At 64.0% G+C, this 230,686-nt stretch carries 192 protein-coding genes, 1 tRNA gene and 1 pseudogene (2 of these 194 cut by a window edge); 106 read left to right on the top strand and 88 right to left on the bottom strand.

Translation table 11 applies throughout. From position 1 onward, the window contains the following. The 3 genes from KUF59_RS09825 to KUF59_RS09835 all read left to right on the top strand — a co-directional run. On the top strand, positions 1 to 388 hold the final stretch of the coding sequence (locus KUF59_RS09825; protein WP_258769392.1) for a formylglycine-generating enzyme family protein. It extends 680 nt beyond the left edge of the window; the window shows 388 of its 1,068 coding nt (coding positions 681–1,068); its start codon lies off the left edge, out of view; it ends in the stop codon at positions 386 to 388. A 439-nt stretch (positions 389 to 827) separates the two neighbouring features. Next, positions 828 to 1,412, top strand: coding sequence for a hypothetical protein (locus tag KUF59_RS09830; protein WP_249140680.1), 585 nt, complete (start codon positions 828 to 830; stop codon positions 1,410 to 1,412). A gap of 206 nt (positions 1,413 to 1,618) precedes the next feature. Further along, a complete protein-coding gene (locus KUF59_RS09835; RefSeq protein WP_212461546.1) occupies positions 1,619 to 2,401 on the top strand; it encodes a response regulator transcription factor in 783 nt (260 codons plus the stop codon). A gap of 15 nt (positions 2,402 to 2,416) precedes the next feature. On the opposite strand, the gene KUF59_RS09840 is transcribed toward KUF59_RS09835, so the two are convergent. The 4 genes from KUF59_RS09840 to KUF59_RS09855 form a co-directional block, all read right to left on the bottom strand. Continuing rightward, entirely contained in the window at positions 2,417 to 3,769 is a 1,353-nt protein-coding gene (locus KUF59_RS09840; RefSeq protein WP_258769393.1) for an HlyD family type I secretion periplasmic adaptor subunit, read from the bottom strand. A 113-nt stretch (positions 3,770 to 3,882) separates the two neighbouring features. Continuing rightward, entirely contained in the window at positions 3,883 to 5,619 is a 1,737-nt protein-coding gene (locus KUF59_RS09845; RefSeq protein WP_212461593.1) for a type I secretion system permease/ATPase, read from the bottom strand. Between the two features lie 141 nt (positions 5,620 to 5,760). Beyond that, a complete protein-coding gene (locus tag KUF59_RS09850) occupies positions 5,761 to 6,336 on the bottom strand; it encodes a hypothetical protein (protein WP_258769394.1) in 576 nt (191 codons plus the stop codon). A 134-nt stretch (positions 6,337 to 6,470) separates the two neighbouring features. Then, positions 6,471 to 7,895: a hypothetical protein gene (locus tag KUF59_RS09855; RefSeq protein WP_408918090.1), complete on the bottom strand. Its 1,425-nt coding sequence runs from the start codon at positions 7,893 to 7,895 to the stop codon at positions 6,471 to 6,473. Between the two features lie 566 nt (positions 7,896 to 8,461). On the opposite strand from KUF59_RS09855, the gene KUF59_RS09860 reads away from it, so the two are divergent. Together KUF59_RS09860 and KUF59_RS09865 are read left to right on the top strand one after the other, a co-directional pair. Further along, entirely contained in the window at positions 8,462 to 9,139 is a 678-nt protein-coding gene (locus KUF59_RS09860) for a hypothetical protein (RefSeq protein ID WP_212461542.1), read from the top strand. Between the two features lie 206 nt (positions 9,140 to 9,345). Further along, positions 9,346 to 9,633 (top strand): annotated as a pseudogene (locus KUF59_RS09865) (hypothetical protein); the annotation flags it as partial. Between the two features lie 1,282 nt (positions 9,634 to 10,915). Here KUF59_RS09865 and KUF59_RS09875 read toward each other — a convergent pair. Together KUF59_RS09875 and KUF59_RS09880 are read right to left on the bottom strand one after the other, a co-directional pair. After that, positions 10,916 to 12,406, bottom strand: a complete 1,491-nt coding sequence (locus KUF59_RS09875) for a M81 family metallopeptidase (RefSeq protein WP_258769397.1) — start codon at positions 12,404 to 12,406, stop codon at positions 10,916 to 10,918. A gap of 102 nt (positions 12,407 to 12,508) precedes the next feature. Next, positions 12,509 to 13,894 carry an MFS transporter gene (locus KUF59_RS09880; protein ID WP_212461540.1) on the bottom strand — a complete coding sequence of 462 codons (1,386 nt, stop codon included), beginning with the start codon at positions 13,892 to 13,894 and terminating at the stop codon, positions 12,509 to 12,511. A gap of 139 nt (positions 13,895 to 14,033) precedes the next feature. Between KUF59_RS09880 and KUF59_RS09885 the strand changes: the two genes are divergently transcribed. The 3 genes from KUF59_RS09885 to KUF59_RS09895 all read left to right on the top strand — a co-directional run bounded on the left by KUF59_RS09885 (position 14,034) and on the right by KUF59_RS09895 (position 16,862). Continuing rightward, on the top strand, positions 14,034 to 14,849 hold the full coding sequence (locus KUF59_RS09885) for a helix-turn-helix domain-containing protein (protein ID WP_212461539.1): 816 nt from the start codon (positions 14,034 to 14,036) through the stop codon (positions 14,847 to 14,849). A 235-nt stretch (positions 14,850 to 15,084) separates the two neighbouring features. Continuing rightward, complete coding sequence (locus KUF59_RS09890; RefSeq protein WP_249140693.1) at positions 15,085 to 15,873, top strand: aspartate/glutamate racemase family protein; 789 nt, start codon at positions 15,085 to 15,087, stop codon at positions 15,871 to 15,873. Then, entirely contained in the window at positions 15,870 to 16,862 is a 993-nt protein-coding gene (locus tag KUF59_RS09895) for an asparaginase (RefSeq protein ID WP_212461537.1), read from the top strand. The genes KUF59_RS09890 and KUF59_RS09895 overlap by 4 nt, the downstream gene beginning before the upstream one ends. Before the next feature lie 95 nt (positions 16,863 to 16,957). On the opposite strand, the gene KUF59_RS09900 is transcribed toward KUF59_RS09895, so the two are convergent. After that, positions 16,958 to 17,917 carry an AraC family transcriptional regulator gene (locus tag KUF59_RS09900; protein WP_212461536.1) on the bottom strand — a complete coding sequence of 320 codons (960 nt, stop codon included), beginning with the start codon at positions 17,915 to 17,917 and terminating at the stop codon, positions 16,958 to 16,960. Positions 17,918 to 18,130: 213 nt separating this feature from the next. Between KUF59_RS09900 and KUF59_RS09905 the strand changes: the two genes are divergently transcribed. The 6 genes from KUF59_RS09905 to KUF59_RS09930 are packed head-to-tail and all read left to right on the top strand — an operon-like array spanning position 18,131 to position 25,789. Further along, complete coding sequence (locus tag KUF59_RS09905) at positions 18,131 to 19,423, top strand: ABC transporter substrate-binding protein (protein WP_212461535.1); 1,293 nt, start codon at positions 18,131 to 18,133, stop codon at positions 19,421 to 19,423. A gap of 13 nt (positions 19,424 to 19,436) precedes the next feature. Then, positions 19,437 to 20,174 carry an ABC transporter ATP-binding protein gene (locus tag KUF59_RS09910; protein ID WP_212461534.1) on the top strand — a complete coding sequence of 246 codons (738 nt, stop codon included), beginning with the start codon at positions 19,437 to 19,439 and terminating at the stop codon, positions 20,172 to 20,174. After that, a complete protein-coding gene (locus KUF59_RS09915) occupies positions 20,174 to 20,902 on the top strand; it encodes an ABC transporter ATP-binding protein (protein WP_212461533.1) in 729 nt (242 codons plus the stop codon). Before KUF59_RS09910 ends, KUF59_RS09915 begins: the two co-directional genes overlap by 1 nt. Beyond that, positions 20,899 to 21,780, top strand: coding sequence for a branched-chain amino acid ABC transporter permease (locus tag KUF59_RS09920; RefSeq protein WP_212461532.1), 882 nt, complete (start codon positions 20,899 to 20,901; stop codon positions 21,778 to 21,780). Before KUF59_RS09915 ends, KUF59_RS09920 begins: the two co-directional genes overlap by 4 nt. Positions 21,781 to 21,784: 4 nt before the next feature. Beyond that, positions 21,785 to 23,434: a branched-chain amino acid ABC transporter permease gene (locus tag KUF59_RS09925; RefSeq protein ID WP_212461531.1), complete on the top strand. Its 1,650-nt coding sequence runs from the start codon at positions 21,785 to 21,787 to the stop codon at positions 23,432 to 23,434. A gap of 36 nt (positions 23,435 to 23,470) precedes the next feature. Next, on the top strand, positions 23,471 to 25,789 hold the full coding sequence (locus KUF59_RS09930; RefSeq protein WP_212461530.1) for a LamG domain-containing protein: 2,319 nt from the start codon (positions 23,471 to 23,473) through the stop codon (positions 25,787 to 25,789). 649 nt (positions 25,790 to 26,438) lie between these two features. Here the strand turns inward: KUF59_RS09930 and KUF59_RS09935 are convergent. The 3 genes from KUF59_RS09935 to KUF59_RS09945 form a co-directional block, all read right to left on the bottom strand. After that, the gene (locus tag KUF59_RS09935; RefSeq protein WP_258769398.1) at positions 26,439 to 27,464 is read right to left on the bottom strand and encodes a PIN domain-containing protein; all 1,026 of its coding nucleotides are present in this window, start codon (positions 27,462 to 27,464) and stop codon (positions 26,439 to 26,441) included. Between the two features lie 542 nt (positions 27,465 to 28,006). Then, on the bottom strand, positions 28,007 to 28,816 hold the full coding sequence (locus tag KUF59_RS09940; protein ID WP_212461528.1) for a phytanoyl-CoA dioxygenase family protein: 810 nt from the start codon (positions 28,814 to 28,816) through the stop codon (positions 28,007 to 28,009). A 313-nt stretch (positions 28,817 to 29,129) separates the two neighbouring features. Then, a complete protein-coding gene (locus KUF59_RS09945) occupies positions 29,130 to 30,086 on the bottom strand; it encodes an N-acetylmuramic acid 6-phosphate etherase (RefSeq protein ID WP_212461527.1) in 957 nt (318 codons plus the stop codon). A 262-nt stretch (positions 30,087 to 30,348) separates the two neighbouring features. Here KUF59_RS09945 and KUF59_RS09950 point away from each other — a divergent pair, with 262 nt between their 5' ends. Together KUF59_RS09950 and KUF59_RS09955 are read left to right on the top strand one after the other, a co-directional pair. Next, on the top strand, positions 30,349 to 30,531 hold the full coding sequence (locus KUF59_RS09950) for a hypothetical protein (protein WP_212461603.1): 183 nt from the start codon (positions 30,349 to 30,351) through the stop codon (positions 30,529 to 30,531). Next, a complete protein-coding gene (locus tag KUF59_RS09955; RefSeq protein ID WP_212461526.1) occupies positions 30,532 to 31,734 on the top strand; it encodes an aspartate kinase in 1,203 nt (400 codons plus the stop codon). It begins immediately after the preceding gene. Positions 31,735 to 31,786: 52 nt separating this feature from the next. On the opposite strand, the gene KUF59_RS09960 is transcribed toward KUF59_RS09955, so the two are convergent. Both KUF59_RS09960 and KUF59_RS09965 read right to left on the bottom strand, forming a co-directional pair. After that, positions 31,787 to 31,862 (bottom strand) — tRNA-Ile (locus KUF59_RS09960). A gap of 317 nt (positions 31,863 to 32,179) precedes the next feature. Next, positions 32,180 to 33,154, bottom strand: a complete 975-nt coding sequence (locus KUF59_RS09965; protein WP_249140678.1) for a Bug family tripartite tricarboxylate transporter substrate binding protein — start codon at positions 33,152 to 33,154, stop codon at positions 32,180 to 32,182. Positions 33,155 to 33,266: 112 nt separating this feature from the next. Here KUF59_RS09965 and KUF59_RS09970 point away from each other — a divergent pair, with 112 nt between their 5' ends. Next, positions 33,267 to 34,244 carry a TAXI family TRAP transporter solute-binding subunit gene (locus KUF59_RS09970; RefSeq protein WP_212461524.1) on the top strand — a complete coding sequence of 326 codons (978 nt, stop codon included), beginning with the start codon at positions 33,267 to 33,269 and terminating at the stop codon, positions 34,242 to 34,244. A 106-nt stretch (positions 34,245 to 34,350) separates the two neighbouring features. On the opposite strand, the gene KUF59_RS09975 is transcribed toward KUF59_RS09970, so the two are convergent. Then, positions 34,351 to 35,565 (bottom strand): ABC transporter substrate-binding protein, encoded by a 1,215-nt coding sequence (locus KUF59_RS09975; RefSeq protein WP_212461523.1) that lies wholly within the window; start codon positions 35,563 to 35,565, stop codon positions 34,351 to 34,353. 106 nt (positions 35,566 to 35,671) lie between these two features. Continuing rightward, positions 35,672 to 36,565, bottom strand: coding sequence for a helix-turn-helix transcriptional regulator (locus KUF59_RS09980; protein WP_212461522.1), 894 nt, complete (start codon positions 36,563 to 36,565; stop codon positions 35,672 to 35,674). Positions 36,566 to 36,676: 111 nt separating this feature from the next. Here KUF59_RS09980 and KUF59_RS09985 point away from each other — a divergent pair, with 111 nt between their 5' ends. Genes KUF59_RS09985 through KUF59_RS10010 form a run of 6 tightly spaced genes read left to right on the top strand, consistent with a single transcriptional unit; the run spans position 36,677 to position 43,242 of the window. Further along, on the top strand, positions 36,677 to 37,369 hold the full coding sequence (locus tag KUF59_RS09985) for an ABC transporter permease (protein WP_212461521.1): 693 nt from the start codon (positions 36,677 to 36,679) through the stop codon (positions 37,367 to 37,369). 2 nt (positions 37,370 to 37,371) lie between these two features. Next, the gene (locus KUF59_RS09990; RefSeq protein ID WP_212461592.1) at positions 37,372 to 38,094 is read left to right on the top strand and encodes an ATP-binding cassette domain-containing protein; all 723 of its coding nucleotides are present in this window, start codon (positions 37,372 to 37,374) and stop codon (positions 38,092 to 38,094) included. Between the two features lie 14 nt (positions 38,095 to 38,108). Next, positions 38,109 to 38,942 carry an ABC transporter substrate-binding protein gene (locus KUF59_RS09995; protein WP_212461520.1) on the top strand — a complete coding sequence of 278 codons (834 nt, stop codon included), beginning with the start codon at positions 38,109 to 38,111 and terminating at the stop codon, positions 38,940 to 38,942. A 45-nt stretch (positions 38,943 to 38,987) separates the two neighbouring features. Further along, positions 38,988 to 40,094, top strand: coding sequence for a molybdopterin-binding protein (locus KUF59_RS10000; RefSeq protein WP_212461519.1), 1,107 nt, complete (start codon positions 38,988 to 38,990; stop codon positions 40,092 to 40,094). A gap of 12 nt (positions 40,095 to 40,106) precedes the next feature. Further along, complete coding sequence (locus tag KUF59_RS10005) at positions 40,107 to 42,056, top strand: molybdopterin biosynthesis protein (RefSeq protein ID WP_212461518.1); 1,950 nt, start codon at positions 40,107 to 40,109, stop codon at positions 42,054 to 42,056. Between the two features lie 55 nt (positions 42,057 to 42,111). After that, on the top strand, positions 42,112 to 43,242 hold the full coding sequence (locus tag KUF59_RS10010; RefSeq protein ID WP_212461517.1) for an FAD-dependent monooxygenase: 1,131 nt from the start codon (positions 42,112 to 42,114) through the stop codon (positions 43,240 to 43,242). On the opposite strand, the gene KUF59_RS10015 is transcribed toward KUF59_RS10010, so the two are convergent. Next, a complete protein-coding gene (locus tag KUF59_RS10015; protein WP_212461516.1) occupies positions 43,239 to 43,451 on the bottom strand; it encodes a hypothetical protein in 213 nt (70 codons plus the stop codon). The genes KUF59_RS10010 and KUF59_RS10015 overlap by 4 nt on opposite strands. Positions 43,452 to 43,569: 118 nt before the next feature. On the opposite strand from KUF59_RS10015, the gene KUF59_RS10020 reads away from it, so the two are divergent. Then, positions 43,570 to 43,878 (top strand): hypothetical protein, encoded by a 309-nt coding sequence (locus tag KUF59_RS10020; protein ID WP_249140677.1) that lies wholly within the window; start codon positions 43,570 to 43,572, stop codon positions 43,876 to 43,878. Here KUF59_RS10020 and mobA read toward each other — a convergent pair. Further along, positions 43,875 to 44,507 carry a molybdenum cofactor guanylyltransferase MobA gene (gene mobA / locus KUF59_RS10025; protein WP_212461590.1) on the bottom strand — a complete coding sequence of 211 codons (633 nt, stop codon included), beginning with the start codon at positions 44,505 to 44,507 and terminating at the stop codon, positions 43,875 to 43,877. The genes KUF59_RS10020 and mobA overlap by 4 nt on opposite strands. A gap of 1 nt (position 44,508) precedes the next feature. Next, positions 44,509 to 45,399 carry a formate dehydrogenase accessory sulfurtransferase FdhD gene (locus KUF59_RS10030; protein ID WP_212461515.1) on the bottom strand — a complete coding sequence of 297 codons (891 nt, stop codon included), beginning with the start codon at positions 45,397 to 45,399 and terminating at the stop codon, positions 44,509 to 44,511. Positions 45,400 to 45,605: 206 nt separating this feature from the next. On the opposite strand from KUF59_RS10030, the gene mobB reads away from it, so the two are divergent. From mobB to ybaK, 10 genes are all read left to right on the top strand, one after another. Next, positions 45,606 to 46,133, top strand: a complete 528-nt coding sequence (mobB, locus tag KUF59_RS10035) for a molybdopterin-guanine dinucleotide biosynthesis protein B (protein WP_212461589.1) — start codon at positions 45,606 to 45,608, stop codon at positions 46,131 to 46,133. Between the two features lie 9 nt (positions 46,134 to 46,142). Continuing rightward, on the top strand, positions 46,143 to 47,399 hold the full coding sequence (locus tag KUF59_RS10040) for a molybdopterin molybdotransferase MoeA (RefSeq protein WP_212461514.1): 1,257 nt from the start codon (positions 46,143 to 46,145) through the stop codon (positions 47,397 to 47,399). A gap of 45 nt (positions 47,400 to 47,444) precedes the next feature. Continuing rightward, positions 47,445 to 47,678: a sulfurtransferase TusA family protein gene (locus tag KUF59_RS10045; RefSeq protein ID WP_212461513.1), complete on the top strand. Its 234-nt coding sequence runs from the start codon at positions 47,445 to 47,447 to the stop codon at positions 47,676 to 47,678. A gap of 129 nt (positions 47,679 to 47,807) precedes the next feature. Next, positions 47,808 to 49,241 carry a sigma-54-dependent transcriptional regulator gene (locus tag KUF59_RS10050; RefSeq protein ID WP_212461512.1) on the top strand — a complete coding sequence of 478 codons (1,434 nt, stop codon included), beginning with the start codon at positions 47,808 to 47,810 and terminating at the stop codon, positions 49,239 to 49,241. Then, positions 49,234 to 51,258, top strand: a complete 2,025-nt coding sequence (locus tag KUF59_RS10055) for a sensor histidine kinase (protein WP_212461511.1) — start codon at positions 49,234 to 49,236, stop codon at positions 51,256 to 51,258. Before KUF59_RS10050 ends, KUF59_RS10055 begins: the two co-directional genes overlap by 8 nt. Before the next feature lie 344 nt (positions 51,259 to 51,602). Beyond that, positions 51,603 to 53,255, top strand: coding sequence for an OFA family MFS transporter (locus KUF59_RS10060; protein ID WP_212461510.1), 1,653 nt, complete (start codon positions 51,603 to 51,605; stop codon positions 53,253 to 53,255). 89 nt (positions 53,256 to 53,344) lie between these two features. Then, entirely contained in the window at positions 53,345 to 53,638 is a 294-nt protein-coding gene (locus tag KUF59_RS10065; protein ID WP_212461509.1) for a hypothetical protein, read from the top strand. 285 nt (positions 53,639 to 53,923) lie between these two features. Further along, on the top strand, positions 53,924 to 55,627 hold the full coding sequence (locus KUF59_RS10070; RefSeq protein WP_212461508.1) for an NADH-ubiquinone oxidoreductase-F iron-sulfur binding region domain-containing protein: 1,704 nt from the start codon (positions 53,924 to 53,926) through the stop codon (positions 55,625 to 55,627). Then, positions 55,624 to 58,392: a formate dehydrogenase subunit alpha gene (fdhF, locus tag KUF59_RS10075; RefSeq protein WP_212461507.1), complete on the top strand. Its 2,769-nt coding sequence runs from the start codon at positions 55,624 to 55,626 to the stop codon at positions 58,390 to 58,392. Before KUF59_RS10070 ends, fdhF begins: the two co-directional genes overlap by 4 nt. A 218-nt stretch (positions 58,393 to 58,610) precedes the next feature. Further along, complete coding sequence (ybaK, locus tag KUF59_RS10080) at positions 58,611 to 59,084, top strand: Cys-tRNA(Pro) deacylase (RefSeq protein WP_212461506.1); 474 nt, start codon at positions 58,611 to 58,613, stop codon at positions 59,082 to 59,084. A 10-nt stretch (positions 59,085 to 59,094) separates the two neighbouring features. On the opposite strand, the gene KUF59_RS10085 is transcribed toward ybaK, so the two are convergent. Both KUF59_RS10085 and KUF59_RS10090 read right to left on the bottom strand, forming a co-directional pair. Then, positions 59,095 to 60,153, bottom strand: coding sequence for a HupE/UreJ family protein (locus KUF59_RS10085; protein WP_212461505.1), 1,059 nt, complete (start codon positions 60,151 to 60,153; stop codon positions 59,095 to 59,097). 84 nt (positions 60,154 to 60,237) lie between these two features. Further along, the gene (locus KUF59_RS10090) at positions 60,238 to 61,209 is read right to left on the bottom strand and encodes an MBL fold metallo-hydrolase (RefSeq protein ID WP_212461504.1); all 972 of its coding nucleotides are present in this window, start codon (positions 61,207 to 61,209) and stop codon (positions 60,238 to 60,240) included. 278 nt (positions 61,210 to 61,487) lie between these two features. Here KUF59_RS10090 and KUF59_RS10095 point away from each other — a divergent pair, with 278 nt between their 5' ends. After that, positions 61,488 to 62,369, top strand: coding sequence for an NAD(P)-dependent oxidoreductase (locus KUF59_RS10095; protein WP_212461503.1), 882 nt, complete (start codon positions 61,488 to 61,490; stop codon positions 62,367 to 62,369). A gap of 11 nt (positions 62,370 to 62,380) precedes the next feature. On the opposite strand, the gene KUF59_RS10100 is transcribed toward KUF59_RS10095, so the two are convergent. Further along, a complete protein-coding gene (locus KUF59_RS10100; RefSeq protein WP_212461502.1) occupies positions 62,381 to 63,058 on the bottom strand; it encodes a GntR family transcriptional regulator in 678 nt (225 codons plus the stop codon). 153 nt (positions 63,059 to 63,211) lie between these two features. On the opposite strand from KUF59_RS10100, the gene tcuA reads away from it, so the two are divergent. Both tcuA and tcuB read left to right on the top strand, forming a co-directional pair. Continuing rightward, positions 63,212 to 64,603 carry an FAD-dependent tricarballylate dehydrogenase TcuA gene (tcuA, locus tag KUF59_RS10105; RefSeq protein WP_212461501.1) on the top strand — a complete coding sequence of 464 codons (1,392 nt, stop codon included), beginning with the start codon at positions 63,212 to 63,214 and terminating at the stop codon, positions 64,601 to 64,603. Beyond that, positions 64,590 to 65,690, top strand: coding sequence for a tricarballylate utilization 4Fe-4S protein TcuB (gene tcuB, locus KUF59_RS10110; RefSeq protein ID WP_212461500.1), 1,101 nt, complete (start codon positions 64,590 to 64,592; stop codon positions 65,688 to 65,690). Before tcuA ends, tcuB begins: the two co-directional genes overlap by 14 nt. Positions 65,691 to 65,978: 288 nt before the next feature. On the opposite strand, the gene KUF59_RS10115 is transcribed toward tcuB, so the two are convergent. Then, positions 65,979 to 66,779: an outer membrane protein gene (locus KUF59_RS10115; RefSeq protein WP_212461499.1), complete on the bottom strand. Its 801-nt coding sequence runs from the start codon at positions 66,777 to 66,779 to the stop codon at positions 65,979 to 65,981. A gap of 401 nt (positions 66,780 to 67,180) precedes the next feature. On the opposite strand from KUF59_RS10115, the gene KUF59_RS10120 reads away from it, so the two are divergent. Further along, entirely contained in the window at positions 67,181 to 68,071 is an 891-nt protein-coding gene (locus KUF59_RS10120; RefSeq protein WP_258769401.1) for a helix-turn-helix transcriptional regulator, read from the top strand. Between the two features lie 3 nt (positions 68,072 to 68,074). Here KUF59_RS10120 and KUF59_RS10125 read toward each other — a convergent pair whose 3' ends face one another. After that, positions 68,075 to 69,373: a GGDEF domain-containing protein gene (locus KUF59_RS10125; RefSeq protein ID WP_212461497.1), complete on the bottom strand. Its 1,299-nt coding sequence runs from the start codon at positions 69,371 to 69,373 to the stop codon at positions 68,075 to 68,077. A 296-nt stretch (positions 69,374 to 69,669) separates the two neighbouring features. On the opposite strand from KUF59_RS10125, the gene KUF59_RS10130 reads away from it, so the two are divergent. Beyond that, positions 69,670 to 70,323 carry a glutathione S-transferase family protein gene (locus KUF59_RS10130; protein ID WP_212461496.1) on the top strand — a complete coding sequence of 218 codons (654 nt, stop codon included), beginning with the start codon at positions 69,670 to 69,672 and terminating at the stop codon, positions 70,321 to 70,323. Between the two features lie 10 nt (positions 70,324 to 70,333). On the opposite strand, the gene KUF59_RS10135 is transcribed toward KUF59_RS10130, so the two are convergent. From KUF59_RS10135 to KUF59_RS10145, 3 genes are all read right to left on the bottom strand, one after another. After that, positions 70,334 to 71,974, bottom strand: a complete 1,641-nt coding sequence (locus KUF59_RS10135) for a 3-(methylthio)propionyl-CoA ligase (protein WP_212461495.1) — start codon at positions 71,972 to 71,974, stop codon at positions 70,334 to 70,336. A 232-nt stretch (positions 71,975 to 72,206) separates the two neighbouring features. Continuing rightward, entirely contained in the window at positions 72,207 to 73,511 is a 1,305-nt protein-coding gene (gene pncB / locus KUF59_RS10140; RefSeq protein WP_212461494.1) for a nicotinate phosphoribosyltransferase, read from the bottom strand. Between the two features lie 227 nt (positions 73,512 to 73,738). Continuing rightward, positions 73,739 to 74,641, bottom strand: a complete 903-nt coding sequence (locus KUF59_RS10145; protein WP_212461493.1) for a helix-turn-helix domain-containing protein — start codon at positions 74,639 to 74,641, stop codon at positions 73,739 to 73,741. A gap of 56 nt (positions 74,642 to 74,697) precedes the next feature. Here KUF59_RS10145 and pobA point away from each other — a divergent pair, with 56 nt between their 5' ends. Continuing rightward, positions 74,698 to 75,870: a 4-hydroxybenzoate 3-monooxygenase gene (gene pobA / locus KUF59_RS10150; protein ID WP_212461492.1), complete on the top strand. Its 1,173-nt coding sequence runs from the start codon at positions 74,698 to 74,700 to the stop codon at positions 75,868 to 75,870. A gap of 3 nt (positions 75,871 to 75,873) precedes the next feature. On the opposite strand, the gene KUF59_RS10155 is transcribed toward pobA, so the two are convergent. From KUF59_RS10155 to KUF59_RS10170, 4 genes are all read right to left on the bottom strand, one after another. Beyond that, a complete protein-coding gene (locus tag KUF59_RS10155; RefSeq protein ID WP_212461491.1) occupies positions 75,874 to 78,024 on the bottom strand; it encodes an adenylate/guanylate cyclase domain-containing protein in 2,151 nt (716 codons plus the stop codon). An 18-nt stretch (positions 78,025 to 78,042) separates the two neighbouring features. Beyond that, the gene (locus KUF59_RS10160; protein WP_212461490.1) at positions 78,043 to 78,714 is read right to left on the bottom strand and encodes a hypothetical protein; all 672 of its coding nucleotides are present in this window, start codon (positions 78,712 to 78,714) and stop codon (positions 78,043 to 78,045) included. Positions 78,715 to 78,868: 154 nt separating this feature from the next. Then, positions 78,869 to 79,774, bottom strand: coding sequence for a transglutaminase family protein (locus tag KUF59_RS10165; RefSeq protein WP_212461489.1), 906 nt, complete (start codon positions 79,772 to 79,774; stop codon positions 78,869 to 78,871). Between the two features lie 75 nt (positions 79,775 to 79,849). Then, complete coding sequence (locus tag KUF59_RS10170) at positions 79,850 to 80,842, bottom strand: helix-turn-helix domain-containing protein (protein ID WP_212461488.1); 993 nt, start codon at positions 80,840 to 80,842, stop codon at positions 79,850 to 79,852. Positions 80,843 to 81,029: 187 nt separating this feature from the next. Between KUF59_RS10170 and KUF59_RS10175 the strand changes: the two genes are divergently transcribed. Then, entirely contained in the window at positions 81,030 to 82,016 is a 987-nt protein-coding gene (locus KUF59_RS10175) for a formylglycine-generating enzyme family protein (protein WP_212461487.1), read from the top strand. Between the two features lie 189 nt (positions 82,017 to 82,205). Here the strand turns inward: KUF59_RS10175 and KUF59_RS10180 are convergent, their stop codons facing one another. Genes KUF59_RS10180 through KUF59_RS10190 form a run of 3 tightly spaced genes read right to left on the bottom strand, consistent with a single transcriptional unit; the run spans position 82,206 to position 84,482 of the window. Next, positions 82,206 to 82,976, bottom strand: coding sequence for an amino acid ABC transporter ATP-binding protein (locus KUF59_RS10180; protein WP_212461486.1), 771 nt, complete (start codon positions 82,974 to 82,976; stop codon positions 82,206 to 82,208). After that, positions 82,973 to 83,635, bottom strand: a complete 663-nt coding sequence (locus KUF59_RS10185; protein WP_212461485.1) for an amino acid ABC transporter permease — start codon at positions 83,633 to 83,635, stop codon at positions 82,973 to 82,975. The genes KUF59_RS10180 and KUF59_RS10185 overlap by 4 nt, the downstream gene beginning before the upstream one ends. A 10-nt stretch (positions 83,636 to 83,645) precedes the next feature. Next, a complete protein-coding gene (locus KUF59_RS10190; protein WP_212461484.1) occupies positions 83,646 to 84,482 on the bottom strand; it encodes a transporter substrate-binding domain-containing protein in 837 nt (278 codons plus the stop codon). A 293-nt stretch (positions 84,483 to 84,775) separates the two neighbouring features. Here KUF59_RS10190 and KUF59_RS10195 point away from each other — a divergent pair, with 293 nt between their 5' ends. The 8 genes from KUF59_RS10195 (at position 84,776) to KUF59_RS10230 (ending at position 92,591) form a co-directional block, all read left to right on the top strand. Then, entirely contained in the window at positions 84,776 to 85,693 is a 918-nt protein-coding gene (locus KUF59_RS10195; protein WP_212461483.1) for an NAD(P)-dependent oxidoreductase, read from the top strand. Positions 85,694 to 85,711: 18 nt separating this feature from the next. Continuing rightward, positions 85,712 to 86,065 (top strand): RidA family protein, encoded by a 354-nt coding sequence (locus KUF59_RS10200; protein ID WP_212461482.1) that lies wholly within the window; start codon positions 85,712 to 85,714, stop codon positions 86,063 to 86,065. Positions 86,066 to 86,069: 4 nt separating this feature from the next. After that, positions 86,070 to 87,296 (top strand): pyridoxal phosphate-dependent aminotransferase, encoded by a 1,227-nt coding sequence (locus KUF59_RS10205; RefSeq protein ID WP_258769402.1) that lies wholly within the window; start codon positions 86,070 to 86,072, stop codon positions 87,294 to 87,296. Further along, a complete protein-coding gene (locus KUF59_RS10210; RefSeq protein WP_212461480.1) occupies positions 87,293 to 88,957 on the top strand; it encodes a thiamine pyrophosphate-binding protein in 1,665 nt (554 codons plus the stop codon). The genes KUF59_RS10205 and KUF59_RS10210 overlap by 4 nt, the downstream gene beginning before the upstream one ends. Next, positions 88,957 to 90,216, top strand: coding sequence for an NAD(P)/FAD-dependent oxidoreductase (locus KUF59_RS10215; protein WP_212461479.1), 1,260 nt, complete (start codon positions 88,957 to 88,959; stop codon positions 90,214 to 90,216). Before KUF59_RS10210 ends, KUF59_RS10215 begins: the two co-directional genes overlap by 1 nt. Before the next feature lie 9 nt (positions 90,217 to 90,225). Next, complete coding sequence (locus KUF59_RS10220) at positions 90,226 to 90,969, top strand: aspartate/glutamate racemase family protein (RefSeq protein WP_212461478.1); 744 nt, start codon at positions 90,226 to 90,228, stop codon at positions 90,967 to 90,969. 105 nt (positions 90,970 to 91,074) lie between these two features. Next, complete coding sequence (locus KUF59_RS10225; RefSeq protein WP_212461477.1) at positions 91,075 to 91,779, top strand: GntR family transcriptional regulator; 705 nt, start codon at positions 91,075 to 91,077, stop codon at positions 91,777 to 91,779. A 32-nt stretch (positions 91,780 to 91,811) separates the two neighbouring features. Next, on the top strand, positions 91,812 to 92,591 hold the full coding sequence (locus KUF59_RS10230; protein WP_212461476.1) for an SDR family NAD(P)-dependent oxidoreductase: 780 nt from the start codon (positions 91,812 to 91,814) through the stop codon (positions 92,589 to 92,591). Between the two features lie 165 nt (positions 92,592 to 92,756). Here the strand turns inward: KUF59_RS10230 and KUF59_RS10235 are convergent, their stop codons facing one another. From KUF59_RS10235 to KUF59_RS10245, 3 genes are read right to left on the bottom strand one after another with little or no spacing between them, the layout of a single operon-like run. Further along, positions 92,757 to 93,551, bottom strand: a complete 795-nt coding sequence (locus KUF59_RS10235; RefSeq protein WP_212461475.1) for an IclR family transcriptional regulator — start codon at positions 93,549 to 93,551, stop codon at positions 92,757 to 92,759. A 24-nt stretch (positions 93,552 to 93,575) separates the two neighbouring features. Then, positions 93,576 to 95,309, bottom strand: coding sequence for an FAD-dependent oxidoreductase (locus KUF59_RS10240; protein ID WP_258769403.1), 1,734 nt, complete (start codon positions 95,307 to 95,309; stop codon positions 93,576 to 93,578). Between the two features lie 7 nt (positions 95,310 to 95,316). Next, positions 95,317 to 96,516 (bottom strand): ABC transporter substrate-binding protein, encoded by a 1,200-nt coding sequence (locus KUF59_RS10245; RefSeq protein ID WP_212461473.1) that lies wholly within the window; start codon positions 96,514 to 96,516, stop codon positions 95,317 to 95,319. Positions 96,517 to 96,729: 213 nt separating this feature from the next. Here KUF59_RS10245 and KUF59_RS10250 point away from each other — a divergent pair, with 213 nt between their 5' ends. Continuing rightward, positions 96,730 to 98,031, top strand: a complete 1,302-nt coding sequence (locus KUF59_RS10250; protein WP_212461472.1) for an MFS transporter — start codon at positions 96,730 to 96,732, stop codon at positions 98,029 to 98,031. Between the two features lie 6 nt (positions 98,032 to 98,037). On the opposite strand, the gene KUF59_RS10255 is transcribed toward KUF59_RS10250, so the two are convergent. Next, the gene (locus tag KUF59_RS10255; protein ID WP_212461471.1) at positions 98,038 to 99,573 is read right to left on the bottom strand and encodes a glycosyl hydrolase family 79 N-terminal domain-containing protein; all 1,536 of its coding nucleotides are present in this window, start codon (positions 99,571 to 99,573) and stop codon (positions 98,038 to 98,040) included. A gap of 196 nt (positions 99,574 to 99,769) precedes the next feature. Here KUF59_RS10255 and KUF59_RS10260 point away from each other — a divergent pair, with 196 nt between their 5' ends. From KUF59_RS10260 to KUF59_RS10295, 8 genes are all read left to right on the top strand, one after another. Further along, on the top strand, positions 99,770 to 101,119 hold the full coding sequence (locus tag KUF59_RS10260) for an ABC transporter substrate-binding protein (protein ID WP_212461470.1): 1,350 nt from the start codon (positions 99,770 to 99,772) through the stop codon (positions 101,117 to 101,119). A gap of 82 nt (positions 101,120 to 101,201) precedes the next feature. Continuing rightward, entirely contained in the window at positions 101,202 to 102,080 is an 879-nt protein-coding gene (locus tag KUF59_RS10265) for an ABC transporter permease (protein WP_212461469.1), read from the top strand. After that, positions 102,077 to 102,967: an ABC transporter permease gene (locus tag KUF59_RS10270; RefSeq protein ID WP_212461468.1), complete on the top strand. Its 891-nt coding sequence runs from the start codon at positions 102,077 to 102,079 to the stop codon at positions 102,965 to 102,967. The genes KUF59_RS10265 and KUF59_RS10270 overlap by 4 nt, the downstream gene beginning before the upstream one ends. A 12-nt stretch (positions 102,968 to 102,979) precedes the next feature. Continuing rightward, the gene (locus tag KUF59_RS10275) at positions 102,980 to 104,086 is read left to right on the top strand and encodes an ABC transporter ATP-binding protein (RefSeq protein ID WP_212461467.1); all 1,107 of its coding nucleotides are present in this window, start codon (positions 102,980 to 102,982) and stop codon (positions 104,084 to 104,086) included. A gap of 30 nt (positions 104,087 to 104,116) precedes the next feature. Beyond that, positions 104,117 to 104,602: a (2Fe-2S)-binding protein gene (locus KUF59_RS10280; protein ID WP_212461466.1), complete on the top strand. Its 486-nt coding sequence runs from the start codon at positions 104,117 to 104,119 to the stop codon at positions 104,600 to 104,602. A gap of 2 nt (positions 104,603 to 104,604) precedes the next feature. After that, positions 104,605 to 106,992 (top strand): xanthine dehydrogenase family protein molybdopterin-binding subunit, encoded by a 2,388-nt coding sequence (locus KUF59_RS10285; protein WP_212461465.1) that lies wholly within the window; start codon positions 104,605 to 104,607, stop codon positions 106,990 to 106,992. A gap of 13 nt (positions 106,993 to 107,005) precedes the next feature. Beyond that, positions 107,006 to 107,803: an FAD binding domain-containing protein gene (locus KUF59_RS10290; RefSeq protein WP_212461464.1), complete on the top strand. Its 798-nt coding sequence runs from the start codon at positions 107,006 to 107,008 to the stop codon at positions 107,801 to 107,803. A gap of 17 nt (positions 107,804 to 107,820) precedes the next feature. After that, positions 107,821 to 109,311: an amidase gene (locus KUF59_RS10295; RefSeq protein WP_212461463.1), complete on the top strand. Its 1,491-nt coding sequence runs from the start codon at positions 107,821 to 107,823 to the stop codon at positions 109,309 to 109,311. A 23-nt stretch (positions 109,312 to 109,334) separates the two neighbouring features. Here the strand turns inward: KUF59_RS10295 and KUF59_RS10300 are convergent, their stop codons facing one another. Continuing rightward, positions 109,335 to 109,631: a hypothetical protein gene (locus tag KUF59_RS10300; RefSeq protein ID WP_212461462.1), complete on the bottom strand. Its 297-nt coding sequence runs from the start codon at positions 109,629 to 109,631 to the stop codon at positions 109,335 to 109,337. Between the two features lie 436 nt (positions 109,632 to 110,067). Here KUF59_RS10300 and tuf point away from each other — a divergent pair, with 436 nt between their 5' ends. Then, entirely contained in the window at positions 110,068 to 111,273 is a 1,206-nt protein-coding gene (gene tuf / locus KUF59_RS10305) for an elongation factor Tu (protein WP_212461461.1), read from the top strand. A gap of 63 nt (positions 111,274 to 111,336) precedes the next feature. Here tuf and KUF59_RS10310 read toward each other — a convergent pair whose 3' ends face one another. Further along, positions 111,337 to 112,236, bottom strand: a complete 900-nt coding sequence (locus KUF59_RS10310; RefSeq protein WP_212461460.1) for a LysR substrate-binding domain-containing protein — start codon at positions 112,234 to 112,236, stop codon at positions 111,337 to 111,339. A 208-nt stretch (positions 112,237 to 112,444) separates the two neighbouring features. Between KUF59_RS10310 and KUF59_RS10315 the strand changes: the two genes are divergently transcribed. Together KUF59_RS10315 and KUF59_RS10320 are read left to right on the top strand one after the other, a co-directional pair. Then, on the top strand, positions 112,445 to 113,245 hold the full coding sequence (locus KUF59_RS10315) for a fumarylacetoacetate hydrolase family protein (protein WP_212461459.1): 801 nt from the start codon (positions 112,445 to 112,447) through the stop codon (positions 113,243 to 113,245). A 155-nt stretch (positions 113,246 to 113,400) separates the two neighbouring features. Beyond that, positions 113,401 to 113,802, top strand: coding sequence for a hypothetical protein (locus KUF59_RS10320; RefSeq protein ID WP_212461458.1), 402 nt, complete (start codon positions 113,401 to 113,403; stop codon positions 113,800 to 113,802). 24 nt (positions 113,803 to 113,826) lie between these two features. Here KUF59_RS10320 and KUF59_RS10325 read toward each other — a convergent pair whose 3' ends face one another. Both KUF59_RS10325 and KUF59_RS10330 read right to left on the bottom strand, forming a co-directional pair. After that, positions 113,827 to 114,678, bottom strand: a complete 852-nt coding sequence (locus KUF59_RS10325) for an HpcH/HpaI aldolase/citrate lyase family protein (protein ID WP_212461457.1) — start codon at positions 114,676 to 114,678, stop codon at positions 113,827 to 113,829. Beyond that, a complete protein-coding gene (locus KUF59_RS10330; protein ID WP_212461456.1) occupies positions 114,678 to 115,130 on the bottom strand; it encodes a MaoC family dehydratase in 453 nt (150 codons plus the stop codon). The genes KUF59_RS10325 and KUF59_RS10330 overlap by 1 nt, the downstream gene beginning before the upstream one ends. 217 nt (positions 115,131 to 115,347) lie before the next feature. On the opposite strand from KUF59_RS10330, the gene KUF59_RS10335 reads away from it, so the two are divergent. Next, positions 115,348 to 116,514 carry an acyl-CoA dehydrogenase family protein gene (locus KUF59_RS10335; protein WP_212461455.1) on the top strand — a complete coding sequence of 389 codons (1,167 nt, stop codon included), beginning with the start codon at positions 115,348 to 115,350 and terminating at the stop codon, positions 116,512 to 116,514. 67 nt (positions 116,515 to 116,581) lie between these two features. Here the strand turns inward: KUF59_RS10335 and KUF59_RS10340 are convergent, their stop codons facing one another. The 5 genes from KUF59_RS10340 to KUF59_RS10360 all read right to left on the bottom strand — a co-directional run bounded on the left by KUF59_RS10340 (position 116,582) and on the right by KUF59_RS10360 (position 119,856). Continuing rightward, positions 116,582 to 118,156 (bottom strand): AMP-binding protein, encoded by a 1,575-nt coding sequence (locus tag KUF59_RS10340; RefSeq protein WP_212461454.1) that lies wholly within the window; start codon positions 118,154 to 118,156, stop codon positions 116,582 to 116,584. Between the two features lie 33 nt (positions 118,157 to 118,189). Further along, positions 118,190 to 118,825 (bottom strand): uracil phosphoribosyltransferase, encoded by a 636-nt coding sequence (gene upp / locus KUF59_RS10345; RefSeq protein WP_212405143.1) that lies wholly within the window; start codon positions 118,823 to 118,825, stop codon positions 118,190 to 118,192. 188 nt (positions 118,826 to 119,013) lie between these two features. After that, positions 119,014 to 119,142: a hypothetical protein gene (locus KUF59_RS10350; RefSeq protein WP_258769404.1), complete on the bottom strand. Its 129-nt coding sequence runs from the start codon at positions 119,140 to 119,142 to the stop codon at positions 119,014 to 119,016. 1 nt (position 119,143) lies between these two features. Beyond that, positions 119,144 to 119,299, bottom strand: coding sequence for a hypothetical protein (locus KUF59_RS10355; protein ID WP_212461453.1), 156 nt, complete (start codon positions 119,297 to 119,299; stop codon positions 119,144 to 119,146). A gap of 89 nt (positions 119,300 to 119,388) precedes the next feature. Beyond that, entirely contained in the window at positions 119,389 to 119,856 is a 468-nt protein-coding gene (locus KUF59_RS10360) for a hypothetical protein (RefSeq protein ID WP_212461452.1), read from the bottom strand. A gap of 587 nt (positions 119,857 to 120,443) precedes the next feature. Here KUF59_RS10360 and KUF59_RS10365 point away from each other — a divergent pair. The 6 genes from KUF59_RS10365 to KUF59_RS10390 all read left to right on the top strand — a co-directional run bounded on the left by KUF59_RS10365 (position 120,444) and on the right by KUF59_RS10390 (position 128,602). Next, a complete protein-coding gene (locus tag KUF59_RS10365) occupies positions 120,444 to 120,533 on the top strand; it encodes a K(+)-transporting ATPase subunit F (RefSeq protein WP_042340291.1) in 90 nt (29 codons plus the stop codon). Positions 120,534 to 120,647: 114 nt separating this feature from the next. Further along, a complete protein-coding gene (kdpA, locus tag KUF59_RS10370; RefSeq protein ID WP_212461451.1) occupies positions 120,648 to 122,351 on the top strand; it encodes a potassium-transporting ATPase subunit KdpA in 1,704 nt (567 codons plus the stop codon). Positions 122,352 to 122,370: 19 nt separating this feature from the next. After that, the gene (gene kdpB, locus KUF59_RS10375; RefSeq protein WP_212461450.1) at positions 122,371 to 124,485 is read left to right on the top strand and encodes a potassium-transporting ATPase subunit KdpB; all 2,115 of its coding nucleotides are present in this window, start codon (positions 122,371 to 122,373) and stop codon (positions 124,483 to 124,485) included. 64 nt (positions 124,486 to 124,549) lie between these two features. Beyond that, positions 124,550 to 125,152, top strand: a complete 603-nt coding sequence (locus KUF59_RS10380; protein WP_212461449.1) for a K(+)-transporting ATPase subunit C — start codon at positions 124,550 to 124,552, stop codon at positions 125,150 to 125,152. Between the two features lie 40 nt (positions 125,153 to 125,192). Next, a complete protein-coding gene (locus KUF59_RS10385) occupies positions 125,193 to 127,916 on the top strand; it encodes a sensor histidine kinase (protein WP_258769406.1) in 2,724 nt (907 codons plus the stop codon). Further along, complete coding sequence (locus tag KUF59_RS10390) at positions 127,913 to 128,602, top strand: response regulator (protein WP_212461447.1); 690 nt, start codon at positions 127,913 to 127,915, stop codon at positions 128,600 to 128,602. The genes KUF59_RS10385 and KUF59_RS10390 overlap by 4 nt, the downstream gene beginning before the upstream one ends. Positions 128,603 to 128,824: 222 nt before the next feature. On the opposite strand, the gene ku is transcribed toward KUF59_RS10390, so the two are convergent. Continuing rightward, on the bottom strand, positions 128,825 to 129,709 hold the full coding sequence (gene ku / locus KUF59_RS10395; RefSeq protein WP_212461446.1) for a non-homologous end joining protein Ku: 885 nt from the start codon (positions 129,707 to 129,709) through the stop codon (positions 128,825 to 128,827). A gap of 117 nt (positions 129,710 to 129,826) precedes the next feature. On the opposite strand from ku, the gene ligD reads away from it, so the two are divergent. Beyond that, entirely contained in the window at positions 129,827 to 132,490 is a 2,664-nt protein-coding gene (gene ligD, locus KUF59_RS10400; RefSeq protein ID WP_212461445.1) for a DNA ligase D, read from the top strand. A 154-nt stretch (positions 132,491 to 132,644) separates the two neighbouring features. Here ligD and KUF59_RS10405 read toward each other — a convergent pair whose 3' ends face one another. After that, positions 132,645 to 132,809 carry a DUF3309 family protein gene (locus tag KUF59_RS10405; RefSeq protein WP_212462003.1) on the bottom strand — a complete coding sequence of 55 codons (165 nt, stop codon included), beginning with the start codon at positions 132,807 to 132,809 and terminating at the stop codon, positions 132,645 to 132,647. Positions 132,810 to 132,987: 178 nt separating this feature from the next. Here KUF59_RS10405 and KUF59_RS10410 point away from each other — a divergent pair, with 178 nt between their 5' ends. Further along, entirely contained in the window at positions 132,988 to 133,305 is a 318-nt protein-coding gene (locus KUF59_RS10410; RefSeq protein WP_212462004.1) for a polyhydroxyalkanoic acid system family protein, read from the top strand. 4 nt (positions 133,306 to 133,309) lie between these two features. On the opposite strand, the gene treY is transcribed toward KUF59_RS10410, so the two are convergent. Genes treY through KUF59_RS10440 form a run of 6 tightly spaced genes read right to left on the bottom strand, consistent with a single transcriptional unit; the run spans position 133,310 to position 147,321 of the window. Then, the gene (gene treY / locus KUF59_RS10415) at positions 133,310 to 136,090 is read right to left on the bottom strand and encodes a malto-oligosyltrehalose synthase (RefSeq protein ID WP_212462005.1); all 2,781 of its coding nucleotides are present in this window, start codon (positions 136,088 to 136,090) and stop codon (positions 133,310 to 133,312) included. Between the two features lies 1 nt (position 136,091). Continuing rightward, complete coding sequence (gene treZ / locus KUF59_RS10420; protein ID WP_212462006.1) at positions 136,092 to 137,849, bottom strand: malto-oligosyltrehalose trehalohydrolase; 1,758 nt, start codon at positions 137,847 to 137,849, stop codon at positions 136,092 to 136,094. Then, positions 137,846 to 139,921 (bottom strand): glycogen debranching protein GlgX, encoded by a 2,076-nt coding sequence (gene glgX / locus KUF59_RS10425; protein ID WP_212462007.1) that lies wholly within the window; start codon positions 139,919 to 139,921, stop codon positions 137,846 to 137,848. Before glgX ends, treZ begins: the two co-directional genes overlap by 4 nt. 3 nt (positions 139,922 to 139,924) lie before the next feature. Beyond that, the gene (gene glgB, locus KUF59_RS10430; RefSeq protein ID WP_212462008.1) at positions 139,925 to 142,072 is read right to left on the bottom strand and encodes a 1,4-alpha-glucan branching protein GlgB; all 2,148 of its coding nucleotides are present in this window, start codon (positions 142,070 to 142,072) and stop codon (positions 139,925 to 139,927) included. Next, positions 142,065 to 145,358 (bottom strand): maltose alpha-D-glucosyltransferase, encoded by a 3,294-nt coding sequence (treS, locus tag KUF59_RS10435; RefSeq protein ID WP_258769407.1) that lies wholly within the window; start codon positions 145,356 to 145,358, stop codon positions 142,065 to 142,067. Before treS ends, glgB begins: the two co-directional genes overlap by 8 nt. Before the next feature lie 10 nt (positions 145,359 to 145,368). Further along, on the bottom strand, positions 145,369 to 147,321 hold the full coding sequence (locus KUF59_RS10440) for an alpha-1,4-glucan--maltose-1-phosphate maltosyltransferase (protein WP_212462010.1): 1,953 nt from the start codon (positions 147,319 to 147,321) through the stop codon (positions 145,369 to 145,371). Between the two features lie 214 nt (positions 147,322 to 147,535). Between KUF59_RS10440 and malQ the strand changes: the two genes are divergently transcribed. Continuing rightward, positions 147,536 to 149,491 (top strand): 4-alpha-glucanotransferase, encoded by a 1,956-nt coding sequence (gene malQ, locus KUF59_RS10445; protein ID WP_212462011.1) that lies wholly within the window; start codon positions 147,536 to 147,538, stop codon positions 149,489 to 149,491. A 33-nt stretch (positions 149,492 to 149,524) separates the two neighbouring features. Further along, complete coding sequence (locus KUF59_RS10450) at positions 149,525 to 151,327, top strand: glycoside hydrolase family 15 protein (protein ID WP_212462012.1); 1,803 nt, start codon at positions 149,525 to 149,527, stop codon at positions 151,325 to 151,327. Positions 151,328 to 151,330: 3 nt separating this feature from the next. Here the strand turns inward: KUF59_RS10450 and KUF59_RS10455 are convergent, their stop codons facing one another. The 6 genes from KUF59_RS10455 to KUF59_RS10480 form a co-directional block, all read right to left on the bottom strand. After that, a complete protein-coding gene (locus KUF59_RS10455; protein WP_212462013.1) occupies positions 151,331 to 152,143 on the bottom strand; it encodes a Cof-type HAD-IIB family hydrolase in 813 nt (270 codons plus the stop codon). A 9-nt stretch (positions 152,144 to 152,152) separates the two neighbouring features. Then, positions 152,153 to 152,698: a gluconokinase gene (locus KUF59_RS10460; protein WP_212462014.1), complete on the bottom strand. Its 546-nt coding sequence runs from the start codon at positions 152,696 to 152,698 to the stop codon at positions 152,153 to 152,155. After that, the gene (gene pgl, locus KUF59_RS10465) at positions 152,685 to 153,434 is read right to left on the bottom strand and encodes a 6-phosphogluconolactonase (protein ID WP_212462015.1); all 750 of its coding nucleotides are present in this window, start codon (positions 153,432 to 153,434) and stop codon (positions 152,685 to 152,687) included. The genes KUF59_RS10460 and pgl overlap by 14 nt, the downstream gene beginning before the upstream one ends. Next, entirely contained in the window at positions 153,434 to 154,945 is a 1,512-nt protein-coding gene (gene zwf / locus KUF59_RS10470; protein ID WP_212462016.1) for a glucose-6-phosphate dehydrogenase, read from the bottom strand. Before zwf ends, pgl begins: the two co-directional genes overlap by 1 nt. Positions 154,946 to 155,025: 80 nt before the next feature. Then, positions 155,026 to 156,006: a phosphogluconate dehydrogenase (NAD(+)-dependent, decarboxylating) gene (gene gnd, locus KUF59_RS10475; protein WP_212462017.1), complete on the bottom strand. Its 981-nt coding sequence runs from the start codon at positions 156,004 to 156,006 to the stop codon at positions 155,026 to 155,028. A gap of 14 nt (positions 156,007 to 156,020) precedes the next feature. Further along, positions 156,021 to 158,870: a bifunctional transaldolase/phosoglucose isomerase gene (locus tag KUF59_RS10480; protein ID WP_258769408.1), complete on the bottom strand. Its 2,850-nt coding sequence runs from the start codon at positions 158,868 to 158,870 to the stop codon at positions 156,021 to 156,023. A gap of 319 nt (positions 158,871 to 159,189) precedes the next feature. Between KUF59_RS10480 and KUF59_RS10485 the strand changes: the two genes are divergently transcribed. From KUF59_RS10485 to KUF59_RS10500, 4 genes are all read left to right on the top strand, one after another. Then, on the top strand, positions 159,190 to 159,840 hold the full coding sequence (locus KUF59_RS10485) for an STM3941 family protein (protein ID WP_212462019.1): 651 nt from the start codon (positions 159,190 to 159,192) through the stop codon (positions 159,838 to 159,840). Between the two features lie 304 nt (positions 159,841 to 160,144). Further along, positions 160,145 to 162,088, top strand: a complete 1,944-nt coding sequence (locus KUF59_RS10490) for a PrkA family serine protein kinase (protein ID WP_212462020.1) — start codon at positions 160,145 to 160,147, stop codon at positions 162,086 to 162,088. A gap of 19 nt (positions 162,089 to 162,107) precedes the next feature. Then, on the top strand, positions 162,108 to 163,382 hold the full coding sequence (locus tag KUF59_RS10495) for a YeaH/YhbH family protein (RefSeq protein WP_258769997.1): 1,275 nt from the start codon (positions 162,108 to 162,110) through the stop codon (positions 163,380 to 163,382). Beyond that, complete coding sequence (locus KUF59_RS10500; RefSeq protein WP_212462021.1) at positions 163,379 to 164,923, top strand: SpoVR family protein; 1,545 nt, start codon at positions 163,379 to 163,381, stop codon at positions 164,921 to 164,923. Before KUF59_RS10495 ends, KUF59_RS10500 begins: the two co-directional genes overlap by 4 nt. A 261-nt stretch (positions 164,924 to 165,184) precedes the next feature. Here KUF59_RS10500 and KUF59_RS10505 read toward each other — a convergent pair whose 3' ends face one another. Beyond that, positions 165,185 to 165,634, bottom strand: coding sequence for a DsrE family protein (locus KUF59_RS10505; protein WP_212462022.1), 450 nt, complete (start codon positions 165,632 to 165,634; stop codon positions 165,185 to 165,187). 27 nt (positions 165,635 to 165,661) lie between these two features. Beyond that, positions 165,662 to 166,282 carry a hypothetical protein gene (locus KUF59_RS10510; protein ID WP_258769410.1) on the bottom strand — a complete coding sequence of 207 codons (621 nt, stop codon included), beginning with the start codon at positions 166,280 to 166,282 and terminating at the stop codon, positions 165,662 to 165,664. A gap of 166 nt (positions 166,283 to 166,448) precedes the next feature. Here KUF59_RS10510 and KUF59_RS10515 point away from each other — a divergent pair, with 166 nt between their 5' ends. The 3 genes from KUF59_RS10515 to KUF59_RS10525 all read left to right on the top strand — a co-directional run bounded on the left by KUF59_RS10515 (position 166,449) and on the right by KUF59_RS10525 (position 169,687). Continuing rightward, the gene (locus tag KUF59_RS10515) at positions 166,449 to 167,432 is read left to right on the top strand and encodes an ABC transporter substrate-binding protein (protein ID WP_258769411.1); all 984 of its coding nucleotides are present in this window, start codon (positions 166,449 to 166,451) and stop codon (positions 167,430 to 167,432) included. A gap of 235 nt (positions 167,433 to 167,667) precedes the next feature. Then, on the top strand, positions 167,668 to 169,212 hold the full coding sequence (locus KUF59_RS10520; RefSeq protein WP_258769412.1) for an SUMF1/EgtB/PvdO family nonheme iron enzyme: 1,545 nt from the start codon (positions 167,668 to 167,670) through the stop codon (positions 169,210 to 169,212). Positions 169,213 to 169,243: 31 nt separating this feature from the next. Then, positions 169,244 to 169,687 carry a DUF4399 domain-containing protein gene (locus tag KUF59_RS10525; RefSeq protein WP_212462026.1) on the top strand — a complete coding sequence of 148 codons (444 nt, stop codon included), beginning with the start codon at positions 169,244 to 169,246 and terminating at the stop codon, positions 169,685 to 169,687. Positions 169,688 to 169,790: 103 nt separating this feature from the next. On the opposite strand, the gene KUF59_RS10530 is transcribed toward KUF59_RS10525, so the two are convergent. From KUF59_RS10530 to pqqA, 10 genes are all read right to left on the bottom strand, one after another. Next, a complete protein-coding gene (locus tag KUF59_RS10530; protein ID WP_258769413.1) occupies positions 169,791 to 170,846 on the bottom strand; it encodes a 2-oxoacid:ferredoxin oxidoreductase subunit beta in 1,056 nt (351 codons plus the stop codon). Further along, on the bottom strand, positions 170,843 to 172,690 hold the full coding sequence (locus tag KUF59_RS10535) for a 2-oxoacid:acceptor oxidoreductase subunit alpha (RefSeq protein ID WP_212462028.1): 1,848 nt from the start codon (positions 172,688 to 172,690) through the stop codon (positions 170,843 to 170,845). The genes KUF59_RS10530 and KUF59_RS10535 overlap by 4 nt, the downstream gene beginning before the upstream one ends. Continuing rightward, the gene (locus KUF59_RS10540) at positions 172,660 to 174,459 is read right to left on the bottom strand and encodes an FAD-dependent oxidoreductase (RefSeq protein WP_258769414.1); all 1,800 of its coding nucleotides are present in this window, start codon (positions 174,457 to 174,459) and stop codon (positions 172,660 to 172,662) included. Before KUF59_RS10540 ends, KUF59_RS10535 begins: the two co-directional genes overlap by 31 nt. Before the next feature lie 239 nt (positions 174,460 to 174,698). After that, complete coding sequence (locus KUF59_RS10545; RefSeq protein ID WP_258769415.1) at positions 174,699 to 175,400, bottom strand: DUF4286 family protein; 702 nt, start codon at positions 175,398 to 175,400, stop codon at positions 174,699 to 174,701. A 15-nt stretch (positions 175,401 to 175,415) separates the two neighbouring features. Then, positions 175,416 to 176,402, bottom strand: coding sequence for a prolyl aminopeptidase (gene pip, locus KUF59_RS10550; protein WP_258769416.1), 987 nt, complete (start codon positions 176,400 to 176,402; stop codon positions 175,416 to 175,418). Next, positions 176,392 to 177,591: a pyrroloquinoline quinone biosynthesis protein PqqE gene (gene pqqE, locus KUF59_RS10555; protein WP_258769417.1), complete on the bottom strand. Its 1,200-nt coding sequence runs from the start codon at positions 177,589 to 177,591 to the stop codon at positions 176,392 to 176,394. The genes pip and pqqE overlap by 11 nt, the downstream gene beginning before the upstream one ends. Positions 177,592 to 177,601: 10 nt before the next feature. After that, on the bottom strand, positions 177,602 to 177,913 hold the full coding sequence (gene pqqD, locus KUF59_RS10560; RefSeq protein ID WP_212462033.1) for a pyrroloquinoline quinone biosynthesis peptide chaperone PqqD: 312 nt from the start codon (positions 177,911 to 177,913) through the stop codon (positions 177,602 to 177,604). A 23-nt stretch (positions 177,914 to 177,936) separates the two neighbouring features. Continuing rightward, positions 177,937 to 178,713: a pyrroloquinoline-quinone synthase PqqC gene (gene pqqC, locus KUF59_RS10565; RefSeq protein ID WP_258769418.1), complete on the bottom strand. Its 777-nt coding sequence runs from the start codon at positions 178,711 to 178,713 to the stop codon at positions 177,937 to 177,939. Then, positions 178,710 to 179,639: a pyrroloquinoline quinone biosynthesis protein PqqB gene (pqqB, locus tag KUF59_RS10570; protein ID WP_258769420.1), complete on the bottom strand. Its 930-nt coding sequence runs from the start codon at positions 179,637 to 179,639 to the stop codon at positions 178,710 to 178,712. The genes pqqC and pqqB overlap by 4 nt, the downstream gene beginning before the upstream one ends. A gap of 117 nt (positions 179,640 to 179,756) precedes the next feature. Beyond that, positions 179,757 to 179,837: a pyrroloquinoline quinone precursor peptide PqqA gene (gene pqqA / locus KUF59_RS10575; RefSeq protein ID WP_007595659.1), complete on the bottom strand. Its 81-nt coding sequence runs from the start codon at positions 179,835 to 179,837 to the stop codon at positions 179,757 to 179,759. 232 nt (positions 179,838 to 180,069) lie between these two features. Here pqqA and KUF59_RS10580 point away from each other — a divergent pair, with 232 nt between their 5' ends. The 5 genes from KUF59_RS10580 (at position 180,070) to tarD (ending at position 183,965) form a co-directional block, all read left to right on the top strand. Next, a complete protein-coding gene (locus KUF59_RS10580; protein ID WP_212402690.1) occupies positions 180,070 to 180,327 on the top strand; it encodes a DUF6894 family protein in 258 nt (85 codons plus the stop codon). Positions 180,328 to 180,410: 83 nt separating this feature from the next. Beyond that, positions 180,411 to 181,811 carry an amidase family protein gene (locus KUF59_RS10585; RefSeq protein ID WP_258769421.1) on the top strand — a complete coding sequence of 467 codons (1,401 nt, stop codon included), beginning with the start codon at positions 180,411 to 180,413 and terminating at the stop codon, positions 181,809 to 181,811. Positions 181,812 to 181,814: 3 nt separating this feature from the next. Beyond that, positions 181,815 to 182,291 carry a glutathione peroxidase gene (locus tag KUF59_RS10590; RefSeq protein ID WP_258769422.1) on the top strand — a complete coding sequence of 159 codons (477 nt, stop codon included), beginning with the start codon at positions 181,815 to 181,817 and terminating at the stop codon, positions 182,289 to 182,291. A gap of 11 nt (positions 182,292 to 182,302) precedes the next feature. Further along, entirely contained in the window at positions 182,303 to 182,545 is a 243-nt protein-coding gene (locus tag KUF59_RS10595) for a DUF3297 family protein (protein ID WP_029674077.1), read from the top strand. A 250-nt stretch (positions 182,546 to 182,795) separates the two neighbouring features. Next, positions 182,796 to 183,965 carry a D(-)-tartrate dehydratase gene (gene tarD / locus KUF59_RS10600; RefSeq protein WP_212462038.1) on the top strand — a complete coding sequence of 390 codons (1,170 nt, stop codon included), beginning with the start codon at positions 182,796 to 182,798 and terminating at the stop codon, positions 183,963 to 183,965. A 235-nt stretch (positions 183,966 to 184,200) separates the two neighbouring features. On the opposite strand, the gene KUF59_RS10605 is transcribed toward tarD, so the two are convergent. Next, positions 184,201 to 185,553, bottom strand: a complete 1,353-nt coding sequence (locus tag KUF59_RS10605; protein ID WP_212462039.1) for a malonyl-CoA decarboxylase — start codon at positions 185,551 to 185,553, stop codon at positions 184,201 to 184,203. Between the two features lie 283 nt (positions 185,554 to 185,836). After that, positions 185,837 to 186,646, bottom strand: a complete 810-nt coding sequence (locus KUF59_RS10610) for an AraC family transcriptional regulator (RefSeq protein WP_212462040.1) — start codon at positions 186,644 to 186,646, stop codon at positions 185,837 to 185,839. A gap of 77 nt (positions 186,647 to 186,723) precedes the next feature. On the opposite strand from KUF59_RS10610, the gene KUF59_RS10615 reads away from it, so the two are divergent. Together KUF59_RS10615 and KUF59_RS10620 are read left to right on the top strand one after the other, a co-directional pair. After that, a complete protein-coding gene (locus KUF59_RS10615; protein WP_212462041.1) occupies positions 186,724 to 187,917 on the top strand; it encodes an MFS transporter in 1,194 nt (397 codons plus the stop codon). A 103-nt stretch (positions 187,918 to 188,020) separates the two neighbouring features. Beyond that, complete coding sequence (locus KUF59_RS10620) at positions 188,021 to 188,866, top strand: class I SAM-dependent methyltransferase (RefSeq protein WP_258769423.1); 846 nt, start codon at positions 188,021 to 188,023, stop codon at positions 188,864 to 188,866. A 196-nt stretch (positions 188,867 to 189,062) separates the two neighbouring features. Here the strand turns inward: KUF59_RS10620 and KUF59_RS10625 are convergent, their stop codons facing one another. Both KUF59_RS10625 and KUF59_RS10630 read right to left on the bottom strand, forming a co-directional pair. Next, entirely contained in the window at positions 189,063 to 189,200 is a 138-nt protein-coding gene (locus KUF59_RS10625; protein ID WP_249140847.1) for a hypothetical protein, read from the bottom strand. Then, on the bottom strand, positions 189,197 to 190,522 hold the full coding sequence (locus tag KUF59_RS10630) for a class I SAM-dependent methyltransferase (RefSeq protein WP_258769424.1): 1,326 nt from the start codon (positions 190,520 to 190,522) through the stop codon (positions 189,197 to 189,199). The genes KUF59_RS10625 and KUF59_RS10630 overlap by 4 nt, the downstream gene beginning before the upstream one ends. A gap of 24 nt (positions 190,523 to 190,546) precedes the next feature. On the opposite strand from KUF59_RS10630, the gene KUF59_RS10635 reads away from it, so the two are divergent. After that, positions 190,547 to 191,122, top strand: a complete 576-nt coding sequence (locus tag KUF59_RS10635) for a hypothetical protein (protein WP_258769426.1) — start codon at positions 190,547 to 190,549, stop codon at positions 191,120 to 191,122. Here the strand turns inward: KUF59_RS10635 and KUF59_RS10640 are convergent. Further along, a complete protein-coding gene (locus tag KUF59_RS10640) occupies positions 191,105 to 191,572 on the bottom strand; it encodes a hypothetical protein (protein WP_212462043.1) in 468 nt (155 codons plus the stop codon). The genes KUF59_RS10635 and KUF59_RS10640 overlap by 18 nt on opposite strands. 149 nt (positions 191,573 to 191,721) lie before the next feature. Here KUF59_RS10640 and KUF59_RS10645 point away from each other — a divergent pair, with 149 nt between their 5' ends. From KUF59_RS10645 to KUF59_RS10670, 6 genes are all read left to right on the top strand, one after another. After that, positions 191,722 to 193,989, top strand: coding sequence for a cation:proton antiporter domain-containing protein (locus KUF59_RS10645; RefSeq protein ID WP_212462044.1), 2,268 nt, complete (start codon positions 191,722 to 191,724; stop codon positions 193,987 to 193,989). A gap of 222 nt (positions 193,990 to 194,211) precedes the next feature. After that, the gene (locus KUF59_RS10650; protein ID WP_212462045.1) at positions 194,212 to 196,017 is read left to right on the top strand and encodes a coiled-coil domain-containing protein; all 1,806 of its coding nucleotides are present in this window, start codon (positions 194,212 to 194,214) and stop codon (positions 196,015 to 196,017) included. 123 nt (positions 196,018 to 196,140) lie between these two features. Next, the gene (locus KUF59_RS10655; protein WP_408918091.1) at positions 196,141 to 197,121 is read left to right on the top strand and encodes a TAXI family TRAP transporter solute-binding subunit; all 981 of its coding nucleotides are present in this window, start codon (positions 196,141 to 196,143) and stop codon (positions 197,119 to 197,121) included. Continuing rightward, a complete protein-coding gene (locus tag KUF59_RS10660) occupies positions 197,118 to 197,747 on the top strand; it encodes a hypothetical protein (protein ID WP_249140849.1) in 630 nt (209 codons plus the stop codon). The genes KUF59_RS10655 and KUF59_RS10660 overlap by 4 nt, the downstream gene beginning before the upstream one ends. Positions 197,748 to 197,772: 25 nt before the next feature. After that, positions 197,773 to 198,390 carry a DsrE family protein gene (locus tag KUF59_RS10665; protein WP_249140851.1) on the top strand — a complete coding sequence of 206 codons (618 nt, stop codon included), beginning with the start codon at positions 197,773 to 197,775 and terminating at the stop codon, positions 198,388 to 198,390. Between the two features lie 142 nt (positions 198,391 to 198,532). Then, positions 198,533 to 199,519, top strand: coding sequence for an ABC transporter substrate-binding protein (locus KUF59_RS10670; protein ID WP_212462047.1), 987 nt, complete (start codon positions 198,533 to 198,535; stop codon positions 199,517 to 199,519). Between the two features lie 30 nt (positions 199,520 to 199,549). On the opposite strand, the gene KUF59_RS10675 is transcribed toward KUF59_RS10670, so the two are convergent. Beyond that, complete coding sequence (locus KUF59_RS10675) at positions 199,550 to 202,918, bottom strand: AAA family ATPase (RefSeq protein ID WP_212462048.1); 3,369 nt, start codon at positions 202,916 to 202,918, stop codon at positions 199,550 to 199,552. Between the two features lie 47 nt (positions 202,919 to 202,965). Beyond that, positions 202,966 to 206,349: an AAA family ATPase gene (locus tag KUF59_RS10680; RefSeq protein WP_258769428.1), complete on the bottom strand. Its 3,384-nt coding sequence runs from the start codon at positions 206,347 to 206,349 to the stop codon at positions 202,966 to 202,968. 632 nt (positions 206,350 to 206,981) lie between these two features. On the opposite strand from KUF59_RS10680, the gene KUF59_RS10685 reads away from it, so the two are divergent. Next, positions 206,982 to 207,362 carry a YybH family protein gene (locus KUF59_RS10685; RefSeq protein ID WP_212462050.1) on the top strand — a complete coding sequence of 127 codons (381 nt, stop codon included), beginning with the start codon at positions 206,982 to 206,984 and terminating at the stop codon, positions 207,360 to 207,362. Between the two features lie 343 nt (positions 207,363 to 207,705). Here the strand turns inward: KUF59_RS10685 and KUF59_RS10690 are convergent, their stop codons facing one another. Continuing rightward, positions 207,706 to 210,870 carry an efflux RND transporter permease subunit gene (locus KUF59_RS10690; RefSeq protein ID WP_212462051.1) on the bottom strand — a complete coding sequence of 1,055 codons (3,165 nt, stop codon included), beginning with the start codon at positions 210,868 to 210,870 and terminating at the stop codon, positions 207,706 to 207,708. Positions 210,871 to 210,879: 9 nt separating this feature from the next. Beyond that, positions 210,880 to 212,073 carry an efflux RND transporter periplasmic adaptor subunit gene (locus tag KUF59_RS10695; protein ID WP_212462052.1) on the bottom strand — a complete coding sequence of 398 codons (1,194 nt, stop codon included), beginning with the start codon at positions 212,071 to 212,073 and terminating at the stop codon, positions 210,880 to 210,882. 250 nt (positions 212,074 to 212,323) lie between these two features. Between KUF59_RS10695 and KUF59_RS10700 the strand changes: the two genes are divergently transcribed. Then, a complete protein-coding gene (locus KUF59_RS10700) occupies positions 212,324 to 213,115 on the top strand; it encodes an ABC transporter substrate-binding protein (protein ID WP_212462053.1) in 792 nt (263 codons plus the stop codon). A 12-nt stretch (positions 213,116 to 213,127) separates the two neighbouring features. Here the strand turns inward: KUF59_RS10700 and KUF59_RS10705 are convergent, their stop codons facing one another. Next, positions 213,128 to 214,714 (bottom strand): B12-binding domain-containing radical SAM protein, encoded by a 1,587-nt coding sequence (locus KUF59_RS10705; protein ID WP_212462108.1) that lies wholly within the window; start codon positions 214,712 to 214,714, stop codon positions 213,128 to 213,130. Positions 214,715 to 215,004: 290 nt separating this feature from the next. On the opposite strand from KUF59_RS10705, the gene KUF59_RS10710 reads away from it, so the two are divergent. Further along, a complete protein-coding gene (locus KUF59_RS10710; RefSeq protein ID WP_212462054.1) occupies positions 215,005 to 215,232 on the top strand; it encodes a hypothetical protein in 228 nt (75 codons plus the stop codon). Between the two features lie 19 nt (positions 215,233 to 215,251). Here KUF59_RS10710 and KUF59_RS10715 read toward each other — a convergent pair whose 3' ends face one another. Further along, on the bottom strand, positions 215,252 to 216,745 hold the full coding sequence (locus tag KUF59_RS10715; RefSeq protein ID WP_212462055.1) for a flavin-containing monooxygenase: 1,494 nt from the start codon (positions 216,743 to 216,745) through the stop codon (positions 215,252 to 215,254). 120 nt (positions 216,746 to 216,865) lie between these two features. After that, the gene (locus tag KUF59_RS10720) at positions 216,866 to 217,315 is read right to left on the bottom strand and encodes a cupin domain-containing protein (RefSeq protein ID WP_212462056.1); all 450 of its coding nucleotides are present in this window, start codon (positions 217,313 to 217,315) and stop codon (positions 216,866 to 216,868) included. Between the two features lie 182 nt (positions 217,316 to 217,497). Between KUF59_RS10720 and KUF59_RS10725 the strand changes: the two genes are divergently transcribed. Next, positions 217,498 to 218,523: an AraC family transcriptional regulator gene (locus KUF59_RS10725; protein WP_212462109.1), complete on the top strand. Its 1,026-nt coding sequence runs from the start codon at positions 217,498 to 217,500 to the stop codon at positions 218,521 to 218,523. Positions 218,524 to 218,545: 22 nt separating this feature from the next. Here the strand turns inward: KUF59_RS10725 and KUF59_RS10730 are convergent, their stop codons facing one another. After that, positions 218,546 to 220,111: a winged helix-turn-helix domain-containing tetratricopeptide repeat protein gene (locus KUF59_RS10730; protein ID WP_212462057.1), complete on the bottom strand. Its 1,566-nt coding sequence runs from the start codon at positions 220,109 to 220,111 to the stop codon at positions 218,546 to 218,548. Positions 220,112 to 220,278: 167 nt separating this feature from the next. Between KUF59_RS10730 and KUF59_RS10735 the strand changes: the two genes are divergently transcribed. Continuing rightward, positions 220,279 to 220,521 carry a DUF1127 domain-containing protein gene (locus KUF59_RS10735; protein ID WP_212462058.1) on the top strand — a complete coding sequence of 81 codons (243 nt, stop codon included), beginning with the start codon at positions 220,279 to 220,281 and terminating at the stop codon, positions 220,519 to 220,521. 21 nt (positions 220,522 to 220,542) lie between these two features. Here the strand turns inward: KUF59_RS10735 and KUF59_RS10740 are convergent, their stop codons facing one another. Then, positions 220,543 to 221,607: a ketopantoate reductase family protein gene (locus tag KUF59_RS10740; protein ID WP_212462059.1), complete on the bottom strand. Its 1,065-nt coding sequence runs from the start codon at positions 221,605 to 221,607 to the stop codon at positions 220,543 to 220,545. Positions 221,608 to 221,742: 135 nt separating this feature from the next. Between KUF59_RS10740 and KUF59_RS10745 the strand changes: the two genes are divergently transcribed. Continuing rightward, the gene (locus tag KUF59_RS10745; RefSeq protein WP_212462060.1) at positions 221,743 to 221,991 is read left to right on the top strand and encodes a hypothetical protein; all 249 of its coding nucleotides are present in this window, start codon (positions 221,743 to 221,745) and stop codon (positions 221,989 to 221,991) included. A 26-nt stretch (positions 221,992 to 222,017) separates the two neighbouring features. On the opposite strand, the gene KUF59_RS10750 is transcribed toward KUF59_RS10745, so the two are convergent. Next, complete coding sequence (locus KUF59_RS10750) at positions 222,018 to 223,241, bottom strand: polyhydroxyalkanoate depolymerase (protein ID WP_212462110.1); 1,224 nt, start codon at positions 223,239 to 223,241, stop codon at positions 222,018 to 222,020. A gap of 175 nt (positions 223,242 to 223,416) precedes the next feature. On the opposite strand from KUF59_RS10750, the gene KUF59_RS10755 reads away from it, so the two are divergent. Continuing rightward, positions 223,417 to 224,073 carry a glutathione S-transferase family protein gene (locus KUF59_RS10755; protein WP_212462061.1) on the top strand — a complete coding sequence of 219 codons (657 nt, stop codon included), beginning with the start codon at positions 223,417 to 223,419 and terminating at the stop codon, positions 224,071 to 224,073. Positions 224,074 to 224,387: 314 nt separating this feature from the next. After that, the gene (locus tag KUF59_RS10760) at positions 224,388 to 224,822 is read left to right on the top strand and encodes a cupin domain-containing protein (protein WP_212462062.1); all 435 of its coding nucleotides are present in this window, start codon (positions 224,388 to 224,390) and stop codon (positions 224,820 to 224,822) included. Between the two features lie 237 nt (positions 224,823 to 225,059). Here the strand turns inward: KUF59_RS10760 and KUF59_RS10765 are convergent, their stop codons facing one another. Further along, positions 225,060 to 225,281 carry a hypothetical protein gene (locus KUF59_RS10765; RefSeq protein WP_140981906.1) on the bottom strand — a complete coding sequence of 74 codons (222 nt, stop codon included), beginning with the start codon at positions 225,279 to 225,281 and terminating at the stop codon, positions 225,060 to 225,062. 188 nt (positions 225,282 to 225,469) lie between these two features. Between KUF59_RS10765 and KUF59_RS10770 the strand changes: the two genes are divergently transcribed. Further along, a complete protein-coding gene (locus tag KUF59_RS10770) occupies positions 225,470 to 225,850 on the top strand; it encodes a hypothetical protein (RefSeq protein WP_212462063.1) in 381 nt (126 codons plus the stop codon). Positions 225,851 to 225,869: 19 nt separating this feature from the next. Here the strand turns inward: KUF59_RS10770 and KUF59_RS10775 are convergent, their stop codons facing one another. Continuing rightward, positions 225,870 to 226,973: a mandelate racemase/muconate lactonizing enzyme family protein gene (locus KUF59_RS10775; RefSeq protein ID WP_212462064.1), complete on the bottom strand. Its 1,104-nt coding sequence runs from the start codon at positions 226,971 to 226,973 to the stop codon at positions 225,870 to 225,872. Positions 226,974 to 227,156: 183 nt separating this feature from the next. On the opposite strand from KUF59_RS10775, the gene KUF59_RS10780 reads away from it, so the two are divergent. The 4 genes from KUF59_RS10780 to KUF59_RS10795 all read left to right on the top strand — a co-directional run. After that, complete coding sequence (locus KUF59_RS10780) at positions 227,157 to 227,990, top strand: AraC family transcriptional regulator (protein ID WP_212462065.1); 834 nt, start codon at positions 227,157 to 227,159, stop codon at positions 227,988 to 227,990. Between the two features lie 135 nt (positions 227,991 to 228,125). Then, on the top strand, positions 228,126 to 229,052 hold the full coding sequence (locus KUF59_RS10785; RefSeq protein WP_212462066.1) for an SMP-30/gluconolactonase/LRE family protein: 927 nt from the start codon (positions 228,126 to 228,128) through the stop codon (positions 229,050 to 229,052). A gap of 105 nt (positions 229,053 to 229,157) precedes the next feature. Continuing rightward, positions 229,158 to 229,751, top strand: coding sequence for a GNAT family N-acetyltransferase (locus KUF59_RS10790; protein WP_212462067.1), 594 nt, complete (start codon positions 229,158 to 229,160; stop codon positions 229,749 to 229,751). Positions 229,752 to 229,767: 16 nt separating this feature from the next. Beyond that, positions 229,768 to 230,686, top strand: partial view of a GMC family oxidoreductase gene (locus tag KUF59_RS10795; protein ID WP_258769431.1) — the 5' portion only. 728 nt of this gene lie beyond the right edge of the window; 919 of the gene's 1,647 nt are visible here — the first part of the coding sequence; its start codon is at positions 229,768 to 229,770; its stop codon lies beyond the right edge, outside the window.

Raw genomic sequence — 230,686 nt, forward strand, 5'->3', positions numbered from 1 at the left:
AGGCAAGCCGATTGCGAATTCCTGGCAAGGCATTTTTCCCGTGCTGAACACCAACGAGGATGGCTATGCCGAAACCGCGCCGGTGGCGTGTTTTCCGCCAAATGGATACGGCCTGTACGACATGATCGGCAACGTGTGGGAGTGGACCAGCGATTGGTACAAGGCGGGGCATGCGAGAGAGACGGTCAGCAATCCAACAGGCCCCGAGTTGATCAGTCTTCGGTTGCCGCCGGATCAAGCGGCGAGCCGCGTCATCAAGGGCGGCTCATATTTGTGTGCCATGAACTATTGCTCGCGCTATCGGCCCGCCGCCAGACAGCCCCAGGAAAGCGACCTCGCCGCAGCGCATCTGGGCTTTCGCACCGTGCTCACCAAGCCGAGTCCTTGACGACTGCCATCTCGTCGCGTGACGACAAGGAGGGAGTCACGAACACTGCAAGTCGTGGTTTGAATTTCCGGCTTTGCTTTCTGGCCTCAGCGGCAGAACATTGGTCAGCTTCGTTGATCTTCCTGCATTCTGGTTCGAGTCCAACAGCTCTCGCTCCGTTTCGTTCGCGCCGTTTCTGGTGCGAAACTGGTGCGGGTGCTCCGAAACTGGCCAAATCGGCCATGATTGCTTTCACGATCGGCCCTTTGCGGTAATCCCGGCATGGGTCTGGCCCGATTTAATGGGCCTGGAGCCCGATTTAATCCGCCCATCCAGGCATGTGCCGGACAACCGCGTGCGCTTAATGAGCGTTTAACGCTTTTGCGCAACAGATAGATCACCAGCGCGGAATTAGTCCTAATTAACTGTGCGAACCGAGCTCCCGAGGGAGGGGAATCGGATGGGACTGCTTTTTGTTGGAGTGCTGGCAGGAGTCCTGATCGGCTTTGGCTGGTTCGCGCCTTCCCGAGGGTATTTCCTTGGCTGCGCATCGCCCCCCTGTTTCGACAGGGTTGAAGTCGCCCGACTCCCGCAGCCAACGCCGACGGCATTGGCGCCGGATCCTGCGATCGTCAAATCGAATTCTGCAACTCCGGGGAGGTCCGGCAAGAAATCATCTCCAAAGAAAAGCGGATCGGCCGATCTCGCCAAAGCGGCGTCCCCGCGGACGAGGATCAGCGTCCCGGCATCCGAACGGCCCGCGGAAGTATCAGATCCTGTCCTGGACAAGGCGAAGGTCACCATCGCGACGAAGATGGAGGATCCAGGATCGGCCGAATTCACCGATATGAAGCGCACAATGCGAAAGAACACGCTTGGACGCCCCGTGGATACGATTTGCGGGCGTGTAAAAGGAAGAAGCGCATCAGGCGGCGAGACCGGAGAGAGACCGTTTCTTTATCTCGTGAAGGAGGATGAAGCATATGTCGTCGACGGCAAGGCGGGGTCGGCGGCGTCAACGGCGTATCGAAATATCTGCAACTAGGGAATGCGTCGACTGCGTCACCGCGCAGTACGCGCCCAAATGATTTGAGCGGAAAGAATTTCCACCCAGGCGCCGGTGATCCCGCAGTGGATCCGGCACTAGCGGCGCCGCTCTCGTGATGATGCATTCAGGATGAGTGCAGCAGCAGGGGAGACGCAATACGGAATGGGAATATCTCGGAAGTTTCTTTTCAGCTCGAGGAAATCATGGACGACATAACCAACGCCTCAAAGCGGCTCGATGCATCGCTTCACTTGCCGGTTCTGGTGATCGTCGAACCGCTCCTGTTGCCTCGCACGTGTATTCTGACCGTCCTCAGGCGGGAATTGGCGGAAGTCGAGATTCTCGACATGGCAACGGTCGACAGCCTGGACTGCACGTCAACCCGCGATGTTCGTCTGGTGGTGCTGAGCATCGCAGACAAGCCGATCGACGATCCCTCGGTTGAGGACAATCTCGCCTTCGTTGCGGAGTGTTGTCCCAATGCCGCCGTTGCAGTCCTGTCAAATCATGACGACGAGCCGACCGTGCAGGCCGCGATGCAGCGGGGCGTGCGCGGCTTTCTTTCTACCTCGCTACCGATCGAGATCGCCATAGCTGGCCTGCGCCTTGTCCTCGTCGGCGGCGTCTACAGGCCGTTGCCGGTGGCCGGGATGAACAGGATACCGGATTTCGAGCCGCCGGATGCGCGCGGGCTTGCGCCCGCATATCTGATGAACGAGGGAGCCAGAGTTGCCATCGACAGGAGCGTGACCGATCTCACGCCTCGTGAGCTACAGGTTCTGGCGGAGTTGGAGCTCGGCCTGCCCAACAAGCTGATTGCCGCCAAATTGAATCTCTCGGAAAGCACAGTCAAAATGCACATTCAGCATATCATGAGGAAATGTGCCGCGCACAATCGCACGGAAGCCGTCCTCCGCTGGCGCGGCCGATTGCCCGCGCAGAGTCGCGATCACGAGCCCGGCGTAGCTCCAATGCCGGAGACCTAGTCAGCTCGACCAGGTTCAATCCTCTCTGAATGCACCGCGGAAGCTGTCGAGCAGGGGCCTGAGCGCGTAGAGAGCTACGGTACCGCGCCCTGTCGTGATGAACACTTGAACCGGCATGCCGGGGACGATCTGGATGTCGTTTGCCACGATCTGCGTGTCGTCGATCCGGATCCTGGTCGCGTAGTATGGCTGGTCGGTACGCTTGTCGAGGAGCCGGTCTGCGGATACGTGCACGACGGTTCCCTTCAGGCGAGGCACGCGACGCTGATTGTAAGGTACGAGGTGAACCTCGGCATTGAGGCCGGGATGAACCACATCGATGTCCTCGGGCCTCAGGCGCGCGGTCACGATGAGGCGGTCTTGCCGGGGCACCAGGTCCATGAGCGGAGCACCCGCTCCGATGACGCCGCCGGCTGTATGAATCCGCAAATCGGTTATCACACCGTCCTCGGGCGCCTTGACCTCCGTTCGCGATAGCTGATCCCTGGCCGCAAGCAACCGCTCGCGGAGCTGGAATATCTGGTTCTGTGCTTCACGAAGCGACTGTGCGATCTCGTTCTGCCTCTCGCTCTCGAGCTTGAACAATGTGGCCTGCTGTTCGCTGATGACCTGCCCGGCGCGGGAGATCTGCGCGGCGATCTCGCCGCGGCGGCCCTCGACGTCGGCCAGCTCCCGCTGCAGGTTCAGAAGCCGCGGCCGCCGTTCGAGCCCCTTGTTGACGAGGGTCGCGACCATATCCAGTTCCTCCCGGACGATGTTGACCCGCTGCCCGGTGGCGCTCTCCTGAGCCGTGAGACCTTCGATCTCCTTCTCGACTTGACGCCTTCGTTCGCGAATGACCGCAAGCTGCGACTCGTGAACCTGCAGGCGTGACTGAAAGATGAACTGCTGCGCCGACACCGCAGCGGCGGCCACTCCGTTCTGCTTGCTGTCCTGTTCCAGCGCGTCGGGGATCGCGATCCTCTCAAATCTCTGCTGCTCGGCTTGAAGCCGTGCGGCACGAGCGACTGCATCCCACAATTGGCCTTGAAGGCTTTGCATCTCCGAGCCGGCCCGGGTGTCGTCCAGCGCGATCAGCGTTTGGCCGCTTCGCACGATATCGCCATCCGAAACCAGGATCTTTTTGACGATACCGCCTTCCAGATGCTGAATCGTCTTGCGGCTCGATTCCGATTCCACGACGCCGGACGCGATCGCGGCGCTCTCGAGAGGCGCGAGGCTCGCCCATGTCCCGAGCCCCAGCATGAAGCAGAGCACCAGCAGATTGCCCGCGACGGTGATACCGCGAAGCCTTCCGCGTGGAGAGGTCGGCGTGGGCGTCGAGCACCATGGAAATTCCAGAGGCTCGAAATCGTCGATTGCGGTCACGACGCCAAATCGTCGGGCGGGCGGGGGGCTCGCCGGCGCTCGCATGAGCCGGTCCCAGATCATGGGAAGTCTCGAGACGGCGGGAAGCATTCGGATGGTGAGAGAGTTCCAGATCATGGCGCTATCTGCGAAGTAACCTGGGGTCGGCTCAGGTGCCGTTCAAAGATGTCCTCGCTGTCGCCGAACGCGGCGACCGCACCGTCTTCCATGATGGCAATCTTGTCCGTGGCGGCGAGGAGACCCATTCTGTGCGTGACCACGACCAGGATGACGCCTGCGAGCTTCATGCGCTCGATGGCATCCAGCAGCATTCGCTCGCCGCCGTAGTCGAGGCTGGCGTTAGGTTCGTCGAGAACGACGAGGCGTGGAGTACCGAAAAAGGCGCGGGCAAGACCGAGGCGCTGCCTATAGCCGCGCGAGAAGGTCGTTTCACTTTGAACCACCGTGTCGTAACCCAGCGGCAGGCGCATGATCGCCCCATGGATTCCGACGAGCTTGGCCGCTTCGACGACCTTCCGCCGGTCGGCATCTTCAAGGCGTGCAATGATGTCGTTGATGGTGTCGCCGAGCAGGTTGATGTCCTGGGGGAGATATCCGAGGCGGTCGCCGTTTCGGCCCTCGCGAAGCAGCGAGACGTCGGTATTGTCGAGGAAGACGCGGCCATATGTCGGCATCGACAGCCCGGCGATCACCTGGCCGAGCAAGGACTTGCCCGACCCGGACGGACCGATAATGCCAAGGCATTCTCCGGGCATGAGGCTGAACGAGACGCCGTTCAGCAGAAGATGGTCGGTCCCCGCAAGCCTCACGCTGACATTGTCGACGACGAGGCCGCTTGGCGCCTGCGGCGGGAAAACTCCCGCGCTCTCTTGCCGGGCGACGGGGAATGCGGCGAGAATTGCGCCGAGCCTCTGACAGGCGCTCATGGCCGTCACGAGTGATTTCCAGCCTGCGATCGCACTTTCGACCGGCGCGAGCGCCCGGCTGAACATCAGCGTGGCAGCAAAGATGATTGCCGGACTCTTCCCGTGATCGAGGACGAGCCACGCGGCAGCCCCCATGATCAAGACCTGCGACAGCGCGCGGACCGGTTTGGCGGCCAGGGAGACGATCTCGCCTCGCCGCAGTGCCACATCGTGCTCGCTGCGCGCTTGCTGCGCGTCACGGTGGATCATGCGCGCAGCGCTATCGAACATTCCCATGGCGCGGATCATGTGGATGTTGCCCGCGGCAGTCTGGAGGCGACCGCAGCTTCTGGACAGCGCGGCGCTGGATCTGAGCAGAACGTCTTCCGTGACCAGCTCTCCGGCGACCGTGAGTGCGAACAGGAGAGCGACGCAGCAGGCGCCCACCACGCCAAGCAGCGGATGGATCAGAACGAGGACAAGGAGGAACAAGGGCGCCCAGAGCGCGTCGAACAGCATCGTACATGCGCCGGACTCGACGAACTGGCGCAGCACGGTGAGATCCCGATATGCGCCCGACGCTTGCGTCCAATCGCCGCGAAACGCCGATTCCAGGCCGGCCGAAAGCACGCAAGGACGAAGGCGATCGTCGAGCCAGGCGCCGAGGCGTCCAAGGACGGCGCGCCGCAATGCATCGAACACACCGCCGACGACCACTGTGATCGCGACAATGAGCGTGAGCAGGAGCAACGTGTCGCCGCTCCGGCTCGACAACACCCGGTCGTAGATCTGAAGAAGATAGATGGAGGGCGCAAACAGAAGCAGGTTGTAGCTGCAGCTATATGCGAATACGAGACCTAGCGGTCCCACGCAGGACCGGAGTGCTGCGTGCAGTGGCGTCCGGATCTGCGGCAGGATGGGCAACCGAAGGGGCGGCATCAGCATGATCGTCACCGCCTGAAATCGAGGTCCGGTGCACCTGACCGATGGCCAAACTCGTCTGCCAACGGTATCGGCGGGGTATTGGCTCGAACTTCAGGACCGGTGGCGGAAGCCACCGGTCCTTCCAGTCGGACGAGCGGCTGGTCAGAGCGTATCGAGATGGAAGGTCACTCCGCCACCCCATGCGAAGTTGCCGTCCCCGCCATCGCCGCCGATGCCGGCCACGACTTCCTGGTGCTGGTCCACCTCGACCTTGTTGATCTGGGTGGCATCCGTATTGGCGTAGACCTTGGAGGTATCATAGCCGCTGTAGGATTTCTGGCTTCCGTTCGACTCGGCGTCTCCGCCTTCGGCCTTGGAGAACACCGAGGCCTTGGCGTTTGCGCCGCCGGCATCCCAATCCGCCGTCTGTTTGACGTGATCGCCGGTGCTCACGTGCACGTCGGCGCCTTCCGCCTTGTTGGTCGGATCGTAGTTGACAGTCGGCTTGCTGATGATGGCTCCCTTGAAAGTACCATCGCCGCCATTTCCGGCACTTTGACCACCGGTGTCGATTGATTTGACTTTGATCGTATCCGAGATGTTGATTGCCTTGGGCATCATTTGAGGCCTCCGTCGTTTTGTTGGCTGTCGTGCAACATCCATCCCGATCAGGCGGACGCGCACGGCAAGTCTGATCCGCCCGTGCGCGAGCGCGATAGATGTCAAATCGGGCACCATCGGGTTTGGTGGGCTGACGTACGAAAGTACGACATTTCCTCAGGGGAAGGCGCCGCTGCGCGGGCTTTGCATGCGAAGAGTGGCGACGGCGCGTGCCGCGATGCGATCGGCCATGCGAGCGATGGGACGTTTCGCTATGCCACCAGGTGAAGATCCGACAAGAGATGCGCGGCATCGCCACCCAGCGCGAGATTGCCGTGGCCGCCGTCCCCGCCAACTCCGGCGATCTGGACCGCACTCTGGTCGATGTGCACGTTGTTGACCTGATCGGCCACGGCCGTCGAATGTGGACCTGCGATCGCTATGTTGATAGGTGCATAGACCGCGACGCTGACGTCGATCAGACTGCCCGCAAAATAACCGTTGCCGCCATTGCCTGCGCTGTTCGAACCGGTCGCGATCGTATCGGAGCCGCCCCACAGATTATGGGAGAGAAGGCTCGCATGGCCGCCCGCTGCGGCGTTGTCGTTGCCGCCGTGGCCGCCAACGCCAGCGATCTGAACCGCAGATTGATCCACGGAGACATCATTTATCTGGACCGCGTAAGCGCTGGAGCCATAGCCCGCGATTGCGATGTTGATCGGGCTGTACACGACAAACGAGGTATGGACGAGTTCCCCGTAGAACACGCCGTAACCGCCATTGCCGGCCTGGTTTCCGCCCGTTTGAACGTCAAAGATGCCCCCTCCGTTGCTTGATCCCCAACCGGGGTCGAGCGTGATGACGCTGCCGCCGGCGGCCACATTGCCATGTCCGCCGCTTCCGCCAACGCCCGCGATCTGAGTGGCCGATTGATCGATGTCGACCGTGTTCGATTGACTTGCATGCGCAGTGCCGCCCGAGCCCGCTATCGCAATATTGATCGGATGATAGATCACCACGGGAGCGTCCACGATCGCACCCGAGAAATAGCCGCTGCCGCCGTTGCCGGCGCTGTTGTCGCCGCTCGCGATCACGCCGGAGCCTGAAAACGTATTGACGCTCCCACCCGCCGCAATGTTGTCATTGCCGCCATGGCCGCCGACGCCGGCCATCTGAAAAGCGGATTGATCGACATTCAAATCGTTGGACTGGTTGGCCAGGGCGACCGAGCCGTACCCCATGCTCACCGAGATGTTGATCGGTTCGTAGATCAACAGGGACGCGTGAATGATACCTCCGTAAAAGTGGCCATCCCCGCCGTTGCCGGCCGTGTTCGCCCCACTCTCGACCGAAGCAATGCCCATCCCGGAATAGGGTGCGCCGACAGCAGGCTTCGTGGACGAAACATCCAGGCCCGCCGCAGCGTGGTTGCCGGCGTGGCCGCCCATGTCGGCCCCCGATGTGGGATGTTTGGATTGAACCGGGTCGGAGTCTTTATGCTGGGCATTCGCGTTCGCGAAGTACGCTCCAGCCGGGCCGGGACCATAGACCAGGGCGCCACCGCCGATCGCGTCAGCCACGATTGGAGCACTCGGCCCAGGGCCTGGTTCGCCATCGTACCCATCGTGGTGATGAGAGGCGTGATGTAGCCGGATTCCATCCGACATCCGCGAAAAATCCATCGTAGCCTCCCTCATCGCATTCGCTCCGCGCGGTCGGACAGGTTCTGCACTCCGGACAGAATGTCGTCCTGGGAAGGTCGAATGCCCAGTCGTCAGTTCGGATATAGCGCTTCGTCTGGCACACGTAACATCGGCTACGTCCGTTTGAGTGCGGTTACAGCCTTTGCATCAATCCCCTCTGCGCGCACAGGACGTCTGTGGCGCCAAAACCTGCGAACGGCGCGTGCATTCGCGCGCGGCCCGCCAGATGGGCGCCCCTCCTTCTGCGTCGACCGCACGACTGCAGAACTGGCGCGGCATTCGTGCCTGTATCTCGCCTGTAGCCGAAATGAATCCACCGCGTTGCCCGATTTAAGTCGTATTGCGACCTAGGTCGCGGCCAAAGCTCGTGTCCGGCCAGGGGCGCAACACCGGGGGTTTTCATGTCCGGTCATTTGCGATTTTGTTTCGCCGCTTTTGGACTTCTTGCAGGTCTCTCGACGTCGTCTGCGTCTGCGAACCCATTTTCCGCATTCTTCAATACCGAACCCGCGCCAGCCGCTGCGCCCGCGCCCGCGCCCGCTTCAGCGGAAGTGGAGTGCTTGTCGCGGCCCGGCAGGTCGACCGCCGACGGCCAGCGCTGGGTCTATCGGGTGGAAGGCCGGCGCAGATGCTGGTTCCAGGTCGCCGAAGGGACAGAGACGGCGAAGAAGCTGGTTCGGCATCGCGCCGCCAGACATCGTGTCGCCAGGGCCGAAGAGAACAAGTCCGCAGCGCGCAAGCGGAAGGCGGTGGTGGATGCGCGCGCGGAGCTGCAGCGCTCCGCACCTGAGGATACGTCTCGGCCGAGCCCGTCCGCGCCCGTGCAGGTGGTTGATGCCGGTCCCGTCCTTGCGACCGGGACCGCGACCCGTGTGTCGCCGGCCCCCCTTTCCAAACGCGCGAACGACCGGCTCACGGCTGACGAGATCACGCCGCGCCAAGTCGACCGCCAGGTCGACGTCGAGGCGCTCCTGGCGGCCGCGCCGGCCGCCAGTGACGCGCCGCTCGCCCTTGCCACCGCCGAGGCGGGCGATGACGGGTGGGGCTGGACCTGGCTTGGCATGCTGCTGATGGCTTTGGGGCTTTTCTCCGTCTTGAGCGGGAGTCGAACCATTCGGGAGGCCATCTTTCGCTTGCCAGGGGCTGCTGCTGGCCAAAACGCGACCTCGCGGGGAGGTGGGGCAAAGCGGCCATTCGGCCTGAACCGCACGTCTCGGATCGGCTCGGCGGCGACCTGAACGGCTGGGACGACCTTTGATTTAGCTCAAGCTTTCCGAACAGGAGTCAGGGCCCGATCTTGGGTCGGGCTCGTCCGCGACGGCCGAGCAGGGTGCGCCGGCAGGTTACCGCGGTGTTTTGTCACATTTTGTGATTGAACATTAACAAATTAAATGAATTTAAATTTTAAATGGAGTAAGTTAATTCAGTAACCAGGAGCTGTCCCATGCCCGTTTCCCGTGAGGATGACGACCGCCGCGAGTTCTTGAAGACATGCGGCAAGTTCGCGGCCGTGACGCCTCCCGCGGTGACTTTGCTCTTGTCGACGTCATTGACATCGGCAGCCATCGCACATTCTGGCGGACGAGACGCAAGAGGGTATGGCGGCGGCAGCGGGCGTGATGGTTCGGTCTTCGACAACGGCCGAGACGGCTCGACCAAGGAGCATTCGTCAGGCGGCGGTGGAGGTGGCTCCGGTGGCGGCGGCGGGGAGCCGGGTCGAAAGGGGTCGAAAGTCGCGCATTCCGGAGATGAAAGCTCCGGATCTGGAGGCGGCCGCGCTAACGAGTCCTCCTCGGGCCCTGGCGGCCAGGACGGAGATGACAAGAAGCACCGGAAGCACGACGACAAATAAGCCACCCGGCTCCGGTTTTTTCATCTCATGTTCCGATAACCCATCGCGGGAGCTGGCGAGCTATTCCTGTGGAAATCCGGCCGGACGTCAGCCCCGCGCTTGCTGCAGGCAAAGCAAACGAACCGGGGCTCGATGTCGGACAGCCGCATATCGTCGAGCCAGCGATCCGCCAGGATCGCGGTCGCAGAGCCTGTACGCCATCTACATGAAATTGAAATAGGCAGTCGTCCGCGAATATGCGAATCTGGCGGCGTTTTCATAGCGTCTCGGAGCCGAGGGAGGGACCGATGCGCATTGCATTGCCGTATCTGGGAATTGGGATCTGCTTGTCTCTGGCGACCTGGTTGGCATTGGGCCTTGCACTCTAGCGGCGGTTTGTGGTTTTCCGCCGCGAATCAGTATCAGACATAGTTTCGGCCAGACCTCACGGGCCAAAGGGGAATGGTCAGGCCCGACGCGCGCCGTCCGGACACGATGTCGCGTCGGGCCAGCCACTCATTTGGTGCGCGCGCGGCGGGCGAGGCAAGGCCCATCATGGTTCGGGGGGATCATGCATCGTGAGCAGTTTGAGCAGATGTCAATTGATGAATTGTGGGCCCTTCACACTCTCGTCGATAGCATTCTCGCCGCGAGGCTCCTTGCCAAAAAGAACGAACTAGAAAGGCGTCTGCGGCTTCTCGACCAAAAGGAGGATCCGGAACCGGATTGAGGCTGCCACCTCCATTATGTACTGGACGGGGATATCGCTTCTACCGTGCGTGTGAGTCATTTCACATCTTGGACATGAACCTGGGCTATACCGGCAGGCGACGCCCTTTTTTATCCTGTTTTTTTAGTCCTAGTTTGAGGGACGCGTAATGAGTAGTCGTGGTCAGGTCTGCGACCGCATGGTGGTTCTGCGCCAACGTGTCTGGTCTCTCACCTCTCAACTGGCAGAGCTTCGAAACCTCCGCATCCGGGTATCCAAAGCGGAGGAACGAAGAGCCGGTAGACGCTCGAAAGCCACACCTGTTGGGACGACGCCGCGCCGAGGCAGGCGATCGCGATGAGTTCAAGGGGATAACCCTGTGGGTTGCCTCGCTCGGTCTGCCTTCGCCCTTTGAGCTCCGGCGCGGCAACCCTCGTTTGTTTCGCACTTTGCAAGGACGGCAAAACTCGGACGCTACGGCCGCAACCTGACGTTATCCGTTGCTGAGGGGGCGCCTTCGTTGTCCATAGGCCAGAGGTTGCGCGGGCGATGTCGATATCTCAGTTCTTTCCAGTTCATGCTGGCTCCGCCGGGTGAATCGACGAACAGCACCTTGGCGGCGGAGGGCGCATAGGCCGCATAGAAGTGGTTCGCCGATTTCACCACGACGATTTTTCGAGACCTCCAGTCGAGCCCCATCGGAGTGAAGAGGTCGCCGAGCGCCTGGATGCGCCTTTCAACCAGCACGATCTCGATTCCGGCGACGTCGATCCGGACCCCGCGGCCCATCGGCGTGCCCAAGCCAGAACCGAAGCAGTTCAGCATGTCCGGCGCCGGCGCACAGTTGAGCACACGGGCCTCGACGTCCAGCGGCTGGCCCGATGCCGGCGAATGCTTTCCGCCGATACGCAGCGGGAGCCTGGCGCCGACGCCTGCCGAATAGCAGATCGCGAGAGCTCCGGGATCGTAGAAGGGTCCGATACAGGCCTCCGCGATGCCACGTCTCAGCATCGCCTCGAGGACGAATGTCGAATCGCCGGCCGCCCCGCCGCCGGTGTTATCAGCGACATCGGCGAGCACGATCGGATGCGTTGAGCTCCGTGTTGCCTCGTTCAGTGCGGTCTCAATGTCCAGATACTCCGAGAAGCACCGATCGCGAATGGCGAAGAGTTCATCGCGGAGCTGCGCGGCCAGTGCGTCGCCCTGGCTCTTTCGTCCGTCCGTGATGACCAGCATCTTCGATCCGAGCTCGGAGCAGTCGCCCCAGGCGAAGCCGTGGACGAATGAAATCGACAGGACGCCGTCCATGCCTTCGAGCTCCTTCATGCGAGCAACGAACGAGCGCATCGGCTCGCGGAGCGTCATGAACTGCGCGATCATGTTGCAGGGGAGGATGGACATGACCGGCTTGATCTCTCTGCGCGCCGCGCGGAGGCAGAGATCGACCAGTTCCCGGGCACGATCGAGGATATCGAGGTGAGGATAGTCCTTGAAGAAGATCAGGATATCGGCGTTCTCGTACTTCTTGCGCGACAGGAAGCCATGCAGGTCGAGTTCGACGCCGATGATCACGTCGGGTCCCACGATGCGGCGGACTTCGGCGATGAGGTCGCCTTCGGCATCTTCGTAGCCGTCGGCGATCATCGCTCCGTGCATGGCGAGTGCGACGACATCCACCGGCATCGCGGCGCGCAGATCCTCCAGCAGGCGGTCCCGCAGCGTCTCATAGGCAGTCCTGGTCGTCATGCCGTTGGGCTCGGCGAAGCCGCCTCGCCCCTGCACGATGTCCAGGGGCTCGACCAGCGCGCGCTCCCGAAGCGCGCGAAGCACCATGCCGAACAGATGGTACTCGAAAGGCTTGCCGTCGCTTGCCGGCAGCTCGTTGGGCATGAACTGGTCGATCGAGGTCGGAAGCGGCGAGAAAGTGTTTGTTTCCGTCCCGAACAGGGCAGTGAATATTCGCATGGTCATCACCGACGACTTTAGGAGAGGCCGAGAATGCTGATCGATCGGGGAGTTGGAAGCCGTCTGCTGCCAACTCCCGTGGATGTGCTTCGACGCTTCGGACTATGCCTCCGCGCCTGCTTCGGCCTTGGCCTGAATCTTGGCCTGAAACTGGGTCGCATCCGCGGGCGCGGGACGCAGCGCGACCAGCATCACGAACCCCGCCAGGGCGAAGAGCCCCGCGACGAAGTACATCGACATTGCGACGTCGCCGGTGCGGCTGTTGATCTGCGCCATCATGATCGGGCTCACGACGCCTCCCAATAGTGCGAGGCTGTTGATGAAGGCGATCCCCGTGGCGGCGACAGGCTTGGCCAGGTATTCGGTGACGACGGTCAGGAACAGGGGCAACGCGGACGCGAGACCGAGCATGGTCACGCAGAGGCCGGCGAGGGAGCCCACGAAATTGCCCTGCGTGAGGATGCAGATTCCGAGCCCCGCCGCTGCGACAAAGGTGCTTGCGGCGTAGTGCCAGCGGCGTTCGCGTGTCCGATCGGAATGCCGGCCCACGAGGATCATCGCGGTAATGCCGACGGCTTGCGGAATTGCCGCGCAAACTCCCACCAGAAGCAGGTCCTCGACGCCCCAGGCCTTGATCAGGCTGGGGATCCAGAACACCAGCGCATAGTTTCCCGCAATGAGGAGAAAATCCGACAGCGCGAGCGCATAGACGCGCCAGTCGCGGAATAGCATCTTGAGCGCACCGCTCGAAGCCGTCGTGGTCGGCCGGTGATATTCGATGTCCGCCTTGAGCCGCTGCTTCTCCTCGCTCGTCAGCCAATGGGCATCCTCCGGGCGATCCTGCAGCCAGAGATAGGCGGTGATGCCCAGCAGGCTGGCGGGCAGGCCCTGCGTCAGGAACAGCCATTGCCAGCCTGACAGGCCGCCGACGCCGTTCAAATATTTCATGATGGCGCCGGACGTCGGTCCCGCGAAGACGCCGGCGCCGACCACGGCGGCCATGAGGATCGCCAGCACCTGTCCGCGGCGGGGCTCGGGATACCAGTAGGTCAGATAGAGAACGACACCGGGCAGAAAGCCCGCTTCGAAAACGCCGAGCAGGAAACGCATGACGTAGAACTGCATGGGAGTCTGCACGAACATCATGCCGGCCGCGACGAGGCCCCATATGAACATGATGCGCAACAGAGTCTTGCGGGCGCCGATCCTCTGCATCAGCATATTGCTGGGCACCTCGAACATGACGTACCCGACGAAGAAGAGCCCGGCTCCGAAACCGTACACGGCGTCGTCGAACGCCGGAAGCTCGGTCATCTGGAGCTTGGCATAGCCTATGTTGACACGATCGATGTAGGCGACCATGTAGGACACGAGCAGCAGGGGAAGAAGTCGCCACCCCACCTTCTTGTACAATGCGTCGTTCGAGGGATGCGTGGCTTGCGAGGGATGCGTGGCGTGGAAAGCACTTGAAAGAGATTGCTTGGTCATGGCGCGCCCTGATCCTTGATCGGAAGTATCAGATACTGAGCAGGGGTTTCGGCGCGCGCAATTTTGCAAGTGGTTGACGAATGGTGCAACCTGACGCGACCAATGCGCCAATTGGCAAGAGACGGGGTCGGGGCATCAGATGCACACCAATGCGAACTTTCCTGGCAATCTGAAGTTGCTCTGCAACCACTACCGATCCATTGCCGAGGTCTGTCGCCGGCTCAAGATCAACCGCGCGCAGTTCAACAAATATCTCAGCGGCCAGACCGCGCCGACCGCTCATAATCTCAAACGCATCTGCGATTTCTTCGGGATCGACGAGAGCGAAATCGCGCGGCCCCATGACGAGTTCGCCCGGATCATCGGCGTGCGTCCCGGCCCTGCGAGCCAGGCCGCCCTGGCTGCGCCGCCGCTCAAGCATATGGAGGAGTTGCGACGGCGCTCGTCGGACGCATTGAAGAAGTATGTGGGGTACTACTTCGAATACTACCATTCCATGTCTTCGCCCGGGCGCATCTTGCGCTCGCTGGTGCATCTGCACGAAGAGGGCGGATCCGTCGTCTGCGAGCGGATCGAAAGATTGCAGGATCCCAGCGCGCCAACCCGGCACGTGCAGTGCCGCTATCTGGGCACGGCGTTCTACCTGCAGGAGCGCATCTTCGTGCTCGACTACGAATCGCTGACATCAAACGAAATCACCCAGACGGTCCTGATTCCGAGCTTCAAGAACCGGATTGTCCGCTTGAACGGGTTGAAGCTCGGCGTCAGCGCGGCCGATCAGCGCGCGCCATGTTGTACCCGCGTGGTGTGGGAGTATTTGGGAGCGCAGGTCCCCCGCATCAGATGCTACCGCCAACTTGGTCTGTTCGCACCCGATGATGACCGGATCAATGCGGATATCAGGCAACGTCTGCAGCAAACCCGGTTCGACCAGGGTCTGTTCTTCGTGCCCTAGAGCATGATCCGGAAAAGTGCGCAGCGGTTTTCCGAAAAGATCATGCTCAAACAAAGAGCTAAAGCGCGATGATGAATCAACCTAAAGCCATCGCGCTTTAGAGGCTCCTCCGTTCCGAGCGACAGCTTGCATCAGGTACCCTGGGCAACTCGCGCCACTGCGGAACGACTTGCGAAATTGCACGGCGTTTGAGCGCGCGGCAAAACCAGCCGCGTCCTTAACGGTGCCGGTCGTCATGAATTCATTCAGCTCGCAGAATCCGGATCCTCATCTCGAGGACTCGAACATCGCTCTCGCGGGCTATGTCGCCAGACCCCGCATTGGGATCATCACCGGTTCTGGGCCCGAAGCCGGGGTCGATCTATGGACCAAGGTGCTCCGCGAGAATCGCCGCCGGATGGGTTCGCAATTTCGTCACGACACCGATGCGCCGGCGGTCGATATCATCTCCGATCCGGCGCTCGGCCTGTCCATGGAGCTCGATCGCACCGAAGCGGAGGTGTGGACCGCGTTGCGGGCGGATGCCGAGGCGCTCGATGGACGGGTCGCCGCCTATGCCATCGCCTGCAATACGCTGAACGTGTTCGCGCCGCGCCTGAACGAGCTCGGCCTGACCGCGCGCCTGATTTCGTTCGTGGACGTGCTCGGCGCCTACCTCCGGCAACGCGGCGAGACGCAGGTGTGCTTGCTGGGCGCGCGCACGGTCGCCGAGCTCGGAGCGTGGTCGCCCTATCGGTCCTTGCGCAGCGTGGTTGATTTCGAGCCGCTGGATGAGGACGGGCGCATGGCGCTCCACCAGCTGATCTACGACGTCAAGCAGTACGGCGCCGAACATCCTGATTTGCGCGACCGGTTTGCGCGCCTGCTCGCGCGGGTCCGGTCGGAAACCGTGCTGCTCGCCTGTACCGAACTGCCGCTGATCGCAGACGTCGAGACCACCAAGCACCTGGTCGACGTGACCCAGCTCGTCGCGGAGGCGCTGGTGGATTGCACCGTACCTGCGGCGACGTCGGACGGCCCATGAAGCCGAGTGGCAAGCTTAGGATTGGCAAGCTCGGCGTCGTGATCACCGGGGGCACGATCGGAATGCACCCCGGCGACGCCGGACTGGCGCCGGCGTGCGGCCTCGAGACCCACCTGCGCGAGGCGTTGCGCGCGCGGGGGCGGCATGATGTCGGACCTTTCGTCGAGCTCGCGCCGCTGATCGATAGCGCCAATGCGGGGCCTGATTTCTGGGTGCGGGTTGCGACCGCGGTGGTATCGCTCGTCGAGGATGCCGATTGCAGCGGCGTCTTGATTCTCCATGGTACCGATACGATGGCCTATACGGCGGCCGGCCTTGCTTTCCTTCTGTTCGGTTTGCCCGTGCCGGTCGTGCTGACGGGCGCGATGCACCCGATCGGGCACGCTGGCAGCGACGGTTGGGACAATGTCTCGGGCGCGTTGGACCTGCTGACGAGCGACCCGGCGGCGGGCACCTATGTCTACTTTGCAGGCCAGCAGATCCCGGCTGTCCACTGCAGCAAGTGGCGGACGCAGGCGGCCGATGCATTCACGCGGACCCAGCGGCCGACCATCGATCTGTCCGCGCCCGCTTTCCCGCCCTGGAGCTATCGCAAGCTGGTCGCGCCGGCTCGCGTCGCCGTGCTGTCGCTTCACCCTGGCTTCGAGCCGGCGGCGCTCGAGGCGCTCGTGGCTGCCGGCGTGCCGGGTTGTGTGCTCGAATGTTACGGTTCGGGAACGGCTCCGGTCGCTGACGCGCGCTTCATCGCCGCGCTCGAATTGGCGCGCTCCCGAAATATGGTCGTGGTGGCGATCAGCCAGTGCCCCGAGGGTGCGGTGGCGTTCGGCCACTATGCGACGGATCACCGGCTGAAGACGGTCGGGGTCGTGAGCGGGGGCGGCATGACGCGCGAGGTCGCGCTGGCAAAACTCGGTATCCTGCTAGGCTCCGGGCTGTCCGCCGCGGCCTGTCGGGACTGGATGCGCGTGAGCGTCTTCGGGGAGTTGTAGCTGTTCGGGTTTGGGCTGACGCCGGCGAGCGCGAGGCTCGACGTTTCCTTACGATGCGATATGAGCGCATATGTCCGGCAGCAAGCCGCCGGGTCCTATTCGCCTGCAGGAGGCCGCGTCTTGCGCGGCGGTACGCCAAAGCGCTTCTTGTAGTTGACCGAGAAATGCGACTGGCTGGCAAATCCGGAGCGATAGGCGACCTCGCCGAGATTGATCGTGCCGCGCTGGCCGCTGGCGAGAATCATCAGATGCGCCTGCTGCAGCCGCTCCTCCTGCAGCACCTGTCCGAACGTCGTGCCCTGATACTGGAAGATCTTGTGCAGGTAGCGCACCGAAATGCGGTGCTCGGCCGCCGCGCGCTCCGGCGTCAGCGCGTGGTCGGCGAGATTGCGGCGGATATAGGCGCTGATCCGGTTGAACAGCGAGGTGCCCAGTGTCTCGCGGATCAGCGCGCTGTTATCGCGCTGGTCGCGGCACTCGATCATCAGGCAGAGCATGTCGATGATGCAGTCCTCGATCCGTGCGCTGTGCTCTGACGGCTGCATCTTCAGCACCTGCTCGCCGAGCGTGGTGATCGCCGGCACCAGCAATGGATTGGTGAAATCGGCGGTGGCGCAGAGATTGTCGATGCCGGCGACCCGGCCGGCCAGGCGCTCGCGGTCGATCTTGATCGTGATGTTCTCCGAGGCGTCGGGCACGTCGATCACATAGGCCTCGGCGGCATTGACCAGGAACACGCTGCCCGGCAGCACCAAGCCTTCGCGGCCGCGTTGCTGGAAGCGCATGGCGTGTCGGGTCGGAAACAGGAAGACGAAATCCTCGGTCTTGTCGGCCTTCGCCGCCTCCTTGCGCCGGATCACGCGCTGGGCATCGGCGCGAAAATTCGAGACGCCCATGATGTCCGACTGCCAGTCGATCAGCTCCCCGCGAAGGCGATCGGTGTGAGCGGACTGGATATCCAGACGGTAGTACACCTCGGCCATAGCTTGCCGCCAGGCCTCGATGCTGCCCTGTCCGTCGATTCCGGCCGTTGAATATGAGTTGCTCTGCGTCATGGCGCCCAGCTCAATGGTTCACTTCACGAAACGCAATCCCATTCCTTCATTCAAGAAGCGTACCAGTGCCGCCGTCACCACCCAAGCCTGTCCCGGCCCCGGTGCGCTCTGGAAGAAAACACAGTGCGCTCGCCGAAAAGACGGGCGTACCGCTGCCGACCTAACCTCTCGCTGCATCGCAACCGTAGTGGCCGCAGCAGGAGGGGGTTCTAGATGACCACGACATTCACGCGCAGGCGAGTCCTGAAAGCAGTGCCTGCCGCCGCCGCGGCCGCAACGCTGCCGGCCCCGTTTATCTCCGGCGCCGCCCGGGCCGCCGGCGATCCGATCCTGATCGGCGTGCCGACGGCGCAGACCGCCCAGGCCGGCGTCGCCGACCACCAAGACTATCTCAACGGCACAACGCTCGCCATCGAGGAGATCAATGCCGCCGGTGGCGTGCTCGGCAGGCCGCTCAAAACCGTCGTGGTCGACATCGACCCGCTGTCGCCGGAGAGCGGGCAGGTCGCGATCAACAAGCTGATCGATGCCAAGGTGCACGCGATGTCCTGCGCCTTCGTCTTCACGCCGGTGCCGGTCGCGGACGTCTCGGCGCGCTACAAGGCGCCGTTTCTGTGGGGCCTGACCCAGCGCAACTTCACCGACATACTAGCCAAGAGCCCGGAGAAATACGGCCACATCTTCCAGACCGATCCGTCGGAAGTGCACTATGGCTACACATTCCCCGTGTTCCTGAAGGCGATGCGCGACCAGGGTGTCTGGAAGCCGATCAACAACGGCGTCCACATCGTCCAGGAGCAGATCGCCTACAACCAGACTATCTCGAAAGCGCTGCAGTCGGCGCTGCCGAAGAGCGAGTTCAAGCTCGCCGGGATTACCGATATCCAGTACCCGGTGCAGGACTGGGGCTCGGTGATCCAGGAGATCAAGAAGGTCGGCGCCGGTGCGGTGATGATCGATCACTGGGTCGCCGCCGAATACGCCGCCTTCGTCAAGCAGTTCGGTGCCGATCCGCTCAAGGGTGCGCTGGTCTATCTGCAATACGGCCCCTCGCAGCCTGAATTTCTGGAGCTGTCGGGACCGGCTGCCGAAGGCTTTGTCTGGAGCACGGTGCTCGGCGTTTATGCCGACGACAAGGGCAAGGAATTCCGCGCCAAGTACAAGAAGCGTTTCCCGGGCATCATGGGCCTTTGCTACACCGGTAACGGCTACGACGTGACCTATTACCTGAAGGCCGCGTGGGAAGCGGTCGGAGATCCCAACAAGTTCAGGGAGGTCTGCGACTTCGTGCGCAAGACGCCGTATCGCGGCGTCTGCGGCTACATGAGCATGAACAACCCGCTGCAGGAATGCGCGCATTATCCCGACACGGGCGACGCGATCGGCGCCAAGGAGCTGGAGCAGGGCATGGCGCAGCTGTTCTTCCAGGTCCAGAACGCCGAGCACAGGATCATCTATCCCGACGTGCTCAAGGAGACTGCCTTACGCAAGGCGCCGTGGTGGTGAGCGGCACGACACGATGGCGTCCGTTCCACTCTTTGCCTGCAGCGACATCACGCTCGATCTCGGCGGCCGCTCGATCCTGCACGGCATCTCGCTCTCCGTAGAGCCGGGCGAGGTGCTCGGCGTCATCGGCCCGAACGGCGCCGGCAAGACCAGCCTGTTCGAGGTGCTGTCGGGGCGGATGCCGCCGAAATCGGGCTCGGTGCGTTACGAGGGCCGGGACATCACCACGCTGCCGCTGCACCAGCGCGCGCGGCTCGGCATCGGCCGCACCTATCAGACCCCCGTCGTCCCTGAGGGTATGACGGTCGGCCAGGTCCTGAAGGCCGCGCGGCAAGCCTATCGGCCGTATCTGACACCCGACGATTCCGAATGGGGCGCCGGTCTCGTCGCCTTCCACGTTCCCGCACTGACCGTGGCGGACCAGCTCGAAACACTGAACCGGCGCAAGCTGCTGATGACCTGCCTCCTGATGCGCCGTCCAAAGATCCTGCTGATGGACGAGCCGGCCGCCGGCTTGATCAATTCGGAGATCGACGAGTTCGACGAGATCATGCGGGTGCTGGCCAAGGAGCTGAACATCGCCATCGTCCTGATCGAGCATCGCATGGAGTTGCTCGACACCATTGCCGACCGCGTAATGGTGCTCGACGCCGGCGAAATGATCGCGGAAGGCCCTCTTGACCAGATCCTGGTCGATCCGCGCGTCAAGGCCGCCTATTTCGAATTCGAGCGCGCCGGGGGCGTCCACTGATGAGCGGCGTCGCGAAAAACGCCGTGCTCGACGTCCGCGGCCTGTCCGCCGGCTGGGGTCCGTTGCGGGTGATCCACGACCTCGATCTCACCGTGTTCGCGGGCGAGCGGATCGGGCTCGTCGGCCTCAACGGCCATGGCAAGTCGACGCTGTTCCAGGCGATCGCCGGGCTGACCGGCTGGCAGCGTGGCTCGATCCTGCTCAACGGCTTTGAGGTCGGCCGCACCCGCAGCCAGGGGCCGGGCCGTTACACCCACCAGATCGTCCGCCGCGGGCTGGCACTGATCCCGCAGGGTGACGAGATCTTTCACGGCCTGACCGTGGAGGAGCATCTCGACAGCGGAGCCTACACCAGGCGCGCCTGGAAGGAGCGCGCCACGCGCAAGCTGAAAATATTGCACATCTTTCCGCCGCTCACGAAGCTGATGGCGACACCGGTCGGCCGGCTGTCCGGCGGCGAGCGGCGCATGGTCGCGATCGGCCGCGGGCTGATGGCGGATGCCGATCTCTTTCTCGTCGACGAGCCGTCGCTGGGGCTTGCGCCGAAGATCGGCAAATCCGTCGTCGACGCGCTGATGGCGGTCGAGCTCGGCAGCTCGGCCATGGTGATCGCGGAGCAGAATCTCGGGCTGCTCGAGGGCAGGGTGGACCGCATCATCGGCATGCATGCCGGGAAATTGAAGGGCGAAGCGTCGGCCTCGAAGAGCCTGATGGGAGGCCACCGTTGAACTGGAGTTTTGTTCTCTCCAATGCGACCACGCTCGCCTGCATTTACGGCACGCTCGCGATCGGCATTTCCTTGACATGGTCGAGCCTCGGCCTCGTCAACATGGCCTTCGGCTTCATCTTCGCGCTCTCCGGTTACGGCGCCTGGCTTGCCAGCCTCAACATCAGCGCGCAGCCCGCGGTGGTGATGGCCGCCGGCATCCTCACCGGCGCATTCGGCGGGCTGATCGTCTGTCTGCTCGCCTTCATCCCGATCCACGACAAGCCGAACTTTCCGCTGCGCGCGCTGATCGCAACGCTGGCGATCAGCCTGATCGGCAATCAGGCGCTGCTCTGGTATTTCGGCCCGCGCGCCAAATCCCTGCCAAAGCTGTTCGGCAACTGGAATGCCGACATCTTCGGCGTGATCGTCACCTCCGACAAGCTCGGCGCTTCGGCCTCGGCAATCGTGCTGCTGACCCTGATCCTGCTCTGGATGCGTTCCAGCCGCCGTGGGCTGGAGATCCGTGCCATGATGATGAACCCGCATGCCGCCTCCATCGTCGGCATCGGCGTCCGTCGCACCGGCTTCTACGTCATGGCGTTGACCGGTTCGCTCGCCGGCCTTGCCTCGGTGCTGCTGGCACAGACCTATTACGTCGCCCCGTTCAGCGGCATCACGCCGATGGTCAAGGGACTGAGCATCGCGCTGGTCGGCGGATTGGGCAGCGTGCCCGGCGCCGTCATCGGCGCCGTGATCATCGGCCTCAACGAGGCGCTGACCTCGACGTTGCTCGGCGGCCAGTATGTGCTGATCACCCAGTTCCTGCTCATCATCCTAGTGCTGCTGGTTCGTCCGCGCGGTATCGCCGGCCTGCTCGACAAGGCACGGGAGGCCTGAAGCGATGACCGATGTCGCCCAACCGGTCTGGATCGATCCGACCGACTGCCACTATCCGGAACATCCGGCGCGCGAGGCCGCGACCAATCCCTATCTGCCCCACCAGGTCACCTGGAACGAGACGCGCGCCTTCAAGCCGGCCATGCACCCCGTCGGACGGCTGCGCTACTACTACAAATGGCCCGGCCATGGCGGCCGCGTGTGGTGGCGCAAGCGCTATTGGCCGACCCGGCGGCGAGTGCTGCAGATCCGCGGCGAATACAATCCGAAGACGATGCGCCGGGAAAAGACCATCGTCGACAAGCGGCCAATCTGGTGGACGCTCGCGTTCATCGCCATGATCCTCGCCCCCGCCGTCGTTCCCGCGGCCGGCTGGAATACGGTGATGAGCGCGGCGGCCGTGTTCGGCATCTACGCCGCGATCAATCTGTGCTGGATGCTGATCATCGGCACAGCCGGCATCTTCTCGCTGGCGAGCTATGCCGTGGTCGGCGCCGCAGCGTACGGCACCACCTATCTGGCGATCCAGCTCGGCTTGCCCTGGTGGCTGCTGCCTTTGATCGGCGCGTTGATCGGGCTCGCCTTCGGTCTGATCATCGGATTGCCGGCGATGCGACTCGACGGCTTCTACTATGCGCTGCTGACGCTCGGGGTGGTCGAACTCTGTCGCGTCTATGTCGTGCAGTCGCGCGAGTTCGGCTCGGCGACCGGCGGCCTCTATGGCGCGCCAAGCTATCTGCCGGCGAACCTCGGCCAGATGCCGCGGCTGCTGTTCAGCTATTACGCGGCGCTGGCGCTGATGGCTTTCGCCCTGGTCGTCTACCGTTTCATCGACGGCAAGCGGCTCGGCCGGGTGTTGCGCATGGCGCCGGAAAAGCGCGAGGCCTTTGCCCAGGCCTGCGGCGTCGACTTCGTCCGCGCCCGCATCATGGTGTTCCTGATCTCCTCGACCGCGCTCGGCTTGATCGGCGGGTTCTATGCCTGCCATTTCGGCGGCGCGTCACCCAATCTGTTTTCCTTCGACACCGTGCTGTTGTCGCTCGCGATGCTCGTGATCGGCGGCATCGGACGCTCGGAAGGCGCGGTGGCCGGTACTGCCATCGTCGTGTTCATCGACCGCGTCCTGATCGATCTCGGCCCGCTCCGCTACATGCTGATCGGGGCGATCATGTTGGGCGTGGTGCTGTTCCTGCGCGAGGGCCTGTTCGGCATCAAGCGTCAGTTCCGCACCTGGCGCGACAAGAAGAAGAGCGAGCGGCGGGCGGCCCGCGCGGAGAAAGGCGGAGAGATGTTACCGGAAGAAGCCACCGAGACCGAAGACAAGGACCTGATCTATTTCCGCCGCTTCGACAAGATGCAGCGCGATTTCCTCAAGCGACTCGTCACGGAGACCGTGATCGAGGAGCACCGCACCCGTCCGCTCGGACAACACAGCGAGGCGCTGGAGCGGCTGCTGATCTATTTCCGCAGGCAGGGCCAGGTCGACAAATACGCCATCATGGTGCTTGAGGAGTTTCGGGCCTACCGCATCGTCGCGCTCTCGGGCCATCGCGGCACCGCGCCGCGCGTGGTCGAGGACAGGAACTACGCCTCACCCGATGAAGCCTACCATGCGCTGTTCCTGCGCCGTGTCCAGGATCTCCTCGAAAGCTGAATCGTCAACGTCATTCCGAAAGACCCGTAACCGACCATGGCCGAGCAAAAAATCTTTGGGTATGCCGATAAAATCTCGGTCAAGCCCGGCGACGACATCGGATTCTATGTGCATGCCGACGGCGCCACGACCGTCGAGGCGCAATTGGTGCGCCTGATCCATGGCGATGCGCATCCCGCCGGTCCCGGCTATCGCGAGCAGGAGGTCGAATGCGACCTGAACGGCGGCTGGACCGTTCGCAAGCAGTACACCCAGGTCGGTTCGTTCCTGACGGTGGACGATCCCGCCGGCCGCCTCGCGCTCGACGGCAGCTTTACGCTCGCAACCTTCGTCTATCCGAACAGCCCCGGTCATGGCAAACGCCAATGCCTGATGGGACGCTGGGATGCCTTCGGCAACCGAGGCTACGGCCTTTGGCTCAATCCCGACGGGCTGCTCGAATTCGGCTATGGCGACGGCCACGAGGTCGACTATCTCGATGGCGAAGTCCCGCTCTTGAAGAGCAGTTGGTATTTCGTCGCCGCGACCTTCGACGCCACGACGGGCGTCGCCACGCTCTATCAGGAGGGCGTCGCCAATCGCTACAACAGCCTGCTGAGCAAGGTCGCCAACGTCGACTTCCGCTCCCATGTGCGCGAGACGCTGCGCTTCCGTCCAGTCAATCCGCCCGACGTGCCGTTCATCCTCGCCGGCGCGCAGGATTTCCATTCGTTGCGCGGCCACTTCGTCACGCAATGCCTGAACGGCAAGCTCGACCGTCCCGCGGTGTTCGACCGCGTGCTGACGCGCGAGGAACTCGACCAGTTCAGGCAGACCGGCGCTGCGCCGGCCAGCGGACAGGTCGCGTTCTGGGACACCTCGCTCGGTTACACCGACAAGGGTATCGGCGACCGCGTCGTCGACACCGGTCCCTACGATCTGCACGCCGAGGGCTACAACCGCCCGGTGCGCGGCCAGACCGGTTTCAACTGGAATGGTTGGGACGACTGCTATCGCCTCGCACCCCGGCAATATGGCGGCATCGAATTCCACGACGATGCAATCATCGACTGCAAATGGGAGCTGACGAAACGGTTGAAGGTGCCGCCCTTGCGCAGCGGCGCCTACGCCTATCGGTTGCGGGTCGGCGACGGCAAGGGTCTGCGCGAGGAGTACATCGTTTTCTTCGTCCGCCCACAGCGGCCGACGGCGCCGATCCTGTTCCTGGTACCGACCGGCAGCTACCTCGCTTACGCCAACGAGCATCTGAGCTTCGATGCCGAGATCATGCAGCCCTTGGCCGGGCAGTCGCCGATCGTTTCGCAGCACGACATCGAGCTCTACGAGACCGCCGAGTTCGGGCTATCGCTCTACGATCATCACGGCGACGGGGCAGGGGTCTGCTACAGCACCTACCGCCGCCCGATCCTGAACATGCGGCCGAAGGCGCGCATGTCGTCGATGGGCGTGACCTGGCAGTTTCCGGCCGATCTCTCGATCATCGCCTGGCTCGAGCATATGGGCCATGCCTATGACGTCGTGACCGAGGAGGACCTGCACCGCGAGGGCGAGGCGCTGCTCAAGCCTTACCGCGTCGTGCTCAGCGGCACCCATCCGGAATACATTTCCGAGGCGATCCTCAATGCGACCGAGGACTATATCGCCGGCGGCGGTCGCTTCATCTATCTCGGCGGCAACGGCTACTACTGGAACGTCGGCTATCATCGCGACGATCCCTGGTGCATGGAGGTCCGCAAGCTCAACTCCGGCATGCGGGCGTGGCAGGCGCGTCCCGGCGAATATTATCTCGCGACCACCGGGCAGAAGAGCGGGCTGTGGAAGGATCTCGGACGCCCGCCGCAGAAGGTGCTCGGCGTCGGCTTCATCTCGGAAGGATTTGATTCATCGCGGCCGTTCCGGCGCATGCCCGACAGCTGGCATCGCCGCGCGGCATGGATGTTCGAGGGAATCGAAGGTGAAATCATCGGCGACTTCGGACTCGCCCATGGCGCGGCTGGTGGATTGGAGATCGATCGTTACGATCTCGCGCTTGGTACGCCCCCGCATACGTTGATCGTCGCCTCGTCGGGCGGCCACAGCGACAACTACCAGACGGTCGTAGAGGAAATCCTGTATCCCTATCCGGGCCTGTCCGGTTCGCACGACTACCGTGTACGCGCGGACATGGTGTACTTCACCGCACCCAACAATGGCGCCGTGTTCTCGACCGGATCAATCGCCTTCAGTCAGTCGCTGCCCTACAACAACTTCGACAACAACGTTTCGCGACTCCTGGCCAACATCGTATCCGCGTTCAGCCGGGAAGGCCGGCTGCCGGGCTGGGCCTGGACGGCTGATGAGAAACAATGGCGGTAAGCTGCGAAAGCCGTTGGACGCGACTCCACATCAGACGGCAAATGCGGCACGGGAAGCTTTCCGCGTAGTCGTAGTTTTGCCATGACGTGCTCCATGAGGCGCATGATCGCGCGGGAGCAGGCCAATGCTGCGCCAAGTCTAACTGGAGGCAGTTGGGTAAGCAGCGTTGCCGCTATCGGCCTCGAAGGCGACGCCCCTCGGGATCGTTCTCATCGAGCCAAGCCCAGCCTCAGGACCATCGGTGTGCGCGGTCTATTTATCGTCACACTGCTTTCCAATTCTCACCAAGTTTGGTGGGCAGCAACGCTTCGACATCCGGCATGGGCGTGACGCTTGATCCAACTCAAGGGTTGCCGCGCCTCGGACGAGCATCATCTGGCAGGGTCAAAATGTTAAATGAAGCAATCGATCATGCGTTGCATGAGGTGAAGGCCGCGCGGCGTGACCTCACACTAACCACCTTCTGCGTGCGGCAGGCAGAAGCGCTTCGCAGGTTAGATCGAGCCAAAGCCAGCCTTGCCGATCTGATGCAGTCCCGGAACCATAAGTCAACGGGACATTACCGGGGCACTCACGACGACGCTTCCATCACGCGATAAGTGGCGGGATGACTGCGGTTCTTGACCAATTCAAAAAGCATGACCTTCCTCTAAGTGTCGAGCACATCCCACTCGTCACCCAATACCAATCTGAGCGCAGACAGCTTCCCGTTCATCATACCCCAGTCGAACTTCGACCAGGGACCAACACTTTCTTTGCCGTACTTTTTTTCTACCATGGCTGCTGCCTTCAACGCCCTTTCCCAAACGTCCTGCTGGATGGGGTTCTTCCGCTTAGGCCATGGTACGTCAGGCAGCTTTGGCACAATCTTTTCGACGCCGCGCTCTATCTTGTGTCGCGACACCATGTGACGGTCGTACCAGATCTTGTCGGTCAGCTCATCAAGAGCTTCGTGGATGTCGGTTACGCTTCGAATAGGTTGGTCGGCCGCCTCGAAGAGCCAAGCCAGCGGCTTCAAGTGCATGTTGTTGAGCGCGTCGCCGATGTTGATGCAATAGCGTGACTTTCGCTTTGAGATGTGACCAGTCAAGTCTGGGTGGGGAAACCTTTGATTTCCAGATGGGTCGCTGAAGTCGCGTGTGTTGTGGGTCACAAATGCGTATCGTTCTCGAGGCTTATCATTTTGGCTGATGTAGTCGGAATAGATCTCGAAGATCAGCGCGTCGTTGAAGCTGTTCTTGTCGCGGTGAAACGGCGCCTTCTTTTGAATGGCGCGTTCGGCAGCGCGTAGCTTTATTGCGTCTGTGGCCTCGATAATGTCGCCGGCTTGAATGAGGGTCTCTATTTGCTCGGCTGCCGCCTCGGCTATCGCTTTTGGGGACTTGATGGGACTGTTCGTTTCATCGAAAAGCCGCCAGAGCGTCTTGGATCGCTTCTTGCCGCCCTGATTGACAACGATCTCCCGGGCTCGGCTCAGGGTCGTGGTGATGCCCTTTGCATGTTCGGCAATCACCCTGTCTCGATTTCGATTGAACTCCTCCACGACAACCTTAGGGACGATGAAATCGATCAGCTTGTCGGCTCGCAGATGGAGAAGAATCTCCAGGTTCTTCGACTGAGATGGCGTCTTAGCCATGTCCAGCCAGACGCAGGTATCGACCAGCATCTTGAGCATCAGTTGCCCCCAACTTCAGCAAAGGGCCTGCGACGCAGACCACCCGTAAGGGTTGTCTACGCCAAGCCTATAGCGGAGTTCAAGGAAAACGGCTCCCAGGCGGCACAGCCGTCAGGCTTTCTCGTCGACAAACCTGACTTCGGCGTCTGCATTACGGTAACGGTGCACTTAAATCATGAGCCTGCGAATCCGCGAAAGTGGCGAGGGTCATTGAGTGCACTATCACCGTATTCCCCCGCCAATCTACTCTGGCAGGCTTGCTCGCAATCCCGGCAGGATTGCGTTCTTGCCAGAACCACTAGCACCAGTGAGGAAGAACATACATGCGGGCGATTGCAAAGCTCGGGACGCCCGCTTCTGGCCCGAAGCTGATGCTATCGACGTTCGTGCAGTCAGGTCGCTTGTGACCCAGAAAGGACCTCGCCCTTTGCGCGAACTGGTGCGAACCGCAAGAAGTTCGCACCAGTGGCGAGTCGCCTTTCGACAATCTATTGGATTTTGGTTGCTGGGCCGACGCCTCGGGGCCGGTCGCAGTTATTCCGCTAAGCCGCCCCCTGAAGCGCTTGCCGAATCGCGATCTCAACTGGCGAATAATTGCCGTCCACCCGATCGAGCCGGATGGGTTCCGCGGGATGCAGCGGCGGCTGGGCCATGAACCGCGGCACCGTCCCTTGGTGGCGCTGCCCGGCGTGCACGAGGAACGGATGGCACAGGTAGACAGTGCCGGCTTCACCCGTCGCCAGCGCCTCGGGCCGCTCGACTCCCATCCGATCCAGCGCCATTTCCGTTTGTGACATCCCAGTCTCGCCTGCTGGCGCGAGGAAGCGTGCCATGTCGATGTGTGATCCCACCCTTATCCGCGTTGGGGCGTCGCGTGGGCCGACGTCGGAGAACAGGAACAGCATCAACAAGGCGCGGCCGCGCGACCTTACATTCGCGCGCCGCTCGTTCGGATCGCCGCCATCGGGGGCAAAGCTTGTATCGATGTGCCAACCGTCGTCTCCGGGCTCATCCGGATGGGGGAAGCGTACGACAAACGTGCCCCCGAAGCCCAGCGAGCCCAGACGCCAGCGGCCCTCGCCGACGATCTGATCGAACGCGGCGTGCAGCACCGGCGTGCGCTCCGCCTTCAGGAACGGCGCGTCCTTGTAGCCGGAAAGCCGGATGACCGGTTTTGCCCAGGTCGCCCGATCGTGGGGATCGCAGCCCGTGTCGCGCCATAGGATGGTGCGGGCCTCGTCGGCAAGCTCGCGCGGAAACGCCCGGTCGATGCGGACGAATCCGTCGCGAATGAATTGCTGTATCTGATCATCGCTGAGTGCGCGCATCGACGCGTGTTCATCAGCAGGCATGGATATCCTCTTATCGTTGCAGGCCAGTCACCTTTCGCCGCGTGATGCGACGCTGGGCACGGCTCATTGGTCCAGGAATGTGGGATAGGCGGCCAGGCAGTTGCCCAGCACGCTCTCGCCTTCCACCCGCCTCGAAGCGGGCGCCGCTGTTAGCGGCTGAGGAAGAAGACCGAGACGATATCGGATGTGCGGATCATCATGATGTTTTAGCGTAGCACGGACAGGTTTGAAGGATCAACGAATGGGGTGGCTGCGAACAATGCTTGCGACACCATCCGCGCTTTCCCCGATTCGCTCGCCATCGCGGATGTCGTCACGGCTCAACGGCTCCGCCTTGCTTGCGTGCCGCCGGTGCCTTGGGATGCCGGTCAGGATGCGAGTCCCGATCCCTGGCGAGCTCGGCAAACACGCGCCGGAGATTGCCGTCGCCGTCCTTCAGAATGGTCTCCGCATCAGCCCTGCCGACACCCAGCGCCAGAAGGACCGCCGTCTTGACGTCTCCTTCGGCCTGCTCGAGCGAGCGTGCCGCGTGCGACGGATCGCAGTGCGCGATTTGCGCCACCATGGCCTCGGCGCGCCGCTTCAGCTTGGCATTGGTCGGCGGCATGTTCACCATCATGCCGCGATACACCCGGCCAAGGCGCAGCATGATCCCCGAGGAGATCAGGTTGAGCACGACCTTCTGCGCGGTGCCCGCCTTCATCCGCGTGGAGCCGGCGATCAGCTCGCGGCCGGTCTCGATCAGGATCGGAAACTTTGCCGAGGCCAGCAGTGCGGTGCCGGGATTGTTGGCGACACCAACCGTCACTGCATCGAAAGAGCCTGCGTGCTGCAGCGCCGCGACCGTGAACGGCGTTGTGCCACTGGCGGCTACCGCGATCACCACGTCGTGCGGCGTGAGCCGTGCGGCGTTGATCTGCGTAACTGCATCATCGACATCGTCCTCCGCGCCCTCGATGCTGGTGACGAACGCGCTGTCACCGCCGGCGACGACGAAGCGGACGCGCTCGCGGGGCCAGGCGAAGGTCGGTGTCAGCTCGGCGCCGTCCTGGACCGCCACGCGGCCTGAGGTGCCGGCGCCGACATATACAATGCGACCGCGATCGCCCAGCGCGGTCTTGGCCGCTTCGGCTGCCGCAGTGATTGCGGGAAGGGCATGGCCGATTGCGGCGACCGCCGCAAGCTGGCCCTCCCACATCGCTTCCATCGCTGACGTCAGCGGCCATGCATCAAGGTCGGCAAATCTGGGATCGACTTCTTCGGTCGCCATACTGTTGATCCAAGCGCCATCAAACGCCGAACTTCGGAGCCTGTTCATGGTTCACTCTCTTGGCAGGTCCAGCTTGGGCAGGTCAGCGCGGCAGCGGGTTCCGCCGCCATCAATGCTGAGATACCTGGTACCTTTTGTTCCCATGGGAAGTTAACGCGAGGAATTAGCTCCGGGTCCCCCGAAACCCCTGTGTACACTAAGGACCTGGACGGGACGGGACCCGCTTCACGAGTCCGTGACTGCGATTCTCGGATCAGCACTGATGAGCCAAGCTGGGTCTTCCGCCGTTCTCTCGATTGCCGCGCAGCACATCTTTGATGGTGCCGACATGCCCGGATACCGCGCGGATCTCGTTGCCCTTCATCCGAACTTTGAGGTCGTCGGGACATGGATAGGCGGCGTCGGTTCGATGGGCGAGGGGAGTAAGGTTTCCGAGCGAGGCTAGATGCGCAACCATCCCATCATCGTGCAGAAATATGGTGGTGTCTGCCTTGAAACACCGGCCAAGATTCGCGCGGTTGCGCGCAGTCTCGCCGACCTGCACGGCCGCGGTCATCGTGTCGTCGCGATCGTCTCCGCCATGGGCACGACCACCGACCAGTTGATCCAGATGGCTCATCAGGTCAGCCCTGCTCCCAACCGGCGCGAGCTCGATATGCTGCTGACGACTGGTGAGCGCATCAGCATGTCCCTGATGAGCATGGCGCTTTCCGATCTCGGCGTGCCTGCGATCAGCTTCACCGGCAGCCAGGCCGGCGTGATGACCGACGACTCCCATTCCTCCGCACGCATTCTGGATGTTCGGCCCATTCGCGTGCGCGAGGAACTCGATCGCGGGCGCGTTGTCGTGCTGGCAGGATTTCAGGGCGTGAACCCGGCGACCAGAGAAATCACCACACTCGGCCGGGGCGGCAGCGACACCACGGCCGTCGCGATGGCCGCAGCGCTGAAAGCCGAACGCTGTGAAATCATCAAGGAGGTCGACGGAATTTGTTCGGCCGATCCGCGCATCGTGCCGGATGCAAGGCCCCTGCGGCAAGTGGACTTCGCATCCCTGTCGGAGATGTGCTTCTGGGGTGCAAAGATCCTGCATTTTCGCAGCGTCGAGCTGGCGCTAAGTCAGGATGTGCCTCTGGTCCTCAAGCAGTGGGGTGGCGTCGAGCACAGCACGCAGGTGATGAAAGAGGTATCAGGCATGGAAAACGGGAAGGTTCTGGCCGTCAACTCGATTGCTCGCATTGAGCATGTAGAAATCGATTCCAGAGATCTCAATCACGGCTTCGAGAAACTCGCGCAGCATCTCAGGCACAACAGCCTGTCCTGGCCGCAGCTCCTTGCATCACACTTCGCCGCAGGAAAGGCCAGCATGACCTTGGCCTGCGATACGGAGTGGTTAGATGCCCTGTTGCGCACGCTGGAGCACGCCAAGGACCTGCGCAAGCGGCGCGAGGCTTCGAGCTCGGTGAGTCTCACCTGCTTCGGCGGCGTTTCGTCGGAATTGCCGTTCAGGGCGTTGCAGGTTCTCAGGAGTCACGGGGTCGTCCCCGACACGTACGTGTTGTCGCCGCATTCGGTAACTCTGTTTATCCCCGTAGAGAGCCGGGAAGCCGCGGTGAAGGCGTTGCATTCGCTTGTTCACCAAGCATAGCTTCGGGAAGCGGCAGCGGTTCTGCGGGGGGCGGCAAACCATTTGATACAGCTGGTGGGCCCGGCAGGACTCGAACCTGCAACCAGACCGTTATGAGCGGCCGGCTCTAACCATTGAGCTACAGGCCCCGCCGCGAGGCGGACGCTTTGGGGGCGGCCGGCAACGGTGCGCGCTCCGTTTACAGGGCCTGAAGCGGGGGTGCAATGCCGGGTTTGGTTGGACCTGGTCGCAAGAGCCCGAGCGCCAAGCGCGTATGACCGAGACTCTTGCAATGATGCCACTATACCCCCGATTTGCCCGACGTGTCAAGGCGATTTCGTAAAATACGAAGGGCGTCGCGACCGCCTCAGCTTCTACTGTGCATGGGGTTGTTTCGATGCTTTGGTTGGGAGTGGACCGGCGCCGGCTTTGCTGATGTCTCGGCCGGCGCCGTAAGGCCACCGCGCTAGTCCACCGACACGCCCGCGAACTCGACCACCTTGCGCCATTTTTCCGTCTCGTCGGCGACCAGCTTGCCGAACTCGGCCGGCGTCATCGGCCGCGGGATGCCGCCGGTCTCGGCGAGTTTTGCGATGATCTTCGGGTCCTTCAGCGCTTCGCCAATGGCCTTGTTGAGGGTATCGACGATCTCGGTCGGCGTGCCCTTCGGCGCGGAGATGCCGTAGAAGCCGACCGACTCGAAGCCCGGCACGGTCTCGGCGATCGCCGGGGTATCAGGCACGGCGGGCCATCGCTTCGGCGAGGTGACGCCGAGCGCGCGGACATTGCCGCCGCGCGCCTGCTCCAGCGCGGACGGCAGATTGTCGAAGATGAGCTGCACCTTGTTGGAGATGATGTCGGGGAAGGCCACTGCCGAGCCGCGATAGGGCACGTGCACCATGTCGCACTTGGTCATCACCTTGAACAGTTCTGCCGACATGTGCACCGAGGTGCCGTTGCCGGACGACGCATAGGAGATCTTGCCGGGATTGGCCTTGCAGTAATCGATGAACTCCTGGACGCTCTTTGCGGGAAACGCGTTGGAGACGACCAGCATGTTGGTGAGCTGCATGATGCTCGCGACCGGCACGGTGTCACGCAGGAAGTCGAACGGCAGCTTCTTGTAAAGCGAGGTCGAGATCGCGTTGTTGGGGGCGACGAACAGCAGCGTGTAGCCGTCGGGAGGCGAACTGATCGCGGCGGCGGCCGCGATGTTGCCGCCGCTTCCGGTGCGGTTCTCGACGATGAATTGCTGGCCAAAATGCTCCGACAGCCATTGCGCCATGATGCGCGCGACGATGTCGACGGGGCCGCCGGCGGCAAAGCCGATCAGCCAGTGCACGGGGCGGTCGGGATAGGCGGCGGAGGCTGATGGGGCAATGCTTGTGAGGCCGAAAAAGAGCGCGAGAGCGAAAACACCGTGACGCAAGTAGCGGAACATGAAGCCTCCCATTGTCTTGTTGTCGTTGGCCCCATGCTTCCATAAAATTCCTCCGCTGCCTACAGTCAGGCGCGCATGGTTGTAACGGCAGATGTTGCGCCGGAGTTTTGCGATGAAGCTCGGACTAGTGTTCACGCTCGGCGCGGTGCTGCTCGCAGGACCCGCCTTGGCGCAAACCGGAGACAAGCCCATTTCAACCACAACAATCAGCCTTAAAATTAGCCTTGGCACCGCAACGCCCGGCGGCGGCTTTCCGCTCTATGGCAACGCCTTTGCGCAAGTCATGAATGCGGCCGACCCGTCGCTTGCGATCGCGCCGCGCAACACCAAGGGCAGCAATGAGAACATCCCGCTGCTGGAGAAGGGCGAGCTCGATCTGGCGCTGGTCGCCGGCGAGCCGGCCTATGAGGCCTTTGCCGGCATCGGCCGCGCGCAGGTGCGGCTGAAGATATTGACCGCGATTTACTCGAATCCCGGCATGTTCGTGGTGCGCGCCGACAGTCCCTACAAGACCATCCGCGATCTCGTCGGACAGCCGGTCGCGTTCGGCGCAAAGGGCTCGGGCCTGCCGATCCTGGCGCGCTACGTGCTCGATGGTCTCGGCCTCAAGCAGGACGAAGACTTCAAGGCTGTTTATCTCGACCGCGCCGGCGACGGCCCTGCGATGGTCGAGGACAACAGCGTCGCCGCCCTCTGGGGCGCGGGCATCGGCTGGCCCGGCTTTGCCGCGGTCGCCTCGAGCGCATCAGGCGCGCGCTTCATCGCGCCCAGCACTGAGGAGATCGCGCGCATCCGCGCAAAACATTCCTTCCTGAAGCCGCTCACCGTGCCGGCCGGCAGCTATCCGAAGCAGAGCGAGCCGATCGCCTCGCTCGGCTCCTGGAGCTTTGTGCTGACGCGCGAGGATCTGCCGGACGATATCGCCTATCGGCTGGCGAAGACGCTGCACGGCGTGGAAGCGGCGTTCTGCAAGACGCTCGCGCAGGCCTGCGAGACCACAGCCGCGAACACCGTCGCCGCCGCGCCGAGGCCGGAGCTGATTCATCCGGGTGTGGTGAAGTATTTTCGCGAGATTGGGGTGGTGAAGTGACGATCGCTCAAGGCGATCGTCATTCCGGGGCGCGCAAAGCGCGAACCCGGAATCTCGAGATTCCGGGTCTGGTCCTTCGGACCATCCCGGAATGACGGCTACGCCGTCACTTCTTGATCATCGGGCACGCCGGATCAGGCGGGCCAAACGCCTGGTCGCCGGGAATGGTGGCGAGGATCTTGTAGTAGTCCCAGGGATACTTGCTTTCCTCCGGCGATTTGACCTGCACCAGCCAGAGATCGTGCACCATCAGATTGTCATCGCGTAAGCGGCCATTGCGCGAGAAGAAATCCTCGATCGGCTTTTCCCGCATCTTTGCCGCGACCTTGAGCGGATCGTCGGTGCCTGTCTCCTTGATGGCGTTGAGATAGTGTATCACGGACGAATAGACGCCGGCCTGCCACATCGTCGGCATCCGGTTCATCTTGGCAAAATAGCGTTTTGCCCATTCGCGCGTCTTGTCGTCCATGTCCCAGTAGAACGATGTCGTGAGCAACAGGCCCTGGGCTGCCTGCAGGCCGAGGCCGTGGATGTCGGTGATCAGTGCGAGCAGCGCCGCCATCTGCTGGCCGCCCTTGAGCACGCCGAACTCGGCGGCGGTCTTGATCTCGTTCATGTTGTTGGGGGGACCAGCGGCGATGCCGATGATCTTGGCCTTGGAGGCCTGCGCCTGGAGCACGAAGGAGGAGAGGTCGGGCGTCGCCAGCGGCGGCCGCACCGAGCCCAGCACCTTGCCGCCATTGGCGGTCACGACGCTCGAGGCGTCGCGCTCCAGCGAATGGCCGAAGGCGTAGTCATCGGTGATGAAGAACCAGCTATCGCCGCCACGCTTGACCACCGCCTGCGCAGTGCCGGCCGCGAGCGAGCGGGTATCGATCACCCACTGCATGGCATAGGGTGAGCAGAACTTGCCGTGGAAATCCGCGGCCAGCGTCGAATGCGTGATGAAGAGTTTTTTCTTGTCATTGGCGATGTTCTGCACGGCCAGGCCCACCGCCGACACCGGCACGTCGACGATGAGATCGACCTGGTCGACGTCGTACCAGCGCCGCGCAATCGCGCCGCCGATGTCCGGCTTGAGCTGATGGTCGCCGACGACCACGCTGATCGGCTTGCCCAGCACCTTGCCGCCAAAATCGTCGATCGCCATCTGCGCTGCCGTCACCGAGCCCTGGCCGGTCGGCGTCGAGGCCGGGCCGTTCATGTCGGTGAGCACGCCGATCTTGACGATTTCGTCGGACACCTGCGCGAACGCCGCGCCCGACAACAGCGTCGCCGCCAGGGCGGCAACGACAGACAGTCCTGTTCTGTTTGGAGTCACGCTTTTCCCTCCCTCATCCGGCACATTGGCCGGTGTTGCTTGGCCGCTTCAGGTGCGGCTGAATTGGTTTCTTTTGCAACTATTTGGGGGTGGGCGTCAACGCGCATCAGGCCGCGAAGCGGATTTGACCTGCGGGCGAGGGATCGTAGCCGGAGAGTTCCTCGGCGCGCTGCCGCAGCCGCTTGTCGGCGAGGAACCGGATCAGCGCCTGCATCGGCGGGCGGAAATAGCTCCGTTGCCGCAGCGCAAGATCAAAACTCTCCCAGAGCAGCGGCGCGAAATCGAGTCCCGCCGCCTTGGCGGCAGCCCGCGTTGCGACGCCGCAATCCGCTTGGCCGGCGCGGATTGCCGCGGCAAGGTCGGGGCCGGTGAGGCATGGCGTATCCAGCCGGCGCAGGTCTTTTGGCGAACCGCCGGCGCGTTTGAGCAGCACGTCGAGCAGCATCTGCGCGCCCGCGCCCTGCTGCCGCATCGCCATTTTCGCGCCGAGCGCGAGCACGTCGGGCAGACTGCTCAGCTTCTTCGGGTTGCCTGATGGCAGCACGAGGCCCTGCTCGCGGCGCACCATGCCGACCAGCACCGCGTCATGCAGGTCGGGCGCGGTCCGCAATGCCGCCGCGTTGGTGTCATCAGCGAGATTATCCGACGTATCGAGGCTGTGAAAATGCACCGCGGCGGCCATCACCTCGTTGCGCTGCAGCCGCTCGAGGCCGCGTGCGGTGCCCTCGCTCAGCGATGCCAGACCCGAGCCGGATTCGCGCAGGCTCCATTCCAGGAGATCGTCCTGGCTGCCGCCGACGATCGGCGGCGGTTCGGCCGCCAACATGCCAGCGGGACGGGCGAGGCCGGACAACACCCAGAGGTCGAGCTCATGCCGGGGAAACAGCCACTTCCCGGTCACCTTGCTGCACGGGATCGCACCTGTCGTGACGAGCTCGTAGAGCTTGCGCTCGCCCAACCGGAGGTAGTCCGCCGCTTCGCTGGTCGTCAAAAATTCCATTTTGCATTCCTATGCATATTCTTGTTTGTTTTTTGGCATTTGACGCAAGGGGGAATCTTTGCAGTTGATTGAGGGATATAGCTGGAAGATCCGGGTTCCAGCGAGGGAACAATGCCCGATCACCTCAATGCTTTGCAACTGATCCTGTCCGGCGATCCAACACTGGTTGCGATCGTGCGGCTGTCGCTGGGTGTGAGCCTGGCTGCCGTTCTGCTGGCATCAGCGATCGGCATGCCGCTCGGTGCGCTCTTGGCCCTGACGCACTTTCCGGGGCGGCCCGTTCTCGTGGTGCTGCTCAACGCAATGATGGGATTGCCGCCGGTCGTCGTCGGGCTCGCGCTTTATCTCCTGTTGTCGCGCTCCGGGCCGCTCGGCGAGCTCGGCATCCTCTTCACGCCGACGGCGATGGTGGTGGCGCAGACAGTTCTGATCCTGCCGATCATCGCCGCACTGACGCGGCAGACGGTCGAGGATCTCTGGACCGAATATCGCGATGAGCTCAGCGCCATGAATGTCAGCGCAGTCGGCCGCATGACGACGCTGTTGTGGGATGCGCGCTTCAGCCTGCTCACCGCATTGCTGGCAGGTTTCGGCCGCGCGGCGGCCGAGGTCGGTGCTGTCATGATCGTCGGCGGGAATATCGATGGTTTTACCCGCACTATGACAACGACAGTGGCGCTCGAGACCTCCAAGGGTAATTTGCCGCTGGCAATGGGACTGGGCGCGATCCTGATCGCGATCGTGCTCGCGATCAACGCGGCCGCCTGGGGCACGCGCGCCTGGTCGCAACGGCTGACGGGTTGATGATGCGCGCGCCGGTGAGCGACCTTCCCCTCGTGCTCGAGAACGTCTCGCTGCAGGCCGACGCGACCGCCATTCTCAATTCGCTGAACCTTGCCATCGCGCCGGGGGCGCCGACCCTGATCGTCGGGCCTAATGGCTCGGGAAAGACCAGCCTGCTCAGGCTCTGCATGGGGCTTGCGACGCCGACGAGCGGCCGTATCACCTGGGGTGGCCGCAGCGATCCAACGCCGACGCGTCGCGCCTTCGTCTTCCAGCGTCCGGTGATGTTGCGGCGAACGGCCGCAGCCAATGTGACCTATGCTCTCTCACAAGCCGGGGCTCCGCGCGCAGGACGCGCGGGGCGTGCCGCGGATCTGCTGGAGCGAGTTGGGCTTGCCGATCTCGCGTCCCGTCCGGCGCGGTTGCTCTCCGGCGGCGAGCAGCAGCGACTGGCGCTGGCCCGCGCCTTGGCGCGCGATCCCGAGATCCTCCTGCTCGACGAGCCTACTGCTAATCTCGATCCTGCCGCGACGCGCGCGGTGGAAGAGATTGTGCTGTCCGCCGCGCAGTCCGGCATCAAGATCGTGATGGCCTCGCACGATCTCGGCCAGGTGCGCCGGCTCGCGGGGGAAGTGGTTTTCCTCGCGCGCGGGACGCTGTGCGAGCGTGCTGCGACCGCCGATTTCCTCGATCATCCCTCAACGTCCGAGGCGCGTGCCTTCCTGCGCGGCGATCTCGTCATTTGAACCGGAGCATGTCCATGACCTCTCGCCGTTCCTTCATCGCTCTCGCGATCCTGCTCGGCATCGCATCATCAGGCACGCCGTCGTCCGCGCAGGAGCGCGCGATCGTCGTGGCCTCGACCACGTCGACGCAGGATTCCGGGCTGTTCGGCTATCTCCTGCCGATGTTCAAGGCCAGGACCGGCATCGACGTGAAGGTAATTGCGCAAGGCACCGGTCAGGCACTCGACACAGCACGGCGCGGTGACGCTGATGTTGTGTTCGTGCATGCCAAGCCGCAGGAGGAAAAATTCGTCGCGGAGGGCTTTGGCGTGAAGCGCTTCGACGTGATGTACAACGACTTTGTGCTGATCGGGCCAAAGGGCGATCCCGCCGGCGTGAAAGGCAAGGACATCGCGACCGCGCTGAAAGCGATCGAGTCCAAGGGTGCGCCGTTCGTCTCGCGCGGCGACCGTTCCGGCACGCACGCGGCCGAGCTCGCACTCTGGATCGTGGCCGGCATCGACATCGCCACCGCCAAGGGCGCCTGGTATCGCGAGATCGGTCAGGGCATGGGCGCGGCGCTGAACACGGCGAGCGCGATGAACGCCTATGTGCTCTCGGACCGCGGCACCTGGATCTCGTTCAGGAACCGCGGCGATCTCGACATCGTCGTCGAAGGCGACAGGCGGCTGTTCAACCAGTACGGCGTGATGCTGGTGAATCCGGAAAAACATCCGTCGGTGAAGAAGGAGGCGGGCCAGGCTCTTGTCGACTGGCTGGTGTCCGCGGAGGGCCAGGCGGCGATCGCAGGCTACAAGATCGAGGGCCAGCAGCTTTTCTTCCCGAACGCCGAGAAGAAGGCCAGCTGAGGCGAGCAGTTGCCAAACGTCACGCGCCATGGTCCACCATGGCGCATGACCCAGCGCCTGCCGCCAACGCTCACGCCGCTCGACGTCGCTCTCGCAGGCCTGCTGAATGAGCTTCAGCCGGTTGCGCCGATCGCGCTGCCGCTTGCGGAAGCGCTCGGCTGCATTGCCGCCGAGATGCCTGCGCTAAAGCCGCTTCCACCGCACGACGTCGCAGTCGTCGACGGCTGGGCGCTGCGCGCCAACGATCTCGTCGGGGCATCCTCCTATTCGCCGTTGCCGCTGACCGCGCTGCCGACCTGGGTCGAGAGCGGTGATGCAATGCCGGCGGGCTGCGATTGCGTGCTCGACGCCGATGCTGTCGCAACGGCGGGGCCGATCAGCGAAGTCTTGACCGAGGGAATTCCGGGCCAAGGCGTGCGTCGCGCCGGCAGCGATATCGCCGCGGGCGCATCGGTCGTTGTGCCGGGGACGCAAATCCACGCCGCCGATCTCATGCTTGCGCGCGCGGCGGGCATGGAAACGCTGAACGTCCGCCGACCGCGTCTGCGCATCGTCAATATGCCTCATGGTGGGGTCTCCGCGCGGCTGATTGCGGATCACGCGCGCACATGCGGCGCGCAGATCGTCGAGGTCGAAGCCGGAGCGCGCGATGCGGCTTCAATCACGCATGCGCTCGATGCCGCCGCATGCGATCTGCTGCTGTTGGTCGGAGGCACCGGCGTCGGTCGCGAGGATGCGGCCATCACCGCGCTGGCCGCGCGCGGCGAGGTGCTTGCCCACGGTATCGCGCTGGAACCGGGGCGCACGGCTGCAACCGGCCGGCTGCGCGCCGTTCCTGTCATCGCGCTGCCGGGAGCCCCGGATCACGCCTTCGCAACCTGGCTCGCGCTGGCGCGTTCGGTCCTGGACCGCCTGTCGGCGCGGCGGCAGCAAAACGCCGTCACCTTGCCGCTTGCGCGCAAGATCGCCTCCAGCGTCGGCGTCGCCGAAGTTGCATTGCTGGCTGAGCAGGCCGGGACGTGGCTGCCGCTTGCGATCGGTGCGCTGCCACTGCAGTCGATCGCGCGGGCAGATGCCTGGCTCATTGTTCTCGGCGACAGCGAAGGCTTTGCTGCTGATACGCCGGTCGATGCTTATCTCCTGCGGGAGTGATATGGATTTGACATGACTACGCCGCCGCAGCCGCAGGATCGCGCCTCGCTCGATCAGGAACAATTCCTCAAGATCCTCTCACGCGAGGAAGCCGTGCGGCGCTTTGACGACGCCTTGTTCCCGCGCGCGCTGCCGAGCGAGATGCGAAAGCTGGCCGATGCGCTTGGCTCCGCATTGGCAGAAGATGTCACCGCGCCCATCGACGTGCCGCCCTTCGATCGCTCCAATGTCGATGGCTTTGCGGTGCGCTCCGCCGATCTCGCTGCCGCCGGTGAGGCTGCGCCCGTTCATCTTGTGTTGAATGACGAGGTCATCGCCTGCGGCACGGCGCCGAAGCTGCAGGTCGCCTCGGGGACGGCAACGCCGATCGCGACCGGCGGTCCGGTGCCGCGCGGCGCCGATGCCGTCGTCATGGTCGAGCACACCCAGCCTGCGGGTGCGCAGGCAATCGAAGTGCGTCGTTCCGCTTCGCCCGGGCAGTTCGTCTCCTATGCCGGCTCGGACATCGCGCGCGGCGAGGCGCTGCTGCGCGCCGGCTCGGTGGTCGGTTCGCGCGAGATCGGCATGCTGGCGGCCTGCGGCATCGCCGAGGTCAGGGTCTCGCGCAAACCGCGCGTGGCCGTCATCTCCACCGGCGACGAGCTGGTTCAGCCCGGCGAGATGCTTTCACCCGCCGCCATCTACGACACCAACGGCGCGATCGTCGCGGCCGCGATCAACGAGAATGGCGGTGCGGCGACGTTCCTCGGCGCCATCCCCGACGATGAAGCCAAGCTCGAAGCCGCGATGCGCCGCGCGCTGGCAGGCGCCGATATGCTCGTGCTCTCGGGCGGTACGTCGAAAGGTGCGGGCGATCTCTCCCACCGCATCATTGGCCGTCTCGGCAAGCCTGGCATCATCGCGCACGGCGTGGCACTCAAACCCGGCAAACCGCTGTGCCTTGCGGTCTGCGACGGCAAGCCGGTCGTGATCCTGCCGGGTTTTCCGACCTCGGCGATGTTCACCTTCCACGACATGATCGTGCCGGTGTTGCGCAGGATGGCCGGACTGCCGCCGCGCGCGGACGCCATGGTGAGCGCGAAGGTGCCGGTGCGCATCGCCTCCGAACTCGGCCGCACAGAATTCGTCATGGTGTCGCTGGTCGAGGGCAAGGGCGGCCTGATCGCCTATCCCTCCGGCAAGGGGTCCGGTGCGATCACGTCCTTCGCGCAGGCCGACGGTTTCCTGCGCATCGACGCGCTTGCCGACCAGATGCCATCAGGTACCGACGCCGAGGTGACGCTGTTCACACCGCATGTGCGCGTGCCTGACCTCGTCATCATCGGCAGCCACTGCAGCGGCCTCGATCTCGTCACCGCGCCGCTGGCGCGCGCCGGCCTTGCCGTGCGCTCGATCGCGGTCGGCAGCCTCGGCGGGCTTGCGGCCGCACGGCGCGGCGAATGCGATCTGGCGCCGATCCATCTGTTCGACGACAAGACGGAAACCTACAACACGCCCTATCTCGCCGAGGGCCTCGAGCTCGTGCCGGGCTGGCGGCGCATGCAGGGCATCGTGTTCCGCAAGGGCGACAAGCGGTTTGCAGGACTGGGCGCGAAGGAGGCCGTCGCCGCTGCGCTTGGCGATCCCGCCTGCATCATGGTCAACCGCAACCAGGGTGCCGGCACGCGCATCCTGATCGACCGGCTACTCGGCGGCGCGCGCCCAGAGGGTTACTGGAACCAGCCGCGTTCGCACAACGCGGTGGCCGCCGCCGTCGCCCAGCATCGCGCCGACTGGGGCATGACGATTGCGCCGGTCGCCCATGCAACGGGCCTCGGTTTCATTCCGCTCACTGAGGAGCATTATGATTTCGCGCTGGTCACAGCGCGCAAGCAGCGTCCGGCGGTGCAGGCTTTCCTCGATGCGCTCGCCTCCGACGACAGCCGCGCCGCACTGGAGCGCGCCGGATTCCGGCCGGCCTGACCGGACAACGACGCGGCCGCAAGATGCCGCGCGATGCTGATAGGGTGGGGACGCGATGGCAAGGCCACTTTCGGTTGCGATCGTCGGTGCCGGCATGGGCGGGCTCGCCACGGCCGCCGCACTTCGGCGCGTCGGCATCGACGTTACCGTCTACGAGCAGGCCTCGCAATTCGCCCGCATCGGCGCCGGCATCCAGATCGGCTGCAACGCCATGAAGGTGCTGCGTGCGCTCGGGCTCGAACGGCGCATGCGCGACCAGTCCTTCTATCCCCGCTCCTGGAATAATCGCGACTGGCGCACCGGCGACGTCAAGTTCGACATGATCTTTGGCGAGAGCGCAGAGCAGAAATTTGGCGCGCCCTATCTGCTCGCGCATCGCGGCGATCTGCATGCAGCGCTGGCCAGCGTCGTGCCGGTCGAATGCGTCAGGCTCAGCCACAAGCTGGTTGGTCTCGATGAGACCAGTGATGGCGTTCGGCTGGTATTTGCGAACGGCACGAATGCTGTTGCGGATGCGGTGATCGGCGCCGACGGCGTGCATTCGATGGTGCGCGACATCCTGTTCGACACAGCGCCGGTCAAATTCACCGGACGCATCGCCTATCGCACGACCTATCCAGCGGCGCTGCTCGGCGGCGCAGAGATTGACGACTGCACCAAATGGTGGGGCGAGGACCGCCACATCGTGATCTACTACGTCAAGCCGGATCGCAGCGAAGTCTATCTCGTCACCAGCCAGCCCGAGCCTGACTTCCGCATCGAGTCCTGGTCGGCGAAGGGGGACGTGCGCGAGCTACGCGCGTCATTCGAGGGCTTCCACCCGCAGGTCACGCAGGTGCTGGCCGCATGTCCCGACGTGCACAAATGGGCGATCATGGACCGTGCCGCGCTCGATCGCTGGTCGGTCGGCAATGTGAGCCTGCTCGGCGACGCCTGTCATCCGATGACGCCCTACATGGCGCAAGGCGCGGCCATGGCGATCGAGGACGCCGCCGTGCTGTCGCGCTGTCTCGATGGTGTCGCACGCGACGGCGTCGCCGACGCATTTCGCCGCTTCGAGGCAACGCGCAAGGAGCGCACCACGCGGGTGCAGGAGACCTCCCACGCCAACATCTGGTTGAGGGAGCGAACCGATACGAGCTGGGTCTATGGCTACGACGCCTGGACTGTGCCGCTGGCGACCTAGCCTTGCGATGACTGGCGCTCGCGTTCCTCGGCTTCCGCGAGGGCACGCTGCGCAGCCGGCGGCAGCGGTTTCGGGTCTCGGGGGACATCGACGATCTCATTGCTGCCCGTGGCCATCTCGCTCAGCCGTTTGGTGCGATCGATCGCGACAGTGAGATCGCAGACCAGATCGACGATCGAGAACAGGGCGTTCAAGAGAGGTTCGGCCATGTGGCGTATCCGTGGGGCGACAGTTTTCCGCCTTAAGTGTCGCTGCCAGCCGCGATTGGGTTCAACGTCCCCATGAACTCCGGCGGCCGCTGCCGCGACCAAGGGGGTGGAGCCAGCCATGACCGCGTCAAATCCCCTGAATTTCCGCAAGATTGCAGCCCTTATCGCGGCCGTCGGCACCTTGTTTTGGCTCTACACCTTCTATTTCATTGCCCATGTCCCGCCTGGAGACGGCTCGGGCTTTCAGTGGCTCGCGGTGTTTCCGCTCGGCATGATCTTCGGGATATTCTTCCTGCCGGCCTGGCTGCTGGTCGGCCTCGGCTGGTTGCCGCGGTTCACCACGGCCTACGGCCTCTGCGGCCTGATCGCCTTCGCGATCATCTGGTCGCAGCTCCTCAATGAGTTTCCGAAGGCGAAGCTCTACTAAGAGGCCGCATCCAGCGCGGCGAGCCGTTCGGCTTCCGCCACATCCTCCACCGTGTTCGCATTAAAGAACGGATCGAGCGGTTCTGTCGGCCAGCTCGCGGTTGCCAGCCGATAGCGCGCGGTCCAGCGGTCGATCTTGCGGATGTCTTCTACCGTAAGCGAATGGCGTAGCGCATCGCGCAGGTCAACGCGCCAGAGTCCGATCACCGGATGCGACTGGCCGCTGGAAGCGGCGACCGCGAGCTGGGCATTCTCCTTCGCGCGCGCTTCATGCAGCCGCGCGAGGAGATCGCGCGGCAGGAACGGGCAGTCGGCAGCCGCGCTCAAAACCCACTCAACCTCCGGCCGGTTCGCCGCGGTCCAGTCGAGCGCAGCGAGGATGCCGGCCAGCGGGCCGGGATAGTCGGGCACGTCGTCAGCGATCACGGTCAGCCCGAATGCGGAAAAGCGCGCGGGATCGCCATTGGCATTGAGGATCAGGCGATCGCATTGCGGCGTCAGGCGCGCAATGACGCGCTCCAAAATGGTGCGGCCGCCGATGGTGCGCATCGGCTTGTCGCCGCCGCCCATGCGGCGCGCGAGACCGCCGGCGAGCAGCACGCCAAGAGTCGACGGAATGTTGGGCGGCATCTCAGTCATCGCCGCCTTCGCCCTTGCGCTTGTGCTTTGCCGACTCCTCCTCGACATAGTCGAGGTTCTGGTCGTAGACGATGCGCTCTTCGCCGGCGAGCGCAAGGAAGCGCTTTCCGCGTGTGCGCCCGACCAGCGTCAGCCCGACTTGCCGCGCGAGATCGACGCCCCAGGCGGTGAAGCCGGAGCGCGACACGAGGATGGGAATGCCCATGCGCACGGTCTTGATCACCATCTCCGAGGTGAGCCGGCCCGTCGTGTAGAGGATCTTGTCGCCGGCATCGACATTGTGGCGGTACATCCAGCCGGCGATCTTGTCGACGGCGTTGTGCCGCCCGACGTCCTCGGTGTAGCACAGCGGCGTGCCTTCCTTACACAGCACGCAGCCATGGATCGCACCGGCCTCCAGATAGAGCGAGGGCATGGTGTTGATGGTCTGCGTCATCTGGTAGAGCCAGGACGTCCGCAGCTCCGCCTTCGGCAGCGTGACGCTCTCGACCGCTTCCAGGAGATCGCCGAACGCCGTGCCCTGCGCGCAGCCCGAGGTCTGCGTCCGCTTCTTCAGCTTGGCCTCGAAATTGGTGTGATGCTCGGTGCGCACGACGACGACCTGGAGGTCGTCGTGGTATTCGACCTCGGTAACGACGTCATTATATTTCAGCATGTTCTGGTTGAGCAGGTAGCCCAGCGCCAGATATTCCGGATAGTCGCCGATCGTCATCATGGTGACGATTTCCTGGGCGTTGAGATAGAGCGTCAGCGGCCGCTCCATCGGCACCCTGGTCTCGACCTTTGCGCCGGTCTGGTCGACGCCGATCACGGCTTGCGTCAGGCGCGGATCGGCCGTGTCAGGGACGATCAGGGGGACCGGGGCTTTCTCGATCTTCATCATGGGTGTGAGGTTAGCATGACATTCGGTTCAAGCCGATATAAGCATGGCGGGGAATGGGTAAAATGCCTCCCTCGTCATTGCGAGCGGAGCGAAGCAATCCAGGAATTTATCCGCGGCGGCAGTCTGGATTGCTTCGCTTCGCTCGCAATGACGGCGGATGCAGTTGGTTCCATCGGCTGGGAGCCGTGGATGAGGATCGAACGGTGATGAAAGTGATTGGCCTCGCGGGATGGAGCGGTGCAGGCAAGACCACGCTGCTGACGCGGCTGATTCCGCATTTCAAGGCCGAGGGCCTGCGCGTCTCCGTGATCAAGCACGCCCATCACCACTTCGACGTCGACGTGCCCGGCAAGGATTCCTGGCGCCATCGGGAAGCGGGCGCGGCCGAGGTGCTGGTATCGTCGGAGCGGCGCTGGGCGCTGATGCACGAGTTGCGCGGCGCGGGCGAGCCGCGGCTGCCGGAGCTGTTGGAAAAGCTTGCTACGGTCGATCTCGTCGTGGTCGAGGGGTTCAAGCGCGAGCCGCATCGCAAGATCGAGGTGCATCGCGCTGCCAACGGCAAGCCGCTGCTGTTTCCCGACGACCCCGGGATCGTCGGGATTGCAACCGACACGGCGGTTGAAACGAGGCTGCCGACGGTCCATCTGGACGATATCCCCGCCGTCGCTGCGATGCTGCTGCGTGCGGCGATGCCGGTCGAAGAGGTCGCGGCAAGAAGTAAAGTGACGCGCTGACGAGGAACGATGGCGCAACTGTCCGACGATTGTTTTGCCTTTGGCGGACCGATGATGTCGGTCGACGACGCCGTCGGCCTGATCGCGACCCGCGTCAACGCGATTGTCGATGTCGAGTCGGTCGCACTCACCGAGGCCGATGGACGCGTGCTCGCGAAAGAAATTGCCGCGCCCTTACCCCTGCCGCCCTTCACCAACTCCGCCGTTGACGGCTATGCGGTGCGCAACACCGATCTCCCGCAGGGCGAGGAGAGGGCGTTTCCGCTCGACGGCCGCGTCGCGGCCGGCGGCGCCGCCGGGGCGCCGATCAAGCCCGGCCATACCATGCGCATCTTCACGGGCGCGCCGATGCCGCCGGGCGCCGAGACCGTCTTCATGCAGGAGGACGTGCGTGTCGACGATAGCGGCAGGATCGTGCTGCCACAGGGACTGAAGCCCGGCGCAAACGTCCGCCCGGCGGGCGAGGACATTCCGCTTGGAGAGGTCGCGCTGCGCGGGGGCCAGCGCTTGCGGCCGCAGCATGTTGCGCTCGCCGCAGCCTTCGGGCTGACGGCGCTCGATGTCGTCAGGCGCATCCGTGTCGCCGTGTTCTCGACCGGCGATGAGTTGGCGTCGCCAGGCGCGCCGCGCGGGGCGTCGCAGCTGTTCGATTCCAACCGCGTCATGCTGATCGCGATGCTGCGCCGGCTCGGTTGCGAGGTTTCCGATCTCGGCATCTTGCGCGACGATCGCGCCTCGCTCGCACAGGGCTTGAAGCAGGTCGCAGGCCAGCATGATCTGATCCTCACCACCGGCGGCGTCTCGACCGGCGAGGAGGATCACGTCAGGGCCGCCGTCGAAAACATCGGCAGGCTGGTGCTGTGGCGCATGGCGATCAAGCCCGGCCGCCCCGTGGCGATGGGCATCATCGACGGCACGCCGCTGATCGGGTTGCCCGGCAATCCCGTCGCGAGCTTCGTCACCTTCGTCCATGTGGTGCGGCCGACGGTGCTCGCGCTCGCCGGCAGCCTGCCGGAGCCGATCGTTCCGATTCCGGTGCGCGCCGCCTTCACCTACAAGAAGAAGGAGGGCAGGCGCGAATATGTTCGCGTCTTCCTGCGCAAGGGGCAGGACGGTGCGCTCGAGGTAACCAAGTTTCCGCGCGAAGGTGCGGGCCTGTTGTCGTCGCTGGTCGAGACCGACGGTCTGGTCGAGCTTGGTGAAGCCGTCACCCGCGTCGAGCCTGGGCACAGCGTCGGCTTCCTGTCCTATGCCAGCCTGATCTGAGGTCCATGCGTTGACGCCGCCGGCCCGCCCCGCCATGTTGCGGCGATGACCAGGACCACACTCGATCTCACCGGGCTGAAATGCCCGCTGCCGGCGCTCAAGACGCGCAAGGCGCTCAAGCCGTTGAATACGGGCGACCAGCTCGAGGTTCACTGCACCGATCCCCTGTCGGTGATCGACATCCCCAACCTGATCCGCGAGACCGGCGACAAGGTCGAGATCACCGAACGCAACGAGGCGCGCATCGTGTTCCTGATCGAAAAGGCTGACAGCCCGTAGAAAGGCGAATGTTCACGGCCGCCGCGTTTGACTATGGTCGGGTCTTCAGGGAATGGACGGCCGTTTCGCTGCAATGCAACAAGCCCGGCCGTTGCCGTTGGGTGATCTCGGGACTTAAGACGTCGGACTATGACTTTCCTAACATCGAAGCCGGGCGCATCCGCCGGTCCTGCGGCGGGTCGGGAGCCTGCCGTCAAGCTTAGCAAGACGGCAGCGGGCCCTGAGTTCGGCGCGCTCGCGCAGGCGTCGATCCTGATCGTCGATGACGAACCGGGGATGCGCAACTTCCTGGTGCGGACGCTGGCGCCGCGCTGCAAGCTGGTGGACGAGGCGGCCGACACCGACCAGGCCTCGCGCAAGCTCGATTCCAACCGCTATGACGTCGTCATTCTCGACAATATCATGCCGGGCAAGAACGGCGTCGACTGGCTGGCGGAGCAACGCGCCGTCGGCTTCTTCGCCGATGCGATCCTGATCACCGCCTATGCCGATCTCGACACCGCGATCCAGGCCTTGCGCGCCGGCGCGGTCGATTTCGTGCTCAAGCCGTTCCGCTCGAACCAGATCCTCAACGCCGTCGCGCGCTGCCTCGACCGCGTCAGGCTCCAGCGCGAGAACTACGTGCTGCGCTACGCGCTGCGCGCCTCGTCCGACCGCACCTTCCTGCGCGACAATCTGATCGGGGAATCTGCCGCGACGCTGCGCGTGCGCGAGACGATTGCGCGGGTGGCGCGGGTGGCGACCTCGGTTCTGCTGACCGGTGCCTCCGGCACCGGTAAGGAAGTCGCGGCGCGCTCGATCCATTCGCTGTCCGACCGCGCCGACAAGCCCTTCGTGCCCGTGAACTGCGCCGCGATCCCGCCCGACATGATCGAGGCCGAGCTGTTCGGGCACATCAAGGGCGCCTTCACCGGCGCCGATAGCGGGCGCGAAGGCCTTTTCTTGTACGCGCATGGCGGCACGCTGTTCCTGGACGAGATCGGCGAATTGCCGTTGCCGATGCAGAGCAAGCTGCTCCGCGTGCTCGAAGACCGCCGCGTCCGGCCCGTCGGCTCGGAGCGCGAGGTTCCGGTCGACCTGCGTTTCATCTTTGCGACCAATGCCGAGCTGCAGAAGGAGGTTGAGAAGGGCCGCTTCCGCGCCGACCTGTTCTACCGGCTGAACGTGATGCAGCTCCATCTGCCGCTGCTCAAGGATCGCGGCGACGACGTGCAGGAGCTCGCCACCATCTTCATGAGCAAGCTGTCGGTGCAGCTCGGCATGCCGCCGGTGCCGATCGATGGCTCGGTGCGGGCGGCGCTGGCAAGCTACGACTGGCCGGGCAATGTGCGCGAGTTGCGTAATCTGATCGAGCGGACGCTGATCCTGGGCGCCTTCCCGGACGACTTTGCCGGTCCCCGCAACGACGGCCAGTCCGCGCCCGCCGACAGTCTCGCCGAGCTCGAGCGCCGCCACATTCTCAGCGTGCTGAAAGAGGTTGGCGGCAATCGCGAGGAGGCGGCGCGGCGGCTCGGAGTTTCGCGCAAGACCATCGACCGCAAATGCGCGTTATGGGATGTCTGACGCGACCGGCCGCAACGATGAGCCCGTGCGGGGACGCTCCGTCCGCTTCCGCCTGCTCGCGATCGCATTGCTGCCGATGCTGGTCATCCTGCCGCTCCTGCTCGGCGTTGCGATCTATCGCTGGAACGCAAAATTCGACGCCACCCTGATCTCCAAGGTGAACGGCGATCTCACCATCGCCCATCAATACCTCGCTCGCATCTTAGAGAAGACCGGCGTCCAGATCCGCTCGCTCGGCCTGTCCGCGCGCTTCCATGAGGTGGTGGCGGAGGATGCGCGCGGTCCTCTCCAGGAACTGCTCGAGGAGACCCGCAAGGAGATCGGCCTCGATTTCCTCTATCTGACGAACGGTCGCGGCGACATTCTGGCTTCGTCGCCGCAGTTGCACGGCATCCCGAGGGCCGACTGGCCGATCATCCAGTCGGCGCTGTCGGGCCAGGTGCCGGCAACAGGCGTCGATATCTTCGCCAATGACGAGCTGGCCGCGATTTCGCCGACGCTGGCCGAGCGCGCGCGGCTCGACCTGGTGCCGACGCCGAATGCGGTGCCGACCGAGCGCAGCACCGAGACGCGCGGCATGGTGGTGCACGCGGCGAGCCGGGCGATGCTGCCCGACGGCGGCGCGGCGGCGATCGTCGGCGGCACCTTGCTCAACCAGAACCTCGAATTCATCGACACCATCAACGACCTTGTCTATCGCGCGGCAAGCCTGCCGGAAGGCAGCCAGGGCACGGCGACGCTGTTCCTGGAGGACGTGCGAATCTCGACCAATGTCCGCCTGTTCGAAGGGCGGCGGGCGCTCGGCACGCGCGTGTCGGCGGCGGTGCGCGCTGCCGTGCTGGACGAGGGCCGCACCTGGCTCGACAGCGCCTTCGTCGTCAACGACTGGTACATCTCGGCCTATGAGCCGCTGGTCGACAGTTTTGGTAAGCGCGTCGGCATGCTCTATGTCGGCTTCCTGGAAAAGCCTTTCAGCGAAGCCAAGTATCAGACGCTGCTGATCATCATACTCGCCTTCATCACGATCACGGTCGCGACCGTGCCGATCTTCCTGCGCTGGGCGACCTCGATCTTCATGCCGCTGGAGCGGGTGACGGCGACGATTGGCGAGGTGGAGCGGGGGAATCTCGCCGCCCGCACCAAGATGCCGGTGTCCGGCGACGAGATCGGCCGCGTCGCTGTCCATCTCGACAGTCTGCTCGACCAGATCCAGGAGCGCGACCGGCAACTGCGCGAATGGAACGAGGAGCTGAACGTCCGCGTCCGCGAACGCACACGCGAGCTCGAACACGCCAACCTCAAGCTCGAGGCGACCACCAAGCAGCTCATCATGTCGGAAAAGCTCGCCGCGATCGGCGAGATCACCGCCGGCGTGGCGCACGAGATCAACAATCCGATCGCGGTGATGCAGGGCAATCTCGACGTCATCCGCAGCGTGTTCGGTGCCGATGCCGACAAGGCGAAGGTCGAGTTCCGTCTGCTCGATGAGCAGATCCACCGCATCAGCCAGATCGTGACCAAGCTGTTGCAGTTCGCAAGGCCCGAGGAATATGCCGGCTATGTCGAGCGCCACGCGCCGGCCAGCGTCATCTCGGACTGCCTGCCGCTGGTCCAGCATCTCCTGAACAAGACCGAGATCAGCGTCGTCAGGGACGACCGCGCCAGCCGTCTGGTGCTGATGAACCGCAACGAGCTGCAGCAGGTGCTGGTCAACCTCATCGTCAACGCGATCCATGCGATGTCCGACGGTGGAACCCTGACGCTGCGCTCCTTCGATACCGAGCGCGAAGGAAATCCGGGCGTCGCCATCGAGGTGGCCGACACCGGCATCGGAATGGACACCGAGGTGATCGAAAAGATCTTCGATCCCTTCTACACGACCAAGCGGCGGCAAGGCACCGGGCTCGGGCTGTCTATCAGCCAGACGCTGATCAAGCGCCAGGGCGGGCAGATCACCGCTGAAAGCCGCGTCGGTTCGGGAAGCACCTTTACGGTGTGGCTGCCCGAGGCGAGCTGATTGGACATTTTGTCCGGCGACTTCGGGACATTCTGTCCAAAGCAGCTCATTGCGCTGCGGGAAGTCCTTGATTCCTCACGATGCACCAACTGGCACGCGCGTTGCTCATCCCAAGACAGGGTGTTGAGGGGGAATGAGGGCGCGATAGCCGTCACTTGCAATGTTGCCCGCGAGACGAAGGGACATCGCTCGCGATCAGCCGCTTGCTCCGCGCATACGAACGAACTGCGCGCCAGACGATTCCACTTCGGCATGAAGACCAACCGGTCGTGTGTGGCTCTCAAGGCACGCGCGCGACCTCAAACAGATGTGCCCGGCAAGGCCACGTTTTGGAGGTGATGCTCATGACGACTGCCGATACCATTCTCGCACCGGCTGGTGCTTCCGGATTTCTCGATCGCGAACGCACGATCGCGACGGCCGGCTTCAATCGCTGGCTGGTGCCGCCGGCAGCGCTCTGCATCCATCTCTGCATCGGCATGGCCTATGGCTTCTCGGTGTTCTGGTTGCCGCTGTCGCGCGCCATCGGGCTGAACGCGCCGAAGGCATGCCCGGACATGACGCTGGTGCAGGAGCTGTTCACCACCACCTGCGACTGGAAGGTCGCAAGCCTGGGCTGGATGTACACGCTGTTCTTCGTGCTGCTGGGCGTCTCCGCCGCGCTGTGGGGCGGCTGGCTCGAGCGGGTCGGTCCGCGCAAGGCCGGCTTCGTCTCGGCTCTGTGCTGGTGCGGCGGCCTGTTCCTCGGTGCGATCGGCATCTACACCCACCAGCTCTGGCTGATGTGGCTGGGCTCGGGCGTGATCGGCGGCGTCGGTCTCGGCCTCGGCTACATCTCGCCTGTGTCGACGCTGGTGAAGTGGTTCCCGGATCGCCGCGGCATGGCGACCGGCATGGCCATCATGGGCTTTGGCGGCGGCGCCATGATCGGCGCGCCGCTGGCGAACCTCTTGATGAACTACTTCAAGAGTCCGACCTCGGTCGGCGTCTGGGAAACCTTCGTCGCGATGGGCGTCATCTATTTCGTGTTCATGATGATCGGCGCGTTCCGCTATCGCATTCCGCCGACCGGCTGGCAGCCCGAGGGTTGGACCCCGCCGGTCAAGGCCAATGCGATGATCTCGAAGAACAACGTCCATCTCAAGGACGCGCACAAGACGCCGCAATTCTGGCTGATCTGGTGGGTCCTCTGCTTGAACGTGTCGGCCGGCATCGGCGTGATCGGCATGGCCTCGCCGATGCTCCAGGAAATCTTCGCCGGCAAGCTGATCGGTCTGCCTGATATCGGCTTCAACGCGCTCGATGCCGGACAGAAGGCGCAGATCGCGGCGATCGCCGCCGGCTTCGCCGGCCTGCTGTCGCTGTTCAACATCGGCGGCCGGTTCTTCTGGGCCTCGCTGTCGGACAAGATCGGACGCAAGAACACCTACTACACGTTCTTCATCCTCGGCATCGTGCTGTACGCGCTCGCGCCGACCTTCGCGGCGATGGGCTCAAAGCTGCTGTTCGTGCTCGGCTTCGGCATCATCCTGTCGATGTATGGCGGCGGCTTCGCCACCGTGCCGGCCTATCTCGCCGACATGTTCGGCACGCAGTTCGTGGGCGCGATCCACGGCCGGCTGCTGACGGCTTGGTCGACCGCGGGCATCATCGGCCCTGTCGTGGTGAACTACATCCGCGAGTTCCAGCTCGCGGCTGGCGTGCCGCGCGACCAGCTCTATAACACCACCATGTACATCCTGTGCGCGATGCTGATCGCCGGCCTGATCTGCAACTATCTGATCAAGCCGGTCGATGCGAAGTGGCACATGAAGGAGGCCGACGTCGCAAAACTCCAGGCCGCGAGCGCCAGCGCCGCCGCCTCGGGGCCGCACGGCTCCTACGGCATCGGCTTCGGTGGGCTCGACGCCAAGGCCGCGCTGTTCTGGGCCTTCGTCGGCATCCCACTCGCATGGGGCGTGTGGAAGACGCTGGAGAGCGCGGTCAAGATTTTCTGATCGCACATTCATCGCGAGCGGGAGCACGCCACGCGCGGGCTCCCGCCGCTCATCTCGATTGTTTCAAAATAATCCCTGGGGGAATTTCGATGGTTCGCAAACTCGTTTGTGCCGCCGCCATGCTGCTCGTCGCCGGCGCACTGCAATCCGCATCCGCACAGACCGCCGCGGCACCGGCCGCAACGCCGCCCGCCGCGACCGAGGCCAAGACAGAGGCCAAGCCCGGCAAGATCAAGCTGACCGCCCAGAAGCTCAAGGACATGAAGGCCAAGTGGAGCGCCAACAAGTCGAAGCTGAAGGAGTGCCGCAAGGACGTGAAGGCCAAGGGCCTCGCGGGCGACGATCGCTGGTTCTATATCGAGGAGTGCATGGGCAAGAGCTGATCCGGCGAACGACCGCGGCGTGGAAGCCGCCTGCATGCCCTAGATCGAGAACTCGATAGGATTTCGCTATCGCAGCATAGGACGCCTTTATTGATCTTCAATCCAATTCGGGTTTCGTTCTGTTAGTTCAGGGCGTGAGATGGATGCGGCGTCGTTCCCGGCAGCGGGTCAGGGAACGCCCTGCACCGCGCTTAACTGCTTCCGAGAGCGGGATAAATCGCTTGGCATCTGGCATACCAGAAGCTAGTGTTGGAGCCGTTCTAAAGACGAGATCGAGACGAATCGATGAGCCACGACGTGCACAAGGTCCGCCAATTCGAGCATCCCGGTGAGGGACGCCGGCGCGCCAAAGCCACCCCCAAGGGGCGCCAGGTCGATCCGACCGCCGGGCATGAGATCGAATTGCTCCTCGGCGACCGGCCGCGGCGGCGCGACCTGCTCATCGAGTATTTGCACCTGATCCAGGACAAATATCACCAGATCTCGGCCGCCCATCTCGCCGCCCTTGCCGACGAGATGAAGCTCTCCTTTGCCGAAGTGTTCGAGACCGCGACTTTCTATGCGCATTTCGACGTGGTGAAGGAAGGTGAGGCTGACATCGCCCCGCTCACCATCCGGGTCTGCGACTCGCTGACTTGCGCGATGCTCGGCGCCGAGAAGCTTCTTGAGGATTTGCAAAGCAAGGCCGGGCCGGGCATCCGCGTCGTACGCGCGCCCTGCGTCGGCCGTTGCGATACCGCACCCGCTGCCGAGGTCGGCCACAACTTCGTCGATCACGCGACCGTCGCCAACGTGCTCGCCACCGCGAAGGCCGGCGACACCCATGCGCACCTGCCTGAGTACACCGACTACGCCGCCTATGTCGCCGGCGGCGGCTATAAGCTGCTCGGCCGCCTGCGCTCCGGCGAATTGTCGCGCGACGACCTGCTGAAGTCCCTCGACGACGCCTCGCTGCGCGGGCTCGGCGGCGCCGGCTTCCCCACGGGGCGCAAATGGCGTGCGGTGCTCGGCGAACCGGGTCCGCGGCTGATGGCGATCAACGGCGACGAGGGCGAGCCCGGCACGTTCAAGGACCGCTATTATCTCGAGACCGATCCGCATCGCTTCATCGAGGGCATGCTGATCGGCGCGCATGTGGTCGAGGCCGCCGAAATCTACATCTACATTCGCGACGAATATCCGGCCGCGCGCGAGATCCTGGAGCGCGAGATCGCAAAGCTGCCTGCTGATGGACCGACGCTGCATCTGCGGCGCGGTGCCGGCGCCTATATCTGCGGTGAAGAGTCCTCGCTGCTCGAAAGCATCGAAGGCAAGCGCGGTCTGCCCCGGCACAAGCCACCCTATCCGTTCCAGGTCGGCCTGTTCGGCCTGCCGACGCTGATCAACAACATCGAGACGCTGTGGTGGGTGCGCGACATCGTCGAGAAGGGCGCCGGCTGGTGGAAGAGCCACGGCCGCAACGAACGCTTCGGCCTGCGCAGCTTCTCGGTTTCGGGCCGGGTGAAGAATCCCGGCATGAAACTCGCGCCATCAGGCATCACGGTGCGCGAGCTGATCGACGAATATTGCGGCGGCATGGCCGATGGCCATCACTTCTACGCGTACCTGCCGGGCGGCGCATCCGGCGGCATCCTGCCGGCATCGATGGACAACATCCCGCTCGATTTCGGCACGCTGGAGAAATACGGCTGCTTCATCGGCTCGGCGGCAATCGTGATCCTGTCTCAGCACGACAGCGTGCGGAGCGCGGCGCTGAACCTGATGAAGTTTTTCGAGGACGAGAGCTGCGGCCAGTGCACGCCATGCCGTGTCGGAACCCAGAAGGCGGCGCAGTTGATGCAGAAGCCGGTCTGGAACCGCGCGCTGCTGGAGGAATTGGGCCAGGCGATGCGCGATGCCTCGATCTGCGGCCTCGGACAGGCAGCATCCAATCCGCTGACATCGGTGATCAAATATTTCCCTGACGAGTTCAAGGAAGCGGCCGAATGACCAAGATTACGTTCGAACTCGACGGCAAGCAGGTCGAGGCCAAGCCCGGCGAGACCATCTGGCAGGTGGCAAAGCGCCAAGGCCGGGACATTCCGCATCTCTGCTACTCGCCCGAGCCCGACTATCGCCCCGACGGCAATTGCCGCGCCTGCATGGTCGAGATCGAAGGCGAGCGCGTGCTCGCCGCGTCCTGCAAGCGCACGCCCTCCGTCGGCATGAAGGTGAAGACCGAGTCCGCGCGCGCGACTGCTGCGCAAAAAATGGTGATGGAGCTGCTCGTCGCCGACCAGCCCGCGCGCGAGACCTCGCACGATCCGGAGTCGAAATTCTGGAACTGGGCCGAGAAGACCGGCGTCACCGAGAGCCGTTTCCCCGCCGCGGAGCGCTGGGCAACCGACGCCAGTCATCCGGCGATGCGCGTCAATCTCGATGCCTGCATCCAGTGTGGCCTGTGCGTGCGTGCCTGCCGCGAGGTCCAGGTCAACGACGTCATCGGCATGGCTTATCGTAATCACGATTCAAAAATCGTGTTCGACTTCGACGATCCCATGGGTGAATCCACCTGCGTCGCCTGCGGCGAATGCGTGCAGGCGTGCCCGACCGGCGCGCTGATGCCGGCGGTGATGCTGGACGACAAGCAGACCCGCGTCACCTATGCCGACAAGAAGGTCGACTCGCTCTGCCCGTTCTGCGGCGTCGGCTGCCAGGTCACCTATCAGGTCAAGGACGAGAAGGTGATCTATGCGGAAGGCCGCGACGGCCCCGCCAACCGCAATCGTCTGTGCGTGAAAGGCCGCTTCGGCTTCGACTACATCCACCATCCGCATCGCCTGACCAAGCCGCTGGTGCGGCTGCCGAACGCGAAGAAGGATTCCAACGACCAGGTCGATCCGGCCAATCCCTTCACCCATTTCCGCGAGGCATCGTGGGAAGAGGCGCTGGACATCGCGGCCAAGGGTCTGGTGAAGATCCGCGACACAAATGGCGTCAAGGCGCTTGCCGGCTTCGGCTCCGCGAAGGGCTCGAACGAAGAGGCGTATCTGTTCCAGAAGCTGGTGCGCACCGGCTTTGGCTCCAACAATGTCGATCACTGCACCCGGCTGTGCCACGCCTCGTCGGTGGCCGCGCTGTTCGAAGGCCTGAGCTCGGGCGCGGTGTCGGCGCCGTTCGCGGCCGCAATGGACGCCGAGGTCATCATCGTGATCGGCGCCAACCCGACCGTGAACCATCCGGTCGCCGCAACCTTCATCAAGAACGCGGTCAAGCAGAACGACGCAAAGCTGTTCGTCATGGACCCGCGCCGGCAGACACTGTCGCGTCATGCCACCAAGCATCTCCAGTTCAAGCCCGGCTCCGACGTCGCCATGCTGAACGCGATGATCAACACGATCATCACCGAGGGCCTGACCGACGATCAATACATCGCCGGCTACACCGAGGGCTTTGACGAGCTCAAGGAGAAGATCAAGGAGTTCACGCCGGAGAAGATGGAGGCGATCTGCGGCATCCCGGCGCAGACGCTGCGCGAGGTGGCGCGGACCTATGCGCGTGCCAAGTCGTCGATCATCTTCTGGGGCATGGGCATCAGCCAGCACATCCACGGCACCGACAATGCGCGCTGCCTGATTGCGCTGGCGTTGATCACCGGCCAGGTCGGCCGTCCCGGCACCGGCCTGCATCCGTTGCGCGGCCAGAACAACGTGCAGGGCGCCTCCGATGCCGGCCTGATCCCGATGTTCCTGCCGGACTACCAGCCGGTGGGCCGTGTCGATCTGCGCGGCAAGTTCGAGGAGAACTGGCAGAAGAGCCTCGATCCGGTGCGCGGCCTGACCGTCGTCGAGATCATGAACGCGATCCACGCCGGCGAGATCAAGGGCATGTATATCGAGGGCGAGAATCCCGCGATGTCCGACCCTGATCTGCAGCATGCGCGCCAGGCGCTCGCCATGCTCGATCATCTCGTGGTGCAGGATCTCTTCGTCACCGAGACTGCGTTCCACGCCGACGTCATCCTGCCGGCCTCGGCCTTCGCGGAGAAGGACGGCTCCTTCACCAACACCGATCGCCGCGTGCAGCTCGCGCGCCAGGTGATCAAGCCGCCCGGCGACGCGCGACAGGATCTCTGGATCATCGAGGAGATCGGCAAGCGGATGGGGCTGCCCTGGAATTATGCGGGCCCCGGCGAGGTCTTCACCGAGATGGCGGAGTTGATGCCGTCGCTGAAGAACATCACCTGGGAGCGCCTCGTGCGCGAGGGTGCCGTGACCTATCCGGTCGACGATCCCAACAAGCCGGGCAACGAGATCATCTTTACCACGGGATTCCCGACCGAGAGCGGCCGCGGCAAGATTGTGCCGGCAAAGGTCATTCCGCCGGACGAGGTACCCGACGACGAATATCCGATGGTGCTCTCGACCGGCCGCGTGCTCGAACACTGGCACACCGGTTCGATGACGCGGCGTGCCCAGGTGCTCGACCAGATCGAGCCGGAAGCGGTCGCTTTCATGAATCCGAAGGACATGCGCAAGAAGCAGCTTTCGCTCGGCGATTTCATTCGCCTCGAAACCCGCCGCGGCGCGGTCGAGGTCAAGGTCCGCTCCGACCGCGACGTGCCGGAGAACATGGTGTTCATGCCGTTCTGTTACGCGGAGGCGGCGGCGAATTTGCTGACCAACCCGGCGCTCGATCCCTTTGGCAAGATCCCGGAGTTCAAGTTCTGCGCGGCCAGGGCAGAACGCGCCGAGATGCGGGACGCGGCGGAGTAGGTGCTCCGCGGCTGCTTGGCGGCACGGCGCCCGCCAACCCCTCGCTGTCGTCCTGGCGAAGGCCAGGACCCATACCGCGTGATCTATCGATCGCGGACGGTCTCAGTGCCGAACGACGAGTCTTCGCCAAACCCTTCCCTGGGGTAGTGGGTCCTGGCGTTCGCCAGGACGACATCGGTGCGCTTCGCTCCTCGCAGCGACGGTGGTAAACGTGCCCCATGTCCAAAGTCACTCCCGCCACACGGGCACTCACCGCTGCCGGTGTCGCATTCACTGTCCACAGCTATGACTACGATCCCGACGCCGAGAGCATCGGGCTCCAGGCCGCGTCCGCGCTCGGCGAAGATCCGGCGCGCGTGTTGAAGACGCTGATGGCATTGGTCGACGGCAAGCCGGTCTGCGTGATCGTGCCATCGGACCGGGAAGTCTCGATGAAGAAGCTCGCGGCCGCCATCAGCGGCAAGTCGGCGCAGATGATGAAGCCGGCGGAGGCCGAGCGCGTCACCGGCTTCAAGGTCGGCGGCATCAGCCCGTTCGGGCAGCGCCGTCCCGTTAAGACCGTGATCGATCAGAGCGCGCTGGCGTATGATCAGGTCTATGTGAATGGCGGCCAGCGCGGCTTGCAGGTGCGCCTCAACCCGAGCGATGTGCGCGATGTGCTGAAGGCGGTGGCGGCTGACGTGATCGCCTGACCACGGCCACTTATCCGAGAAAAACCCGCTCGATCAGCCAATAGGTGCCCATCACGGCCGCCGCGATCGAGGCGATGCGTGGCGTCAGCGTGGCGCCGCGGCCGCGCGACAGCAGCGTCAGGAGCGGCAGCGCGATCACGACGAAGACGAGCTGGCCGATCTCGACCCCGGCGTTGAAGCCGACCAGCGCGCGGACCAGCGCTGCACCCTTCAGATCGATCTCGCCGAGCGCGGCGGCAAAGCCGAGCCCGTGCACGAGGCCGAAGCCAAAGCTCCACATCCAGCGTCGCCGGTCGGGCGCAGCCGAGATCAGGTTCTCCAGCGCCACCCAGATGATGGTGGCGGCGATCAGCGGTTCGATGATGCGATCGGGAATGTTGACGAGCCCAAGCGCGGCCAGCGTCAGCGTCACGCTGTGAGCGAGCGTGAAGGCCGTGACGATCTTGACCACGCTGAGGAAGCCGCGTGCTCCTGCCAGCAGCGCGAGCAGGAACAGCAAGTGATCGTAACCTGTCAAAATATGCTCGATGCCAAGCTTGATGAAATCGAGCCAGCCGGTCGCGACCGGGCGGCTGATGTCGATGCTTTCGTTGCGCGAGGTCTCGCCGAACACGACCTGCCGCTCGCCGCTCGCGGTGCGGATGTTGGCGAGTGCCTGATAGTGCTCGCCGAGGAAGGTGCCCCAGTCGTCGGCGACGGTGAGACGGCCGTGCTCGCCGCTGCATGTGAAGTCGATCTCGACATTGCCGCGGGCGTCGTTGGTGCTGCTACCGCCGGCGATGCGCACGCCGCCGGCCTTGCAGGGCGCGCCGCCGAGATCGATCCTGACGCTGCGGCGGGCCTGATCTGCCACCGTGTCGATGGCGGCGCGGTCGCCATTGGCGGCGGCGCTCAACAGCAGCGCCGAGCCGTTGGGAATCTCGGGCAAGGCAACGGCGAGGGTGTAAGTCAGGCGGTCGCCGACGAGATCGATGCGGACAAGTCCGATGGTCGTCGCGTGAGCCAGCAGTTCCGTGCAGAAGAACAGCGCCAGGAGGCCCGTTATCCAACGTGCGAAGCGCGGCGTCATGGCAGTTTCCCCAAACGACCAGATCGTAACTCGCCGCGCCACGAAATGAGAAGCCCCGGGGATTGGCCCGGGGCTTCGGTTGGTTCAGCGATAAAGGTCCATCGCCTCGGGATAGTAGTGGAATCCCTCGCCGGTCTTGGCGATATGGCCGACGCCCGGCCACGCATAGTGATACGCCATCACCGGAATCTTCTGGGTGGCGATCATGTCCAGCAACTTGACCCGGGTTTCGGCGGCCTGGGCCGGATCGGTGTCGTACGAGAACTGCATCCGCGGCTTTTCCAGCAGCAGGATCGGATGGTGGGTGAGATCGCCGAGGAACGCGAACGACTTTCCGTTCGACGTGACGACGAAGATGGTATGGCCGATCGTGTGGCCGGGAGCTGCGATCGCCTGCACGCCGGGCAGGAATTCCTGGCCGTCCTTGTAGAACACCAGGCGGTCGCGGATCGGCAGCAGGTTCTTGCGGGCGTGAAGGACGAAATCCTTCAGCGGACCGCCGATCTTGCTTTCATCGGTCCAGAAGTCGAAATCGCTCTGGGCGATGTAATATTGCGCGTTGGGGAACAGCACCTTGCCGTCCTCGCCCACGACGCCGCCGATATGGTCGATATGGGCGTGGGAGAACACCACCGCGTCGATGTCCTCCGGCTTGATGCCGGCTTCCTTCATGCTCTTCTGCTGACGTCCCGTGGTCGGGCCGAAGGCTTTCGAAGTGCCCATGCCGGTGTCGAACAGGATGAGCTTGTCGCCGGTGTTGACGATCGGGGAATTCTGTTCGAGCACGACGTTCTCGGGCGACAGGAAATTGTCGGAGAGCATCTTCTTCACGGCGTCATCGGGCACGCCGATGAAGGTGCCCTTGGGAGGTCCGAGCGGAAGAGGTCCGTCGGAGACGACGGTGACTTCGGCGTTGCCGAGATCAAAGCGGTAGAAATAACTGGGCTGCGTGCCGAGCTTGGGCGCTTTCGCGAGCACGGTCTCGCCGAGCATGGTCGTTGCACCGAGGCCGGCACCGAGAGCCAGCACGGACCGTCGCGTCACGTTCGATGTCATGCGTCTTCCTCCACTTTTCTTGTGCAGTGTGAAACTTGCTTAGGCAGGTGGGTCTCGATCTCGATCGAGCAACCACAGGCTGCGCTCACTTTTGGTTGCAGGCAAGGAGAATTACTTGCCCCAAAGTTGGGAAACTTTGCGGCGACGAAATAATTCGCGACGCAGAAAATGCGTGCGTGACGCGGCGCTCTTGCGACGGTGGTCGTCCACTGCTCAAGTAGGAACGTGAATGGGGTGGGCGCGTTTCGCATTCTTCCCATCTCTGAGGAGAAACCGGCATGTCTGACGCAATCGGATTCATCGGCCTCGGCGTCATGGGCGAGCCGATCTGCCGCAATCTCGTGCGCAAGAGCGGCCGCAAGGTTTTGGCCTTCGATCTCGCGGCCGAGCCGCTGGCACGAATAGCTGCGGAAGGCGCGACGGCCGCTAGCTCGCTGGCCGAGCTCGTGAGCGGCAGCGAAACGATTTTCCTGTGCCTGCCGAGCGCAAAACACGTGCTGTCCGTCTTCGACGGCATTTTGCCGACGATCCGCGACGGCCAAACCGTGATCGATCTCGGAACCTCCGATGTCGCGATGACCCGCGACTTTGCCCGGCGCCTTGCCGAGACGGGCGCGCTCTGGATCGACGCGCCGATCGCGCGCACCCGGCAGGCGGCGCAGGACGGCACGCTCAGCGTCATGGTCGGTGCGACGGCCGAACAATTCGCCGCCGTCGAGCCGCTGATCCGGCATTTTGCCACCGACGTCACGCTGTGCGGCCGCACGGGAGCGGGGCAGGTGACCAAGATTCTCAACAACATGGTGCTGTTCGAGACGGTCAACGCGCTCGCGGAAGCCGTCGCGATCGCCAGGCACAGCGGCGTCGAACCAAAGCTTCTGTTGGAGACGTTGTCGAAGGGCTCGGCCGACAGTTTTGCGCTGCGCAATCACGGCATGAAGGCAATCGTCCCGGACGAGTTTCCGCTACGCGCCTTCTCGACGGAATATGCGCTGAAGGATCTCACCTACGCACTCTCGCTTGGCGCGCAGGCCGGCCTCGACTTGCGCGGGGCTGCGCTGATCCGCTCCATTTTCGAGGAGGCGATCGGCAAGGGGATGGGCGATGCCTACTTCCCTGTGATCGCAAGGCTGATCGATCCGCCGCGCTCGGCCGGCTGACGAGCCGGCCGCTATTGCTTCTGCAACAGCTTGAGCCGGCAGCGCAGTGCCTCGCGGATGTGTTCGCGCGCCAGCTTTTCCGCCTTGTCGCCGTCGCGCGCCGCGATGGCGTTGATGATGGCCTGGTGTTCCCGGTGGCTGGTCGAGGGCCGGCCGGTGACGGTGAAGGTGGTGGGGCCGAGCAGGGCGATCCAGTCCTGCAACTCCCGCGACGCATTGTCGAGATAGCGGTTGCGGGCGGCGCGGCAGATCGCTTCGTGGAAGGCGCGGTTGAGCCGGGCCATCTCGGCGGCGTCGGTGGCGTCGGTGAAGGCCTGCTCGATATCCGAGAGCGCCTCGACCTCGGGCTTTGAAGCATGTTCCGAGGCGAGCCGGGCGGCTGCGCCTTCCAAAATTTCCCGCATGGCGTAGAGCTCAAGCACCTCGGAGATGTCGAGGTTGCGGACGATGAGGCCGCGCCCGCCGGCCGGCTCGACGAAGCCGCGCGCGGCCAGCCGGCCGAGCGCTTCCCGAACCGGGGTGCGGCTGACCTTGAGCCGCTGCGCGACCTCTTCCTCGCGCAGGCGGTCGCCGGCGCGATAGTGGCCTGCCTGCATTGCCTCGCAGAGCGAGCGGAACACGGCCTCGCCGAGCGCCATGCCTGAGCCGCGCGAAATCGAGCCGATCGCCTTTGCCGGACGCTTTGCCATGTTGTCCCTTCGCCGGGCGCAGCCTCTCCATGCAAAAGGGGCGCTTGCGGAGCTAATGTATATCTTTGTATACAAACGTGTGCAAGAGCGCCCGTTGACGGCAGCCTGGTAACGTCGAATGCTCAAGCGACTGGAATCCTCGAGGCAGACGGCATGAACGGCAAATACGACGTGCTGGTGATCGGCGGCGGCAATGCAGCGCTGTGCGCGGCGATATCAGCGCGGCGCGGCGGCGCCTCCGTCCTCGTGCTCGAAGGCGCGCCAAAATTCTACCGCGGCGGCAATACGCGCCACACCCGCAACATGCGTTGCGCCCACGATGCGGCGACCGAGATCTTGACCGGCCCTTACACGGAAGAAGAGTTCTGGAAGGACCTGCTGCTGGTCACCGGCGGGCAGACCGATGAAGAACTCGCCCGCCACATGATCCGGGAGTCCAAGGACATCCTGAACTGGATCGTGGAGCAGGGCGTGCGCTGGCAGCCCTCGCTCGGGGGCACGCTGAGCCTGGGGCGCACCAACTCCTTCTTCCTCGGCGGCGGCCGCGCGATGCTGAACGCGCTGTATCTCACTGCTGAAGCGCTGGGCGTCGACATCGAATATGACGCTGAAGTCACCGACCTCGTGATCGAGGACGGCATGTTCCTCGCCGCGCGCGTCAAGCGGCCGATCGAGGGCGCGACCGAGATTCGCGCCACGTCGCTGGTCGCAGCCGCCGGCGGTTTCGAGGCCAACATCGAATGGCTGAAGCAGTATTGGGGCGAGGCCGCCGATAATTTCCTGATCCGCGGCACGCCCTATAATCGCGGCTCGATCCTGAAGATGCTGCTCGACAAGGGCGTGCAGGAGGTCGGCGATCCCACCCAGTGCCACGCGGTCGCAATCGACGCCCGCGCGCCAAAGTTCGACGGGGGCATCATCACGCGGCACGATTCGGTCGTATTCGGCATTGTGGTCAACAAGCACGCGCAGCGCTTCTACGACGAGGGCGAGGACATCTGGCCGAAGCGCTACGCGATCTGGGGCAGGCTCGTGGCGGCGCAGCCTGACCAGATTGCCTATATCATCTTCGACTCGACTGTGGTCACGTCCTTCATGCCGACGCTGTTCCCGCCGATCGCGGGCGCGACCGTTGCCGAGCTCGCCGGCAAGCTGACGCTCGACTCGGCCGCGCTGGAAAAGACCATCACTGATTTCAACGCCGCGGTACGCCCCGGCACGTTCGATCACACCATCCTCGACGATTGCGTGACCGAAGGCATCACCCCGCCGAAAACGCATTGGGCGCGGCGCATCGAGACGCCGCCTTATCTTGCTTATCCGGTCAGGCCCGGCATCACCTTCACCTATCTCGGCACGCGCGTGACCAAGGAGGCGCGGATGCTGATGAAGGATGGCAGGCTAGCGGCCAACATGTTCGCGGCCGGCGAGATCATGGCAGGCAACGTGCTGGGCAAGGGCTATGCGGCCGGCATGGGCATGACCATCGGCAGCGTGTTCGGGCGCATCGCAGGACGGGAAGCGGCAAAGCATGCACGGAACTAGGATCCTCGAGGAGACCGACCGTCTGATGACGGTCTGCAATTCCTGCCGCTACTGCGAAGGCCTCTGCGCGGTATTTCCCGCCATGGAGATGCGCCGCGCGTTCTCGGACGGCGACCTCAACTACCTCGCCAACCTCTGCCATTCCTGCGGCGCCTGCTACGTCGACTGCCAGTTCTCGCCGCCACACGAGTTCAACGTCAATGTGCCGCAGACGCTGGCCGTTGCGCGGGCAGAATCCTACGCGGCCTATGCCTGGCCCCGCGCACTGTCAGGTGCGTTCGCGCGCAACGGGCTCGTCATCAGCGTCGTTGCCGCGCTCAGCATGGCCGTCTTCATCCTCGGCTTTGCGGCGTTCAACGATCGCGCGGCGCTGTTCGGTATCCACACAGGTCCCGGCGCCTTCTACAAACTGATGCCGCACAATGCGATGGCCGTGCTGTTCTCGGCCGCCTTTCTCTATGCGATCCTGGCGCTGGTGCTGAGCGTGCGCGCGTTCTGGCGCGACATCGGTGAGCCGATCCGAGGCCGCGCCGATGGCGGCTCGATCTTCCAGGCGATCCGCGATGCCGGAGAGCTGCGCTATCTCCATGGCGGCGGCGTCGGTTGCTACAATGAGGACGACAAGCCGACCGACCGGCGCAAGCTCTATCATCACCTGACCTTCTACGGCTTCCTGCTGTGCTTTGCCGCGACCTCGGTCGCCACGCTCTATCACTATCTGCTCGCACGCGAGGCGCCCTATCCGTGGTGGGACCTGCCGGTCGTGCTCGGCACGCTCGGCGGTATCGGCCTCGTTGTCGGGCCGGTCGGGCTGTTCCTTGCAAAGGTGAAGCGCGATCCCGCGCTGCTGGATGAGGAGCGCTACGGCATGGACGTCGGCTTCATCGCCATGCTGTTCCTGACCGGGGTCACCGGCCTTGCGCTGCTGGTCCTGCGCGAGACATCAGCCATGGGGCCGCTGCTGGCGCTGCATCTCGGCGCCGTGTTCGCGCTGTTCATCACCATGCCCTATGGAAAATTCGTGCACGGCATCTATCGCTTCGCCGCCCTCGTGCGCTACGCGCAGGAGCGGCGGGACGCGGGTTAATGTTGTGGGGCGAAGGGCTGAGCTTGGTCGCTTCGCTGCTCGCTACCACGCACGGACTCAACGGCGGCATTGGGCAGGCGTCATGTTTAGCGACGGCGGCCCCGGCTTTCTTGGGTCAAAGTGAAATGCGAGATGGCGTAATGCGAAAGATCTCGCGCTTTCAGGACGATGCGGCAGCCTTGCTACAGCTGCGAGCGACATGCGCAACCGGATGCCGCGCGGCGAGGCGCGCTGACGCCGCCCTGAAAGCGACGTCGCGCGTCAGCCGACGGAAACCGGCGTTCCGGATTAATTTGCGCTGAAGGGATCGCCGAACCTGTAGTTCACGCCGATGCGGACGGCATGAATTTTTGTGTCGTCCCAACTGTAGCGATAGGCGCCCGCAAGGAACGGGACCGGATACCCGATCATGCTGCCGGCATCGCCGAGATGGGTGAAAAGATATTCGCTCTTCAGAGTCCAGTTGCCGGCCAGCGCATACTCCGCACCGGCGCCGACGGCGTAGCCGACGGCGTCCGTCTTGGCGGAGGCGGCAAGCGTGAACGAATTGACCATCAGGTTGGTATCAACCCTCGTGCTCCCGAAGGCGAAGCCGCCGGTTGCATAGGCGAGCCAATGGCCCTGCGTGTAGCCAAGGCGTCCGCGGAACGTGCCGAGATGGTCCCACTTGCGGTCGAACGACACGGGCGAACAAACAGGGCAGAGAGCCGTGCCTCCGAACATGATCATCGCATCGGTCTGGCGGCCGCGGATGCCGCTCCATGAGATGTCGGCCTCGATGCCGACCACCCAGTTCGGTGCGAACTGCCAGTTGTATCCAGCCTGAATGCCGCCCAGAGCGCCCTTGCTGTGGAACTCGAGGGTGTTCGGGGAGAGGCCGAAGGCCTGCGGGCTTGGCAGCGGATCGGCGTTGCCGGTTGATCGGCTCCAGCCATAGCCGGCGTGACCGCCGACATAAAAGCCGTTCCAGTTATACGCAGCGACAGGGGCAACCTTATAGCCTGTGACGTCGGCCGCTGCTGCGATCGTGGCCGACGTCGAGAGCGACAGCAGCACCATGAGCGAGGCTCGCAAGTTATTCCAAAGCATGTGCCAACTTCCTTTTTCATGGCGCGGCGACGGCCGCATTGGGCAGATGCAATGCTTAGCGACGGCGGTTCCGGCTTTCTTGGATCAGCGCGAAATGCGAGGTGGCGTCGAGCGAAGGACCCTGCGCTTTCAGGACGATGTGGCTGCCTCGCCACAGTTGCGTCACCTCGCCGCGCTTGCCCGCCGCTCAGAGTGGACCAGGGCGCAGTTGCGTGTGGCCTGCGGCGAACACCGTTTTATCGCGGATTGCACGGGCGCAGCGATTCGCCGAGGATGTTCATATTTGGATCGGCCAGCATGGCAAAGAAGGACCGTGAATGAGCATCACCCCACGCCTCGGCTATGCCGGCGACCCATCGGGAGCCGACTATGAGCGTTGGCGCGAGGAGTTCTGCCGGCGGGTGCTGACCGGCGACGTCGTGCCGCTGGCGGAGGGACCGGTGCGTTGCGACGTGACGGCGCTGCCGCTGCCTAGCGTGAAAATGTCCGGCGCTTCCGGCACGCCGATGAGCTTTGTCGCGACCGGCACCGATCCGGATAATGCGCTTGGCTTCGTGCTGGCCTCACACGCGCCTATGCGCATTGCGGTCGATGACCGGGCTCTCGATCTTGCGCCCATGGAGGTCGGTCTCGCCGATGCCGCCCATGTCGGCGCGCATGTGTCGCAACTCAGCGAGGGGAGCTTCAGGGGTCTGCTCATCAATCGCAAGGCGTTGCTTGAGCTCTGCCCGCATGCGGAGGATCTGATCGCCCGGCCGCTCAATGCCAATGCCGGGGTCAAGATGCTGCTGCAGGGGTATTGCGACCTGTTGATCGAGAATGCCAACAGCCTCGACGCGCTGGCGAGAAACGCCGCGGCGCAGCATCTGATTGATCTCGTGGCGCTCTCGCTCGGCACCGGCCGCGATGAAACCGAGCTTGTGAAAGATCGTGGACTGGCCGCGGCGCGTCTCGAGGCAATCAAGGCGGATGTGCTGGCCCGGCTCGGCAATGGCGATCTCAGCCTTGCCGAAGTCGCGCAGCGCAACCGTGCCAGCCCTCGCTACGTGCAGATGCTGTTCGAGCGAACCGGCACGACCTTTTCCGAATTCGTACTGGAGCAACGACTGATCCGTGCCGCCAGGTTACTGCGCGGTTCACTGCAGCGATCGCGCAAGGTGAGCGACATCGCGCATCTCGCGGGCTTCAACGACGTGTCCTATTTTCACCGCGCCTTTCGCCGCCGCTTCGGCATGACGCCGAGCGACATGCGCAGCGGGATGCCGCGCGGAGACGACGCGTCGAGGTCATAGCATTCAGGCCACCTGACGCCGCCGCGAGCCCGCCTGCGCGGCTTCGGAGGTGTGATAGACCTGCACCCGGTTGCGGCCCTTCTGCTTGGCGCCGTAACAGGCGGCATCCGCCTGCCGCAACGCTTCCTCGAGGCCGATCGTTGCGTCCGAGATGCAGGCCAGCCCAATGCTGGCAGTGACTGCAAAGCTTTTATCGTCCCACGAGAAGGCGAACAGCTCGAACGACCGTCGCAACCGTTCGGCGATGTCGACCCCGTCGTAGGGCGTGCAGTGTGGCAGGATGATCCCGAACTCATCGCCGCCGAGCCGGGCGACATGGTCATGCGGCCGGCAGTCTTTCTGCAGCAGGCGTGCGACGTCGCACAGCAGACGGTCGCCCGCGAGATGGCCGCAGGTGTCGTTCACGGCCTTGAACTGATCGAGGTCGAGCAGGATCAGGGCAAGCGGCGCGCGACTGACCTCGCCGAGCTCGTGCTCCAGCCGGACCTCGAAGTCGCGCCGGTTCGCCAGGCCCGTCATCGGATCGTGAGTGGCCTGCCAGCTCAGGCGCTCCTTCTCCGCCTTCAAGGCATTCTCGAAGGCTTCGCGCTGCTGGACGAGGCGGCGGATCCGCCACACCATCAGCAGAATGAGCGTGCCGGCGGCCGCGAGGTTTGCCAGCGTGAGCAGCACCTTGATGGTGCGCGATCCCTCACCAAGCACCGCGGAAAAGCGGTCCGCGCGCTCGGTGAACTGACTGTTCAGCTCGTGGAGGCGGCTGGTCAGAAACCGCAGGCGCTGCTCGTCCCGAATCGGCCCCTGCTTCATCTCCGTGTCGATGGCTTCGCCGAAGATCGTCAGTTCGAGCAGCATCGGGTCGGTGGCCACCCAATGCTGGATCGCGGCGTTCATGAAGCTTACGTCATGGAAGTAGCGATAAAGCCAGATCAGGCCGGGGACGTCGTCGGGATGATTGCCGCCTTGCAGGAATCCGCGGCTCGCCGCATCGAGATCCTCAGGCTCGCGTTCGAGTGCGAGCCTTGCAAACTTGTCGCCAATCGGGACGGCGAGCGCATCCTGATATTGTTCGAAGAAGGCTCGATCACCCGAATGCAGGTACAGGTCGAGGTCGTAGACCGCATTCTTCTGAGCACGTGACCACAGAGCTTCGCCGGCAACATAGGCGCGGACCGACGACAAAACCTCGAGGCTGCCGATGGCCATCGCGGCTTGCAGCAGCACGACCGCCACGAACGGCGAGACGAGCTTGATCACGTGAAGGAAGCTGCGCTCCTTCATCGACGCGACGGTTCTGCGAAACAAGAGACGTTCCCCAATCCGGCGACCACCCAGGCGTGGCGTAGTGCATACAACGCAGAGTAGGCGCTCCGGAATTAATCCTGCCTGAAGACGGGTGGGGAACATTCGCGACAGTGAACCCATCGTGAAATCGACCGGACCACATCAATGAAATTGCCCGACATCCGGAACTTTGCGGAGTTGGACTGGCAATCGCTTCAAATGTCTGGATTGCCATTTACTCGAACGTGACACCCTGTCGCGATCCGCTGATAATCCCTGCAAGCCTGCCAGCCTCGTAACCGATGAAAGAGCTTCAGATGACCATCACCATTACCGCCTTTGAATGGTCACCCGATGGAGGCAAGGGACTGGCGCGCGATACGCGCGTTCGCTGGGCGCTTGAAGAAGTGGGCCAGCCTTACGAGGTCCGTCCCGTGTCGTTCGCTGCGATGAAGGAATCAGCGCATCTTGCGCTTCATCCCTTCGGTCAGATTCCGACCTATGAGGAAGGCGATCTCGCGCTGTTCGAGACGGGAGGGATCGTGCTCCACATCGGCGAGCGCTATGGGGGCCTGCTGCCTGACGATGCCAATGCGCGGGCGCGCGCCATCACCTGGATGTTCGCCGCGGTCAACACGGTGGAGCCGCCGATCCTTGAACTCGTCATCGCCAAGCTGATAGAGGGCGACAAGCCCTGGCGTGCGGAGCGCCTGCCGCTGGTCGAAGATCGCATCCGCGGCCGGCTGAACCAACTCTCCGCTCGCCTGGGTGATGCCGATTGGCTCGACGGCGCGTTCAGCGCGGGCGACCTGATGATGGTGTCGGTGCTGCTCAGGCTGAGACCATCGGGCATTCTGGACGAATATCCTGATATCGCCGCCTATGTCGCTCGCGGCGAAGCGCGGCCCGCTTACAAGCGGGCCTTTGACGCGCAATCGGCGCTTTACAACGGCAAGCCACCGACCGGCTGATGGCTGGAGTTCAACCAGTCTTGGCGTGCTCGATGGTCGGCAGCACATGGTCGCCATAGAGCTCGCGCAGCTTGGTCTTCAGCAGCTTGCCGGTTGCGCCATGCGGGAGCTCGTCGACGAACAGCACGTCGTCAGGCATCCACCATTTGGCGATCTTGCCGTCGTAGAACGCCAGGAGCTCGGCGGGCGTGAGTTTTGAGCCCTTGCGCCGCACGGCGACCACCAGCGGGCGCTCGTCCCATTTCGGATGCTTGACACCAATCACGGCCGCTTCCGAAATCTCGGGATGCGCCATCGCCAGGTTTTCGAGCTCGATCGAGGAGATCCACTCGCCGCCGGACTTGATGACGTCCTTGGAGCGATCGGTGATCTGCATATAGCCTTCCTCGTCGATCGTCGCGACGTCGCCGGTGAAGAACCAGCCGTCCGCCCGTTCGCTTTCCGGCATCTTGTAATAGGACCGCGCGATCCAGGGCCCGCGGATCACGAGGTCGCCAAACGCCTTGCCGTCATGCGGCAGCTCGTTGTTGTCGCCGTCGCGAATGCCGATCTCGACCCCGAACACAGCGCGCCCCTGCTTGAGCTGCCGATCGCGCCGTTCGGACTTCGACTGCGTCTTGTGCTTGGGCAGCGCCTTCGAGATCGTTGCGACCGGGCTCGTCTCGGTCATGCCCCAGACATGCAGCACTTCCACGCCGTAATCATCCTGCAACGCTTCCATCAGCGAGCTCGGGCAGGCGGTGCCGCCGATCAGGACGCGATTGAGCGTCGTCGGCCTCACACCCGCGCTTTGCAGATACTGGACGTAGCCCAGCCACACGGTCGGCACGCCGTTGGCAAAAGTGACGCCGTGCTCCTCGAACAGCCTGTGCAGGCTCTCGCCGTCGACCTTCTGTCCGGGCATCACGAGCTTTGAGCCCATCGCCGGCGCGCAATAGGGCATGCCCCAGGACATCGCGTGGAACATCGGCGAGATGAACGCGACGGTGTCGTTGAGGGAAATTCGGCACGCATCGGGAAGGGCGGCCGCAAAGGAGTGCAGCACGGCGCTACGATGGGCGTAGAGCACGCCCTTGGGATTGCCGGTCGTGCCCGAGGTGTAGCAGAGGCCGCAGGCGGTGTTCTCGTCGAGCAGCGGCCAAGCATAGAGGTCCGATCGTCCAGTCAGCAGCTCCTCGTATGAGGGGAAGTCACCGGCGCCGGCAGTCTTCGCGTCGGCGGCCTCGCCGAGATAGATCCACTTTTCGACACTGGGGCATTTCGGCATCAAGGTCTTGACGAGGTCGACGAAGCTCAGATCGAAGAACACGATGCGGTCTTCGGCGTGATTGATGATGTAGACGATCTGCTCGACGAACAGCCGCGGATTGACCGTGTGGCAGACCGCGCCGATGCACGAGATGCCGTAATAGAGCTCGAGATGCCGGTAGCCGTTCCAGGCCAGCGTCGCGACGCGATCGCCTTGCTTCACCCCAAGCGCGGTCAGCGCATTCGCGACCTGCGAGCTGCGGCGCAACAGGCCGGCGTAGTTCGTGACATGATCCGGCCGATCGAGTGTCCGCGAAATAATCTCGACGTCGGGAAAGGAGCGTGCCGCATGTGTCAGGATGGACGACAGCAGCAGCGGCGTTTGCATCATCAAGCCAAGCATTGAAGTATCCCTGTGTCTGCAAAGTCGGCGTGGAGGCCGTCAGACGCACAGCGTGCGCCCGCGCGGCCCGGCGCAGGACGAAATCATTTCCAGAACGAAAAGTTATGTTTCTTCAGTTCACGCCGTGCTGGCGAGTGCCAAACGCACTCCCCCGGCTCGTCATTCACGGCGGCCGTGATCTAACGCGGGAAGCCTAGCATCGTTGTGGGAACCGTGGAAGGCGGTCGCCGCCCTACACCAGCACTGCTTGCCGCACCCGGCCGGCATCGCCGAACACCCGCAGATACCGCTCGATCTCCGAGGCCATGCCGGTTGCCTTCTCCGGATTGTCCGACAGCTTCACCGCGGGCGTGCCGTCGACAGACGATACCTTGCAGACGAGCGAGATCGGATCGAGGTTGATCGATGCGTCCGGCGGGCAGCCGACGAAATCATTGGTGAGGTTGGTGCCCCAGCCGAAGGAGAGGCGCACGCGGCCGGCGAAGTGGTGATAGGTGTCCTCGATCGAGCCGACATCCATCGCGTCGGAGAACACGAGCAGCTTGTCCTTGGGGTTGCGGCCCTTCTTCTCCCACCACGCGATGATCTCTTCGCCGGCCTGGATCGGCGGCGCGCTGTCGGGGCGGAAGCCGGTCCAGTCGGCGACCCATTCCGGCGCGTCGCGCAGGAAGGCTTTTGTGCCGAAGGCATCGGGCAGCGCGATCAGCAGGTTGCCGCCATAGGTCTGGCGCCATTGGTCGAGGATGCGATAGGGCGCCCAGCGCAACTCCTCGTCATCCTTGGCCAGTGCGGCCGCCACCATCGGCAGCTCATGCGCGTTGGTGCCGATCGCTTCGAGGTCGTTGTCCATCGCGAGCAGCACGTTCGATGTGCCGATGAAGGACGGGCCCAGGCCTTCCTTCACCGCCTCGACGCACCAGCGCTGCCAGAGGAAGCCGTGCCGGCGGCGGGTGCCGAAGTCCGACAGGCGCAAATTCTCGAGCTGGCGAAGACGCTCGACCTTGGTCCAGAGCTTTGCCTTGGCGCGGGCGTAGAGCACGTCGAGCTCGAACCGGCCGCGGCCCTTCATCGCCGCGCGCGAGCGCAGCTCGTTCAGGATCGCGAGCGCCGGGATCTCCCACATCGTGGTGTGGGTCCAGGGACCATGGAAATGCAGCTCGTACTGGCCGTCGACCTTGCGCAGCTCGTATTCGGGCAGGCGGAATTCGGCGAGCCAGCGGATGAAGTCGGCAGAGAACATGTGGGTCTTGCCGTAGAAGGTATTACCGGCAAGCCAGATCAGCTCTTTCTTGGTGAAGCGGATGGTGCGGGCATGGTCGAGCTGGGCGCGCAGCTCGCCCTCGTCGATGATCTCGGCGAGCCGCACATGGCGGGAGCGGTTGATGACCGAAAATGTCACCTTCTGATCCGGGTAGAACTCCCGAATCATCTGTAACATCAACAGCTTGTAGAAATCAGTATCGAGCAGGCTGCGGACGATCGGGTCCAGCCGCCAGCTGTGATTGTAGGTTCGGCTTGCAATATCGGTCACGGTCATGGGCGAATTCTAGCGTGGCCTTTGCGGCGCAACCAGTGGGTTTGCCGCCGGTCTGTCCGGCGTCTGCCGTCAACGCCGCCGGCGCCGCGACGGCGTGACCGGGGCCGGCACGTCCGCGGGGCGGGCGTCGCCGTCGGGGCGTGCCTCGGTCGTAACCCGCAGGGCCAGCATCATCGTCCGCTCGGGCGGACGGCGGCGACATGGTGGCCTTGGTCTCGGCGTGCGCCTTACTCGCCGCCGTGGATCTGAGTGCGAAACGCGCTGGGGGACAGGCCTGTCGCCGATGCATAGACGCGGCTGAAATAGGCGGGATCCTCAAAACCGAGCGCGTAGGCGATCGTCGACACCGGCAGGTTGGTGTAGACGAGGTTGCGCCGCGCCTCACGGATCAGGCGGTTGAGGATGAGATGTGAGGCGGTGTCGCCGGTCGCTGCGCGCGTGATGCGGTTGAGATGCGTCGGCGTAACCGACAGCGCGTTCGCGTAGTCAGCGACGCTCCAGCGTTGCAAATGATGCGCTTCCAGCAGCGCCTCGAACCGGCGGAACAGGTCGGACTCGGCCGCGCCGCTGCCATGGCTCTCGCCGGCCAGCTCCCGTGCTACGAGCCCGATCACCGCGGCCGACAGCGCGCGCAACAGATGCGCGCGGCCAAAATTCCGCGCGGCGTGCTCGGCAAAGATCTGTTTCATGGTGGTGCGGATCTGCGGCGTTCCGCGCAGCACGGCGGATCGCGACAGCATCGCGCGCAGGCCTTCGGACGCGAGCAGCACCTCGTCGAGGATTTCGGCGGCGATCGTCAGCACCCAACCCTGCGTGCCCGGAATGAAGCGGAAGCCGTGAACATGGCCGATCGGCACATTGACGATCTGCGCCGGCTTCAAGGTGTGAATCCGCCCGTCCAGCGTCGCCTCGCCGCCGCCGCGCTCGACCAGCAGCACCTGGTGCAGCCTGGCGTGGCGGTGCACGGCGAGCGTCCAGTCGTGCAGGATCGAGCGGGAAGCAATGGTTTCGCAGTGCACCACGTCCGGCAGGTCGCCGGACTCCCCGAACAGGTTGAAGACCTGGATGGACGATTTCGACGGCAAGGTTCCCATGTTCGAATTGTACAAGACAAAGGCCGATCCCTCCATCGGCTTGCGCGCCCGATTCTGCGAAAAACTCGCAACACCGGGAGGAGGAGGTCGCAATGAAGGTTCAGGTCTGCATCATCGGCGGCGGGCCGTCGGGGCTCTTGCTGTCCCAGCTTCTGCATCTCAAGGGCATCGACACCATCGTGCTGGAGAAGTACAGCCGCGACCACGTGCTGGCCCGGATCCGCGCCGGCGTGCTCGAGCATGGCTTTGCAAAATTGATGCGTGAGGCCGAGTGCGGCGAGCGGATGGACCGCGAGGGCGAGATCCATGACGGTTTTGAGATCGCTCATGACGGCGTGCTCGACCGCGTCGACCTGCACAAATATTCCGGCGGCAACTCGGTGCTGGTCTACGGCCAGACCGAGATCACCCGCGACCTCTACGAGGCGCGCGACCGGTTCGGCGGCAAGGTCGTGCACAATGCCGAGGACGTCACGCCGCACGACCTCAAGTCGGACAAGCCTTACGTGACCTATCGCGCGAACGGCGAGACGGTCCGCGTCGATTGCGACTACATCGTCGGCGCCGACGGTTTTCACGGTGTCAGCCGCAAATCGATCCCAAACGACGTATTGCGCGAATATGAGAAGGTCTATCCGTTCGGCTGGCTGGGCGTGCTGTCGCGCACCAAGCCGGTCAACCCGGAGCTGATCTACGTCAAGCATGAGCGCGGCTTCGCGCTGTGCTCGATGCGCTCGCAGGTCCTGAGCCGCTACTACGTCCAGGTGCCGCTCACCGACAAGGTGGAGGACTGGTCGGACGATGCGTTCTGGGCGGAGTTGAAGCGCCGCCTGCCGGAACAGGTCGCCGGTCGCCTGATCACGGGCCCGTCGATCGAAAAGAGCATCGCGCCGTTGCGCTCCTTCGTCGCAGAACCGATGAGCTACGGCCGGCTGTTCCTCGCCGGCGATGCCGCGCACATCGTGCCGCCGACCGGCGCACGCGGGCTCAATAGCGCGGCCTCCGACATCTACTACCTCTATCATGCGATGTTGGCGCATTATCAGAAGGGCGACGATTCCGGCCTCGAGGGCTATTCCGCCAAGGCGCTGGCGCGGATCTGGAAGGCGCAGCGCTTCTCCTGGTGGATGACCATGATGCTGCACCGTTTCCCCGACCGGATCGAATACGAGGACAGGCTGCAGCAGACGGAACTGTCCTATCTGTTCTCCTCCGAGGCCGCGCAGCGCATGCTGGCGGAGAACTATGTGGGGTTGCCGTTCTGACGGCTACTTGCCCTCGAGAGTGTTGACGGGCGTCCAGTCCGCAGGCGGCGGTTTGGCCGCCAACTCGCTGGCGCGCTTGGCAAATAGCCTGGACGGCGGATCGTAACTCGCGTCGCGGCCGAAGCATTCGGCGGCCTGGGTGAATTCGCGTGCTCGCCAACATGCGAGTCCCTTGTCGTAGTTTGCTGCGGCCAAGCCCTGTTCCCGAGTTTCCTGATAGCCTTCGGCGAGGGGCTCATAAATTCGAATTGGCTCGTCGCGCCCTTGGACCCTGACGGTATCAAGCTCGCGCCATGCAATCGTCGCGCCGGTCTGCGCCACCGTCATCTCGGAGGCCATGATCGACGTGCCGTAGTATTTGTTCGCGCCCTCCAGCCGCGAGGCAACGTTCACGGTGTCGCTCATCACGGTGTAGTTGAAGCGGCGGCGCGAGCCGATATTGCCGACCACGGCCTCGCCCGAATTGAGCCCGATGCGATGGGCAAGTCCCCGGCCCTGGAATGCGGGGTGGCTGCGGTTGAGCTCGTCGAGGCGGTCGCGGCATTGGAGCGCAGCGCGCACGGCGTGGCTGGCGTGATCGGGATCGTCCACCGGCGCGCCGAACACCGCCACGATGGAATCGCCGACATATTTGTCGACATAGCCGCCATGGCTCTCGATGATGTCGGTCATCTCGGAGAGATAGTCGTTCATCAGCGCCACCAGCTCGGTGGGCGTCATCTTTTCGGCAATCGAGGAAAAGCCCGCGACGTCTGAGAAGAACACCGTGACGTTGCGCATCTCGCCGCCGAGCGCCGGCATCTTGCCCGACGCTACCATGGTGTCGATGACCTGCGGTGCGAGGTAGAAGGCAAAGCTCTTGCGCAGGAAGCGCTCCTCGCGGTCGGCAATGACGAAGCGATAACCGATCATCAGGGCCCCCGCGGCAAGGCCGGCGAGCGCGGGCTCGGTCAGCGGCAGCGCAATCGCGCGAACGAACAGGGCGACGGCACAGGCCGAATAGACGGCGGTGACGGCAAGCCACGCGATGACCGTGCCGGTCGGCGCGAGCAGGCACGCCGCGAACGCGATCATACCTGCGACCAGGATCGCGATGATGCTCCGCCAGGGGAAGCCGAGCTCGGATACCGCATCGCCCTCCATCAGGTTGCGAACCGCGGTGGCGTGGACGAAGACGCCCGCGACGTCGCTGCGCGCAGCCCGCACGCTTTGCGCCAACGCTTTCCTGGCGCATCGCGGGGCCGGTGTCCCGTCATGGCCGCCGCCAAGCCGCATGGAGGTCAGCTTGCGGTCATCGAAATTCAGCACCGAGCCGATGATCACGACCTTGCCGCCAAACGCGCGGCGGAAGAATTCGCCATCGCCCTTTTCGACGCAGCCGTGAAGGTCGGCGAAGGAGAACACCGGGATGTCGCGGCCGGCGCCGCGGAAGTTGAGGGTCAGCGTGTTCGGCTCGGCGCTCGGGATCGTGTAGCCGGCAAGCCGGGTCGCGCCGTCGGGTAGAAATTCCGCTGTCGCGCCCAATCCGCGGGAGGCGAGCTCGAGTGCCATCAGGGGCACGGGCTTGCCGCCGATGGCGAAGGCCAGCGGCATCCGGCGAATGACGTGGTCGGGATCGGTATGGACGTTCAGCGCGCGAATGTTCTGCGGGCGCGCCGCGAGAAGCTGCCCGGGGAAGGGACGCTCCGGATTGTCGTTCTGGATATCGCCCAGCACGAGCTTGCCGGCATCTGCTCCTTGCCGAAGCACGCGCAGGTAATCCCGGTCAAAGCCTTTCATGCGGGTGCCCAGCGGCGCATCGCCAAAGGGAATCTCCGATTGCTCGATCGAGGACTTGAAGATGACGTCGAAGCCGATGACGCGGGCCCCGCCATCCATGACGGCGTTAAGCACCCGGGCAAGCTCGCGCGTCCAGGTGATGGTCGGCGAGTCCTTGAAAGGCGGGGTCTCGTAGCTCTCCTGATCGATCGCCAGGACGACCACAGGCGAGGCCGCGGGATCTCTGATATCGCCGACCAGCTTTCCGCGCAGCGCCGTCAGCACGTCGAGCGAGAGGCCGCGGAGGATCGCGAGCGGAGGCGAGGTGAAGGCCGCGCCGGCAAGCACCGCGATCAGGGCCGCCGCAACGATGTCCCGCCTGCCAATCCGCCGCATCGCGCCCCGAGCGGCCGTCTACTCTAACCGCAGCAGGCGGCCGACGATCGGCGTCGGCGACGTCGTCGCCTTGGCATCGACCTGGAAGGTGAAGCGGTGCGTTCCGAGCGTCGCCAGATAGGTGCCGCCGGGCGTGAGCGTCTTGCCGGCCTTGGCGAAGTCATAGAACTTGCCGCGCACCATGATGTTGCCGGTCAGGGGCACGGTGAACTGCTCGCCCTTGGCGTCGATACGTTCGATCGCGAGCGTGCCGCCGCTCTTGGCTTCGACCAGCGGCGCGACGCCGTAGAGCGTGGTCAGCTTCTTCGGTGCAGCACCCTGCTTGTCGGACTTCATGGTGCGGAACGTGGTCGCAGCGCTCTGGTTCGCTTCGCGCTCGGAGAGCTGTGCGGCGTTGGCGTCGCAGGGAACCTTGACCCGTTGCACGTCGCCGAGCTGCACCGCGCTCTGGTCGGGGCCGACCTGCACGACGCCGCCGGTGATGGTCTCGCGCCAGCAGGATTTCAGGTAGCCGAGCACGAGGGTTCCGGTCGGTCCGAGCTTGATGATCTTGCCGGGCGCAACATAGTCCATGAATTCGACGCCTTCGACCTTGCCCTGCACGTCCTCGACGATTGCGGCCGGGGTCTCGGCGGCGGCAGGAGCCGCAAGGCAAAGCAGGCCGATCACGGCTCCGGTCAGGCGTTTCATGGCTGTGTCATCCAACTTGATCGATTGTCCGGTCCAAGGCCTAGCAGAGGGCGAGGACAGGAAGTGTGACCGGAATCACTCATCCTATTGGTGCACTGTATAGCGATTAGGTTCAAGGCGCGCGCCCTCGCGCCCGCGCGGATGAGGCGATCCGCTAACCCTCGGATGGATCTTCAAATTCGCCGATCTTGCGGACCGCGATGCTGACCGACATGCCGAGATAGTCCTTGGCTTCGCCGAACCAGGAGCCGGTCAGCGGAATCGCCTGGGCGGGATGGCGGGCGTAGGCCACCGGGATCAGGTCATAGCCGGCACTGATGCTGTTGGTTGGGTCGTAGTCCCGCCAGCCGGCGCCGGGGAGATACACCTGGAGCCAGGCGTGGGTCGCGCCCGACCCGATCATGCCCACCGCGCCGCCATCCAGCGCCGCGTCGTACAGGTAGCCGCTGACGAACCGGCAGGCGAAGCCGAGCCGTCGCAACGCCTCGATCATCAGCCAGGCATAGTCGCGGCATGTACCGGATCTGGTGCGCAACGTCTCCGCCGGCGACTGCGTTCCTTCCGCGTCGCGTGTGCGATAGGTGAAGTCGCGCCGGAAACCCGCCAGCATCCGGTCCAGCACGTCGGTGGCGCGATCCTGGTCGCCGGCGACGAAACTCTTGCTCCACGCCGCGACGCTGGCGTCGTGATCGTCGTCATGCGGGCGGAGATAGCCTGCGAGATCGGTCCACTCGTCCGGCGTATACTGCACCGGCACTTCCTCGGCGCGCGGCTCCAGGCGAAACGCCTCAAGCTTCTTGATGCCGAAATAGACGCCGCGGACCTTGAAGGTGAAGGTCAGCTCTGCGCCCGGTTCGCCGAGCTCGATCACCGTGACGCTGTTGGAGCGGGAATCGCTGATCCAGTGGATCTTCGAGGCGAGGTTGGTCCGTGCGGACCAACTGAGGAGTCGGGCCGCCGAGCCGCGCCAGGGCAGAAACATCGCCCGGTGCGGTCCGAAGCTGACCGGATTCGCATACCGATACGTCGTGATGTGCCTGATCTCGCCGAGTATCGCCATGGCTCGCCCTCGTGGAGGCGTGGGATGGACGGCAGCAATGCAGGATCAAATGATCCGACCGGCGTTTGATCCACATCAAGCGTTTTGCGCAACGCGCAAACTGGCGACGAGTTCGTGCGCCGGAATACCCAGGGTCTGGGACGGATATTCGCCGAACATCGTGTGGTAATAATGCGAGAAGCGTCCGAGCTCGTAGAAGCCCTGCTGCATCGCGACCGTCGACACGGTCGTGGTGCCCGGACGGCTTTCGCGCAGGATCGAGTGAATGGCGCAAAGGCGCTTGTGACGCAGGAACGTCACCGGCCCCATGCCGAACACCTCCTGGAAGGCACGATGCAGCGTGCGGCGCGAGACGTGCAACGCCGCGCAGATCTCCGAAATATGGACCGGGCGCATGCCGGCCTCGTCGAGATAGTCCTCGACCTTGCCGATGAGCCGCCGCGCCGCCGGTAGCCAGCCGCTGTCGTCTGGCGGCAGCGAGCAGATCACATTGGCGGCCATGCATTCGGCGATCGACCGCCGCCAGAACTCGGCGGCAGGCTCCGTGAGCGCGGTCTGGTGCTCGGTCAGTTGCAGGACGATTCTGGCGAGGCGGAGCGCCGCGGCCGGCCCGAGTGCAGGATCGGCCCGAAAATGGTTCTTGCTGCGCCAGTACTCCGGATCGCTCAAGCTCGGCTGTCCGGCGAATACCTCAGCGACCTCGTCGAGATCGAGGCGCATGGCCGCATAGGCGGACGCGCCATGGAAAATGCCGTCATGTTCGAGCAGCGGCGGTATCACCAGCACGTCGGACGGCTGCATGTCGAACGACCAATGGGCGACGCGATCCTCCGCCCTCAGTAACATTCCGATGATCAGCTTCTCGTCGCTGGCGATGCGCCGTGTGCGCATCCCGATATTGAACGAACCGATGCTGAGTGAAAAATCCCCGATGCCGACATGGGACAACGTGCCGCGCAGCTTGCCGCGGCCGAGCTGCATCACATCGACATGCGTGCCGTGAACCGCTTGATGCAGGCCCTCGAAACCGTCGAGCCGGCGCGAATCAACCTGAAGGTACGACCCCATGCGCATACTCTCGAACCGAAGCGCGACAATTCTGCGGCATGTTCGCAGATGGACGCATGCTGGCACAAATTGCACGTCACATCAGCCGAAACTTCAACTAGCTTTTACAGCGTGGGCGATCACGTTCGTTGCGCGCTGATGCAGCCGTTTTAGGCAGGCGGAATGTGGTCGGAGGCGGAGTTCCACGATGTTGTGGGCTGACGTGGATCGTTGCGAGTGGCGGCCGGACGCGGCCGGGGCCGGTGAGATGGTCTTTATCCCCGGCGGCACCTTCTTGATGGGCTCCGATCGTCACTATCCCGAGGAAGCGCCCAGCCATCCGGTCGCACTCGACGGCTTCTGGATCGACCGCACGCCGGTGACCAACCGGCAGTTCAAGGAATTCGTCAACACGACCGGTTATGTGACGACGGCGCAGATCGTGTCGGAGGATCTCTCCGGAACGTCCACGGGCGCGCTCTATGCAGGTTCGCTGGTGTTTGCGCCGCTGCCGCTTGTTACCGATTTGGGCGACGAGCGTCAGTGGTGGAGGCTGATGCGCGCCGCCAATTGGCGGCATCCTTGCGGCCCCGGCAGCAACATCAGGGATCTCGACGACCATCCGGTCGTGCACGTCGCCTACCGGGACGCGGCTGCCTACGCGGCATGGGCCGGCAAGGATCTCCCGAGCGAAGCCGAATGGGAGTATGCCGCGCGCGGCGGGCTCGACGGCGAGGAATATGCCTGGGGCAACACCCTGACACCCGGCGGGCGGCACATGGCGAACATCTGGCAGGGTGACTTTCCCGCGCACAATCTCCGCGAGGACGGATACGAACGCACCTCGCCGGTGACGGCGTTTCCGCCGAACGGATACGGCGTCTACGACATGATCGGCAATGTCTGGGAGTGGACCTCGGACTGGTGGTCGGCGCATTCCACGTCCGGTTCGCACGGACCGTGGCAGGTTTCGCGCAGTCCGCGCGGCGGCAGCGAGGCCGACAGCCAGGATCCCGGTGCGTCGCAGGGTGGGAGTCCGCGAAAGGTCTTGAAGGGCGGCTCGCATCTTTGCGCGCCGAACCATTGCCGTCGCTACCGGCCGGCCGCGCGCCGTCCGGAGCAGGTCGATAGCTCTGCAAGCGATATCGGATTCCGCTGCGTGGTTCGCTTGCACCCGGATACGCGGTCTCGATAGGCGTCTCAGCGTCCGCGTTGTTCCATCGTCGGGCAAAAGCTCGAAACAACCCCATGCAAAGTAGAATGGCCGTCGCCGGCCAAGGATACCGCCAAGGATACCTCGCGCGGCGCAAGGCATTGATGTGGCCGGAAAATCAACGAAGTCGGCGAATCTCGGGCGCGTGCGCTGCGTTTCTCGCCGCCAGCTCTACCGCGCCTCGTGAAACCGGCTGAGAAATGCCTTTAGCCGCTCGCTGCGCGGCTGGCGGATCGTCTCTTCCGGTGTGCCGATCTCGGCCATGACGCCGTCATTCATGAAGCCGACCCGGGTCGAGACGTCGGCGGCAAACGCCATCTCGTGCGTGACCAGCACCATGGTCATGCCTTCGGCGGCGAGGCCGCGGATCACGGCGAGAACCTCGCCGACGAGCTCGGGATCGAGCGCCGAGGTCGGCTCGTCGAACAGCATCACGTCGGGCTTCATGGCGAGCGCGCGGGCAATCGCCACGCGCTGCTTCTGGCCACCGGACAGCCGGCTCGGGAACGCGTCGGCCTTGTCGGCGAGGCCGACCTTGGCGAGCAGGTCGCGGCCGAGCGCGTCGGCCTCGCGCTGCGTCATGCCCTTCACCTGCACCGGGCCTTCCATAATGTTTGATAGCACCGACATGTGCGGAAACAGGTTGAAGTGCTGGAACACCATGCCGACGCTGCGGCGAAGCAGCGCAAGCTGTGCGTCGGCCGGCGTGCGAAGGCCCTTGCCGAAGGCGAACTGGTGACGGCCGATCGCGAGCTCACCCTGCTGCGGCATTTCCAGGAGGTTGAGGCAGCGCAGGAAGGTCGACTTGCCGGAGCCGGAGGCGCCGATCAGGGTGACGACCTCGCCGCGCGCGACCGACAGCGAGACGCCCTTCAGCACCTCGTGATTGCCAAACGCCTTGTGGATATTGTTGGCGACCAATGTCGCGCCGTTCGCGTTCATCGATGCGCCCCCATCCGCATTTCGACCTGGTCGGCGACCAGCGTGAGCGGGAACAGCACGACGAAATAGAGCACGGCGATGGTCGTGTAGACCTCCAGCGGCCGGTAGCTCGCCGCGGTGATCACAGTGCCCTGGTACAGCAGATCACCGACCGCGACCACGGACACCAGTGAAGTGTTCTTCAACTGCATGATGGTCTGGTTGATGAAGGAGGGGATCATCACCTGCGTCGCCTGCGGCAGCACGATGCGTCGAAAGATTTTTCCCCGACGCATGCCGATGGCGCGGCCGGCCTCCCACTGGCCGATGTCAACCGCCTCGATGCCGCCGCGGAAGATCTCGGCGTAGAACGAGCCGGCATAGAGCGACAGCGCGATGAAGCAGGCCATCGACGGCGTCATGTCGACGCCGATCATCACGGGTAGCGCGTAGTAGACCCACACGAGCTGCACCAGGAGCGGCGTGCAGCGGAACACTTCAATGTAGCCGCGCAGGGGCACTGTGACCCAGCGCGGCGCTGTCGTGCGCAGGATGCCGACGACCAGGCCGATCGCGAGGCCCGCGATCACTGTGGTCACCGTATAGAACACGGTGACCAGGAGTCCTTGCCAGATCAGGCCCCAATACGGCTTGAGCGCCGCGAACTCCCACGCGTACATCGGCCGGCCGTCAGAACTGGACTTCGCCCGGAATGTCCTCGGCGGTGAGGCCGACGCCCTCAAACCCCTTGAGCATCCATTCGCGGGTCTGGCCGAGCGAGCGGTTGTAGTCGGCCCAGGCGCTGAGGAAATCCTTGTAGCGGCGATCGCCCTCGGCGCGGATGCCCATGTTGGTCGGCAGCGTCAGGAGCGGCCGCGGGATGGAGAGTTCGCCGAGCGACGGATTCTTCTTCAGCGTCGAGACCGCGAGCACCGCCAGCGACACGTTGCAGTCAGCGCGCCCCGTCGCGACCGCGAGGATCGCCTCGTCGCGGTTCTTGAAGCCGAGGATCGTCGCCTTCGGGCAATAGCGCCGCGCGATCAGCTCATGCGTCGAGCCGATGTCGACGGCGATCCTGACCTCGGGCTTGTTGAGCTCGGCCCATGTCTGCGGCTTGGCAAAGCCCTTCTTGGTGATGACGGTGAAGGAGTGCACCAGGATCGGGGTCGAGAAGTCGATGACCAGCGCGCGCTCGGGCGTGGGGTTGACCGCGAAGGCGAGGTCGACCTTGTCGGCCTGGAGATCGAGGATCTGGTTGCCCCAGGTCGATTCCAGGGTCTCGACCTTGGCGCCGAGCTTGCCGGCGATGTCGTTCGCCATGTCGATGCAGGCACCCGACCACTGACCGGTCGCGAGGTCTTTATGAAAGTAGGGCTCCTGGCCGACGATGACGGCGATCCGCAGCACGCCGTTCTTCTTGATGCGATCGAGCGTGGAGGTCGGTGCGGTGTCGGCCTTGGCCGAAGCGCTTGCGGCAATCGCGGCGCCCGCCAGCGCAACAGTCGTGAGTGCGTCCCTGCGATTCATGGTGAGTAGCCTCCTCGAATTAGGTCGGATCAACTCCGGCCTCTGGACTATTTCTGTATTCAGGGTAAAATGCAATACGGTATTTCAACTTGCTGCGTATTTGTGCGGCAGGGCAGTCATGAGCCTAATCCGTTGGCAATGTTGATGGAAATTCTCCCGCCAAGGGGATTGCCAATCGCATTCCATTCTGAATACAAGTCTGAACGCAATGTGATGTTTGGTCACGGGTCCACAGGTCTGACATCGACGGACCTGGGCCTGGTGGACCGCTGGATGATCTGAAGGAGAGGCCCGTGCGCGCAATATTCGTCGATGCCAACGACACGCTGGCGGCAGTGACTGACAAGCTCCTGCGCGCGCAGGGCCTGCCGGTCGGCATCAACCGCAATCCGGGCATCAAGCCCGACGACCTGCCCGGCCTGCTCGACGGCGCCGAGATCATGATCGTCGACCACACGGCGGTGCCCACCGTGATCGCCGCGGCGTGCAAGGGCCTCAAGCACGTCGTCTTCCTCGGCACCGGCGCGCGCAGCTACATGAATCCGGAAAAGCTCGCAGAGCACGGCATCGCCGTGCACACCATCAAGGGCTATGGCGATACGGCGGTGGCCGAATGCGCTTTTGCGCTGATGTGGGCCTCCGCAAAGAGTTTTGGCGAGATGGACCGCGGCATGCGCGCGGGCAATTGGCTGCGTCGCGACGCGTTGCAGCTCACCGGCAAGACACTCGGCCTGATCGGTTTCGGCGGTATCGCGGCCGAAGCGGCGCGCATGGCGCTCGGCTGCGGCATGAAGGTGATCGCCTGGAACCGGACGCCGAAGACGCATCCCGGTGTGGAGTTCGTGTCGCTCGAAAAGCTGCTGGCGGAGAGCCATGTCATCTCGCTGCATCTCCTGCTCAACGACGACACCAAGAACTTCCTCACCCGTGAGCGCATCGCCGCAATGCGGCCGGGCGTGATCCTGATCAACACCGCGCGGGGCGCGCTGGTCGACGAGGCCGCGATGCTGGACGCGCTACGCTCGGGCCATATCGCGCATGCCGGCCTCGACGTCTTCACCGTCGAGCCGCTGCCGGCGAACCACCCTCTCACCACGCTGCCCAACGTGACGCTGTCGGCGCATTCGGCGTTCCGCACGCCTGAGGCCAGCGACAACCTCATCGGCGCGGCGCTCGATCACTGCCGCCGTATCATCGCGACCGGCAAATAATAACAAGGGATACATCGAATGTCCGACATCACCCGCATCGATCAGAACCAGCGCCGCAGCCGCGCCTCCGTGTTCGGCGATCTCGTCTTCCTCGCCGGCCAGGTCGCGGACACCAAGACGGCCGACATTGCCCAGCAGACCCGCGAGGCGCTGGCGAAGGTCGACGACATGCTGGGGCGCGCCGGCACCGACAAGTCGCGCCTGCTCAGCGTGCAGGTCTGGCTCAAGACCATGGACGATTTCGATGCCATGAACGCGGTCTACGATACCTGGGTGGAGCCCGGTAACGCGCCGACGCGCGCCTGCGGCAAGGTCGAGCTCGCCGATCCCGGCTACCGGATCGAAGTGATCGCGATTGCTGCACGAAAATAGTCCCGTGACCGCACCGGCTTCGCCAGCAAGCTTCCGCCCGGCAAAACGTCTCGGCGCCATCGGCGTCTCCGAGATCCTGAAGATCGGCGCGGTCGCGCAGCGGCTGAAGCGGGAGGGGCGGCCGGTAATCGTGCTTGGCGCGGGCGAGCCCGATTTCGATACGCCCGATCATGTGAAATACGCCGCCGAGCGCGCGATCCGCGCTGGCCAGACCAAATACACGATCCTCGACGGTTCGATGGAGCTGAAGGCCGCGATTGCCGAAAAGTTTCGCCGCGAGAACCGACTCGACTATGCCGCCGACGAGATCACGGCAGGTGCGGGCGCCAAGCAGGTGATCCACAACGCCTTCATGGCGACGCTCAGTCCGGGTGACGAGGTCATTCTCGCCGCGCCCTATTGGACGAGCTACGCCGACATGGTGAAGATCGCCGACGGCACGCCGGCCGACGTGCTCTGCCATGAAGACAACGGCTTTCGCCTCGATGCCGACGATCTTGAACGCGCGATCACGCCGCGCACGCGCTGGCTGCTGCTGAATTCGCCGTCCAACCCGACCGGGGCTGCCTATTCCGAGGCGCAGTTGCGCCCGATCCTCGACGTGCTGAAGCGTCACCCGCATGTCTGGCTGATTGCGGACGATATCTACGAGCATCTCATCTATGACGACATGCCCTTCGTCACGGCGGCGGCGCTCGAACCGAGCCAGAAATCCCGCACGCTCACCGTCAACGGCGTCTCCAAGGCCTATGCCATGACCGGCTGGCGCGTCGGCTATGGCGGCGGTCCGCGCGAGCTGATCGCGGCGATGGCGGTGGTGCAGAGCCAGAGCACGACCAATCCGTCCTCGGTGAGCCAGGCGGCCGCAATCGCCGCGCTGACGGGACCGCAGGATGTTCTGATCGAACGCCGCGCCGCGTTCCAGCGCCGCCGGGATCTCGTCGTCGACACGCTGAACCGCATCGATGGGGTCAGTTGCCGCAGGCCCGAAGGTGCGTTCTACACCTATGCGAGCTGCGCTGGTCTGATCGGCAGACGCACCGCAGCGGGCTCGATAATCGACAGCGACGGCGCGTTTTGCCGCTATCTCCTGGAGCATCATGATGTCGCCGTGGTGCCCGGAAGCTGTTTCGGTCTTGCGCCGCATTTCCGTCTATCCTACGCCACCTCAGAACAAAACTTGCGCGAAGCGCTCAAGCGTATCGCCAAAGCCTGCAGGGAGCTGTCATGACCATTCGCAACGCCCGCACCGGGGGCCAGATCCTCATCGACCAGCTCGTCGCGCAAGGCGTCGAGCGCGTCACCTGCGTGCCCGGAGAGAGCTATCTGGCGGCGCTGGATGCGCTGCATGACAGCCCGATCGACGTCATGATCTGCCGCGCCGAGGGCGGGGCGGCGATGATGGCGGAGGCTTATGGCAAGCTCACGGGACAGCCCGGCATCTGTTTCGTCACCCGCGGCCCGGGCGCGACCAATGCCAGCCACGGCGTCCACATCGCGATGCAGGATTCGACGCCGATGATCCTGTTCGTCGGGCAGGTCGACACCGGCATGCGCGAACGCGAGGCATTCCAGGAGCTCGACTACAAGGCCGTATTCGGCACCATGGCGAAATGGGCCGTCGAGATCGATCGTCCCGATCGCATTCCGGAGTTGGTCGCGCGTGCGTTCCGCGTCGCGTTGCAGGGCCGCCCGGGGCCGGTCGTGATCTCGCTGCCCGAGAACATGCTGACCGAAACGGCTGCGGTGGCTGATGCGCCGCGCGTCGAGCCTGCCGTGAGCTGGCCGGCGCCGGCTGATCTCGATCGCCTGGGCACGATGCTTGCGAGCGCCAAGGCACCGCTGGTCATCCTCGGTGGCTCCGGCTGGACCGCCGAGGCCGCGAAGGGTATCGCGCGCTTCGCCGAGCGCTTCGATCTTCCGGTCGCGACCTCGTTCCGCCGCGCTTCGCTGATCGACGCCGATCATTCGCACTATGCCGGCGATCTCGGCATCGGCCCGAGCCCTGGCCTCAAGGCGCGCATCACCGGCGCCGATGTCATTCTCCTGATCGGCGGCCGCATGTCGGAGATGCCGTCCTCGTCCTATACGCTGCTCGACATCCCCGTGCCGAGCCAGAAGCTGATCCATGTCCATCCCGGCTCGGACGAGCTCGGCCGCGTCTATCAGCCGACGCTCGCGATCCAGGCGACGCCGGTGGCGTTCGCCGCCGCCGTCGAGACGTTGAAGCCGGCGGCCGCACCGGCCTGGAAGGGCGAAGCGGCCAAGGCGCACAAGGACTATCTGGAATGGACGGAGACCGCGCGCGAACTGCCGGGCGCGTTCCAGTACGGCAAGGTCGTCACCTGGCTGCGCGATCGCCTGCCGAACGACGCCATCGTCTGCAACGGCGCCGGCAATTATGCCGGCTGGCTGCATCGCCATCACCGCTTCCACAGCTTTGCCTCGCAGCTTGCGCCGACTTCGGGCTCGATGGGTTATGGCGTGCCGGCCGCCGTGCTCGCCAAGCGGCAATATCCGGACCGCGTCGTCGTCGCCTTTGCCGGCGACGGCTGCTTCCTGATGAACGGGCAGGAGTTTGCGACCGCCGTGCAGTATGACGCCGCGCTGATCGTGATTGTCGTCGACAACGCGCAATACGGCACCATCCGCATGCATCAGGAGCGCGACTATCCCGGCCGCGTCGTCGGCACCCAGCTCAAGAACCCTGATTTTGCGATGTATGCAAAAGCGTTCGGCGGTCATGGCGAGCGCGTCGAGCGTACCGAGGATTTTGCGCCGGCGTTCGAGCGCGCGCTTGCCTCCGGCAAGCCGTCGATCCTGCACTGCTTCATTGACGCGCGCGCGATGTCGGTCGGCAAGGATTTTGTTCCGCAGGAGAAGGCGCGTTGATGGGCCGCCATGTTGCCATCATCGGAGCCGGTGCGGTTGGCGCGATCAGCGCCATCGAGGCTTTGCGCGAAGGCCATCGCGTCACGCTGATCGATCCCGGCGAGCCCGGCGGAGAGCAGGCGGCGAGCTATGGCAACGCCGGCTGGCTGTCGTCGCATTCGGTGATCCCGCCGTCGGAGCCGGGCATCTGGAAGAAGGTGCCGTTCTATCTGATGGACCCGCTCGGGCCGCTCGCCATCCGCTGGTCTTACCTACCGAAGGCTCTGCCCTGGCTGATCAAATATCTGCTCTCGGGCTGGACCGAAGCTCGTGTCGAAAAGACGGCGGTTGCGTTGCGTGATCTCCTGAAGGACGCGCCGCTGTTGCACAGGAAGCTCGCTGAAGAGGCCGGCGTTCCCGAGTTGATCGAGCGCAACGGCGTGATGCACATCTTCCCGTCCCGCGGGAGCTTTGACGGGGATCTCGGCTGGCGCATCCGCAAGCGCGTCGGCATCGAATGGCTGGAGCTCAACGCCGACGAAATGCGTCAGCGTGAGCCCGATCTCGATCCCCGCTACGAATTCGGCGTTGTCGTGGAAGAGGCGGGACGCTGCCGCGATCCCGGTGCCTATGTGGCGGCGCTTGCCAATCATGCGCTTGCCAGCGGTGCCGAGCTCGTGCGTGCGAAGGCGACCGGCCTGAAGCTTGATGGCAACAAGCTCGTCGCTGTCGTCACCGAGACCGGCGAGATTGCTTGCGATGCCGCGGTGGTCGCTGCCGGTGCGCGCTCCAAGCTGCTGACCGCGTCCGTCGGCGATCCGCTGCCGCTCGAGACCGAGCGCGGCTATCACGTGATGATCGAGGACCCGGAATCCGGTCCGCGCAACTCGATGATGGCGTCCGACGCCAAGATGGTGGTCAACTGGACCAACAAGGGTCTGCGCGCTGCCGGGACCGTCGAGATCGCGGGCCTTGACGCCGAACCGAACTGGAAGCGCGCCGAGATCCTGCGCAACAATCTCTTCAGCATGTTTCCCAAGCTGCCGAAGACCATTCCAGCCTCGCGCATCAAGATGTGGTTCGGCCATCGCCCGAGCATGCCGGACGGTCGCCCCTGCATCGGCTATGCACGCGCCTCGCGCGACATCGTCTACGCCTTCGGCCACGGCCATATCGGCCTCGTCGGCTCGGCCCGCACCGGCCGTCTTGTCGCGCAGCTCCTGAGCGGCAAGGAGCCGGAAATTCCGCTCGCTCCCTTCGCGCCCACCCGTTTCCTCTGAGATCGCACCATGACCTATCCAGCCAACGCTCCCTCCCGCATCGCCCGTGGCGGCAAGGCGCTCTACGGCGCGCCGCTCGGCATTTTGATGCTGGAAGCGCGCTTTCCCCGCATTCCCGGCGACATGGGCAACGGCACCACCTGGCCATTCCCCGTGCTCTATCGCGTGGTGAGCGGCGCCTCGCCGGAGAAAGTGGTGCTGAAGGGCGCGGCCGGATTGCTGCCGGATTTCATTGATGCGGCCAAGGAGCTTGTGCGACTCGGCGCAGAAGCCATCACCACCAATTGCGGTTTCCTCGCGCTGTTTCAGAAGGAGCTTGCGGCTGCCGTCGGCGTGCCGGTCGCAACCTCGTCGCTGATGCAGGTACCATGGGTGCAGGCGACGCTGCCGCCCGGCAAGCGCGTCGGCCTCGTCACGGTGTCCGGTTCGACCCTGTCGCCGGCCCATCTCGAAGGCGCCGGCGTGCCGCTCGACACGCCGCTGGTCGGCACCGAGAATGGTAAGGAGTTCTTCCGCGTCCTGATCAAGGCCGAGAAGGACGACATGGATATCGCTCAGGCTGAACGTGACGTCGTCGAGGCCGGCAAGGAGCTCGTCGCGAGGCATCCCGATGTCGGCGCCATCGTGCTCGAATGCACCAACATGCCGCCTTACGCCGCGGCGCTTCAGGCCGAGGTCGGGCTTCCGGTCTATGACATCTATTCGATGATCACCTGGTTTCATGCCGGATTGCGGCCGCGCAGTTTTGCCTGAGCGCGGACGGAAAAGCCCTGAACAACCAGCCCGGCGGTGCGGGACCGATTGCCACCGCCAGCACAGCCCCGGTATATTGGCCTGTGTTCGGCCATGCATGCAGCCATGAAGAATCAGGTGGAACTCGCTTCCGATAGTATCGTCGACCGCGTCTATGAACAGCTCAAGGCGATGGCCGTGAGTTATGAGTTCAAGCCGGGCGAGCGCCTCAACGAGGGTGAGCTGGCAAAGCGCCTCGGCGTCAGCCGCACGCCGCTGCGCGAAGCGTTGAACCGCCTGAACACCGAAGGCTTCCTGCGCTTCACGCCGGGCAAGGGCTTCTTCTGCCGCGAGCTCGACGCGCACGAGATCTTCGATCTCTATGAGCTGCGCAAATCGATCGAGATCGCGTCGATCCGTCTGGCGATCAAGCGCTCCAGGGACGAGGACATCGACGCGCTGTTGAAATTCCTCGAAGCCACCGGGCCCGATCCCGGCGAGCGGTCGTCCGTCGAATTGGTCGAGCTCGACGAGACCTTCCACGAGCGGCTGATGGCGATGTCGAACAACGCCGAAATGCTGCGGGTCCTGCGCAACGTCAACGCGCGCATCCGCTTCGTGCGCTGGATCGACATGGACCGCATCAATCGCTCCAACACGCAGGCCGAGCACCGTGCCGTCGTCGAGGGTCTCAAGGCGCGCGACGAGGCGATCTGTGTCTCAGTGCTCGAAAAGCACATCGACCGGCGGCTGGATCGCATCACCTCCGCAATCAAGGAAGGCTATGCGCAGATCTATATGCCGGCCGCGGCGCGATCGGTGGCGAACTGACGCCGTCCCGGCACCATCCTGGAGGTAGACCCATGAAACTATCCGGCAAGGTCGCAGCGATCACGGGCGCCGCGCGCGGCATTGGCAGGGCCTGCGCCGAGCGCTTCCTCAACGACGGCGTCAAGGTGGTGATCTCTGATGTCGACAATGACGCGCTCGACAAGACGGTCGCCGAGCTCGGCCGGCCCAAGGAGCTGTGCGCCGTTCACTGCCACGTGGCGCGGCGAGCAGATATCGACCGCGTCGTCGCGACCGCGGTCAGGGAGTTCGGCCGGCTCGACATCATGGTCAACAATGCCGGCGTTGCGCGCAATCAGGACATCCTTGAGATATCAGAGAAGGATTTTGACGACGTCATCGCCGTCAATCTGAAGGGCGCCTTCTTCGGCGTGCAGGCCGCCGCCAAGCAGATGATCGCGCAGGGCGGTGGCGGCGTCATCATCAACATGTCCTCGGTCAACGCGCTGCTCGCGATCCCGACACTTGCGACCTATGCGATCTCCAAGGGCGGCATGAAGCAGCTCACCTCCGTCGCCGCCGTCGCGCTCGCCCCGCACAACATCCGTGTCGTCGCGGTCGGGCCGGGAACGATTCTGACCGACATGGTGTCGTCGGCGATCTTCTCCTCCGACGACGCACGCAAGAGCGTGATGTCGCGCACCCCGATCGGCCGCGGCGGCGAGCCCAGCGAAGTCGCCTCCGTGGTTGCGTTCCTCGCCAGTGACGATGCGTCCTACATCACGGGCCAGACGATCTATCCGGATGGCGGGCGGTTGATTTTGAACTACACGGTGCCGGTGAAGGAGAAGTAGGGGGCCAGGCGCGCTCGCGCCTCACACTCGCTGTCATCGCCCGCGAAGGCGGGCGATCCAGTATTCCAGAGACGTCAGTCGAATACGGAAAAGCCGCGGCGTACTGGATGCCCCGGTCGAGCCGGGGCATGACAGCGGTGGTTGTGGAAGCCGTCCCGCCGCCCCTCACTCCGCCGCGCGCACCGTGCCGTGACCCAGCCGCTTCGAGATATCGCCTGCACAATCCCGCAACGCATTGGCGAGATCGCCATCCCAGTGCGCGTCGAACGTCGCCTCCGGGCCCATCGCGGTGATGACCAGTGCGACATGGCCGGCGTGGTCGAACACCGGCGCTGCAAAGGCGTTGACGCCGGGCAGGGGATCGCCCAGCGCGCGGGCGATGCCGTGCTTGCGCACCTCGCCGAGCATCTCGGCGACCTTCGGCGCCTTGGGCGCGCGCTTGGGATTGTAACCGACGCCGTAGCGATCGATGCCGTTGTCGAGCGCGGCGGAAATAGTTTTCTGCGGCATGAAGGCGGCAAAGGCGCGGCCCGTGGCGGTCTCCAGCAGCGCCATCACCGACCCGACGCGCATCGCGATGTGCACGGGACGGCTCGGCTCCTCGATCTGCACCACGGTCGGGCCGTTGCTGCCCCAGATCGCGAGCGAGACGGCGTGATTGATGTGACCGGCAAGCGCCGCGATCTTGGGCGTCGCGATCCGCACGGCGGAGAGACGGCGGAGGCTGATCAGGCCGAGCTCCAGCGCCAGCGCGCCGATCTCGTAACGCCCGGTGGTTTCGTCCTGCTCGATCAGGCCGAGCCGCGAAAAGCTGACGAGATAAGGATGCGCCTTTGCCGGGGCCATGCCGGCCTCGCGCGCGAGATCGCGCAGCATCATCGGCTCGCCGCTTCTGGCCAGCGCGCGAAGCAGTTCTCCGCCGACTTCGATCGACTGGATGCCGCGGCTCTCTCGCTTCATATCGCCTTCTTCTTTAGGCTTCGCCTACGCCGCACTGCGCTCCGCAGTGCTCTCGGCGAGATGACGGCCGGCAATGTAGCCGAAGGTCAGCGCCGGCCCAAGCGTGATGCCGGCGCCGGGATAGTTGCCGCCCATGATGCTCGCCATGTCGTTGCCGGCGGCATAGAGCCCGGGAATGACGCGGCCTTCCGCGTCGAGCGCGCGGGCATTGGCATCGGTGACGATGCCGGCATAGGTGCCGAGGTCGCCGATCACCATCTTGACGGCGTAGAACGGGCCGTTTTCGAGCGGCGCGACGCAGGGGTTGGGCCCGTGCAGCGGGTCGCCTTGGTAACGGTTATAGGCTTTTGAGCCCTTGCCGAACGCCGCGTCCTGACCCTGGGCTGCGGTCGCGTTGAACTGCGATACCGTCTCGGCAAAACCCTTCACGTCGATGCCGGCCTTGGCTGCAAGCGCTTCCAGCGTATCGCCGCGCAGGAGATAGCCGGTGCGTAAGTGATGGCCGAGCGGCATCGGGAACGGCGGCACGCAGCCGAGGCCATATTTGCGCAGCGTCTTGTGATCGCAGACGAGCCAGGCCGCGATCTCCTCGTTCGGCTTGGCCGCCTTGACCATGGCCTGGACGAAGTCGTGGTAGGAATTGCCCTCATTGGCAAAGCGCTTGCCGTCGCGCATCACGGCGATCACGCCGGGCTTTGCGCGGTCGATGAAATGCGGCATCACCCCGCGCGTGCCGTCCTTGCGCTGCGTCACCGAGACCGGTACCCAGGCCGCCGCGTTCGGCAGGCGATCCTCGATGCGGCCGCCGGCTGTCTCCGCGAGCCGCAGGCCGTCGCCGGTGTTGCCCGTCGGCCCCGGCGAATAATGCTCAGCGCCGGTCGGTGCGTGCGGAAACATTTTTTTGCGCCGTGCGATGTCATGCGGAAAGCCGCCGCAGGCGAGCACCACGCCACGCTTTGCGTTGACGCGGATCGTGCGTCCTTCGCGCTCGATGATGGCGCCTTTCACCGCGCCGTTCTCGACGATCAGCTCGCGCACCGGCGAGGAGAGCCAGAGCGGAATGTTCAGGTCGAGCGCCGACTTCGCCAGCCGCCCGGCGAGCGCATTGCCGTTGGTCAGCGTCATGCCGCGGCCATGGCGCAGCACGTCCATCAGATGACGCGACAGCCGCTTGGCGACATAGACCGCCGAGGTCAGCGATTTCGTGGCACGCATGAAGTGGACGATGTCCTTGCCGCTGCCGAGCATCATGCCGAACACGGTGAGCTCCGGTAGCGGCATGCCGAGCGTCTTGATGTGGTCGCCGAGCTCGCGCCCATCGAACGGGCGGGCGACCATGGAGCGGCCGCCCTGCGTGCCGCCGGGCGCCTCCGAATGATAGTCCGGAAATACCAGCGGCATGTCGAAACGCAGCGCGGTCTTGGTCGTGAAGAAATCGACGGCCTCGGGCCCGGCCTCGAGGAAGGCGTCGACGCGGGCGGCGTCGTAATTGTTGCCGGCCTCGTGCCGCAAGTAAGTGCGCGCCTGGTCCGGCGTCTCATTGATGCCGTAGGCGCGGGCGAGCGAGGTGCCGGGGATCCAGAGCCAGCCGCCGGAGCGGGCGGTGGTGCCGCCGAAGCGCGGCTCCTTCTCGACGATCAGCACCTCGAGCCCGCGGGCGCGGGCGGTGATCGCCGCCGCCATGCCCGAGGCGCCGGAGCCTGCCACGAGCACATCGCACTCGTAGGTTTCGCCTGCGCTGCGCTCGTTGCCGGTCATATCAACCTCACTTCTTCAGGAGAGGGCACTTCGATTCGGAGACGGGACGGAACGCGTCCTCGCCCTTCACGGTCTTGACGATGTCGAGATAGTCCCAGGGCTCCTTGGATTGCGCGGGCGCCTTCACCTTTGCAAGGTACATGTCGCGGATCACGCGACCGTCCTCGCGGAGCTTGCCGCCATGGACGAATGTATCCTCGATCGGCAGCTCGCGCATCTTCGCCATCACCTGGGCCGGATCGTCGGTGCCGGCGGCCTTGATGGCCTTGAGATAATGCAGCACCGAGCCGTAGACGCCGGTGTGGATCATGGTCGGCATCACCTTGGTCTTGTCGTAGAATTTCTTCGACCAGGCCCGCGTCGCCTCGTCCATGGCCCAGTAGGCCGCCGTCGTCATGTAGGTGCCTTGCGCGGCCTTCAACCCGATGGCGTGGACGTCGGTGTCGAACATCAGGAGGCCGACGAGCTTCTGGCCGCCCTGGACCAGGCCGAACTCGCCGGACTGCTTGATCGCATTGTCGGTGTCCTGGCCGGCATTGGCGAACGCAACCACGTCCGCCTTCGAGCTCTGCGCCTGCAGCGCGAAGGAGGAGAAGTCGGCGGTGTTGGTCGGGTGCCGCACGCCGCCGAGCACCTTGCCTCCCATCTCCTGAATGAAGCGCGTCGCGTCCTTCTCGAGCTGCTGGCCGAAGGCGTAGTCCGCGGTGATGAAGTACCAGGATTTTCCGCCCTCCTTGATCACGGCGGAGGCCGTCACCTTCGACAGCGCATAGGTGTCGTAGGTGAAATGCACGGTGTTCGGGCTGCACAGCTCGTCGGTCAGCGAGCTCGCGCCGGGACCGGAGAGAAGCGCGATCTTGTTGCGCTCCTTGGCCATGTTGTGCACGGCGATCGCGATGCCGGAGTTGGGGATGTCGACCACGGCGTCGACCTTGTTGTTGTCGAACCAGCCGCGAACGATCTGCGTGCCGACGTCGGTCTTCATCTGATGGTCGGCACTGATGATCTCGATCGGCTTGCCGAGTACGGTCGGGCCGAATTCCTCTACCGCCATGCGCGCGGCTTCGACCGAGCCCGGGCCGGAATTGTCGCGGCCCCAGCTCGACAGGTCGGTCAACACCCCGATCCGCACCACGTCGTCGGACACCTGCGCGGTCGCCGCTGACGTCATTGCTGCGAGCATGGCGTAGGCCAAAAGACCTCTCATCGTCGTTCCCTTCGTTTTGTCCCGCTCTTGCGGCTGGTTATGAAGTCGGCGGACGTTAGTTATTATCAAATTAGTTTGTCAATAACGAATATTGGTTCCCTCCAGCGGGCGACGCGCGGGGGGAGCGATGCAGGTGGGGATCAAATGCAAGGCCAGGTTGCAAGGCCTGCTGCGATTGGGGATGATGCGAGCGGGATTTCTGGGGTAGGTCGCATGACGGCAATGACTGACATCTCCACCGCAACGGAGAAATCGACGACGGCGCATGTGGTCTGGGCAAGCGCGCTCGGCACCGCGATCGAGTGGTACGACTTCCTGATCTACGGCACCGCCGCGGCGCTGGTGTTCAACAAGCTGTTCTTCCCGAGCTTCGATCCCTTCGTCGGCACCATCGCGGCGTTCTCGACCTATGCGGTCGGCTTCGTGGCGCGGCCGATCGGTGGCGCCATCATCGGCCATTACGGCGACCGGCTCGGCCGCAAGACGATGCTGGTCGCAACCATGATCGCGATGGGGCTCGGCACCTTCCTGATCGGCTGCCTGCCGACCTATCAGCAGATCGGCATCTGGGCGCCGATCCTGCTGGTGTGCCTGCGCTTCGTGCAGGGCATCGGGCTCGGCGGCGAATGGAGCGGCGCGGTCGTCATGGTGATCGAGCATGCCGGCAACCGCCGTGGCTTCTACGGCAGCCTCGTGCAGATCGGCTTTCCCGTCGGCGTCGCCGCCTCGACCGGTATCTTCGGCTTGATGACCAAGCTGCCGGAAGCGGACTTTCTGAGCTGGGGCTGGCGTGTGCCGTTCCTGATCAGCATTTTGCTGGTCGGCATCGGCTTCATCGTGCGCCTCAAGCTCGCCGAGACGCCGCATTTCAAGGAAGTCGTCGAGCGGAAAGAGGTGCTGGCGCAGCCGGTGCTCGAGGTGCTCAGGCGCGACTGGCGCAGCTTTCTGCTGGCGATCGGCATCACCGTCTCCGAGGTCGGCCTTGCCTACCTGCTCACCGTCTTCACCGTCGTTTATGCCACCACGCGGCTCGGCCTGCCGCGGCAGGTGATCCTCGACGCCGTCGTTTACGCCGCGATCGTCGAGTTCGCGACGCTGCCGCTCGCCGGCTGGCTGTCGGATATCTTCGGCCGCAAGGCGCTGTATCTCGCCGGCGGCGTGTTCTCGGTGGCGCTGGCGTTTCCGCTGTTCTGGTTCCTCGACACCAAGGAGCCGGCGCTGATCACGCTGGCGCTGGTCGTCACCATGACGCTGACGCACGCATTGCTGTTCGGGCCGAAGGCGGCGTTCATGCCGGAACTGTTCCGCACCCAGGTGCGCTACAGCGGCGCCTCGCTCGGCGCCAACGTCGCGGCAGCGCTGAGCGGCGGCTTCTCGCCGCTGATCGCGACCGCGCTGCTTGCCTGGGCCGGCGCTTCATGGGCGGTGTCGGTGTATATCATCGCGCTGTCGATCATCACGATCATCGCGACGCTGCTCGCGCCCGAGACGGCGCGCGATCGCCTGAGGTCCTAGAGACCGTCAAGGACATGCAGGGTTCGCGGCGTCTGGAATCACGAGGAAGGTGATACTGGCCGGTGCCACTCGCGTCACCCCGGCTGGCACCGCTTGCGCATCGAGACGAGGCAGTTCGTCGTTCGCCGCGAGCGCGAGCGTCTTGCCGTTCAGCCGCACCGTCGCGCTCTCAAGCCTTGCCGCATCGAGCGTGTAGCGCCGGACATCGAGCGGAATCGAGATAGACCGCGACGATCTGCGTGACGTGTTGATCGCAAGCAGGCTCACCGCGCCCTGCATGGCGGGATGGCAGTGCGCATAGAGATGCAGGTCGGTCGCGGGCGAACTCACGTCGAGCACGGTCGTGCCCATGAGCCGACGCCACAGCAGCGCGCCCCAATAGTTCGGCCGTGGATGAAAATCCCTTTCATCGAGCAGGCCGTAATCGCTCGCGGCCAGCGTGTTGTGCATCACCACCTGGACGCCGGCCCTCGCGAGACGGCCGAGTTGGTCGAGATAACGAAATGTGTCGAGGAAGGTTGGATCCCACGGACTGCCGCCGCAGGCGGCGTTCGCCGTCTCCGTCAGCCAGAGCGGTTTTTCCGGCTCGAATTCGTCGCGCAATGCACGGTAGACGGTGAGCGCATCATCGGTGCGCGACAGCCAGTTTTCGGTGAGCGCGTGCGCGGGATCGTCGTGGACGCCGCAGCGCGGCGAGAGCGTGAAGTAATGATGGTACGAGAAGCGATCGACGCCTGCGCCGGAAGTGGTGAGCAGCGCGCGGGCGCTAAGGCCTGATGCCGACGGCGAAGCCGTGTCGCCGGCGGAGCCGGGGCCGAGGATCAACGTGTCGGGTGAGGCTCGCTTGATCCAGTCGCGAAAGATCTTGAAGTCGCGGCCATAGGCGGTCGCATCATATCCCCGCGGCGGGCCGTTGGTTGCCGAAAGTGTTGGCTCGTTCATGAACTCGGCGGCGGCGATGCGGCCACCGAGCGACTGCGCGTAGGCGAGGAGACGCTGCGCCCGGTCGGGAGTCCATGCGCCTTGCGCGTCGCGGCTGCCGGGACTGACGGCAAAGGATGTGACGATCTCCGCATTGGCGGCGCGGGCGAACTCGATGACGCCGCGCCACTGCGCGCGGGTCAGCACGGTGTTGAATCCCGAAGGCGGTGCGGATGGCGTGTGATCATCGTCCGCAAAGTACGTCGCGTTCGCCCACGTGCCGCTGACGCGCATATATGCCGGTGCCAATGCGCTTGCGAGGTTGCGCAGGCGGCGATTGGTCAAATCGATCGGCGGCCTGTAGCCGTAGCGATGCCGATCGACCGGCGCACGCGCATTGCGCGGATAAGATTTCCAAAAACGTCCGCCGGTGATCTCCACCATCTCGACATTGTAGGACTGAAAGCGCGCGTCGATCGTGCCGATCGCTTTCAGGGATGACGGCGCGACAGCGTGCTCGTCGGCACGCGCGTCGCATAACGTCGCAGCGAGCAGCGCGAACGTCAGTACGCTCGCCTTGCGCAATCGCGTCGCGCGGGTCGTTCCTCGCCTTGTATACACGTCCTGACGCCTTCTTATGCGCGCTGCCAAAACCGGATGCAGCCGCGCGAACCATTAGCCCCGTTTATATCGCGAATTTTTACTTCCAATTTTACTTCGTGAAATTGCGCCCATAGCCTCGCGACCAATCGATCACCGCCGCAGCCGATCGATGGCGATCGGAGCGAAGCGTTCATTGTCACCAACGAGGGTTGCCATGCTTGACAGGGACAAAGGAAAATCCGGTGCCAACCAGGCGGGACCGAAGGACGTTTCGACGAAAAAGCTGAGCCGCCGCACGCTCTTGAAGGGCGCCGCGGCCGTGGCGGGCGCTGCCGCCGGATCGGATGCGATCCGCGGCTTCCCGACCATCTGGGCGCAGGAGATCAAGGACATCGAGCTCCGTCATGTCGGTGTCTCCTACTCGGTCGTCAAGGCGATCGGCGACCAGGCGGCAAAGGACCTCGGATTCAAGGTGACGATGCAGAACCTCGACACCTCGGCCGCTATCAACCGCTTCATAAGCCAACCTAATACGGTCGACATCGCCGATCTCGAGGGCTGGCAGGCCAAGCTCGCCGCCAAGCGCGGCGTCATCCAGGGCATCGAGGTCAAGAAGATCAAGGAGTTCGACAGCATTTTGCCGATCTTCACCAAGGGTGAGATCGACGGTCACAAGATCCCGCGTCAGGGCATCTCGCCCTACGAGGCCATGTACATCGCAAAGCCTGACGCAACCGATCTGAACGACGGCGTCACCGAATGGGCGACCTTTTTGCCGCAGGTCTACAACGCCGACTCCATCGGCTACCGGCCTGATCTCGTCGGGCATGACGTCACCGAGTGGAAGGACCTGATCGATCCAAAATTCAAGGGCAAGGCCGCGATCCTCGACGTGCCTGCCATCGGCATCATGGATGCCGCGCTCTGCTTCGAGAGCGCCGGGCTGATCAAGTACGGCAACAAGGGCAACATGACCAAGGAGGAGATCGACTTCACCTGCAACAAGCTGATCGAGCTGAAGAAGCAAGGCCAGTTCCGCGCGACCTGGACCACCTTCGACCAGTCGGTGCAGCTCATGGCGGCGGGCGAGGTGATCATCCAGTCGATGTGGTCGCCGGCGGTGGCAGCTGTCCGCGTCAAGGAAATCCCCTGCGTCTACGCACCCGTCAACGTCAAGAACGGCAAGGAAGGTTATCGTGGCTGGTGCAACGGCATGGGCCTGATGAAGCACCTCTCCGGCAAGAAGCTCGACGCCGCCTACGAATATCTCAACTGGTATCTCTCGGGTTGGCAGGGCGGCTTCGTCGCACGCTACGGCTACTACAGCCCGGTGCCATCGACCGCGAAGAAATTCCTCACCCCGGCCGAATGGGCGTTCTGGTACGAAGGGCAGCCCGCGCCTGAAGTCATCAACGATCCCTATGGCGTGCCGATGGAGAAGTCCGGCACCAAGCGCGACGGCGGCTCGTTCCTCGATCGCGTCAAGAACATCTCGTGCTGGAACACGCTGATGGACGAAGCCGCCTACATGAACAAGCGCTGGAACGACTTCAAGGTGGCGTAAATCCTGCTTTCCCTGACGTGACACGAACGCCGGCGCGGCGACGCGCCGGCGCGACAAGACCGACTTCGAGGCGTTTGCCGTTATGCAGTCCAGTCAAACTCCGTCCCGCGCAAATCTCGCCGGCTGGCTCTACGTTTCGCCGCTGGTGCTGGTGCTCGTGCCGTTCTTCGTGGCGCCGATCCTGGTCGTGCTGGCGGCGAGCTTCTTCGCGACCGACGGTTTTGGCGGCCTGACGCCGGGCTTCACGCTCGCGAGCTATATCGAGATCCTGCATTCGGCGCTGACGTTGAAACTGTATCTGGCGACGATCAAGTTCACGGTGCTGGCCTGGATCTTCACCCTGATCATCGGCTTCTTCGTCGCCTACTTCCTGGTGTTCCACGTCCGCAACCAGCTTTTGGCGATCGGCCTGTTCCTGCTCTGCACGGTGCCGTTCTGGACCTCGAACATCATCAGGATGATTTCCTGGATCCCGCTGCTCGGCAAGGAAGGCCTGATCAACCAGGCACTGCTCGCGCTAGGGGTGATCCGTCAGCCGTTGGAAGTGCTGCTGTTCTCCGACCTCGCTGTTGTCATCGCCTATGTCCATCAGCTCACGATCTTCATGATCGTGCCGATCTTCAATTCCATGGCGCGGATCGACAAGAAGCTGATCGAGGCGGCGATCGATGCCGGCGCGAGCCGCTTCGACATCATGCGTCTGATCGTGGTGCCGATGTCAAAGAGCGGCATCGCGCTCGGCACCATCTTCGTGGTCTCGATCGTGATGGGCGACTTCTTCGTGGTCAAGGTGATGTCGGGCGGCGGCTCTGCCTCGGTGGTGAGCGCGTTTTATGAGGACGTCGGCGTGTTGCAATATCCGAACGCGGCGGCAAGCGCCGTGCTCCTCACGCTCGTCCTCGTTGCGATCGTGTCGTTGATCCTGCGGACCGTGGACATCCGGCAGGAGATCACGCGATGAGCGCGGTGCTTGCCGATACCCCCGAGGCCATCGCGCCGGCGAGCAGCAAGGCGATCGCGCCGAGCCGCGGGCAACGCCCCTGGACGTTCTACGTGCTGGCGACGCTGTTCGCACTCTACGTGCTCGCGCTCTACGGCCCGATGATCTGCATCTACGTCCTGTCGTTCCAGGATATCCGCGGCGGGCTGGTATTCCCGATGAAAGGGCACTCGCTGCACTGGTTCGTCGATCTCTTCACCCAGGTGCGGACCGGTGATGTCAAGGGCTCGTTCGATCGCTCGATCAAGCTCGCCGTGATTGTCACTGTTATCACGGTGGTGATCTCGTTCCTCGCCGGCCTCGGCTTCCGTCGAAGGTTCTGGGGCGACGGTGTCGTCTTCTACATGATGATCGGCAGCCTGGTGGCGCCGGGCCTGGTGCTCGGGCTCGGCACGGGTCTCCTGTTCCAGGCGCTCGGGCTCAATGCGAGCTGGTACACGTCGGCGCTGGGCGCTCAGCTGTCCTGGACGCTGCCGTTCGGCGTGCTCGTGATGTTCGCGGTGATGTCGCGCTACAACCGCGCGTGGGACGAGGCCGCCTATGATCTCGGCGCGAGCCGTTGGCAGACGATCTGGCTCGTAATCGTGCCGGTGCTCGCGCCCGGCATCGTGGCGGTGGCGCTGTTCGGCTTCACGCTGTCCTACGACGAATTCGCCCGCAGCCTGCAGACGGCGGGCTCGCTCAACACGCTGCCGCTCGAGATCTGGAGCATGACGCTCAACGTCACCTCGCCATCGCTCTACGCGCTCGGCACGGTGACCACAATCATCTCCTTCATCGTGATCGGCGCAAGTCTCGGCACCATCGTGCTGATCCAGAAGCGGCGCGGCCGGGCGGCGGAAGGCTAGAGGTTTTCGGGAATGGCGATCGAACGCGGCGATATCGAACTGGCGGGCGTCTGCAAGAGCTTTGACGGCGTGACCAATGTGGTTGACGGCGTCAATCTGAGGATTGCCGACGGTGCCTATTGCTGCTTCATCGGTCCTTCCGGTTGCGGCAAGACCACGATTTTGCGGATGATCGCGGGCCATGAGGACCCGACGGCGGGCGAGATCGTGATCGGCGGCCAGAACGTCGTCGGCCTTGCGCCGGTGCAGCGGCGCACCGCGATGATGTTCCAGTCCTACGCGCTGTTTCCGCATCTGACCGTGCGCGACAACATCGCCTTTGCGCTGCGCGTGCGCGGCATGTCCAAAGCCGAGCGCCTGCGCGCCACCGACGCCATGATCGAGAAGGTGCGGCTGACGAGCTTTGCCGATCGCCTGCCGGCGCAGCTCTCCGGCGGCCAGCAGCAGCGCGTGGCGCTGGCGCGGGCCGCGATCACCGAGCCGCGGGTGTTGCTGCTCGACGAGCCGCTCTCGGCGCTCGACGAGCAGCTCCGCGTCCAGATGCGCCAGGAATTGCGGCGGATGCAGCGCGAGCTCGGCATCACCTTCATTCATGTGACGCACACCCAGCTCGAGGCGATCGCGCTCGCCGATCTCGTCGTGGTGATGGACCAGGGCCAGATCAAGCAGGCGGGAGCCGCGCGGGACGTGTATGCCCATCCGCATGACCGTTACGTCGCCGAGTTCATGGGCGGGCAGAACGTGCTGTCCGGGCGGGTGGAGAAAGTCAACGGATCGAGCTTCACGCTCACGCAGGCCGCTCCTGATGGCATCGAGGTGCCGCTCCAGGCGCGCTCCAAGATCAATGTCGGCGACACCGTCGATATCGCGGTCCGCCGCGACGACATCACCCTGATCCGGCCCGGCCAAAACCTGCCGCCGGGCTGCGCCGCCTCGCTGCCGAGTCGCGTGCTGGCGATCGAGTATCAGGGCTATTTCGTCAAGGTCATGCTCGACACCGTGCCGGACGACGAGTTCGTCGCCTACGTGCCGGAGAAGACCTTCTTCGCAAATCCCTTCACCGTCGGCGATGTCGTCGTTGCCACCTGGGCAACGGAGCACGCCCGTCCACTCGCCTAAAGAGCTCGTCGCGCACAAGGAGTTTTCATCGTGCAGATATCCTTCACACTCAACGGACGACCGACCACGGTGGATGTCGAGCCGGCGACGCTGGTGGCCGAGCTCCTGCGCGAGCAACTCAATCTCACGGGCACCCATATCGGCTGCGACACCAGCCAGTGCGGCGCCTGCGTCGTGCATCTCGACGGCCTGCCGGTGAAGAGCTGCACGTTGCTCGCACCCGCGCTTGAGGGCGCGACGCTGCTCACCATTGAAGGCCTGCAAGGCGGGCCCGGCTCGAACCAGATGCATCCGATGCAGGAAGCGTTCCGGGAGCATCACGGTCTGCAATGCGGCTTCTGCACGCCGGGCATGCTGATGACGGCGGTCTCGCTGGCGACCGAGAAGCCGAACCTGACGGAGGCCGACGTCCGCCACGGCCTCGAAGGCAATATCTGCCGCTGCACCGGCTACCAGAACATCGTCGTCTCGGTCATGGCCGGCGCCGCCGCCATGAATGCCGCCAAAGGAGGTTGATCATGGGCAATGTGATCGGGATCGGCGCCGCCCCCAAGCGCAAGGAAGATCAGCGCTTCCTCACCGGCCGCGGCAATTACGTCGCCGACATCAAGCGCCCCGGCATGACGGCCGGCGTGTTCGTGCGCTCGCCGCACGGGCACGCGGTCATCCGCGGCATCGACAAGAGCGCGGCGTTGGCGGCGCCTGGCGTGGTCGCTGTTTTGACGGGCGACGACGTTGCCGCCGACAAGCTGGGATCACTGCCCTGCGGCTGGGGCATCACCGACGCCAAGGGCGTGCCGATGAAGGAGCCGCCATTCCCGATGCTGGCGCAGGGCAAGGTGCGTTTCGTCGGCGACATGGTCGCCTTCGTCGTCGCCGAGACGCCGGAGCAGGCCAATGCAGCGGCTGAACTTCTGAAGGTGGACTATGACGTGCTACCGTCCGTGGTCGGCGTGCTCGACGCCGTCATGCCAGGCGCGCCGCAATTGTTCGACGACGTGCCGAGCAACATCTGCTGCGACTGGGAGCTCGGCGACAAGGGCGCGGTCGAGTCTGCGTTCAAGAAGGCGGCTCATGTCGCAAAACTGAGCCTCGTCAACAACCGTCTGATCGGTAATCCGATGGAGCCCCGTGCGGCGATCGCCGAATACGAGCCGGGCACCGATCGCTACACGCTGTGGAGCACCAGCCAGTTTCCGCACGTCGTGCGCTTCCTGATGGGCGCTTTGGTGCTTCAGATCCCCCAGCACAAGCTGCGTGTGGTGGCGCCCGACGTCGGCGGCGGCTTCGGCGTCAAGCAGTTCCACTACGGCGAAGAGGCTGTCATCACCTGGGCCGCCAAGCGCGCGAAGCGGCCGATCAAATGGGTGGCGAGCCGTTCGGAAGGTTATGTCTCCGATCGCCATGGCCGCGATCACGTGACCGAGGCCGAGCTCGCGCTCGACGAAAAGGGCAAGTTCCTCGCCTTCCGCGTCAAGACGCTCGCCAATATGGGCGGCTATCTCTCGACGTTTGGGCCGAACATCCCGACCAATCTCTATGGACCGCTGCTCAGTGGCGTCTACACCATGCCTGCGATCTACTGCAACGTGAAGGTCGTCTTCACCAACACCGTGCCGGTCGACGCCTATCGCGGCGCCGGCCGTCCCGAGGCGACTTTCGTGCTGGAGCGTATCGTTGACGTCGCCGCCGCCGAGATGGGCATCGACCGCGTCGAGATCCGCCGCCGCAACATGATCCCGAAGGAGGCCTATCCGTATCAGACGCCGGTGCTGGTGCAGTACGATTCCGGCGATCCCATGGGCTGCCTCGACGGCGCGCTTGACGCCGCCGACGTGAAGAATTTCGGCGTGCGCAAGGCGGCGTCAGCCAGCAAGGGCAAATTCCGCGGGCTAGGTTACTCCACCTATGTGGAAGCCTGCGGCCTTGCGCCGTCGCGCTTTGCCGGACGATTGGGCGCGCGCGGCGGGCTCTACGAGAGCGCGACCGTGCGCGTGCATCCGACCGGGCAGGTGACGGTGCTGATCGGCACCCACAATCACGGCCAGGGCCACGAGACCACCTTTGCGCAGATCGTCTCCGACAAGCTCGGCGTTGCCTTCGAGAATGTCGACATCGTGTTCGGTGACACCGATCGCGTGCAGTTCGGCATGGGCACTTATGGCTCGCGCTCCCTCGTCGTCGGCGGTGCGGCGCTGTCCAAGGCTGCCGACAAGGTCATCGTCAAGGGCAAGAAGATCGCGGCGCATCTGCTCGAGGCCGCCGAGGTCGACATTCAGTTCGAGGCCGGAAAGTTCTCGGTCGCAGGCACGGACCGCGCCAAGTCTTTCGAGGAGATCGCAGGTGCCGCCTACGTGCCGCACGATTATCCCCTTGAAGTGCTGGAGCCGGGCCTCGAGGAGCAGGCCTATTACGATCCCGTCAATTTCACCTATCCCGGCGGCTGCCACATCGCCGAGGTCGAGGTCGATCCGGAGACGGGAACGGTGACGCTGGTCAATTACACCGCTGTCGACGACGTCGGCACGGTGATCAACCCGATGATCGTCGAGGGCCAGTTGCATGGCGGCATCGTGCAGGGTGTCGGACAAGCACTCTACGAGAACGCCGTCTATGACGAGGGCTCCGGCCAGCTCCTGTCGGGCTCGCTGATGGACTACTGCATGCCGCGCGCCGATCATCTGCCGATGATGACGGTCGCGACGCATTCGACGTTGTGCACGCACACGCCGATGGGCGTGAAGGGCTGCGGCGAGGTCGGCACCATCGGCTCGCCGGCCGCCGTCATCAACGCGGTGGTCGACGCGCTGTCGCATCTCGGCGTCACGCATGTCGACATGCCGGCCACGCCGAACCGGATCTGGCGCCTGCTCCAGAACGCGTCGCTGCCGGTCGCCGCGGAATAGGGAGGACAATAAAATGAAACCATTTGCGTATCACCAGCCCGCCCAGATCCCGGAAGCCGCAAAGCTGCTGACCTCCGTCGAGGACGCCAAAATCCTGGCGGGCGGCATGACGCTGATCCCGACTTTGAAGCAGCGCCTCGCCAATCCGCCGGCGCTGATCGATCTGTCAAAGCTCGGCAACCTCAAGGGTATCGGCGACGACGGTGCCACGATCACCATCGGCGCGATGACGCCGCATGCGGTGGTCGCCGCCTCCAAGCTGGTGCAGACAAAACTGCCGGCGCTTGCGGCGCTGGCGTCGATGATCGGCGATCCCGCCGTGCGCAACCGCGGCACGATCGGCGGCTCGGTCGCGAACAACGATCCGGCCGCGGATTACCCGGCCGGCGTCCTAGGTCTCGGCGCCGCCATCGTCACCAGTGCGCGTGAGATCGCCGCCGACAAATTCTTCCTCGGCCTGTTCGAGACGGCGCTCGAGCCGGGCGAGATCATCACGGCGATCCGCTTTCCGGTGCCGCTTAGGGCGGGCTACGCAAAGTTCAAGGCGCCGGCGTCGCGTTATGCGCTGGTCGGCGTGTTCGTAGCGAAATTCGCCGACAGCGTCCGCGTCGCCGTGACCGGCGCGGGTCCCGGCGTGTTCCGCGTTCCTCCGATGGAGGCGGCGCTGTCGCAAAATTTTGATCCGTCCGCGATCGCGGCCATCAGGATCGACACCGACGGCCTGACCTCCGACATCCACGCCGAGGCCGATTACCGCGCGCATCTGGTGACGGTGATGGCCAAACGTGCGGTCGACGCGGCGCTGACGTAAAACTTCTGGGATTGATGATGACTGATGGTACCGGACGAACGGCTTCACAGCCGGCGCCGACTGGCCTCGGCGCGCTCTCTGCGACCGAGATCATTGCCGGCTACAAGCGCAAGGCGTTCACGCCACGCGACGTCGTCGACGACACAATTGCGGCGCTGAAGGCGACCGACGAGGCCTGCAACGCGGTGGTGACGCCGATGTACGAGCAGGCGAGGGCGGAGGCCGATCGCCTCACCAAGGCGATGCGCGCGGGCGAAGCCAAGGGCGCGCTTGCCGGCGTTCCCGTCACGATCAAGGATCTCGTCTTCGTCGCCGGTGTGCCCGCCTATGGCGGCTCGCCGATGAACAAGGCTTTCGTGCCTGATGTGGATGCTGCCGTGGTGTCGGCGCTGAAGGCATCCGGCGCGATCGTCACCTGCAAGACGACGACCTGCGAGTCCGGTTACAAGCTCACCGCGGACAGTCCGGTGACGGGCACGACGCGCAACCCCTGGAATCTCGATCGCACCAGCGGCGGATCGAGCGGTGGTGCGGCGGCGGCGGTTGCGGCCGGCTGCGGACCGATTGCGATCGGCACCGACGGGGTCGGCTCGATCCGCGTGCCCTCGTCGTTCTGCGGCGTGTTCGGCTTCAAGCCGACCTTTGGTCTGGTGCCGCGCTCGCCGGGATTTTCGCCGCCGTCCTGGGCTTCGCTCGCCCATACCGGGCCGATCACGCGCACGGTTGCGGATGCCGCGCTCGCGCTCGAGATCATCGCTGCTTACGATCTGCGTGATCCCGCGAGCCTGCCGGTGTCGCCGCGGCGGTTCGATACCAACGCAGGGCCGCTGAACGGCATCCGTATCGGCGCCAGTGTCGATTTCGGCTATGCCGCCGTCAGCCCCGATGTCCGCGCCGCCTTCAACAAGGCACTCGCCGTTCTGGAGTCCTGCGGCGCGAGCGTCAGCATGGACGGACCGGGACTGGATCCCGGAATTTTGGAGCACACCTTGAAGCCGATTGCCTTCACCGAGCAGGCGGCGGCGGTTGCGAGCAGGACGTCGGCCGATCTTGCCGGCTCGGAGGCCGACTATCGCGACGTCGTCAGCGCCGGTCGCCACTACAGCGGGACAGACTATGTCGAGGCCGGCTACCGGCGCGGGCAGGCGCGTGCTGCGTTCCTAAAGCTGTTCGAACGGGTCGATGCGCTGGTGACGCCGACGGTTGCAGTCACGGCGTTCGAGGCCGGACAGCTCGGCGTCGACCGGATCGACGGAGCCACGGTCGATCCGCATCTCGGCTGGTCGCCGTTCACCTGGCCGATCAATCTCGCAGGGCTTCCCGCAGCGACGCTGCCATGCGGCTTCGATCGCGACGGCCTGCCGGTCGGCTTGCAGATCATTGCGCATTGGCTGGACGAGCCGACGATCTTCAAGATCGCGGCCGCCTTCGAGCAGGCGCAGCCTTGGTCGAAATTCTGGCCGCCTCTGGCGCTGCACGAGCAGAGCCGGGCACACGTCAAGGCGTGAAGGGCAAGCCCCCGTACAAACAACTACACGTCAGATTCTATATTCACCAAAACCTCCCCGGCGATGATTTCGGGGTCTCCAAGATCAAGGTCATGCATGCTTGCTTGAACAAACTCCCGGACCTTATCGTTCGCCGTATTGGCGCTTTCGCGGTCTTCAAAGATCATCACCCCGACACCGACACCGTCGCCCCCATCCAATACATAATAAGACTTGAATCCGGGCGATTCCCTCAGGATCTGACCGACGCCGCTCTTGGCGCGGCGCGCAGCATCAGCGACCGAACGAACCTTGGTGTACTTTCGAATGAACATGTACATCAGGTCACCCTTGCGTCTCGGTTCCTGCCCCCACGCATCAAAGCATATCGGGCCGTTGCCGGACTAGGGCCTACTTGTGAAGGTCCACCCGCAACCGGGGCTGCGGCCGCGGATCACGCTCCAGGCAGCCGGCGGCGGCCGGTTTAGGCGGCTCGCCCTCTTGCAAACGGCGCGGCGATACCCTATTTACGCGCCTCTCTTCGCAATCGGCGAACCAGGCATCCAACAATGCGGCAGTCGCAGCAAACATCAGTGCTGATGATGACGGAAGGGCTAATGCCCTTGTCCGCCGTGGATCTGCTTTGCGCCTGAACGAACGTCACACCTGACAATCGAAGCGGCCCGGAGCGGAAACGGCTCCGGATGCCGATCTCGCTCCCGCGGTGTCCCGAGTCGTGCAAACCCAGCACGGGAGCTCGAGCACCACAGGTGTCCCATGTCCAAAGAGAAGTTCACGCGCCTCAAGCCCAACTGCAACGTTGGCACGATCGGCCACGTGGACCATGGCAAGACGACGCTGACGGCGGCGCTGACGAAGGTCTCGGCCGATCATGGCTGGGGCGCGTTCGTCTCCTATCAGGACGTCGCCAAGGCGTCGGCTGCGCAAGGTACGCGCGACGACTCGAAGATCCTGACGATCGCGACAAGCCACGTCGAGTTTTCGACGGCGGCGCGGCATTACTCGCATGTCGATTGTCCGGGCCACGCCGATTATGTGAAGAACATGATCACCGGCGCGGCCCAGATGGACGGCGCGATCCTGGTCGTCTCCGCCGCCGACGGGCCGATGCCGCAGACGCGCGAGCACATCCTGCTTGCGCGGCAGGTCGGCGTGCCGCGCCTCGTGGTGTTCCTGAACAAGTGCGATGTGGCAGATGATCCCGAGCTGATCGATCTCGTCGAGATCGAGGTGCGCGATCTGCTGTCGAAGTACAAGTTCGACGGCGACAACGCGCCGGTCATCCGCGGCTCGGCGATCCAGGCGCTGCGTGGCGAGAGCGGTCCGCTCGCGGATCAGGCGATCCTGAAACTGTTCGAGGCCCTCGACAACTATATCGAGGTGCCAGAGCGGGCGAAGGATCGTCCGTTCCTGATGCCGATCGAAGGCGTCCAGTCGATCTCCGGCCGCGGCACCGTCGTGACCGGGCTGATTGAGCGCGGCACCGTCAAGCTCGGGGACGAGGTCGAGATCGTCGGCCTCGGCGAGAGCCGCAAGTCGGTGGTGACGGGCATCGAGACCTACCGGAAGATCCTCGATCAGGGGCAGGCCGGCGACAATGTCGGGTGCCTGCTGCGCGGGATCGATCGGGATGTCGTTCAGCGGGGCCAGGTGCTGTCGCGGCCGGGAGCCGCGACCCCGCACCGGACCTTCCGCGCGGAAGTGTACGTGCTGACGAAGGACGAGGGCGGGCGTCACACGCCCTTCTTCGGCAATTATCGTCCGCAGTTTTACTTCCGCACCGCCGATGTCACCGGCACTGTCCGACTGGGTGATGGCGTCGAGATGGTGATGCCGGGCGACAGCGCCGAGCTCACGATTGAGCTCAACAAGGCGATCGCGCTCGAAGAGCGGTCGCGCTTCGCGATCCGTGAAGGCAACCGCACGGTCGGTGCCGGAATCGTGACAGCGATCATGGAGTGACGGATGGGGGCCGGTGAACCGGCCCCCATTTCACGTACGTCCGCAGCTCATTTGCTGACAGGACTAAGACAATTCGATTCCGACACTCCTGCCGCTCAGCTCTTCATCTAGGCGCAGATAGTGCGCGAGGTAATCGTGCAGGGCGGTCGCGGCCTTTGAGGTGGCGCCGCTCGATTTGTAGAGCAGGAGCTCGACCTTCGGCAGCGGCGGCAGGCCTTCGTTGGGACCGATCTCCCGCATCGACGGCACCAGCGCGCTGCGGCCGAGCACGGTCACCGCCATGCCGGCGAAGGCGGCGGCCTGCAAGCCGCCGACGCTCTCGCTGACGCAGGCGATGCGCCAGCGCAGGTTCGCACGCTCCAGCGTATCGATCGCATAGTCGCGATAGATGTTGCCGGGCGGCAGCAGCGCCAGCGGAATCGGCCGCTCCTGATGCGCGGCGGACTGATCGCCGGTCATCCAGACGAGCTGCTCGCGCCGCACGACCTGGCCGCCGGTGAAATCGTTCATGCGGGTGACGAGCGCGATGTCGACGTCGCCGCGCTTGACCAGACCGACGAGCGGCGTGGACAGGGCGCAATTGAGCTCGACCTGGATGCGCGGAAAGGACTTTCGAAACACGCTCAGGATCGAGGGCAGCATGAAGGCCGCGTAGAGATCGGGCGTACCGAGCACGACCTGGCCTTCGATTTCCTGCGACGCCAGTTGCGAAATCAGCTCGTCATGCAACCGCAGGATGGATTTGGCGTAGGTCAGGACCGTGGTGCCGTCCTCGGTCAGCGTCAGCCGGCGTCCGCTATGCAGGAATAGCTGCTTGCCGGTCAGCTCCTCCAGCCGCTGCAATTGCAGCGTGATCGCGGGCTGGGTGCGGCCGAGCCGGCGTGCCGTTTCGGTAATGCTGCCGGTCTCGACGACCGAGATCAGCGACCGGAGCATGCGGATGTCGAGACTGATGAGATTCATGCGGTGCCCGTTTCGCCCAGAATTTATGCAATTCTCATGCTAAAGGGGAAGGCCAAAGGGCTTGAGATGATCGGCCTCGGGCGCCGGTATAGGGCAAACGGGACGCCTTTGCCTCGGCAAGGGGGACGTTGCTGGCTTCCGCGACATCCATTATCAGGCGGACGGGCGCAGATGATGCCGCCCCAAGGAATATAAACGGGAGTAAAACATGAAGAAAACCCCCACGCCCTCACGCCGCGCTCTGCTCGCGACCGCCGCAGCAGCGACCGCCGCTACCATGGCTGATGTCGCACCGGTGGCCGCACAGGCCGGACCCAAGCCGATCTTCTCCGTTCCCATGACGACGATCCCGATCGTCGGCGAGACCGACGTGTTCCAGGTCCGCCGCATCTATTGCATCGGGCGCAACTACGCCGCGCACGCCATCGAGCGCGGATCCGATCCGAACCGGGAGCCGCCGTTCTTCTTCCAGAAGCCGACCGACGCGATCCAGAACGTTGCGATCGGCGCGGTCGCCGATCATCCCTATCCGTCGCTGACGAAGAACTATCATCACGAGGTGGAGTTGGTCGCCGCGCTGAAATCCGGCGGCACCAACATCTCGCCGGACAAGGCGCTCGACCATGTCTATGGCTACGCGCTCGGCCTCGACATGACCCGGCGCGATCTCCAGAACGGCATGGCGGCGGAGAAGAAGCCCTGGGAGATCGGCAAGAGCTTTGACCAGGCCGCCGTGATCGGGCCGATCCATCCTGTCGCGAAGGTCGGCCATCTCAGCAAGGGCTCGATCTCGCTCGCGGTGAACGGCACGGTGCGGCAAAATTCCGACCTCGAGAAGATGATCTGGAGCGTCGCCGAGCAGATCGCAAAGCTCTCGGAGGCCTTTGAGCTCAAGGCCGGCGACATCATCTATTCCGGCACGCCGGAGAATGTCGGTCCCGTCGTCAAGGGCGATGTGCTCTTGTGCAAGCTCCAGGGCCTGCCGGATATGTCGATCAAGATCGTCTGATGCTGCGCACTACGGAACTTCCGCTGGGTCGGGTCTTGCGGGAGTTCCGGCAATGCCCGAGTTCCATCGGTGTATTGCCCTGTCGTTGGCGACAAACAAACGTCGTGCCGCCATATTTCGAGGCGAGTGATTTCCCGGATACGGGAGGCGCTCCGATGAACAAGGCTTTGATCACCGCAATCGCGATGCTGGCATTCGCGCCAGTGAGTGCCGTTGCGCAGGAGCGTGCCGGCGATGCGGCCTTGGGCGCCGTCTCCGGTGCCATCGTGCTCGGCCCGGTTGGTGCGGTGGCGGGCGCCTTCGTTGGCTACGCGGCCGGACCCTCGATCGCGCGTTCCTGGGGCCTGCGCGGGTCGCGATCGGCAACGCAACGCCAGCGGCCACGCGGTGAGGCCAGCCGCGCCGCGAACGCTGCGGCACCGTCGCGCACGCGCGAAGCAATGAACGCCAACGGTCAGGCGCGACCCGCCGCCACGCCGCCGGTTCAGGCCGAGACCCCTGCTGCGCCTCCTGCACCGCAGCCGTCCTCGGCACCGCCCGTGCAGAGCTTCGACTGAGGCTTACGCCGCGTTGCCCCGGGGCTAGCTCTGGCCGAGAATCTTCTGCGCCGCGCGCAGATGCGGCTTGTCGATCATCTGGCCGTCGAGGCGCAGCGTGCCGGCGTTGGGATTGTCGGCGAACGCGGCGATCACCTTCTCGGCCCATGTACGTTCGGCCTCGGTCGGTGCAAAGGCCGCGTTGACGATGTCGACATGCTTTGGATGGATCAGCGCCTTGGCTGAAAAACCGTCGCGTCGTGCAGCCCGCGTCTCGGCTTCGAGCCCGGCGAGATTGTCGATGTCGGTATAGACCGTGTCGATCGGCGCCACCTCGGCCGCGGCCGCCGCCATCAGGCAGAGATCGCGCGCGAGGCGATAAGGGCTATGGAAGACCCCAGCTGAGGCCTTCTCGGTGGCGCCGAGCGAGGCCGAGAGATCTTCGGCGCCCCACATCAGGCCGGCAAGGCGAGGGGAGCAGTTCCTGTAGGTGCCAAGACCGAAAATCGAGCCCGCCGTTTCCGTGGCGACGCAGACGATGCGGGTTAAGCCGACTTTGGTGCCCGCCGCCGCCTCGAACGCATCGAGCCACAGCGCGACCTGCCGCACGTCGTCGCCGCCCTGCGATTTCGGCAGCACGATGCCATCGGGGACGCCGGGCATGACGGCGGCGAGATCGACGAGCGTCATGCCGGTGTCGAGCGCGTTGACGCGCACATAGAGCTGGTGCGGTCCGCGCCGGTCCTTCAGCATGGCAAGGGTCAACTTGCGCGCCTCGTCCTTCTTCTCGGCGACGACGGAATCCTCGACGTCGATGATCAGCGCATCGGCGTTGCCCTGAGAGGCCTTCTCGAATTTGCGCGGGGAATCGCCCGGCACGAACAGCATCGAACGCATCAGACCGGCCTCTTGTGCATCATCGCCATGCGGCGGCATTTGCCGACGACTTCGTCATTCTGGTTGTAGGCGTGGTGCTCGAATTCCACGATGCCCGCCTTGGGCCGCGATTTGGATTCCCGCACCGAGAGCACCTTCGTGGTCGCCCGCAACGTGTCGCCATGAAAGACGGGCTTTGGAAACGTCACGTCGGTCATTCCGAGATTGGCGACGGTGGTGCCGAGCGTCGTATCATAGACGGTCATGCCGATCATGATGCCGAGCGTGTAGAGGCTGTTGAAAATGCGCTGGCCGAACTCGGTCTGCGCCGCGAAATGCGCATCGATGTGCAGCGGCTGCGGGTTGAGGGTGAGCAGGCTGAACAGCGTGTTGTCCATCTCGGTGACAGTGCGAGTCAGGGGATGCCTGAACTCCTGTCCGACGTTGAAATCCTCGAAATAAAGCCCGGCCATGTCGATCTCCTCGCGGCTCCCGTCTCCCACGATTTGTCCAGCGTGTCGCATCAGCCGCCAAAAGCCAAGACCGTTGGCCGTGGGAGGGCAAGCTCTGCAAGCCGCGCATTGGGATGCGCCAGCCGAAAGCCGCCTATTGGCTTGCATCTGCCGCATCCATCCGCAATCCTCCCGGCAACCAAGAACCCGGCACCTTTCGGAGGGGAACAGGACGTCCATGGATTTCGCGCTCACCGACCAGCAGGAAGCGATCCGCGACTCCGTCGCCAAGATCTGCGAGGGCTTTCCTGACGCCTATTGGCTGAAGAAAGACCATGACGGCGGTTTCCCGCACGATTTTCACAAGGCGCTGGCGGACGCAGGCTGGCTCGGCATCTGTGTGCCGGAGGCCTATGGCGGCTCGGGCCTCGGCATCACCGAGGCCGCGATCATGATGCGGACGATTGCGGAATCCGGCGCCGGCATGTCGGGCGCATCAGCCGTGCACATCAACGTGTTCGGACTCAACCCGGTCGTGGTGTTCGGCACCGAGGAGCAGCGCAAGCGCATGCTGCCGCCGATGGTGGAGGGCCGCGAGAAGGCGTGCTTCGCCGTCACCGAGCCGAACACCGGTCTCAACACCACGCAGCTCAAGACGCGGGCAGTGGCCAAGAACGACCGCTACGTCGTCAACGGCCAGAAGGTGTGGATCTCCACCGCGCAGGTCGCGCACAAGATCCTGCTGCTCGCGCGCACCACGCCGCTGGAGGAGGTGCGATCGCCGACCCATGGCCTCAGCCTGTTCTATACCGATTTCGATCGCAAGCGGATCAAGGTCCACGAGATCGAGAAGATGGGCCGCAAGGTCGTGGATTCCAACGAGCTGTTCTTCGAGGATTTCGAGATCCCGATGGAGGACCGGATCGGCGAGGAGGGCCGCGGCTTCGAATACATTTTGGAAGGCATGAACCCTGAGCGCATCCTGATAGCGGCCGAAGCGGTCGGGCTCGGAAAGCTCGCGCTGTCGCGCGCGACCGAATATGCCAAGACGCGAATCGTGTTCAACCGACCCATCGGCAAGAACCAGGGCATCCAGCATCCGCTCGCCGTGAACTGGGTCGAGCTCGAGGCCGCCTGGCTGATGGTGATGTCGGCCGCCTGGCAGTACGACAAGGGCATGCCCTGCGGCGCCGCGGCCAATGCCGCAAAATATCTTGCGGGCGAAGCCGGTTTTCAGGCCTGCGAGCAGGCAGTGATGACCCATGGCGGCTTCGGTTACGCCAAGGAGTTTCATGTCGAGCGTTATTTGCGCGAGATCCTGATCCCGCGCATCGCGCCGGTGAGCCCGCAGCTCGCGCTGAGTTTTATCGCGGAGAAGGTGCTCGGCCTGGCAAAGTCGTACTAGTCCGTGCTCGATGAGGCATCAGCGATCGAATTCACGGCTTCCAGCATGACTCTCGAAGGGGCCGCTCTCACTCCCCCGCGATCTGCTCCATCGCCATGGCGCGCAGTTTGGCGCGCTGGATCTTGACGCCGTTGGCGCTGTCGGTGACGGGGAAAGCGTCGACAAAATAGATGCGCGCCGGGACCTTGTAGCCGGCAAGCCGTTCGCGCAAGCGCGCGATCATTGCATCCTGCTGAGGCGGTACCGTGCCTGCTATCACGAAGGCGACGCAGCGTGCCTGGCCCTTGAGATCGACGGCAACGACTTGCGCGTCCGCCACCCCGGCGCAGGACTTCAGTTCGTCCTCGATCTCGCCGGGCGCGACCAAAAATCCGCCGAGCCGCATGGCATCGCCGGCGCGGGTCTCGTAGACGAAGGAGCCGTCGTCACGGAGCCGGCCGATATCGCCGGTGCGGAAGAAGCCGTCGGCGAGGATCGCCTCGCTCGTAGCTTCTGCATTGTTGAAGTAACCGAGGAATCGCGACGGCGCGCCGATCTCGATCTCGCCGGAGACGCCGGGTGCGGCAAGCGCGCCGGTCTCGGTGTCGCGCACGCGAACCTCGGCCTCCGGCGACATCGGCCAGCCGCCGGCCTCGATGCGGTCGGCAAAGGCGGCATCAGAACGGCCGATCGAGAACAGCGCCTGCACCTCGCTCGAGCCGTAGAGGCCGAACAGCGACATTCCGCGCGCCTCGGCCTCGAGCGCAAACTCGCGCCAGCCGGGCTGGAACGCGGCAAAGCCGAACACTTGCGCATGAGGGAAGGGGCGGGGCGCGTCGGTGAGCGCAAGGATGCGGCGGAACATCTCATCCGAGCCGAAGGAATGCGTGATCTCCTGCTCCGTCAGGATTTTGAAGGCCGGCGCGGCTTCGAAGGCGTCCACCACGTGGACGGTGACGCCGGCCGCAAGGAACGCGAGCAAGCCCGTCATGCCAAAGGTGCCGCAGAACGGCAGCATCGCGAGCAGGGAATGCCGCTCTGGCGCGAGAGCGAGTGCCCTGGCGACCGAGACGGCGTGGGTTGCAAGCGTTGCTTGCGAATGCGCGACCAGCTTTGGTCCTCTGGTCGTGCCTGAGGTCGTATAGAGCAGCACCGGCAGGTCGACATCGCCGTACAGCGCCGGTGCCGGCGGATAGGGTTTTTCGAAGGCGTCGAACCGGATGCTGGGCCAGACGGTCGGGATCGTATCGACACCGACCACCGCAACCGTCTGCAGCGTCGGCACATCCGCCTTGGGGACGTCGGCCAGGATCGCCGCAAAATCGATCGAGCGGAACGTGGCTTCGGTGACGAGCAGCCTTGCACCCGAGAGCCGCAGTAAGTGCGCGACCTCGGCGCTGCGGTAGCGGGTGTTGACCGCAGCGACGATCGCGCCGAGCCGCGCGGCGGCGAACAGCAGCGCGATCCATTCGATGCGATTGACGAGCCAGACCGCGACCACATCGCCCCGGCCGATGCCGTGCGCGGCGAGCCAGGCCGCGGCCTGATCGACCTTGCATGAGAAGTCCGCGTGCGAGACCGCCGTGCCGTCGAACACGAAGACCGGTTCGCCATTGATCCCGGTGGCGAGGAGCGATTGCAGCGTTCGGTCGTTTTGGCTCATGGCGCGAGCGTAACCCGATGCGCGCGGGATCGTCTACTTGGTCCCGAACATCCGGTCGCCGGCATCGCCCAGGCCCGGCACGATATAGCCGTGGTCGTTCAGCCGCTCGTCGACCGCCGCGGTCCAGACCGGGATGTCGGCATGCTCGAGCTGGAACTGCGCGATGCCTTCGGGCGCCGCGAGCAGGCAGACGAAGCGGATGTCGCGGGCGCCGCGCGCCTTGAGCAGCGATGCCCCGGCGCAGGCGGAGTTGCCGGTCGCCAGCATCGGATCCATCAGGATCACGGTGCGGTCGGAGAGATCCTGCGGCGCCTTGTAGTAGTATTCCACGGCCTGCAACGTGGCGGGGTCGCGATAGAGCCCGATATGAGCGACGCGCGCCGAGGGCACCAGCGCCAGCATGCCGTCGAGGAAGCCGACGCCGGCGCGCAGGATCGGCGCGAAGGTCAGCTTCTTGCCCGCGATTTTTGGTGCCTGCATTGTCGAGATCGGCGTCTCGATCTCGACGAGCTCCAGCGGCAGGTCGCGCGTCACCTCGTAGCAGAGGAGCATCCCGATCTCGTTCAGGAGCTCGCGAAAGCCCTTGGTCGAGCGGTCCTTCTCCCGCATCAGGGAGAGCTTGTGCTGGATCAGGGGGTGGGTGACGACGTTGACGCTGCTGGCACTCATGACAACCGATCTACACGGTTCCATCGGATTTCGCCAGCGGGGGGCCAGGCGCACCTGCGCGATCTCGCGGCACGGAGTGCCCGAGTTGTGCTCATTCTCCGACGTGCCCTCAGGCCGTGCCGGGCATCACGACCGCGGTCCACACCCGGCTGCTCGAGGATGCGAAGAGGACGAGGGTTTCGTGCCGTCTAGACGCCGAGGCCGCGCGCGAGCAACGTGACCACAAGCGTCAGCGCGGCGCCCCAGATCAGGCTCAGCGTCACCGCCAGGATGGTGGTGGTGACGACATGTTGCAGATTTGCCTTCGCGAGCTTCATGTCAGTTGCCCCGAGCCGCGACGATACGCATGCCGAACAGCAATGCGGCCATCAGGCCGATCATGAGGATGATCTTCAGCTCGATCATGTCCGGGAGTCCTGCTTGGCGATGAGCCGTACGCGGAGGCGCCTTGCCATTGCGGTCCTGCGGCCACATTGCGGCGACGCGCCATAGGAATGCGAGAGGGGCGGTGGCGGCTTGGTATAGGAAAGTCATAAAGACGGGGCCGTAGCCGTGTGTGCGGCCTAGCCGAAATGATCGCAAGCCACCGGCTCGTAGAGCGGGTTTGCGGCCGTCTTCACCGAGGGCACGCTCGGCCGGCTCGCTGTCGCCGCCAGTGCCTGCGCTTCGGAGAAAGCCGAGAGCAGGGCGATAGCGAGATCCGGATGCCGGGCCTCGACCGCGCTGTCGAGCCAGTCCGGCAGCTCGCGCTCGCGCGAGAGCGCGCAGTGCCATTCGCCATCGTCATAGGCGATGCGGCGCACCTGCCATAGCGGCAGCTCCAGCGCCATCAGCGCCAGCGCAGCATCGGCCCAGGCTTCGGCGTCGATCAGCCGCGCGAGGCGCGCGGAGCGTTCGTTCTGTCCGAGCGAGGGAATGCGCCGGCAGGCGGTGTCGATGATGTCAAGCATCAACGGTCGCGTCATGGCGTGAGCATTGCGCAGTCGCCTGCCGAGCGAAGCTGGATCGAAATCTCTGAGTGTCGTGGACATGGCGGTGTCCCGTTGTCGTGTCGATCACGAGAGGTGATCTTCACTGCCAAGATGGGCCGGGAAGGCATTTGAAAACGAGGGGAGGACGGAGGGAGAGAAATAGGGATTTCATAAAGAGAACTGGGCGCGTGAGGGGCGCAAACGTTCGCCAAATCCCCAACTGTCGTCCCGGCGAAGGCCAGGACCCGTAACCCCAGGGAGCAGTCGTTGCAGCGAGCTGCCAACCACCAGTCTTCACCAAACTTCTCCCTGGGGGTATGGGTCCCGGATCAGCGCTCCGCTTCGCTACGCTTGTCCGGGACGACGGTGTGTTGTGTGGCCGCATCGTGGGTCACTGCAACGTCCCCACATCCCCATTTCCGCCGCCCTTTATGAGATTCCTATAACGTCGCCATAGGCCTCATCTCGAAAACCTATGCTCCGGGTGGCACCTGTCCACGCGATGGCGCGGCATCCGTTCCCCGCCGCGTTCTTCTGCATAGGGACGTTCCATGTTCGACATCATCATGCTGGCGCTGGGCTTTGGCTTCTTCGCCCTTGCGGTCGGCTACACCTACGCCTGCGAGCGGCTGTAAGGGGAGGCGATCATGATTTTCGATTATTCGCTCGCCGGCGCCGTCTCGCTCGGCCTCCTCATCTACCTCACTTATGCGCTGCTGCGGCCCGAGCGGTTCTGAGCCGTGGTCCTGCTGCTCAAGCTGCTCGCAGCGGACGCCGTGCTCGTTGCGCTGCTGCTCGCGTTGCTCGCAGCCCTCCTGCGCACGCGTCACGCTCTCAAAGGTTGAACTACCATGACTGTCATCGGTTGGCTTCAGATCATCCTGTTTTGTGTCACCATCGTCGCGCTGACAAAACCGCTCGGCTGGTACATGACGCGCGTCTTCAACGGCGAGCGCACCTTCCTGTCGCCGGTGCTGCGCCCGGTCGAGATCGGCCTCTACCGGATCTCCGGCGTCGACGAGACGCGCGAACAGCATTGGATGACCTATACGGTCGCCATGCTGCTGTTCCATGTCGGCGGCTTCCTCGTCATCTACGGATTGATGCGATTGCAGGGCGTGCTGCCGTTCAATCCGGCCGGGCAGGGCGCGGTCGCGGAGGATCTCTCCTTCAACACCGCGATCTCCTTCATCACCAACACCAATTGGCAGAACTACGGCGGCGAGAGCACGCTGTCTTATCTCGTCCAGATGGTCGGCTTGACGCACCAGAATTTTCTGTCGGCGGCCACCGGCATCGCGCTTGCCGTGGCGTTGATTCGGGGCTTCTCGCGCGCCTCCGCGCGCACGGTCGGCAATTTCTGGGTCGATGTTGTCAGGACCACGCTTTACGTGCTGCTGCCGATCTGCGTAGTCTACGCGCTGTTTCTGGTCTGGCAAGGCATGCCGCAGACGCTCGGCGACTATGTCGAGGCGACGACGGTCGAAGGCGCCAAGCAGACCATCGCGGTCGGTCCCGTGGCCTCGCAAGTCGCGATCAAGATGCTCGGCACCAATGGCGGCGGCTTCTTCAATGCCAACGCTGCGCACCCCTTCGAGAACCCGACGGCATTGTCGAACTTCGTGCAGATGATCTCGATCTTTGCGCTCGGTGCTGCCCTGACCAACGTGTTCGGCCGCATGGTCGGCAACCAGCGCCAGGGATTTGCGATCCTCGCCGTGATGGGCGTGCTGTTCCTCGCCGGCGTCGCCGTCACCTATTGGGCGGAAGCCAACGGTACCTCGACGCTCCAGGCGCTGGGACTTTCCGGCGGCAACATGGAAGGCAAGGAGGTCCGCTTCGGCATCGTCGCGTCCTCGCTGTTTGCCGTGGTCACCACGGCCGCCTCCTGCGGCGCGGTCAACGCCATGCATGACAGCTTCACAGCGCTCGGCGGCATGATCCCGCTGATCAACATGCAGCTCGGAGAGATCATCGTCGGCGGCGTCGGCGCAGGCCTCTACGGCATGCTGCTGTTCGTCATCCTCGCGATCTTCGTCGCAGGCCTGATGGTCGGCCGTACGCCGGAATATGTCGGCAAGAAGATCGAGGCGCGCGAGGTCAAGATGGCGATGCTCGCGATCCTGGTGCTGCCGCTGATGTATCTCGGCTGGACCGCGGTCGGCGTGGTCTATCCGGCAGCGGTCGCCTCGATGGCGAATGCCGGTCCGCACGGCTTCACCGAGGTGCTCTACGCCTATACCTCGGCGACCGGCAACAATGGCTCGGCCTTCGCGGGCCTCACCGGAAACACCTTCTTCTACAACCTCACGCTTGCGAGCGCGATGTTCGTCGGCCGCTTCTTCATGATCGTTCCGGCGATGGCGATCGCGGGGTCGCTTGCGGGCAAGAAGTCCATTCCACCGTCGGCGGGCACGTTCCCGACCACGGGCGGATTGTTCGTTGGCCTCGTCGTCGGCGTGATCCTGATCATCGGCGGCCTGACCTTCTTCCCGGCGCTCGCGCTCGGCCCCATCGTCGAGCATCTCGCGATGAACGCCGGCAACTTGTTCTGATTGTTTCGGAGTGACCTCCATGGACGCCATGAAACTGCAAAAGCGCGCCTCCGTTTCGGCGATGCTCGACCCCAAAGTCGTGGTCCCCGCGATCCGCGCTTCTTTCGTCAAGCTCGACCCGCGGCTGATGATCAAGAACCCCGTGATGTTCGTGGTCGAGATCGTGGCCGCGCTCACGTCAGTGATCTTTTTGCGCGACCTCGTCATGGGTGGCGCGAGCCTCGGCTTCACCTTCCAGATCATCCTCTGGCTCTGGTTCACGGTGCTGTTCGCCAATTTCGCCGAGGCGGTGGCCGAGGGGCGGGGCAAGGCGCAGGCCGATTCGCTGCGCAAGACTCGCACCGAAAGCCAGGCTAAACTGGTCACTGGCTCGGACAAGGTGTTCAAGCTGGTGCCGGGCACCAGCCTGAAGGTCGGCGACATCGTGCTGGTGGAGGCCGGCGACACCATCCCCTCGGACGGTGAAGTGATCGAGGGCGTCGCCTCCGTCAACGAGGCCGCCATCACCGGCGAGTCCGCGCCGGTGATCCGCGAATCCGGCGGCGACCGCTCGGCGGTGACCGGCGGCACGGAGGTGCTGTCCGACCGGATCCGGGTGCGCATCACGGCGGCGCAAGGCTCGACCTTCATCGACCGCATGATCAAGCTGGTCGAGGGCGCCGAGCGGCAGAAGACGCCGAACGAGATCGCGCTCAACATCCTGCTCGCCGGCCTCACCATCATCTTCGTGTTCGCCACCGTCACGATCCCGAGCTATGCGGCCTATGCCGGCGGCTCGATCTCGGTGGTCGTACTGGTTGCGCTGTTCGTGACGCTGATCCCGACCACGATCGGTGCACTGCTCTCGGCGATCGGCATCGCCGGCATGGACCGCCTGGTGCGCTTCAATGTGCTGGCGATGTCGGGCCGTGCGGTCGAGGCCGCAGGCGATGTCGACACACTGCTGCTCGACAAGACCGGCACCATCACGCTCGGAAATCGCCAGGCGACCTCCTTCCGCCCCGTGCGCGGCGTGACCGAGCAGGAGCTGGCGGACGCGGCTCAGCTCGCCTCGCTCGCTGATGAGACGCCGGAGGGCCGCTCCATCGTCGTGCTCGCCAAGGAGAAGTACGGCATCCGCGGCCGCGACATGGCCGAGCTGGGCGCCACCTTCATCCCCTTCACGGCGCAGACCCGCATGAGCGGCGTCGATGCCGGCGGTTCGTCGGTGCGCAAGGGTGCGGTCGACGCCATGCTCAACTATGTCGGCGGCGGCGCGCCGCTGGCGGTAGCGTCGGGCAATACGGCGCGCGCAATGCAGCCCGCGGCGCTGTCGGAGGCCGGCCGCGAGATCCAGATCATCGCCGATGAGGTCTCGAAATCCGGCGGCACGCCGCTGGCGGTCGCCAAAGACGGCCGCCTGCTCGGCATCGTCCAGCTCAAGGACATCGTCAAGGGCGGCATCCGTGAGCGCTTTGCGGAGCTGCGCCGCATGGGCATCCGCACCATCATGATAACAGGCGACAACCCGATGACCGCGGCCGCGATCGCCGCCGAAGCCGGCGTCGACGACTTCCTTGCGCAGGCAACGCCCGAGGACAAGCTCAAGCTGATCCGCGACGAGCAGGCCAGGGGCAAGCTGGTGGCCATGTGCGGCGACGGCACCAACGACGCACCGGCGCTGGCGCAGGCCGATGTCGGCGTCGCCATGAACACCGGCACCCAGGCCGCGCGCGAGGCCGGCAACATGGTCGACCTCGATTCCAACCCGACCAAGCTGATCGAGGTGGTCGAGATCGGCAAGCAGCTGTTGATGACGCGCGGCGCGCTGACGACGTTCTCGATCGCCAACGACGTCGCAAAATATTTTGCGATCATCCCGGCGATGTTTTTGGCGTTCTACCCGCAGCTTGGCGTGATCAACGTCATGAACCTGTCGAGCCCGCAGAGCGCCATCCTGTCGGCGATCATCTTCAACGCGCTTGTTATCATCGGCTTGATTCCGCTGGCGCTGAAGGGCGTCGCCTATCGTGCTGTCGGTGCCGGCGCGCTGCTGCGGCGCAACCTCCTGGTCTACGGCCTCGGCGGCATCGTCATTCCCTTCATCGGCATCAAGGCGATCGACCTCGTCGTGACCGCCTTGCACCTGGCCTAGTCGTCATTCCGGGTTCGATGCTGCGCATCGCCCCGGAATGACGGAGAGAAATAGGAGTCCTAACATGCTCAGAGAAATCCGCCCCGCCATCGTCCTGCTGCTCGCGCTGACCGCGATCACGGGCCTTGCCTATCCGCTCGCCATGACCGGCATCGCCGGTGTGCTCTTCCCGGTGCAGGCGCAAGGCAGCCTGATCGAAAAGGACGGCAAGGTCATCGGCTCAGCCCTGATCGGACAGGAGTTCAAGGACGACAAATACTTTCACGGCCGCCCCTCGGCGACGGTCGCGCCGGACCCCGCCGATTCGACCAAGACGGTGTCCGCGCCCTACAACGCCGCCAATTCGGGCGGCTCCAATCTTGGCCCGACCAGCAAGGCGCTGGCCGACCGTCTCAAGGACGATGTGGACAAGGTGAGGGCGGAAAACCCGAACGCTGTGGTGCCCGTCGACCTCGTCACCACGACCGGCAGCGGCCTCGATCCGCACATTTCGCCGGAGGCCGCGCAATTCCAGGTGCCGCGGGTTGCGAAAACGCGCGGCATGTCGGAGGAGGCGGTCCGGCAACTCGTAGGGGCCAACACCGAGGGGCGGCTGCTCGGCCTGATCGGCGAGCCACGCGTGAACGTGCTGGCGCTCAATCTCGCGCTCGACCGTGTCGTGAAGTAGCGGCCTAGGCTGACCGCGTACGGATGATTATAATGAGCTGATGGTTCAACAGCGCCGCGATCCCGAACAACGTCCCTCGCCGGAGGCGCTGCTGGAGGCCGCGCACCGCGAGGAGAGCGCGCGCGGCAAGCTCAAGATCTTCGTCGGTGCCGCCCCGGGCGTCGGCAAGACCTATGAAATGCTGCAAAGCGCCCATGCCAGGCGCAAGGCCGGCATCGACGTCGTGGTCGGCTACATCGAGACCCATGGCCGCGCCGAGACCGAGGCGCTGCTGCAGGGGCTCGAACTGATCCCGCGCAAGCACCTCGACTATCGCGGCCAGGTGCTGGAGGAGATGGACCTCGACGCGGTGATTGCGCGCCGCCCGCAAATCGCGCTGGTCGACGAGCTCGCCCATACCAACGCCTCCGGCAGCCGCCATCCAAAACGCCATCTCGACGTCGAGGAGTTGCTGTCGCACGGCATCGACGTCTACACCGCCGTCAATATCCAGCACATCGAGAGCCTCAACGACGTCGTCGCCCAGATCACCCATGTGCGGGTGCGCGAGACGGTACCTGACTCGGTGTTCGACCGCGCCGATGCGATCGAGCTGATCGATCTCACGCCCGACGATCTGATCCAGCGGCTGAAGGAGGGTAAGGTCTATGTGCCCCGGCAGGCCGAGCGCGCGCTGGAGCACTATTTTTCGCCCGGCAACCTCACGGCGCTGCGCGAGCTGGCGCTGCGGCGCACCGCCGAGCGGGTCGACGAGCAACTGCTCACCCACATGCAGGCCAATGCGATCGCCGGCCCCTGGGCCGCAGGTGAACGTATCCTCGTCTGCGTCAGCGAGGACCCGCGTGCGGCGGGGCTCGTGCGCTACACCAAGCGGCTTGCCGACCGCCTGCATGCGCCGTTCACGGCGATCTCGATCGAGACGCGGCGCGCGCTGCAGCTCTCCGACGCGGAGCGCGACCGGCTCGCCGACACGCTGCGGCTTGCCGAATCGCTGGGCGGAGAGGCGCTGACGATTCCCGCCGTCGGCCGCCGCATCGCCGATGACGTCGTCAATTTCGCTCAGGGCAACAACGTCACCCAGATCGTGATCGGCAAGTCGAGCCGCTCGCGCTGGTTCGAGATGACGCGCGGCTCGGTGGTGCACGATCTCGTGCGCCGCTCCGGCAACATCACCGTGCACGTGATCGCCGGGGACGAGCTGCCCGGTGAGGTGGCACCGAAGACCGCCGTGCAGACAGCCGCGCGCGTCGAGCCGTTCGATCCGCTGCCCTATCTGAAGTCGCTTGGCGTCGTGCTGGTCAGCCTTGGCGCGGCCAGATTGCTCCAGCCCTATTTCGGCATCGAGAACGTCGATCTCGTGCTGCTGACCGCGGTGGTCGCGGTCGCCGTGCGCTACGGCCTCTGGCCATCGCTGCTCGCGACCGTCGCGGCCTCGCTCTCCTACAACTTCTTTTTCCTGCCGCCGGTCTACACCTTCACCATCACCGATCCGACCAACGTCGCAGCCTTCGTGCTGTTCATGGTCGTCGCGCTGCTGGTCTCCAACGTCGCCGCGCGCGTGCGCATCCAGGCCGACACCGCGATCGGCCGGATCAGGATGACCGAGCAGCTCTATGCCTTCAGCCGCAAGCTCGCGGGCACCGCGACGCTCGACGACGTCTTGTGGGCGACCGCCTACCAGATCGCGCTGATGCTGAAGGTGCGGGTGGTGCTGCTGTTGCCCGAGGACGGCGTGTTGACCGTGAAGTCGGGCTATCCGCCCGAGGACGATCTCGACCAGGCGGATCTCGCTGCCGCCAACTGGGCCTGGAGCAACGATCGCTCCGCAGGCCGCGGCTCGGACACGCTGCCCGGCGCAAAACGCCTGTTCTTGCCGATGCGCACCGGGCGCGGGCCGATCGGCGTCATCGGCATCGACAACGACCGCACCGGTCCCTTGCTGACGCCTGACCAGCGCCGGTTGCTCGACGCGCTGGTCGACCAGGGCGCGCTGGCGATCGAGCGCGTGCTGCTCGTCGAAGACATGGACCGCGTCAAGCGCACGGTGGAATCCGAACGGCTGCGCTCGGCGCTCCTGACCTCGATCTCGCACGATCTGAAGACGCCGGTCGCCTCCGTGCTGGGCGCGGCCTCGACCATGCGCGATCTTGCCGGGGCACTATCCGACACCGAGAAGCGCGATCTGCTCGCCACCGTGATCGACGAGTCCGAGCGGCTCAACCGTTTCATCGCCAATCTGCTCGACATGACCAAGCTGGAGTCGGGCGCCATCGTGCCCAAGACGGCGCTGCACGACCTCGGCGAGATCGTCGGCAGCGCGCTCCGGCGCGCGAGCAAGATCCTCACCGGCCACAAGGTCACCCTCGAACTCGCCGCCGATCTGCCGATGCTCGAGCTCGACGCCGTGCTGTTCGAGCAGGTGCTGTTCAATTTGCTGGATAACGCCGCAAAATATTCGCCTGCCGACACCACGATCTCGATCCGCAGCCAGCGCGACAGGGACCACGTCGTCCTGACGATCGCGGACGAGGGCGACGGCATTCCGCCCGGCGAGCTCGAAAGCGTGTTCGACAAATTCTATCGCGTGCAGAAGGGCGACCACGTGCGCCCGGGCACGGGGCTCGGCCTGGCCATCTCCCGCGGCTTCGTCGAGGCGATGCGCGGCACCATCTCGGCCGCCAACAGAAGGGACCGGAGCGGCGCAGTGCTGGCGATCCGCCTGCCGGTCCCGGCACAGACCCACGCATTGGATACCGCCGCATGAGCGCTGCCCCGATCAAGGTCTTGATCATCGACGACGAGCCGCCGATCCGCAAATTGCTGCGGATGGGACTGTCGACGCAGGGTTACGACATACTGGAAGCCTCGAATGGAAAAATCGCGCTGGAGAAGCTTGCCGAGGGGCCTGCGCTGATCATCCTCGATCTCGGGCTTCCAGACATCGGCGGTCACGAGCTGTTGCAGACGATCCGCGCCCGGAACGAGAGCGTGCCGATCGTGGTGCTGTCGAGCCGCGGCGACGAGGCCGGCAAGGTACAGGCGCTCGATCTCGGCGCCGACGACTATCTGACCAAGCCATTTGGCATGGACGAGTTGTTGGCCCGCATGCGCGCCGCGCTGCGGCACCAGTTGCAGGTCAAGGGCGAGCGGCCGGTGTTCCGCTCCGGCGATCTCTCGGTCGATCTGGTCCGCCGCATCGTCAAGGTCGGCGAGAAAGACATCAAATTGTCGCCCAAGGAGTACGACCTGTTGCGCGTGCTGGTGCAGCACGCCGGCAAGGTGCTCACGCATCGTTTTCTCCTGAAGGAGCTGTGGGACGAACTGACCGATGCGCAATATCTGCGCGTCTATGTGCGCCAGCTCAGGCAGAAGATCGAAGCCGACCCAGAGCGCCCGCAATATGTGCTGACGGAAACGGGGATCGGGTACCGGTTGAAGGCGGGGGATTGATTTTGCCACACCGTCATGGCCGGGCTCGTCCCGGCCATCCACGCGCTTCAGTGCGCGGGACAGACGTGGATGCCCGGGTCAAGCCCGGGTATGACGACTGAGATTGTGGTGTGGGCCCGCATCAACATCGTCATTGCGAGCGAAGCGAAGCAATCCAGAATCTCTCGCGGAGGCAGTCTGGATTGCTTCGTCGCAAGGGCTCCTCGCAATGACGGAGTGCGTTTAACCCGCCTTGCGATGCCGCGGCGCCGATCGATGCGTCTTCCGCACGCTGCGCTGCCGCCCTGTCGCGCGGCGGGCGTGGGGTTTGGCGGACGTCTTCCTTCCACCGCGCCCCTTCAAACTCTGCTTCAGCGCGTCCATCAGGCTGACGACGTTGCTCGGCCGCTCCTCCGGCTCCGGCAATTCGATCGTCTTGCCGCTCGCCTTGCGCTTGACCAGGGCCTTCAGCGCATTCTCGTATTCGTCCTTGAACTTTGACGGATCGAAATGCGACGCCTTCTTGTGCAGGATGTGACCGGCGAGCTCGACCATGTCCTTGGTGATTTTCGGGGTCTTGATGTCGTCGAAGAATTGGTCCTCGTCGCGCAGCTCGTAGTCGAAGCGCAGCGTGGTGCCGAGCAGACCCTTTCCGAGCGGCTCGATCGCCATGATGTGCTCGCGGTTGGTGAGCACGATCTTGGCGAGCGCCACGCGTTCCTCGTCCTTCATGGCGTCGCGGATGACAGCGAAGGCGTCGATCGCGGCCTTGCCGTCGGGCGCGATGTAATAGGGATGGTTGAGGTAACGCCGGTCGATCTCGTCACGCGGCACGAAGCTGTCGATGTCGATCGTGTGGTTGCTCTCGATCTGGACGGCCTCGAGCTCCTCGGGTTCGATCTCGACATATTTGCCCTTGCGCAGCTCGTAGCCGCGACCCTTCTGATCGCTCTCGACGACGTCGCCGGTTTCGGAATCGATCATCTGCTGCTTCAGCCGGTTGCCGGTCTCCCGGTTGATCATGTGAAACCGGGTCTTCTCGGCGGCTGTCGTCGCGGGGTAGAGCATGACGGGACAACTGACCAGCGACAGTTTCAGCGTTCCTTTCCAATAAGCGCGCGGGGCCATTCCATTCTCCAGCGATTTCAGTAGGATTTGGAACCCCAACCCAGCTTCGGGGTTTTGGTTCCGGGAGGGAGTTGGCGTGCCAGGCTCGACTGCGCGCGCGAAAATGCAGGGTCAGACGTGCTGAGAAACCTCTCCACCTATCGCAAGAAGCGGGATTTTGAGAAGACGCCAGAACCCTCCGGCGAGACCAAGGTCGCGCCCTCGAAGGCGCGGCGTTTCGTGATCCAGAAGCATGACGCCACCCGGCTGCACTATGATTTGCGGCTCGAATTCGAAGGCGTCTTCAAGTCCTGGGCGGTGACGCGCGGGCCCTCGCTCGATCCGCACGACAAGCGGCTCGCGGTCGAGGTCGAGGACCATCCGCTCGACTATGGCGACTTCGAGGGCACGATCCCCGAGGGGCAATATGGCGGCGGAACGGTGATGCTGTGGGATCGCGGCACCTGGGAATCCGAGGACCCCGAGCGTGGCTTCAGGAAAGGTGACCTCAAATTCACCCTGCATGGCGACAAGCTGCATGGCAGCTGGGTGCTGGTCCGCATGCGCAACGACCGCAACGGCGGCAAGCGTACCAACTGGCTTTTGATCAAGCATCGCGATGAATATGCCAGCGAGGGCGAGGACGTCCTGCGAGAGGACAAATCGGTCGCCTCCGGGCGCGCGATGGAACAGATCGCCGAGGGCAAGGGACGGGCGCCAAAACCGTTCATGCTCGCGAAGGGAAGGAAGAGCAAGGCGGACGCGGTCTGGCAGTCCAATCGCGCGGAAAAGGAGGAGGCACGGACCATCAAGCCGGCGCCGCTGATAGCGTTGAAGAAGGGCAAGGCGACGACGGCAACGAGTGCCAAAAAGGTGACGGAGATGCCGGACTTCGTCGCGCCGCAGCTCTGCACGCCGGTCGAACGGCCGCCCGGTGGCGACGGCTGGTGTCACGAGATCAAGTTCGACGGCTATCGTGTCCAGTTGCGCGTCGAAGACGGCGAGGCGACGTTGAAGACCCGCAAGGGGCTCGACTGGAGCGACAAGTTTGCCGCCATCGTCAAGGAAGGGACCGGCCTGCCGGACGTGATGATCGACGGCGAGATCGTCGCACTCGACCACAATGGCGCCCCGAATTTTTCCTCGCTCCAGGCGGCGCTGTCGGACGGCAAGACCGACGCGCTCATCTTCTTCGCCTTCGACCTGCTGTTCGCCGATGGCCTCGACTTGCGGAGATTGTCGCTCGGCGAGCGCAAGGAACGGCTCAAGAAATTGCTGGAGGCGCGCAAGGGCAAGTCGCACCAGATCCGCTATGTCGAGCATTTTGAGAGTGGCGGCGATGCGGTGTTGCAATCGGCCTGCAAGCTCGAGCTCGAAGGCGTGGTGTCGAAGAAGCTCGATGGTCCCTACCGCTCCGGCCGGACCGAGAGCTGGACCAAGGCAAAATGCCGTGCCGGGCATGAGGTCGTGATCGGCGGCTACAAGACCACCAACGGCAAATTCCGTTCGCTGATGGCGGGCGTGCACCGCGGCGATGACCTCGCCTTTGTCGGTATGGTCGGTACAGGGTTCGGTGCGGACAAGGTCAGGCGCATCATGCCGTTGTTGAAGGCGGCGGAAGCTGATGAGAGCCCCTTCGGCGGCAAGAACGCGCCGAAGAAGACCCGCGACATGCACTGGCTGAAGCCGGAGCTCGTTGCCGAGATCGAGTTCGCCGGCTTCACCGCTGATGGCAATATCCGCCAGGCCGCGTTCAAGGGATTGCGGCACGACAAGCCTGCCGAGGAGGTGGAGGCGGAGACGCCCAGGAAGACCGCGCTCGCCAAGCCGGTCGCACGCAAGGAAGCGGCCAAGGGTGTGGCTAAGTCCGGAAAGCGGTTGAAGGAGACCGGGGCAGCCGAAGTGATGGGCGTCGTCATCTCCAAGCCCGACAAGGAGCTGTGGCCAGACGGCGGCGACGGCGAGGGCGTAACCAAGCTCGACCTCGCGCGTTATTTCGAGGCGGTCGGCGACTGGATGATCGTCCATCTGAAGGGGCGGCCGTGCTCAATCATCCGCGCACCTGATGGCATCGGCGGTGAAAAGTTCTTCCAGCGCCACGCCATGCAGGGGACCTCGAGCCTGTTGGAGCTCGCAAAAGTCTCCGGCGACCGAAAGCCTTACTTGCAGATCGACCGGGTCGAGGGGCTTGCGGCGGTTGCGCAGATCGGCGGCGTCGAGCTGCATCCCTGGAATTGCGCGCCTGACGCCTACGATACGCCGGGCCGGCTGGTGTTCGACCTCGATCCGGCGCCGGACGTGGCCTTTGCCGACGTGGTCGAGGCGGCCAGGGACATGCGCCAGCGCCTCACCGATCTCGGCATGGAGAGCTTTTGCAAGACCACCGGCGGCAAGGGCCTGCACGTCGTGGTGTCGCTGCTGCACGGCGCGCGCGACAAGGTGAGCTGGAAGGAGGCAAAAGCCTTTGCGCAGGGCGTCTGCCAGTGGATGGCCAATGACGATCCGGAGCGCTATCTGCTCAACATGTCCAAGAAGCTGCGCAACGGAAAGATCTTCCTCGACTATCTGCGCAATGATCGCCTTGCAACCGCGGTGGCGCCGCTGTCGCCGCGCGCCCGCGACGGCGCGACGGTGTCGATGCCGGTGACCTGGGCGCAGGTGAAGAGCGACCTCGACCCGAAACGCTACACCATGCGGACCGTGCCGGGTTTGCTGGCGCGCTCGAAGGCCTGGGACGGCTACGACCACGCCGCGGCGTCGATCAAGGCTGCAATGAAGAAGCTGGCGGGGAAGATGAAGTAGTCACGCGGCTCGCCGCACATGCCGTACTCGTAGGGTGGGTTAGCCCCGCGGTTGCGCGAAGCGCAATCCGCTTGGCGTAACCCACCTCTTTTCTTCCGCATCGAGAGACGTGGTGGGTTACGCTTCGCTAACCCACCCTACGCAGCGCCTGCCGCTAGATCCGTCCCATCAGCAGCAGTATCAGCAGGATGACGATGATCAGCCCGAGGCCGCCGCCGCCGTAATAGCCCGTGCCGTAGAACGGGCCGCCGCCGATGCCGCTGAAGCCGCCGAGTAGCGCAATGACCAGAATGATCAGAATGATGGTACCGATTGTCATGCGAGTCTCCTCCAGCCCTCTCACAAGGGTTGTTTGCGAAGTCTGAGTTCGTCGGGGCAACTTGCCGTAGAAATGAAAGTTCCTGTGATGCAACACCTAAGAAAGGCCTCGGGTGCTGGAACTATTGCCAGGATTTCGTGCCTGACTATGTGAGGAAAGAAGCACTGGAGGCTGGGCCATGTCAGCACCGCTCGTCGTTTCAATCCCGCATCGCCTGGGCCGCGAGGAAGCGGCGCGTCGTCTCAAGGCCGGGCTCGGCCGTGCCGCGGCCAGCATCCCCGTGATGCAGGTCGAGGAGGAGCGCTGGGAGGGAGACCGGATGAATTTTCGCATCCGCGCGCTTGGGCAGATCGCGACCGGCAATGTCGACGTCGCCGAGGATCACGTAAGGGTCGAGGTGGTGCTGCCCTGGCTGCTGCAGCGCTTTGCCGAGATGGCGCAGGCGACCATCCGCAAGCGCGGGCAATTGCTGCTGACCAAGGGCGACGGGAAATAGTTGTTTAAGCGCGTGCGCGCTGGCGCACCGGCTTGGAGGCGGTCGCGGTCTTTGCGCGCAAGACGGTTGCCGGAAGGGTGCGGAACGCCCGCGATATCTGCAACTCCTGACCCTCAACGCCGTCGATCGCATAGCCCTTCACATCCACCACTGCATCGAGAGTTTTGGCGTCCGGCCATTCCCGGCCGCCTTGCGTGAGCGGTGCGAACAGCCGGCCGGCGACGATGATCGCCGCGTCGCGTCCATAGCGGCGGGCGAAGGCGATGACATGGTCGCTGTGTGGCCCGCTCACCTCGAGCGGCTGGTAGTCGCCCAGTGCAAAGACATCGGCCAGGTTTGCGCGTAGCGCGAGCAGATGCCGCGTCCAGACGAGTTTCAGCCGGCCGTCCGAGGCGTTGCGGGCGAGATCGTTCCAGTCCGGACGTTCGAGCGCGGTGAGCATTTTGCCTCGCGCGGCAAAGTCCACGGGACGGCGGTTATCGGGGTCGACCAGCGACAGATCCCAGAACTCGGTGCCTTGATAGAAATCCGGCACTCCCGGCAGGGTCGCCTTCAACGTGAGCTGGCTCAGCGAATTCAGCGCGCCAAGGCGCGCAAGGCGCTGCGCCAGCGTCTGCAGCGAATCCAGGAATTCGCGGGAGACGGCGGGATCGAGGAGTTTTGCGATGAACTCCTGGACGCCGGCCTCGTAGGATTCGTGCGGATTGAGCCAGCTCGTTTCCTCCTTGCCCTCGCGCGCGGCCTTGAGCGCATAGGCCTGAATGCGCTCGACGAGGCCGGCATCGGGGGGCGTGAGCGGCCAGGCGCCGAGCAGGGTCTGATAAAGCATGTATTCGAACGTCGCCGACGGCGCACGCATGTTGCCGTGGGTCGTGATATGCGGCGCGTTCAACACCTTCCAGCGCGCGACTGCGCTCGTCCACTCGCCCGGGATTTCGCTCAGTGCAGCAAGGCGCGTACGCGCATCCTCGCCGCGCTTGGTGTCGTGTGTCGCCGTCGCCGTCATGCCATGGGGCCATTCCTTCGCCCGCACCTGCATGGCCTGATGGAATGCGGGGACCGACAGGCCCTTGGCGGACGGATCGCCGCCGACCTCGTTCAGCGCCAACAGGCGGTGGTAGCGGTAGAACGCGGTGTCCTCCAGCGACTTTGCCATCATCGGCCCGGTGAACTGCTGCACCTTCAGCGCAAAGCGGCGCACGCGCGGCGCGCCGTGCGGCGGACGACCGGGCTTGAGCAGGTCCATGGTGAGGGCATCGCGCAGGAAATCGAAAATGCCTTCATCGGCGGAAAACCATTCGGCGCGCGCACGCGCGATGGTCTCGTCGATCAGCTTGCGGTCATGCGCGGTCGGGCCGGCGGTCGTAATGTAGGTGCGGTAGACCGGAAAGTGCAGCACATAGAGCTCGAGCGCCTGCCGCAGGCTGTCGGCGGAAAAATCGCGCGTCGAATAGTGCCCGTTGGCGATCCGGGCCAGCAGGCGCGTCAGCACGGTGAATTCGCTCGTCAGCAGCGTTTCGAGCACGCGCCGCTTGGCTTCCATCACATAAGGTGCGAGCCGCGGCGGTCGATTGCTGATCTGGCGCCAGGTCTCGTCCAGCGCGTCCAGCCCCTTGGCGTCGACCAGCACGTGGGTGATGACGTTCATCCATTCATAGCCGGTGGTGCCCTGTACCCCGGCAAAATGCGGCAGCCGCTCGTGCTCGCAAAGGATCTTTTCGATCACGGTGTAGAAGGGTTTTGCTGCGCCTTGCTCGCTGCGGACGAGGCGACGCAGCCGCTGGCAATATTGCGCGGGGTCGCGCAGGCCGTCGATATGGTCGAGGCGGATGCCTTGCAGCCTGCCGTCGGCGATCAACTGCTTGACGAGCTTGTGCGTGGCCTCGAACGTACCGGGGTCTTCGACCCGCAGGCCCGCGAGGCCGTTGACGTCGAAGAAGCGGCGATAATTGATGTCGCTGGAGGCGAGCCGCCAGTGGCCGAGCTTGTAGTGCTGCCGTTCCAGGAGATGATGCAGCGCCAGCGTCTGTGACGGACGATCCTTTGCCGCACGGTAGGCGGCAAGGCCGCGGTCGATGAGGTCAGCGGCACCGATCGCCTTCAGTTCGGCCTTGAAGGCAGGTGCTTCTTTCCGGTTCGGATGGCGCAAGCCCCTGTATCGCTCGGCGAGGGCGAGCAGGCGCTTGCCGGATTCGTTCGTCTCCGCGCCGGCTTCCTTCACGATCATCCGGAGCATCTCGCCATAGCGCTCCGGCGCGATCGGCAGGCGATGCTCAAAATACCAGGCTGAAAAGCTGCCTTCGTCGGAATCGTAGCGCAGCTCGATCTCGCCGCGCTCGAGCGCGTCGCCATAGGCCGAACCGAGGATCGGCAACAGCACGCCGCTACGGGCGCGATAGGCCAGTAACTCCCAGTCGATGTCGAAGGAGACGGCATGCGGCGAGGCCGGGCCCCATTCCAGCATGTCGAGCCAGAACGGATTGTCGGCAAAATGCACGCCGACATGGTTCGGCACAAAATCGATGATGAGGCCGAGGTCGTGCTGCCTCAACGCCTCGCTCAGGCGGGCAAAGCCGGCTTCGCCGCCGAGCTCGGGACTGAGCTGGCCGTGGTCCACGGTGTCGTAGCCGTGCGTCGAACCCTTGCGCGCCTTCATCACCGGAGAGGAATAAAGATGCGTGATGCCGAGCGCCTTCAGGTAGGGCACGATGTCGGCCGCGGCGTCAAAGTTGAAATCGGCGGTGAGCTGCAGGCGGTAGGTGGCAAGCGGGATGGCGGGAGGCATGTCACCCTCCGATGCGCCAAAAGACCGACCAGGGCAGGAGTCGGTCGCCGGTGTCGCCGCCCCAGATCGGCGCGCCGGTGATGGTGTCTGTTGCCGCGATGTCCTGATCCGACAAATTGGCGATCAGGCGCAGCGTCGTCCCGTCGGCCATGCGCCAATGCGCGGCGAGCAGGCCGTTGTCGGACACATTGGCATCGCCGAACGCGACGCTGCCGAGCCGCGGCATGATCTCCCTTTGCCTGACGGCGAGCAGGTTTCGCACCAGCGCCAGCCGCGCATCTTCTTCGGGAGTGCGCTTCTCCCAATCGAGCACGGCGGATTGCGGCGTGGCGGGATCGAGCGGGTCGGGCACCTCGTCGCCGTACTTTGCATAGGCCCAGGCATATTCCTCACGCCGGCCCTTGCGGACGGCGGTGGCGAGGTCGCCATGGAAATCGCAGAAGAACGGGAAGGGCGCTTTCGAGCCCCATTCCTCGCCCATGAACAGCATCGGCACCTGAGGTGCGAGCAGCAAGATGGCGAGGGCGGCCTCGATCGCCCTGGGCGATGCGATGCTTTCGAGACGGTCGCCGAGCGCGCGGTTGCCGATCTGGTCGTGGTTCTGCAGGAAGTTGACGAAGGTGGTCGGCGGCAGCGCCCCGCTTGGTTCGCCGCGCGGCTTGTTTCCCCAGAAGGCGGACGTTTCGCCCTGGTAGACGAAGCCCGAGGCCAGCGCGCGGGCGAGATCGATGCGCCACGTTCCCTGATAGTCGCCATAGTAACCGGCGGATTCGCCCGTCAGCATCACGTGCCAGACGTGATGGTAGTCGTCGTTCCACTGGCCCCGGTATTTGCCGTTCGGCGGCTCCTGCGCGGGATCGAGCAGGCTCGCGCGGTTATCGCCGTTCTCCAGAACGAGATGGATGTGACGGCCGGTGGCCGCGGCGAGCTGACCGGCCGCGACGCTCAGCTCATGGAGCAGCGACTGCTCGCCGGGGATCGCCATGATGTGGTTGGCCGCGTCGAGCCGCAATCCGTCGAAGCGATAGTCGCTGAGCCAGGACAGCGCATTCTCGATCGCGAAGGCGCGCACCTGCGGCACGCGATAGTCGATCGCGCTGCCCCAGGGCGTGTGCGCGTCGGTGAAGAAGGACGGCGCGTAGCGGCCGAGATAATTCCCCTCGGGGCCGAAGTGATTGTAGACGACGTCGAGGAACACCATCAGCCCGCGCAGATGGGCCTCGTCGATCAGCGTCTTCAGGTCATCCGGCCGGCCATAGGCGCCGTCGGGCGCGTACCACAGCACGCCGTCATAGCCCCAGCCGCGCTTGCCTGCGAAGTCCGCCAGCGGCATCAGCTCGAGCGCAGTGATGCCGGTCGCGACGAGATGATCGAGTTTTTCGATCATCGCGCGGTAGCTGCCTTGCGGCGTGAACGTGCCGACATGGGCCTCCAGCAGCACGGTCTCGTGCCAGGGACGGCCGCGCCAGTTCTTGGCGCGCCACTCGAAGCTCGCATGGTCGATCACCTCGCCGGGACCGAAGACGTCGTCCGGCTGGAAGGCGGAGGCGGGATCGGGCACGTCGAGCTCGTCATCGATCCGGAATTTATAGCGGGCGCCGGCCTTCAGGCCGGGAATGTCGGCCACGTACCAGCCGTCGTCGCGCCGCTGCATGGCGTACGGCCTGTCGAGCTTGAGATCGACGCGTCTGGCCGCGGGCGCCCAAAGGCGGAACGAGACGCCCTCCCTGGTTGGCCTTGCCCCGAAGGATGGCCTCATAGCGCGCCCGCAAACGCCAGCACCGAGCGCGGCGGTGCCTTGCTGTCGGCGCCGGGCGGGAAATCGACGCTGTTCAGCCTGGCCTCAGTCGTGTTCAGGATCTGCTGCCAGCTCTTGTATTCGGTCATCCTGGGCAATTTGATTGCGATCTCTTCGGGGGCGGCGTTCAGGACGATAAAGATCGCGGAGCCGCCGGGTTCCAGCGAACCCATCACATAAGAGAGGAACCTGCCTTCGGGGAAATTCCAATCGCTCTCCGTCATCTCCTCGCCGGCCGGCGTCAGCCAGAGCACGCCATAGGAGCCGTCGGCGCGGCGGCCGTCGAGCCAGCGATGGCTGCGGAGCTGCGAGAAGCGCCGGCGGATGTCGGCGAGATGGGCGACGAAGTCGACCATGTCCTCGCCATCCTTGCCGAGATCGTCCCACAACACCCAGCCGGTCTCGTTGTCCTGGCAATAGGCGTTGTTGTTACCGTTCTGGGTGTTGCCGACCTCGTCGCCGGCGAGCAGCAGCGGCGTGCCCTGCGCGAGCATCAGGCAGGCCAGCACATTCTTGCGGAGCTGGCGGCGCAGGGCGAGGATATCCGGATCGTCGGACGGGCCTTCGACGCCGCAATTGTTGCTGTGGTTGTCGTTGGAGCCGTCGCGATTGTCTTCGCCGTTCGCTTCGTTGTGCTTCTGGTTGTAGCTGAAGAGGTCGGCGAGCGTGAAACCGTCATGGACGGTGATATGGTTGATCGAGGCGCGGGGCCGCCGGCCGTCATGGTTGAACAGGTCGGAAGACGCCGTCATGCGCGAGGAAATGTCGCCGATCAGGCTGCCTTCGCCGCTCCAGTAGCGGCGCATGGCGCTGCGATAGCGATCATTCCACTCCGACCATTGCGAGGGAAACGCGCCGACCTGGTAGCCGCCGAGACCGAGGTCCCAGGGTTCGGCGACGAGTTTGACGTTGGCGAGCACCGGGTCCTGGCGCACGGCTGTCAGGAACGAGGCGCCGCGGTCATAGCCATTGGGCCCGCGCGCGAGCGTGGTCGCGAGATCGAAGCGGAAACCGTCGACATGGCAGACCTCGACCCAGTAGCGCAGCGAATCCATCACCATCTGCAGGACGCGCGGATGGGTGAGATTCACCGACGAGCCGCAGCCGGTAAAATCGTCGTAAAAGCGCGGGTTCTCGCGGTTCAGCCAGTAATAGGACGCATTGTCGATGCCGCGGAAGCACAGTGTCGGGCCGAGATGGTTGCCTTCGGCGGTGTGGTTGTAGACGACGTCGAGCATCACCTCGATGCCGGCATCGTGCAGCCGCGCCACGGTGGTGCGGAAGGAGTCGAGCGTATTGTCCTGGGCATAGCGCGGCTCCGGCGCGAAGAACGACAGCGTGTTGTAGCCCCAGTAGTTGACGAGCTTCTTCTCGACCAGCACGCGGTCGTCGATAAAGCCGTGGATCGGCAGCAGCTCGATCGTGGTGACCCCCAGGCGCTTGAGGTGCTCGATCATCGCGGGTGAGGACAGACCGCCGTAGGTGCCGCGCAAGTTCGGCGGTACGTCCTCGCGCTTCTGGGTCAGGCCCTTGATATGGGCCTCGTAGATGACGGTGTCTTCCCAGGGCACGTTGGGACGGATCTCGCGCCGGCCCCAGTTGAAGGTCTCGTCGACGACGACGGCCTTGATCATGCCGCGGGCATTGTCGCGCCGGTCGAAGGAGAGGTCCTCGCGCGGGCTGCCGGTGCGATAGGCGAAATGGGCATCGCTCCAGACCAGGCGGCCTGCGAGCCGTTTTGCGTAGGGATCAAGCAGCAGCTTGTTGGCATTGAAGCGATGGCCGTGCTCGGGTTCGTAAGGGCCGTGCACGCGATAGCCGTAGAGCTGACCTGGCGAGACGTCGTTGAGGTAGCCGTGCCAGACGTCCTCGGTCCGCTCGGGCAGCTCGATGCGTTCGAGTTCGCGCCGACCCTGGCTGTCGAACAGGCACAGCTCGACCTTCTGCGCATTGGCCGAGAACAGCGCGAAATTGGTGCCTCTTCCGTCCCAGCTTGCGCCGAGGCGAGCGGACGATCCGGCGGTCAGTCGCATGGGTCAGCTTTCCGGAACGAGGAAGATCGCAGCCAGCGGCGGAAGGGTCAGGCTGAGCTCGGGCGTCTTGCTGCCTTGGGTGTGGACCTCACCGATATTGCCGACATTGCTGCCGCCGTAATGCGCGGAGTCGGAGTTGAACACCTCGTGCCACTTGCCGGCGAACGGCACGCGCACGCGATAATTGCGGTAGACGTTCGGGGAGAAATTCACCACCACGAGGCAGCGCGCGCGGTCTTCAAATCCGTTGCGGACCCAGGCGAATACGTTGTTGTTGGCATCGTCGGTGATGACCCATTCGAATCCGGCCTGCTCGCAGTCCATCTGGTGCAGCGCGGGCACCGAGCGATAGAGCCGGTTGAGGTCGCGGATCAGCGACTGGATGCCGGAATGGTTTTTGTGTTGAAGCAGGTGCCAGTCGAGCGACTGGTCGTGATTCCATTCGCTGCTCTGGGCGATCTCGCCGCCCATGAACATGAGTTTCTTGCCGGGATGGCCGAACATGAAGCTGTAATAGGCGCGCAAGTTCGCAAAGCGCTGCCACTCGTCGCCGGGCATCCGGCCGAGGATCGAGCGCTTGCCATGCACGACTTCGTCATGGGACAGCGGCAAAATGAAGTTTTCCGAGAAGGCGTAGTGCAGGCCGAACAGGATGTCGCCGTGATGGTGTTTGCGGTGGATCGGATCCTTGCTGATGTAGTTCAGCGTGTCGTGCATCCAGCCCATGTTCCATTTGTAGCCGAAGCCGAGCCCGCCGAATTCGACCGGGCGCGACACCTGCGGCCAGGCGGTGGATTCTTCCGCCGCCGTCGTCGCCTGCGGGAAGCGCGCAAACAGCTCGCTGTTGAAACGGCGCAGGAAGGCGATCGCCTCGAGGTTTTCGCGCCCTCCGTGCTGGTTGGGGATCCAGCCGCCCGGCGGACGGCTGTAGTCGAGATAGAGCATCGAGGCGACCGCATCGACGCGCAACCCGTCGATGGCGTAGCGCTCTAGCCAGAACAGCGCATTCGACACCAGAAAATTCGTCACTTCGGTGCGGCCGTAATTGTAGATCAGCGTGCCCCAGTCGAGATGACGGCCCTGCAGAGGATTGGCGTGCTCATAGAGCGCGGTACCGTCGAAATGGCCGAGGCCGTGCGGATCGTCCGGGAAATGGCCAGGCACCCAGTCGAGCAGCACGGCAACGCCTTCGCGGTGGCAGGCATCGACGAGCGCGGCAAAATCCTCCGGCGAGCCAAAACGGCTGGTCGGCGCATAGAGCCCGGTCGGCTGGTAGCCCCAGGATCCGTCGAAGGGATGCTCGCTCACGGGCAGGAATTCGACATGGGTAAAACCCATGTCGCGGGCGTAGGCGGGCAACTGCTCGGCGAGCTCGCGATAGGTCAGCCATTCATTGTTGGCGTTGCGCCGCCACGAGCCGAGATGGACCTCGTAGATCGACATCGGCGCGGACAGCGCGTTGATGCCGTCGGGCGCCGGCCGCGGCCGCGGCAAATGCGCCTCGTCGAACACGATCGACGCCGTCTTCGGCCGCTGCTCGGTCGCGAAGGCGAACGGATCGGATTTCAGCGCCAGATTGTGGCCGTGAGGTCCGACGATATCGAACTTGTAGTGATCGCCCGACTTCGCATGCGGGATGAACAATTCCCAATAGCCGACGCCGCGCACGCGCATCGGATGGCGCCGGGCGTCCCAGAAATTGAAGTCGCCGACCACGCTGACGCGCCGCGCATTCGGCGCCAGCACGACGAAGCCGATGCCGTCGACGCCGTCGAGCGTCATCGGATGTGCCCCGAGCTTGTCATAGAGCCGCTGATGCGTGCCTTCGCCGAGCAGATAGAGATCGAAGTCGGTCAGGATCGGCGGGAAGCGATAGGGGTCCTCGAGCTCGACGACATTGTCGCCGAACTTTGCGCGCAACTGGTAGCGCTTGGCCCCGTTGGGCAGCGCGCCTGCGAACAGGCCGGACTCGTGGATGCGATCGAGCTTTGCCACCTCGCCATGCTCACCGACCGCCTCGACATTCGATGCCTCGGGCAGGAACGCGCGGACCACGCTCTTGTCGCCCTCGGGATGCAAGCCGAGATAGTGGAAGGGGTCGGAGTGGCGGCCCTCGATGATCGCATAGGCTTCGGCAGACAATTTAGGCATGAGCTTCGCTCTCGGCATTGGACAGAATGCGAAGCAGCCCGGTCAGCGGCGCGGTGAGCCCGTCGGACCGGTGGGACAGTTCGTACTCCACCTCATCGAACGCTTTATCAAGCAGGAAGAAGTTGACGAGGCCTTCTTGCGAGGCCTGATCGGCCGGCCACAGATGGCTGTTGGTCATGGCCTCGCGATAGGCAGTGAAGAAGGTTGCGGCGGCGCGCTCGCGCCATTCGCCGAGCGCGGTCGCGAGCCGGCCCTGTTCGTCCGGTGCACCCTTGAGCGCGCGGCCCACAGCGGCATTCACCGCCAGGTCGATCGATCGGATCAGGCCGGCGACGTCGCGCGCCGCAGGCAGCTTGCGCCGCCGCTCGGCGAGCGGCCGACGCAGGTCGCCGTCGAAATCGATGATGAAGATATCGTCCTTCACGATCAGAACCTGTCCGAGGCGGAAGTCGCCATGATGACGGATGTTCAACCCCTTGATGTCGGATGGCAATAGCGTCGTCAGCCGGTCGGCGAGGCCCTGGCGCACCGTCTGTAGGCGGTCGAACAGTGTACGGTCGGGCTCCTTCAGGCCGTCGCGGCGCTCGCTCAGCAGTTCGCAGAGCCGGTCGGCGCGCGCCTTGAGCTCGAAGGTCCACTGCTTGATCTGGGCGGGGTCGATCGGTTCGGGCGCGAAATCGGCAGACTCGGCAGCCGCCAGCGCCAGATGCAGCTCGGCCAGGCGCTTGCCCGTCTGGGCGAGGTAGTGCAGATAGGGCGCCTGCTCTTGCTGCTCGCGCGGCGTTTCGCTGACCGGCAGCAGCCGCTGCTCATCGATGTAGCGGTCGATGTAGCCCGCAGTCACCGCCCAGCCGTCGCCCTGGTTCGCGACATAGGCATGCACGACGCCGATCGCGCTGCGCTGGTCACCTTCGACCAGCTCCGCGGTGCCGAGCAGTGCCGGCGCGTTGGCGAAGCGCGCGACCTCCGTGAGGTATTGGCCGATCTCGATCTCGGGATTGGTGCCGGCTTCGAGCTGGCGATAGATCTTGGTCACGTACAGATTGTCGACCAGCGCGGTGCTGTTGGCCTGCTCGATGGTGCGGATCTGCTCGGGCTGCTTGACGGGATATTCGGCAAAGCGGCTGGTTGGCTTGAAGTCGAGCCGCAAATCGTTCTCATCGACGACCAGCGACTGGCTGAGGTTGCGCAGGAACAGGCCGATGAAAATCTGGTCGGTCGCCACATCGAGCAGCGTGCCCTCGCGTGCGCCCTGGCGCACGGCGGCAAGCGCCTTAGGATTGAAGCGCTCGCGATCGAAGCGCGCCCATTCGATCTGCATGGGCATCACGTAGCGCGAGCTGGCGCCTTGCTGCGTCGTTTCGAAGAAGGCGAGCCAAGGCCGGTTGTCGCCGATGTCGCAGAACGGCACCGCCGAGGTCAGCTTGGGCTGGATCTGCGCAGGCTTGCGTTCCGGATACCAGCGCACGCGCGACAGGAAGCCCGGCAGCACGTCGCGCTCGAAGACGCCGCGCTCGCGCGCGAGCGACACCCAGGTCGAGTTGACCGGCACCACCAGCGTCTCGAACTCCGGCACCGCGCGCGGCGTCACCGGCTCGGACTTGTCGCGCTCCTGGAGCTGGAACCAGTAAAAGCTATAGGGCCCGAGCGTGATCATGTAGGGCAGTTCGCCGATCGCCGGGAAGCGCGTGCGTCCCAGCATCTCCAGTGGAATCCGGTCCTTCCACGGCGACAAATCGAGCTCGGTCGCCTGCGCCGCGCGCGACAGATTGGCGACACAGAGGATCACCTCGTCGCGGTGCTGCCGGACATAGGCGAGCACGGAGCGGTTCGCCGGGCGGATGAAGGTCATGGTGCCGCGGCCGAAGGCGAGCGTCGACTTGCGCACCGAGATCAGCCGCTTGGTGGCGTTGAGCAGGGAGGACAGGCTGCGCGACTGCGCTTCGACGTTGACTGCCTCATAGCCATAGACGGGGTCCATGATCAGCGGCGCATAGAGGCGTGCCGGATCGGCGCGCGAGAAGCCGCCATTGCGGTCCGGGCTCCATTGCATCGGCGTACGAACGCCGTTGCGATCGCCGAGATAGATGTTGTCGCCCATGCCGATCTCGTCGCCATAATAGACGATCGGCGTACCGGGGAAGGACAGCAGCAGCGAGTTCATCAACTCGATCTTGCGCCGATCGTTGTCCATCAGCGGCGCGAGGCGCCGGCGGATGCCGACATTGATGCGGGCGCGCGGGTCGTTGGCGTAGGTCGACCAGAGGTAATCGCGTTCGACGTCGGTGACCATCTCCAGCGTCAGCTCGTCATGGTTGCGCAGGAACAGCGCCCATTGGCAGCTTGCCGGGATATCCGGCGTCTGGCGCAGAATGTCGGTGATCGGAAAACGGTCCTCCTGCGCGATCGCCATGTAGATGCGCGGCATCAGCGGGAAGTGGTAGGCCATGTGGCATTCGTCGCCGCGGCCGAAATATTCCTGCACGTCCTCCGGCCATTGATTGGCTTCGGCGAGCAGCAGTTTGCCCCTGGAGTAGGCATCGAGCTCCTGGCGCAGCCGCTTGATGATGGCATGCGTCTCCGGCAGGTTCTCGTTCGAGGTGCCCTCGCGCTCGCAGAGATAGGGAATGGCGTCCAGGCGGAAGCCGTCCACGCCGGCATCCAGCCAGCGCTTCATCACCTGGATGAGGGCGCAGACGACGCGCGGATTGTCGAAGTTGAGATCCGGCTGGTGCGAGAAGAAGCGGTGCCAGTAGAACGCGCCGGCTTCCGGATCCCAGGTCCAGTTCGACTTTTCCGTGTCCGTAAAGATAATTCGCGTGCCCTGATATTTCTGGTCGGTGTCGCTCCAGACGTACCAGTTGCGCGCGCTTGTGCCCGGCGGGCTGCGCCGCGCACGCTTGAACCAGCGGTGCTGGTCCGAGGTGTGGTTGACCACGAGCTCGGTGATGACCCTCAAGCCCCGCCGCTGCGCCTCCTGGATGAAGCGCTTGAAGTCCTTCATCGTCCCGAAATCGGGGTTGACCGAGCCGTAGTCGGCGATGTCGTAGCCGTCGTCGCGGCCGGGCGAGGGATAGAACGGCAACAGCCACAGCGCAGTGACGCCGAGATCCTGCAGATAGGGCAGCTTCTCGGTGAGCCCCGCGAAGTCGCCGATGCCGTCATTGTTGCTGTCGGCAAAGGCCTTGACGTGGAGCTGGTAGATGATGGCGTCCTTGTACCAGAGCTCGTCCGCGACTTCGGCCGCCTGCGCCTTCTTGGCATCGACAGAGGAGAGAACGTTCATGGCACGCTCCTCAAGCCAGACAACGGAAGATCAGGGCGGGATCGTGATACGGATCGATCCGCAGGCGGATGCCGCCCCATTCGATTGGAATGTGCTCGCCCGTCACGAGGTTTTCCACCGCCGAGACGTGGCGGCGCTGGCCATCGACATCGCGCGTGATGTCGCCGAGCGGCAGCCATAATTCGCGCACATTTCCTGACAGCGCAATCGCAACCAACACCATATTGCCCCGACCGGGTGCCTCCTTCACATAGGCGACTACCTCGCCATCTTCGATACCGACGAACCGCAGGTTCGCCGTCTGCTGAAGCGCCGCGTTCTCGCTGCGGATGCGATTGAGCGCGCCGATATAGGACTTGATGTTACCGTCCTGGTCCCAGTCGCGCACCTTGATCGCGTATTTCTCGGAATCGAGATACTCTTCGCGGCCCGGCACGGCTTCGTGTTCGAGCAGCTCAAAACCGCTATAGACACCGTAATTGCCCGACAGCGTCGCCGCCAGCGCAACGCGGGATTTGAACATCCATGGTTCGCCGTCCTGCAGATGATACGGCAGGACATCAGGCGTGTTGACGAACAGGTTCGGCCGATAGAACTCCCGCTCGGGATGGCGCGTCAACTCGCGGAGGTGCTGCTCCAGCTCCCAAGCCTGAGTGCACCAGGGGAAGTAGCTGAAGGACTGGGCGAAGCCGAGTTTTGCCAGCCCCTTCATCAGCTTCGGCCGCGTGTAGATCTTCGAGAACAGGATCACGTCGGGATGCCGGCGGCGGATGTCGCGGATCAGCCATTCCCAGAAGGCGAACGGCGCGGTGTCGTGATTGTCGATTGCGAAGGCCGTCACGCCATGATCGATCCAGAACAGCATGACGTCGCGGAGCGCGTTCCAAAGCGCGGCGCGGTCCACGCAGTCGAAGTCCGGCGTGACGATGTCCTGATACTTCCCCGACGGCCCTTCCGCGCGCATCGAGCCATCCGGCCGCCATTTGAACCATTCGGGATGCTCCCGCAGCCAGGGATGGTCGGGCGAGCACTGCACGGCAAAATCGAGCGCGAGCTCGAGGCCATATTCCAGGCAGGTGGCGACCAGCGCGCGAAAATCCTCGATGGTGCCGAGCTCGGGATGCAAAGTGTCGTGTCCGCCCTCGGCTGAGCCGATGGCATAGGGGCAGCCGGGGTCGCTGTCTGCTGCGACCTGTGAATTGTTGCGGCCCTTGCGGTGAGTGCGGCCGATGGGGTGGATCGGCGTGAAATACAGCACGTCAAATCCCATCGCGGCGATGTCGGGCACCCGCGCGATGCAATCCCGCAAGGTGCCGTGCCGGCCGACGACCTTGCCCTGACTGCGCGGCATCATTTGGTACCAGGCGCTGAAGCCTGCCTTGTCGCGGTCGGCAACGAGGGGGAACAGGGCCGAGCGGGTCAGGTCCGGCTTCGCCTGGCTCTCGGCCATGGCATCCCTGAGCTCATGCGCAAGCAGCGGCGCGACGTCGCCCGATTCGAGATAGTCCTCGCACCGCTTCGCGATGACTGCCGCGGCCTCCTGCCGCGCGCCATAGGCCTTGGTCAGAAGGCCGGCCCCTTCGATCGCCTCGAGGGTTACGTCGGCGCCGGCTTGCCGCCGCAGTTCCAGGTCATGGCGCCAGGTCGCGAATTCGTCGGTCCAGGCCTCGATCGCATAGGTGTACTGGCCCGGCTCTGACGGGACGAATGACGCAAACCAGCGGTCATTGCCGTGGTGGGTCATCGGTGCGCGCTGCCAGTCCCGGTCCGGCTCATGACGCCAAAGCAGATTGGCGCCGATCACGTCATCGCCATCGCGAAAGATATCGGCCCAGACGTCGACGCGCTCGCCCGCGATCCGCTTGACCGGGAAGCGGCCGCCATCGACCAGCGGATAGACGTCTTCAATAAGGAAAGCGCCGCCGGTTGCGGCACTCTCGACAGTTTGAATTGTCTTGTTCACGGTGATGCCATTGACAACAAAACAGCGTCTCGTGTCCCCTGCCGGGAACCGACGCTTTGGTACCTATATAGAATGCCGCTTGTGTGTCATTAGTTCCGCAGTTCCGCTCTGGAACGACGGCGGCGGTCAGGGAGTTAGAGCCGACTATCTTATTCCTCTGCCTCATGAAAACCGATGCCGCCCGATTGAAGGCGGCGTGCAAGCTGCGTGCCGAATGGATCTTCTAGCTCAAGCCAAAACCAAGGGAATCCAGGCCGAATTCATCGACGCCCTGGGAAAGCTGCGGGTCACCGCTTCAGACGCGCTCAAATCCATCCTGGCCGCGCTGCCGGACAAGCATGCCTATCGCTTCGTCAGCGGCGCTGTCGTGGTTCGATCAGGAGGGGATGCCCTCACCGAGCTGACCGAGGCGGCCGCGCTTCCGCTGCGCTGGCAGATTCGCGATGGCGCCAAAACAGTCGGCGAGGGCGAGACACGCGCGCGGGCGATCGCCTGGCCTGCCGGTCTGCCGTCCGGCTATTTCCGCTTGACGCTGACCGATGCCAAGGGCGTGGAGGAAGAGGCGCCGCTGATCGTCGCGCCCGAGCGCGCCTTCACCGGCGATTTCGACCGCGGCTGGCTCCTCGCGGTGCAACTCTACAGCGTCCGTTCCGTGCGCAATTGGGGCATCGGCGATTTCACCGATCTCGCCGACCTGGTCCGGCTCGCAAACGAGCTCGGCGCCGATGGCGTCGGTCTCAATCCGCTGCACGCGCTGTTCGACGACCGGCCGAGCGATTGCAGCCCCTATTCGCCGAACAGCCGCCTGTTCCTCAACCCGCTCTATGTCGATGTCGAGGCGATCCCGGAATTTTCGGCCAATCTGCTGCCCGAAGCGCGTGCGGCCACGGCCTCCTTGCGGGACGGCGATCGCGTCAGATATCGCGACGTGGGGCCGCTGAAATGGCGCGGCCTGCGCGCCGCCTTCGACGCATTCATGGCCAAGGCGAGTGCAGCACGACGCAAGGAATTCGACGCCTTCCGCGCTGAGCGCGCGCCGCTGTTGCAGCGCTTTGCCTGTTTCGAGGTGCTGCGCCACCGCTTCACGGGGCATCCCTGGTGGGAATGGCCGGCGGAATGGCGAGAGCCGGATGAGGCGAAATGTGCGGAGCTGCGTGCCGGTCCTGATAGGCGCGAGGTCGAGTTCGTCGAATTCGTGCAGTGGACTGCGGAAGCACAACTGCACGCGGCCAAGGCGCTTGCCGGCCAGCTCGGCATGAAGGTCGGGCTTTATCTCGACGTCGCGGTCGGCGTCCAATCCGACGGGTTCGATGCCTGGAACGAGCAGGGCGCGATCTCCCGCCATCTCGCCGTCGGCGCACCGCCTGACGTGCTGAACACCGTGGGCCAGGATTGGGGCCTCGCTGGCTTCAACGCCGGCGGCCTCGAAGCGCAGTCCTTCGTGCCGTTCGCCGAGATGTTGAGCGCCTCGATGCGCCACTCCGGTGCCATCCGGCTCGACCATGTGCTGGGCCTGAAGCGGCTCTACCTCGTGCCGCGCGGCTTCAAGCCTGATAACGGCGCCTATGTGCACATGCCGTTCGATGCGCTGCTCGCCGCCGTCGCGCGCGAGAGCGCCAGGCATCGCTGCATCGTCATCGGCGAGGATCTCGGCACCGTGCCGGAAGGTTTTCGCGAATCCATGCAGGACTGGGGCATCTGGTCATACCTGGTCATGATGTTCGAGCGCGACGATGCCGGCCGCTTCCGCAACACCGACCACTACCGGCCCAATGCGCTGGTGACGCTGAATACGCACGACCTATCGACCTATGCCGGCTGGCGGACCTTCAGCGATCTCAAGATGAAGCAATCGCTCGGGCTCGATCCCGGCGAGAACGACGAGGCGCGCTGGCACGCGCTCGGCATGCTCGACGAGATCCTGCGGCACAATTCCATTCAGGCCAACGATCTCTATTCGGTGCTGCGCTTCCTGTCGCGCACGCCCTCGCGCCTGCTTGCCGTGTCGCTCGAGGACCTGCTCGGCGTCGTCGACCAGCCCAACATCCCCGGCACGATCGACGAGCATCCGAACTGGCGCCAGCGGCTGCCCGTGGCGCTCGACAAGATCGCCGCGACGATCGATCTCGCAGCCTTGAAGGCGGCGACGCGGGAACGCTCGCGCGGCTAACGCTTTAATGTCGACAATTTTGGTCATACGGAATTGTCACAGAAGATCGAAGACTATGCGCTGATCGGCGATTGCGAGACCGCGGCCCTCATCGGCCGCGACGGCTCGATCGACTGGCTGTGCTGGCCGGCCTTCGATTCCGACGCCTGCTTTTCAGCCATTCTCGGCACCAACCGCAACGGCCGCTGGCTGATCGCGCCGAGCGGCGACGTCACCGGCACGTCGCGCCGCTATGCCGGCAACACCCTGATCCTGGAAACGCGCTTCGAGACCGCTGAAGGCAGCGTCGTTCTCGTCGACTTCATGCCGCCGCGCGGCAAGGCCTCGGACATCGTGCGCCTCGTCCGCGGCCTCACTGGCCGCGTGAAGCTGCAGATGGAGCTCGTGATCCGTTTCGGTTTCGGCGTCGACATTCCCTGGGTGCGCCGGACCGAGGACAATGCGCTGCTCGCGATCTGCGGGCAGGACATGACGGTGCTGCGGACGCCGGTCGAGACCCGCGGCAAGGATCTCACCACGATCGCGGAGTTCGAGGTCAAGGCCGGCGAGACCGTGTCGTTCGTCTTGACCTATGGTCCGTCGCATCTCGCTCCGCCCGGGCCGATCGATCCCGAGCTCGCCTTGCAGGAGACGGAGGCGTATTGGACGGACTGGTGCAGTCACTCCACGCACGACGGACCGTATCACGATCTCGTCATGCGCTCCCTGATCACATTGAAGGCGCTGACCTTCGCTCCGACCGGCGGCATCGTTGCCGCGCCGACGACGTCGCTGCCCGAAAAGCTCGGCGGCGCCAGGAACTGGGACTATCGCTTCTGCTGGCTGCGCGATGCCACCTTCACGCTGCTGGCGCTGATGAACTCGGGCTATACCGAGGAAGCCTCGGCCTGGCACAGTTGGCTGCTGCGCGCGGCGGCCGGCGCGCCGTCCCGGATGCAGATCATGTACGGCATCTGGGGCCAGCGCCGCCTGCTCGAATGGGAGGCCGGCTGGCTCGACGGCTACGAGGGCGCGCGGCCGGTGCGCGTCGGCAACGCCGCGCATGCGCAACTGCAGCTCGACGTCTATGGCGAGCTGATCGACGCCTTCCACCAGTCGCGCATGGCAAAGCTGAAGCTCGACGATGAGAGCTGGGCGCTGGAATGTGCCGTGATCAGCCATCTCGCAGAAGTCTGGGACCAACCCGACCACGGCATCTGGGAGCGCCGCGGCGAGGCGAAGCATTACGTCTTCTCCAAGGTGATGACTTGGGTCGCCTTCGACCGCGGCATCAAGAGCGCCGAAGCCTTTGGCTTCAAGGCGCCGCTGCTGCACTGGCGAACCCTGCGCGACGCCATCCATCGCGACGTCTGCGAAAAGGGGTTCGATCCGGAGACGAACAGCTTCGTCGAGTCCTATGGCTCAAAGCTGCTCGATGCCAGCGTGCTGCTGCTGCCCTCGGTCGGCTTCCTGCCCCCGTCCGATCCGCGGGTGCGCGGGACGATCGCGGCGGTGGAGCGCGAGATGATGCGCGGCGGCTTCGTGCTGCGGCACGATCCGCGCGAAGTCTCCGAGGAGAAGCAACCGGCCGAAGGAGCGTTCCTCGCCTGCAGCCTGTGGCTTGCGGACGCCTACGTGCTCGCCGGCGACCTCGACAAGGCGCAGGCGCTGTTCGACCGTGTCTGCAGCGTTGCCAACGACGTCGGTCTGCTGGCCGAGGAATACGATCCGGTTGCGCTGCGCCAGACCGGGAATTTTCCGCAGGCGCTGACCCATATCGCGCTGATCAACACCGCCCACAATCTGTCCGCGGCGCGGGCGAGTAGCGAGAAGCCCGCCGTGCAGCGGTCGAAATGACGACTAGCCAGCGCCGTTCTGCTGCAGGATCGTTTCCATCGCCGCGGCAAATCCGTCCTGCTCGTTGCTAGCGGTGACGTGGGTGGCCTGCTGCTTGACGTTGTCGGCGGCGTTGCCCATGGCGAAGGAGACGCCGCTGACGCGAAACATCGCCAGGTCGTTCTGCATGTCGCCGATGGTGGCGACCGCGTCGGTCGAGATGCCGAGCCGTCGCGCCATCGCCTGCACGAAGGTGCCCTTGCTGACATCAGGCGGTGTGACGTCGAGATAGTAGGTCTGCGAGCGCACGGCATGCGCGCTCGTGCCGAGCGCCTCCTGCATCGTCTTTTCGCAGGCCTCAAGGCCAGCAGCATCGGCGCTCGCGCCGACGATTTTACAGGCGCGCTCGAGGTATGGCGCGAAGTCCGGCACAACGGTCGGGTCGGAGCGGATCGTACGCTGCTCATGGGCGACATAGCGGCCGTCGGGATTGCGGATCAGCCATTCGTCGTTGGTGAAGATCCAAATGTCGGCGCCGAATTTTTCGAGGATTTCGAGGCTCCGTACCGTCGCGGCCTCGGGAATCAAATGCTGCTCGACCGGATTCATCTGGGGATCGATGATGGACGAGCCGTTGAACGGGCCGACCGGCAGGGTGATCGCCAGTGGTTCGATCAAAAAGCGCATGCCGATTGCGGGGCGGCTCGAGGTAATGGTGAAGCCAATGCCGGCCTGATGCAGGCGTTGCACCGCTACCCGGGCGCGCTCGGTCAGCGTCTTGTCCTTCGTCAGCAGCGTCCCGTCGACATCGGAGACCACGAGCGAAATGGGTGTCATGGCAAGACCTTAGGTTTTCGTGGTCATGGGCTTCGTGCCGCCGAATTTCAACTGCCGCAAGATGCCGTCAACGATCGCCTCGACGGACTCGTCGATCGAGACGGTGATGACGTGCTCGCTCGCTTCCGGCAGTTCGAGTGTCCTGAACTGGCTCGTCAGAAGTTCAGGCGGCATGAAATGCCCCTTGCGGTGGGCGAGCCGGTCGGCGATCAGCTCCTGCGTTCCCTTCAAGAATACGAAACGGACGTCGTCGCGGCCGCGCAGCAGCACGTCGCGATAGGTGTGCTTCAGCGCCGAACAGGCGATAATGACGTGCTCACCGGCCTCGCACACCCGGCCGATCTCGTCGGCGATGGCGTTGAGCCAGGGCCAGCGGTCTTCATCGGTGAGTGGGTGGCCCGCGCTCATTTTCGCGACATTGGCGGCGGGGTGAAAGCTGTCGCCGTCCTCAAAACGCCAGCCGAGCCGCTCGCCGAGCGCCTTTGCAACTGTGCTCTTGCCCGAACCCGAGACGCCCATCACGATCAGCGCACATGGTGCTTCAGCGCCCGCCACCAAACCCCTCCGGAAGCGCGGCTTCATCGACCAGCCAGACCGTCTCGCCCATCGAACGCGCGCGCAGCGCCGGCAGGTTCTCGCCATTGAGAAGGCGCGTCAAGATCGCACGCTTCGGAGGCCCCGCCATCTCGAACAGCATTTCGCGGCAGGAAGCGAGCGCGGGCAGCGTGAGCGTCACCCGCGGCACGAAAGGCGCGACATTGGCCTTGGGTACGCCGACGACCCAGTGCTCGGTCTCGTCAAGCGCGGGATAATCAGGGAATAGCGAGGCCGTATGGCCGTCGGGTCCTGCCCCCATCAGCACGAGGTCGAACAGTGGCCGCGCCGGATCGAGATCCGCAGCGCCGTAGAAGGACTGCAGCTCGCGGGCATAGGCCTCCGCGCTTGCATCGGGGCCTTCGGTTGTGGTCGGGATCGGATGGATGTTGGCCGGCGGGGCATTGTGGTTCAGGAAGATCTCGCGCGCGACCGTCATATTGTTGAGGGGGTCGCTTTCGGCCACGAAGCGCTCGTCGCCGATGAACCAGTGCACACGCGCCCAGGGAATCTTGTCGCGATAGGCGTCGGAGCCGAGCTGGCGATACAGGAGTGCTGGGCTCGATCCGCCGGTGAGGCAGATTGCAATGCGACCGGGGTTGGCTGATATCTGCGCCATCACCCGCTCCGCCGCCATGCGCGCAAGCGCGTCGGCATCGGTTGCGACGATGAGCTGTGGCCTGTCCGCTGGTGCCATCAGGTGAACTTCCGCCAGCTTCGTCCGTCGCGCCGCAAAAGGTCGTCGGCGCAGGCCGGACCGTCGCTGCCGGCAGCATAGGTCTCAATGCCGTTGGAGCCGGCGTTCTTCCAGGCGTTGAGGAACGGCTGTACGGCCTGCCAGCCGGCCTCCACGCCGTCGGCACGCTGGAACAAGATGTTGTCGCCGATCATGCAATCGTAGATCAGTGTCTCATAGCCGGTGCTCGGATCGGCTTTGAAGTAGTCGCCATAGCGGAACTTCATCTCGACGCCGTCGATCGTGACACTCGGCCCCGGAATCTTGGCGTTGAACTGCAGCTCGATGGTCTCGGTCGGCGCGATGCCGATGGTGAGGAAGTTTTGCGATAGGCGATCGACCGCGGTGCCGCTGAACATCGACAGCGGCGCTTGCTTGAACTTGATCGCGACTTCGGTGCGCTTGTGCGCCAACGCCTTGCCAGTGCGCAGGTAGAAGGGCACACCGGCCCAGCGCCAATTGTCGATCATCAGTTTTAGCGCGACATAAGTTTCGGTGGTGCTGCCAGGCCTGACGTCCGGGACCTTGCGATAGTCCGGGACATCGGCGTTGCCGATGCGCCCGGCGAGATATTGCGCGCGAACCGAACTCTTCAGTGCTTCGGCTTCGCTCGGCTGCTGGATCGCGGAGAGCACCTCGGCCTTTTCGGAGCGCACGGAGTGGGCGTCAAAGCGGGTCGGCGGCTCCATCGCAACCAGGGACATCAATTGGAACAGATGGTTCGGCACCATGTCACGCAGCGCGCCGGTCGCATCATAGAAGCCGCCGCGATGGCCGACGCCGAGCCGCTCCTCCACGGTGATCTGGATGTGATCGATGTGGTTGCGATTCCAGATCGGCTCGAACATGCCGTTGGCAAAGCGCAGCACCAGGATGTTCTGCACCGTCTCTTTCCCGAGATAGTGATCGATCCGGTAGATCTGGTGCTCGTCCATGATCTTCAGCAGCTCGGCATTGAGCGCCTTGGCGGAAGCCAGATCGGTGCCGAAAGGTTTTTCGATCACGAGCCGGCGCCAGGCGCCGTTGTCCTCCTTCATAAGGCCGACGCGGCCGAGTTCGCGCGCGGTCGGCGCGAAGGCGGCCGGCGGTGTCGCCAGATAGAACAGGCGGTTGCCGCCGGTGCCGCGCGAGCATTCGAGCGCGTCGAGATGTTTTTTCAGAGTTTCGAAGGAGGACGGATCCTTCGAATCCGCCTCGACGAAGGTCACGCATTGCAGGAGCTGGTGCGCCACGACATCGTCGACGGGGCGGGTGGCGAACTCGCGCAGCCCCTTCAGCAGGCTGTCGCGCAGCTCGTCATTCGACATTGCCCTGCGGGCAGCACCGACGACGCAGAATTTTTCCGGCAGCAGGTTCTCGGCCGCGAGGTTGTAGAGCGACGGGAGCACGAGGCGATGGGTGAGGTCGCCGCTGACGCCGAAGATGACGAAGGCGCAGTTTTCAGGTTTTCGTTGCGGTTGCGGGTCTTTCACGAACGACTGGCCTTCATTTCGAAGCGTTTTCAAGCGAAGTGGGTACCGGTTCGCGTCAAGAAAACGCGTCAAACAAGATTTCAGGGCTTCTTCGGCTCTTTGTGGCCGCCAAAACCCGCGCGCATCGCAGAGAGAATCTTTTCGGCAAACGTGTGTTCCTTGCGCGAACGGAAGCGGGCGAACAGCGCCGCGGTCAAAACCTCCGCCGGCACCGCCTCGTCGATCGCCGCATTCACGGTCCAGCGTCCCTCGCCGGAATCCTCGACGAAGCCGGAATATTCAGACAGCGCCGGACTGTCGGCGAGCGCGGTCGAGGTCAGGTCGAGCAGCCAGGACGGGATCACGCTGCCGCGACGCCAGACTTCGGCGATGTCGGCGAGATCGAAATCGAAACGATGATCCGGCGGCAGCGCCTCGAGATTGGCGCTCTTCAGGATGTCAAAGCCCTCGGCATAGGCTTGCATCAGGCCATATTCGATACCGTTGTGGATCATCTTGACGAAATGCCCGGCGCCGACGGGACCGGCATGGATGTAGCCCTGCTCGATGCGGGGATCGCGGCCCTCGCGGCCCGGCGTGCGCGGAATGTCGCCAATCCCCGGCGCAAGCGTCTTGAAGATCGGGTCGAGCCGGTCGACGACGGCCTTGTCGCCGCCGATCATCATACAGTAGCCGCGCTCCAGCCCCCAGACGCCACCGGACGTGCCGACGTCGAGATAGGAGATGCCGCGCTCCTTCAGCGCCTTGCCGCGGCGCACGTCGTCCTGCCAGAACGCGTTGCCGCCATCGATGATGACGTCGCCGGGCTCCATGAGCTTTGCAAGCGTGTCGATCGTCGTCTCGGTGATGTGGCCGGCCGGCAGCATCACCCAGGCGGTGCGCGGCTTTTCCAGGTTTGCGACGAACTCTTCCAGCGTGGTGGCGCCGACAGCGCCGTCCGCCGCGAGACCGGCGACGGCCTTGGCGTCCTTGTCATAGACCACGGCCGAATGGCCGCTCCGCATCAGCCGGCGGACGATATTGCCGCCCATCCGGCCGAGGCCGATCATCCCGAGTTGCATCTGCAATATCCTCGTCAGTTCAACGCTTCGGAGATCGCCGCGTTCAGCGCCGCGAGGCCCTTCTTCAGTCCGCCCTTCAGGTGGACGCGGAGCGCCCTTCGTCCGCGCTCGGTGAGTACGTCAAAATCGCCGCGCGCCTGCGCCGCCTTGATGACGCCGAAGCTGGCCTTTTGGCCCGGCACCGGCAGATCCTTGGCGTCGTCGGCCGTGATCTGGAGGAACACGCCGCTGTCCGGGCCGCCCTTGTAGGCCTGGCCGGTCGAATGCAGGAAACGCGGCCCGAATTCGGCGGCGGTCGCCACATGGCGCTTTTCGAGCACCGCGACCCTCATCTTCTGGAGCGCGCCGATGGTGGCCTTGTCGCGCTCGATATAGCCGAGCAGGGCGACATAGTCGCCGGCCTGCGAGCGTGACAGATGCGCCTTGATCCAGGAGCCGAGATCGCCGTTTGCACCGGCGGCGCGCAACGCAGCCGCGTTGCTCTCGTCAGTGTAGAGATCGGCTTCGGCCGTGCTGACGACGGGCTGTTCCGGCGGCAGCGCGCCGGTCTTCTCGAAGGCGGCGGTGAGCTCGCGGGTCTTGATCTTGGCGGCCTCCACGTCCGGCTGGTCGAACGGATTGATGCCGAGGACCGCGCCTGCAACCGCGGTTGCCATCTCGAAGCGGAAGAACTCCTGGCCGAGATGCTCGATCGACTTCATGAGGATGCGCACCACGGGATGGCCGGCCTTCTCGAGCGCGGACAGCATCCCGTCATGGACGGCATCAGCTTCACCCTCGGTACGGATGTCGATGAAGAAACGGTCGTTGCCATAAACGCTATGGTCGTTCAGCGGCTCACCCTCGATCGGGATCAGCCCCTTGCCTTCCTTGCCGGTCGATTCGGCGATGAGCTGCTCGGCCCAAGCGCCGAAATCGGCGATCTTCTTCGATGAGAAGATCGTCACCTTGTCGCGCCCTTCGAGGCCGGCGAGGCCCATGGCGAGGCCGAGCTGGACGCCGGGATTTTCATGCGGCGGCACATCCGGCCCGCAGGAACGGATCATTGTGAGCGCGTGGCCGATGAAGCTGCCGACGTCGATCCCGGCGGTCGCGGCCGGCACGAGGCCGAAAGGCGACAGCACCGAATAGCGCCCGCCGATCGAGGGCTCACCGTGGAAGATGCGCGCATAGTTGAGCTTCTTGGCGGCCTTCTCCAGCGAGGAGCCCGGATCGGTGACCGCAATGAAGCGGTGGCCGGTCCGCACGGACGGACCGACCGCCTTGGCGACGCGGTCGTAGAAATAGTCCTTCATCGCGTTCGGCTCGGTCGTGCCGCCGGACTTGCTGGAGACGATGAAGACGGTGTTGGCGATGTCGATCTGCTGCTCCATCGCCCGGACCTGCGCGGGGTCGGTGGAGTCGAGGACGTGCAGTTTGGGGAAGCCCGCCTTCCTGGCATAGGTCTCGCTAAGCACTTCCGGTCCGAGGCTCGAGCCGCCCATGCCGAGCACGACGGCGTCGGAGAAATTCTGGCCCTTCACCTTGTTCGCATAGTCCGCGTAGTCGGCGACGTCGGCCTGCGCTGCGCTGTCGAGCCAGCCGAGCCACTTGTCCTCATCAGTCCCGGTCCAGACCGATTTGTCGCGCTGCCAGAGCCGGCGGATCCTGGCGGATGCACGCCACTCTTCGGTCGCCTTGGTTACGGCCTTGCCGAGGCCGTCACCGAGCCCCAGCTGCTGGCGGTTGACGGCGTTGCCAAGCACGGTCGCACGCTTGGAGGCGACCGCGCCGTAGAGCTTGTCGGCGGCATCGGCAAACTGCTTCACGCCGTCCTTGACGAGCTCCTCGGTGATCGCGTCGAGCGAGATGCCGGATCGCGCCAGCTCCTCGAGCACGGCCTTGGCTTCCTCGACATTCTCCTCCAGGCTGTCGCGCAGCTTGCCGTGGTCGCGGAATGCATCCAGCGTCGCCGGCGGCACCGTGTTGATGGTGTTGGGGCCGATCAATTCCTCGACATAGAGGACGTCGCTGTAGTCCTTGTTCTTGGTGCCGGTTGACGCCCACAGCAGCCGCTGCGGCTTGGCGCCCTTGGCGGCGAGTTTTTCCCAGCGGGGACCCGCGTACAGGCGCTTGTAGTCCTGATAGGCGAGTTTTGCATTGGCGATCGCGACCTTGCCCTTGAGCGCGGCCAGCCGCTCCTTCTCGCTCGGGTCGTTGGCGCGGGCGATCTTCTCGTCGAGCTGCTTGTCGACCATGGTGTCGATCCGGCTGACGAAGAAGCTCGCAACGCTCGCCACATGCGAGGGGTCGCCGCCGCCTGCGACGTATTTTTCGAGTCCCGCCAGATACGCCTCGGCCACCTCTCGATAGACCTGCTGCGCGAACAGCAGGGTGATATTGACGCTGATGCCTTCGCCGATCAGTTGCTCGATCGCCGGTAGGCCTTCCGGCGTGGCCGGGACCTTGATCATCAGGTTCTTGCGATCGACATCCTTCCAGAGGTGCCGGGCCTCGGCGACCGTGCCTTTGGTGTCGTTGGCGAGATAGGGCGAGACCTCCAGGCTGACGAAGCCATCCTGGCCCTTGAGGCGATTGTAGACCGGGTGCAGCACGTCGGCGGCGTTCTGGATGTCCTCGACGGCCAGCTTTTCGAACAGTTCGGCCACCGTCCGGTCGCCGCGCTTCAGCGCCTTGCCGACCGGTGCGTCATACTCGTCGGAGCTGCCGATCGCCTTTTCGAAGATGGCGGGATTGGAGGTGACGCCCTTGACGCCGTCGGTCTCGATCAACTGCTTCAGGTCGCCCTTGGCGATGAAACCGCGGGCCAAAAAGTCCAGCCAGACGGCCTGTCCGTGCTTTTCCAGTTCTTTGACGGGATTCATGATCTCTGTTTCTCTCCAAGCCGGTACGCGAAGGGGTTCCAGCGCCGGTCCTGACGCGCTATGCTCTGTTAACATGACCAGGGAAGGGAACCAATCAAGGGTATGAGCGTCATACTCTCGGCATAACTCCGGTGTGATCATAGTGATCCCGGCTGCCGGCTGTATTGTTGCGTGAAGGTTGTTTGGCCGAACAAATTCCGGCCGGAGCTTGTTGCGTAACGCCAGCTGGGCTGCTGGACGGAGTTTCGCTCGGCGGGCGCAAAGTGGGCCCGCAGGGGTAGCTTCGGTTCGTCGAACCGCGGCGCTGGGGAGCAGGGGCATGGGCGCACATTCCAATGGATTGGCATTCGCCGTCGCCGGGCGTTCGCGAGCGGGCGCACAGGCTGTCGAACTGGATGCATCCGACGATCTCGAAATCGGCTATTCGGCGTCCCGCCTGGGGCCGCTGATTGTCGCGGGCTTCGTCATGACCCTGCTCAGCGCAAGCCTTGCTTTCGGATGGTGGAACGGGATCGGCGAACACCAGGCGGAAGCGGGTGTCGCGGGCGTCATGCTGTTCGGTCTTGCCACCTGTTGTCTGATCTGGATGTTGCCGACGGAGCGCGGGCCGGTCGTGATCGTCAGCCGCTACGGCCTTCGTGACTTGCGCATCGGGAATGAATTCCTCCTCTGGGATTCGATTGCGGAAGTTTCCGGCCTCGAATGCCGCGGACGCAGGGTCATCGTGCTGACGCTGACGCCGGCGCTACAGCGACAGCTTTCGTGCATCAAGGCCAAGTGCGCGGCGCCGCGCACCCATGCCGAGTGTGAGGCGCCGCATTCCCATGTCGTCATCAGCCCGCAAGGGCTTGCGACCGATTTCGACACCCTGTTGCAGGCCTGCCGGGCCTTTCACGGCGCGAGCGATCCGCACACCGCATTGCAGCAGAGGCACGATCGTGAGCACACGACCGCCTCACAAACGTCATAAGCGCGCTGCCATCCGACCGCTTTGCTGCACTGCCGGAAAATGAAAATCCCCGGTATCGCCCGGATGTTGCGTTAAGGATACATTAACTAAAAACTCTCCACCTTAAAAAGCGGATTCGCAGACATAGCTATGAAAAGAGGCAGGTGCCTGTTTGTAATTCAATTAGTGCCTGCGTTGTGCGTTGCGCAGGCTGCCTCGCCCGGTGTCCAATGTCGCGTATGTGCTCACGCTGATTCGCGAAACATCCGAGGAACACTCCCGTCAGACGGATCGTTGCCTCGGCGGAGATAAGTGGAGAGGGATCATGTACAACGATTCTTTGTTCAACGCTTTCGCTCGGTCGTTCGAGGCCAGAAGTCAGAGCGACCTGTCGATGGCGGAATATTTGGAATCGTGTCGAAGCGATCCCATGAAATACGCGAATGCAGCCGAACGACTACTAGCTGCGATCGGTGAGCCTCAGACGATTGACACGGCCAAGGACCCACGCCTTGGCCGTATTTTTTTGAACCGCACGATCCGTACCTATCCGGCCTTCGCAGGCTTCTACGGCATGGAGGAAACGATCGAACGCATCGTTGGTTTCTTCCGCCACGCAGCCCAGGGTCTCGAAGAGCGCAAGCAGATCCTCTATCTCCTCGGTCCGGTCGGTGGCGGCAAGTCGTCGCTCGCCGAGCGGCTCAAGTCTCTGATGGAAGTGCACCCGATCTACGTGCTCAAGGCCGGCGACGAACTCTCGCCCGTGTTCGAGAGCCCGCTCAGCCTGTTCGATCCCGACCAGCTCGGGCCGATGCTGGAAGAGAAATACGGCATCCCGCGCCGCCGCCTCACCGGCTTGATGAGCCCGTGGTGCTACAAGCGGCTCGAGGCCTTTGGCGGCGACATCTCGCAATTCCGCGTCGCCAGGATCCAGCCGTCGCGGTTGCGCCAGATCGCGGTCGCCAAGACCGAGCCGGGTGACGAGAACAACCAGGACATCTCCTCGCTGGTCGGCAAGGTCGATATCCGCAAGCTCGAGACCTATGCGCAGAACGATCCCGACGCCTACAGCTATTCGGGCGGCCTCAACCGCTCCAACCAGGGCATCCTCGAATTCGTCGAGATGTTCAAGGCGCCGATCAAGATGCTGCATCCGCTGCTGACAGCGACGCAGGAAGGCAACTACATCGGCACCGAGAATATCGGCGCGATCCCGTTCAACGGCGTCATCCTCGCGCACTCCAACGAGGCGGAGTGGGCGAGCTTCAAGGCCAACAAGAACAACGAGGCGTTCATCGACCGTATCTGCGTGATCAAGGTGCCCTACGTCTTGCGGGTCACTGAGGAGCAGAAGATCTACGAGAAGCTGATCCAGGGTTCCGAGCTTGCGTCTGCGCCGTGCGCGCCGTCGACACTGGAGACCATGGCGCGGTTCTCGGTGATGTCACGGCTGCGCAAGCACGAGAACTCGACGCTGTTCGGCAAGATGCGCATCTATGACGGCGAGAGCCTGAAGGAGTCCGATCCCAAGGCGCGCAGCGTGCAGGAATATCGCGATGCCGCCGGCGTCGACGAGGGCATGGACGGCGTCTCCACGCGCTTTGCCTTCAAGATCCTGGCCGCGACCTTCAACCACGATCCGCAGGAGGTCGCCGCCGACGCGGTGCACCTGATGTACGCGCTGGAACAGTCGATCCGCCGCGAGCAGCTCCCTGAGGAAATCGAGAAGCGTTACCTCGAATTCATCAAGGCGGAGCTCGCGCCCCGCTACGCCGAGTTCATCGGCAACGAGATCCAGAAGGCCTATCTGGAGTCCTATTCGGATTACGGCCAGAACCTGTTCGATCGCTACGTCGACTATGCCGACGCCTGGATCGAGGACCAGGACTTCAAGGATCCCGACACCGGGCAACTGCTGGATCGCGAGCTTTTGAACCAGGAGCTGACCAAGATCGAGAAGCCGGCCGGCATCGCCAATCCCAAGGACTTCCGCAACGAGGTGGTCAAATTCTCGTTACGGGCCAGGGCACAGCATGGTGGCAAGAATCCGACCTGGACCTCCTACGAGAAGATTCGCGACGTGATCGAAAAGCGGATATTCTCGCAGGTCGAGGACCTGCTTCCGGTGATCTCCTTCGGGTCGAAGAAGGACGGCGAGACCGAAAAGAAGCACGGCGAATTCGTCGCACGCATGGTGGAGCGCGGCTACACCGAGCGTCAGGTTCGCCGGCTCGTCGAGTGGTACATGCGCGTGAAGCAGGCCGGTTGAGACGGATGCGAAAGTGGCCATTCATATTATTGACAGGCGCCTGAATCCAGGCGGCAAGAGTCTTGAGAACCGGCAGCGGTTCTTGCGTCGGGCCAAGTCCCTGGTGCAGGGCGCCGTCAAGAAGACCTCGCAGGAACGCGACATCAAGGACGTCCTGGAGGGTGGAGAGGTCACTATCCCGCTGGACGGCATGCACGAGCCGCGCTTCCGGAGGGAGGGCGGCACGCGCGACATGGTGCTGCCCGGCAACAAGAAGTTCGTCGAGGGCGACTATCTCCAGCGTCAGGGCCAGGGCAGCGCCAAGGACTCCGGTCCCGGCGAAGGCGACAGCGAAGACGCCTTCCGCTTCGTCTTGAGCCGCGACGAGTTCGTCGATCTCTTCCTCGACGATCTCGAGCTGCCCGATCTCGCCAAGCGCAAGATTGCGCAGACCGAGAGCGAGGGCATCCAGCGCGCCGGCTACACCACGTCGGGCTCGCCCGCCAACATCTCGGTCAGCCGCACGGTGCAGCTCGCGCTGGCGCGCCGCATCGCGCTGCGACGTCCGCGCAAGAGCGAGATGGAGGAGCTGGAAGCCGAGATCGCCGACTGCACTGATGAGGAGACGCGCGCCGAGCTCGTCGCCAAGCTCGAGAAGCTCAAGGCAAAATCCAAGCGCATTCCGTTCATCGATCCGATCGACATCCGCTACCGCCGCTTTGAGACGGTGCCCAAGCCAGTGGCGCAAGCCGTGATGTTCTGCCTGATGGACGTCTCCGGCTCGATGTCCGAGCACATGAAGGATCTGGCAAAACGCTTCTACATGCTGCTCTACGTCTTCCTGAAGCGCCGCTACAAGCATGTCGAGATCGTCTTCATCCGCCACACCGATCGCGCCGAGGAGGTGGACGAGCAGACTTTCTTCTACGGGCCCGCCTCCGGCGGCACGCTGGTTTCGAGCGCGCTGCAGGCGATGAGCGATATCGTGCGCGAGCGCTTCAATCCGGCGGACTGGAACATCTATGCCGCCCAGGCGTCGGACGGCGACAACTCCTATTCCGACGGCGAGCTCGCCGGCATGCTCCTGACCGAAAAGATCCTGCCGGTCTGCCAGTTCTTCGCCTATCTCGAGGTCGGTGAATCCGGCGGCAGCGCCTTCGATCTGTCCGACTCCTCGCTCTGGACGCTCTATGAGCGCCTGCGCAACGGCGGCGCGCCGCTCTCGATGCGCAAAGTCAGCGAGCGCAGCGAGATCTTCCCTGTCTTCCACGACCTGTTCCAGCGCCGCGAAACCCAGGAGAAGGCCGCTCCATGACGGAAACGACCGGACGACTGTTCGAGGGCGCCGACTGGGACTTCCATATTTTGCAGCGCATCCACGATGCCTGCGAGAACGTCGCGATCAAGCAGCTCGGGCTCGACGTCTATCCGAACCAGATCGAGGTCATTACGGCCGAGCAGATGCTGGATGCCTACTCCTCGGTCGGCATGCCCTTGTTCTACAAGCACTGGTCGTTCGGCAAGCATTTTGCGTTTCACGAGGCGTCTTACCGCAAGGGCCTGATGGGTCTTGCCTATGAGATCGTGATCAACTCGTCGCCCTGCATCTCGTATTTGATGGAGGAGAACACCGCGACGATGCAGACGCTGGTGATCGCGCACGCTGCTTTCGGCCACAACCATTTCTTCAAGAACAACTATCTGTTCAAGCAGTGGACCGACGCCGACGGCATCCTCGACTATCTGGATTTTGCCAAGAACTACGTCGCGCAGTGCGAGGAGCGCTACGGCCGCGCCGAGGTCGAGCGCACGCTCGACGCTGCGCATGCGCTGATGTCGCACGGCATCGACCGCTATCCCGGCAAGAAGAAGCTCGATTTGCGCGCCGAGGAGAAGCGGGCAGGGCGCCGCCGCCAGCACGAGGAAGAGGTCTTCAACGATCTCTGGCGTACCGTTCCGACCGGGCCTCGCAAGAGCCGGACCGTGCTGAGTATCGAGCGCCGTCGCAAGCTGCTCGGCCTGCCGCAGGAGAACCTGCTCTACTTCCTCGAGAAGAGCGCGCCGCGGCTGGCGCCTTGGCAGCGCGAGCTGTTGCGCGTCGTCCGTCACATCGCGCAGTATTTCTATCCGCAGAGCCAGACCAAGGTGATGAACGAGGGGACGGCGACCTACGTCCACTACCGCATCATGAACGCGCTGCACCAGAAGGGGCGGATTTCCGACGGCAACTTCCTCGAATTCCTGCAGTCGCACACCAACGTTGTGTTCCAGCCGGAATTCGACGATCCGCGCTTCTCGGGCTTCAATCCCTACGCGCTCGGCTTTGCGATGATGCAGGACATCGAGCGCATCGTCACCAATCCCGAAGCCGAGGACCGCGAGTGGTTCCCGGACATCGCCGGCAAGGGCGACGTGATGGGCGTGCTGCGCGACGTCTGGGCCAATTATCGCGACGAAAGCTTCATCAACCAGTTCCTGAGCCCGAAGTTGATGCGGCATCTGCGCATGTTCCACCTGCACGACGATCCCGAGGAGCGCGCCGGCATCCGCGTCGACGCCATTCACGACGACCGCGGTTTCCGCCGCGTCCGCCGCGAATTGGCGCGCCAGCACGATGTCGGCTTCATCGATGCCAATATCGAGGTGGTCGACGTCGATCTCTCCGGCGACCGCCGCCTCATCCTGCATCATCACGTGATCAAGGGCGCGCAGCTCAACGAGACCGACGCCAAACGCGTGCTCCAACACCTCGCCGATCTCTGGACCTATGACGTGTCGCTGATCGAGGTCGACGCCAACGACAAGGTGTTGCGGGAATACGTCGTGAGCCCGCGGCCGATCCCCGCGGCGGCTTAGTCAATTTGCACCGGTGCTCTCTTCCCCTCTCCCCTTGTGGGAGAGGGTGGCTCGCCGCGTAGCGGCGAGACGGGTGAGGGGTCTCTCTCCACGTAAGCAACTCTCTATGGAATTTGCGGAAGCAACCCCTCATCCGGCGCCATAGCCGAAGCTTCGCTTCGGCGTCCTCTTAAGAACGGCGGCCAGAGGCCGTCTACGCCACCTTCTCCCACAACAAGGGGAGAAGGATGAAATAGCGCGCGCTCCGCGCTGCGCCGAAACTCACGGCCGCAAATACAAATACCCCTGCGATTGCAGCTCGGCGAGGCGGACCACGCCGCCTCTTTCCGCGCTGACGAAACCGGGCAACAGATCCGTCAGTGTGATGTTCTGCGCCTTCATGGTGTTGCCGCAGGCGGCGAGCTCGACGCCGTCCTTGGCGAAGTCGCTGACGCGCTTGCTGATGTCGGGGTTGGCCTTCTCCCAGTGAAACGCCTTCAGCGCCGGGCCGTGGATCACCAGCGCAATCGTCACATGCTCGGGGCCGCCGACGCCGTCGATGTGGTTCTGGATGTTGCCGAGCACGAAATTGACCTTCTCGGCGTCGCTGAGGTGATAGACGACCTTCAGCTTGCCGGCCGGCGGGGCCTCGGTCGCAGCATGGGCGCGAAAGGCGGCAAAGGCTGTCCCGAGCGCCGAGACAGCGCCCCAGAGGATATTACGTCGATTCATCACGGCTCCTGATCTGCCCCGAACCTATCATTTGCGGCGGAGCGCTGCGAGTTCCTTGCGGTCGGTCACGAGTGAGGCGCACTCACCGTTGGGCGCGCGGTCGAGACGAAACATCTTGTCGTCGGCGCCGGCGAGCAGGGATTCGTCGGCCTCCTCATCCTGCTTGCCGCTTTGCCAGGCCCTCACCCGTTCGAGCCGCACGATGGCCGATTTGTCGTCCTGCGACAGCGCCACGCCGATCCCACCCCCGTCGCACTCGACGCCGCAGCCGAAACGGACCTCGTTGCCGCTGTCCTCGAACACGACGTGGCTGCACGAGCCGGCCGATTCGAAATTCCCGGAGCGCTGGCGGTTCTTGAAGCCAAGGCGGAAGGAATAGTGTAGCTCCTTGTCCTCCTTGTCGTATTCCGTCGACATCAGGAGCTTCATGGCGGCGACCTTCTGCTTCGGATGCTGCGCCAGATGATCGGCATCGTAGCGGCGGACGAAGCAGGCAAAGCGCTTCTGCTCGGGTGCGCCGGCAAACACCCGCGCGCTTAGGGTCTCAGCCTCCGCCCTGGTGGCTTTGCGGATGTGGATGTCATCCTCGGCGCGTGCAGCACCCGAGAGCACCGCGAGGGTGAGGGCAACGAGCAGGGGAGGCTTCATGACCGCCTCGGACGCATGAACTTATCGTGACCCAAGGGCAGGGCCGTTGCCCTTTAGTCGCGTCCCGGCTGCCGCGCGTTCATAGGCCCTTTTGCCCGTTCCGGGCCGACCAAAAGCTGGTAAACGGGCCCCGATGGGCGCGATCGAGACCAGGCGGAACGGGCGCATGAAACGGCGGACTTTCATCGGTGCCATGGCGTCCGGCGCGCTGACGCCCTGGCTTGCCGCCAGCGCGCAGCCGGCGTCGCGCAAAAAACTGGTCGGCATGGTCTCCTCGTTCAGCGCGCGGCAGATCGAGCCGCTGCGCGCCGCGCTGCTGGAGAAGCTGCGCGATCTCGGCTGGCGCGAGGGCGACAATCTCGAGTTCGACCTGCGCCTCGCCGAACCCACACCTTCGGCACTGTCCGCGGCCTCCGCCGCGCTGGTCGCGCGTGCGCCCGATTTGCTCATCGCGCAGGGAAATCCGACGCTCGATGCCATGCGCCCGCATTCGGGCGCGATCCCCGTCGTCTTCCTGCTGGTCGCCGATCCCGTGGAGCTCGGTCTCGTGGTATCGCTGTCGCATCCCGGCGGCAGCCTGACAGGCTTCACCAATTTCGAGACGGCGGTGGGCGGCAAATGGGTCGATCTCCTGAAGGACGCCGATACCACGATTGAGCGGATCGTCCTGATCGCGAATCCCGACAACAGCACCAGCGCGCCCCTGGCGCGCCGGATCGAGCGCGACGGACGGGAGTCGGGCGTATCAGTGCAAACCGTCGATGTGCGCGACGCTGACGGCATCGAGCGCGCCATTCGCGGCGCGGCCGGCTCGCCGCGGGCCGGATTGATGACGCTGCCGGACTCACTGCCGATCCTGCATCAGGACCTGATCATTCGGCTAACCAGCGAGCTGCGCATTCCCAGCATCCATCCGTTCCGAACCTTTGCGGCGAATGGCGCGCTGATGTCGTATGGCCTGGATTTCCCCGAACTGTACCGGCAGGCCGCGTCCTATGCCGACCAGATTCTCCGCGGCCGCAGCCCCGCCGATCTGCCGGTGCAGGCCCCGACAAAATTCGAGCTGGTGATCAATCTGAACACGGCGAAACTGCTGGGGATCGAAATCCCGCCCGCGCTGCTGGCGAGCGCCGATGAAACCATTGAGTGAGCGAACGACATCGAGCCGGTTCACGGCGGGCCGAGTGAGGGTGGCTGGTTCCACGCAGCGCCTTAGTCGCCGGCCGCGTCAGGAAAGTTCAATCGACGCGGTGCTTGCGCCCTCGGGAACTCGATGCCGCAGAGTCCTTCGACATTGTCCCGGTTCATCAATGTGATAGCCTTCACAGACGATTGCCTTTCGGAAGCGTAAGCTCGCGCCTTTGCAAGTTTGTGGAGTCCCCGCAATGGGCGAAATTCGCAACTTCAGATCCGGAAATCAGGGTGATCCGCCCCCGCACGGCGCAATGCCTCGCCGTCTCGCTGCGATCATCGTCGGTGACATCGCTTCCTACAGCCGCTTGATGCAGGCTGATGAGGAAGGCACGCATGTGCGCGTCAAGCGGATCGAGCGGGATCTGATCGAGCCCAGCATCGTCGAGCATCATGGAACTCTGGTGAAGACGACGGGCGACGGCTTCATCGCGATTTTCGACAGTCCCGTCGAGGCCGTTCGATGCAGCATCGTCATCCAGCAGAACCTCATCGGCCGCAACACCTCGCTTCCGAGGCATTCCCGGATCGAATACCGCATCGGCGTCAATCTCGGTGATGTCATCGTCGAGCCGGACGATATTTACGGCGACGGCGTCAACATCGCCACGCGCATCGAGGGTATCGCGGAGCCTGGTCAGGTCTACATCTCCGGCGCGATCTACGAGCAGATCAAGCACAAGTTGGTGTGTGGCTATGAGTCGCTCGGGGAACGCAAGGTCAAGAACATCACCGATCCCGTGCGGATCTATCGCGTGCTGCCGGATGCAGATGCAGTCGGCAGAACGCGCGGCCGGCGCGAGAATCTCCTGATCTTTCTTCTGAGCGTCACGTTGCTGGCGCTCGCCGCCAGCGTGCTCTGGTATATGCTGACGCAGATGCCGGGCAGGGTGAGCGAGCAGGCCGCTGCGCCGGTCGCTTCGCCGAGCCCTTCGCCGGCCGCATCCGCGAGCCCGCCGCCTCCGCAGCGCGAAGCGGCAACGCAGTCGCCGCAGCCTTCTCCCTCATTGGCGTCGGCACCTCCGTCGCCTGTCCCTGCGCCCGGCCCACCCGCGGCGCCGGCGGTCCGCGAACCCCAGATGATCGCCATTCCCAGCGGCAGCTTTGCAATGGGAAGCAACGATGATCCGACCGAACGTCCTGTCCACCAAGTCACGATCAAGCCGTTCTCGATCGGCAAATATCCGGTGACGGTGCAGGAATGGAACGAATGCGCCGCCGCCAAGGCGTGCGCCTTCACCGCCACCGGCAAGGACGATGCGCCGGTCTCCAATGTGAGCTGGACCGACGCGCAGCAATATGTCTCCTATCTCGCGCAGGCGACGAAGAAGCCCTATCGGCTTCCGAGCGAAGCTGAATGGGAATATGCGGCGCGCGGCGGAACGCAGACCAAATATTGGTGGGGCGACAGGCTTCAGCCGGGCATGGCCGGATGTAAGGATTGCGGTGATCTCGCGGCCGAGCAGCCGGCCAAGGTCGGCAGCTTCAAGCCCAATCCGTTCGGGCTCTACGACATGGGCGGCGGTATCGACCAGTGGGTCGCGGATTGCTGGCACAGGACCTACCAGGGCGCGCCAGGCGACGGCTCGGCATGGACCGGCGGCGACTGCCCATCGCACGTGCTGCGTTCGGGCTCCTGGAAGAACGATTCGAGATATGTGCGGCCGTCCAACCGCGATGGCTACGACACTAATGTTCGTTACCCGACGCATGGATTCCGCGTCGCTCTCAGTCCTTAAGTGCAGTCCTTGAAATGCTGGAGTAAGTTTGATGAAAGTCATTCGCTGCGTCGTGCTGGTAACGGCGCTCGCATTGCTCCCCGGCGCCGCTTATTCTCAGGGCAAGACCGCTCCCAAGGACGCAAAGGTCTATTTCATCACCCCGCGTGACGGGCAGAAGGTTCGCGGCGGATTCTGGGTCCGCTTCGGCTTGCGGAACATGGGTGTGACCCATGCCGGCGACGACTATCAGAACGCCGGCCATCATCATTTGCTGGTCGACGTCAACGATCCCATTGATCCGAAGGAGCCGATCCCGCAGGACAAGTCGCATCTGCATTTCGGGGCGGGGCAGACTGAAACCTTGCTCGAACTCCCGCCGGGGCCGCACACGCTGCAGCTGGTGCTGGGCGATGCGAAGCACTATCCGTTCGAGCCGCCCGTCGTGTCGGAGAAGATCACGATACGCGTCAGGCCGCTCGTTTCATCGCGGTAAGCTGCCAAAGCGTTGTCCAGCGAAGTGGACACCGGTTTGCGTCAAGAAAACGCGTCAAAACAGGAATCTAGAGCTTCCGTTCCGATTCTATCGGAACGGAAATCTACCGCAGGCTGGCATTGATCTTGTCCAGCACAGCCGATCCCGGACAGAGGGTATCCGCTTCCAGCGTGTTCAGCGGTGCCTCGACCGTGTTGAGATGCTCGTGCAGATCCTCGGCGTCGGGATCGACATAGAGTAGTCCCGTGACGATCTGGCCCTTTGCGGCGTGCTTCTGCAGGAAGGTCATCGCACCCAGGCGATCATGCGGATCGTAGTCGGCATCGAGCTTGCGCAGCGCGAGCCTGGAGCCGTCATGCTGCTCGACCACCTGCACCGTGCCGGGCGCGTAGTCGACGGCGATCGGGTCGCGCCCGACCAGCACGTCGAGCCGGTTCACCGCGTCATTGTGCTCGCGGACATAGTCAAAGCTCTTGGTCGAGCCGGCATGGTTATTGAAGGCGATGCACGGGCTGACGACGTCGATGAAGGACGCGCCCTTGTGGCGGATCGCGGCCGCGATCAGCGGCACGAGCTGGCTCTTGTCGCCGGAGAAGGAGCGCGCGACGAAGGTGGCGCCGAGCTGCAGCGCGATCGCGACGAGGTCGATGGCGTTGTCGGTGTTGGTGACGCCCTTCTTGGATTTCGAGCCGCGGTCGGCGGTCGCCGAGAACTGGCCCTTGGTCAGGCCGTAGACGCCGTTGTTCTCGACGATATAGGTCATGTTGACGGCGCGCCGGATCGAATGCGCGAACTGGCCGAAGCCGATGGAGGCGGAATCGCCGTCGCCGGACACGCCGAGATAGATCAGATCGCGGTTGGCGAGATTGGCGCCGGTCAGCACCGATGGCATGCGGCCGTGCACGGAGTTGAAGCCGTGCGAATTGCCGAGAAAGTAGTCCGGCGTCTTGGACGAGCAGCCGATGCCGGAGATTTTTGCAACCCGATGCGGCTCGATCGAGAGCTCGTAGCAGGCTTCGATGATGGAGGCGGTGATCGAGTCATGGCCGCAGCCGGCGCACAGCGTCGAGATCTTGCCCTCGTAGTCGCGATGCGTGTAGCCGAGCTCGTTCTTCTTCAGGCCCGGGTGATGGAATTTCGGCTTTGCAATGTAGGTCATGACACGGCCTTGCGGAGCGGGGTCACCTTGAGGTGATCCTGGTGGTCGCCAATGGCTTTTGCGATGAAGCGGGCGGTGATCGGTGAGCCGTCATAGTGCAGGATCGGCACGAGGCGCACCGGATCGATGCCGTTCTCGTTGACGATGAGCTGACGGAGCTGGCCGTCACGGTTCTGCTCGACCACATAGACGAAGTCGTGCTCGGCCAAAAAGCTCGCGACGCTGGAATGGAACGGGAAGGCGCGGATGCGCAGGCGATCGAGCTGATGCCCGCGCGCCTCCAATAGCCCGATCGCCTCGTCCATCGCCGGCGATGTCGAGCCGAAGTAGATCACGCCGTATTTGGTCGGCCGTTCGGCATTGGCCTGCAGCGGACGCGGCACGAGATCCTGCGCGGTCTCGAACTTGCGCACCAGACGCTGCATGTTGTCGGCATAGACGGGGCCTTCCTCGGAATAGCGCGCATAGCGGTCGCGCGAGGTGCCGCGGGTGAAGTAGGAGCCCTTGGTCGGATGCGTGCCGGGATAGGTACGGTAGGGAATGCCATCGCCATCGACGTCGAGATAGCGGCCGAAATCGCGGCCTTCTTCCAACATCTCCGCGGTCATCACCTTGCCGCGGTCGTATTGCCGCGCATCGTCCCACTTCAGCGGACGGCTGAGGCGGTGGTTCATGCCGATGTCGAGATCGAGCATCAGGAAGATCGTGGTTTGCAGCCGCTCGGCGAGGTCGAAGGATGCGGCCGCAAACTCGAAGGCCTCAGCCGGATCTTCCGGGAACAGCAGCACGTGCTTGGTGTCGCCATGCGAAGCATAGGCGCAGGCGATGATGTCGCATTGCTGGGTGCGCGTCGGCATGCCCGTCGACGGGCCGGCGCGCTGGATGTTCATGATCACGGCCGGGATTTCGGCGAAGTAGGACAGCCCGATGAACTCCGTCATCAGTGAGATGCCAGGGCCCGACGTCGCGGTGAAGGCGCGGGCGCCGTTCCAGCCGGCGCCGATCACCATGCCGATCGAGGCCAGCTCGTCCTCGCCCTGGACGATGGCGTAGTTCGCCTTCCCCGTCGCGGGATCGTGACGATATTTCTTGCAGTGGGCAGTGAAGGCTTCCGCCACCGACGAGGATGGCGTGATCGGATACCAGGCGCACACAGTGGCCCCGCCATAGACGGCGCCAAGCGCGGCGGCGCTGTTGCCCTCGATGAAGATGCGGTCGCCGACCTTGTCGGATTTCTTCACCCGCAGCCCGATCGGGCATTTCAGATTCTGCAGCGCCCAGTCGCGTCCGAGATGCAGCGCGTGGACGTTGGAGGAGAGCAGTTTTTCCTTGCCCTTGTACTGCTCGCCGATCAGCTGCTCGATCAGTTTTGGATCCATGTCGAGCAGCGCGGAGAGGCTACCCAGATAGATGATGTTCTTGAAGAGCTGGCGCTGCCGCGGATCGGTATAGGTGGAGTTGGTGATCGCGGTCAGGGGCACGCCGATCACGGTGATGTCGTCGCGAAACTTCGTCGACGGCATCGGCTTGGTGGAATCGTAGAACAGATAGCCGCCCGGCTCGATGCCGGCGACGTCCTTGTCCCAGGTCTGCGGATTCATCGCCACCATCAAGTCGACGCCGCCGCGGGCGCCGAGATGGCCGTCCTCGGTCACCCGCACCTCGTACCAGGTCGGCAGACCCTGGATGTTGGAGGGAAAGATGTTGCGGGGCGAGACCGGAACGCCATGGCGCAGGATCGAGCGCGCGAACATCTCGTTCGCAGAAGCCGAGCCCGAGCCGTTGACGTTGGCGAAGCGGACGACGAAGTCGTTTACGCTGCTGATCGGCTTTTTGTCGGACATGATGATCCCGCGTAAGTCATTTCGATGAAATATTTTTGCATGTCCCAGGCACCGGTGGGGCAGCGCTCTGCACACAGCCCGCAATGCAGGCAGACGTCTTCGTCCTTCACCATCACGCGGCCCGTCTTCAGGTCGCTGGAGACGTAGAGGTCCTGGTCCGGATGCGGTGAAGGCGCCTTCAGGCGGGTGCGCAGGTCGCTTTCCTCGCCATTATCAGTGAAGGTGATGCAGTCCATCGGGCAGATGTCGGCGCAGGCGTCGCACTCGATGCACAGCGAGGTCGAGAACACGGTCTGCACGTCGCAGTTCAGGCAGCGATGCGCCTCGCCGAGCGCGAGCTTGACGTCATAGCCCAGCTCGACCTCGGCACGGATGTCCTTCAGCGCGACGACCTTGTCGCGATGCGGCACCTTGAAGCGCTTGTCGATGGAGATGTCGTTGTCGTAGCTCCACTCGTGGATGCCCATCTTCTGCGAGGAGATTTGCACCTCCGGCAACGGCCGCTCATTGATGTCCTCGCCGGACAGCAGCCTGTGGATCGACATCGCGGCGTCATGGCCGTGCGCCACCGCCCAGATGATGTTCTTGGGGCCGAAAGCGGCGTCGCCGCCGAAGAACACCTTTGGATTGGTCGAGACGAAGGTCTTCTGATCGACCTTGGGCATGTGCCATTTGTCGAACTCGATGCCGCAATCCTGCTCGATCCAGGGGAAGGCATTCTCCTGGCCGACCGCCACCAGCACGTCGTCGCAGGGAATGGTCTGATCGGGGTCGCCCGAAGGCACCAGATTGCGGCGGCCTTTGGCGTCGTATTCGGCCTTGACGTGCTGGAAGGTGACGCCGATGAGCTTGCCGGCGACATGCTTGAATGCCACCGGCACCATGTAGTTGAGGATCGGAATATCCTCGTGGATCGCGTCTTCCTTCTCCCACGGCGAGGCCTTCATCTCCTCGAAGCCGGAGCGGACGACCACCGTGACTTTCTCGCCGCCGAGCCGGCGCGCGGTGCGGCAGCAATCCATCGCGGTGTTGCCGCCGCCGAGCACGATGACGCGTTTGCCGATCTTGTCGACATGGCCGAACGACACGTTGGCCAGCCATTCGATGCCGATATGAATGTTGGCCGCGGCCTCTTTCCGGCCGGGAATGTCGAGCTCGCGGCCGCGTGGCGCGCCGGAGCCGACGAAGATCGCGTCGTATTTCTCCGCGAGCAGCGCATTCATGCTCTCGATGCGGTGACCGCCTTTGAATTCAACGCCGAGATTGAGGATGTAGCCGGTCTCCTCGTCGATCACGGAATTGGGCAGGCGGAACTTCGGGATCTGCGTCCGCATCATGCCGCCCGCTTCCGGATCGCCGTCGAACACGGTGCAGTGATAGCCGAGCGGCGCGAGGTCGCGCGCCACGGTCAGCGAGGCGGGTCCGCCGCCGACCAGCGCGATGCGCTTGCCGTTCTTCGCTGCGGGGTGCGGCAGGCGCTGCTTGATGTCGTCCTTGAAGTCGGCGGCAACGCGTTTGAGGCGGCAGATCGCGACCGGAGTTTCCTCGACGCGGCCGCGGCGACAGGCCGGCTCGCATGGGCGGTCGCAGGTGCGTCCCAGAATTCCGGGGAACACGTTCGACTTCCAATTGATCATGTAGGCGTCGCTGTAGCGGCCTTGCGCGATCAACCGGATATATTCGGGAACAGGAGTGTGCGCAGGACAGGCCCACTGACAATCGACTACCTTGTGAAAGTAGTCGGGGGCCGCAATATCGGTCGGTTTCATTCCTACCCTGTCCGCACGGGCTCAAGGACCCCTGCGGCCTTCTTGAGCTTGCGAACGCCTAGAACGCGTCGATATGGTTTTTGAATTGGATCATAGGCTTACCTTATTAGAACCATTCCGAACCCTGCACAAAGGCAAATTTCGGCGATCTCCAGCTTTCATGGGAGCTGCGCGCTGATAGCATTAATGGCGCGGGGCTTATGTGGCGGTGCAGCATCTCGCGCTGCGTGTGTGCGAGCTCAACCGCTTGCCAAGTCGTTTTTGATGTGACTGTTGATGTCGCTCTTGGCGAGATCCCACATCAGGCAGTAGGTGCCGACGGAAACGGGCAGCGTGGACGGCGATACTGCGGGGCCGGTGAAGCGTTCGGCGATCACCGAAGACACCGCGCTGACATGCGTGCCGTCGATCAGGACGAACCAGTCTCGCGCGCCGGCATTTGGCACTGACGGAATCCCCGCCGTGGGACCGGACAATTCCGCCTCGCTCTCCAACAGATGTATGGAGATGATACCGGCGGATTTTTCCGGCGCGAATTTTTCCCGCAGTGCGTCACGCAAGGCGCTCGCGTTGTCGGCCGTCGGCCGCAGCCGCACCACGCCGAGCGCAACGCCGCGCCCGGTGCCGTGGCTGATGGTTATGCGCGCCACCACACGCAGCATGTTCTTGAAGCGCGCCATGGTTTGGCGCGACCACTCGGTCTGGTTGGCGAGCCGCGCCCGGTAGGCGGGGCTGTCGAGCACGTCGAGCGTCGCGGTCGAATAGAGGCTGAGATATTTGGGGTTGGCGGCATGCGCGACATAGCGCCGCGCCTCCAGGAATCCGTCGATCGCGACGCGCTCCTCGAGATGTTCGCGGTCGTACCAGCGGTTGAAATCGGCTTCATGCTCCGCGTCGATATCCATCGACGTCAGCAGCATGCCCTTCCCGGCGAGCGGCATTTTGCGCTCCTGTTGTTATCGTGGCGTCCCGGAAGCGAGGTCGGCAATGGCGCGCATCACGGCGTCCCTCACGCCGGGATCATAGAGCGAATGGCCGGCTTCTTCCACGACGCGAATCTCGGAGCCCGGCCAGACCTTCGCCAGAGCCTGCGATATCTCGGGCGGGCACAACAGATCGTAACGGCCCTGGATGATGATGCCGTGAATGCCGGCGAGCCTGCCGGCGTTTTGCAGGAGCTGGTCCGGCGTCATGAAGCTGTCGTTGGAAAAATAATGCGCTTCCATGAACGGCGTTGCGGGCAGTGGCCCCGTCGAGTTCAGGGACGCCACGTCGATCCGCGTGCGCGCCGGCTTGTGCTCCGACAGCGTGCGCTCGGTGTCATGCCAGGCCCGCGCAGCCGGACCGTGCACGGCCGGGTCAGCATCGAGGATGCGACGCCAATAAGCCTCGACCGGGCGCTTACGCTCCTCCGGTGGGAGCACGCTCAAGAAGTCCTCGTTCAGTGCGGGATAGAATTGCGGCAACCGCACGGTGAAGCCGGCCTCGACTTCCGCCCGCGTGCCGAGGAAGGTCGCGCGCAGCACGATCCCTGAGACGCGCTCGGGATGGGCCTCGGCGTAGGCCAGCGCCAGCGTCGCGCCCCAGGAGCCGCCGACCACCATCCAGCGCTCGAAGCCGAATTTTTCGCGGATCGCTTCCAGGTCGGCGATCAGGTGCGGCAGTGTGTTGGCCTCGCGTCCGCCCTTGGGCCGGCTGCGGCCACAGCCGCGCTGGTCGAACAGCACGGCGCAGAAGCGCTCGGGATCGAACAGCCGGCGATGATCGGGCTGGCAGCCGCTGCCGGGGCCGCCATGCAGATAAACAGCGGGAATGCCGTCGGAACGACCGACGCTCTCGACATAGAGCTCGTGGCCATCAGCGACGGCGAGCATCTCGGATGTCAGCGGCGCAAAGGGATCGGCACGTTTAGCCGATCTGGCCGCATCGGCGTCAGGCGCCATTCTCGGATTCCAGGGTCCCGCCGGCAAAGTTGCGATAGAGGAAGCGGTTGGTGTCGCCCTCGGCTTCGCGCTCGGCCTGCTTGAAGATGGTCTCGTGCATCGGCGACAGCGCGCAGGCCGGATCCGTATTGGCGGCGTCGCCCGTCAGCGCAAAGGCCTGGCAGCGGCAGCCGCCGAAATCGATCTCGCGGAATTCGCAGGTCTTGCATGGCTCCTTCATCCAGCCGGTGCCGCGATAGAGGTTGAATGCCTCGGAATTCTGCCAGATCCAGGCGATCGAATGGTTGGAGCGCACGGATTCGAATTCGAGGCCGGTGATGCTCTCGGCGGCGTGGCAGGGCAGCACCTTGCCGGCAGGCGAGATGTTGAAGAACTGTCGGCCCCAGCCGCCCATGCATTTCTTCGGCCGCAGCGCATAATAGTCCGGCACGACGTAGTCGATCGAAAGCCGGCCCTTCAGCCGTTCGCGCGCCTCCTCGACGATGCGGGTGCACTCATCGAGCTGCGCCACCGTCGGCATCAGCGCGGCGCGGTTCTTCAGTGCCCAGCCGTAATATTGCACATTGGCAACCTCGAGCCGGTCGGCGTCGAGATCGAGCGACATCTGGATGATGTCGGGGAGTTGGTTCAGATTCTGGCGATGCATCACCGCGTTCACGGTGAGCGGGAGGTCGAGCTCGCGCGTCCATTTCGCGACCTCGATCTTCTTGTGATGCGCGCCCTTGTAGCCGGCAACGCGATCGGCGAGGCCGTCTTCGGTGCCCTGGAAGCTGATCTGCACATGGCAGAGGCCGGCATCGGCGAGATCGCTGAGCCTGTCGCGCGTCAACAGCACGGCCGAGGTGATCAGATTGGTGTAGAGGCCGACATCGCTGGCGTGCTTGACCAGCTCGACCAGGTCCTTGCGCGCAGTCGGCTCGCCGCCGGAGAAATGGACCTGCAGCACGCCGATCTCGGCGAGCTCGCTCAACACCTTCTTCCACTCGTCGGTCGTCAGTTCCTTGCCGGCTCGGTCGAGCTCGACCGGGTTGGAACAATAGGGGCACTGCAGCGGGCAGCGATGCGTCACCTCGAGCAGCACGGCGAGCGGAATGCCAAAAGTCTCCGCCGTCGAGCGCTGCTTCTCCAGCACCGCGAGACTGTCGCTCGCGGCGGGGGGAACGTTGTTATCGCCCAGCACGTCACTCATGGTATCTTACTCATGGTGTCTTCTCGCGTGCCTCGGTGAGGAAGCCTTTGTCGGCGAGATCCTGCAGCATGGCGATCACGTCGGTCAGGATCGCCTCGCGCGGGGCAGCATACTTCTCCGCGAGCAGGTCGGCCACAGCTCCGACATTGCGCGCGCCGTCGCAGAGCTGCAAGACCTCGACGGCGATCTCGTCCGGCGCCAGCACCCGTTCCGGCGCCAGGATCACCCAGACCCTTCGGGTCTCATCATACTTCAGCTTGGCATGCCGCGGCAGCACGGGCCGGCTTGCCTCGCTGACGCTGATGTGACGCGGCGCTGCCATATGTTGTTCCTAACCCCTGGTTCCTAACCTTTGGGCACGAAGGCGCCGGGCGGGATATGCCCTTCGACATAGGCGTGATAGAGCGCATCGAGCTGCACCCACAGCACGTTGGTCTTGAAGATCAGCGCGTTGCAGACGGACGCGCGCTCCTCTGGCGTCCTCGCATGCGTCTTCACATAGTCGAGCGCAAAATTGGCGTCGCGCGGCGCCTGGGTCAGGCGGCGCTTGAAGTAGCTCATGATGTCGGGGTTGACGAAATCATAGTGCTGCAACATGCCCGAGATGCGCTCTTCGTGCAGGTTAGGCGCGAACAGCTCGGTCAGCGAGGACGCGATCGCCTCCAGCGGGCTCTTCTCGCGGCAGTAGTGCACATAGGCTTCGACCGCAAAGCGCGTCGCCGGCAAAATGCCTTCGGTCGATTCCACATAGGCCGTGTCGAGCCCGAGACCTTCGGTCAGCTTCAGCCAGCGCTCGATGCCGCCTTCAGAGCCGATATCGCCGTCATGGTCCTCGATGCGGTGGCGCCATTCGACGCGCGTGGCGCGGTCGCGGAAGCGCGAGATCACGACCGCGTCCTTGATCGGGATCGTGCTCTGGTAATAGTAGCGGTTGAGCGCCCAGGCCTGTACCTGGCCCTTGTTCAGCTTGCCGCCGTGCAACAGCTTATGGAACGGATGCAGGCTGTGATAGCGCGTCGCGCCGATATGGCGCAGCGTCGCCTCCAGCTCCTCGGCATTGTTGAGGCGGATGTCCTTGCCGATCGAGAGCGCGGTTATCCCCGTCATTGTCGTCGCGTTCACAGCACGATCTCCGTTCCGTCGGCGGGTATTTGCCAGCCCGCATGTTCGGCCGCCTTGCGCTCTGGCGAGGACGGCAGCAGCGCCGGGTTCGAGTTGTTGATATGCAGAAATATCTTCCTGTCGATATCGAGGCCGGACAACCGCGCGATTGCGCCGGCTTCGCCGGACATCGCGACATGTCCCATGCTCTTGCCCGTCTTCTGGCCGAGCCCGGCCAAAATCATCTCGTCGTCCCGCCACACCGTACCGTCGAAGAAGACGAGTGACGAGCCCGAAATTTCTTTCCGCAATTCGTCGGTCACCTCGGCGCAGGCGGCGAGGAAGTAGAAGGTCTTTCCGCTCGCCTTGTGGGTGATCTTCAGGCCGAGCGTGTCACCGTCCCCAATGCTGCCACCGGGATGAACCTTGCCTTCGAGATACCAGGCCGATTTGCCGGGAACGGCAAACGCCTTGACCTCGATGCCAGCAGGCGATCCGTCGGGCAGGGTGGGCTCGAAGGCTTCACCGATGCCGATCGGCTGTCGCCGCACGTTCTTCTCGTTCAGCACATTGAAGATGCTGTTGGCCTTCAGGATCGCCAGCACCTTGTCATGCGCGTAGATCGTGAACGGCGAGCCTTCGCGCATCGAGAGCAGGCCTGCCACCGCATCGACCTCGCTATTGGTCAGGATCACGCCCGCGATCGGCGTGTGGCGCAGCGCGCCCGGTTTTGGATGCAACTGCGGCGTCGCGTTCAACTGCTGTCGAAGGTCGGGGGAGGCGTTGATCAGGAACCAGTTGATACCGTCGGCACTGAAAGCGACGGAGGCTTGCGTTCTCTGAAGCTCCCCGAGGTCAGCGCGCGCTGCCCGGCATCCGGCGCAGCCGCAGTTCCACTGCGGGACCCCGCCGCCGGCGGCGGCGCCCAGGACGACGACGCGAAGCATGAATCCGTCTCCTGGAAACACGTGTCGCGGTGGATCTCAGACCGACACAACTCCCCGTATTCGGGGAACGCGTCGCGCCCGAAGGATCCACCTGCGCTCAACGCAAAAGCATCACCCTTACTTGCGGGTGGCGCTCACATACATGTTGATTTCCATGCCGCACGGCACTTCGACGATCTTCGGTGCTTTCCAGGCCATTGTGGCTCTCCTTTTCGCGAAACCGGACGTATCCCGCCCCGCCGTTAAGTTAATGCGGGCGGAAAAGTTCGCCAGTGAAATTTTCCCGACCTAGGTAGTAGATCGCGGAATTGCTGCGCTGCAAACGGCCTATGCAAAAAAGAACGATGGGTCGCGATCCCTGACCCGGATAAAGCAGTTGTGAGTGCAGAGGCGCTTTCAATCCGCTACAGGCGACCCCATTGGATCAGGCATGCCCAGATACTTCTTCAACACCCGCATCGGCGACGAATTGATCGTGGATCCTGACGGCGAGGATCTGCGCAATCCCGATCGCGCCTGGGAAGTGGCGCGGCAGATGATCCTGGAAGTCCTGAAATCGGAAGGGACGCAGCCGGCGCTGCTCGAGGCCGTCATCGAGGTCACCGACACCGATGGCGAAATCGTGCTGGAGTTTCCCTTCACCGAGGCGCTCTTGGACATGCCGGATAAGTCCGCCACCCGGCACTGATTTCTCTGCTTTCGCCCCCGTGGAATCCGCATGGCTTTGACCGATGAGCGGGGTTAAAAGACCCCGGTCATACGGAGTAAGTCATGCAAGATCTCTGGCGCCTGTCGGCCGCCGACCTCGCCGCCCTCGTCCGGTCAAGGAAAGTGTCCGCCAAGGAGGCCGCCGAAGCCGGGCTCGCCCGGCTCGATGCCGTCAATCCCCGGCTCAATGCCGTGATCGACCACCGGCCGGAGGATGTGCTCAAGCAGGCCGCAAGCGTCGATGCCGCCATCGCCCGGGGCGAGGATCCGGGCCTCTTGGCGGGCGTGCCCGTCACGGTGAAGGTCAATGTCGACCAGGAGGGCTTTGCCACCACCAACGGCCTCAAGCTTCAGCGCGACATCATCGCAAAAGTCGACAATCCCGTGGTCGCAAACTTGCGCAAGGCCGGCGCCGTCATTCTCGGGCGGACCAACTGCCCGGCCTTCTCCTATCGCTGGTTCACGACCAATCTGATCCATGGCGACACCAAGAATCCGCGCGATGCCTCGCTGACCCCGGGCGGCTCGTCCGGCGGCGCCGGCTCGGCGGTCGCGGCCGGCATCGGCCATATCGCCCATGGCACCGATATCGCCGGCTCTATCCGCTATCCCGCCTATGCCTGCGGCGTGCACGGCCTGCGCCCGACCGTCGGCCGCATCCCGGCCTTCAACGCCGCGCTGCCGGAGCGCCCGATCGGGCCGCAGATCAGCGCGGTCTCGGGCCCGCTTGCGCGCACGATCAACGACATCAGGATATCGCTCGCCGCGATGGCCGCGCGCGATCCGCGCGATCCCTGGTGGGTCCCGGCGCCTTTGGAAGGCCCCGCGGTGCCGAAGCGCGCCGCGCTCTGCCTCAACCCGGATGGACTTGCGACCGCACCGGAGGTGAAGGCCGCGGTCAGCGACGCCGGCAAGCGACTCGAGCGGGCAGGGTGGACTGTGGAGGTGATCGAGAACACCCCGCCGATGCGCGAGCCGGTCGAGTGGCAGACAAAACTCTGGCTCGGCGATGCCTATGAGGCGCAGCTCGAGGCCGCCGAGCGCGAGGGCGATCCCGGTGCGCTCGCGTGCCTGCGCGGCAACCGCGCCAAGGTGACGCCATTCGATCAGGCGAATTATGCCAAGGCGCTGATCCGCCGCGCGACGCTGACGCGCGAGTGGCTCTTGTTCCTCGAAAAATACGCGGTGCTGTTGACGCCGGTCTCCGGCGAGTTGCCGTTCCCTGATCAACTCGATAGCAAGGACGAGGCGTCGTTCAAGCGGGTCTGGGAAGCGCAGTTGCCGCAGATTGCCATTCCCTTCATGGGGCTGCCGGGGCTTGCGGTCTCGACCGGCCTCGTCGGCAAGGCTCCCGTCGGCGTGCATGTCGTGTCCGGCCGCTATCGCGAGGATCTGTGTCTGCTCGCAGGCGAGGCGATCGAGGCGGGCGGCGTGCCGCCGTCGCCGATCGACCCCGTGGCTTAAGCGATGTCTGATATCTACGACTTCAAGGCCAACTCGCTGCTCGGCGAGGAGGTGCCCATGCGCCGCTTCGAGGGCCAGGTGCTGCTCATCGTCAACACCGCGAGCAAATGCGGTTTCACGCCGCAATATCGCGGGCTCGAGGATCTGCATCGCGATTTCTCGCCGCGCGGTTTTGCGGTGCTCGGCTTTCCCTGCAACCAGTTCGGCGCGCAGGAGCCGGGCCAGGCCAGCGAGATCCTGGAGTTCTGCTCGACCCAGTACGACGTCACCTTTCCTTTGTTCGAGAAGATCGACGTCAACGGGGCCAATGCCCATCCTTTGTATGAGTACCTGAAACGTCAGCAATCCGGCCTGTTAGGGGCCTCCATCAAATGGAATTTCACGAAATTCCTGGTGGATCGCGCGGGCAAGGTCGTGGCGCGCCATGCGCCGACGGCGCGCCCCGAGGGGCTGCGCCACCAAATCGAAACACTGTTGTAAGCGAGACAATCATGAGCGACGAATTTCCGGACCGCCTGTCGGTCGATCCGAACAGCCCGTACTACAACGCGGACATCCTGGCGCGCGACGTCGGCATCCGCTTCAAGGGCATCGAGAAGACCAATGTCGAGGAATACTGCATCAGCGAGGGCTGGGTCCGCGTCACCGCCGGCAATGCCAAGGACCGCCACGGCAACCCGCTGACCATCAAGGTGCATGGGCCCGTAGAGCCGTATTTCAGGGATAAGAAATGACGGCGAAGCCGTCGTTGCAATGTGAAGGCGCGCGTTCGAATGCATCACCGTCACCCTGAGGTGCTCGCCTCTTCGGCGAGCCTCGAAGGGCGACGGCCCGGCTGCACCTCGGCCGTTCATCCTTCGAGGCTGTCCGTGGGACGCGATGCGTCCCACGGCTCGCACCTCCAGCGACAACGGCTTTGCCGTTGCGCGGGGATGACGGGGAGACAGTCGACGAACTTCCTCTCGACCACCGAAGGCCAAGCCCATGTCCGTCCGCATCGTCGACGTCCGCGAGATCACAAAGCCGATCTCCTCGCCGATCCGCAACGCCTATATCGACTTCACCAAGATGACGACGAGCCTGGTTGCCGTCGTCACCGACGTGATGCGCGACGGCAAGCGCGTCGTCGGCTACGGCTTCAATTCCAACGGCCGTTACGGGCAGGGCGGCCTGATCCGCGAACGGTTTGCCGCGCGCATCCTCGAAGCCGAGCCGAACTCGCTGCTCGATGCGGCCGGCGACAATCTCGATCCGGACAAGGTCTGGGCCGCGATGATGACCAACGAGAAACCGGGCGGCCATGGCGAGCGCTCGGTCGCGGTCGGCACCATCGACATGGCGGTGTGGGACGCGGTGGCCAAGATCGCGGGCAAGCCGCTGTTTCGCTTGCTCGCGGAACGTCACGGCGTGACCGCCAATCCGCGCGTCTTCGTCTATGCCGCCGGTGGCTACTACTATCCCGGCAAGGATCTTTCGATGCTGCGCGGCGAGATGCGCGGTTATCTTGATCGCGGCTACAATGTCGTGAAGATGAAGATCGGCGGCGCGCCGATCGCAGAAGACCGCGAACGCATCGAGGCGGTGCTGAAGGAGATCGGCCAGGACGCGCAGCTCGCGGTCGACGCCAACGGCCGCTTCGACCTGGAGACCGCGATCGCCTACGCAAAAATGCTGCGGGACTATCCGCTGTTCTGGTACGAGGAGGCCGGCGATCCCCTCGACTATGCGTTGCAGGCCGCGCTCGCCGACTTCTATCCGGGCCCGATGGCGACCGGCGAAAACCTCTTCAGCCATCAGGACGCGCGCAACCTCATCCGCCACGGCGGCATGCGGCCGGACCGCGACTGGTTGCAATTCGACTGCGCCCTGTCCTACGGCCTCTGCGAATATCAGCGCACGCTGGAGGTGCTGAAGACCCACGGCTGGTCGCCGAGCCGCTGCATTCCGCATGGCGGCCACCAGATGTCCCTCAACATCGCCGCCGGCCTCGGCCTTGGCGGTAATGAGAGCTATCCCGACCTGTTCCAGCCCTATGGCGGCTTCCCCGACGGCGTGCGCGTCGAGAGCGGCCATATCACCATGCCGGATTTGCCCGGCATCGGGTTCGAGGGGAAGTCGGATCTCTACAAGGAAATGAAGGCGCTGGCGGAGTAGGGCCGGGCTTTGTTTACAGCCCCGAACTCAACCGTCATGCCCGGGCTTGTCCCGGGCATCCACGTTCTTTCGTGAGGCAACAAGGACGTGGATGGCCGGGACAAGCCCGGCCATGACGATGCGGATGGTCCTCGACAATCTTTCAACACGTCATTGCGAGCGTAGCGAAGCAATCCAGATTGTCTCCGCGGTGGGACTCTGGATTGCTTCGCTACGCTCGCAATGACGGGTGCCCCTACGACAACCGCATATCCAGCAGCCGTCGGCCTTCGCTCTTCAACAGCTTCTTCACGGCGCTCGAGGCAGCGATCTCGCCTTGGTTGTAATAGGCCTCGTGGTTCTTCTCGATGTCGTCGAGGCGGTAGAGGTAGTTGACCATGATGCCGGCGGATTCGCGCAGGCCCTTTGGCGAGAGGTCCCCGAGCCAGTTGATGCGCTCGAGCCGGGCGCCGTTGCCGAGATGGAAGCGGGCGACGGAATCGATCAGCCGTCCCTTCGACGTGCGCGCCTTCAGGAAGTAGTACGCGGCGAGCGGCTCCACCACGCTGCGCAACTGCGCGGTCGTCTCCGCGTTCTCGAACCATTTTGGCTCGTCGAGATGCTTTAGCATCTCGCGGTCCTCATCCGAGAGCGGAAGATCCTTGTCCTGTTTCAGCCATGGCATGAAGCCCGGCACCGGCGACAGCGTCACGAAGGTGTCGAGCTTCGGCAGCTCGCGGCGCAGCTCCTCGACCACCTGCTTGATCAGGAAGCTGCCGAAGGAAATGCCGCCAAGGCCGCGCTGGGTGTTGGAGATCGAATAGAACACGGCGGTGCGCGCGCGCTCGCTTGCCACCAACGGGCGGTCGACGGCGAGCAGCGGCGCAATCGCGCCGGGAATGGTCTCGGTCAGCGCCACTTCGACGAAGATCAGCGGCTCGTCCACCATCGCCGGATGGAAGAAGGCGTAGCAGCGGCGGTCGACTGGATCGATGCGGCGGCGCAGATCATCCCAGTCGCTGATCTCGTGCACGGCTTCGTAGCGGATGATCTTTTCGAGGATGTTGGCCGGTGTCGACCAGTCGATCCTGCGCAGCACGAGAAACCCCCTGTTGAACCACGAAGAGAGAAGATGCACGACGTCGCGGTCGAGCGCGGTGAGATCCGTGTGTCCGTTCATCATGCCGAGCAGGTCGGCGCGCATGGCGACGAGATCGCCGGTGCCGCCGGGCGCGCGGTTGAGGCGGCGGATCAGCTCCTGCCGGCGCGGCTCCGACGCGAAATGCAGGCCGCTTGCGTCCTCGTCGCTCGGCTGCGATCGCCATTTCTCGACCGCCTGCGCCAGCTTTTCGCGGTCAGGGCCGAAATCGCGCACCAGCGCTTCGAAGAAGGCGCGGCGTTCCGTTGCATCGAGCTCCTGGTAGAGATCGAGCACCTCGCGCGCCATCGCCGTGCCGGAAGCTTCGCCGGCGCCCGAGAGCAGGGCACCGCAGAGCGCGATCATGCCGTCGGCATCCTGCCTGGTGTCCGAGGCGCCGGCGCGGCGGAGCAGCGTGCGGCCACGCTCGGAAATCGTGGTCAGGAGGTCGGAGAAGAAGGCGTTGGCCATTTGGTCTTTCTTGGGGACTTTCGTATCCGGATCTGCGCGCTGCGGAAGATTACACAGGATTTGGGTGGAAGCCGATCACAATCAAGCGCAGGATGTTTGCATCTTTAGTTGTCCCATGCGCCGCAAGGAACGCTGTCATGCCCCGCCACCCGGTCGGCGCGAAGCGCCGCCGGATGACAGGCTCCGGCGGGGCATCCAGTAGACACCAGCATCGAGAGTCAATCGACAGGCCGCGGCGTACTGGATCGCCCGATTAAATCGGGCGATGACTCCCAGTGTGTGGCTACTCTTTCCTTGCAAATTCCGTCGGCGTCCGTCCCGTGACCTGGCGGAACGCGGCCGAGAACGCGGGAACGCTGGCATAGCCGAGCTGTGCCGCGAGCTGTTTTACCGAGACATTGGCATCCGTCGACAGTCGTTCGATTGCCGCCGCGACGCGGGCGCGCTGGCACCAGCTCTTGAAGCTCAGTTGCGTTTCCGCCGAGAACAGCCGCGACAGCGTGCGCGCGGAGGTTCCCACCTCGCGCGCCAGCGTCTCGATCTCGTGGATGCCGGTGGGATCGTCGAGCACGATCAACGCTGCGCGCCGGCAGCGCGGCTCGCGCGGCAGGGGAACGAAGGTCGCGGAGTCCTCGGCCTGGTGCAACTCCAGCATCACCAGCCGCACCAGCAGCTCGGTACGCTCGGAGGTGTTGCGCGCGTCGAACAAAGCCAGGATCGCCTGATTGAGCAGCGGCGACACCCGCACAACGAATTCCTTGGTCAATCCCTCATAGCGCTGCTCGCGCTTCAGCCAGGCCAGGTCGAAATACAGCGTGCGCATCTCGATGTCGGCGAGCAAGTCGATGGCGTGCTCGAGCCCGGCCGGCACCCAGACCGCGCGGTCCGGCGGCACCAGCCAGCGCCCCTCGGGCGTCGTCACCTGCATCGTGCCCTTGGCCGCATAGATCAGCTGGGCCTCGCGGTGCATGTGCAGGTCGATCCGCATGCCCTTGGGATAGTCGCGCGCAACCAGGTGCACGCCGGCAGGCGACAGATGGTTGCTCCGGACCTCCCGGAGGATTGGCGTTTCCACGACAGTCATTGGCGGCATCCCGTCATGGCTCCGACATATAACTCATTTCGGGCAAAGATTCAGGCCCGCCAGGAAACGCCGCAGGAAACGCCTTCATGAACAGTCCCAGCCGGGTCATCAGCTTCGTCAACGCCGGCCACTTCATCGACCATTATTCGATGCTGATCTTTGCTGCCGCCGTCATCATCATGGGGCCGGCGCTCGGCATGGCCTATTCGGAGCTGTTGCCCTATGCGACGCCCGGCTTCGTGGCGTTCGGCGCCGGATCGCTGCTCACCGGCTGGCTCGGCGATCGCTGGAGCCGCCGCCACATGATGCTGATCTTCTTCCTCGGCATCGGCGCGTCCATGATCTCGGTCGGCTTTGTGCAGACGCCGGCCCAACTCGGCGCCGCCCTGCTGGCGATCGGCATTTTTGCCTCGATCTACCATCCCGTCGGCACGGCCATGATCGTGTCCTATGCCGAAAAGCTCGGCCGCGAGATGGGCATCAACGGCGTCTGGGGCAATCTCGGCGTGGCGTCGTCGGCGCTCGTCACCGGCGTGATCGGGCAATATTTTGGCTGGCGCTATGCCTTCATCATCCCCGGCGTGGTCACGATGCTGATCGGCGTGGTCTTCGCGCTGTCAGTCGTGCACGAGGACCGCAAGGGATCGAAGCAGGCCGCGGCGCAAGCGCGCGTCGCGAAGGAGGACATGTGGCGCGTGATCCTCGCGCTGCTGATCGTAGTGATCGCGATCTCCACCACCTTCAACGCCGTGACGGTGGCGCTGCCAAAGCTGTTTGCCGAGCGGCTTGCCGATCTCACCAGCAGCCCGGCGCTGCTCGGGGTGATTGCGGCCGGCGTCTATGTGTTCGGCGCGATGACCCAGTACACGATCGGCCGTCTGCTCGATCACTACTCGCTGAAGACGGTGGCGCTGCCGCTGTCCTTCATGCTGGCGCCGTTCCTGTATCTGGCGGCGAGCCTACAAAACCTGCCGCTGATTTTGGTTTCGATCGGCATCGTCATGGGTGCGTTCGGGCAGGTCACGGTCAACGACGCCATGGTCGGCAAATACACCACCGAAGAGTGGCGCTCGCGCGCCTATGCGGTGCGCTATTTCGTCGGCTTCACGGCCGCGGGCGCGTCCGTCGGCCTGGTCGCCTGGCTCTACGAGCAGGGCGGTTTTGTCACCATGCTGCACGCCTTTGCTGCGCTCTGCCTGCTGGCGATCGCAGCGGCGATCATCCTGCCGCGCGAGATCCGAACCCCCTCAGTCGTCCTGAGGCCGAGCCCGGCCGAGTAGCAGGTCTCGCCGCGGATATTTCAGCCTTGCGTTCGATCTGAGATATCGTGCAGTCTGTGAGGATAATTCCATCGACCCTTTTTAGAACCAGGACATTTGTCAAATGCCAGAGCCAACGCCAAATCCCCGTGGTGCAGAGTTTTGGAACAACACGATGGGGCACACATGGGTTTCGCAGCAAGCCGTGATCAGTGACGTCTTCACATCGGTCACGCGCGTCAGCCTTGATGCCGCGGCAGTAGAGCCGGGCGAGCACGTGATCGATGTCGGATGCGGCACCGGCGACACATTGTTGGCCTTTGCCAAGGTTGTTGGACCATCCGGCGCCGTGTTGGGCGTCGACGTCTCAGTCCCCATGCTCGACTTCGCCAAGCATCGCGCCGCCGAGGCGACACTTGGTAACGCGGCCTTTGCACTGGCCGACGCGACGAGCTACGCCTTCGAGCCGCGCTGGGCGGATCTGGTCTATTCGCGGTTCGGCGTGATGTTCTTCGATGACCCTGTCAGGGCCTTCACCAATATCCGCAGCGGCATGAAGGCGGGCGGGCGTTTGGTATTCGTCTGTTTTCGGACCATGCCGGAGAGTCCGTGGTTTGGTGTGCCGATCGAGGCTGCACGGCCGCATCTGCCGCCTCAACTGCCGGTGGATCCGTTGGCACCGGGGATGTTTTCGTTCGCGCGCGAGGAGCGCCTGCGAGGCATTCTGGCCGGGGCTGGGTTTCGCGAGATAGAGATCAAGGCGACCGACGTCCCGATCGATGGCAAGGACACCGCAACAAGCATGGCGTTCATCACGCAGGCTGGCCCGTTGCCTGCGCTCCTCGAAAATGCCTCGGACGAGCAACGGATGCGCGCCACGGAAGCGGTTCGCAACGCGCTCGCCGCAAATATCGGACCAGACGGGCGCGGCCTGCATGTGGGTCTGTGGCTTGTGTCGGCGCTGGCTTAAGGCATGATCCGGACACCGCAGGCCGCCTAGGGCATGATCCGGAAAAGTGCGCAGCGGTTTTCCCTCGCGACAAACGCGGACGCGTTTGCGCGGAGATCATGCTCAAACAAGAAGCTAAAGCGCGATTACGATTCAACCTGAACGCATCGCGCTTTAGGGCATATCTTCGTCAAGTCGACGACAGCGTCCTGAAGCTTCAGGGTGAGTTCTTGCCCACCGTGAAGACGTACATGTTGCTGAAAGTCTCGGGATGATCGGCTTCGAAGCGGTGCCATTGATCCAAATTGGCCTCATCGGCCACGCCCGGAAACTGCTTGTGAAACCTGTCGATCACCGTCCGGTCGTCACGGGGGGATCGAAGGCCAGGAAGGACAGATCGTTGTCCTTCAGAAACGCAGCGATCCCGGGGATGGTGAAACGATGCTCCATGACGTTGAACAGCAGGTCGCGGCAGCCGCTCATGCTGTAGAAATCACTCGCACCAAACAGCTCTTTCCATTGTTTCGCCTCGCGGATGATGTCCTGGCGACATCGTCTGATGTCTTCGGCCGTGGCGCGGTAACCGCGCGCCGCGATCCAGGCTCGGGCCTCGACGATCAGCTGGCGCGCCAGATCGCTGTAGAGTCCGATGCGCATCGTGCCGCCCGGCCGTAACAGTGAGGCCAGCACGCGCCACCCGGACGTCGGCTCCGCGAGGTGATGGAGCACGCCGACCGACTCGATGCTGTCGAACGTGCGACCGATCGACCCCAGCTCCAGGATATCCGCCTGCGCATATTCGATGTTACGCAAGCCAAGCTCGCGCGTTTTCCGGCGCGCGTAGGCGAGGCTGGCCATGCTGATGTCGACCGCGAGCAAGCGTGCGTTTGGATGGATTTGCGCGGTCTGAATCGCGTGCGAGCCGGTCCCGCAACCGGCAATCAGGATATCCCGCTCGGCTTGCTGTTCCGCGGTCGGGACAATCCTCCCCCGCGCCAGATCGGAGGCAAATGCGTTCAGCGGATTGATGGTCCAGCGCGGATAAGGATTTTCCTCGTACTGGCGCATCACCTCGACCGATACGCTGTTCTTGATGGGGGTGAGCGTCGCAATGGCTGCGCGTTCGTCCGCCTCCGCAAGCGGTTCGCGGAGCTGCACCCGCAGCAGGCCGGTGACGGCCGCAGGCCAGTCCCGGCGCAGAACCGTTTCCGCTGCCGCAATCGCTTGAAGCGGGACATAGGCTGCGACGACCGCCAGCGCCAGTGGGGCTATCTCGGCTCCTGACGCAAGGTCCCGCTCCAGTCGATTGCGCAGTCCGCCCGCAAGCTCGCTCTCCGCTGCGGTCTCCTCATAGACATATTCGTTGATGAAGCATTGCCGGGCCAGTGCGCAGGCAAACGCGACGATATCGTCATCGCCGTCAGTCCGGCCCGGCGCGGCTGCCAGTCGCAGTAGCTCGGCGCGCGCATGTCGGAGCAAGGCCTCGAGTTCCATGCTTGCCAGCGTCGCCGCTTCCATTGCACAGCGCAGGAAGAGGTCCCTCGCCAGCGGGACGATGCCGTCGGCGCCGAACAATTCGACAGTCGTGATCGCCTGCGGCCGCTTGCCCGCGATCCGCGCGACATATGTGGCGATGATGGGGCTCTGCAGGATGAAGGCGACGGCCTTCTCGTCCATGCCGAGTGCGAGCGCCTTGCTGAAATGCGCCATCGCCTTGCTGCGTTGACCCAGCGCCTGGTACGAATTGCCGGCGTTGTAGTGGCAAGCGGCGTTGGCTTCGTCCGAAGCAATCGCCTTTGCGAACGTCTTCACTGCGCTCCGGTGATCCCCGGATCGCTGCGCCATCAGGCCGAGAAGATTGAGGCTCTGCACATGTGCAGGCTCGCGCGCGAGAATTTGGCGGCAAATCTCTTGCGCTTCGTGGCTGCGACCCGCTCGGTGCAGGCGGCCCGCCTCAGCGGCGAGGTCGGCAATGCCGAGGCTCTCCGGGCCGAGGGCGGACGCCGCTGGCCTCCTTGCGGACTCGTCGCGTCGCTTGTTGGCCGCCCGTCGTTCTTTTCGGTTCATGTTCCCTCAACCGGTGCGGCAAATCAATCCACACCCCCGGGCAGACATAGGGCCGATCGCATATCCAGGATAATCTGGCAATTTTTCGCTGGGTGGCGGACGCCGATCGGCGTCGTCATGGGCGCGTTCGGGCAGGTCACGGTCAACGACGGTCGGGACAAGCCCGGCCACGACGATGTGGGAAAGTCCGTGCTACCTGAGGTCCGCTAGACTCAGATGAATTGTCCCGCCTGCGGCGCGCACCATCTGGTCTTCGGTAACGGCCTTGGTCGCCCTGTCCAGCTCAGCGTCGGCATGCCAATCGGAGCCGGTCGCTTCGCCATATTTCACGGTGTGAATGACGGCGCCGGCGGGAAGATAGACGTTGTGGCTGACCCGCGGCTCGGTCGTTAGCAATTGGCCGGGACGATAGACCTGAAGCGTGACTCCCTGCTCAATTCGCTGAGCAAAGGCCATCCAGCCGGATTGGACGATGTAGGTCTCTCGGACCTGTTCGTGAAAGTGGCTGTTCTGCCAGGCGCCTCGATCGCCGCCGACGGTGCGACTATAGGCGGAGCCATCCGTGGCTGTGAGCCGAAAGCGGTATTCACCATTGTCCATCTGCTCGTGGCGCGTATGGACTCCCAGAGCGGCGGCGTCCTTGTCGCTCAGCAGTGGCATGTCATTCCTCACTCGCAACTTGATTCTTGAGCCCAATACGATCGAAATGATCTCGAAACCTATAGGCGAAGGCGCCGCAAAGCGGAACTCCGTTCGACCCAAATGGGTTCTATTCCTGTCGCGGTAGCGCGACGGGAAGAGCCTCTCATATGCGGTGGAGCCTGCTCCGGCCGGTCGTCCTTGCGAGCCCCGTGCTTCTGACCGCGACCATGGCCGCGGGCGCGGAAGGACACAAATCGGCCGGACCCTCCGAGTTCCTGCTGATCGTGCAGATCGTGCTGCTGATCGCGGTCGGGCGCGGGCTCGGCGAGATCATGCAGCGGCTCGGCCAGCCCTCGGTCATGGGCGAACTGCTGGCCGGAATCCTCCTCGGGCCGTCCCTGTTCGGTTGGGTCTGGCCCGAGGCGCAGCACGCGATCTTCCCCAAGACTCCCGAGCAGAAGGCGATGATCGACGGCATCGCCCAGTTCGGCATTTTGCTGCTCCTCCTGCTGACGGGCATGGAGACGGACCTCAAGCTGGTGCGCAGGGTCGGCAAGGCCGCGATTGCGATTTCGATCGCCGGCATCGTCGTGCCCTTCGCCTGCGGCTTTGCGCTCGGCGAGTTTCTTCCCGACGCGCTGCTGCCCAACCCGCAGCAGCGGCTGGTGGCGTCGCTATTCATGGGAACGGCGCTGTCGATCTCGTCGGTCAAGATCGTTGCGGTGGTCGTCCGCGAGATGAACTTCATGCGCCGCAATGTCGGGCAGATCATCGTTGCCACCGCCGTCATCGACGACACCATCGGCTGGATCATCATCGCGATCATCTTCAGCCTCGCGTCCCAGGGCACGCTGGAATTCGGTGCGATTGCGAAGGCGGTGCTGGGAACGCTGGCCTTCCTCGCCGTCAGTTTCACGGTCGGGCGCTGGCTGGTGTTTCAGCTCATTCGCTGGGCCAACGACACTCTGGTCAGCGCGGCGCCCGTGATCACCGTGATCCTGCTCCTGATGAGTACCATGGCGCTGATCACGCATCTGATCGGTGTGCACACCGTGCTCGGCGCCTTCGTCGCCGGCATTTTGGTCGGTGAATCCCCGATCTTGACGCGGCAGATCGACGAGCGCCTGCGGGGACTGATCAGCAGCTTCTTCATGCCGGTCTTTTTCGGCCTCGCCGGATTGAGCGCGGATTTGTCGGTGCTCAGGGATCCCAATTTGTTGCTGCTGACCGCGGTGCTCGTCGTGATCGCCAGCGTCGGCAAATTCGGCGGCGCCTTTGTCGGCGGCACGATGGGTGGTCTCAGCACAAGGGAATCGCTGGCACTGGCGAGCGGCATGAACGCCCGCGGATCGACCGAGGTCATCATCGCGACCATCGGCCTGTCGATGGGCGTGCTGAGTCAAAATCTCTTCACGATGATCGTCACGATGGCGATCGTGACGACGATGGCAATGCCGCCGATGCTGCGCGCGACGCTGACGCGGCTTCCCCCGAGCAAGGACGAGGAGGCGCGGCTGGAGCGCGAGGAGTTCGAGAAGCGGGGCTTTGTCGCCAATCTCGAGCGCATGCTGCTGACGGTCGATGAAAGCGCCAATGCGACCTTCGCCGCGCATGTCACGGGGCTGCTCGGCGGTGCGCGCGGGCTGCCGATCACCGTGCTGCATATCGGTCGCCAGGCACAGCAGCAGGAGCAGAAGCGTGGCGAGGACGAGAGCCACGAGGCCGTGGTGAAGAAGGCCGCCGAGGTGGTCGGGAAAAGCACCGAGGAAGCGGTCGGCCACGTCGATGTCACCACGCGGGCGCGCCGGGCCAGGCTGGGCGAGGCCATCGGCGAGGAAGCCAAAAAGGGTTTTGATCTCGTGCTTGTCGGCGTCGATAAAGTCACGGCCACAAGCGACCGCTTCGACCGGAGGGTCGAAGATATCGCGGCCGAGTTCCAGGGGGCGCTCGCGATCGTCGCCGGCAAGGGAAATCATCTGAAGGACCCGATGCCCGCATCGTTCAACATCCTGGTTCCGGTCTCCGGCAGCGGCGTATCGCGACGCGGTGCCGAGGTGGCGGTTGCGCTGGCGCAGGCCGCGTCAGGCTCGCTCCGGGTGATCTATGTTGCGACGACACGGGACAAGGGCGTACGGCGCGCCGCCTCGCGCGCGCTGATCCAGGAGGAGGGCGTCCTGAAAGATGCCAGCGCGCTCGCCGCGCGCTACGACGTCGACATCACCACGACCTTGCGCAGCAACACCGCGCCGGAAGCCGCCATCCTGCGGGAAATCAAGGCTACCTGTGTCGATCTCGTCGTCATGGGTGTCGACCGCGTCCAGGCCGAGCACTTAAGCTTTGGCAGCGTGGCCGACGCCGTCATCCGGCAGTCCCGCGTATCGGTCCTGCTGGTATCGAGCGGTGAATCTCATCGACCGCCGGACAAGGAATCCTAGGGCACGGCCGCCGCGTGTGCCGCGTCGGCGGATTTAATTTGACTTCCCAAGTGGTTCAAAATATATAATTTTTATTTAATTTATTTATTTTATTTTGGGCGTCCCGCCCCCGTGTTGCTGCGACATCATTGCGATCTAAGCGTGTTCTGACTGGGTACCGACATTATGCGAGCTGGCGGAGCAATCGCTCCATTGTAGTTGTTATCGAAAAAGGCGTGCTGCATGCGCCAATCAATTGATACTGCACCGAGGAACGGAAAAGACATCTGGGTAGAAGATGCGACCGGCGCTGTTGAGGCCGCCCATTGGTCGCCTGAGGCGGGCAGATGGGTTTGGAAGGACGGCTCTCCAATCAACACTGCACCGACGTATTGGTATCCCGTCACGGCGGGCGTCGATCCAGCGGACGAACAATCGGACAGTCCGCTCGCGGCGACTATGATCTTGATCCCTGTCGTCCTCGTTGGGGCGGCCCTGCTGTTCGGCCCATTTAACGTTCAAACGATTCCAGAAATCACGCGTCTCGACGGCCGGAGCGCCCTCGGCCTCGATCAGCGGCCCGGGATCGCGGCCGGATCGCAAGCGCTCCTTCAGCGCGAAACGACCGGAGTCCTGATGCCGTCGCCGTCAGCAAGTATGGTGCGAACTCGGCAGCCCCTCGACGAAGACGCTCCGCGCGGTGCGGCACTCGCGGGTGAGCAGGGCTGGGCGCGCAGCGAGCTGGGCGTACTGACGAACAAGCTGGACGACAAGGCAGACCAGGTCAGGCTGGCGGCAACCGCGGAGTTGCCGCAGTCTTTTCCGCAGGAACGTGAGAAATTCTCACTGACGGGCAAACTCGCAAACGTCAGCGCGGGGTCGGACACTACGCTAGCACTGCCGAGCAGGTCCCAGGACGACGCGGTCCTGCGCTTGCACGTTGCGGAAACTGCTACGGAGGAGTTGCGGCAGTCTCTTCAAGAGGAGCAAGCCCGCAGCGCCGCGCTCGTGAACGAACTTGCCGGAACACGCCGCGAGATCGACATCCGTAAGGAACAATCGCGCAGCGCGGACGATGCGGCCGCGCAGCAGAAAGATGCGGCAGATCGAGAGATCGCAGAACTGCAGCAGTCCGTGCAGCAGGAGCGGGAGAGGAGCGCCGCCCTCGTGAGGCAGGCGAACGCCGCGCGGGCAGCAACGGCGAGCGCGGAGCAACAACGCCACGAGGCGCAGTCACGCGCCGCGGCGCTCGCGAGCGAACTTGCTGGAATAGCTCGCGGGCCGCTCACGACGGACGATGCGGCGGCGGAGCAAAGCCAGGCGGCGGAACGCGAGATCGCGGAGCTGCGGCAGTCTCTGCAACACGAGCAGCAAAAGAGCGCCGCCCTCGTCACGGAGGTCAAAGCCGCGCAGGCAGCAGCAGCGAACGCCGAACAACAACGCCGCGCTCTCGAAGAGGCCCAGGCGCACGCGGCCGCGCTGGCGAGCGAACTTGCCGAAACGCGCGGCCAGATCGAAACCCGGAGCGTGCAATTGCGCGAGGCGAACGATGCGGCCTCGCAGCAGAGACAGGCATCAGACCGGGAGATCGCCGAGTTGCGGCAGTCGCTGCAACAGGAGCGGACCAGGACTGAAGCCGTGGAGAGAGGCCTTGCATTGGCGTGGCGTCCCACCGATGAGCGCGCCCCCGCGGAGCAAACAAATGAAGGCCCGATCCTGCCGGCGACGCGGAACGTGGAAGCGGCCACAGCGGAGCCGCCAATGGTCGCAAACCAAAACGAGGCAGAGGCCCGGTTGATCCTGCGTGCCAGGGCGCTGCTTGATCAGGGGAATATTGGTGCAGCGCGGATTGTACTCGAGCTCGCGGCCGAGAAGGACATTGCGCAGGCCAGTTTCATGCTCGCGGAGACATATGATCCGGCGGTTTTATCCCGCTGGGGGACTTATGGCACGCGCGGCGAAGCGGCCAAGGCGCGCGAGCTCTACGCGAAGGCACACAGGGGCGGGATTCCCGGAGCGAAGGAACGGCTCGATGCGTTGCCCCGCTGAGAATGGGCTTGTTGCGTTCCCGCGTGACGAAAGGTTGCGATGGGTGATCGAGAAAGGGACGACATGAACAAGGTACCAGGGTCATCCTCGCTGCTCCTGCTCGCCGTGCTGGTGCCGGTCGCCATGATGCTTCAGTCGGGCTGCCTGGAAGCGCAAACCGGGAAAAACAAGGCCGATGCACAAATGGTCCGACGGCCCTTGCCGCAAGGGAACGAAAAAGACCGGATGAACGCCTGGACCGTCGGACTCGCCGGCGGCCTGCTCGAGGGCGCGCCGATCCGCCTCGCCGCGGAAATGGCTCGCGTCGTCGACGATGGAGCGGAGCTGCATCTCCTGCCGATCGTCACCCGCGGCGCCACCGACAATCTGAATGCGCTGCTCTATCTGCGCGGTGTCGACACCGCCATCATCAATTCCGACGCGCTCGAAGAGTACAAGGTTCAGGTACCGCAGATCCAAAGCCGCATCACTTACCTGCTCAATCTTTTCCCGTCTGAGCTGCACATTTTCGTGCGACCGGAAATCACGAGCCTGGAGGATCTTGCCGGCAAGAAAGTGAACTTCAATACCCAGGGCACCGCAGCCGCCTATTCGGGGCCGCTGATCTTTAGTCGTCTCGGCATCGACGTCGACAAGACGTTCATTCCGCATCAGGTGGCCCTGGAACAGATGCGCAAGGGTGAGATGTCGGCCGTGGTGTTCATCACATCGAAACCCGTCGACGCCTTCGTACGCGGCCGCTGGGAGGCGGGATTCAAATTTCTCCCGGTTAATTACGATAGAAGGTTCGAGGACTATTACCTGCCCGCGACCCTGGACCCGAAAGAGTATCCCAATCTGATCAAGCAGGGTGAGCGGGTCTCGACCATCGCGGTGCCGACAGCGCTCGTTGCGTTCAACTGGCCGGCACGCTCGAATCGCTATCAACGCGTGGCGCGCCTTGTCGAGTACCTGTTCTCGCGAATTGACCGCCTGCAGGCACCGGGCTTTGATCCGAAATGGCAGTCGATCAATCTCGCGGCAACCGTCCCCGGGCTCACCCGCTTCCAGGCCGCGCAGGAATGGCTGGATCTCAAGGCGCGCAGCGCACAGGCGCGGCCATGAAGACTGCCGCTCCTCCGCTCGCCGTCGCCTTGAACGTTGCCTGCGGAGTCGCTTACGCGCAAAGCACGAGCGATCCGATGCAGACACTTCGGGCCTGTTCGGCGATGGAGGAACCAGCCCGGCTGGAATGTCTGCAAGATTTATCACGTAAGATCCCGCCGCCTGGTCGGCGCGCGTCGGACGAAGGCTGGCTGGTCAGCGAGACCACCTCGCCCGTCGACTATTCGCCGATCGTCATCGCCACCACGTCGTCAGTCAGCGGCCCGGATGGCGCCGCGATGCAACTCGCAATCCACTGCCGCAAGGGCCGCACCGAAGTCGTAGTTGCAGGGCCGGCGGTGTCACGCAGCGTCAACGAATACGCCATCTCTTACCGGCTCAATGCGGATCCGCCAGTGCAACTTGCGGCAGCCTCGCCGTCGTTCGGCTCCGGCGTGGCTATCCGGGGTGACGTCGTGCCGCTGCTGAACTCGTTACCCGACGACGGCAGTATTGTCGTGCGTCTTTCCCCCCGCACTGGCGCCGTGCAAGAGGGGCATTTCCTGCTCAGCGGATTCAAGAACATACGCGAAAAAATGGCGGCTGCGTGCAAATGGCCACATACCGTCGCCAGACCGGGAAGGTGATGGTCATGAAACGGAGAGACCCAAGATGATCAATCCAAGATTGGCGATAGGCGTCATCAGCGGCCTGGCGATGCTGCTCCTGGTCGGACCGAACGCGCAGGCTGAGCCGGACAACCAGTTTATGCCGCGTGCGAGCGAGAAGAGCCAGGCGAGCAATCAGAAGCCCCCGGTTAGACTGAAGCAGGCGAGAAAGCCGGAGCACAACAACACGGGCAAGCAAGACCTCGCGAGCAAGACGAGGCTGGTTGAGGTGACAAAACCCGAGATCGCCAAGAAGCCACATCAGCTCATATTGCAGGTAAATTCCAACGAACCTGCGATGATGAACCTCGCGCTCAACAATGCGACCAACGTCGCGCAACACTACCGCGACCTTGGTGAGCCGGTGTCGATCGAGGTCATCACCTTTGGCCCGGGTCTTCACATGCTGCGCGATGACACCTCGCCGGTAAAGCCGCGCATCGAGGTGCTCGCGATGAGCCATCCCGAAATCTCCTTCAAGGCCTGCGGCAACACCCAGGAAAACATGCGCAAGGCGGAGAACAAGGACATCAACCTGATTGCACAGGCGACGGTTGTGAAGTCTGGTGTCGTCCGCGTCATGGAGCTGCAGGAGCAGGGCTGGAGCTACGTCAAGCCGTGAGGTCCGCCGGCGTTGGGCCGCGGTCTCGACTGAGACATCGGGCCGCGCCCTCCCGGCCTTGGGCCAAGCTCAATTTCGACCTTATATCGAGCTCGTTCAGCAGAGCCGACGCTGAGCTTCGTCCACGCTTGGGGGCGAAGGAATGCGACGCCGGGAGATCATAGCAGCGATCGCCACCGTGGCCGCAGCCTGGCCGCTGTCGGTGCGGGCCCAGCGAGCCGGGCAAAAACTGTGGCGTATCGGACATTTGATCGGAGGGACGCCGGCAGGGTCGGCGCGGGTCAGTGTCGGGCTGATCGAGGGGCTGCGCGATCTCGGCTATGTCGAGGGACGCGACTACGTCGTCGAGTACCGCTACGCCGAAGGGCGTTATGACAGATTTCCCGATCTTGCCGCCGAGCTGGTTCGTTTGAACGTCGACGTCGTCGTGTTGGGCACGCCTGCGGCCATTCCCGCGATGCGGAAAGCGACGAGCACCATACCGATCATCATGAGCAACGTGAGCGATCCGGTTGGTAGCGGCTTCGTCTCGAGCCTTGCGAAGCCGGGCGGCAATATCACGGGGCTTGCGACCTCACATGAGAGCACGACCGCAAAGCAGATCGAATTTCTGTCGGAGATCCTGCCGCAGCTTTCGCGCATCGGGGTTCTTGCCAACCCCGATAGCCCGACGACCGTGCCTGGCCTCGCAACGGCTCGGGCCACGGCCCGGCAGGCGGCTATTGAGCTTTGGCAAGCGGACGCGCGCAACGCAGACGAGATCGATGCCGCATTCGTCAAATTCGCCCAGCTGCGCGTCGAGGCCGTTGTCGTCATCACGGATGCCGTCTTCGCTCTGCACCGCAGGCGCATTGCAGAGCTTGCGATGAAGGACAAGCTGCCAACGACGTTTGCCCACCGTGAATATGTGGTCGATGGAGGAACTCTCAGCTATGGCTACGACATCAAGGATTTCCTCCGCCGCTCGGCCGCACTCGTCGACAAAATCTTCAAGGGAGGCAATCCCGCGGATTTGCCGATCGAGCAACCCACGCGGTTCTTTCTGACGGTCAACCTCAAGACCGCGAAGACGATCGGACTGAGGATTCCTGAATCGTTTCTGTTGCGCGCCGACGAGGTGATCGAGTGAATCGCTACGCCCGGAGCCGGTAGTGAGATTTCAAAGCAGTGCTCTGGCAGCCAGGAGATCCGGTGTCTCAAAGCCCTCGGCGAACTGGCCATAGAGCGGACTGAGCAGGTCGTGAGCCTCGCCGCGCCGGCGCTGTCCTATCCAAAGCCGTGCAAGACATGTCGTTGCCCGCAACTCCCAGAGCCTGGCGCCTTGCCTGCGCGCGATTGCAGCCGCATGGGCGAGCGGTACCTCCACATCGGTCGGATCGGGCCTCGGCAGTCGTAGCATCAGTTCGCCCTTTATCCGATGGAGCTCGGCCTCGAACCACCGCTCGCCGGTTTCTTCCACCCGGTGCAGCGCCTTTGCAATCAAGTCCAAGCCTTCCTCCACTGCCTCCCCTGCGCCGGAGCGGCCGAGAGCCTCGGCCTGAAGGCCAAGGAAATACGGCTCATAGAGCCCGGCCCCTGTGGCTTGCCAGGCCGGGAGGCCCTGCCGAAGCTGCGCGAGCCCTGTCTCCAGCTCACCCGACTGAGCCAGCGCCCATCCCCGGAACACCGTGCCCGCCGCGAGAAAATGCGGAAAGTTCTGCTCGCTCGCGAGCTCAATGAGTTTCTCGGCTCGGTCCGTTGCCTCGCGCCACGAGCAGCGGAACTGCTCAAGGGTACACGCGAACATCAGGGCGTACCCCTGCGTGTTGAGATGAGCGAGTTCTCGGGCGGCGCGGAGCGCCTCGTGGCTCCGCGCCCGGGCCTGATCCGGATAGCCCAGCGCAAACAACGTCCATGATAGCCCGGACAGCGCCGCCACCCGCGGATCCTGCACGTAGAGAAATGCGAGCGGGTGATGTCGCTCCGGATCATACAGGGCGAGCGCCCGCTCCAGATGGGGGCGGGCGGCAGCCACATCGCCGCGCCAGAAGGCACCTGTTCCGCTGATGCGGTGAGCCACCAGGGTTACGGAAGCCTCTTGATGATCCTGCGCCCGGCGCAAAAACTCGTCTGCCACGTCGCGCGCCGCGTTGTGCTCGGCGCGCACGCCGTGGAACACCCATTGACCATAGAGCACGGGCCAGAGCTGGGCGGTGGCCCCGATCTGCTCGCAGAGCTCGCGGGCGCGGGCGTTGGCCCGTCCAGCTTCCGGCGCCGCCCAGCCTTGCGTGGCCATCAGCGCGACGCCCAACGCAACCTGCAGGTCAAGTTCGCGCCGCCTCCGATCGGCCTCGGGCAACCCCACGAGAAGCTTCAATCCGTTCCGTAACTGCGCAAGCGCTTCAGCCATAGCCGATCGGGCGATGGCTCGTTGTCCTGCCTTCAGCCAATAGTCGGTCGCCGGCTCGGTCAGTCCTCCCTCCGTGTAGTGGTGGGCCACAAGTTCGGGTTGCGCCTGCACTGTCTCCGGAAAATGCTGCTCGAGCGCGGCTGCGATCCGGGCATGCAAGCGCTGCCGCTTCGCGCGCATCAGGGTCGTGTAGGCGGCGTCTTGCACGAGCGCATGCTTGAAGCTGTAGGTCGCCTGAGGCGGTGTGCCGCGCCGGAACACCAGGCCCGAGCCGACGAGGTCGTCCAACGCCACCTGCAGATCGTTCTCCGGCAATGCCGTCGCGATCGCGAGCAGTTCGTGAGAGAACTCCCGGCCAATGGCGGCCGCGACCTGGGCCACCTCGCGGGCAGGGGCCAGCCGGTCGAGCCGCGCCAGCAGGGACTCCTGCAGTGTCGTCGGAATCGCCATGGGCGGCAGCGGTCCCGCGAGGGCGTAACGGTCGCCTTCGTCGCGGAGCAGATCGGTCTCGAGCACGGTCCGCGTCAGCTCCTCGACAAAAAGAGGCACGCCGTCCGTCTTGGCGATGATCTGGTCGAGCACCGCAGGGGGGAGCGCCTTGCCGCCGCTCAGCCGCGCGACCATGGCTGCGCCCTGCCGCCGGCTCAAGCGGCTGAGGGTCAGCGCGGCGACGTGGGCATAGCGCATCCAGGGCGGCTCGAACTCGGGCCGGAACGTGATGAGGACGAGCACGGGGGCGCTTTGCACCCGGTCGACCAGAAGATCGAGCAGCTCGAGCGAGGTCGGATCTGCCCAGTGCACGTCCTCGTACAGGGCGAGAACGGGCCGGCGCGTTGCGAGCCCCAACACCTGATCGACGAGTTGGTCGAGCGTCCGCTCCTTCTGCCGATGCGGGCTCATGTCGAGCGGCGGGTAGCGCGCATTTGTCTCGACCGACATCAAGGCCGCGACCAGCGGGACCACCGTGGCGACATCATCAGTCGAGAGCGCGAGCAGCGCCTCAAGCTTATCGAGCCGCGTTGCCGCGGGATCGTCCGCGGCGAAGCCCGCTGCCCGCTCCAGCAGGCCGATCACCGGATAGAGCGGGCTGGTCTGATGGTGCGGCGAGCAGTAGTGGCTCAAGGGCGTATGCGGCTCATTTTCCAGTCGCCCGCGCAGCGCGCGCACGAGGCGCGACTTGCCGATACCGGGCTCGCCTGTCAGCAGCACCACCTGACCCTCACCGTCCTTGGCTCGCTCCCAATGCTCGAGCAGCAGACCGATCTCATTGTCGCGACCGACAAGCGGGGTCAGGCCTGCGCCGTGCAGCGCCTCGAACCGGCTCTCGGCAGCGCCTTCCCCGACCACGCGCCACGCCCGCACCGGACCGGGAAAACCCTTCAGGATCTGCAGGCCGAGCTCGGCGAGTGCGAACAGTTCGCCAATGAGCTCCCGGGTGCGGGCCGAAATCACCACTGTCCCGGGCTCAGCCAGCGTTTGCAGCCGCGCCGCCAGGTTCGGCGTATCGCCGACCACCGTCTCCTCGCGCGCCGCACCTTCGCCGATCAGCTCGCCGACAACCACCGGACCGGTCGCGATGCCGATTCGAGCTGCCAGTGGTGCGCCATGCGCCGAGCCCAGGCTATGCATCGCCGCGACCGCGGCGAGGCCGGCCCGTACCGCGCGTTCGGCTTCACTCTCATGGGCGTGCGGATAGCCGAAATAGGCCAGCACACCGTCACCCATGTACTTGGCCACGTGCCCTTCGAATCGCGCGATCGCAGCCGCGACCGCACTCTGATAGTTCCGCAGGACTTCGGCCATTTCCTCCGGATCGAGCCGCGCCGCGAGCGCGGTCGAGTCGACCAGGTCGACGAACATCACGGTGAGCTGGCGGCGCTCGGCCTCCGGTACGAGCGATGCGATCCCGGAGATAGCGACGGGTTCGGACGTGGCGGGGATGGTCGCCGAAATCGAGCCGGCGCGAAGGGCAGCAATTGCGGCGAGCAGCTTGCGGCGATGGCCGATCGAGGCGACGCCGAGCCCGATCAGATCCTCGGCCGTGAGGTCGATAAGGACCTCGGCGTCGACGTCGTTCGCCCGGAACTCATGTTCGTACTGTCCCAGCCCCAGACCACACAGCCAGGCCCCGATATCCATGGGCTCCTCCCGGCTCTCGTCCTCAGCGCTCGAATTGTCCTCGTCGGCTATTCCAGCACGTTGCGAATTGTTCGGGGTTCAGGACCCGTCTGCTTGGCGGATACTGATGCGTTTTCTGCGAGGAGAGCCTTCGTGCGCCGCAGATCGGGGATGATGATCTTGCCGTCGTAGTTCGTGCTGAGCGGAGCCAGCAAAGCGCATACTTCCGGTATCTTGCCCTGGGTACACCACAATCCGGCAAGGGCATTCGAGGCGCGCAGTTGCCACAACTGCGCGCCCTGCCGCGTGGCAACAGCTATCGCTCTACCGTAACAGACTTCTGCGGCCGCTGGAGAGCCGCCGGCCTTGACCAGCAAGTCGCCCTTCAGCCGATGAAGCTCGGCCTCGTACCAGCGTCCGCTTGTTCCTGCTACCGTCAGCAATGTCTGGTCAACGAGCTTCATGGCATCGGCAAGTTGATCTGTTTTCGCGAAAGCCTGGGCCAGAAGGTAGCGAGCGAACTGCACCCAGATCAGCGCACCAGTCGCTTCCAGCGCCCTTACACTCTTGCGAAGGTCCGGAAGACCCTCTTCCACATTCCCGCGATCACAACTCGCCCAACCCTTAAGCATCCGGCCACCGGCCAGCCAAAGCGGAAATGCATACTCGGAGGCCAGCCTGACGGTTCGTTCGGCAACCGGGTAAGCCGCCTCCGAGTCTCCGCACAGCACGTGCGCTCCTGCCAGAAAGGCAAGCGCATTGCAGAGGCTATGTGGATGCCGCTGCTGTTCGGCGGCACGGACCGCGTCTTGGCCAAACGCCAACCCGCGATCGATGTCGCCGAGCAGCGTACACGCAAGTGTCAAATAGGTTTGCGAGACAATCGGGGTGAGCGATGAGTGATGGGTCTCATCGTACAAATTGAGCGAGTTGATCAGGTGGTCACGCGCAGGGGCCAATTCGCCAATCAGAAACAGCGTCTGGCCGAGAGCACGATGACCGATCAGCTTGGGCATCGGATTGTCCTGCTGCTGGGCTCGCGTCAATAACTCCTCTGCCAATGTCCGAGACTGCTCGAAATCGCCTCGCGTGACATGGAAGGCGATGATGCCGTTGAGTGCCGCAAATCTCTGATCGGGGTTCTTGGCAGTGCTGCACAGCTCAAGTGCCCGCTTGTAAGCTTCAACGGTTTCCGCGACGGCAAACCCCTTTGACGCGGCAAAGGCGTTCCCCAGCGACTGCTGCAACTGCAACTCGAGACTGTCGCGTTCCATGCTTGGGGGAAGATCGAGCAGCCGCTTGAGGGCCATTTGAAGGTGAGTGCTGGCTTCGACGAAAGCAGATCGTGAACTGGCCTGTCGAGCAGCCCTTGTCCAATAATCGATCGAGAGTTTAGCCCCGCCAGCCTCCGCATAGTGTTGGGCCACGATCTCGGGAGCTGCATGCGCAATTTCCGGAAAGTCTCTGCACAGGATTTCGGCGATCCGTCCGTGCAGCTTTCGGCGTTGATCGTTAAGTATGCTCGCATAGGCCTCGTCTCGAAGGAGGGCGTGCTTGAAGGAGAAACTCTGATCGCTTGGGTGGCCACTCCTAAACACCAGGCCAGATGCCAGCAAGCGATCGATCGCTGCTTGAACATCGCTTTCCGAGAAGGGGGCCGTCGCCTTCAATAGTTCGAACGAGAAGTCGCGGCCAATGACGGCTGCGATCTGAGCGACAGTTTTCGCTGGCGCCAGCAGGTCCAGACGAGCCATCAGCGAATCATGCAACGTGTCTGGCACTAGCAGCGCAGCGTGCGTGCCGGAACGTTCTTCGTGTAGTCCACCACCTGCGCTTTCAAGGACCGCTTTTGTGATCTCCTCGACAAAAAGTGGGACGCCATCCGTCTTGGCCAGAATTTGATCGATTGCAGTCCGCGGCAGGTCTTTGCCCTTGGTCAGGGATTGGAGCATCGAAGACACCTGCACTCGGTCCAGCCGGTTGACCGTCATCGAGGTCACGTGCGGTTGTTCGGCCCAAGGCAGAGTGAGATTCGGACGATGTAACAAGATGGCCAACATCCGCCAGTTCTTCACGCCATCGCGGATTCGCTCGAGCAGCTCGAGGGACGTTGGATCTGCCCAATGGACGTCCTCGAATACGAGGATCATCGGTTGTTGCTCGGTACTGGCCTGCAGCAGGGCGAGGAGGGCGTTGAAGGTTTGGACTTTGAGCTGCTCGGGCGTGAGCTCTCGTTGGGGGTAGCGATCCCCAGTCGGGATCGATAGCAACGCGGCCAAAGGTGGAACGATCGACGTAGTTTGTTCCGTGGTCCGGCGTACCAGGTCCTCCAACTTGTTCAACCTGATCGCAGGTGAGGTATCGCGGGCTATGTTCGCGGCATGCTCCAGGTAGTGAATGACTGGATGTAGTGCGCTGCTCGTGTGATACGATGAACACTGAAATTGCAGGAAACCGCATCTCTCTCCGGCCAGCCGGTGTCGCAGGGCCTGGATAAGTCGAGACTTGCCAATTCCAGGTTCGCCAGAGATCAGGACGATCTGGCCCTTGCCGTGTTTCGCTTTGCTGTAGTGCTTGTGCAACAGGCGCACTTCAGCTTGCCGGCCGATCAGTGGTGTCAAATGCAAGGAAGTACGCGCCTCAAATCGACTCGATAGTGAACCTGGCGCAACGACACGCCACACCCGAACCGGCTGCTCGAATCCCTTCAAATGGTGATTGCCGAGATCGGCAAATTCAAACAGCCCGCCAAGCAGGAGCCGGGTGCGTGGAGCGACCAGGATCTGGCTGGGCTCGGCCAAGGCCTGTAAGCGAGACGCCAGGTTTGGTGCATCGCCGACAAGCGCGAACTCGCGCGAAGGCCCTTCTCCGATCAGATCGCCGACGACAACGAGGCCACTTGCAATACCGATCCGGACTTCAAGCTTTCCGGCGATCGGGATGGTCAACGCTGGGACTGCTTCGACCATCTCCAGCGCTGCCTTGACCGCACGTTCGGCATCATCCTCATGGGCCGACGGAAAGCCGAAATAGGCGAGAACTCCATCGCCCATGAGACGTGCTATGTGCCCGTCATAGCGACGAATGGCGTCATCACAACAGCGCTGGAAGTCGAACAGGATCGTGCGCAACTCCTCGGGATCGAGCTGTGCAGACAAGGACGTCGAACCTACGAGATCGCAAAACAGCACGGTCAGGTGGCGCCTCTCGGCGCTCTGGGCCGTTGTCGGCGGCGATCGGGGATCAACAGATGGGCTGGTGGCTTGCGACGAGCCGCAACGAGCTTGTATCGCCTTGACGAGCTTCTTCCGGTGCCCCAGGGAAACGCCGAGTTTTTCCAGGTCGCGCTCGGTCAGATCCGGCAATATCTCCCAATCAATGTCGTTCGTAGCAAACAAGTCGGCATATTGCGCCAGTCCAATCTCTTCCAGCCAGTGCCGCAGATCGGTCATCGTGACACACAACCCGAACGCTTCTGGCGATCGCGCCAAATCCACTGACGGGGCGGCGAGACTGCGCGATTATCCTGCGCGTGGATATTGGAGGAGGCAAGCTGAAACTTCTGCCGCAATCGCAGCGCCCGTTCTCGCGCGTGACAAAGTAAGGCCCGCTGACGCTCCGAACGTGGGCGAAGTGAATCGGTGGAGTTTTCCTTCAGGCCAAAACAAAAGCGGACTTGCTCCTCATCCGTCTTTCGTCACACGCAGGCGTTCGCTGCCTTCGGCGAGATTCACCAGCACGTGCAGGCGGAATTGGATCTGCAAACGGTAGCACAGTGCGTCATGGCGGCCGTGCGTGATAACGACCTCTCCCTAGAGGTGCGATGAGATTTGCGATAGTTTGCACCACGCCCGGCGAAAATCTCAACTCACCTTGATCCGCACGTGGCGAAGCCGCCCTTTTTGGCCGTCGATTTCAGAGGCGGACAAATTCTATTGCTGGACCGGGCGGCTGTCGGTTGACGAGATCTCGGAAGGTAACGTCGTACGCGGATGCGTAGGCATTGAGAAACCCAATGTAGCGACGAAAACTCTGCGCCATTCGCGACAATGCTGAGAAAGCAACATTTTGCGGGAGGATCATCATGAACTCTGATCAGGTTCGTCAGGTTGTCGATGAGGCAAATCGCAGGTTTGGTGCAGCCGCCGCCAGCAAGGACTATGCCGGTATGGCTGCGTTCTATACCGAGGACGCCAAGGTTCTGCCGCCCGATGCGCCGATTGTTTCGGGGAGAAAGCCGATAGAGGAATTTTGGCGAACGGCGGCAGACGCGCTCGGTCTGATAGACGTCACTCTCAAGACGATCGACCTCGAGGTCGCCGGCGACACCGCCTATGAGATTGGCGAGGCCGACCTGAAGCTCAGCTCCGGACAGGCAAAGGTAAAGTACCTCGTTGTTTGGCTCCGAAGGGATGGCCGGTGGCACCTGCATCGCGACATCTGGAATAGCATGCCGACGAGCTAGAGGCGGACGGAGTATCGGCGCGATCCAATACTAAACGCGGCTTTCCCGATCGGCTCTTTTCGGACATGGCGTGATATCCGACTTGAATCCGATATGCGCACGGAAACAGCGTCAGCAAATTTTTGGGTTCACGCGCCAGGGCACGGCAGGGTCAGGGACCAGCTCGGGCGCCCGGTACCGGTCACCCGCCCATGTGCTGCGATTTTGGCATTATGCCCCCGATTTGCCCGACGTGTCAAGTAATTTTCGTAAAATACGAAAAGTCCGCGCCGGCGTCATCGGCTACTGTGCATGGGGTTGTTTCGACACTTTGTCCCTCGCCTCATCGGGGAGGGGGCACGCCTCAAGAATTCGCCTCCGCGGCGGGCTGCGCATGGGGTGCCGCCTTCTTGCGCGACGCGCGCCAGTTCTCAAAACGCTGCACCACCACGAAGAAGGCGGGCACGAACAGCACCGCGAGGCAGGTCGAGGCCAGCATGCCCGAGAACACGGTGATGCCGATCGACTTGCGGGCGCTGGCGCCGGCGCCGGTCGCGAGCACCAGCGGCACGACGCCGAGGATGAAGGCGAACGACGTCATCAGGATGGGGCGGAAGCGGGCGCGCGCCGCCTCGATCGCCGATTCCAGGATCGGCTTGCCGTCGCGGACGTGCAGTTCGAGCCCGACCTCGACGATCAGGATGGCGTTCTTGGCCGACAGCGCGATCAGGAGGATCAGGCCGATCTGGCAGTAGAGGTTGTTGTCGATCTTGAGGCCATTGAGCACCAGCATCGGCCCGATCAGCGACAGCGGCACCGCGAGGATCACCGAGATCGGCGCGTACCAGCTCTCGTATTGGCCGGCGAGCACGAGATAGACCAGCAGCATGGCAAGGCCGAACACCCAGTAGATCTGGTTCGAAACCGCCTTCTCCTGATAGGACATCGCGGTCCATTCGTAGCCGGTGCCGGGCGGCAGCGTCTTGTCGCCGATCTGCTCCATCAGCTCCAGCGACTGGCCCGAGCTGTAACCTTGCGCCGGCAGGCCGACGATGGTCGCCGACGGATAGAGATTGTAGAGGCTGATCAGCGACGGACCGGTGATCGGCGTGATCTTGGCGACGGTGCCGATCGGGATCATGTTGCCGTTCTGGCTGCGCACCATCATGTTGGCGATGTCGCGCTCGGTGACGCGGAACGAGGAGTCCGCCTGCGTATAGACCTGGAACACGCGACCGAACTTGTTGAACTGGTTGACGTAGGACGAGCCGAGATAGGTCGAGAGGGCGGAGAACACCTCATCGGTCGTCACGCCCAGCGTCTGCGTCTTGATGCGGTCGATCTCGACGTTGAACTGCGGCACCGACGAGCGGAACGAGGAACTGACGCGTTGCAGCGCGCTCTGGCTCTGGGCGTTCGCAACCATCGCGCTGGTGATCGCCTGGAGTTTTGCGAAATCGCTGTTGCCGTCGCGCAACTCGACCTGGAGGGAGAAGCCGGCCGCGTTGCCGATGCCCTGGATCGGCGGCGGCGGCAGCACCAGCGTGCGCGCCTCCATGATGGTCGCGAGCTTGTCGTTCAGCCCGAAGACCAGGGAGCGCAAATCTTCGCCAGGGCCCTTGCGGGCGTCCCAGTCCTTCAAAATGATGTAGGCGACGCCGGCATTGGCCAGGCTCGCGCTGTTGTCGAGTGCGGAGATGCCGGCGATGGTTATGACCTGGGCCACGCCCGGCGTGGAGCTGACGATTTCGGCGGCCTTGTCCAGCACCTTCTGCGTCCGCTCCAGCGCGGCGCCGTCGGGCAATTGGATCGCGGCGATCAGATAGCCCTGGTCCTCGATCGGCAAGAAGCCGGTCGGCACCCGCGACAGGCCATAGCCGCCGATGCCGATCAGCACCAGCGCGATGGCGACCGACACCGTGGCGTGGCGGACCAGCGCGGTGATCAGCCGCGTGTAGCCGCGCTCGACGCGGTTATAGACGGCGTTGAAGCCACGGTAGAAGAAATTGCGCTTTTCCGGCGGCACCGCCGGCCGCAGCCACAGGGCGCATTGCGTCGGTTTCAGCGTCGCCGCGTTGATGGCGGAGAGCAGCGCGGTCGCCGCGATCACGAGCGCGAACTGCGAGTAGATGCGCCCCGTGAGCCCGGCGAGGAACGAGGCCGGCAAGAACACCGAGATCAGCACCAGCGTGATGCCGACGATCGGCGCAAAAAGCTGGTCCATGGCCCGGATCGCGGCGTCGTGGCCGGTCATGCCCTGCTCGATATTGTGGGCGGCGCCTTCCACCACGACGATCGCGTCGTCGACCACGATGCCGATCGCGAGCACGATCGCAAACAGCGTCGACATGTTGATGGTGAAGCCGAGCGCCGCCATCGCGGCGAAGGCGCCGATGATCGTTACCGGCACCGTGGTCGCCGGCACCAGCATCGCGCGCCAGTCCTGCAGGAACACCAAGATCACGACCAGCACGAGCAGGCCGGCCTCGATCAGGGTCATGTAGACCTCGTGCACCGAGGCCTGCACGAATTTCGTGGTGTCGAACGGCGTGTCGTATTTGATGCCCTGCGGAAAGGCCTTTGCAAGCTCCGCCATCTTCTTCTCGACGGCCTGTTCGACCTGGAGCGCGTTGGCGCCGGGCGACTGGAACACGCCGATGCCGGTGGCCGGCTGCTTGTTGAGCGAGAAGATCTGGCTGTAGGTCTGCGCGCCCAGTTCGACCCAGCCGACGTCGCGTACCCGCGTGACGTCGCCGGCGGTGCCGGTCTTGACGATGATGTTCTCGAACTGCGTCGTGTCGTCGAGCCGGCCGGCGACATTGAGCGTGTACTGGAATGCCTGTCCCGGCGGCGTCGGCGGGGCGCCGACCTGGCCGGCCGCGACCTGCTGGCTCTGCTGCTGGATCGCCGTGATGACGTCCGAGGGCATCAATCCGCGTACTTGCAGCTTGTTGGGATCGAGCCAGATCCGCATCGAGTACTGGCCGGCGCCGAACACGGTGACGTTGCCGACGCCGGGCAGTCGCGAAAGCTCGTCCCGGATGTTGATGGTGGCGTAGTTGCTCAAATACAGGCTGTCGTATTTCGAGTCCGGCGAGGTCAGCGTCACGAACAGCAGGATCGAGGTCGATCGCTTCTGGACCGTGACGCCCTGGTTCTGCACCGCCTGCGGCAATTGCGCGAGCGCGCTGGAGACGCGGTTCTGCACCAGGACCTGCGCGAAGTTGAGATCGACGCCGATCTTGAAGGTGACGGTCAGTGTGTAGGTGCCGTCCGACCCGCTATAGGACTGCATGTAGAGCATGTCCTCGACGCCGTTGACCTGCTGCTCGATCGGCAGCGCCACCGTGTCGATGACCGTCTTGGCGCTGGCGCCGGGATAGCGGGTCGTGACCTGCACGGTCGGCGGCACCACGTCCGGATATTGCGCGATCGCGAGGTTGAACAGCGCGACGCCGCCGATCAGGATCATCAGGCAGGCGATGACGTTGGAAAGGACGGGACGTTCGATGAAGAATTTTGAGATCATGGCCGGCTCCTACTTGGCCGACGCTTGCGGCGTCTCGATCTTCTGCGCCTGCGGATCGACCTTCTGGCCCGGGATCACCCGTAACAGGCCGGCGATCACGATGCGGTCGTCCGGCTTCAGACCGCTCTCGATCACGCGCAGGCCGTTGTCCAGCGGGCCGATCTGCACCTTGCGCTGCTCGACCGTGTTGTCGGCATTGACCACGAGCACGTAGCGGCCGCCCTGGTCGCTGCCGAGCGCGGTGTCGGGCACGAGTAGGGCGTCCTTCTGCTGGTCGACGGGCACGCGAACGCGGACGAAATAGCCCGGCAGCAGCACCCGCTTGTCGTTCGGGATTATGCCGCGCACCGGCAGCGTGCCGGTGGCCTGGTTGACGGTCGGCGCCGCATAGTCGAGGTGCCCCTCATGGGGATAGCCGGTTTCGGTCTGCAGACCCACCTCGACCGGCAGCGACTTGAGGTCCGCCGCCGTCATGCCGCGCCGCTGCGCTTCGGCGCGGATGCGCAGCACGTCCTGTTCGTTGACGTTGAAGTTCACATAGATCGGATCCATTGCGACGATGGTCGCAAGCTGGGTCGGGGAGGACACACCGACGAGTTCGCCGATCGAGACGAGGTGAGTGCTGACGATGCCGTCGAACGGCGCCGCCACTTTGGTGTAGCCGTAATTGACCTCGGCGATCCTGGTGTTGACCTGGGCCTGCTGCAGATTGGCCTGGGCATTGTCGCGCGTAGACGTGGAGGTCTCGAGCGTCGACTGCGAGACCACCTGCCGCTGCACGAGGTCGGACTGCCGCTTGAAATCGGCTTCGGCCTGCTTGAGCGAGGCCTGTGCGCCCACTTCGGCGGCCTGCGCCTGTTCGAGCTTGAGCTTGTAGGTGTCGGGCTCGATCGTGAACAGCGTGGTGCCCTGCTTCACGAAGGTGCCGTCCTGATAGTCGATCGATTGCAAAAAGCCCTGCACACGCGCCACGAGATCGACGTTCTTGATCGGGGCGGTGTTGCCGGTGGCCTCGAGATAACGCGTGATAGTGCGCTGCACGGGCGTTGCGACGTCCACTTTCGGCGGCGGTGGCGCGACGTAGGCGTTCTTCTGATCGCAGGCGGCAAGCGCGACGACGGACGCGACCGCCATCAGGGCTTTGCCGACCTGTCCCGAAATTCCGTCCCGTGGTGCACGATTTGCGAAGTTCGCACGCGTCATCGCGGTGGCCCCCGTGTGTTGTATGCCTGCGGCAGGTCTCCAACGGATTTGATAGCAACAAACCGCAGGCCGTGGAACACCATAGCCATGGCAGCGTCCCGCCTTGCACCGCAAAGAAGGATGTGGCTTGTGACAGATTCGTCAATCGTGACAGACAAATCCACTTTTCAGTGCACGCACGATCGACCAGAATTGTATCCAGGGCTGCCCAAGAAACGGCTCAAGACGCGCCGAAGGGGAGAGAGTAGCCATGCCCGCTTCATTCCGGTCGGTTTGTGCCGGCCTCGTTCTCGCCATGGGGATCACGATGACTGCAAGCGCCGACGGCCTGAAGGACGAGATTGCGCCGACTGGCAAGTTGAGGGTCGCGATCGCCATCAGCCCCGCCGGCGGCGCGTTCTGGTCGACCAAGACCGAGGCCGGCTACGCCGGCGTACCGGTCGACCTGGGTAAGGAGATGGCCGCGCAGCTCGGCGTATCAGTCGAATATGTCGTGCATCAGAATTCGGGACAGATCACGGATGCGGCCGGCAAGGGCACCTGGGACGTCACTTTCCTGCCGAAGGACGCCGAGCGCGAGAGCAAGATGGCGTTCGGTCCGATCTACGAGGTCGCCGACGCCACCTACATCGTCAAGCCGGGCTCGACGGTGACGAATTTCGCAACGCTGGATCAACCCGGCACAAAGGTCGCCGCGGTCAACGCCACCACCACCATGCGCGGCGCGATCACGCATCTGAAGAACGCTCATGTGACAGGCTATCAGACCTATGACGAGATTTTTGCCCTGCTGAAAAGCGGCGAGATCGACGCCTTCGCTCTGTCGCGCGACCAACTCAACAAGATGGCGCAAAAAATTCCGGGCACGCGCGTGCTGGATGAGACCTTCAAGAAGACGGTGACCGCGGTCGCCGTGCCGCTCGGCCATCCCCAGGCACTTGGCTTCATCACGAGATTCATGACCGAGGCGGTCACCAACGGGACCTTGCGCAGGGCCTACGATGCGAACGGGCTGAAGGACGCGCCGATCCGGACGGAGTGACGGCGCCGCTGCCTAGTGCGGTGCGTGCGCCACGTGATGGCTGGCGCCCGTCGAAGAGGGCACTGGCTCGTCCAGCGCCGCCAGGCGTGCATCGATCGCCTCCACGACGCGGCGCGAGAACGGTCCGAGATGCGCATAGGCCGCGATCATGGCGACCGCGATGCGGGCTGAGGATGTGTCGCGCTTGGCGCAGGCGAGGAACGTTTTCCAGAACGGGGCATGCGCTTCGGGAATCGCTGACGTGACGCGGTGCACGGTCTCGAGCGCGCGGACTTTTGCGCGGATGTCGCCCTCGGGGAGTTCCTGCCTTTGCCGCGAACGGTCGAGCATCGTCATCAGGCGGTCGATGCGGCTTGCGTAGACGGCCGGATCATAGATCCGCGCCAGAACCTGCCTGTAGTCCAGGAGGATGTCGCGCAACGGGCGCGCCGGGTCAAAATTGATCCCGCCGGTGCACTGGTCGCCGCTCGTGGTCGACGCCACGTCGTGATTCTCGTGCAGCCGTCCCTCGCGCGCCAGACGGCGCGTGAGCTGCGTGTTCGGCAGGGCATAGAGCAGGCCGACCATGCAGACCGGAATGGCGGCGTCCTCGATGAAGTCGATCATGGCGTCCGCCATCGAGACCTTTTCGCTGTCGAAGCCGACGATGAATCCTGCGGTCACCAGCATCCCAGCGCCGTAGATCTTGTGGATGCTCTCGGCGATGTTGCGCCTGGTGTTCTGCTTCTTGCGCATCGCGACCAGGGTTGCCGGATCCGGGCTTTCAATACCGACGAACACGCCGAAGAAGTTGGCCGCGGCCATCATATCAAGCAGTTCCGGATCGTCGGCAAGGTTGACGGACGCTTCGGTCGAGAACTCGAAGGGATAGTCGTGGGCGCGCTGCCAGTCCGCGAGCACGGGCAGGAACAGCCGCAGCGACTTCTTGTTGCCGATGAAATTGTCGTCGACGAAGTCGAGATGGCCGCGATATCCCATCGCGTAGATCGCATCGAGTTCGGTGAGCATCTGCGGTGTCGTCTTGGTCCGCGGTACGCGTCCGTAGAGCTCGATGATGTCGCAGAACTCGCAGGTGAAGGGGCAGCCGCGGGAATACTGGACGCCGAGATAGAGGTAGTGTTCGGGTCTCAAGAGGTCGAAGCGCGGCACCGGCGTCTTGGTGACATCGGCCTGGAACTTTGGCGCGGTGAAGACGCCCGATCGCGCGCCGCTCTCCCAGGCTGCGACGAAGTCGTCGATCACGCTCTCGGCCTCGCCGAGCACCTGGAAGTCGGCGCGGTCGTAGATGTGAGGACTCGACGTCGGGTCGGGTCCGCCGACGACAACAGGCGTGCTGCGCGCCCGGCAAAGCTCGATCAGTCGCAGCGTGTCGGCCTGTTGCGGCAACATGCCGCCGGTGAAGACGATATCGGCCCAGGCCAGATCGTCGTCATTGAGCTCCGCCGTGTTGCAATCGATCAGGCGCACGGTCCAGTCGGCGGGCAGCATCGCGGCCACGGTGATCAGTCCGAGCGGCGCTGCGGGGCGGCGAACGCCCATCAACTTGCAGGATTCGCCAAAACTCCAGAACGAGTCCGCAGCAAACAGCGGATAGAGCATGAGTACGTTGCAAGGGCGCGTCACGTCTTGGGACTCCGCTCAAGAATAGCCCGGAGTGTAACAAAGCCCGCCCGTCTTGCATCCCCGCAAACAGGGACAAATTGACAGGGGACCGCGACGTCAGGTCGACAGCACGGTCAGGGACGCCGCGCCTCAGGGTTTTGGCGCCAGACAGCGCTAACGGCCGTTAACCGAATCTCGGCAGGCCGATTTACCGGCATGAAAGCGGCGATCGTTAGGCTGGCTTGGTGTTCCCTCAAGTGCAGACATCAACTGCAGAAATACGCCGCATGGCCAACAGCTTATGGACGATCGAAGAGTTCGCCTGCCCGGGCTGCGGGATGAACTACAGCGCGACGAAGGAGGCGCACTCCGAAAAGCACTCCGGCAGTTTCAGATGCAGCGTCTGCACGGCCGAGGTCCACGCCTGGTCCGGCAATCATCACTTCTTCGACTGGAAGGCCATCCAGTCGCGGCCGCCTGTCTTCGGCAGGCGATGGGGCGTGTCGCAGTGGTAGGCGGAGAAATTCTCCGCCCTTACGCCGCCGCCCGGTAGTCCGGCGCCGAGGCCAGATACCGCGCGTAGGCATCCGCGTCCGGCGGCAAAAAACGCTCCGCGAGCGGGTTGCGCGAAAATTCCTTGGCGCCGATGTCGGCCATCAGCTCGTCGAAATGCCGGTAATGATACGGCGCGACGCACAGGCCGCCATAGACGCCTGCCGCCGGCCGCTCGACGCGCTTGAAGTGCAGCATCATCTCGATGTTGTCGCGCATTGCTTGCGCCGTCGGCTGCCGCGCCAGTTGTCCGTCGGCATAGCGTACCAGCCAGTTCGCCGCGAGATCGGCGCAGAGCACGGTGCAGAACGACGAGTTGAAGCCGACGAACCCCATGTCAGGCAGGTCAGGATTGGCGATCAGGCGATAGAGCCGATACTGCCCGTCGGCGTCGACGAGCTTTGACTGATAGGCTTCTGGCAAGAAGGGCACGCCGAGCTTGTAGCCGATCGCGAGCACGGCGACGTCGGCTGCTACGTGCTCGCCGCCACTCATCACGATGGTGTTGCCTTCGTAGCGGTCGAAGGTACCGAACACGGCCTTGATGCGGCCGTCGGCAACCATCGGGTAGAAGCCCGGCGTTGCGATCGGCACCGAGCAATTGACACCGTCCTCGATCCGCTCCTTCGGCACCATCTTGCACTTCTTCAGCTTGAGCTGGGCCTTCAACAGGCTTTCCAGCCCGCGCCAGTTCGCCCACACCAAAGGTGCGGTGACGCGGTGCGCGAACCGCGCCAGCGCGCTCGCGCCCCAGCCCGGAAACATCTGCTCCTGCGCGCGGATGTAGAGGATACGTTTGAAGTTCACGAGGCCGCCGATGAAATAGGGGATGCGCCAGACCGGCTCGCGAAACACAATCGTGACCTCGCGGGCGCCCGACTTCACCGCATTGACCGCGATGTCGGTCGCCGACTTCGATCCGCCGAGCACGACGACGCGGCGGCCCTTTGCGAGCGACGGATCGCCGTATTCCGAGGAATGCAGGATCTGCCCGCCGGCGGCCGTGAACGTCGCTTCGCCCGGGCAGTGCAGCTCCCGTGGTTCGTTAAACTGTCCGGTGCAGATGGCGACGAAGTCGAAATCCTCCTTCGTGGTGGTTCCGTTCTTGTCTGTGAGCGCCAGCGTCCAGCCGGGCTTGCCGGCGGTGCGCCGCTCCATGCCGGCAACGGCGGTGTCTAGCCGCAGCATGCGGTCGAGGCCGTGGCCTTTGGCGTAGTCGGCGAGGTAGGCATGGACCTGCGGGCCGGTCGGCCATTCCGGATAGGCCTCCGGCATGGCGCGGTCGGTGTAGCGATAGAGGTCCTTCGGGCTCTGGGTCTGCACCTCCGGATAGGACCGTGCCGGCTCCCAGACGCCGCCGAGATCGGTGCTGCGTTCGACGATGGTGACCTTGTGGCCGCGGGCCGAGAAGGCCTTGGCGGCGGCAAGACCGGAGACGCCGGCGCCGATCACGCAGACATGCTTTGGGCTGACCATGGGTTTGCTCGCAAATCGAGTGTTTGAGCGCAGCAGGCCGCATTCGGCCGCAACGCGTGCGGCCGCCGGGCTTGCCAGGTGACTTGACAGGTGAGTTGAGCTGACGAGGAGGCGTGAGGCCTAGTCGTTGGCCTCGGGCGGCAGAAAATCCACTTCGTGCTCGGCCGAGATGCGCACGACTTCTGCGGGATCGGTGAGGTTATGAAGCTGGTTGAACAGCGCCTCCAGTTTCTGCATAGGCGAGACCCAGAACAGCGCGCGGCACGGCTTGTCGGACTTGTTGAAATAGCCGTGCGGAATGCCGCGCGGCATGCGCACGAGGTCGCCGGCCTTGGCCTTCACCCATTGGCCGTCGAGCTTGAGGTCGAGCTCGCCTTCCTGCACCAGGATGAACTCGTCCTGGGTCGGGTGGATGTGCACCGGCACGAATTGGCCGGGGTCGCTGTTGGTCTCGAATGCGAAGGTGGAATCGGTGACGGCTTTGGGGAAATAGACCTGACCCAGAATATTCCAGGTCTTGCCGCCGTAGCCCGTACCATTTGCAGTAATGCCCTTTTCGAGTGCAGCCATGGCTCATCTCCATCTTGGATCCGGCGAGAATGGAGGATCGGTCAGCCGCCGCGGACTGTCTATCCGCAAAACGAATCCATGCGTGGTGCTCTGCAACACGACGTTTTCGCGACGCGGCTCTTTTCGCCGGCGCGGAACTATTATAGGCTTAAAGTAATTTGGGGCGCGACGTGTGGTCCATGATGTCCGCAACCGAGCTGGAGATGAGCGCGAAAAGCTCCGAAGCCGTCAGGCTTGCGGAGTTTGCCCGCGTCACCACCGGTGACGTCGACGAGGCCGCCGAACAGATCGGACGCATCTTCTGCCCGCACGATCTGCAGCCGGCCCAGGCCAGGGCTCCCGGCTTCTACGCCCGGCACAATTGCGCGGCCTTCGAGGGGTTTTCGATCAACTACGTCGCCTATGGCGGTTCGGTGACGATCGATCCGGGCTGCCTCGACGGATTTTTCCTGCTGCAGATTCCCTTAAGGGGTGGTGCCAGCGTTCGCGCCGGCACGCGCGAGCTCACCACTGCGCCCGGAGCGACAGCGTCTCTGTTGTCTCCGACGGTGCCGACGCGGATGGTCTGGGCCGACTGTGCCCAGCTCATCCTGCTGCTCGATCGCCGCCTGGTGGAGCAGCGCGCCGCCGCGCTCGCGGGCAAGTCGGCCGGCACGGTCGAATTCGAGCCGGTCGTCGATCTCCGCACGCCGGTCGCGTACAGCCTGTCCGCAAAGCTTTGGGAATTGTTGGCGCTCGCCGAACGCCTCGGGCCCCGCGGCAAGCTGCCCGCGACCGCGGTGGCCGATTTGCGCGAGACGCTGCTCGATCATCTCCTCAACGGGCAGCGGCATGGCCTGTCCGATGCCATCCGCACCTTCTCAGGGCGGGCCGAGCGGCTGCCGCGCGCCTTGCGCAGGGCGCGGGATTGTCTCGAAGCGGGGGCCGGCGAGCCGCTCGATCTCGTGCAACTCGCCACCTCCGCCGGCGTCGGCATCCGCGCGCTTCAGCTCGGCTTCCGCCGGCACTTTGGCCTGTCGATCTCGGAGATGCTGCTCGACATCCGTCTCGCCAATCTCCATGCGCGGCTGGCGCAGGCCACACCGGATGCGTCGATCACCGACATCGCCTTCGATCTCGGCTTCACGCATCTGAGCCGCATGGCCGGCTCCTACCGTGAAAAATTCGGCGAGACGCCCTCGGCGACGCTGCGGCGGCGGCTGAGCTAAGTAGTGGGAGACGCCTTGCGGCTCATTCAGGTAAACCCGCTTTCCTGAACCCCTCGATCAGCAGCTTCGCGTTTGCCTGGCCGCCGCGGGCGATGTATCCGGATATTGTAAAGGCAGGATCGAGCTCCAACATCTGTGCGGCCACGTCGCGGGCCTCCTTGTCACGTCCGAGATGGGCGAGCGCGCATAAGAGACAGCGGTGCCCGGCCGAATGGGTGGGATTCTGACGAAGCGATCTCTTGGCCGCTTCGATGGCGTCCTCAAAACGTTCGAGCTCGATGTACGCCATCGCCATCCCGATGAAGGACCGATGCAGCAGCGGGTCAACCGGGCTCAAGCGGTTGGCACGGGTAAAACTCCGGATCGCTTCTTCCGGCTTCCCCGCAATTCGGTACACCCAGCCCCTGTGAAGCCATCCGTCGAATGAGTTCGGGTTCAGTGCGACCGATCGGTCGGCCATTTCCATTTCGCCTTGGGGATCGCCAATCATGAACGCAGAGGCGACCGCAACGTTGCCCAGTATTCCCGGATCGCCGTCGTCGATGCTCAGCGCCAGGCGAATCAACCGAATGGCTTCCTTGCGGTCGAGATGCGGATCGGTCGAATAGCCCAGAGTGACGTTGAGCGAATGGCACAGGCTTCCAATGCTGGCGACGAAGCCGAGCCCGGGATCCAGCTCGAGCGCGCGATGGATGAGCCGTATGCCCTCAGCCAATCCTTCGCGGGTCGCGCGATAAAGGTGCGGCATGGCGCGCAGAAAAAGATCGTAGGCTCGCAGGTCGTCCGGCGGCCGCCGCGCTGCCATGCTGATTTCTTCCTGAAGCAGTTTTGGCTGAATGGCCGAGACGACGGCAATCGCGACCTCGTCCTGGAGCGCGAAGATATCCGTCAGGTCGCGCTCGAACGTGTCTGCCCAGATGTGTGTGTTGGTCACCGCATCGATCAACTGCCCGGCGATGCGGACCTTTCCCGAGGCCTTGCGCACGGAGCCTTCGAGCACATAGCGCACGCCAAGCTTGCGCCCGACCTCCTTGATGTCGACGGCCTGGCCCTTGAAGGTGAAACTCGAATTGCGCGCGATCACGAACAGCCATTTGAACCGCGAGAGCGCGATCGTGATCTCTTCGACCATCCCGTCGGCGAAGTATTCCTGCTCCGGATCGCCGCTCATGTTCTGGAAGGGCAAGACCGCAATCGACGGCTTGTCCGGGAGCGCCAGTGCGGGGTTCGCCGAACCTGAGCGTTCGTCGGGGATGGTCGCGGTGCCTGAGGGGTGGCCGGCTTCGCGCACCGCGCCGACGAAGCGAAAGCCCCTGCGGGGCAAGGTCTTGATCAGGCGTTGCACGTCTCCGGTATCGCCGATTGCGGTCCGGGCCACGTTCAGGCGCGTCGTGAGCGCTGCGTCGGACACGCTGCGCCCGCTCCAGATGGCATTGATGAGGTCGTCCTTGCTGACGACACGGTCCCTGTTGCTGATCAAATAGTCGAGGAGGTCGAAGACCTGTGGCGCAATGGAGACGACGTCCGCCCCGTGGCGCAATTCGCGCAGGTCGGTATCGAGTGCATACTCCTCAAACTGATAGCGCAACCCGCCAACCTCTGGTTGGCCTCCGATCGCTGGAGGCGGTCGAACACCGCTTGCACCCCCGAAAAGTAAGCCGCCGGTGAGGAAAATGTAAGCCGGATGTCAAGCGGAGCCGCTCACTGCCGGGCATCGTGATCCTGGGCCGAAATAGGGCCCAAGGAGATACGACGATGAGCGTTACCTATGACACGACGGGGCTGCGAGGTAGCCGGATCCAGACGTACGGTGTCGCCGGGCTGTTCAGGACCTGCTGGAACGCGTTTCAGGAATGGCGCACGCGTCGGGCGTTGCAAGGCGTGCTGCGTGGCCTGAGCGACCAGGAATTGATGGATATCGGAACGACGCGGGGCGAGATCGATTATGTCGCCGCGAACCGCTCGACCGATCCGCGCGGCAATCTATCCGCCCAATGAGTGTCCAATGTCTGCGGCGCGCTACTGCGCGCCGGAGCCGCCCTGCACGATCTTCTCGTTCAGCTTGTGGTCGACGGTCTCGACCGTGCGGTCGATTTCCGGGTTGGGCACGCCGAGCTGATGCGAGATCAGCTTCACCAGGAGGTCGACGCGCTCGATGAAGGGCGCGCCGGCGGCAACCGCGCGTGCCGCCGATGAGGGCTTGAGCAGGCTTTCCGCCGCCTTGGCATATTTTGCGAACGGCACCTGATCCTGCGGATCGGCACCGAGGCGTCGGGCCAGCGCGTCGACGTGGTCGTAGATCGCCTGCGAGCGCTTCAGGTCGCCATGCACGGCGTCGCGGATCGACTGCGGCTCGTGCGGCGTGATGCAGCGATAATTGCCGGTGAGCAGCATCGACCACTTTGCCAGCGGCACGAACAGCGAGTCGAACACCTTGAGCTTCACCGGCACGTCCTGGCCGTCCAGCGTCACCGCGTCGATGTCGGCTTCCAGCTCACGCAGCACCTTGTTGTGCTTCTCGTCCTCGAAGATCGCGGCCTTGAAGTTGGTGGGCAGGCCGACATGGAGCACGTTCGCCGCTTCCTCCGGCGGACGGAAGGCCTGCGGATCGGGCGAGCACAGCGTCACCAGCCCCGGCTTGAAGCGCTCCCACACCTGCGCATTGGTGTAGGCCTCCTCCAGATCCATGTCCTTCAGCGCCGGGATGCGCTTGAGATAGGGCAGCGGCGGCATGTTCATGATCGACAGGCACGGCAGGCCGGCCGCGGCGATCTTGACCATCAGCACACGAACCGTGTGGTTGGTGTATTGCGGCTCCTGCATGGCGAGCGCCACCATGTCGTAGCGGGAGATGTCGACCTCGCCGGGCGTGGTAGCGTCCAGCTTGCCGGGCAGGTTGCGCGAGAAGATCGCCCGGTGCACCGCCTCGTCACGCAGCTTGATGCGCACTTCTGTGCCGTCGCGATTGATGAGCTCGGCGGTCTTGGCCCGGCAGACCAGGGTCACGTTGTGACCCGCCATCAAAAGCTTGGTCCCCAGCAAGGAGCCGTAGGAGGCCCCGAGGATCAGAATGTTGCGCGCCATGCTCTCTCTTTCCCTAGTCGGACGGGATTTGCCCGGGTCGAAAATGAGCGCCGTATCTATCGCAATCGTCGTGGCATTACAAATACAAGAATGTTTCGTATTTGTTCTCTCGGCGCTTCTATTCCGACGCGGCCGGTGAAGCCGTCGGATGGTTACCTCGCGCCGGGCATCGCCAACGCATACTTCGGCTACCAGGTGTGGCTCTTTCCCGGCGAGCAGCGCAGATTTGCGCTGCTCGGAATCCGCGGCCAGATGATCGCGGTGGACCCGGCATCGAAGCTGATCATGGTGCACACCGCGGTGCGTCAGAAGCCGTCGGACCCGGCCTCGTTCTCCGAGCCGCTCGCGCTGTGGTTCGCCGTGCTCGCCCAGCTTGGGAAGTAGGGGCGGCGCGGCGGTATGAGAGGCGCTCAGGAATTCACGTGCACGAAATCGCGTAGCAGCGGATAGATCTCGTTATTCCAGCGCTTGCCCGAGAACACACCGTAATGGCCGACGCCGGCCTGCATGTGGTGCACCCTGCGATAGGCGCGCACGCCGGTGCAGAGGTCCTGGGCTGCGAGGGTCTGGCCGATCGAGCAGATGTCGTCCTTCTCGCCCTCGACCGTCATCAGCCCCATGCGGCTGACGGCGCGCGTGTTCACGGGGCGGCCGCGATGCATCAGCTTGCCCTGCGGCAAAAGATGCTCCTGGAAAACGTCGCGCACCGTCTCGATGTAGAACTCCGCGGGCAGGTCCATCACCGCAAAATATTCGTCGTAGAAATTCTTGATGGTCGCGGCCTTCTCCTTCTCGCCCTTGGCGATGTGGTTGGCGAGATCGAGATGCTGCTTGATGTGCCGCTCGAGGTTCATCGAGACGAAGGCGGTGAGCTGGACGAAGCCCGGATAAACTTTCCGGAACGCGCCGCGGCACTGCACCGGCACGTAGTTGATCAGATTGCGCTCGAACCATTCGATCGGCTTGCTCTTGGCGAAGTCGTTGACCTTGGTCGGCGCTACGCGCGTGTCGATCGGTCCTGCCATCAGCGTCAGCGTGGCGGGGCGCGAGGGATGGTTGTCCTCGCACATGATCGCGGCGGCGGCGAGGGCCGAGACCGACGGCTGGCAGATCGCGACCATGTGCGGCCGCGGACCCAACTGTCCGAGGAAGTCGATCAGGTGCTCGGTATAGTCGTCGAGCCCGAAGCGGCCCTCCTTGCGGGGAATGTCGCGCGGATTGTGCCAGTCGGTGATGTAGACGTCGTGGTCCTGGAGCAGCGTCTTCACCGTGCCGCGCAAGAGCGTCGCGAAATGGCCGGACATCGGCGCCACCAGCAGCATGCGCGGCTGCTCGGCCGCATCGTCCTTTTTGAAATGCAGCAGCGAGCCGAAGGGCGTGGCGTAGGCGATCTCCTCCCGGACGCCGACCTCGCGATTTCCCACCATGACGCTGTCGATGCCATAGGCCGGGCGGTCATAGGTGATGGTGGAGCGCGAGATCAGCTCTAGCGCAGCCGACAGCCGCCCGACGAGAGCATGCGACGTCCCCTGGGGCACCAGATTGAGGTATCTGAGGGCAGACGAAGCCCCCGCCCGCCATGGCTCCGTCAGATCCATGTGGTTCTGAAAGGCCTGATAGTACATCGACATCATTACTGAAACGCCCACCCTGACCCCAGACCATCATGCAATATCGACGCCAGATTCGAGTCAATTCGCCCTGAAAACTGGCATGTCGCTTGCTGTGGAATACGGGGAAGCACGAACTTTGGGCACCGCGCATAACGGGACGGCGGCATCAGGAATTCAGGCGCAAGGGAAAGGCCATATGGCGAAAGCGACACTGACCATCAGCAGCAAGAACTACTCGTCCTGGTCGCTGCGTGGCTGGCTGCTGACGAAGTTTTCCGGGCTCGAATTCGACGAGGTCGTGACCGCGCCGGATGATGCGTCCGCGCGCGCGGAAATCCTCCTGCTGTCGTCCTCGATCCTGGTGCCGTGTCTACGGCACGACGGCGCGATCGTGTGGGATACGCTGGCGATCGCCGAATATCTCAACGAGGTGATGCCGGACGCTGGGCTATTGCCGGCCGATCGTATCCAGCGCGCCCATTGCCGTTCGATCTGCGGCGAAATCCATTCCGGCTTCACCACGCTGCGCGCCTCGCTGCCGGTCAACCTCAAGGGATACTTCCCCGGCTTCAAGATCTGGTCGCGCGCCCAGGCCGACATCGACCGGGTCTGGGCCATCTGGCGCGACTGTCTGGAAAAATCCGGCGGGCCCTTCCTGTTCGGCGCGGGGCGGACCATGGCGGATGCGATGTACGCGCCCGTCGTCACGCGCTTCGTGACCTATGACGTGAAGCTGGAGCCGCGGCTGAAGGCCTATGCCGATACCATCATGGGCATGGCCGAGATGCGAGAATGGATCGAGGCGGCCAAGGCGGAGCCGGCCGAGATCGAGGAGCTCGAGGTCGAATATTAGGCAGCGCTCGCGCGGGCCTGCCCGTTTCAGCGGCGAGGCCTACGAGCAGCATTTGCCCAAGTTGCGGCCAGTCATAACACGAGAGCTGTGATCGCCGCCGTCGGCACCGCGGCGATGATGCATCGCGCCATGACAGGATTTCTATGACACGCCAGCGGCTTCGCCGCGCACCTCGCGTGCGTTCGCTGCGTTGCAGCGCCAATGGCGCGATTCTCGCATAGCACAATTGGCTGCGAACGCGACCGACGGACGCTGCCGAAAGTTTGGACGCCGACGCTCGCGGATCGCTGGAAGCTTAAGGAGTGGAGGCCGTCATGAACCAGCACACTGACGTCAAGAAGTTCTCCCACGTCAAACCCGGCGACACCGACTACAGGGGCGGGGGACTGCGCGACTTTTTCCTCTATCGCGATCTCGGCATTGCCGATGCCACCGGCGGGCAGGTGATCTGCCATCTCGTCAAGGCCAATCCCGACTGTCCGCCCGAGGACGGCACCGGCTGGCATCGCCATGATTGCGAATTCCAGATCGTGGTGATGCTGAAGGGCTGGGCGCGCTTCATGTACGAGGACAAGCCGACGCTGGTGAAGGCCGGCGACGTCGTGCACCAGCGGCCGGGCATCGTGCACTACCTCTACGACTACTCGCCCGACATGGAATACATGGAGATCGTCAGCCCCGCCGACTTCAAGACCGTCGACATGCCGCCCGCCACCGACAAGGTGCCGCCGGTGACGCCGTGGTCGTGAGGGAGGGGCAATCGATGTCGTCCCCGGAAGAATTAACTTTTGTCATCGGCCGCGGGCTGCGCCTGCTCACCCTGTTCCTTGATATGGTACGCGCAATACGCGCGACGCCGATATCTAGCCGTGAACAGGTGAGTACGGGCCGTCACCGCTGATTCGGACGCGGTTCGTTCCAGCCGCGTTCCGAATCTTAAGAGCGCGTTTGCCTCCGTCGCATTTTGAGACAGGATGCGTGTCCCTTCAGGCCACGCCCTGCTTCACACGCGGCAGCCGCCAGCCGATCACGGTCGCTTCGACCGCGATGCCTGCCTCGCTGTTCTGCCAGCGCCCTGCGACATAGCGGCAGGCGAACGGCAGTTGATATGTTCCGCTGTGATCCTCGCAAAGCACCTCGACCGGCAGGCCAGGCGGCGGCTCTCCTTCGCCATTGAATTCCGCCAGACGTCTTTCGCGCGTCGCCATTCCAAAAGTCTCCCCTAAAAAATCGCGGCGAGTGCCCAGTTCTCCGCGTCAAGTCTCAGGTCATCGTTATTGTTCCCGTCCCGGGGAACACACCAACCACATCGCGAGAATGCGGTGCCAGTATGGTATCGTCGGTGCGACGCGCGACATCAGCGCAATTTGCCGTGATCGATTCTCGAGGGAACTGCATGCCGGGACGGACCATTGCCGCCATTTGTTTCACGACTTTTCTGATTGGAACATTTTCAACCGCCCCGCTGCGCGCGCAGGACGTTCCCGGCATCGAGATCTGCACCGTCGAGAAGACCTGGGAGCGGCGCACGAGCTGCCTGCAGAGCAATGTCGACTTCCTCCAGAAGACGATCACCAAGCTCAACCTCGACCATCAGCAGAAGATCGATGCCGCCAATCGCCAGATTGACGCGTTGAAGGCGGCCGTGGCCGGATTGCAGAAGGTGGTCACCGATCTCCAGACCGCGCAGGCGAAGACGGCGGAAGATCTGAAGAAGAAGGCCGACGCACCGCCGGCCAAGGATGCGCAACCGGCGGCGAAGGAAGGAACGAAATAGCCGCGCCGGCGTACCGCGATCACGCGATGCGATAACGCTCCATGACGTTCCGATCCGGCTCGTAGCCGAGCCCCGGGCCTGTCGGCACGGCGACGTGGCCGGTCGCATCGACATCGGCACGGCCGCCCCACAGGCAAGCTTCGCGCTTGAGATAGAACATCTCGACCAGTCCCTCCTTGCGCAGCGCCAATAGATGCAGTGTGGCGAGCAGCCCCGGACCGAAATAGGGCGAATGAGGAACGATGTTGACGCCGAGCTCGTCGGCAATCGTCACGACCTTCAGGAATTCCGTGATACCGCCGACCTTGATGACCGACGGCTGCGCATGGCTCACCGCACCCGCGGTCAACATCTGGCGGAACTGATAGGCCGTGCAGGCATTCTCGCCGGCAGCGATGTCCAGGCCGCCCCTGGTCCGCACGTCGGCGAGCGTTGCGAAATCTTCCGGAGGCCACACCGGTTCTTCCAGAAACATCGGCTGCGCGTCACGGCATTCCGCAGCGAACGCGATTGCCTGCGCGCCGCTGAGCGGACAGTTCATGTCGACCATCAGCGGAATGCCGGGACCGATCGCCTCGCGTGCCGCAAACACCGCGGCGGATGTAGTCTCGTGCAGCTTGATCGCGCCATAGCCAAGGCCGAGCGCCTTCTTGCATTCGGCGGCGATGTTTTCGGGGGAGCCGATGCGCAGCAGGCTCGCATAGGCGGGAATAGCGGCGCGTCGGGCTTTTCCGATCAGGCGATGCACCGGCAGGCCCGCGATCTTCGCGGCCAAATCCCAGAGTGCGATGTCCAGTCCGGAGATCGCGAACATCGTGATGCCGTAGCGGCCGAACAGGTGCAGGTTGCGCTGGATCTGCTCCATGACGGCTGGAATGCCCGCTGCATCCGGAACCTCGAGCCCGCGTGCCTGCGGCGCGATCATCTCCTCGACGGCCGTGCGGGTGGTGCGAGGAGAGACATAGGCGAAGGCATCGCCCCAGCCGGTAAGCCCGGCGTCGGTCGAAACCTCGACCAGCACCATGTCGAGGGCCGTGATGGCCGCTGCGCCCTGGCGGAAGCTGGCAACGCCGGCGTCATAGGGGATGCTGATATGATGCGCCCGGACATCGGTGATTTTCATGGCGTGGGTTCCTCCGTGCTTTCTTCCGAGCGGTTCGAGGTCCATCCGGCAGTCTAGGCCGGAAGGCCGCGGCGTTGCCAGTGGCGGTTCCTCCGCTATCCTTTGCGTGTGACCGCAACGCCGATCAAGCGAAGCCTGGGCCAAGCGTCCATCCTGGCCGCGCTTCGACATGAGAGCTTTGTCATGAATCCGGCCCAGAAGGCGCTCTGGTATATCGAAAGCCATCTCGCCGAGCCGATGACGCTCGACGAGATCGCCGAGATCGGCGGCGTCTCGCGCTTCCACATGGTGCGCGCTTTCGCCGCGGCGACCGGACTTCCTGTCATGCGCTACCTGCGCGCGCGTCGCCTCACCGAGTCCGCGCGTGCGCTCGCAGCCGGCGCGCCCGACATCCTCACGCTGGCGCTGGATGCGGACTATGGCTCCCACGAAGCATTCACCCGCGCGTTCCGCGACCATTTTGGCATGACGCCGGAAGCGGTGAGGGCGGCGACGTGCGCCAGCAAACTCAACCTTCAGGAGCCGATCCTCATGGACTCCACGATGACAGACAATCTTGCCGCACCGCGTTTCGAGACTGCCAAGGCCCTTCTCGTCGCAGGCATCGGCGAGCGCATCTCCTGCGACAACGGCGCCGTCATTCCGGGCCTGTGGCACCGCTTCCACCAGGAAGTTGCCGACATTCCCGCGCGCGTCGGAGGCGTCGCCTACGGCGTCTGCTGCAACGGCGACGATGCCGGTAATTTCGACTACATCGCAGGCGTCGAGGTTGCTGACTATTCCGACCTGCCGCGCCGCTTCGCCCGCATCCGCATCCCCGAGCAGCGCTACGCGGTGTTCACCCACCGCGACCACGTCGCCTCGATCCGCCGTACCGTCAACACGATCTGGAATCACTGGCTACCGGCGTCCGGCCTCAAGGCAGCGGACGCGCCCAACTTCGAGCGCTACGACGAGAATTTCGATCCCCGGACCGGCAATGGCGGTTTTGAGATCTGGGTGCCGGTGAAGGAGTAGCCGCGCAACGCAGCAATGCGCCCGTTTGCTTGGCAAGCGGGACCTACTTTGCCATAACCACACGCAAATCTTGCGTGCGGGGCCGGCGCCGGACTTCCCGTGCAAGGCATAACAAGCAGCCGGGAGGTCCAAGACATGTCCAACGTTCGCGTTCTCGCCACTGACCTCGAGTTTCCCGAAGGCCCCGTGGTGATGCCGGACGGCTCGGTCGTGCTGGTGGAAATCCGCGGCCAGCGCCTCACGCGGGTCTATCCCGACGGCCGCAAGGAAATCGTGGCCAAGGTCCCGGGCGGTCCGAACGGCGCGGCGCTCGGCCCCGACGGCAAGATGTATGTCTGCAACAATGGCGGCTTCTCCTGGATCCCGACCGGCAAGATGATCATGCCGGGGCCGCAGCCGGACGACTATCTCGGCGGCTCGATTCAGCGCGTCGATTTGCAATCGGGCAAGTTAGAGACCGTCGTCAGCAAATGCGGCGAGCATGCGCTGCGCGGACCGAACGACCTGGTGTTCGACAAGCACGGCGGCCTCTGGTTCTCCGAGCTCGGCAAGCGCCGCGCCCGCGAGATGGACGTCGGCGGTATCTACTATGTGAAGCCGGGCATGAAGGAGATCGTCGAGATCGTGCACGGCGTGCTGCCGGCGAACGGCATTGGCCTGTCGCCGGACGAGTCCACCGTCTATATCGGCGAGACGCCGACCGCGCGGCTGTGGGCCTACGAGCTCTCCGCGCCCGGCACGCTGAAGCCGCGCGAGGTGATCTATCGTGGCGAACGCGGAAAGCCGATCGCGGGCCTCGGCGGCTACCAGATGTTCGACTCACTCGCGGTCGAGGCAGGCGGCAATGTCTGCGTCGCGACCCTCGTCACCGGCTGCATCTCGGTGATCGCGCCTGACGGCAGACTGGTGGAGCAGGTGCCGACCGGCGACCGCGTCACCACCAACATTGCCTTCGGCGGCCCCGAGCTGAAGACTGCCTACATCACACTGTCGGGTAAGGGCGAGCTGATCGCCATGGACTGGCCGCGCAGCGGATTGCCGTTGAACTTCTTGAACAAGTGAGACAAGCCGTCATTGCGAGCGAAGCGAAGCAATCCAGGAATGCGTCCGCGGAAATAGTCTGGATTGCTTCGCTTCGCTCGCAAAGACGCAAGGAGAGACTTCAAAATGCCCTGGCCTGATCCAGTCACCCTGCGTGGAGGACATGCGCGTCTCGAGCCGCTGTCGCATCAGCACTTGGACGGGCTGACGGACGCCGTGAAGGACGGCGAGCTGCACAAGCTCTGGTACACCGCCATCCCGACGGCCGAAAACATGACGAAGGAGATCGACCGCCGCCTCGGCCTGCAGAAGTCGGGTTCGATGCTGCCCTTCACCGTGTTCGACGCCGACGGCCAGATCGCCGGCATGACCACTTACATGAACATCGACGCCGGCAACCGCCGCGTCGAGATCGGCTCGACCTGGTATGCGAAGCGAGTGCAGCGCTCGCCGCTCAACACGCAGTGCAAGCTGCTCTTGCTCACGCACGCTTTCGAGACGCTGAACTGCATCGCCGTCGAATTCCGCACCCATTTCTTCAACCATCAGAGCCGCCGCGCGATCGAGCGGTTAGGGGCGAAGCAGGACGGCGTTTTGCGCAGCCACCAGGTCGCGCCGAATGGCACGCTGCGTGATACCGTCGTCTACAGCATCACCGCGGCCGAATGGCCGACGGTGAAGGCGCATTTGACCTATCAGCTCAACGACAAGCCGCGCTGAGGGGGCTCGAGGCAAGATGGATAGATTTGACTACGTGATCGTCGGCGCCGGCTCGGCCGGCTGCGTGCTGACCTACCGGCTGAGCGAGGACCCGAATACGAGCGTCTGCGTGCTGGAAGCCGGCCCTAGCGACTGGCATCCCTACATCCATCTGCCGGCGGGGTTCATCAAGACCTTCCACATGAAGAGCATCAACTGGGCCTACCAGCAGGAGGTCGGGCCCTGGACCGGCGGACGCAGCATCTACGCGCCACGCGGCAAGACGCTCGGCGGATCGTCCTCGATCAACGGCCACATCTACAATCGCGGCCAGAACCTCGACTTCGACACCTGGGCGCAGATGGGCAATCGCGGCTGGAGCTATGCCGACGTGTTGCCCTACTTCAAGCGGTTGGAGAAGCGGGTCGGTGAGGGCGAGGACACCTATCGCGGTCGCGACGGCAACCTCACCGTCACCACCATGGATTGGCGCGATCCGCTCTGCGAAGCCTTCATGGAAGGCGCGGTCTCGCTCGGCATTCCCCGCAACCCCGATTACAACGGCGCGAAGCAGGAGGGCGTCTCCTACTGCCAGCGCACCATCGAGAACGGCCTGCGCGTGTCGGGCTCGACCGCGTTCCTCAGACCAGCGATGAAGCGGCCGAACCTGCATGTGCAGACGCATGCGCATGCGACCGAGATCATCTTCGAGGGCAAGCGTGCCGTCGGCGTGCGCTACATGAAGGGCGGCCGCAACGGCACGCCGGTGGAGGTCCGCGCCAACAAGGAAGTGATTTTGGCGGGCGGCACCTATAATTCGCCGCAGCTCCTGCAGCTTTCAGGCGTGGGCTCCCCGGACCTGCTCCAGACCCACGGCATCGCGGTGCGTCACGCGCTCCCCGTGGGCGAGGGCCTTCAGGACCACTACGCGCCGCGCACCGTGGGGCGGGTGAAGA

This window comes from Bradyrhizobium arachidis (genome assembly GCF_024758505.1).
Lineage (GTDB): Bacteria > Pseudomonadota > Alphaproteobacteria > Rhizobiales > Xanthobacteraceae > Bradyrhizobium > Bradyrhizobium manausense_C.

Bases quoted from the DNA above. Each gene is read 5' to 3' on its own strand.
- KUF59_RS10630 (WP_258769424.1), bottom strand. From the start codon at position 190,522: ATGGACGAGAAGGCCGTCGCCTTCATCCTGCAGAGCCCCATCATCGCC.
- KUF59_RS10005 (WP_212461518.1), top strand. From the start codon at position 40,107: ATGACTACGCCGCCGCAGCCGCAGGATCGCGCCTCGCTCGATCAGGAA.
- KUF59_RS09935 (WP_258769398.1), bottom strand. From the start codon at position 27,464: ATGCTCAAGATGCTGGTCGATACCTGCGTCTGGCTGGACATGGCTAAG.
- KUF59_RS10615 (WP_212462041.1), top strand. From the start codon at position 186,724: ATGAACAGTCCCAGCCGGGTCATCAGCTTCGTCAACGCCGGCCACTTC.
- KUF59_RS10335 (WP_212461455.1), top strand. From the start codon at position 115,348: ATGGATTTCGCGCTCACCGACCAGCAGGAAGCGATCCGCGACTCCGTC.
- KUF59_RS10220 (WP_212461478.1), top strand. From the start codon at position 90,226: ATGACCTATCCAGCCAACGCTCCCTCCCGCATCGCCCGTGGCGGCAAG.
- fdhF (WP_212461507.1), top strand. From the start codon at position 55,624: ATGACCAAGATTACGTTCGAACTCGACGGCAAGCAGGTCGAGGCCAAG.
- tuf (WP_212461461.1), top strand. From the start codon at position 110,068: ATGTCCAAAGAGAAGTTCACGCGCCTCAAGCCCAACTGCAACGTTGGC.
- KUF59_RS09885 (WP_212461539.1), top strand. From the start codon at position 14,034: ATGCACACCAATGCGAACTTTCCTGGCAATCTGAAGTTGCTCTGCAAC.
- KUF59_RS10225 (WP_212461477.1), top strand. From the start codon at position 91,075: ATGAAGAATCAGGTGGAACTCGCTTCCGATAGTATCGTCGACCGCGTC.
- KUF59_RS10755 (WP_212462061.1), top strand. From the start codon at position 223,417: ATGGCGAAAGCGACACTGACCATCAGCAGCAAGAACTACTCGTCCTGG.
- KUF59_RS10515 (WP_258769411.1), top strand. From the start codon at position 166,449: ATGAAACGGCGGACTTTCATCGGTGCCATGGCGTCCGGCGCGCTGACG.
- KUF59_RS09980 (WP_212461522.1), bottom strand. From the start codon at position 36,565: ATGGAATTTTTGACGACCAGCGAAGCGGCGGACTACCTCCGGTTGGGC.
- KUF59_RS10480 (WP_258769408.1), bottom strand. From the start codon at position 158,870: ATGAATCCCGTCAAAGAACTGGAAAAGCACGGACAGGCCGTCTGGCTG.
- KUF59_RS09925 (WP_212461531.1), top strand. From the start codon at position 21,785: ATGACCGATGTCGCCCAACCGGTCTGGATCGATCCGACCGACTGCCAC.
- KUF59_RS10010 (WP_212461517.1), top strand. From the start codon at position 42,112: ATGGCAAGGCCACTTTCGGTTGCGATCGTCGGTGCCGGCATGGGCGGG.
- KUF59_RS10580 (WP_212402690.1), top strand. From the start codon at position 180,070: ATGCCCAGATACTTCTTCAACACCCGCATCGGCGACGAATTGATCGTG.
- KUF59_RS10585 (WP_258769421.1), top strand. From the start codon at position 180,411: ATGCAAGATCTCTGGCGCCTGTCGGCCGCCGACCTCGCCGCCCTCGTC.
- KUF59_RS10250 (WP_212461472.1), top strand. From the start codon at position 96,730: ATGACGGCAATGACTGACATCTCCACCGCAACGGAGAAATCGACGACG.
- KUF59_RS09940 (WP_212461528.1), bottom strand. From the start codon at position 28,816: ATGCCTGCTGATGAACACGCGTCGATGCGCGCACTCAGCGATGATCAG.
- KUF59_RS10640 (WP_212462043.1), bottom strand. From the start codon at position 191,572: ATGCCACTGCTGAGCGACAAGGACGCCGCCGCTCTGGGAGTCCATACG.
- pgl (WP_212462015.1), bottom strand. From the start codon at position 153,434: ATGGCACCAGCGGACAGGCCACAGCTCATCGTCGCAACCGATGCCGAC.
- KUF59_RS10705 (WP_212462108.1), bottom strand. From the start codon at position 214,714: ATGCTCTATCCGCTGTTTGCTGCGGACTCGTTCTGGAGTTTTGGCGAA.
- KUF59_RS09830 (WP_249140680.1), top strand. From the start codon at position 828: ATGGGACTGCTTTTTGTTGGAGTGCTGGCAGGAGTCCTGATCGGCTTT.
- KUF59_RS09905 (WP_212461535.1), top strand. From the start codon at position 18,131: ATGACCACGACATTCACGCGCAGGCGAGTCCTGAAAGCAGTGCCTGCC.
- KUF59_RS10320 (WP_212461458.1), top strand. From the start codon at position 113,401: ATGAACAAGGCTTTGATCACCGCAATCGCGATGCTGGCATTCGCGCCA.
- KUF59_RS09995 (WP_212461520.1), top strand. From the start codon at position 38,109: ATGACCTCTCGCCGTTCCTTCATCGCTCTCGCGATCCTGCTCGGCATC.
- KUF59_RS10180 (WP_212461486.1), bottom strand. From the start codon at position 82,976: ATGAACGCGAACGGCGCGACATTGGTCGCCAACAATATCCACAAGGCG.
- KUF59_RS10770 (WP_212462063.1), top strand. From the start codon at position 225,470: ATGCCGGGACGGACCATTGCCGCCATTTGTTTCACGACTTTTCTGATT.
- KUF59_RS10620 (WP_258769423.1), top strand. From the start codon at position 188,021: ATGCCAGAGCCAACGCCAAATCCCCGTGGTGCAGAGTTTTGGAACAAC.
- KUF59_RS10235 (WP_212461475.1), bottom strand. From the start codon at position 93,551: ATGAAGCGAGAGAGCCGCGGCATCCAGTCGATCGAAGTCGGCGGAGAA.
- KUF59_RS09955 (WP_212461526.1), top strand. From the start codon at position 30,532: ATGCGCAACCATCCCATCATCGTGCAGAAATATGGTGGTGTCTGCCTT.
- KUF59_RS10455 (WP_212462013.1), bottom strand. From the start codon at position 152,143: ATGACACCCATTTCGCTCGTGGTCTCCGATGTCGACGGGACGCTGCTG.
- KUF59_RS10520 (WP_258769412.1), top strand. From the start codon at position 167,668: ATGGGCGAAATTCGCAACTTCAGATCCGGAAATCAGGGTGATCCGCCC.
- KUF59_RS09910 (WP_212461534.1), top strand. From the start codon at position 19,437: ATGGCGTCCGTTCCACTCTTTGCCTGCAGCGACATCACGCTCGATCTC.
- KUF59_RS09965 (WP_249140678.1), bottom strand. From the start codon at position 33,154: ATGTTCCGCTACTTGCGTCACGGTGTTTTCGCTCTCGCGCTCTTTTTC.
- KUF59_RS10015 (WP_212461516.1), bottom strand. From the start codon at position 43,451: ATGGCCGAACCTCTCTTGAACGCCCTGTTCTCGATCGTCGATCTGGTC.
- KUF59_RS10135 (WP_212461495.1), bottom strand. From the start codon at position 71,974: ATGCTTGGCTTGATGATGCAAACGCCGCTGCTGCTGTCGTCCATCCTG.
- KUF59_RS10765 (WP_140981906.1), bottom strand. From the start codon at position 225,281: ATGGCGACGCGCGAAAGACGTCTGGCGGAATTCAATGGCGAAGGAGAG.
- KUF59_RS10090 (WP_212461504.1), bottom strand. From the start codon at position 61,209: ATGACATCGAACGTGACGCGACGGTCCGTGCTGGCTCTCGGTGCCGGC.
- malQ (WP_212462011.1), top strand. From the start codon at position 147,536: ATGGATCTTCTAGCTCAAGCCAAAACCAAGGGAATCCAGGCCGAATTC.
- KUF59_RS10535 (WP_212462028.1), bottom strand. From the start codon at position 172,690: ATGTCCGACAAAAAGCCGATCAGCAGCGTAAACGACTTCGTCGTCCGC.
- KUF59_RS10525 (WP_212462026.1), top strand. From the start codon at position 169,244: ATGAAAGTCATTCGCTGCGTCGTGCTGGTAACGGCGCTCGCATTGCTC.
- KUF59_RS10605 (WP_212462039.1), bottom strand. From the start codon at position 185,553: ATGGCCAACGCCTTCTTCTCCGACCTCCTGACCACGATTTCCGAGCGT.
- KUF59_RS10325 (WP_212461457.1), bottom strand. From the start codon at position 114,678: ATGCGTTCGATGCTGTTCGTGCCGGGCGATTCCCCGCGCAAATTCGAG.
- KUF59_RS09880 (WP_212461540.1), bottom strand. From the start codon at position 13,894: ATGACCAAGCAATCTCTTTCAAGTGCTTTCCACGCCACGCATCCCTCG.
- KUF59_RS10275 (WP_212461467.1), top strand. From the start codon at position 102,980: ATGGCGATCGAACGCGGCGATATCGAACTGGCGGGCGTCTGCAAGAGC.
- KUF59_RS10545 (WP_258769415.1), bottom strand. From the start codon at position 175,400: ATGCCGCTCGCCGGGAAGGGCATGCTGCTGACGTCGATGGATATCGAC.
- KUF59_RS10115 (WP_212461499.1), bottom strand. From the start codon at position 66,779: ATGCTTTGGAATAACTTGCGAGCCTCGCTCATGGTGCTGCTGTCGCTC.
- KUF59_RS09930 (WP_212461530.1), top strand. From the start codon at position 23,471: ATGGCCGAGCAAAAAATCTTTGGGTATGCCGATAAAATCTCGGTCAAG.
- mobB (WP_212461589.1), top strand. From the start codon at position 45,606: ATGAAAGTGATTGGCCTCGCGGGATGGAGCGGTGCAGGCAAGACCACG.
- KUF59_RS10760 (WP_212462062.1), top strand. From the start codon at position 224,388: ATGAACCAGCACACTGACGTCAAGAAGTTCTCCCACGTCAAACCCGGC.
- KUF59_RS10355 (WP_212461453.1), bottom strand. From the start codon at position 119,299: ATGTGGCCGCAGGACCGCAATGGCAAGGCGCCTCCGCGTACGGCTCAT.
- KUF59_RS10510 (WP_258769410.1), bottom strand. From the start codon at position 166,282: ATGAAGCCTCCCCTGCTCGTTGCCCTCACCCTCGCGGTGCTCTCGGGT.
- KUF59_RS10690 (WP_212462051.1), bottom strand. From the start codon at position 210,870: ATGATCTCAAAATTCTTCATCGAACGTCCCGTCCTTTCCAACGTCATC.
- KUF59_RS10790 (WP_212462067.1), top strand. From the start codon at position 229,158: ATGCCCTGGCCTGATCCAGTCACCCTGCGTGGAGGACATGCGCGTCTC.
- KUF59_RS09970 (WP_212461524.1), top strand. From the start codon at position 33,267: ATGAAGCTCGGACTAGTGTTCACGCTCGGCGCGGTGCTGCTCGCAGGA.
- tcuB (WP_212461500.1), top strand. From the start codon at position 64,590: ATGCACGGAACTAGGATCCTCGAGGAGACCGACCGTCTGATGACGGTC.
- gnd (WP_212462017.1), bottom strand. From the start codon at position 156,006: ATGCAACTCGGGATGATCGGCCTCGGCCGGATGGGCGGCAATATCGTC.
- KUF59_RS10725 (WP_212462109.1), top strand. From the start codon at position 217,498: ATGTCCGCAACCGAGCTGGAGATGAGCGCGAAAAGCTCCGAAGCCGTC.
- KUF59_RS10145 (WP_212461493.1), bottom strand. From the start codon at position 74,641: ATGGAGGGATCGGCCTTTGTCTTGTACAATTCGAACATGGGAACCTTG.
- KUF59_RS10645 (WP_212462044.1), top strand. From the start codon at position 191,722: ATGCGGTGGAGCCTGCTCCGGCCGGTCGTCCTTGCGAGCCCCGTGCTT.
- KUF59_RS10360 (WP_212461452.1), bottom strand. From the start codon at position 119,856: ATGTCCACGACACTCAGAGATTTCGATCCAGCTTCGCTCGGCAGGCGA.
- KUF59_RS10380 (WP_212461449.1), top strand. From the start codon at position 124,550: ATGCTCAGAGAAATCCGCCCCGCCATCGTCCTGCTGCTCGCGCTGACC.
- KUF59_RS10330 (WP_212461456.1), bottom strand. From the start codon at position 115,130: ATGGCCGGGCTTTATTTCGAGGATTTCAACGTCGGACAGGAGTTCAGG.
- KUF59_RS10670 (WP_212462047.1), top strand. From the start codon at position 198,533: ATGCGACGCCGGGAGATCATAGCAGCGATCGCCACCGTGGCCGCAGCC.
- KUF59_RS10675 (WP_212462048.1), bottom strand. From the start codon at position 202,918: ATGGATATCGGGGCCTGGCTGTGTGGTCTGGGGCTGGGACAGTACGAA.
- KUF59_RS09890 (WP_249140693.1), top strand. From the start codon at position 15,085: ATGAATTCATTCAGCTCGCAGAATCCGGATCCTCATCTCGAGGACTCG.
- KUF59_RS10245 (WP_212461473.1), bottom strand. From the start codon at position 96,516: ATGAGAGGTCTTTTGGCCTACGCCATGCTCGCAGCAATGACGTCAGCG.
- upp (WP_212405143.1), bottom strand. From the start codon at position 118,825: ATGAGTGCCAGCAGCGTCAACGTCGTCACCCACCCCCTGATCCAGCAC.
- KUF59_RS10045 (WP_212461513.1), top strand. From the start codon at position 47,445: ATGACCAGGACCACACTCGATCTCACCGGGCTGAAATGCCCGCTGCCG.
- treS (WP_258769407.1), bottom strand. From the start codon at position 145,358: ATGAACGTTCTCTCCTCTGTCGATGCCAAGAAGGCGCAGGCGGCCGAA.
- KUF59_RS10700 (WP_212462053.1), top strand. From the start codon at position 212,324: ATGCCCGCTTCATTCCGGTCGGTTTGTGCCGGCCTCGTTCTCGCCATG.
- KUF59_RS10210 (WP_212461480.1), top strand. From the start codon at position 87,293: ATGACCATTCGCAACGCCCGCACCGGGGGCCAGATCCTCATCGACCAG.
- KUF59_RS10655 (WP_408918091.1), top strand. From the start codon at position 196,141: ATGATGCTTCAGTCGGGCTGCCTGGAAGCGCAAACCGGGAAAAACAAG.
- pip (WP_258769416.1), bottom strand. From the start codon at position 176,402: ATGGCGCCTGACGCCGATGCGGCCAGATCGGCTAAACGTGCCGATCCC.
- KUF59_RS10055 (WP_212461511.1), top strand. From the start codon at position 49,234: ATGTCTGACGCGACCGGCCGCAACGATGAGCCCGTGCGGGGACGCTCC.
- tarD (WP_212462038.1), top strand. From the start codon at position 182,796: ATGTCCGTCCGCATCGTCGACGTCCGCGAGATCACAAAGCCGATCTCC.
- KUF59_RS10505 (WP_212462022.1), bottom strand. From the start codon at position 165,634: ATGAATCGACGTAATATCCTCTGGGGCGCTGTCTCGGCGCTCGGGACA.
- KUF59_RS10190 (WP_212461484.1), bottom strand. From the start codon at position 84,482: ATGAATCGCAGGGACGCACTCACGACTGTTGCGCTGGCGGGCGCCGCG.
- KUF59_RS10785 (WP_212462066.1), top strand. From the start codon at position 228,126: ATGTCCAACGTTCGCGTTCTCGCCACTGACCTCGAGTTTCCCGAAGGC.
- pqqB (WP_258769420.1), bottom strand. From the start codon at position 179,639: ATGCTTCGCGTCGTCGTCCTGGGCGCCGCCGCCGGCGGCGGGGTCCCG.
- KUF59_RS10160 (WP_212461490.1), bottom strand. From the start codon at position 78,714: ATGAAACGCCTGACCGGAGCCGTGATCGGCCTGCTTTGCCTTGCGGCT.
- KUF59_RS10595 (WP_029674077.1), top strand. From the start codon at position 182,303: ATGAGCGACGAATTTCCGGACCGCCTGTCGGTCGATCCGAACAGCCCG.
- KUF59_RS09875 (WP_258769397.1), bottom strand. From the start codon at position 12,406: ATGCGAATATTCACTGCCCTGTTCGGGACGGAAACAAACACTTTCTCG.
- KUF59_RS10085 (WP_212461505.1), bottom strand. From the start codon at position 60,153: ATGACGCCGCGCTTCGCACGTTGGATAACGGGCCTCCTGGCGCTGTTC.
- KUF59_RS09945 (WP_212461527.1), bottom strand. From the start codon at position 30,086: ATGGCGACCGAAGAAGTCGATCCCAGATTTGCCGACCTTGATGCATGG.
- KUF59_RS10020 (WP_249140677.1), top strand. From the start codon at position 43,570: ATGACCGCGTCAAATCCCCTGAATTTCCGCAAGATTGCAGCCCTTATC.
- KUF59_RS10200 (WP_212461482.1), top strand. From the start codon at position 85,712: ATGTCCGACATCACCCGCATCGATCAGAACCAGCGCCGCAGCCGCGCC.
- KUF59_RS10000 (WP_212461519.1), top strand. From the start codon at position 38,988: ATGACCCAGCGCCTGCCGCCAACGCTCACGCCGCTCGACGTCGCTCTC.
- KUF59_RS09950 (WP_212461603.1), top strand. From the start codon at position 30,349: ATGAGCCAAGCTGGGTCTTCCGCCGTTCTCTCGATTGCCGCGCAGCAC.
- KUF59_RS09990 (WP_212461592.1), top strand. From the start codon at position 37,372: ATGCGCGCGCCGGTGAGCGACCTTCCCCTCGTGCTCGAGAACGTCTCG.
- KUF59_RS10410 (WP_212462004.1), top strand. From the start codon at position 132,988: ATGTCAGCACCGCTCGTCGTTTCAATCCCGCATCGCCTGGGCCGCGAG.
- KUF59_RS10170 (WP_212461488.1), bottom strand. From the start codon at position 80,842: ATGGGGTCGTACCTTCAGGTTGATTCGCGCCGGCTCGACGGTTTCGAG.
- KUF59_RS10775 (WP_212462064.1), bottom strand. From the start codon at position 226,973: ATGAAAATCACCGATGTCCGGGCGCATCATATCAGCATCCCCTATGAC.
- KUF59_RS10300 (WP_212461462.1), bottom strand. From the start codon at position 109,631: ATGTACATGTTCATTCGAAAGTACACCAAGGTTCGTTCGGTCGCTGAT.
- KUF59_RS10100 (WP_212461502.1), bottom strand. From the start codon at position 63,058: ATGGCAAAGCGTCCGGCAAAGGCGATCGGCTCGATTTCGCGCGGCTCA.
- glgX (WP_212462007.1), bottom strand. From the start codon at position 139,921: ATGCGACTGACCGCCGGATCGTCCGCTCGCCTCGGCGCAAGCTGGGAC.
- KUF59_RS10660 (WP_249140849.1), top strand. From the start codon at position 197,118: ATGAAGACTGCCGCTCCTCCGCTCGCCGTCGCCTTGAACGTTGCCTGC.
- KUF59_RS10315 (WP_212461459.1), top strand. From the start codon at position 112,445: ATGAAGAAAACCCCCACGCCCTCACGCCGCGCTCTGCTCGCGACCGCC.
- KUF59_RS10165 (WP_212461489.1), bottom strand. From the start codon at position 79,774: ATGGCGATACTCGGCGAGATCAGGCACATCACGACGTATCGGTATGCG.
- KUF59_RS10060 (WP_212461510.1), top strand. From the start codon at position 51,603: ATGACGACTGCCGATACCATTCTCGCACCGGCTGGTGCTTCCGGATTT.
- KUF59_RS09985 (WP_212461521.1), top strand. From the start codon at position 36,677: ATGCCCGATCACCTCAATGCTTTGCAACTGATCCTGTCCGGCGATCCA.
- mobA (WP_212461590.1), bottom strand. From the start codon at position 44,507: ATGCCGCCCAACATTCCGTCGACTCTTGGCGTGCTGCTCGCCGGCGGT.
- KUF59_RS09835 (WP_212461546.1), top strand. From the start codon at position 1,619: ATGGACGACATAACCAACGCCTCAAAGCGGCTCGATGCATCGCTTCAC.
- kdpB (WP_212461450.1), top strand. From the start codon at position 122,371: ATGGACGCCATGAAACTGCAAAAGCGCGCCTCCGTTTCGGCGATGCTC.
- ku (WP_212461446.1), bottom strand. From the start codon at position 129,709: ATGGCCCCGCGCGCTTATTGGAAAGGAACGCTGAAACTGTCGCTGGTC.
- KUF59_RS10215 (WP_212461479.1), top strand. From the start codon at position 88,957: ATGGGCCGCCATGTTGCCATCATCGGAGCCGGTGCGGTTGGCGCGATC.
- KUF59_RS10385 (WP_258769406.1), top strand. From the start codon at position 125,193: ATGGTTCAACAGCGCCGCGATCCCGAACAACGTCCCTCGCCGGAGGCG.
- pncB (WP_212461494.1), bottom strand. From the start codon at position 73,511: ATGACCGTGACCGATATTGCAAGCCGAACCTACAATCACAGCTGGCGG.
- KUF59_RS10720 (WP_212462056.1), bottom strand. From the start codon at position 217,315: ATGGCTGCACTCGAAAAGGGCATTACTGCAAATGGTACGGGCTACGGC.
- KUF59_RS10695 (WP_212462052.1), bottom strand. From the start codon at position 212,073: ATGACGCGTGCGAACTTCGCAAATCGTGCACCACGGGACGGAATTTCG.
- KUF59_RS10095 (WP_212461503.1), top strand. From the start codon at position 61,488: ATGTCTGACGCAATCGGATTCATCGGCCTCGGCGTCATGGGCGAGCCG.
- treZ (WP_212462006.1), bottom strand. From the start codon at position 137,849: ATGAGGCCATCCTTCGGGGCAAGGCCAACCAGGGAGGGCGTCTCGTTC.
- treY (WP_212462005.1), bottom strand. From the start codon at position 136,090: ATGCCTCCCGCCATCCCGCTTGCCACCTACCGCCTGCAGCTCACCGCC.
- KUF59_RS10405 (WP_212462003.1), bottom strand. From the start codon at position 132,809: ATGACAATCGGTACCATCATTCTGATCATTCTGGTCATTGCGCTACTC.
- KUF59_RS10290 (WP_212461464.1), top strand. From the start codon at position 107,006: ATGAAACCATTTGCGTATCACCAGCCCGCCCAGATCCCGGAAGCCGCA.
- tcuA (WP_212461501.1), top strand. From the start codon at position 63,212: ATGAACGGCAAATACGACGTGCTGGTGATCGGCGGCGGCAATGCAGCG.
- KUF59_RS09895 (WP_212461537.1), top strand. From the start codon at position 15,870: ATGAAGCCGAGTGGCAAGCTTAGGATTGGCAAGCTCGGCGTCGTGATC.
- pqqD (WP_212462033.1), bottom strand. From the start codon at position 177,913: ATGGCAGCGCCGCGTCACATCAGCGTCAGCGAGGCAAGCCGGCCCGTG.
- KUF59_RS10780 (WP_212462065.1), top strand. From the start codon at position 227,157: ATGAATCCGGCCCAGAAGGCGCTCTGGTATATCGAAAGCCATCTCGCC.
- KUF59_RS10710 (WP_212462054.1), top strand. From the start codon at position 215,005: ATGGCCAACAGCTTATGGACGATCGAAGAGTTCGCCTGCCCGGGCTGC.
- KUF59_RS10230 (WP_212461476.1), top strand. From the start codon at position 91,812: ATGAAACTATCCGGCAAGGTCGCAGCGATCACGGGCGCCGCGCGCGGC.
- KUF59_RS10050 (WP_212461512.1), top strand. From the start codon at position 47,808: ATGACTTTCCTAACATCGAAGCCGGGCGCATCCGCCGGTCCTGCGGCG.
- KUF59_RS10530 (WP_258769413.1), bottom strand. From the start codon at position 170,846: ATGACCTACATTGCAAAGCCGAAATTCCATCACCCGGGCCTGAAGAAG.
- KUF59_RS09915 (WP_212461533.1), top strand. From the start codon at position 20,174: ATGAGCGGCGTCGCGAAAAACGCCGTGCTCGACGTCCGCGGCCTGTCC.
- KUF59_RS09845 (WP_212461593.1), bottom strand. From the start codon at position 5,619: ATGCTGATGCCGCCCCTTCGGTTGCCCATCCTGCCGCAGATCCGGACG.
- KUF59_RS10540 (WP_258769414.1), bottom strand. From the start codon at position 174,459: ATGAAACCGACCGATATTGCGGCCCCCGACTACTTTCACAAGGTAGTC.
- KUF59_RS10295 (WP_212461463.1), top strand. From the start codon at position 107,821: ATGACTGATGGTACCGGACGAACGGCTTCACAGCCGGCGCCGACTGGC.
- ybaK (WP_212461506.1), top strand. From the start codon at position 58,611: ATGTCCAAAGTCACTCCCGCCACACGGGCACTCACCGCTGCCGGTGTC.
- KUF59_RS10750 (WP_212462110.1), bottom strand. From the start codon at position 223,241: ATGATGTCGATGTACTATCAGGCCTTTCAGAACCACATGGATCTGACG.
- KUF59_RS10285 (WP_212461465.1), top strand. From the start codon at position 104,605: ATGGGCAATGTGATCGGGATCGGCGCCGCCCCCAAGCGCAAGGAAGAT.
- KUF59_RS10590 (WP_258769422.1), top strand. From the start codon at position 181,815: ATGTCTGATATCTACGACTTCAAGGCCAACTCGCTGCTCGGCGAGGAG.
- KUF59_RS10030 (WP_212461515.1), bottom strand. From the start codon at position 45,399: ATGATGAAGATCGAGAAAGCCCCGGTCCCCCTGATCGTCCCTGACACG.
- pqqE (WP_258769417.1), bottom strand. From the start codon at position 177,591: ATGAGTGACGTGCTGGGCGATAACAACGTTCCCCCCGCCGCGAGCGAC.
- KUF59_RS10350 (WP_258769404.1), bottom strand. From the start codon at position 119,142: ATGAAGCTCGCGAAGGCAAATCTGCAACATGTCGTCACCACCACCATC.
- kdpA (WP_212461451.1), top strand. From the start codon at position 120,648: ATGACTGTCATCGGTTGGCTTCAGATCATCCTGTTTTGTGTCACCATC.
- KUF59_RS10665 (WP_249140851.1), top strand. From the start codon at position 197,773: ATGATCAATCCAAGATTGGCGATAGGCGTCATCAGCGGCCTGGCGATG.
- KUF59_RS10485 (WP_212462019.1), top strand. From the start codon at position 159,190: ATGGGCGCACATTCCAATGGATTGGCATTCGCCGTCGCCGGGCGTTCG.
- KUF59_RS10265 (WP_212461469.1), top strand. From the start codon at position 101,202: ATGCAGTCCAGTCAAACTCCGTCCCGCGCAAATCTCGCCGGCTGGCTC.
- KUF59_RS10680 (WP_258769428.1), bottom strand. From the start codon at position 206,349: ATGACCGATCTGCGGCACTGGCTGGAAGAGATTGGACTGGCGCAATAT.
- KUF59_RS10635 (WP_258769426.1), top strand. From the start codon at position 190,547: ATGCGCCATCGCCTTGCTGCGTTGACCCAGCGCCTGGTACGAATTGCC.
- KUF59_RS10040 (WP_212461514.1), top strand. From the start codon at position 46,143: ATGGCGCAACTGTCCGACGATTGTTTTGCCTTTGGCGGACCGATGATG.
- glgB (WP_212462008.1), bottom strand. From the start codon at position 142,072: ATGCCTAAATTGTCTGCCGAAGCCTATGCGATCATCGAGGGCCGCCAC.
- KUF59_RS10240 (WP_258769403.1), bottom strand. From the start codon at position 95,309: ATGACCGGCAACGAGCGCAGCGCAGGCGAAACCTACGAGTGCGATGTG.
- KUF59_RS10260 (WP_212461470.1), top strand. From the start codon at position 99,770: ATGCTTGACAGGGACAAAGGAAAATCCGGTGCCAACCAGGCGGGACCG.
- KUF59_RS10155 (WP_212461491.1), bottom strand. From the start codon at position 78,024: ATGCGGCGGATTGGCAGGCGGGACATCGTTGCGGCGGCCCTGATCGCG.
- KUF59_RS10185 (WP_212461485.1), bottom strand. From the start codon at position 83,635: ATGTACGCGTGGGAGTTCGCGGCGCTCAAGCCGTATTGGGGCCTGATC.
- KUF59_RS10490 (WP_212462020.1), top strand. From the start codon at position 160,145: ATGTACAACGATTCTTTGTTCAACGCTTTCGCTCGGTCGTTCGAGGCC.
- KUF59_RS10310 (WP_212461460.1), bottom strand. From the start codon at position 112,236: ATGAATCTCATCAGTCTCGACATCCGCATGCTCCGGTCGCTGATCTCG.
- KUF59_RS09850 (WP_258769394.1), bottom strand. From the start codon at position 6,336: ATGGTGCCCGATTTGACATCTATCGCGCTCGCGCACGGGCGGATCAGA.
- pobA (WP_212461492.1), top strand. From the start codon at position 74,698: ATGAAGGTTCAGGTCTGCATCATCGGCGGCGGGCCGTCGGGGCTCTTG.
- KUF59_RS09900 (WP_212461536.1), bottom strand. From the start codon at position 17,917: ATGACGCAGAGCAACTCATATTCAACGGCCGGAATCGACGGACAGGGC.
- KUF59_RS10390 (WP_212461447.1), top strand. From the start codon at position 127,913: ATGAGCGCTGCCCCGATCAAGGTCTTGATCATCGACGACGAGCCGCCG.
- KUF59_RS10340 (WP_212461454.1), bottom strand. From the start codon at position 118,156: ATGAGCCAAAACGACCGAACGCTGCAATCGCTCCTCGCCACCGGGATC.
- KUF59_RS10610 (WP_212462040.1), bottom strand. From the start codon at position 186,646: ATGCCGCCAATGACTGTCGTGGAAACGCCAATCCTCCGGGAGGTCCGG.
- KUF59_RS10735 (WP_212462058.1), top strand. From the start codon at position 220,279: ATGAGCGTTACCTATGACACGACGGGGCTGCGAGGTAGCCGGATCCAG.
- KUF59_RS10070 (WP_212461508.1), top strand. From the start codon at position 53,924: ATGAGCCACGACGTGCACAAGGTCCGCCAATTCGAGCATCCCGGTGAG.
- KUF59_RS10500 (WP_212462021.1), top strand. From the start codon at position 163,379: ATGACGGAAACGACCGGACGACTGTTCGAGGGCGCCGACTGGGACTTC.
- KUF59_RS10715 (WP_212462055.1), bottom strand. From the start codon at position 216,745: ATGGTCAGCCCAAAGCATGTCTGCGTGATCGGCGCCGGCGTCTCCGGT.
- KUF59_RS10065 (WP_212461509.1), top strand. From the start codon at position 53,345: ATGGTTCGCAAACTCGTTTGTGCCGCCGCCATGCTGCTCGTCGCCGGC.
- KUF59_RS10130 (WP_212461496.1), top strand. From the start codon at position 69,670: ATGACCATCACCATTACCGCCTTTGAATGGTCACCCGATGGAGGCAAG.
- KUF59_RS10365 (WP_042340291.1), top strand. From the start codon at position 120,444: ATGATTTTCGATTATTCGCTCGCCGGCGCCGTCTCGCTCGGCCTCCTC.
- pqqA (WP_007595659.1), bottom strand. From the start codon at position 179,837: ATGGCCTGGAAAGCACCGAAGATCGTCGAAGTGCCGTGCGGCATGGAA.
- KUF59_RS10650 (WP_212462045.1), top strand. From the start codon at position 194,212: ATGCGCCAATCAATTGATACTGCACCGAGGAACGGAAAAGACATCTGG.
- KUF59_RS10270 (WP_212461468.1), top strand. From the start codon at position 102,077: ATGAGCGCGGTGCTTGCCGATACCCCCGAGGCCATCGCGCCGGCGAGC.
- KUF59_RS10740 (WP_212462059.1), bottom strand. From the start codon at position 221,607: ATGGCGCGCAACATTCTGATCCTCGGGGCCTCCTACGGCTCCTTGCTG.
- KUF59_RS10175 (WP_212461487.1), top strand. From the start codon at position 81,030: ATGTTGTGGGCTGACGTGGATCGTTGCGAGTGGCGGCCGGACGCGGCC.
- KUF59_RS09855 (WP_408918090.1), bottom strand. From the start codon at position 7,895: ATGAGGGAGGCTACGATGGATTTTTCGCGGATGTCGGATGGAATCCGG.
- KUF59_RS10685 (WP_212462050.1), top strand. From the start codon at position 206,982: ATGAACTCTGATCAGGTTCGTCAGGTTGTCGATGAGGCAAATCGCAGG.